Raw genomic sequence first — 230686 nt, 5'->3', positions numbered from 1 at the left:
AACTACAGCTTCAATAGGAAGGATAGCAGCTTCATCTTCGGCTACGTCGCGCAAGATGCTTTCCCGAGTGATCTTAACAACCGGCTTGATTGCATCGGAAACAAATACAACGCAACCGACATCGTTGATTTTAGATTCCCCTATAATAAAGATTACGGAGCGCTCAAAGCTCTAACATTGAGTGCAATCAACAACCGCTTCGATCATACTCCGCTAAGCGCCGAGTTCGCGCGACCTTTCGGCAACGGACTCGCCAATCTCTTATCCGTCGTCTCCCAAATGAAAGCCGAGGATCCCAAGAGGGATGAAGCGAAAGCTGCGCTCAACAGTCAGATCAAGAATCCAGTGCGCTTGGAAGACGAGAGCAAAACCATAGCACTCACAGACGCAGACGTTACGCCGGATCAATTGGTCTCACGACTGAATGACGCAGGATTTCTACGGTTCGGTTGCTTCTTTTTGAAGCCGACAGTAGGCGCTGGGGCATTTGACATGATCATGCTGGCGCTTCCGCTCAAGGCTGGCTCAGCGGATGGAGTCTACCAAATCCAAGAAATTCTGGGACTTCGTATGCTTGTCGACGCGATCGATGAAACAAAAGGCAACGGGATTCTCAAAACGATTCAAATTACGAACGACGACCTCGCCATTGCGGAGGCGGCAAGACAAAACAACAATGGAAAATGCAGGGGCGGAACACGAATAAGCCTCGAGACTAAGTAGCAAATCTGGCATTGAAACCTGAGCTGCTCTCTAATATGTGTTTCGGCGCGGGGGCCGACCATGATCGGCGTTGGGGTCCCATTATCCCATTGAGCGAAATCAATAGCTTCAAGGGATCCCGGCGGCGCCGGTGGGGTCACTATTCGACCAAGCTTGACAGCATGCATCCGCGCTGGAATCAATTATAAGTGGATTTTTGGCGGAGGCGTCCATGCCTGTAAGAACGCCGTTTTTTATTTCTTTCATGCTTTTCGTCCTGACGAGTGCAGCGGCAGCACAGGGACTTCAGGTCATCGGAAACGGGCCGCAAGGTCCAATATGCGCGGGCCCGTTGGGGCCCGGCCCGTGTGCGCAGGTCCAACAATGGATCATGACACATCCGATGCCTCCACCGGCCGTTGTGCCTCTTGGCGGGCCGGCGATAGCACCACTCCCTCCACCGCCACCGCCGGTAGCTTCCTTCCAGCCGATTCCGGGCGGCACAACCGGCCCCGGCATCACGCCGCCTCGGCCAGGCGCGTCGTCGGAAGAAATTGCCGTCGCCTGCGCCCACGCTCGAGGCAGCGATGTCGCAGGGTTCGTGGAATGCACCGGCGCTCAAGTCATCCTCCAGCAACGCGACCACTCGGTCCTCGACTGTGCGGTTTCGTCGAGGACACAGGCGGATTTCGCACGGTGTGCCGCAGCAAGGGCGGGCATCACGCTGAATAGCGACCAGCGCATCCTCGCGAACTGCGCCATGAAATCCGGCGGCGAAGAAGACGACTTCCTTTCATGCGCCAGCTCCATCGTCGGAAACCGTTTGACGCCGCAGCAGAGGCAACTTCTGGACTGCGCTTCCACCGCCAACGACGCGTCCGATTTCGCGACCTGCGCGGCCAAGAACTTCATCGGCCTCGAGATTGACGAAGGAGCAGGCCGTGGCCGTCGAATGTGCGGCGGATTCGGGGGCCGACTTCCAGCAATTCGCCACGTGCGCCGGCACCCGCTATCTGAACTTGAACCTAAATCCCGAACAACAGATAGCGGTCCAATGCGTCGTGACGACGGGCGGTCAGCCTTATGCGGCGGGCGGGTGCATGGTCAGCCGATGGACCGCAAGGGAATTGCAAAAGTGCTTTCAGCACGGCTTCGGCGGCAGCGACGGCTGCTTCGGAGACAACAACGACCTGGTCGGACGGAACGGCTGGGTCGCTCGCACGTTCGGCCAGATCGCGGGCGGTCCCAATTCCGTGGTTCACAATCCCGCCCAGATATTCGGGGGCCCGAATTCGGTCTTCAACAACCCCTCCCAACTCGCCGGCGGTCCGAACTCCATCATCAACAACCCTCGGCAGATATTCGGCGGACCGAATTCGGTCATCAACAATCCAGGCCAACTTACGGGCGGTCCGAATTCCGTGATCAACAATCCGGGCCAGCTCACGGGCGGCCCCAACTCGATCATCAACAATCCAGGTCAAATAACGGGGGGCTCCAACTCCGTGATCAACAATCCAGGTCAATTGATACCGAAGATCAAATTCTGACCAGCCGACAAGGCCCACCGAAGACGCTTTCGGCTCGATCGGCGATATCGATCCAATTAGTCGCAGCCGGCCAGGGCCGGGCTCGGTGCCGCGCCGACGCGCCTCTGTCTTGTGCCGATCGTCATGTCGATCCAACCTCGTCGCTGGTCGTAGACGGGTCCGCTGAGGAGGCTGTAGTCGAATCTCATCGACTTCCTGTCCGGCGAGATGACCGGCGTCGGAAACTGGAGGCTGGGCGGATTCAGGCTTTCGCGTCCAACTCCCTCGATTGCCTCGATGACGAAGCCATCACGCGCTGGGATGACGTCGTTGTAGGATCTCACGGTATCGGTCAGCCCGTGATCCTCTTGCGTGCGTGAGAGAGCATCCGATACGTGGATGATGTCGGAAGCCCGGGTGGGCTCCTGGGCGGCGGTCGAAGATATGTCCGGGGGAAGAATTCCGAGGATCGAGAGCACTGGCACCGCGAATTTGATGCCGTTGACCGGCTGCCCTTCACGGGTCGTAATTGCGCCGTAGACTATTCCGATCACGCATCCGCGCGCATCGACGACCGGACCACCGCTGTTGCCCTTATCGACGAGCGCGTTGGTGGTTATGGCGTCCGGCGCCACGGCCCCGACCCGTCCGTCCAGGAAATGCGTGTCAGGAAGACCTAGCGGATAACCGAGCACGAAGAGCAATTCGCCAACCTTGGCCGCGCTGCGCCTCAACGGGAGTACCGTGAGGGCCGGAGGCGGCGTAACGAACCGCAACAGGGCGACGTCGTATGATTCGCTTCGTTTGACCAGTTCGAGCCGCGAAGGCTTCGCATCCGCGGTCGCGGGTCCCAACGTCCCACCCAGGATCAAGGTCTTGTATTTCGCATCGTCCGGGATCACGTGACTCGCCGTCAGCACGTAGCCGCTGCGGCTGATGACGAAACCCGTCCCGTCCTCACCGCCCATGGACCCGTCTTCGGTCACCCCGACCGCATGAATGCGAACGACTCCCGGAGCCTCCGTCGCATAGATCACCGGACCGGTGTCGCCGTTCTGCTGTGCTGACGCCGCATGCGTCAGACAGAGGACCGCCGCGGCGGCAAGCCAGCCGAATCGATCGCTCCGACGAGCCGCACGTACCCCACTGCCTCGCTCCGACATGGGCGCCTACTTGAGCAAGCTGGCGAACGACGCGGCGTCCCCATCGAACACGTCGGCATCGACCGCTTTACCCGGAGGCAGTCCTCCCTTTTCGGCCGTCGCCGTGAAGCTGAACTGCCAAAGATGCCATTTGTCCTTATAGTTGTACGGTGCTTCGACTTTCAGCCCCTTCGAGGACAAATCGCTGATCCAAACTCGATACTGAGACAGAGACTGCTCGATTGTACCCGCCTTTCCGATGCGTTCCCTCCACCAGAGCGGGTTCGTGTAGACGATCGGCACCTTCTTCGTCTGGGTCTGGACCGCCTTGAGCCACGCGAGAACCTGGCCGAGGATCACGCTTCCGTCGGTACCTTCCCAAAAGTCCTTCGCCTTTCCATCAGGTCCGAGGATGACCTTCCCCGACGCGTCGGTGCGAACGTCCCATTCTACGTCCAGCGAAGGCGTGAGGTCGTCCTTGCCCAACTTCGAACCGACGACATCGAGGAAGTTCTTTGCCTGATCCTCGCCAGATCCGTCGGCGGAAAGAAAATGAAAAGCGCCCACATCGATCTTTTTCCCGGCCGGAAGCGCCCGAATGCCTTCGAGATTGGGCTCGAACGAGCGGTCGTAATAGCTGACGCCCTGCGTGGCCTTGAGATAGGCAAATGCGACCTTCTGATCGGCGAGCAAGGCCCAATCGACCTTGCACTTACATTTATCGGTCAGGTGATGCGAGATATCGATGCCAAAGATCTGGTTCGAGCGCGGATCCTCGTCGAGCACGGGATTGCGCCAGAGGGCGTCGTGCGCGAATCGGAAATTGGCCCGAAAGGCGAACTGGCTGAACTCTCCGGGCGGAGTTTGTCCTTCGACGATCTGTCCCATGAGTTCGAAGAGCTCGCCGCGCGACGCGTCGGTGGTCAGCGGCGTCTTCGCTTCTTGGGCCGACGCAACCGGCGCGCACACACCGAGAAGTACCGAAAATGCAACAATGAACGTATGGGTCCACCCTCGCGGACGATGAAAATCCTTAAACACGATCGCACCTCTCTGAAATGAGGTTGTATCGTAATTAAAATGCAACAAGCGGGCAACATGCCGATCAGACTTTTTCGGCGAACCGCCGAAATGCACGATCGCGCAGCGCGCACCTTCCCTATTCGCTCCTGAACGCTACGATTTTGCCGCTCTCGTCGTCCTTGCCACCCGCCAAGAACGCTTCGTCCTTGTCGAGATGGGCGCCGCTGCCGATCTCGCCCTTCGGGCCACGCTTGTAGCTGAACAACGCATCCCTTCCGTAGACCTGACGGTGACAATTGCCGATGAGCAGGCTGTTGATCCGTGCGACCGTCTCCTTGTCGGCCGGGACGACGCTCTCGTCACCTTCGAAACGACCGAGGAGCGCGAGCTTCTGCGATAGCGGAAAAATCACCTTGGTTCCCGGCACGGCGAAGCCGGGAGAGGTCTCGCCGTGATCCTGGCCATCCATCCATCTCAAGCAGACAGGATGGTCACTTGTGACGAAGCCTCCCGAGTCGTCGGCAGCGACCAGCATCTGCCACTTCCTGCCTTCGTAGAGCTTCACCAGAGGATCGTGCCACTCAAGTTCGACGAGAATGTTGAACTCCTTTGAGGGCGGAGGAGGCTTGAATAATTCCGGCTCCTTCTCGAACCACCCTTTCATTTCCTCATACGTCGGCGCAGGCAGTCCTTCCGCCTTCATCGCGGCGACGAACTCTGCGTACTTCTCCTTCGTGTCCAAACCCGCACCGCCTGCGAGTTGTCCCGCGCCGCGGTAGATCTCGCCGACCGCAGCCCGCTGCTTCGGATTGCGCAACGTGACGGAAGCGATGAGATTCATGATCGCGTTGCGATCGCTCTCGTCTCCGAGCGAACGGGTCGATATGACCTTTTCGAGAACCGGTGCGATCTTGCCTTCCATTTCGGAGAGCGCCTCCTCGACCGCGAACGGATTGACTCCACCGATCGTGACCAGATTGAAATAAAGTTCACCGGCGACCTTATTGGTGGGTACGCGGAAGAACTTGGCGCGCGGCCGATCGACGACGTAGAGTTGCTTTCTCTCGTTCACGAAGCCGCGCAGATAGTACTGCGGCACATAGTGCTGTATTTTTGTGTTCGCCTCCCTCGCCATCGTAAGCCTTCCATTCCAGGCGCTCGCGCTCATGCCAACCGCCGAAATCCTTGCGCGGTTCGCCGCAAACGGCGCGCGGCGGGTCCGGCCTGCTCCGTCTTCTCGCGGTCGTCAGAGCGGTCGTCTCTCGACGACGAAACCCGAGCGCGTTTCGTGAAGATCCGGGCGACGCCCATCAGGCAGTGCGCCCTTGCGTGATTGGGGTATGAGCAAGTATTTTGGCCAACGACGCTTCGACCAGCCGCAGTGGCGGTCTCCGGTCGATCAGCATTGAAGTCGCCCGCATAGTATTGACGTGGGCCATTCCAACCATGGCTTCGACATTCGTGGCGTCCAGGCGGAGCGCCGCTTCGAAGAACGGGCGCGCCTTGGACAGGCTTGCGGGATCCGTTCCGCGGTTCAGATATGCCATACCTTGAAAATAAAGGTCCATCGAATCGGGATGCGGCGCCCGTGCTGCCCGCCGTGCCTCCACAGTGACCAATTCGGTTCCGAGTTGGCCGGCGAGCCGAGCACCGATCTCGTCCTGGATGTCGAACAGGTCGGCGACCTGTTTGTCGAACCGTTCACCCCATAAGTGGTCGCCGGTCTCGGCATCGATCAGCTGGATGTTGATGCGCATCCGATTCCCAGCCCGCTGCACCGAGCCGTCGAGCACGTAGCGAACGCCCAGCTCGCAGCCAACCTGTTTCAGATCGACGTGCTTTCCCTTGTATGTGAAGGCGGTGTTGCGACCGATTACGAAGATGCCGGCCATCCGCGATAGATCTGTCGTCAGGCTTTCGGTAACGCCATCAACGAAATAGTCCTGCGTGGGATCGGGAGTCAGATTGACGAAGGGCAATACCACAAGAGACGGCTTGCCTGCGGCCGGGCTCGGCGAGCTGGCGACCGTTACTGCCGTCGGCGCTTCGCGAAACAGTGTCGCGACAGGTGCCACCGGACGGAACGACGTAGATCCAGACAAGCCGTGCCCTCAACCCGCCATCTCCTGGAGTGAACCAGATCTTACTTGACCTGGGCTGACGTCGCGACAGCGGTCTGCTGCTAGGAAACTAAATGGGCGGTCGCAATCCATGTACCGCTCGCTGCCTTAAACATCGACCGCACCTCGGGTGAGCAGAGCCATTTCGCCGGCTGTGCGAAAGCTGGCAGTCGCAAAGCGCTGGATTGCTGCCTTCAAAGGGGAACTGCCTCGCGAAGCGGGTCAGCGTCTCATTCTTGTCCGCGCCTCGGCTTTCTTACCGGCGTAACGTGAAAGACTTGGCCCGAAATCACCTTGCAATGCTCTCGAGCTCTAAACGCTCTCAAGTGCAGTGAGCGAGGTCAAAAACAAGCCCCGCGCCATGCGATCAGAGCGGGCGCGAGCCGGCCAAAGATGGAGAAGCCTAGCTATGTCTCATCCCACTGATCCAACCGGCAATTCGCGTACGAGGCTTCCCCCACTCGAGCCTGACTCGCAAGCGGCTCCTGATCTGGCAAGTGGCGCTCGTGAAGAAAGCGATAGTACGACCAGGCTGGTCTTGCCGGAAAGCCTAACAGTGACCCAGCGCGGTCCGATAACGCTGCTGCGCTTATCGCGTCCTGGCAAGAGAAATGCCTTGGATGATGCGACCATCGCCGGCATCGAAACCTTTTTTGCAAATCGGCCAGAGCAGACTCGCGTCATTGTCATTCATGGCGAGGGTAACCATTTCTCGGCCGGTGCCGATCTTTCTGCCTTGGTGGATCGTAGCACACTGCAAACGGTACTTTATTCCCGCGCTTGGCATCGCGCTTTCGAGCGCATCGAGTCCGCCGACGTTCCCGTGATCGCTGCCTTGCAGGGCGCCGTGATAGGAGGCGGCCTGGAACTTGCCGCGGCGGCACATATCCGGGTGGCTGAGCGAAGCACGTGGTATGCGCTGCCAGAGAGCACCCGCGGCATATTCGTTGGCGGTGGCGGCGCGTTGCGAGTTACATCACTAATCGGGACCAGCCGCATGGTGGACATGATGTTGACCGGCCGGACCTACAGCGCGGAGGAAGGCGTCGCGCTGGGATTCTCGCAGTATCTTGTCGATGACGGGCAGGGTCTTGCCAAAGCCATGGAGTTGGCCGAGCGGACGGCGACGAACACCGCCTTGAGCAACTTTGGGACCGTGCAGGTCTTGCCGCGCATGGCACGCGGTGGCCCCGATGCCCTTCTGATGGAGAGCTTGATGGCCGCAATGACCGTCGGCGACGATGAAGCCAAAGGACGGATAAAAAAGTTTCTTGAAAAGCGCAGTGCAAAGATCGCTCCTCTTGGCGAGGAGGGGGTGCAATGACCAGCCATCGGAGCCCCTGGCTGGGGAACACGCACTATTGCACTCCCCGAGCAATCGGAAAAGCGATTCTGGCAATCACGTCGTGCAGGTTTGCCGTCCAAGTGAACGCTTTGTAGCTGAGTGGATGCCAGCGGCAGGTCATGTGGTTGACCTTCGCGGTATGACGAACAAGCAGCTGCGATGAACTCGGCGTCAGCGAGAGCAGCCAAGCTGCATTGTGGACGGGCGATGCGGAGGGTGACGCTACTTCCTCCCAGAGCTGACAAACGTCGCAGGAACGCCCAAACTTCGCGTCAAGCGCTGCATGTTGAACTGCTGGGGCGATGCGCGTTACTGCCCAGTCGCCGGCGCTAACTTCGTGCTGTGATCCCTATGCCTGAGGCGGCGAAATGCATCTTGCTCATCAGCGGGCTGAAATCGTTTCAGTTTCGCGTGTCAGCGAAATTGCGCAACATGACAGAAGCCGTAAAGGAGAGGCGTCCAGCCAGCAGCACGCGGGATGAGGTTGGCTCGGCACACAGCAGCGCGAGGGTGCGACGATGGTGAAAGCTCAGATGATCAGCAAGCGCGCGGTGGTGAATGGCGTGACACTCCACTATGTGACGGTTGGGTCCGGGCCTGCGGTGCTGTGTCTCCATGGTTGGCCGCAGAATCATCGCGAGTTCGTGCCAATCTTTGAGGCATTTTCTGGCCGATACCGGTTCATTGCACCTGACCTGCGTGGTTACGCCGACAGCGACAAGCCCCATGCCGATTATATGCCGGCGACCATCGCCAAGGACCTGCTGGAACTCGCCGACGTCGAGAAGGTCGACCAATTCCATATTCTTAGTCACGATCTTGGGGGGCCGCCCTCCGTTGCCCTTGCTTACATGGCAGGCAGGCGCGCACTGTCGCTCGCGACAATCGAGACCCCATTCTTTGGACTTGACTATGAGGCCTACGTGGATCCGCGCGTGCCATATTGGCACCTGTCCATGCACGCGAACATGGATATCTCGTTGTTCCTGATCGAAGGCAGGGAAGAGCAGTATCTCCGTCACTTTTTCCGGGACTTTGCCTACAATCCAAATGCGATCAGCGAAGAGGAGCTGCAGCGCTACGTCATGCAGATGAAGCAGCCTGGAAATCTGCGGGCCAGTCTCAACCATTACGCCTTTATTGACGAGAAGGCGGCGCAGCTGGCCGAATTTGCAAAAACGAAGCTTCCGATCCCCACTATGGGCTGGGGGGGACGCCGCTCCTTCGGCACGCACTGCTTCGACAGCGCTAGGGCGCTTTCGGAGCGCGCCGAGGGGGGCGTCATCGAGGAATGCGGACACTGGGTTTTTGAGGAAAAGGCCGACTTCATTTGTGACCAACTGGGCCAATTCTGGGACAAGAGCGCTAGGATGTGACCGCCGTGACAGACGCAGCAGCTCCATTTCGCATCGAGGGCACCGATCATACCGGCATCACAGTATCCTCGCTTGACGAGGCGCTGTCGTTCTGGAGTGGAGTGATGGGCTTCGAGCACCTGTACACCTGGGACTTCGAGCAGAGCTCGTTCCTGGAGGAACTGGTGGGCGTGCAGAGGGCAGCGGCGCGGATCGCAATGGTGCGTGCCCCCGGGCATATGGTCGAGCTTCTGGAATACCGCTCTCCCGGCGATCGAAAAATTATGAAACCGCGGTCTTGTGACGTTGGCTCGGTGCACTTGGCTTTCCGGGTTGAAAACATCGACGCACTGCTGGTGCGGATCGCCGAGGCGGGATGGAAAGCTCTAAGCAGGGTCCAACGGGTAGAGGCGGGCGAGCGCACCGGACTTCGCCTGGTCTATGTTCGGGCACCGGATGGGATGACGCTGGAGCTTCTCGAGCAGCCCAAAGCTCCGCGGTGATGATCTAACCGCAATTGTCAGGTTCTGAAAACGGAAGGTGAAGCAATGTCCCGAAATCAGATCATCTTCATGCTCGCCACTGTCATGCTCCTCGGCCCTGCGGCTGCGCAGTCGCCGGCGCCACTGCTTCCGAACTACGCGAAGACACCTACCGAATTGGAGGCTATTGCACCGACCGGCGGCGCCGGTGGATCCGGGAACACCAAGGTCCAGGTCGTTACAATTCTGGGCGATCCGTCCAAGCCGGGGCCGTATAGCCAGCTCTTGAAGGTCGCGCCCCATGCTAAAATTGCGGCCCATCATCACGCAGGCGATCGGGTCGGCACTGTGCTCCAGGGTACCTGGATGTTCGGCTACGGCTCAAGTTTCGCCGAAAAAGCGCTTCGAACGCTCCCGGTTGGGTCGGTTTACACGGAGCCCTCGGGCGCCGCGCATTTCGCGATGACAGCCGACGAAGCGGTGACCGTACTTATCACCGGCGCGGGGCCGACGGATACAGTCTACGAGAACCCCGCCGACGATCCTACCAAGAAGCCTTGATATGCCGAGGTGGATTCGAGGGTCTCTATCACCTCTCCACGGGGGCGTCAGGCGAGCATCTCGATAGACCGCAGAAGAACGCGCCATCATCAGCCTGATCCCAGCCGCCGCAATCCTGCATGGAGGTCCAGTGCAATGCCCCTTGCTCTCTATGCTCTTGCAGTTGCAACGTTCGCAATCGGCACGACCGAATTCGTTATTGTGGGCCTCATTCCTGAGATCGCAACGGATCTCGGCGTCTCGATTCCGACGGCCGGCCTCCTTGTCAGCCTCTACGCACTGTCGATCACCCTTGGCACTCCAATCTTTTCGGCCCTGACCAGCGCTCTTCCGCGGAGAGAATTGGCCATCGGCCTCATGGCGCTGTTCACGATCTGCAACTTGTGTGCCGCCATCTCCCCGAACTACGCGACGCTGCTGCTATCACGCATTGTCATGGCGGTCGCCCATGGGGTGTTTTTCGGTGTTGGCGCAGCGTGTGCCAGTTCCCTGGTTCTCAAATCGAAAGCCGGAAGTGCGATTGCTGTGATGATGGGAGGGCTCACGGTCGCGATGGTGGCGGGTGTACCCTTCGGTTCGTGGATCGGCCAATTGTTTGGCTGGCGCACTCCCTTTCTTGTTGTTACGGGCATGGGCACGGTCGCGGTGCTTGGCCTGACTTGGCTCTTGCCCTTTGAAATCCCGAATGAGCCGCCGGGCTCGTTTGCCTCCCAACTGACCCTTCTCGGGAATCGACATCTCGCGACCATGTACCTGCTGACAGTAGTCGGGTTCGGTGGCACGTTTGTGGTTTTCACCTTCCTGTCCCCCCTGCTGACCGACATCACTGGCGTGCCGAAGGAGGCGGTCAATATCGCACTCCTGATATTTGGCGCGACCACTGTCGTTGGAAATCTAGCGGGTGGAAAATTGAGTGATCTCCTAGGAACGCGCAGGGCGATGATAATCCTCTTATGTGGACTGGTCGTCTCGTTCATCGCGATTCGATTGGCCATCCACAACGAGGGAGCGACTTTCGCGGTTATAGCTGTCTGGGGAGCATTTGCCTTCGCCATCCCGCCAGTCATGCAGGCCGGAGTTGTTGCCACGGCCAAGCTGGTGGCGCCTGATGCGCTTGGAACCGCATCGGCCTTCAATATTGCCGCCTTCAATCTCGGAATTTCGAGCGGGTCGTTTATCGGTGGCCAGCTCTTTAAAGGGCCTGGGCTGCTGGCAACTCCGTACGCGTCGATCGGAATGGCGACCCTTGCTTTGCTGATCGCGGTGGTCGCGCTCCGGCCCCGTTCCGCGATCCTTGATGCGAATGGCGCGTGAGACTTGACGCGACCCACCGCACCGGCGTGCTCAAGAGAGCGTTCCCGCTCCCGCGACGGTCTGAAGCGTAGCTCAGCCTTAGGCCAACGAAAGAAGGTGCGCGCAATCAGTCAAAGCTGATTGCTCATCGCGCCGCCCCTCTGCTCGTCGCCATTCCTAAAGGGTCAACACACAAGACGCGGGCCGCAACAGCGCGTCACGCCAGCAGGCAATGGCCCCGCTTCCTACTTCCGCGCACGCGAAAGCGTCAGCCTTCGAGCGCCCTTTCCTCGTTGCGCGTCGAAGGCCCGTCGGGCTCCTTCAACCTGGTCTTGGTATGCGACAGCCCATCGATATAGAGCGGAGAACGGCCCCGCGAGCGTACGGCCCAGCGCGCTGATGGCGTACTCGACCGCCACTGGAGAGGTATCAAGCACCGTTCGAGAAACCATCCCACTTCGCTCGAGCCGACGGAGCGTCTGCGTCAATGACTTCTGAGTGATCGGGTCTAATGCGTGCTTGAGCTGATTGAAGCGTGTCGGGCCCCGCGAGAGCGCCGCAATAATCTGGATCGTCCATTTGTCCCCGATCTCTTCGATCAGCACTCGATTGGGACAATCCGCTGGGAACGGCCAAATTTCCAGCTCTGGCGGGTAGATGAGTTCTGGGCGAGGAGCTTCATTTTGCACGGCGCAGTATCCGATCAGAAACCTACTAGCGGGCTAGTGCCTAATTTACACGAGCGCGGTGCCGATACTATAGCCCCGTTCCGATGACGTGACGGGAAGTGGTTGAGATGAATAGACACGGCCGCGCATCGCATCAGGCGTGTGCATTACGGTTTGAAACGAAGGCGCTGGCTGCAACATGGTCACGCCCGCACGATCTCTGGTCATCATTGACAGAGAAAAGTGTCGAGGATTTCCCTTCGAGGCCGCAGGAGCGTTCGCGTCGGTTACCGCTGCGTCGGTACCGCGCGCCGAACGACAGACATGCAGGTAGTTCATCGACTAGCTGACGTCCTTTCACTTCCGCTGGCGCACAATACGTTCGATTGTGAGCTGAATTATCCGCATTCACCAAACCAGGAGACCTCGAATGCCTAAGCTTGACATGCTTACACCGCAAAACAGCGCCATCGCCCTGATCGACTACCAGCCGGCAATGTATCAAGGCGTGCAGTCGCACGACCGCCTCGTCGTTTTCAATAATATCCAGATTTTGGCCAAGGCGGCAAAGCTGTTTAAGATTCCGACTGTAATCTCGACGGTTGCAAAGGACTCATTCTCCGGTCCGTTCATGCCGGAGGTGACGGATCTGTTTCCGAAGCACGAGATCATCGACCGAACGTCGATGAATTCATGGCTCGATCCGAACTTCCGCAAAGCCGTCGCGGCTACCGGGAAAAAGAAGTTCGTCATCGCCGGCCTATGGACTGAAGCATGTGTGATGTTCCCGAGCCTGGATATGCTCAAGGAAGGATACGAAATCTACGTTCCTGCGGACGCCTGTGGTGATCTGTCGATCGAAGCGCATAACCGCTCCATGGAGCGTCTGCTACAGGCCGGCGCCATTCCGATCACCTCGTGCCAATACGTCTTCGAACTGCAGCAGGATTGGGCCCGCGCCGAGACCTACGAGGGTGTTATGGATATCCTCCGCGCTCATACGCCTTACGGCATCCAAGTGCGCTTTTCGAAATGGGCGCTCGGAGAACACGCATCCGAGGCAGGCCCGCGGTAACTCCTGAAGTCGAGAAGATGGGAGGGCTGTCATGAAGGTCTATGTGTTGTCTTTGGCTGCAGGCCTCCTCGTTGGAGTGATTTATAATCTCCTCAACGTTCGCTCGCCGGCGCCACCTCTGGTGGCGCTGGTCGGACTTCTCGGAATCCTTGTCGGCGAGCAGATCATGCCGGTGACCAAGCTCCTCATAGGAGGCTCGAGCTTTTCCGAGGCATTCCATCTTTCGAGCTGCGATTCCCACCTTTTCGGCATGCTGCCTGGCCGACGCACGGTCGGTCCAATTGATGACCTCAAGAATCAGGGGAAGCAAGCATGAGCAATCAGGGCCCCGATCTGATCCTGCACCGTGGTTTGTTCACAACACTTGATCGCTCGAATCCCGCAGCGACTGCCATTGCCATCAAAGACGGTCTGTTCACTGCTGTGGGACAAACCGGCGACGTGATGAAGCTCGCCGGTTCCTCGACAAAGATCGTCGACCTGAAAGGGCGGCGCGTTCTGCCGGGTCTGATCGACAATCATCTCCATATCATTCGCGGAGGGCTCAACTACAATATGGAGCTGCGCTGGGATGGCATCTGGTCACTCGCCGATGCCATGGCCATGTTGAAGAAGCAGGTCGCGATCACGCCGGCTCCGCAGTGGGTGCGAGTCGTCGGCGGATTCACGGAGCATCAGTTCGCTGAGAAGCGACTGCCGACAATCGACGAGCTCAACGCGGTTGCGCCCGATACGCCGGTGTTCATTCTACATCTCTATGACCGCGCCATGCTGAACGCGGCCGCGCTGCGCGTCATTGGATACACAAAGGACACGCCCGAGCCGCCCGGCGGCGAGATCGTGCGCGATCCGAACGGCAATCCGACGGGGTTGCTGCTGGCCAAGCCGAATGCCAGCATTCTCTACGCGACATTGGCAAAGGGACCAAGGCTTCCCTTCGAATATCAGGTCAACTCGACCCGCCATTTTATGCGGGAGTTGAACCGTCTCGGCGTTACTGGAGCGATCGACGCCGGTGGCGGCTTCCAGAATTATCCGGAAGATTATGCGGTCATTCAGAAGCTGTCGGACGATGGGCAGCTCACCGTCCGCTTGGCGTACAATCTGTTCACCCAGAAGCCGAAGGGGGAGAAGCAGGACTTCCTGAACTGGACCAAGACTTCGAAGTACAAGCAGGGAACCGACTACTTTCGGCACAACGGCGCGGGGGAGATGCTGGTGTTCTCGGCCGCTGATTTCGAGGATTTCCGCCAGCCTCGTCCGGATATGCCGCCGGAAATGGAAGGTGAGCTCGAAGACGTCGTGCGCATCCTGGCTCAGAACAAATGGCCATGGCGCCTGCACGCGACCTACGACGAGACGATTTCGCGCGCACTCGACGTATTCGAGAAGGTCAATCAGGACACGCCCCTTGACGGTCTACACTGGTTCTTCGACCACGCCGAGACCATCTCCGATCAGTCAATCGACCGCATCGCCGAGCTTGGCGGCGGCATCGCCGTGCAGCACCGCATGGCCTATCAGGGGGAGTATTTCGTCGAGCGCTACGGTTTTGGCGCGGCTGAAGCGACGCCGCCGGTCAGGAAGATCATGGACAAGGGCGTCAGGATCTCCGCCGGTACGGATGCAACCAGGGTTGCCTCCTACAATCCCTGGGTCTCGCTGGCCTGGCTCGTAACCGGCATGACGGTGGGCGGTCTGCGGATATATCCGCAACGCAACTGCCTCGACCGCGAAACCGCACTGCGGATGTGGACCGAAAACGTCACCTGGTTCTCCAATGAGGAGGGGAAAAAAGGACGCATCCAGGTCGGTCAGCTCGCTGACCTGATCGTGCCCGACCGAGACTTCTTCTCCTGCGCCGACAACGAGATTGCCGACATCACAAGCGATCTCACAGTGGTCGGTGGGCGCGTCGTCTACGGGGCGGGAGAGTTCAAAGCTCTCGACGATACCGCGCCACCTCCGGCGATGCCCGACTGGTCGCCGGTGCGCAGTTTCGGAGGGTACGGCAGCTGGGCGGAACAGAACGGCAAGGCACAGGCAGTTCGCGCGAACGCGATGCGGATGTGCGGCTGCGCCACTGCTTGCGCCGTGCACGGCCATGATCATGCACGCGCTTGGGCCGGAAGGCTACCGGTTTCTGATTTCAAGAGCTTCTGGGGTGCGCTCGGATGCGCCTGCTGGGCTGTGTGAGATGTTCGCCAAATCGGATACGCCAAGATGGGTGGGGAGAGTGCTGTCTTGGCCATGGCTCGCGGCGACGGCCAGGATTGCGCTCGTCTCTGCGTTCTTGATCGGCGGAATTCAGAAAGCGCTCGATTTTCCAGGCGCCGTTGCGGAGCAGGCGAATTTCGGTCTTGAGCCGGCATGGCTTTGGGCCACCGCAGCCATTGTTGTCGAACTCGGCGGGTCCTTGCTCCTCATTCTTGGACGTTGGGTGTGGCTGGGAGCCGGAGGGCTTGGTGTGCTCACTGCGGTCGCCATGCTTACTGCGAACGATTTCTGGGCCAAGGTCGGTCACGATCGCTTCATGGCCGTTAATGCCTTTTTCGAGCACCTGGGGCTGATCGCCGGCTTGGTGCTCGTGTCTATGTTGTCCTTGCGCTCGAAATGAGCGCTCAACTCCGTGCTCGAGGTGTTCCATGACCTGCAAGCGTCAGCTGATTGAAGTGCTCCTGGTTTGCTCGCTGCTATTCCCATTGGCGGCAATCGCACGGGCTCAAGGAGCGCATCCAACGCCGGAGGTCGGCGTCGGCGCGCAATACGACACCACACACGTCTATGTGGCTCCCGAAGACGTAAACAAGTTCGTGGCGAGCTTTCTCGCAACTTTCGGCGGGCAGAGCACGAAGCAGGTTGTTGCCACGGTCACGCCGACGCCGAGCAGCACAACTAGCCAACTGCTGCAGACGCCCGTTGGCACGGTCTCGCTGTTCGGCTTCAAGACGCCGATTCCTTATCCTTTTGGCGCCGAGCGAACTGGCTACCTCGTTAGCGATCTCGATGAGGCAATCAATCTTGCCAGAGACTCCGGCGCGGATGTAATCGTTTCAGCCTTTCCGGATCCCATCGGACGCGATGCGGTAATTCAGTGGCCGGGGGGCCTGAATATGCAGCTTTATTGGCATACCGCGAAGCCCTCGTATGCGCCATTCGAGACCGTCCCGGAGAATCGCGTTTATCTCTCTCCGGAGCGGGCGGATGCCTTTGCCCGCAGCTTCCTACGTTTTTCACACGGGAAGGTTGTCTCCGACAATGCACATGCCGCGGGGATCGAGATCGGCCGAGCCAAGGACACATACCGGCGTGTCCACATTGAATCCGTGTTCGGAAAGATGGCTGTCTTCGTCACTGACGGTCACTTGCCATATCCGTATGGACGGGAAATGACCGGCTATGAGGTGAAGGATTTGCACGGAACTTTGGCCAAGGCCAAGGCCTCAGGCGCCGCCGTGCTAGTCGAGCCCTACACCGCTGACGGACGGGTCGAAGCCATGGTACAATTCCCCGGCGGATATATCGCGGAAATTCACGCGACCGTGCCGAAGTGAGGGGACGCGATGGCATTGCTGCTGGGACGATCGTTTCTGCGGAGGGCTTGGACGGCAGGCCTACTGTGTGCGGCGGCGCCGCAGATGGCGTCGGCGGATGAACAGTCCAAAGCATCAACGCCGCAGCGACCCGCTATCATGTTCAACCGCTGGCAGGAAGACTGGTCGGTGCTCGCCGATCCTCGCGTGCCGCGTGAGCCGCTTGATGAGCTCAAATACATTCCGCTATCCGGTTTCGACCCGCGCACCTATCTCTCGTTCGGTGCAAACACCCGTGAGCGCTTCGAGTCAAACAATGCCCCAAACTTCGGTACTGGTCCGAATCGCAGCCAGAATTACGTGATCAGCCGCAACGAATTCCATGCCGATCTGCGCGTCGCTGACCAACTACAGGCATTCGTGCAGTTTCAAGCCGACTACGCGCCATGGAAGACCATGTTGACCCCTGTCGATCGGAATCGGCTCGATCTGGAGCAGGCTTGGGTTGCTCTGACGGAGCAGGTCGGAGGCGGTACGCTGAAGTTAAGGGCCGGCCGTCAGCAATTTGGCTTCGATCTGCAGCGCTTTGTGGCTGTCCGCGACGGCCCCAATGTTCGTCAATCCTTTGACGCCGCCTGGGCGGATTATGAGAACGGACCCTGGCGGTTTATTACCTTTACAGCCTGCCGGTCCAGGTTCGCGACAACACAGTATTCGATGATTACAGTAGCGTCACCGCGCAGACCTTCGGAATGGCCCGGGCAGAGTATAAGTTTTCCGAGTCCCTGTTTATCGCCGGCTACTATGCCAATTTCACACAGGCGAATGCGCGGTTTGCAAATGCGTCCGGCGACGAGCGAAGAGACATTCTAGATGTTCATCTGAACGGGAACGCCAATCATTTCGATTTTGACCTTGAGGTGATGGGACAGACCGGATGGATTGGTAACGAGCCGATCAAGGCCTGGGCTGTCGGCTCACTCGCTGGGTACACTTTTGCCGATGTGAATTTTAGCCCCAGAGTGGGCATTCAACTCGACGCCGCATCCGGTGACGGCAATAGTAAAGGGAGCTTTGGGACATTCAATCCGCTATTTCCCAACGGTTACTATTTTACGCTTGCAAGTTACACCGGCTACACAAACCTCTTTCATGCCAAGCCGTCCCTGACGTTGAGTTTGAGTCCGTCAGTGAAGCTCATGTTCGCAGCTGCGGCGCAGTGGCGCCAGAACACCGCGGATGCGATCTACACCCAACCCGATATACCGGTCCCGAACACTGCCGGGCGGCCCGGCGCCTATACCGGAAGCTATGGCCAGGTTCGCCTCGATTGGACTATAGACCGGGCAACTTCCTTCGCGGTCGAGGCGGTGCACTTCGCGGTCGGCGACACTTTGCGCAAAGCCGGCGCCCACGACTCGAACTATGTTGGCGTCGAGATCAAACGGGGATGGTAGTGCAACCGGCGCCGAGCGGAAGTCCGATGATCGTGCCGTTTCTCTTGAGTCTAACCGCGGGCTATGTCGACACGGCAGGCTTTCTTGCATTGCAAGGCCTTTTCACAGCTCATGTGACCGGGAATTTCGTGACGTTTGGTGCCTCGCTTGTTCTTGGCACCTCCGGAGCCGTTGCGAAACTCCTCGCGCTCCCGATCTTCTGCGCCGTCGTGATGGCCGTCCGCCTGCTTAGCTCCGCGCTAACGCCGCGCTGGCGCTTCGTCTTCGAAGCCATGCTAGGCCTCAAGGTCCTCCTGTTGATCGTGGGCGCCGGGCTCGCGATCAAGTTCGGGCCTTTCCAGAATGGCGACAGCTTGCAGGCCGTGACTACCGGGATGGTGCTCGTCGCGGCCATGGCGATCCAGAACGCGGCGCACCGGGTCTATCTCGGAAGCGTACCTCCCTCGACCCTGATGACAGGCACGACGACGCAGATCATGATCGATCTCGCGGACATGATGTACGCACGGGACAAAGCGTCGAGTGACCAAATCAAGGCGCGGGTGGCAATGATGTCCAAAAATGTCATCATTTTCGCTCTCGGGTGCGCCGCTGCGGCTCTCTCGTACGCGCACTACAATGTTTGGTGCTTCCTAGTGCCACCGGTGTTAGGCGGACTTTCGCTGCTTGTTCGACTACGGGAGTCGACGAAGAAAGAAGAGAGAATCTGACTTTCAGTTCATTCCAGATTCGAGGTGGGAATTCGAAGCGAGAGCTGGAAGATGCGGGTCGACTCCATCAGAGATGTGTGTCGCTCCGAAGTTTTCGGAGCCAGAAAATTGGGCGCTAGTGCCAGCCGCGTGGCTGCGGCTTTGGCGGCAATGATGATCTCCGCGGTGCTTGCCCTTACGATACCCGCCAGCGCACAACCAGCGGAAGTCGTTGGAAGGGAAGACGCGCATGTCACTTCGCTGAAAACGACTAACCTGCGATATGACGAGGATTATTCCTATTTGCGAAATCCGGCAAAACGGACTGGAGCGTGGTGGGAACGATACAAGTACGTTCCGCTAAGTTTCAGTGACGATGCTTATCTCTCGCTCGGCCTTGAGCTCCGGTTCAGGGAGGAGGCATATCGCCAATATAATTGGGGCGAACTTTCGGTGAATGAGTATCAGTGGTACCGGACGTTACCATATGCGGATCTGCATCTCGGATCAAACCTGCGCCTGTTCGGGCAGGTGATTGGCGCCTGGGTCACCGACAAGGAGGCAGTTGGGGGTATCGACGCCACGGGCGCTGAACTGCTCCAGGGTTTTGCGGATATCAAGCTGCCATTGGTCAGTGGGACCGATCTTACCTTGCGGGGAGGGCGACAACTTCTGTCTTATGGCACGGAGCGATTGATCAGTTTGCGATACGGCCCGAATGTGCCTCGTTCGTTCGACACGGCGCTGGCTTCGATTCAATCAGCTCCATGGCGGGTCGACGCGCTCTATGCGCGACCGGTCCGAAACCTAGTCGGTAGCTTCAATGATCGTTTCGATCCAGACCGATCACTCTGGTCAATTTATGCAACTGGCCAATTCTCCGAGATCAGCTCCAAGCCAGGCTTTGATGTCTACTACATCGGCTACCAAAACGCCCTTGCGGAATTCAATCAAGGGCGCGGAGAGGAATTGCGGCACACTATCGGCAGCCGCTTTTTCGGTGCCTCTACGGGTTGGGACTGGAATTTCGAAGGTATGGCTCAGTTTGGCCATTTCGGTCGCGGGGATATCCGCGCCTGGTCGATTGCCTCCGATACGGGCTACACCTTCGCCGGCGTGACCTTCAGCCCGCGTTTTGGCGTGCGAGCCAACATCATCAGTGGCGACCGTAATCCAAATGACCCCGTTCTAGAGACCTTCAATCCACTACTCCCCAAGGGAAAGTATTTCGGCGAAATCGGCCTGATCGGGCCATACAACCTGATCAATGCTCATCCAACGCTCACGCTTCAGCTGGATACGCAATGGACACTCGATCTAGCGGCCGTCTTCTATTGGCGCGAAAGTCTTGGCGACGGAATCTACGGTCCTGGTGGTGACCTCTTGCGACGTTCGGACGACAGCCGTTCCCGCTACATCGGTACGCAGACCGATGTCATACTCGGGTGGCAGCCTGTCGCTTGGTTCAGCGCTGCACTGTCCTACTCCGTGTTCGTGCCCGGGCAGTTTATACGGGATACTGGCCCATCCAAGACCGCTCACTTCGTGGGCGTCGAGGCGATGCTGAAGTTCTAAATTGCGATAGCGCACGCAAAGTGAAGGTAATTTTGCGAAGGGAGCCAAAAAAATGCGCATGATCCTTAAGGCCGTGGTGGTAGCACAGCTGCTTGTCGTACCGATGCTCTCGCTCGCTGCTCCGGAGACGGAACATATGGGCGATAGTGAAATCCGCGTCGGCAACATCATGCCGTATAGCGGTCCCTTGACGGAGTTTTCAGCTATCGGAAAGACCGAATCTGCCTTTTTCGAAATGATCAATGACCGCGGAGGCATCAATGGCCGGAAGGTGAAGTTCATTTCGCGTGATGACGGTTCGAATCCAAGGACGGCCCTGAACGAGACCCGCCGGTTAGTCGACGTCGATAATGTGCTCCTGATTTTTGGCTCATTCGGAACACCGGGCAACTTGGCCGTGCGCTCCTACCTCAACGAGAACAAGATACCGCAGCTATTCGCCGCTTCCGGTAACGAAGAGTGGAATAAGCCGGCAGCCTTTTCCTGGACAATGGGCTGGCAGCCTTCGTTTCGGACGGAAGGGCGTATTTACGCGAATTTTGTGCAGGCATTTTATCCGGACCGCAAGCTCGCGGTGCTCTGGCAGAACGATCAGTTCGGGCGCGATCTGTTGATGGGTCTGCAGGAGGGCATGGCGGATTGGGCGCGCATGATCGTAGCCGACAGTACTTTCGACATGTTGGACCGATCTATCGATGGACAGATCGATTTTCTGAGAGCATCGGGAGCAGGAGTCCTACTCTTCGCGGGGTCGCCGAACACGGCTGAACTCGCTATAAGAAGGTTGGCGGATATTGATTGGCACCCGGTTGTCATCCTCACCAATGTGGCCGCGCCTGCTTTGCGCGCTCTGACGCAGGCTGGCGTGCAGAACACGGCGGGAATTGTCTCTACATCGTTCTTGAAAGATGCGGCCGATCCGGTCTGGAAAGACGATGAGGGAATCAAGCGGTTCTCAACGTTCATGGATACGTACTATACCGATGGCGACAAGCGAGATAGCAACGTTCTCTTTGGTTACGCTGCTTCCGAAACCCTGTCGCGAGTGCTCGAACAATGTGGCGATGACTTCTCGCGCGAGAACATCATGCGACAGGCCACGTCGTTGAAGGACTTTCAAAGCTCGGTCACGCTCCCCGGAATTAGAATAAGTACCGGACCAAACGACTTTCGGCCGATCAAGCAGGTGCGGCTTGTGCAGTTTGACGGCAGGATCTGGCAGCCAATTGGTGACGTGATCGATAGCGCATTTCTCGGTCCGACGAAGCACTAGATCGAGAGGTGAGGGCGGCGATCTATCGTCTGACACGGCCATGTCTCCGCGAAATTCGATCGGGTATCGATCTGCACGGGCAAGCGAGGGCGCTACCATCTTCATCATCTACATTAACGTAATCGGCGGCCGTGATGCAGTGCGGGTGTGCCGCCCCAGTTGACTGGCAGACTGCGGCGGCGCGGGACTGTTGCACCTGAATTTGAGTGGAGCGAACCTAGATGGCGACGGGACAGCAAGCAACGCAACCAGCGAACCCGCCGAGCACGTTGCCTTGGAACGCATTTCGCCACAGGTCGTTCACAGTGGTTTGGCTGGCCACCGTAGTCTCCAATGTCGGTACCTGGATGTACAATGCGGCATCTGGTTGGCTGATGACGAGCCTGGATACCGATCCGCTGAGTGTATCTCTTGTCCAAGTGGCAAGCAGCCTTCCCATGTTTCTCTTGGCGCTTCCCGCGGGCGCGCTGGCGGACATCGTCGACAAGCGTCGCTTTCTGATCCTTACGGAAATCGTGGTCACGTTGGTTGCAGCGGCGAGTGCCGTGCTCGTCTGGCTGGGCCTCATGAACCCGCCAGTCCTGCTCTTGTTTACTTTCCTCCTGGGCGCGGGCGCAGCTTTTACCGCACCGGCGTGGCAGTCGGTGGTGCCTAGCCTTGTGCCGAGGCAGGATTTGGCAGCGGCGGTGGCAAGCAACGGCGTTGGCGTCAACATCAGCCGGGCGATCGGACCTGCACTGGGCGGTGTGATCATCGGCGGAATGGGAATCGCCGCGCCGTTCTGGTTGAACGCGCTGAGCAATTTCGGCGTTATCGGAGCTCTGTGGTGGTGGCGACCGCCCATTTCCGGCGGTCATGCGCTTCCTGCGGAACGTCTGACAAGCGCCTTGGTCGTCGGACTTCGCCATGCCTGGTACAATCCGCATCTGCGGGCAACTCTGATAAGAGCTGCCAGCTTCTTCTTCTTTGCGAGCACCTATTGGGCGCTGCTTCCGCTTGTCGCGCGTAATCAGATTGCAGGGGGGCCCGCACTTTACGGCATACTACTGGGCGCTATCGGAGCGGGGGCAGTCGGCGGAGCATTCGGCCTGCCCTGGATGAAAGCGACCTTGGGACCCGATCGGCTCGTGGCACTCGGCACTGTTGGCACTGCCATCAGCCTCGTCCTTTTCGGCATCGCCCGCGAATCCGTGATCGCGCTGGTCGCCTGCCTCATCGCCGGTGTTTCTTGGATTTTGGTTTTGGCGACCCTCAACGTCTCGGCGCAAGTTTCGCTGCCTGACTGGGTACGCGGCCGCGGACTTGCCATGTTCGTAACTGTGTTTTTTGGTGCCATGGCGGCGGGCAGCGTGATCTGGGGACAGGTTGCCTCGGTAGCAGGCCTGCCGGCTGCTCACTTCATCGCGTCCGCCGGTGCCTTGATTGGAATTGTGTTGAGCTGGTCGTGGAAGCTGCAAGGTGGCGCAGAAATTGACCTCACGCCCTCCATGCATTGGCCAGTTCCGGTTCTCACGATTGACGCCGAGCCAGATCGCGGACCAGTACTGGTAACGGTCGAATACCACATCAATCCTGAACGGCGTCGGGCCTTTCTGACAGCCCTGCAGGCGCTTGGCCAGCAGCGGCGACGGGATGGCGCGTGCGCCTGGGACATCTTTGAAGACGCCGCCCAGAAGGGGCGTTTCCTGGAAACGTTCCTTGTAGCATCATGGCTTGAGCATTTGAGACAACACGAGCGCGTTACGAATGCGGATCGCGTGGTCCAAGACGTCGTTCGCCAATACGATGCTGAGGCCGAGCCGAAGGTGACCCATTTCGTTGCTGCAGGTCTTGGTTCTGAAGCCTCAGATGGATGATCCTGACCTGGCCAGCCACAACAAAAGCGTGCTTCGCTATTCCCGGTTGGATGGCGCCAAGATCCGTTATCCATATTGGCGCTCCCCAACAGCCGATAGCCAACTATACATAAAGTCTGGATTTGGCGCTTCTTGCTATCGCCGATCTTGGCCGGACCGTCACCGACTTGCGCATCGGTAGTCCGCCAACGGATGATCTCTTTGCGGGTCGGACGCTTCCGGACGCCGATTGAGCGATCCAGACGCAGTCGAATCCACGTCAGTCGAGGCGGCCGAACGTTTGGCCAGCATGGACTTCATCGTTCTCGACGAGCTGGGCTATCTGCCGTTCGCCGAATCCGGCAGAAGCTCATCGGTCGGCCTTGCGAGCGAACCTCAGTCATTGCCGCCAACAATCCGGAATCCGGCGAATGGCCGCGTGTGTCCGGCGATGCCAAGATGACGAGGCGCTGCCGCTGACCGTCTGAATCATCACTGCGAGGCTGTCGAGACCGGCAACCACAGCTGGCGTTCAAAACGGCCGCGATCATCCCGCCGGCACTCGTCTCGTCCGCGCAATCCCGGCGCCGACGCCGCTCAGTATATTTTGTGCGGGGACGTCACGTTTGCCAATAACGCACGGTGCGACGCTGACTCCGCGATTAACACTGTTCCCCGTTTGGAACCCATAAACTGCAGGTGCTTCCTGAAAACGGGAGTGCTAAGATCTGTCGCAGAGGCAACTCCCCTGCACTCGCAACTATTATGAAACGACGCGAATTCATCAGCCTTCTCGGCGGAGCGGCAGCAGGATGGCCGCTCGTGGGGGCGCGAGCCGCCAAGCAATACGGCCCGGGCGTGTCGGACACCGAGATTAAGCTTGGACAAACGATGCCGTACAGCGGGCCGGCCTCCGCGTTTGGTGCCGTAGGTCTGACCATGGCCGCTTATTTCAGTATGATCAACGAACATGGAGGCATACGAGGAAGACGCCTTAGCCTGCTGTCACTCGATGATGGCTATAGTCCGCCCAAAGCCGTGGAACAGATCCGCCGGCTGGTTGAGCAGGATCAAGTATTCTTCATCGCATCGCCCTTGGGAACGCCGTCTAACCTGGCTATTCGGAGATACCTAAACGTCAATAAAGTACCGACTGTATTTGCTGCCAGCGGACTAGCCACATTTGGTGATCGGGCCAACTATCCATGGACAATTGGTTGGCTACCCACGTTCGAAGCCGAAGCGCGAATTTACACGCAATATATTCTGCAACACGCGCCAAATGCGAGAATCGCGATCTTCTATCAGAATGACGACTTGGGAAGAGATTACGTTCGCGGAGTTCAGAAGGAGCTTGGCGAAAAGGCCAAGTCAATGCTCGTTGCGGTGCAAAGCTATGAGCTATCGGAACCAACTGTTGACTCCCAGATTGGAATACTAAAGGCAAGCGGCGCAGATATCCTGATCAATGCTTCGACGTCGAAATTCGCGGCGCAATCTATTCGGGTGGCCCACGATATCGGCTGGAAACCCCAGCAGTTTCTTTCGTATGCGTCGGCTTCGGTTGCTGGAGTGATGGTACCAGCGGGGCCGGAAAAAGCAGAGGGTCTTATCTCTTCGACTTACTTCAAGGATCCAAGTGATCCGCAGTGGGCGGGCGACACCGAGTATCGAGACTATGTGGCCTTTATGAGCAGATTCCGGTCGGGCGCCAGCACGTCGGATACCTTCAATCTCGCAGGATATCTCCTGGGCGCGTCGTTGGTGAAGCTGATTGAGCAGTGTGGTGACGACCTGACGCGGGAAAATGTAATGGAGCAGACGCTGAAGCTTGATGTTCATATTCCGATGCTGTTGCCCGGCGTAAAGCTCCATACGAGCGCCACCGATTTCTATCCCATTGAGTCACTTCAGTTGCAACGGTTCGACGGCAAATCGTCTTTTACGCTGTTTGGTGAGGTCATGAACGCCTCGCCCCAGAACTGACATCGCTGGCAAACCTGTAAGAGTTCGGCAAGGGTCGTCTCGAATGTTTTTGATCAGAGGCGACGAGGAATTAGGATCGCCGCCTCTGACTTAGCCTGTCCCGGTCGCACCGGGATTCCGGCCGATTTTCGCTCCTTCACCTCGATGCATGCTGCCAGCTGTCATACTCAGGGCCCATGCGGAGCGTCGTCAATCTCCGTGTCCCCCGATCACGACGGCTCAAGGCCAGAGGCCGCGAACAGGTGCCTGTCGATAAATCACCTTTTACTTCGAGAAAACCTCAACGCTTGGCCGCCGTCTCGAAGGCGCCGGAGGCACCTGCTGCTCGATTGCCTTCTGCATGTGTTTGGGGCAACGGTGACTCGAAAGTACCTTCGACGTGAGCAAGCGGAAGGCCAAATGATCTTGCTTTGCTCCCAGTCAGGAAAGAAAGGCCTGACTTCGGCGCGAATACTTCGGCAGCGGACCGAGCTGTCACTAGGTTTGTCAAACGCAATTCTGCAGGAGATACTTCATGAAGTTCTGCCCAGGGCGGTACGCTCATCGAAAGAGAAAGCAGTTCGCCGTCGCCACCCATGTCAAACGTGTATTTTGCGAGCCGGCCGATATCTCGTTCAATGATTGTGATTTCCTGAGCGCTGTAGCTTCCCGCAGCAGCGTCGTGCGCTCGATCACCTATCCATATCTGATGTAGCTTGACATGGGCGGCATCCGGCACGTAGCGCAGTTTACCGGCGAGCAGCAGGAATGCACACATGGATTCGCAATATGCCTGAGGTGCAATGTAGGCCTGACCTCCGCTCGCTTCTAGGCTGACCCCCACCGTCGTCCGGATGGCGAGGTCGCGCCAGCGTCGTCCCAGCGCAATCGTGTCGTTCACAGAACCGCCGCTGGAATTCAGTACGACGGTTGCACCGACCACATCGTGCTCACGTGCAAACGCCTCGAATTCATGGGGCGTGTCAGCGGTGACGATGCCATCGGCAGTGATCCATCCTCGGCAATCTGGCCGGCACGCGACCCAAGTAAATCGCATCGGCAACTTGCGTTGCTCGAAGACAGAAGCGGGAACGTCAGGAATGGCGGACGCGATCGACTGGCGAATCGAAGTCGATGCTTGTTCTGCGCTGGAGTAGTGTGTTGCCGCCGTAAGGCCAAGGAGTAGGCCAATCACCGTCGCCGAACGCACCAGCGGCTTACTTGCGAAAAAATCCCGGAGGATGTCCATTGGACGTTCGTCCCGAGCTGGGAAGGTGGTTAGACTTAGAAGAAGGATCTACTGTGACTCACAAGGCCACCGAGCTTTCGCCGAGAGCGACTGCTTTCGAGGTAACCAGCCGCGGGGCAGAATTTGGTGTGGACTGGAAAGCCTTCGCTCGGGCACCAGCAACACCATTGGACTGAATCGAATTGGTGCGCAGCGGCTCACTGGCTCGCTTTAGTATGTTGCGCAACCACTCTTGCGATGGCTCTTTGATAGTGCGCTCGTGCCACAACACACTGACCTCCACGGTGGGAGTTTTGTATGGCAGTTCGCGTACTGATAAGGCGTGCGTCGAAGCCAGTGACTTAGCAAGTGGTCTGGGTACAATGGCCGTCACATCCGTCTGTTCAAGTAGCTTGGGCAAGGCAAGGAAGTGCGGCAGCAAGATTGTTTTGCGCGGACCGTGCGGCACTGCTGAAAAGGCGTCTTCGAACGCGCCTCGGTCGTACATCTCGGATCGTCGTGTCAGTCCCCGCTCGCATACGAACCCATCAACAAGCCCTTCGTGTTGTCCGTGTAATGAAACAACTGCAACAGAGAGGCCGGAGAGCACATCAGGCGTCAGCTTGCCGAGCTTTCGCGAAGAATTCACCATCAGAACATCGTCGTAGTCAAAAAGCGAGCTCGATCGGAAGCGAGTAGGTGGCTCAGAAAAGGTGCCAATGGCGCAATCTATCTGACCTAGGTCGATCTGCTCGGCGAGATCTATCCTGCTATCCGATCGGATGACCAGATCGATTTGCGGCGCCTCATGCCTGATGAGGTCGAGCAAGTTCGGCACCATAACAGTGGCGACGAAGTCGCTTACGGCAATTGTGAAGCGCCTGCTTGAACTGGCTGGGTCGAATTTTGCGGGACCGATCGCCTTCTCCAGCGACTGCCATGCCTCACGAACCAGCGGCGCCATTTCGAGGGCGCGCGCAGTCGGTTGCATTCCGGTCGGTGTGCGAATGAACAACTCGTCCTCGAGCATTTGCCTTAGTCGAGCGAGAGCATGGCTAACAGCGGACTGGCTAAGGCAAACCCTCTGGCTGGCCCGCAGAACACTCCGTTCTTCCATGACTGCATCGAAGACGCGCAGCAAGTTAAGGTCGAGTTTGTTGATCGTTATAGTCATATGCATACCCCGAAGTTGAACATATTTCTACGTTTCACTTGACTCCGAAGGACGGGCCACAATGTAGCGCGCATGACAGCCTCCAGAACCCGGAGGTTTACGGCGCGCCTGGGCGGCTCCAGCCTTGTAGGAGAACAAGCTAAGCCGGAGCGACATTGTAGTCCGCGGCGCGCAGATACCTTCCGTGCACAAGAGGCAGACACTGGCGTGTGCGGCCGGACGCTTCTTGGCTGGCCACGAACCTTCATTTGTTCTAGATCGCTTTTCGCTTAAACTGTCGTGTGCGTGCAGACTGCTCGAGGTGGCCGTCTTTCCGCAAAGGTGCAAAAATGGAGAAGCGAGATCCCCGCGAGGGGTTCGACGCGAACTCTATTCGGTGCCCGAGTACAGCGAGGGCGTGCCGTACGATAAAGAGCCCAATGCCAAGCCCATCAATTCCTGGCGTGTCAAGGCGAGTGAATGCATCGAAAATTTTCGGCATTTGATCCCTGCGAATGCCGACTCCTGTGTCATAGATATCGATCCGGAGATCGGAACCGGAGCGCCTGCAGCCGACGAGTATGCGCCCCCCGGGTCGGGTATACTTGACTGCGTTGCTCACCAGGTTGCCTAGGGCAGCCCCTAGCAGCAGTCCGTCGCTCATGATGCTCTGGTCGCTTGGAACCATGCGAAGGCAAATGCCTTTACGAATGGCCGCCTCCTCGTTGTCGCGGCAAGCTTGCTTCAAAATTGGGTTGAGGCAGAGAAGGCTTAAGTCTACCCCTTTTGTGTGCTCTCGGATCCGCAAGGCTGTCTGCAGCTGCGCCAATTGTCCTTTCAGACGGTCAATTGCATCTTGGCCCGTTCGAAGGTGCCTTAGTTCCGAACTCGTTCGAATTCCCATCCCGAGAAGCTCGTGAGCGCTTTGAACAACTTGCAACGGCTGGCGCAGATCGTGCCCAGCAATGGCAAGCAGGACTGATTCAAAGTTTGAGCAACGGTGTGGCTGCGGCTGGACCGTCCAAATTTCCTGTTGCGGAGTGGCATCAGGGACTTTCAAGCCGGAGGTTCGTTCCTCTCGTACGATCACGTTTGTCACATCGCGCATGGCTGTTCCCTCTGCTGATAGGAATGGAAAACCTTTGTGCTTTGGACATAATCGCGCCAGTCGACTGCGATGGCGAGTTAAGCGTTCTAAGACGCTGTAAATTTTCGTCCCTCGGTAAGCCCAGCAAGCAAAGGGGCAGCAGGCTGCCGACGCGTCAGATGTCACCTAGCTTGCGCAGTATAATCAATTGAACGATGAGATCATTGCAGGTGGAGAAGTAGAAGCTAACCACCAAAGGATCGGGCAAGCCGCGCTTGTCAAAATTTCCATCGACGTTCGCGGTAACGGACAGGTTGCAATGTCGCTCTACGACATTAGTGACCGCCATGGTGAGTCGCTCGCCTATGACGTCTCTTACAGCCCACTGCCGTATAGCTGTCGCTCCCGAGTATTCGCGTAACTGATCGTTTACGAGGGCGTCGTCTGCAAATGTCGCCAACAGCCATTCGAGGTCAAAGGTGTTTACTGCCTCAACGAAGGTTGCAACTGGCGGATGCAATGCAACGGTTCCGCTTCTGTAAGACTGAGGGCTCATAATTTTAAGGTTCGTTGCTCTTCGACGCACTGCAAAATCATGCCCGATTCAGTCGGATAGGGCCCGTTGTATGGTGTAAAAAAGTGAAAATTGGCAATGATTAGCTCTGTGGGCGCAGGCAAGGAGGGGCGAGGTACCAGTCTTCGATTTTTACTCCAAGCCTTTCAAAACCACATTCGCGGACACAAGATCGGGCGTGTCGAACCCCTCCGTAAAGCGGCCATAAATGGGAGAAAGCACCTGTTTGGCTCGGAGGCGCTGCCCTTCCTTCGAGAGTAGACGCGCAAGGGTCGTCGCCGAGCGCAACTCGTACGCCAGCGCGCTCTGTTCACGAGCGACGCGGAGCGATTGATCGAGTATGTCTAGGGCAGCAGCCCTGTTTGCTGGGGTGCCGGTGGCCAAAACATTAGCCTTTAGTCGAAGTAGCTCGGCTAGTTCTAGTGCCGCTCCGGACGTGATCGCCTCATCGATCGCTGTATTGGCAACGATTAGCGCCTCGTCATATTCCCCTATGTTTTGTAGACCCTCGGAAAGAGCACCGCAAAATATTGTATAGAGAACATTGTGCTGTTCTGATTGGAGGAGTCGAATTGCTTCTCGAAGCCTTCCAACTCCGGCATGTACATCCCCGCTCGCGATCTCGAACTCCGCCTTTAGACCGATGCCAACCGCGCGAAACGGGTCAAGTGCAAATTGTGCGGCGTATTCGATCAGTCTCTCGGCCAACTCGCGTGCGCGCTCCAATGCCCCGGCTCTGAAGAAAGCCTGGGCGGTGTAGAGAGACATGCAGACGGACACAGGTCGATTTCGGACAGCTGCTTCGTCGATGGCTTCCTGTGCCGTCCTGAGGGCTCTTCTCGGATATCCCCGCAGCCACAATGCGCCTGCCAATCCGACGAGGGCCCGAATGCGATGGTCGTACCGGAAAAATCTCGGATTGAAAACGGAGAGTTCGACGGCCCTGATCATGCCAGCCTGACAATGTCGTTCTGCCTCCGCCTGGTCCCCGACGCAATGGTGAGCGATGCCCAGCATCCACTCTGCCGTGACCATCCCGGCGCTCTCGTTAGCAAGTTCTGCGACGGCCTTTGCGCGCCCTGCCACCGCTAAGGCACTGCGAAAATCGCCGGTTCTGTAGAGAAATGCGTTCAATCCGGACAAGAAGTGAAGTTGACGGTTGGCATCCTTGAATTTCTCGGCGAGCGCGAGCCCACGATCGAGAGCGGCGCGAACCCTCGTCGCTGTTGCCCTTCGTGAACATCGAAGAGTACGACAGCGCCTCTTGGAGGACCATCTCCGCCCTGCTGCCTCGATCCTCTTCGGGTAGGAGGGCGAGGGCCCTCGCACAACACTCGCCGCATTCGCTGAGCAAGGATAAGCCGATCAGCAAAGGTACTGCGGAGACCGCCAGTTTCACTCCGATAGCGGGCTCTCCTCGGTCTGACAGAGCCCAGCCAAGGGCCGCTCGAATGTTGCCGACGAGCGGCTTATAGGCAGAAAGATCATGCTCTCCTTCCGACTGTAATGTTGCGTCATGCTCGAGAAGTCGGCAGAAGCTCATGGCGTGCTTCCTGCAAACATTCTCTGTCTCGCCGCGCTCCTCAAGCTTTGTTGAAGCGTAAGAGCGTGTAATATCCAGCAATCGGTAGTATGTCGCGCCCCCAGTGGACGTCGCGGACAGCAAGGACTTCGCGAGTAGTCCCGCGAGGTCATTGACTATGCTTTCATCTTTCGTGTCGCCGTCAGCAGCCACTTCACAGGCCGCGTCGGCAGTAAATGCCCCAACAAAAACGGACAGCCTGCAGAGGATCAGCTTCTCGCGTGCCGAAAGCAATCTGTAGCTCCAATCGAGCATTGACGTAAGAGTTTGGTGCCTCGGCAGAGCGGTGCGACGCCCTTTCCAAGCTAGTCCAAAACGGTTGTCCAGAAGTCCTTCTGTTCCCCGAATTCCATGTGTTCCGACGCGACTGGCGGCGAGCTCGATCGCAAGCGCGATGCCATCCAGCCTGCGACATATCCTCGCCACGACTGCCGCGTCGGCGTCGGCCAGTTTCGCTCTATGCCCGGCTGCTGCCGCTCGGTCGATAAACAGCTGCGTGGCCGGATAACGAAGCGCTTCTTCCGCCGTTAAATCGGGCTTCTCCGGCGGACAGTCGAGCGAGCTCAAAATGTGCACATGCTCCCCTTCGGCTCGCAAAGCCTCACGGCTGGTTACAAGGATATGGACTTGTGGTGCCGCGCCTATGACTCGCTGGGCCAGTTCTGCTGCGGCCCTTACTACCGACTCGCAATTGTCGAGGACGAGAAGAGCCCGCTTGTCTTTCAGCCAACCCAGGAGCGAAGGAAATGGGTCGTGAGAATGCAACGTACAGCCGAGCGAAGATGCGACCGCCCCCGGGACGAACCTCGGATCTGTAACTGAACTGAAATCGACGAAGAAGACCGCCCCACTAAACCCTTGCATCGACGCTTGCGCGACAGTAAGTGCGACTGTCGTTTTGCCCACGCCGCCGGGCCCCACGATGCTTATGAAGCGCCACATTGTCAGTTGCGCCAGCAAAGTGCGAACCGTTTCATCACGCCCCACAGGCTGCACAACGCGTGCTGGCAGCGTATTGCTGTGCACTAAGGCGGGGGCCACGTCGGCCTGAGAAGGCGCCGTCTCCGTGTAGATGCGCTCGACCGGTGCGACAAAGGTATATCCCCTGCCGGTCACGTTCGAGATGTAGCGGCTGTTGGTGCCAGTGTCTCCGAGCGCTCTGCGAAGCGCGGCAATATGTACGCGCAGATTGGCCTCTTCCACAGTGACGCCAGGCCAAACCTGCGCCATCAAATCTCGATGGCTGACGACCTGACCAGCCCTCGCAACCAATGCGATTAGGAGATCAATCGCTCGGCTGCCGATAGCGATTGGCACGTCGCCGTGCTTCAGCTCTCTTTTGGCCATAAACAATTTGAAGGGGCCAAAGACGAGGATATCATCGTCAGATCGGTTACCCACATGGGGCATCGGCAGGTATCCTGGCCGGTCAAAAAATCTGGTGGCGGATTATATCGGCCGGTGAATGTTCCCTGCTGCAGTGCGGCCAAATGTCCGTGCAGGCGTGCCTTCAAGCGGTGGCGGGGAGGCTCGCCAGCCGGACAGTTTACGTCGTACCTCTCCAAGCATCAGCAGGGATTACGCGCTTGTGCATGATTGACAAGGTGCGAGTGCAGAACCGTCACTCGCATCGTGAGCTGGCCCAGTATAGCAATGCCGCCTCTAAAGTCATTTTTGGAGGCCGCGGTGACGAAGTATAGACTTTAATCTTCCCCAGCACCATCGGCTAGGCGTGCCGACTGATGACGGTCAGATCGCCTAGCCAACGCAGTGCAAGTCGGTATTCTGGAAATCAGCAGATGACCCGGCGTGGTTGAGTAAGGTCCAGATCAGCGGCCCGATTACAAGCAAATGGCCGGGGAGTTGCTCTACTCGGATCCAAGGTCTGCGCATCGAGAAACAGAGTAGTGACGCCCAGTTCAAGCCTTTTAGTCTCTGCAATCATCCAGGCGCATCATGCTGCGATAATTTGCAGTCTTTTACGCCAGCTGACAGGCGAAGCCGGATCCGATGGAGGTATGCTTAGCATCACTGCGTCTGAGCCCGTGTCATTTGATATGTTCGCGGGCTGGCTCGTCGGGGGCTAACGGGAAATCGAGCATACTCGACCGGCGAACTTGCATAATGGAGACGCACCATAGGCCAAGAGGAGAGGGTGAATGTCGTGTGCAGATCAACGGGCCGCCATCGTTACCGGTGCCGGCCGCGGCATCGGCGCCGCGATCGCTGAAAGGCTTGCTAGTGATGGTTTCGGTGTTGTGATCAACTATTTGGGCAGCGCCAACGAGGCCGACGCGCTTGCTGAAAAAATCGAGAGCGCCGGAGGTCGTGCAATCACGGCTAAGGCCGACGTAACTCAGCCGGGCGCAGTAGAAAGAATGTTCGAGATGGCCGATGTTGCCTTCGGCGGAGTCGACGTACTGGTGAACAATGCTGGCATCATGCGTCTGTCGACACTAGCAGAGACGGACGATACTATCTTTGAAAGTCTTGTCGCAGCGAATTTCAAGGGAACCTTCAATACTCTTCGTGAGGCGGCCCGGAGGGTGAGGAATGGCGGCCGGATCATCAGCGTTTCCTCCAGCCAAGTTGGTCTTTATCATCCAACTTATGCCGTGTACGCCGCTACCAAAGCTGCCGTGGAGACGATGACGCGCGTGCTTGCCAAAGAGCTTCGCGGCCGTGACATCAGAGTCAATGCCGTTGCTCCGGGGCCTACCGCGACCAAGCTATTTCTCAATGGAAAACCTCCGGGCCTAATCGATCAATTGGCCAAACTCGCGCCCTTGGAGCGACTCGGGCAACCGGCAGAGATAGCAGCCGTCGTCGCCTTTCTCGTCGGGCCTGATGGAAGTTGGATCAACGGGCAGGTCATACGTGCGAACGGCGGCATCGTTTGAGTGAAACCCGCGGGAAACGCCACCGGCGATGACGTCGCCCGATTGCGTTCGCTAAAGCGTTTGCCGAGCCGTCAATGCCAGGCGCGGCTCGTCCTTCACCTTTCGATTGATCTGCAATGAACAGCCGGTGGAAAAAGAAAAGCTCCCACAACAACATCGTTGAAGGTCAAATATTACCGTCTATTGGCTTCTGCTAAAGTCGGGCTACGCCAAGCCAACAGATTGGTTAGGGTGCTGGTATTCATCAGGCGGGGACCGTTCAACCCGAGCGGATGCGATCAGGACGCCCGGCCGGCTATACTCGATCATCACACGTGGGCGCAGTGATGAGCCGTGAGATCGTTGCCTCTCTAGAACTGGCGGACGAATGTGAAGCATTCCGCTTCGGACCGTATCGTCTGATTCCCTCAAAGCGGATTCTCCTTGCGGGACCAGCGCCCGTTGAGCTTGGAAGTCGTGCTTTCGACATTCTTACTTTGCTGTTGCGCCACCGAGGTGAGGTGGTCAGCCGGCGGCAGATACTTGAGCACGTGTGGCCTGGCCTTATGATCGATGAGGCGAATCTTCGTGTCCAAATGAGCGATCTTCGTCGCGCATTAGGTTCGGGAGAAGGCGCGCCCTACATAATGAATGTGCAAGGGCGAGGATATGTGTTCGTCGCGCCCGTGGAATTCGTAAGTCAATCGGAGGCGTCAGCAGCAACTAAGATCGCGCCACCGAAGGGGAGTCTGCCGAGCCGGCCCCATCACGTTGTAGGTCGCAATGACGCGCTCGTCGCTCTCTTTTCCCAGACGTTGGCCTGCCGGTTTGTAACCATTGTCGGGCCGGGCGGCATTGGGAAAACAACTCTGGCGGTTGAGCTAGGCTATCTGCTGGCAAACGAGTTCAAGAACGAGATCTGCTATGTAGATCTAGGTTCTCTAACGGCAGCCGACCTCGTGTTGCCAACTATTGCTGTTTCCTTGGGCTACACAGTGCATTCCGGTGACCTACTATCTGGGCTCGCCGCCTTTTTGGCAGAGCGGCGCATGCTGGTCATCATTGATTGCTGCGAACACGTCATTGACGTTGTGGCTGACGTTGCCGCGACGCTCTTTCAACATGTGAGGCAGCTGCATCTGATTGCGACAAGTCGGGAATCTTTGCGTGCAGACGGAGAAACGGTCTACTTCATCGAGCCGCTCAGCCTCCCCACCGAAAGCGAGCACCTGACCGCTGTCGAGGCGCTCTCTGCTGGCGCCGTCGAGCTCTTTATGAAGCGAGCGGCGACCAGCGGCTACGTGGGCGAATTGGACGATCATCACGCCAGCGCCGTGGCCGAAATCTGTCGGCGTCTCGACGGCAATCCTCTTGCACTTGAACTGGCAGGGAGCCGACTAGTCACGTATGGCTTTAAGGGCCTCTTGGAAGGACTTCGTGGACGGGGTGTTTTGAGCTGGCCCGGCCGCCGGCATGAAACCAGGCACCGCACTCTCGAAGCAACCCTTGACTGGAGCTTTCGACTGCTCTCGGACGTGGAACGCCGCGTTTTGACCCGACTATCCGTCCTGATCGGACCGTTTACGATTCAAGCCGCACAAGCACTGGCAAGCGACAGCGTGGACGACCATTGGGTGGTCGCACGCGCAGTTGAGGAACTCACGGACAAGTCTTTGATCAGGGTGCTGCAGTTAGACGATACAAACATGTATCGCATCCCGGATGTCACGCGATTCTATGCCGAAATGAAGCTGGCACAAAGTGGTGAACGTCAGGAAGTGATCAGGCGGCACGCTCGTTTCTGCGTCGATTGCCTGGCCGGACCGAATGCCGGAACGCGCCACGCCGGAGGGAAGAAAGGCCTGAAGTTCGGGCTGCATGTCGGCAACGTCCGGTCTGCGCTAGAATGGTGTTTCTCCAATATCGGGAATATTGAACTTGGCATCGATCTGGCCGCCTACGCTTCTCGCATGCTGTTGGACCTATCGATGTTAAAGGAGTGTCTCAGATGGTGCGAAATAGCGGTAGGGCATCTCAGTGACAACGAGGGAGCCTCGAAGAGAGCATTGAGGCTGCAGGAATCCCTGGCGCTCTGCTGTATGTATTCTATGGCAAACGACGAGCGCGTAGGTGACGCGATCAGTCGGGCATTGAAAATGGCCGTGGAGCTGCGTGATCGGGAATCCGAGCTACACTTGCTCGCTGGCTACAATCTTTTTCTGACCCGGCGCACGGACTACCGCGGGGCGCTACGGGCGGCGGAGCGATTTGCCCAGTTAGCCGACACATCCCAAGATCCTGTCGAGCTTTCCGCGTCGGACTGGATGCTAGGTTCGACTTATAACCTCATAGGTCATCAGCAGCTCGGAAAACAGCTACTTGAGCGAGGACTTGCTCGGGCAGAGCAACTTGAGATCGGCAAGGTCTACTATTTCGGTTTTGATAATAAAGCGAGGGGTGCGATCGGGCGCGTCTGGACGTCCTGGCTCTGTGGTATGCCAGATAAGGCGCGCGAGTTTGCGAAGCAAACGCTCGATGCGTCCGTCGCACAAGGCCATCCTGTTTCGCTCTGCATCACTTATCTCTACACGACCGTCGCTGTGCTGTGGTTGCGGGAGTTGGAATGGGCCGAGGGGCTGATCGAAACGGTGATCGAAGTCGCAAACAAACATCAGTTGAAGCCTTATAGAACGGGCGGCGTGGCGCTTAAAGGCGAGCTTTTGTTGGCGAGAGGCCGGACCGAAGCGGGCGTTTCCGTGATCAGGTCTGTGCTCGAGTCGCTTCGAGCCGAGCAACTGAACATTGTGCTTGTACCGACGCTACGAGCGTATGCCGAAGGTCTTGCTCGCATGGGTCACCAAGATGAGGCGGAGAAGGCCATTTGCGATCTTGTCCATAGTGCGGAAGCTGTCTCTCCCACGTACTTGCTGCCTGAACTACTGCGTACACAAGGCGACATCTTGGCCAACCGACCCGGCGCCAACGACGACGTTGAGGCGGTTTATCGAAAGGCGATCGCTCAAGCCCAAACGGACGGCGCGCTTGGCTGGCAATTGCGCGCCGCAAATTCACTTGCGCGCCACTGGCGGAAAACCGATCGCCTGGAGGAGGCGACCGAACTGCTAGTGCACACGTTATCCTTGTTCACGGAAGGCTTCAAAACGAGGGATCTCGTGGAGGCAAGGGAACTAATTCAATCATTCAACACGATTCGGAGTGGGATGCGTTCACTCTAGCTCCACATCATCGGCGATAGGATCGCAGCGGGTAAGTGTCCCCGCATCGAACATTGCTACATGACAGACTTGGCTTGGCGCCTTGATGCTGCCCTGGCTGCTGAAGTTGCGAGGCGGGCTTCTAATGAGTGCTCGACATGTCGTAGCCTAAGCAGAAGCGGATGATAGCAGCCGCATGCTTTGCCGGCGAGCTCCATTCTATCGAAGTGATTGCCGTTGCCTCTCTCTTGTCTTAGCACCAGCCGGGTGGTGCAGAGCGAGGACGAGTCGCCCTGCGGCAAGCTCCCGCAAGATTGGCCAGCACCTAACTGCAAGGTGGATTGTGCCTCGAGAGTCGGTGCGAGCCCGGAGAGTAGCTATTCGGCAATTGTCTCGAGCCATACTTGACGAACGCCGACACAAAGCCTGTTTGCCGGAGTCCTCAAGCAATCGAAGTCAACCCAGCAGCAGACTCCAACGGGGTATGTGACATACACCTGAAGCACATTCACCTGTAAGCTGACGTCGTTTCACTTCCGGAGGGCGCCAAATTGCACTATCCGCCGCAAACCGACGGTGACGCCGCAATGGGAAAGTGTTCGGGCCTCCCTTGGTAGTCAGACAAAGCGTCTTCAAGTGAGGTGATGTACCATGATTGGCTACCGCCCTGGCTCACGGCCGCACAACAGTTGCATTTGGCGTCGCTTTCAAAGGACTTGTGCACGATGCGAATTCGCCGCGATTTACAGCGCTGGCTTTTTGATGTTGGTCGCTTCGATCGTGATCGCATTGCCGTCTGCAATTGAGCTTGCCAGGTCCATTGGTCGGACTTTCGGGGAATGAAGCTGTGGACGTGCTCTGGGTCGAAATCGTCCCTGCGGAACTCTACTTAAAGAGTCTTGTTCAGCAACCGCGCTCGATTTGATCCGCGAAGCTGATGCAGATTGGTCAGAGATGCGCAGCCCCTATTTGCGAGGTCCAGAGAGAGCATGATGTCACTGCTCGCGCACAAAGACCATTCTCTAAAACGTCGGGCCGGACTGCATCGCGCCTAGAGTTGGACGTAACACGCCGCATGCCGCGAGATGCGCGTCTTCGTCGCTGGCTACGTCCATGAATATCGCTCATGTGCGACTGCTGACGATTTCACTTCCGCACGCGATTTGGTTGTGAGCTAATCGCGAACCGATGGAGACTGAACCCTGCAGAACTGAGGTATCTGAGATCTGAACGTGCGCATCGGCGCGCAAAGTTAAGTTCGTTCCCTATGAAGCGGGGAGCATGATCGTTCGCCGACCACTCCCATCGTGCGCCTGCTCTGCGAGCATCAAACGGATAAGGCCTACCTTACTCGTGAAGGAGGGTTCGTCGCGGCCGAGCGGGAATTGGAAGCAAATGTGCAGGCATGCCAACAGCAGATCAGGAGCGACAATGGCCACATTCACCACTAGAGATGGGACGCAGATCTACTACAATGATTGGGGCGCCGGCCAATCCATTGTGTTCAGCCATGGTTGGCCGCTGAGCGCCGATGCCTTCGAAGATCAGATGTTCTTCCTCGCGTCGCGCGGCTATCGCTGTATCGCCCATGACCGCCGCGGACACGGGAGGTCCAGCCAGCCCTGGCAGGGCAATGATCTCGATACCTATGCCGACGATCTTGCCGAGCTTGTTAGGCATTTGAAGCTCACCAGTGTGGTGCACGTCGGTCATTCGACAGGTGGCGGCGAAGTTGCGCGCTATATTGGTCGGCATGGCAATGAGCGCGTCGCTAAGGCGGTGCTGATAAGCGCCGTTCCGCCAGTTATGGTGAAAAGTGAGAAGAATCCGGGAGGAACACCGATTGATGTGTTCAATAAGCTGCGCATCGGGGTGCTGGCAGATCGATCGCAGCTCTGGAGAGATCTCAGCCTCCCGTTCTATGGCTACAACAACCCAGGCACCAAGGTCTCGGAGGGTGTGAGAGAGTCGTTCTGGTTACAGGGAATGATGGCTAGTCTGCCGGCTTCATATTTTTGCATAAAAGCGTTCTCCGAGACCGACCTCACCGAGGATTTGAAGAAGATCGAGGTCCCAACACTCCTACTGCACGGAGACGCCGATCAGATCGTGCCGATTGCGGATTCGGCTCGTCTTTCAGCGAAGATCGTCAAGAATGTTAGCTTGAAAGTCCACGAAGGCGCGCCACACGGCATGTGCACTACTCACAAGGAACAGGTCAACGCCGACTTGCTGGCATTTATCGAATCGTAAGCCCAGCGGTGAAGTTGGCGCCGTCGGTATTTCTCAGGAGATATTGTAATGCGGACCCTGCATCAACATGCCATGTCGCGACGTAGCTTCTGTCTCTGCTGCATGAGCGCGGCCACGTTTGCGGCCACAGGCGGATGGTTGACTCCCTCGCAAGCCTTTGCTGAAGCACGTAACATTGTGGATATGATCCGTGACGACGCAGCCAAATCATCGATCAAGGTACACAGGCTGCGCCACAATGTCAGCATCTTGGAAGGGTCGGGCGGCAACATCGCTGTCTTCACGGGGCCAGATGGAAAGGTTTTCGTCGATGGCGGCATCACTGCATCACGCCTGGGTATCCTGGCGGCGGCGAACGGCCTCAGCAGCGATCCAATTAGGTATCTGATCAATACTCACTGGCATTTCGACCACTCGGACGGCAATGCTTGGCTGAACGCGGAAGGAGCAGCCATTATTGCTCATGAGAACACTCAAAAGCATCTCTTGGTCGCGGAGCGGGTCGCCGATTGGAATTTCAACTTTACTCCGTCCCCGCTCGCTGCCATCCCAACAGAAGTATTTACGTCTGAAAAGTCTCTGACCCTGAACGGCTCCATACTTAAGCTGAAACATTATAGTCCCGCGCACACGGACAGCGACATATCCGTAACGATCACCGAAGCCGACATTCTCCATTGTGGAGATACGTACTGGAACGGTATCTATCCCTTCATCGACTACTCGACCGGCGGGAATATTGATGGGCTGATCAAGGCTGCCGAGGAAAACCTCGCAGCGGCAAGCGGCAAAACCATTGTAATTCCCGGCCATGGTCAGCCGGTCAGCAACAGAACTGAGCTACAGGCGTTTCGCGATATGCTCATCGCTATCCGCGAGAACGTTGCAAAGCTCAAGCAGCAGGGACGCTCCCTCGAGGAGACCACGGCAGCCAGGCCAACTGCTGCATTCGATGCCGATTGGGGTCGGTTCGTCATTACCCCCGCCTTCTTCACCCGACTGGTTTACGAGGGCGTCTGACGCTCCGCTTAACATGACGCGATGTGAGACATAGCTTCGAAAGGAACTGAAATGTCGACTTCGGGCAAATCACTGCATATCGATATCCCCGTGAAGCTGGCGCAGGTGAAAGCGGTGTTCAGTATTGGGGCGCTGGTGTTCGAAGGAGACCTGCCGGCTTCGATTTTCCACATGCAACTAATCGAAAACGACGCGTCAGATTGGAAGGCGAAAGCAGACATCGTCGCGATCTTTCACACCAACGCCGGCCATGCGACATTGCACGATGCCGCTTACAACGCTGACAGGAACATAGCGACTGGAAATCCATACAAGCAGCTCATCGCTGATTTGCAGAAACGCGGCGTGGGCATAGAACTGTGCGGCGCGACCGCGAAGGTCCACCACTGGGGAAATGCTGATCTTCTTGCTGGTATCCGAGTTAATACGGATGCAATGGCGAGGACAATCCAGCTCGTCCAAGAGGGCTTTGTCAAGATCAGCGAGTGAGGAGGCGGTGCGCTCGCAACGTCGACGGGCGGGATGGATTGACCAAGCGGCCGACACCTATGTGACACAAGGTGTCGGACCTATCGGTGGCACTTCATTTGAAGGAGGTGTGGATCCCGTGCAACAGCCGTCGGGCTTGCCTGGTCGTCGTTGCCGGCTGGCAACGAACGACCCGCCGCCCGCTCAGTATCTCCTTGCGTTTCGGCTGATCAGCACGCAAAGCCGCCGCGAGCCTCGAACACCATCAATGCCCTAATCCCCAAGATGACTCGAGCCAGCTCAGAAAGGCGATGGTTGTTCTAAAGTTGTGCGCTTGGCTCGGCGAAGGCTGTAGTGGCGGACTCCTGAACAAAGCCTAAGAGTATCGCAGCAGAGCCAAATGCAATGGTGGTTAGCACCAGGCATGCAATGACAAACGTTCGCATTTCAGCGGCTCCTGGGTTCCTTGGTACAACCTGCTACAATGGAGACGTCTCGCTATTCTCTTCTATCGGACGAAAGCCTCTGTTTCGATCTCGATGAAGGTTCGGCCAAGCGTGCCGACGGATTTATAGAAGGGCGCGGATGTTACATTCTCAAGGTCAACAAAGAAGCGGTTCAGCCATGAGCCAAGATGCTTGTTGAAAAACGTTCGATCTGCGCCAGCAGGCGCGGAAATGTCACCATCTATCAAAGCCGCCATGATCTCGCAAAGAATGCCGACATGATCCTCAGGTTCGATCCGCTCCGGTCCCTTCTCGATGCCGAGAATCCCAAGCGTTTCGCGAAGCCGTGCCAACGGGCGCCCATACAATGTGTTCGCTAAGTAATGCGATGCATAAGGCAGCAGCGCGCCATCGCTAACTCCAGCAAATAAAGAGGAATATTCGTCGGCAGTGCTTATCTCGCTTGCTCGCACAGCGGATTCCGCCAAAGCCGTATGTGCTTGACCAAGCGGACCGGTACCGCCGGGTAGACAAACAAGATCAGCTAAAAGCTGCGCGCACGGACTTTGGGTCAGCAAAGTTGCCAACAAGGCATACTCTCGGGCGCGAGCTATGTCGACGTCATCGACAGTGCGCTTCGGCGAGACGTCATGTACCATGCTCTTCAACTCCCCGACAGTGTGCGCCGCTTGGCCCAAACAATGTGTCTCAGGTAGGCAGCGCGCCGCCATGACGTGGCCGCTTCGCGGCACTATCCCCTGTCTGTCCCTGAGGTGTTTCTTTGGCGCCGACGAACGATGAGGTATCTGGGGTGCTCTCCAGAGAGAGTCTTAGAGCGTTTGTGCTTGCGCAGGAAGGATCGTCAACAGCTCCCGAGCCCTCAGAGGGAGCTTGCGACGGAGCTCCCCCAGACGCTATGTATGCAAGGACATCAACGCTGCTCTCCAGCGGCGCCATGGCTCCAAAGCCGGGAATTCCGTTCGGCTTGTTAAAATCCCATTGATTTTCGGCGATCCCGATGAAATCCCGAATTGCGGGATCGCTCGTCCAGGCCCGGCGCAGAGCTACTTGCGTCAGTTCCGGCGGTACTCCCGCTCGCAAAAATGCGGTGATGTCGCTGTCCGCAACTATCGAGTCAAGGGGCGGTAGGCTCGTCGTGTCGAAAGGCATTTCCGCGCGGTTCGGCACAACAGCCCGATCCGCTTCAGGCAACTCATCAGCGCCGTCTTCTGAAGATCTGGCAGTCTGTTTCAACCGTGCCCAGCGCAGCAACGAACTTTCCCGCTCACTCACCGGCATCTCCGTGGGTCCAATTGCGACTGATTGTGCTCTGTTGACTGCGCGCCCGTTTGACGAAAGGACGCTCGACATAATGCTCAGCGACGAACCGGCGGAGAATCTCAGCGACTTCCGATGGCATCGAAACGGCCTCGACAAGATTGCTGCCAGCATCCGTAAACGCCTCGCCTTCAGCCGGATCGACTGTAGCTGCCCGTAGTTCGTACGGCGGTTCGGAGGCGGTCGGGTGCATATTCACCCACACGCTCGGCCTGCCTGAAAGTAGATTGTCGCGATAATTGTTCGCTTCGGTGCGGTGCAATTCGATGATCGCCTCGCCTGCATAGAACAACGACTGGTCCTCGCCACCGCTGAGCCGGGTCCAGGCACTAGCCGCGGGCCTTCCTCCGAACACTAACACGGGGCGCCATAAGGTATCGGCCCAAGCGCTCCTTGCTTTGCGTCGCTCGACCACAACGCCAATCGGGATGTGTGCCAACGCGGTTGATATCATTTCTCACCCCCGCTCCGGTCCTCATCAATCAGGGACTGCTGAGTTGGATGGCGGAAGTAATCATCCGTCGTACGAACGGTAGGCGGGCCCGCACTGAACGGCTCGATCATCTCTTCAGCCAGGAATGCTACACGACAATCTCCGCACATTCTGATCGCGTCAAGCCTACGGGACGAGCCTGCGTACATCCAATGCTTGCCATCCAGCTTGGCGATTATACCGTCGATACTGCTTTTGACTCCGAACGCTTTGCTGCAGCGAATGCAGCAATACGGCTCTTCTTCTTTAAGGATCTGGGAAGGCGTCCTGGCGGTCTCGAAATTGATGCGCGGTACCAGTGTGATGACGTGCTCCGGGCAAGTGGCTTGGCACAAACCGCATTGTACGCAGGCATCCTCGACAAACCGCAATACAGGCCTTTCAGGATCGTCGCGCAAAGCACTCGTGGGGCAGGCGGAGACACAGGAGAGGCAGAGGGTGCAGCCTGTAGTATCGATTTCGACAGCGCCAACCGGGGACCCGGGAGGGAGCGGGATGATCCCGACCGGAGTGGGAGCCGAACGGTGCAACTCGCCAAGCGAAAAGCGGAGCACGTCCCGCTTCTTCCCGACTGCCCGAAAGCTCGCCGGCTGCGCTGACGGCGCGAGAGGCGGAATTGCGCGAAGAGTGTGTAGCAGGAGATCGGGATCATCCGTTTCAATGGTCGCGATCCGTTCCGGGCCGAAGCCAAGTCCAGCGAGGATTGAATCTGCAAGTATCATTGTTTGCGCCAATCCGGAGACGTCATGACGCGGTTTTGCCCGGAGCAGAAGCCGCAACGTCGATGCACCGTAGGCAAAGGCCGCCGCGATCGTCTCGAGACCAATTTGCGTTGTCTCGTTCACTGCGAACGGCAGCACGTTGGCCGGCAACCCATCACCGTAGCGCGATAGTGCCTCGACGAGCGGTGCTCCATGGGCCGCATCGTGCACGAGCAAGATGGCGCGCTCACCACCGGCTGCTCGGTAGGCCATCATCATCGCGCGCATTCGAGACACTAGCGCTTCCTCTGACGGAAGCGCGTAGGATACCGCGCCGGTGGGACAGGCAGCGGCGCATTGGCCACAGCCAGCACAAATGTTTGCGTCGATCTCTACGTGATCTCCGGAAGGCGTGATTGCCCCCGCCGGACATAGGTCGAGACATCGGGTGCAGCCAGTGCGCTGCGAACGGGAATGAGCGCATAGCTTGGGTTCGAAATTGACGTAGCGAGGCTTCTGGAAGGTTCCGGTAAGGTCGCGCGCCTTCATCACGGCTTGCAGAATCGATGCTGGGCTATCGGGATCATGGTGCAAGTAGCCATCGCGGAGACCGGACTCCCCAAACAACGGTCGCCCGCCTGTCAGATCAAGAATAATGTCGCAGGCTGAACGGGCGCTATTCCGAGATGGTCCGAATGTCAGAGTCCCGCGCGACCAGGGCGCGGCCTCCGCGAAATCGTCGACCGTTAGTTCGAACGCGCCGAAATGTCCGGTAGCACTCGTCACCTGGCCCTTTGCTATCGGAAAGACCGCACTGTACGGCGTAGTGATGGCGGCTGGTGACGAGATCAGTACCGTGACATCTAGGTGAGTTTTCAGCAGATTGCCGGCCTCGATCGCCTTCTCGTCGCAACCATAGATGAGAATGACGCCGCGACTTTCCAGTTCAACCCAAGTCGCCGCCGGCGCTGGCTCTGCCGCCGCAGCCAGCAATGCGGCCATCTTCGGGCCGGCCCGATGGGCTTCGCTGGACCACCCGGCAGTTTCCCGGATGTCCGCGAATTGTATGGGAGTCTTCCGGTCGACGTCCGCAGCGACGTCGGAGAATAGCGCTGCTTTCAGTGTGCAGCCGACCGTCAGCGGGCCGTCTTCGGAAGCGATTTGTCTGAAACGATCGATATCGGCGCCGCACAGCTGATTGGCCGCTGTCATGGGCTGAGGGCAGCCGCGGCGGATAACATCAACATCAAGCGGCATCGTGTGTTCACACGAACAAATCAGAACTTGCCTGGTGGGATCAAGTCGATTGCCTCCAGCGAGAGCAGCATCGCGAGTCGGTAATGGTGGTTTGAGCGTGTGATCCATCGCATCACTCGGCTGGTGTCGCGGCAGAATGCTGCTCTTCCTTGAGGCGTTCGGTTAACCAGCGATCATGATGCTCGCGCGCCCAATTGAGATCGACCTTCCCGGTACCCATGGCTTCAAATGCGCCCTCCATCCCTACCGTGCCGATATAGATGTGGGCCAGAATGAGAGCCACAAACAACATTGCGATGGCTGCGTGGACCACGTGGGCGATTTGCATATCGGCAATAGTGGTGCCGTAAAAGGGAAACAAGAGTACAACTCCGGACGCCGAAATAAGGAGGCCAGCGGCAACCGACAACCAGTAGACCATCTTTTCACCGGGATTGAATCGTCCGGCCGGTGCATGCTTGGACCTAATGAATCCACCACCCTGCCTGATCCATTCGACGTCGACCCGCTGCGGCAGATTGTGCCGAAAAAAGATCACCGCGATTAGGACCACGCCCGTCATGAAAGCGAAACTGACAAAGTTATGGAGGTATTTCGCAATTTGGGAGATCTCGGAAAACGTCTCAGGACCGACTATTGGCAGCAGTAGGGTCTTGCCGAAGGTGATGTTCAAGCCGGTCAAAGCAAGGACCACGAAGGAGGCCGCCGTCAACCAGTGCGAGAAACGCTCGAATGCGATGAAACGTATGATTTTCTGGCCTGAGCGCCCTGCTGAAATCCGAAGTGGTCCGATTACCAGGTAAGCTACGATCAACAGTGCCAGCGTTCCGAGGAGCATGATGGCGCCGCCCCAATGCAAAAGGACTTCATGGAAATAGTCCCAGGTTCGTCCTGCTGGCTGAATGAGGACGCTCGCCTTGACGTCCGGAATGTCGATGCGGCCCTCGACACGGGGCGCCTGCTCGAGCAGCGTGCGCTGGTTCACGACGCTGGCGTCGGGGTTTGGAGCACCGTCTGGACCGAACTTTTGTGCGAAGCTGGGCGCTCCACCGACGCCAAGCACCAATAGCGCCAAGATCAATAAGCTATTGCGGACGTGAACAAACATGATGCAAACCTGTGCCGATCGTCCTATTGAGACTTACGTAACGGCAGCCAATTTCGCTGCCTGCTCAGGGTTTGGCGTCCTCGTGATAGGCGGTCTCCCAGCCCCATGCTCCTGACCCGTATCCGCGGGTGCGGACCCGTTCTCCATATAGTTGTGCGATAATGTCTCCATCTCCAGCCAGTAGAGATTTTGTCGAGCACATCTCGGCGCACAGTGGCAATTTGCCTTCGGCAAAACGGTTCGACCCGTACTTTGCGTATTCCGCGGCGCTGCCGGGCTCCTCCAGCTCCCCCGCCACCGGCACAATAAGTGCATTTGTCCATCTTTCCGCGCGTTCCGAAATTTCCGACTTGCGGGTACTGCGGCGCGCCAAACGGACAGGCATAAAAGCAATAGCCACAGCCGATGCACAGATCCTTGTTGTGGAGAACGATGCCATCTTCAGTCGGGTAGATGCATTGGACTGGGCACACCGCCGCGCAGGGCGGGTCGGTGCAATGCATGCACGCCATCGAGACGGACCGCTCGCCGGGCTTACCATCATTGATGGTGACAACGCGGCGACGATTGATTCCCCAGGGCACTTCATTCTCGTTCTTGCAAGCTGTAACGCAGGCATTGCAGTCGATGCATCGTTCCGCGTCACACAGGAATTTCATTCGTGACATCGCGCGTTCCTTTCAAGCAGCCTTGATCTGACAGAGCGTAGCCTTCGGCTCCTGCATACCGGTAGCGGGGTCATAGCCATAGGTCGTCAGCGTGTTCACGCTCTCGCCCAGCACGATTGGGTCGCTACCGCTCGGATACTTTGCTCTTAGATCGGCGCCTTCCAACCAGCCTGCGAAATGATACGGCATCCAAGCAACGCCCTTGCCGACCCGTTCGGTCACGAGCGCTTTCATTTTGGCCCGCGAGCCGCTTTCCGGGCCGGTTACCCACACCCAGCCGCCGTCTTTGATGCCGCGTTCGGCCGCATCTGCGGTGTTTATTTCAACGAACATGTGCTGCTTCAATTCGGCAAGCCATTTGTTGGAGCGGGTTTCCTCGCCGCCTCCTTCGTATTCGACCAGCCGGCCCGAACTAAGAATTAGCGGAAACTGCATCGAGATGCCGCCATCGACGGCCGCTCTCTGTACGGAGAAGCCAATATTTGGCACGCGAAACTGCTTGGCGTCGGGCAATGTCGGATAGTCGGCGACGAGGTCCGGCCGAGGAGTGTAGATCGGTTCGCGGTGCACAGGAATTGGATCGGGAAGGTTCCAGGCAATCATGCGAGCCTTGGCGTTGCCGTAGGGCGAGCACCCGTGTTCAATAGCCACCCGCTGAATGCCACCAGAGAGGTCCGTCGACCATGACACCGCATCCGGTCTGGTGGCATTGACGCGCAGTATCGCTTGCAGTTCTTGCGGCTTGAGATCCTTGTCCCAGCCAAGCTTCTTCAACACGCCCAGCGTGAACTCCGGATAGCCATCCTTGATCTCCGAACCAGCGGAGTAGGAGCCCTCGGCAAGAAGGTTGTCGTGGTCCTCGCGCTCGACCTCTTGCCCATTCTCCAGCACCTTGCGCTTGACGATTCGCTCCACCCCGAATCTGGCTCGGAAGGTGCCACCACCCTCTTTGACGGGAAGATTGGTGTTGTAGAGGATGGGCGTTCCCGGATGCTTGAATTCCGGCGTCCCCCAACACGGCCACGGGAGACCGTAATAATCGCCTCCGACCTCAGGATCATCCTTCGGTGCTCGCATCGTGACCAAATCGAACTTGGCCTGATTCTTCATATGAGCTTTGAGCCGCTCCGGAGATTGGCCGCAATAGCCGGTCGACCAGCCGCCCCGGTTGATCTCGCGAAGGATATCCTCGGCCGACACAGATCCCTTGTCGACTTTGATGTTCTTGAACATCCGGTCAGCAAAGCCAAACTTGACGGCTAACATATACATGATGTCGTAATCGTTCTTTGACTCAAAAACCGGATCGACGATCTTCTCACCCCACTGCAATGAGCGATTCGACGCCGTCCGTGAGCCCTCCATCTCGAAGCTGGTGCACGTCGGCAGGAGATAGATGCCGTTCTTGCGCTTGGATAGCACTGACCAGGCGGTCGGATACGGATCGCATACCACCAAAAGGTCCAGCTTCTCGATCCCGCGTATCGCCTCCGGCATCCGGGTGATCGTGTTGACGCCATGGCCCATGATGAACATGGCTTGGACCGGGTTCGGTTGATCGACCTGATCTTTGGGCAACAAGGTGGCGTCGAACCAGCGCGTGCTTGGAATTCCAGGCGTTTCCATCAACGTCTTGCTTGGAAAACGAGATGACATCCATTCATAGTCGACATCCCACACCCGGCACCAATGCTGCCAAGCCTCATCAGAGAGCCCGTAGTAGAGCGGGAGCGATGTGACATCGAGGCCGAGATCCGTCGCGCCCTGCACGTTGGTATGACCGCGGAAGATGTTCGCACCGGCGCCCGGCTGACCGACATTCCCGGTGGCGAGCAGCAGAAGACAGCTTGCGCGCACGTTGGCGGTGCCGGTCGTGAACTGTGTCTGCCCCATCGCCCAGATCAAGGTTGCAGGCTTCTGCTTGGCAAACAGCTCGGCGATATGCTTGACTTGCCCCTCGGGAAGGCCGGTGACACGTTCAACCTCTTTCGGCGGCCACTTCTTCGCTTCCTGACGGATTTCGTCGACGCCGTGTACACGCTGGGCAAGAAATTCCGAGTCCTCCCAACCGTTCTGGAAGATGTGCCACAGCATGCCGTAGATTGTGGGGATGTGGGTGCCGGGCCGGACCCTTACATATTCAGTCGCATGAGCGGCTGTCCGCGTCATGCGGGGGTCTATTACGATCATGTTGGCGCGGTTGAGCTCCTTCCCCTCCAATATATGCTGCAGAGAGACGGGATGAGCCTCGGCGGGATTGCCGCCCATGACCAAAATAGTCTTTGAGTTGCGGATGTCGTTGTAACTGTTTGTCATCGCGCCATAGCCCCAGGTATTGGCTACGCCCGTGACGGTGGTAGAGTGACAGATGCGCGCCTGATGGTCCGAATTGTTCGTTCCCCAGAACGCCGCCAGCTTGCGGTTGAGATAAGCGGCTTCGTTGGTGAATTTGGCCGACCCAAGCCAGTAGACCGAATCGGGTCCCGACCGCTTTCGGATGTCGAGTAACTTGTCCCCAATTTCGCTGATTGCCGTTTGCCAGGAGATGCGGGTCCACTGACCATCCACGAGCTTGACAGGATAGCGCAAGCGGCGCTGGCTCAAGACATCATCGCGGACTGCGGCTCCCTTGCAGCAATGAGAGCCGCGGTTGATCGGGCTATCGTAATCAGGCTCTTGTCCGATCCAGACCCCGTTCGAGACCTTTGCGATCACCGAGCATCCAACGGAGCAGTGCGTGCAGATATTCTTGCGGGTCGTAGCAGGCGCGCCCGGTGCCGGAGGCGTGCCTGCCTGTGCCTTGCGGATATTCGTTAGCGGTAGCGTGCCAAGCGTGGCCAATGCTCCGACGGCTACACCTGCGCCTCTTAGAAAAGCTCGACGCTCCAACTCTGAGCGGGACAGTGACGTCTCACCGTGTTCAAGCTGTTTGCCAGAACGTCCTTCTGCTGCTTTCATCAACACAAGAGCGGCCCCTCATCGAGCAGGATAGCTGTTAACACGATAGAAGTTGCGAACCTCTGGGGAATTCGCTCGATAGCGAGCCCTGCGTTTGTCTTTGAGATTCAGGGACCTTGCTGATGCGGGTGCCGGCACCTGCGATCCGATCATTACTGAGCTAACTCCGACGATGCCGAAGCGAAGCAGATCGCGTCTGAGTAAGGTCTTCCCAGTTTTCTCATTCATTACTGTCGCTCCGTGCTCGCTGGGAGATGATAGCTGACGTGCCAGTCGACCTCACCCGGGATAAGCTGCTTTCGGCGGTGTTCTTTCGTAAATGCACGGAAACCTCGACTCTAACGGTTTGCTAGAAGCCATTGTGCTCGTCGCAACCCGGCACTCTGCTCGAGCGACAGCGCAGTGATCGACCTTAAACCGGCGACATGCGATCCGGGGTACGTCCAGAAGACACTATTCAGGTACTACTAGAGCCTTCGTCTTCCGCAGCCCATCCATCACCTCTTTCGGCAGGTTAAGATGCGCATCAACGAGCTCTGGAGGGGTCGATGCCATCCAAGTGTCCAAAGAAACATCAACGAAGTAGCGGCTCTTGAATGTTTCAAGAAAGCGAAATGGACCGGATCCTGTATTCTCGAGATAGTGACCCATTGCGGCCGGAACGTAACCGACGTCGCCCGCCGTAAGATCGAAGGTGCGGGCCTGCCCCTGGCCGGCGAATACGCCCATGCGCGCCTGACCTTCGATGACGTAGAGCCATTCGTCGCCATTAGGATGCCAGTGGAGCTCCCGCATTGCACCTGGATTCACTTCTATGAGTGCCGCGGCGGTCGTAGTGTTGATCGGAAAAAGGCGAGAATCGTTGACGCGTACCGTGCCACCCTTCGTTCGGGTGGGCTCCTGCGCCATCAGTCGCCATGTATAGCTTTTCTCTACCGGGCTTGCGCCGCGGATGCTCTCGGAGCTTAGTGGGCCCGGCAAAGGTGCCGGAAAAATATAGCGGTCACTTTCCTCAGGGGTGTGACCGAACACCGAAGCTGACACTCCGAAATTCTTACCAAGTACTTCGTTCGGTATATGCTTGAACCAGTCATTGATCATGAACGTGTTGTCTTCATCGAAATCGCCGTCATCGAATACCAAAAGAAACTCGCAGCCGTCCGGTCCGAGTCCTTGGATCGAGTGCGGCGTCCCGGAAGGAAAAACCAAAGATCACCAACACCGACGTCATCGACAAAATAGCGGCCGTCGGGATCGACTGCGGTGATCCGGGCAGTTCCATTGAGCATGTAGGCCCACTCGGAAGCTTTATGCCAATGCAGCTCGCGCACCCCGCCGGCATTCAAGCGCATGTTAACACCTGCAAGTGCGGTTGCGATGCCCAGCTCACGCCGCGTCACTTGGCGTGTCCAGCCACCGGTCTCCAGGCGCATATGAGCATCGGAGAATGAGAAGCGCAGGTTGGGCAGGGAGCCGTGATCCGTCGAAGGTGGCACAAGGATGTCAGGGTTCTGCTGATCCCGCGCCAGATTGCGCGGCCCAGGATCCGATCCGCCTCGACCCGGTCGTTGTGGCTGTGGGATCGCCCCGCCAGACTGCGCCTGTGCGAGCGCAGTTGTTGTTAGCAGGCTGCCGGCAGCGGTCGCGGCAAGCATTTGACGACGCGAGAGTGGGTCCATGAGCGGTGTTTCCAGTGGTGCGACATGAGCAACATCATCGTCGTGGACTTGGGTCCGGCATCGATGATCACGCTATCCGTGCAACCGTTCGCAAAGCGCGGAAATAGCGACCGTCAAGATGGTGTGTGGTTTCGAACTCGAGCGGAAGTGAAACCATTTCAGTCGCGAGATGCGCTTGCTGCATCCGCGCGCAGCCTCATACCAAAGGGTAATCGGCGGCCGATACGTCACACAGTGGAGTAGGCCCAACGGTACCCTAGCCCGCGGCCCGCGCGGTCACGAACTGCTCGAACCGCGCGGGCCAACGATCATGCATCCCGCGCTGCTTGCAATAAGGTCGGCAGCGGCGATTGCTGCTGCGCCAAAATCGCTGCCGCGTCTGGTCCGTCAGCCACTTCCTTGGAAAACCGGCTGATATCGCGTACGATCTCGTCTGGGGCGTTGGTCATGCGGAACTCTTCAGACATCAGCAAGGCGCCTCGGCGATACCTATCGGTATCGAGAACAGCGCGCACGGCTGCGCGCAGGGCCTCAGGTGCCGGCGTGTTTGTCTTGAGATCAATCCCGACCTCGGACCACCCCACGCGCATATTCACATCGGCCTTGTCTTCAGTCAGCCCGGCGCACACCAATGGAATGCCAAAGCTCATGGCCTGGTTGACGCTGCCATAGCCGCCGTTCGTGACGAAAACGTCCGTCCTGGGCAGGATCCACTCGAATGGTAGATAGCTGGCCAGGCGCGCATTGGCTGGGATCGGACCGGGGATAGCCTCCACTGGCCGTCCACCAGCCGTGACAACAACGAGGAGGTCTGGCTCGTCGGCCAGCGCAGCTAGGGTCGGCACGATCAGGAGGTTGAAATCGTGATTCGCGACCGTTCCTTGAGTGACGAGCACCACCTTGCGCTTACCGTCCAAGTCTGCCGCCCATGGCGGAAGCGGTGCCTGGTTTGGTATGATGGGCAGAGTGCCAATGAACTTGACGGAACTCGGTAGCGTCCGAGGTAATTCAAAACTTGGCACCGTTAGCTGCCAGTAGACGTCGGCGAGCCTCACCATCGCTTCAAATGGCGGACTTGCAAGCGAACCCAGGCCCAGACGTTCCAGACATCCATTCAAGCGGTGCGCAAGCGGTTGATGGACGATCCTGTCGTGTTCCTGAATGATTGCGGCATGTTGGGTCGGGCTGGCTGCGGGTGGCAAGCCGAGAAAGTCGGGCGCTCCGTCCTCGCGCGGCCAATGCAGTATGGAGGTGCCAAAGCACAGGACGGGCGGTCGAGTTGATCGAGGCTTAAGGAGCGTCGGCAACAGCCCGAGGAAGCAGTCGTCCCCAACGACAACGTCGGCCGGGACATCCCTTAGCACCTGCTCTAATGCTCGGTGCTGCGCAGGAATGTGGTCGACGAACAATCGTTCGAGAATGACGCGAAGCAGCTCCAACCCAGGAGGCAGCGTCTTGAATTCAGGATATTTCGAAAACGGATCGACAACGTCTTGATCTGCGCTGGCAGGAATCGGGCGGAACGTCGCTCCGATCGCCTCGACACGCTCTTGAAACGCGCGTCCAGTGAATGCAAGCACTTCGTGGCCCTCGGCCAAGAGAATTCGCGCGAGCCCAAGCATCGGATTGACATGCCCCGGCGCTGGCGTTGTGGCGATGACGATTTTCATTGATCCTGCTTCTCCCGCCGCCCAAGAGGAGCGGCTACTCGGGTATGACTGCAGCCGACCGACTGCAATGAGAGATTTCATCCGCCCCATTGCAGTACGGTGTCGGATCGCGGCGATCGCGCTACGTTCGTCATCATCATGCATGTTCACGTAGCGATCCGGAAATTTGTCCTACACACGATGGAGCATCGTTACAGGCTGTGCTCGTCATGCCTGGATCGTTGCAGGACTGCGCGAGCCGCGACTGATGGCCATGCTGCCCGCGAGCATTCGCCTTGGATCTAAAATGCACAAGCTCCCGATATTCGTGATCTGGAGACCCAACTGAACTGCAGTTCTTGAATAAGGAAGCTGCAGGAAGGTCACTCGGTCTCAAAAGGAGGTGGATCTACATTGAGAGCAATTATTTCGATCGGTCTGCGAGAAGCAGAGTTCTGGAGCATGGGAAACAGAAATGGCGCGTTTGATAGAATTTAGAAGTGTGGCACGTCTTGCAAACGGCAATGCGGATGTAATCGTTCGTGCAGGACTCGACATCTCACCGGCGGAGGTCGAAAGCGCTTTGCTCACGCATCCAATGGTGAAGGATGCGGCCGCGTTTGGTGCGCCGGATCCGGTGTTAGGGCAGCGTGTGGCAGCGGTTGTCGAGCTCGAACACGAAGGTGACGATGCCATAATCGATGAGATACTGGCGGCGGCCAGGGGGCGTCTGCCTGAACACAAACTTCCCGACTTACTGACCGCCGTTGACGCTGTGCCCCGCGACCCTTTCGGGAACATCGATCGTAAAGCCCTGGCAAGGGCTATTCTCGGAATACCGAGTCAGAGGAAGTGCGATTGACGAACGGGGCTGGAGCGGCACAAGACAATGTTCAAGTGACCGGGGCTCCATCATGTCCGAGTATCGATTTCTGCTGCACACAGATCAACACGAACTTTTGGCAAGTGCCTCCGTTGTGGTTCGAGAGTTGGAATACCGGCGAAGACTGTGGTGCCAGCCCCACCCTGCTCGGAGCGAATGATCGGCTTCTTCACTCGAGTAGGAAGGGCTCTAACGCTGTTATCCAGCACAGCGGGTGCAAGGATCGATGCGATCGATCGTCGATACTTATCGATGGTGCATCCGAAGCCGTCGGGTTGAATTCCATCGCCTCGTTCAAGCGCCCTGCCGATTCCGAAGATCGCGAGTGCAAAGGGCGCCGAACTCCCTAAATACCGCTAGTGACTCCCATCTTCGCTTCGTAGCAGCTCGGTTCCAAATTGGGCGGCTTTCCACGGTAGAATGCATGAACGTTGTCAGACTGACCGGAGCTGCCATAGTTCGGTGCTTGGTACCTTCTGACAAATGCGATGCTGGCGTCAGGATGCTACTCGTTGTCTCTGAGAGATTTGACGCACGATCAGCACTGTCAAGAGGGCGGCCGCACCGAAGAGCGCTGCGAGCCGGCCGAGGTACACAACGGCTCCGTCAGCGACAACCATCGCCCCAACTGCTGCTCCTGTAGCGCTGCCCAAATAGATCGCCGATGAGTTTAGTGACAGACTGACGGATGCCAACGTCGGCGCGAGAGCCACTAGCCTAGCTTGTTGTGCGGTCATCGTCGCCCAGCTGGTCGCCCCCCAAACAAGCACGGCGGGCAGAAGTACGAAGATGGCTTTACTCGACGGGAGCCCAGGAGCGAGCGAGAGTACGGCGTAGGCGAACAGTGTCAGGCTGCATCCAATCAAAACTGTAAAGCCTGCCCCCCACCTGTCAGTGCTGGCGCCGCCAAGCCATGCCCCAATCGCACTGGCAACTCCGAATGCCAAGAATACCGTGATAAGGCCGGCAGCGCCAATACCCGCGACCGCTACCAGAAAGACGCTAAGATAGGTGTACATCGTAAAGGTGCTCGCCACCGTCAAGACGCTCGTCACTAACACCGCCAGCATATCGGGACGCTTGGCGAGCGCGAAGCGTTCAGCGAGCGTCGAGATGATGCCCGGCTGCTGGCGCGGCATTCGGGTTAAGATCCCGACCAGGGAAACGACTGCCAGCCCGGCAACGCTTGCGAAGGTGGCGCGCCACCCAAACCTTGCTCCGATCAGCACGCCCAGCGGGACGCCAGCGATGATTGCCAGGGTGAGTCCATTTGTGACGACAGAGAGCGCGCGTCCCCGTCGCTCGCTGCCTCCAACGGCAGCGGCATATCCGCTGGCGGCAGGCATGAAGCCAGCTGCTGAGAATGCCAGTAGTAGGCGAGCCAACAGTAGTCCGGTGTAGTTCGGTGTCACTGCGGCGAACACATTGGCCAGGCCAAAACATAGCATCGCAGCGACGAGAAGGCTTCGTCGCTCGATCGAGGCGGTCAGCACTGCAATGACCGGAGCGCCCAGTGCGTAAGCGCACGAGAACACCGTGACGAGATGTCCTGCAGCCGGGAGACCGACGTTCAAGTCCCGTGCGAGATCGGGCAGCAAGCCCGCGATCATGAAGCCCTCAGTGCCGATGGAAAAGGCGCCGAGCGTTAGCCAAAGAAGTTTACTGTGAGACACTTAGATGTCCCTTGAAGGGATTTTGTTGAGAGGCTGCCGAAAGCCGAAGAGATTGAGATGAAGCGTCCTGGAGCCGCAGGTCGTGGCCAAACATATTGTTCGCGGGCAGCGGCTCCGCAATCTTTTCACTCATTCTTTTGAGGCGAAGCGGCCCGCCCCCGCCCAGTACGAACCTGAAGCGCCTAGCTCGGCCAAGGCGCACCATGAATCCGCGTACACGCGTTTGGCTTGCGAAATGAAGGCTCGTGATACTCGATGTAATCGAAATTTACCGTTCCAAACGTCGTCTGAGGCTTCTTCAGTGCCGAGCACGTCTGAACCTTCACAAACTCGTTCTTGAAATCGCCGCGCGGCAAAGCGGTTATGACTTTTTCGCGTTGCTCTGGGGTGTACTCGTCGTATCCAATCCCGACGACGTCCACCAAGACCCCGGCATTGGTGAGAGCGATTTCTGGTCGCATGAATTGCGGGATACCTGGAGTGGTGTGCAAAGCGATAGCTTCCCAGACCAGATTTACTTGTGGGTCAGGTATGCCATGGCTCCTAAGGAAATCACGAGCCGCGTCTGCACCATCGACTTCAAATCGATTCGTCTGAGTATGATACGGGTCGACTAGTCCAAGGTCGTGAAAGAGGGCCGCAACGTAGAGCAGTTCGGCGTCAAACTTCACTTTCTGGCGCACTCCTTTCATTGCCCCAAACACAAACACTCGCACCGAGTGATTGAACAACATTTCACCCTCGTGCTGCTTCACCAGTTCGGCGGCCTCGCGTGCGATCTTGCTATCGGGGATCTTGATCCCGGAAATCTCGTCGGCCATGCCGCACACCTCTTAGCTTTTCGTTGGTACATGGATCACTTGCCCGGAAGCCGTCCGTCTGATCAGGCCGGAGCTCTCCCGTCGATGTAGATAGACTGTCTCCGACTGCTTTGAAGGTCCGACTCGTGTGAAGATCTTGCAAGTGGATATTCGATTTGATGCATTTGGAATGAGGTGGCTGAAGCTAACGTGCTTGCTATCCGCCGCCGGTTGCCTGAAAGGCAGTCTAGACGCGCCGCCATTTGCGGCGGTCCTTATCCCGTACGAATCTTTTACGATGTGCTATCCAGCATCACAAACGCGCTCCGTTGATCGCTGAAGAATTTCGTGTAACCATTGATGGGAAGGGTCTTCCTCAAGACGTTCATGCCAGAGCAGCCGAACTTCGAGCGAATTTGTCGCGTAGGGTAACTCGTGGATTGCAACTGCATACGTCCGCTCGAAGACGGTCGCCAGCGGACGGGGCACGATCGCTGCGAGATCGCTGCCTTCGATCAGGGCCGGCAACGCGAGAAAATGTGGCAGAGTAATCGCCATTCGCGGCAGCTGGTCGCTCCCGCCGAACATCTTCTCAAGCGCTGCACGATCGTACATTTCGGATCGCCGAGCCAAGCCGCGCTCGGAAATAAATCCTTCAACTGCGCCGTCTTGCTCTCCGCCAAACGAGACCACAACGAGTGACAGCTGTTCGAGTGTGGTTTTATCGATGTGTCCGAGCTTGTTGCTTCCGCCAATAATCAGAACGTCGTCGTATTTGAACAGCGGCGCGGTCCGAAAACGGCTCGGGGGAGAAGAGAACACGCCTATTGCGACATCTATGCGACCGAGATCGAGTTGCTCGGCGAGGTCAATTCGCGTCACCGGCTTGATCACAAGATCAATCGAGGGCGCCTCACGATGAAGCAGCTTCACGAGAGGAGGGCCCAGCACGTGAGTGGTGAAGTCGTTGGCGGCGAGAGTGAACAGCTTAGTTGATACGGCTGGATTGAACGTGGGTAACTCGATAGCCGCCTCAAGGGTGCGTAGTGCCTCGCGCACCTGAGATGCCATAGCCAGTGCGCGGGAAGTTGGCTGCATTCCGGTAGCCGTTCTCACAAATAGGTCATCGTCCAGCATTTCTCGCAGTCTTGCCAATGAATGGCTTACGGCGGATTGGCTCAGCGCGAGCTTCTGACTTGCACGCAGAACGCTTCGTTCCTGCATGACAGCATCGAATACCTTCAAAAGGTTCAGGTCCAAAGTATTAAACGATAGCGCCACGGCTGCATTTCCTGGCATGGGCGAGGCATCCGCGTTGCCCTGAGCGGATTTAGTTAATCCCAACTGCACCCAAACACAATCGAACCCATAGTCGGCGCTCACCTCCGTGAGCTAGGTTCAGCTTAGAATAGGACGCGGCCGTCGTGCACGAGTCTCGTGAGCTGCGAGACCACGGGCCCAGACCACGCTTTTCAAACCTTTTTGGCATCGGCGAGCCCAATCATAAAATCAGGAAGTAGGATGACCCCTCGGAGCTGTGGCCGACGCTTTGAGTCTCGATTTCGCCCGGCCCCGGCCAAAGCGTACTTATGGTACTGCTTCCTCGCACTCCAGCTCCGTTGCGTTGTTGCGTGGCCGCGAAGGGAGCTGCTCTATTCGCGCGAATCCACCCGAAGCACAATTTTACCTCTTGGGTGCGAAATGTGGCCATCGAGCATCATGTGCGCCTTCCACGCATCTGAGAGCGGAAGCACCGTGCCCACTTCCGGCTTTAAGTCACCGCGGTCGATGAACTCGGCAATTCGGTTCAACCTCTCAGTCGTTACGCCCACGAGAAAGAATTCCGCGGCCACATTACGATCCGCAGCCAATCGTTGGTTTGGCTGAGATACTGTGGAGATCAGTTTTCCGCCTTCGCGGATGACCTCGAAGGAACGTACTTGCGTTTCCCCGCCGACGAGGTCAACGACTGCATCGATTTCCCGGACTTCGTCTTCGAAGCGCTGCCTTCGATAGTCAATGACCTGAGCCGCACCAAGACCGCGGAGGTATTCGGTATCGCCGCTTGCCGCTGTTGCGATGACACGGATTTCCGCTCGGTGAGCCAACTGCACCGCGTAGCTGCCGACGCTTCCCGCGGCTCCATGAATAAGCACCGTCTGGCCAGATTCCAATCGCGCATAATCGAAAAGAGCCTGCCAAGCAGTCACCGCAACGACGGGGACCGATGCTGCTTGAATCGGCGAAAGCGACGTCGGCCGTTTAGCTAACATCGAAGCGGATGCGACCGCGTACTCAGCATAAGCACCTAGAAACTGCGTGTTGGTTACGCCGAACACCTCGTCACCGACGGCCAGGTTGACGGGCCCTGAGCCCAGCTCAAGCACTTCTCCAGCTAGGTCAGACCCCAACGTCAGCGGGAGAGGTTGGGGCAAAGCACTGCGACCGGATCGTATCCATGAGTCCCAAGGCCCTACACCTGCTGCATGCACCTTCAAGAGTACATCACCGGAGCCAGGATTCGGTCGGGGAACGGTTTCGAAAGTCATATTTTCCGGCGAGCCGAAGGCGTGCACGCGCCACGCTTTCATCTCCATCGGCGGCGTACGACGCGTGGCGCTGTTATCTACCATTTGTAACTCCAATTCTTGTAAGTCGGTCATCTTCCAATCGGATGCGGCGCGCCGGCTGAAGGCACTAATGGGGGCATCTAGTAGGACGTTATCCACCAGGCGGCCAGTCGGTAAGAGGAAAGCATGTCCTACCAGTCGGCAGAAAGCGCATGAAGTGAAACGGCTGCAACTGCAAAGTTCATTTCGTTCACGCCGGCTTGCAACCTCGAGCCGTATCCTGGGTATAGCAATCCCCAAGACCTTGCTTGATACCGTTCGTGCAAGGCCGGTCAGGCCAAGCGCTGCCGCCCGTCTATGCCGAGTCCGCCTCGTGAGCTGAAATGAGGGGCCGGATCACAGTCGCGCTCAGATGATGGATCCAGAAGGTCCGTCGCAGCAATACGATTGAGATCGTTCAGTTGGTCCTCTGCAGGCGCGGCGAAGTTGAGGCTGGCCACAAGTCGCAACAAATTGTCATAGGCGCGATCGGCAATCGATATTGGAACCGGTTCTTCATCGAAGGCCTCGATGTAGCGTGCTGTCGGCAGGCTTAGCAGCGTATACAAGGCTTTGTGGTTCGGCTCATCAACAGCGAGTGTTGTCAGCTTCTGGCGGAAGAGCTGAAATGTTTGCAATCCGTGGTGCTGTCCCGAAAGCCAATGATATAGGTCATTCATCCGACGCTTCTCCGGCTTATGTGGAAGAAGCCGCCAGTGTCTAAAGCACGCATGCGTGAAAGTTAAATGGCAATTGCGCAGCCACGCCATGAACAGAGATCAGGTCACGAAGTCGGAAGATCCGGTCTGATGGGCGAGCGCGACGCAGTACGGGTCTCAGCAGCTATCTAACCTGCGTCTGGCTCATTCTACTGCTGAGAGACTTTCACTTCCATAGACGCACATACCGGCTAATGAAGAACCTGAAGTCTTCTTTTGGTCGGGTTCGGGGAACGCAAGCCCAGAACTACAATGATGTGACTGTAGCCCCAAACGGGTGAGCCTTCGTTCGTATTGCGCCATGCTGAAAGCCGAGACAATCGATAGATGGCGCATTCATCACAGGAGTACGGAATGCTATCATCTCGATCGATTGCAGTGCGCTTTGCCAAAGCCGCCGCCATCACCGTATGTGTCTCGGCTCCCGCAAAGGCGTCTACGAAAGATCAGGCAGATAATGCGGTACCCGTTACATGTTGCCTGCCCCAGAGGGCGGCCGAAGTGACCGGCTCGATCGTCAAGATCGCAACCTTGCAGTCATCCAAAATGCCACTTTCGGGACCGGCGGTCAACGCAACGGTCAGAGCTGCGATGTCCGATAGCCCGTCTGAGAGCGTAAAGCCGATCTTCCGTCGCCAGATCCCTAACTTGCCTGACAGAGAATTGATCGCAGTGCTCGTGAATTACCCGCCTGCTGCAAGGTCTCGGTCTCATCACCATGCAAGCTCCGCCTTCATCTATGCTTACGTACTCTCCGGTGAGATCCGAAGCGCTGTCGGTGGCGAGCCCGCTCGAATTTACCGGGCTGGCGAGAGTTTCTATGAAGAGCCGGGAGCGCACCATTTGGTGAGCGAAAACGCAAGCGATTCCGAGCCCGCCAGCCTTTTGGCCGTGTTTGTCGTCAGGGCCGGCGACCAACCTCTCACCGCGCCTGACGCTGAGAGTGGCAAGTAGGGACACTCGAGCAGCGGGCGTATCAGTCATCCGCATCATCGGCGCACGGGGCAGCTCTTCGTGGCAAAAATGCGGAATGAGGTTTCAATTGAAATCAGAATCTGGAGCAGAGTAGCGAGCTCGTAGCGATACAGGTTTATCATCAATCCTAGGTACGGCGCGGACCGTCCGCGTAGACAAGTAGGATTCGGTGCTATGACAATGCACGCCAAGATGGCGCGGGACAATGTAGGGGATGACGTCGGGTGCTCCAACGGTACATTGCCGTCGAACTTGATAACGGAACTGAGAGCGTACTGGACAAGCGAAGTCGTAGTAAGAAATGCGACGCGATCGTTGGCTCGCCTGGATGACTGCACACTACGCAATCTCGGGGTTCAGCATCGTGAGATGATCGAATTCACTGTGCGATACTGCCTCCAATGCTAGTAGATGTGTCCTCTGTCAAATGCCTGGGCGGCCCGACCATCCTCCGCTGCAAGACAGGGAAAAGCGGGCCGCTCTATTTCCGAGGCAGGCGCCGCGTCGCACAAAAATCGTTGATGGTTAGCTCACCCAACGTCTGTTTATCCACTCATACCTAAGGCCGAAAGATATGATTCCCGATATCTTAAGGAGAATAGAGGCGTACAAGCGCGAAGAGATTGAGCAAGCCAAGCGCGCGCATCCATTGGCAGAGATGCTGGCGCGTGCAACATCTGCATTACCCGTCAGAGGCTTTGTCTCGGCCATTCGTATAAAGCATGCGGCGCGGGAACATGCGTTGATTGCGGAGATCAAGAAGGCGTCTCCGTCCAAAGGTCTCATCCGAGAGGAGTTTGATCCGTTCGCTTTAGCTCAAGCCTACGAAGCAGGTGGTGCCGCTTGCGTCTCCGTCTTGACCGACAGGCCGTCCTTTGAGGGCGAGCTGGAATTCATGGCCTTGGCTCGCGCGGCGACCCCTCTGCCGGTACTTCGCAAGGACTTCATGTTTGATGTCTATCAAGTGGTGGAGGCGCGCGCCCATGGTGCGGACTGCGTTTTGCTGATAATGGCCGCCCTTGACGATGGCGCCGCAAGCGAGCTCGAAGCGGCGGCCTTCCAGCTGGGCATGGATGTGCTAATCGAAATACACGAACGCGCCGAGCTCGACAGGGCCTTGCGCCTAAAATCACCGATGATCGGGATTAATCACCGAAACCTTCGCACGTTCGAAACGTCGCTCGCGATCAGCGAGGAGTTGGCCCCGCACGTCCCTAAGGATCGGCTGATCGTCGGCGAAAGCGGGATTTCCACCGCAGATGATATCGCCCGTCTTGCGCGGATAGGCATATCAACCTTCCTGGTCGGAGAAAGTCTGATGCGCCAAACCAATGTAGCCGAAGCAACGCGAGCTTTGCTGAGCCCGTCGGGCGATTGATCTGCCACTGGAAGGGGGTGTTCGGCTGGCGAGATCGTTGCAGGCGACCTGAGCGGGCGGGGCCTTTCAGCCGCTCTCATCGTAGGCAGATATCCAGACGGGCCGGACGGTAGGAGCAACGATCGGTCCGACCAAGGTGCGACCGACTGACAGGGACGAGCTCTTCGTGAAATCCATTGCAACAACATGACGCTCGCAGGCAGACGCTGACATGCATGGTCGTCGAAGACGACGTGACGATGCGGCAACTGGTCACGAACTATCTGGAAGAGAATGGCATCCGCACAACCTCGGCGTCGCAACGAGAGGAAGTGCTCGGAAGCCTTGCGCGGCACGGGCCGGACATCGTCGTTCTCGATCTTCGCCTTGGATACGAGGATGGTCTAGACCTGTTGCGCGAGATCCGAGCGCAATCCGATGTGCCAGTCATCATTGTGACTGGTCATCGGCGGGACGAGATCGACCGAGTGGTGGGGCTGGAACTGGGAGCCGACGACTATCTAACAAAGCCGTTTGGCTTGCGAGAACTCCTCGCGCGAATCAGAGCAGTTCTCAGGCGCCGAGACGCAGTCCCGGCTAAACGGGATGAGAAGGGCCTTTGGCGCTTTGGCACCTGGCAGCTTGATAGGCGAACTCGACGTCTGGCCAGCTCTTGCGGCGAACACACTCCACTCTCGAAGAGCGAGTACGCGCTGCTAACAGCGTTCCTTGATGCGCCGCAGAGGCCGCTCTCTCGCGAATATCTTCTGCAGGCAACCCGCGTCCACGAGGATATTTACGACCGGAGTATCGATGTGCAGGTGCTTCGACTGCGCCGCAAGCTTGAAGCCGACCCTAGCGCGCCCGCCATAATCCGTACCGAGCGGGGTGTTGGGTATGTCTTTGCTTTGGCTGTGGAGCGGCTCTAGCTGGAGTGGAAGTGAATAGGCCGCGAAAGACTGAGTTCTGCGACGGGACCTGTTGCCGATGTAGCCGTCTTTTGACGCGCGGTAATCCTTGGAAAACACAGGGCTCGCAGAGACTGTATATCCGGATACTAGGAGAGAGATATGCGGGCAGATTTTAGGTTTGTTGGTCGCTCGGCAGTAGAGGGCTTGCGGAAACTGACGAAGGCCAATTCGACCATGTCAATGCTGCCACATCGTCGATCACGATTAAAAGTATTGTCAAGCTGGAGTATGGAGGCGGGTCGAGCCCAGTTATCGGTACAATTTTTATATTTTGCTTGTCGGTGTGGGTGCTTCGCTGCGGGGCCTCGTCCCTACCTGTTACTCGCAATCTGCTTGTCCGCCGTGGCCAATATCGTTTTTGCTTCCGCCGAGCACATCTATGCGAGACTCGTCTCGAGGAAATGGGTGCCTCGAGAAGGCAGAGCGGTCCCCCACCCAAAGCGTTGGGGCACGTGAAAATGATGATTTGGCGCAATCCGCAGATGCTCTTGATCCCCGTGATTGCGGTCGCGGCGCTATCAGCTTTGCTGGTCCACCTTGAGATCGCTCAGACACCGCGAAGCGGGGCTTCGTTTTCTCCGGAGATATGGCGGGACACTGGTCCAATCACGCCCATTCCACTGCCTCCCCAAGTTGACGCGCGCAAATTGGCCTTGGGCGAGAGACTGTTTGGCGATGCCCGACTGTCCGCCGACGAACGGCTTTCCTGCGCCAGCTGCCATGATCTTACGAAGAATGGAGCTTACCCCGATCAGAGGCAGTTGGAAGGATCCAAGCATCTCGACACACCGACTGTGTTCAACGCCGCATTGAGCTATCGCCTTACATGGGAGGGAAATACACGCACTCTTTCCGAGCAGGCCGCGGCGTCGATAGCTGACGCCTCGGGCATGCACAGCACTATCGAAGAAGCCGTTTCGAAACTGAGAGCAGATAGGGCCCTGAGCGAAGCATTCCGCGCGGCATATGGAGGCTCCATCAATAGCGAGAGTGTTCTTGATGCGCTTGCGACGTTTGAGGGGTCGCTGCTTACGCCTGGCAGCCGCTTCGACCGATGGCTTCAGGGCGACGCATCAGCTCTCACCCCAGACGAAATCCAGGGCTATAGTACGTTCAACGAGCTTGGCTGCAGTTCGTGCCATCAAGGGGTCAACGTCGGAGCCAATTTAGTTACGCGCCAGGGGATCTTCGTACCCCTCGTGTTATCTGGGCCCAGGCAGGTTCGTGTCCCTAGTCTGCGCAATGTGGAAGTAACCGCTCCGTATTTTCATGATGGCAGCGCACCGACCCTCGAGGATGCCGTCCAACGAATGGCCGCCGCCCAACTCGACCGCATATTGACCGACGATCAGGTTGGCTCAGTCGTAGCGTTCCTGAAGACCTTGACAGGGAACTTCAGGGGCAGGCCAGTCGCGAGCAGCGCGCCATGAGCGTCGCTCGCTCGGTAACTATCGTTGTCGGCCTTCTACTGCTGCTCACCTGGCTATCGTGGCGTGCAATCAACCCTCACGCGGAGCAATTCGATCGGGCGCTGGACGAACTCGATCACCTCGGACTCGTTCAGGATACCCTATACCGGGATCTTCTTGCGACGCGCATCGGTCTATTGCGAAACTACGACCCGCTTGTGAACGAGATGAATGCATTACGTCATTCAGTCGCTCACCTGCAGGAAATCGGGTCATTCGATGGGCAGATCGGGACCGCGATAAGTCATTTAAGCACGTCGATTGATCGGGAGGAGCAACTCGTGGAATCGTTCAAGCGCGAGAACGCGGTCCTTCGTAACTCGCTGTCATTCTTTGCCCGGTTTGCGAACCGTTCAGAGTCGCGCGAGCTGGATGTTGCGGTCGGCGCTGCTGCGACAGCAATTCTTCACCTCTCTCTGGACACATCGTCTGACGCAATTGCCCAAGCGGCGATGCGGCTCGAGGATCTCAAGCGCCAAGCGGAACGAACCGGGCAATCTGTTGCAGTTCAGCCGCTACTGGCGCATGGAAGTCTACTGCACAGGCTCCTACCCTCGGTGGACACCTCGTTGAAGGAGGCGATGGTATTGGCCCAAAAGGCTGACCTGAACACTCTTCGCCGGCTCATCCAGCTGCGCCAACTCTCTTCCAGGAATAGGGCGCGATCTTACAGAGCCCTGCTATATATCACGTCATTGGTGTTGCTGGGCTTCCTTGTTCAGCTCGGAGTGCGTTTGAAAACCCTTGTGGACGACCTCCATAGGCGAGTCACCTTGAGCACCTCCTCGCCGACGTTTCGATGCAGTTTGTAAACGCGGAGCCAGACGGCATCGACACACAGATCCAACACGCCATAGCGGAATTCGCACGTCATGTCGGCTGTCATCGGGCTTACCTCGTGGTGCCGGGAACTAGGGCGAATCCATACCTCTGGCAACGGACGGAAGCGCCTTTTCCACCTGGCTGGCCGGAAGCGGCTCCGGAAATCGCAATGCAAATGCGAGACGGTGAAGACTGTGCGATCAGCGTCCGGCAAGTGAGCCGTCTGCCTGCAGGGCGCAGCAAGTCTCTTCTGGAGGCACTCGGCATCAGTGGATGGACGTGCACGACCGGCATTGATCGCGACGGGAGACTGATCGCGTTAGGCCTTGAGGTACTTTCTCAAGAAGGCTCGCTTCCCAAATCCGGAGAACTCGTCTTACTGCGGATGTTGCTGGACATATTTATCCATGCGATCGACCGCAGGTCTGTTGAGGAGGAGCGTGTCCGTCTTCACAGGCGCGTGCAGCATGCGAGTCGAATGGAAAAGATCGGAACCTTTACGAGCGGTATCGCCCATAACTTCAACAATATTCTTGGAGGCATTTTGGGACATGCCGAGATGATGGAAGAGCTAGTTGGGGGCCAGGCGGATAAGGCGCGTCATCTCAGTGGCATGCGGAAAAGCGCGGAACGCGGGCGCGATCTGATCAGCCAAATTTTGGTGTTCGGTCGATGCCGCGAGATCCGCCGGGTGCCTGTCAGCATTGTTGATCTGATCGAGGAGACGATCTCGCTTTTACAACTGTCGTTAGCCACAGGAGTGGAATTGAAGATGACGTCGAGTGCTGGCGATGCGATTGTCGATGGAGAGGCTGCTCAGTTGCAGCAGGTCCTCATGAACCTCTGCCGGAACGCTGCGAGCGCAATGGCAGGCACGGGCCCTATTCAAGTCGATGTCGAACTTCGCCAAATTGCGAGCGCGAGTTCCCTCAGCCACGATGAGATCGAGCCCGGCGATTATGTCAGGATTTCCGTGGTTGACGCGGGAGTTGGGATGGATGGGACCGTACTCGATCGCCTATTTGAACCTTTCTTCACCACGAAGCTAGATGGCAATGGGCTCGGGCTTGCCACAGTACGCGAGATCGTCCGCGAACACGGTGGTGGGATCAATGTTGAGAGCCTCCCGGGTGAGGGAAGCAGGTTTGAGGTTTGGTTGCCTGCCAGCGTCTCCACTGCGCCGGCCGGTCCGTCAGCTAAAGAGCGGGTGAAGGCTCACATCCCCGGCCAAGGGGAGGTCGTCATGGTCATAGGGCCTGACAAGGATCGGTTGCTTGGAGAAGAGGAGAAGCTTGCCGCATTGGGCTACGAAGCGGTAGGGTTTTTGACGGCAGAGGCGGCAATACAGGCATGCCAGGCATGCCCGGATCGCTTCGACTTCGTGGTGGTGGGGCAACTTGGCTCTTTGGATTACTCCCTTGAAGTCGCCAACGACCTCCACGAGGCGCTCCCTGCCACACCGATTATTGTTGCAGCGAGGTCTTCATCCGACATAGACGCCGACAAATTGTTGGCTGCCGGTATCTCAGACGTGGTGCGCTGGCCGATGCTTACAGAAGAGATCGCGGCCGCCCTGTCTCAGTTCTCAAATGCCGGCGGACCAGCAGACTCAGTTGGGCGGGCGATTACCCCGAGATCCGCTATCCGTCCCAGCTTGAATGCCGAATGACGCTGCAGAAATTGATGGGCGTAGAATTGGGATCCCTTGTTCGCGAGAACGTCGGCTTTGACACTATTGGATGTCGTATTGGGCTTGTGCTTTATTCCGCTATAGAGCGTATCGATAATATCGTTTCGAAACGCGGCGTGCGCGGGTGTTCGGAAGCAATTTCGAGGCGCTGTGCATCGGAGAATTCATCGTACCCAATCCCAGCACATCCATTTCGACCCCAGTCTTAACGAGGGCTGCCACCGGATGCATGTGCAGTCGGATAGCAGGTCGCGTGCAGCGCAATGGCGGCCCAGACGATATCGATTTCGGTTTGCGACGACCTTGTGAGTCCGTAGGAATCGCGAGTCTCACGTAAGAGCGCGGAAGCGGCAGCCCGTTCGGTGGCCTATCACCAAGCCGTATCGATGCTGGTAGACAGTGCGATCACGTCCATGCGCCACTGATCTCGACCTAGTCATTCGCGTCCTGAATACAGTGCACTTGCATCGAGGTGGTCGACCTGCGTTGCTGGTAACTCCTCCCTGACTCTTGCCCGTCGCGCCTTGGACGCGACGGGCGGCTTTTTGCGCGAGAGCTCCAGAAAAATATGGCGCTGCAGTTGACTGCAATCACGTCATCTCGCCAGTGAAGGAGTTTCACTTCTGACTATGCCGATGAAGGCGCATACCACGGTGGCGAGGTGAACAACGAAAGAGGAATTGAGATGGGCACCACACTAGGATCCAGAAGTGCTTCTGCTGTCATTGGTGTCGAGCAAAGCCTTCCTTCGGACGTTGTTGTTGATATCAGCGGTGCGCTGACAAACATACTTGCAGACATTTTCGCGTTGTATGTGAAAACTAAGAACTTTCATTGGCACATGTCGGGGCCCCACTTTCGGGACTATCACCTGCTACTGGACGAGCAAGCCGACCAGGTGTTCGCGATGGTCGATGCGGTGGCTGAACGATGCCGCAAAATCGGCGGTCAGACGATTCGGTCGGTGGGCGAAGTCGCCCGCCGGCAGCGGCTTAAGGACTCTGATGTCCAGGAGCTCTCCCCAGGTGCGATGCTGAGCGAGCTGCGGGCTGACAACCTCCGGCTCCGGGAATTTATGCTGCATGCTCATACTCTCTGCGAGCGAAACGAAGATGTTGCGTCCGCAAGCGCGCTAGAGAATTGGATCGACGAGGCCGAAAAGCGAATTTGGTTCCTGTTTGAATGTTCGCGCAAGTGAGCGGCACAAAAGGGGCGATACATGACAGACGTTCGTCGCAGGGATCTTCTTGCGGGGGCAGCCACTCTGCTGTTCACCGTAACCGGTGTCAGAGCTGCGACAATAGCTGGTCGACTGCCCTGGGCCCCAAATGCTGGCGCTCCACCGCGGCCTTTCAAATTGGGGCCCTGGGAATTCTTTACCGGCGACGAGGGCCGCGCAATGGAGGCACTTGCCGACACCATCATTCCGTCAGACTTACAGACGCCGGGTGGAAAGGATGCGGGCTGCGCTGTCTTCATCGACCGCCAGTTGGCAGGACCCTACGGCAGGCAGGAGGGGCTTTATCAGCGGCCGCCGTTTCTGTCTGGCGCCAAAAATCAGGGCCATCAGTCGGACATGGGACCAGCAGAAACTTACAGGGCCGGGTTGGCTGCGATTGATAGCGTCTGCAAGGAACGTTACGGCGGAAGAGCGTTCGCCGATCTTCCTGCTGACGAACGGATCGTGTTCCTGGAAGTTATAGAAGCCGGCGAACTGAAGCTTCAAGGCGTCGATGGAAAGTCGTTCTTCGAACAGACAGTCAAGGACGTACAGATGGGGTTCTTTGCAGACCCAATCTATGGCGGAAACCGAGACATGGCTGGATGGAAAATGATTGGGTACCCTGGCGCCCGCTACAATTACCTCGACTGGGTCAATCGCCACAACGAGCGCTTTCCTCTCCCGCCAGTGGGGATTACCGGCAACGCCGAGTGGACGAGGTCGTAGCATGGTCAAAAGGCTTCCCAGAAAAGACGTCGTCGTTGTCGGTTTCGGTTGGACCGGGGCGATAATGGCGAACGAGCTCACTGACGAGGGGTTGGATGTCATTGCCATCGAGCGCGGTCCTTGGCGTGACGCCCCGACAGACTTTCCGCCAACCTACATGCAGGACGAGCTTCGCTATCGCATTCGCCACGAGCTGTTCCTGCGCCCAGATCAGCTAACATTCACATTTCGTAACAGGATGAGCCAGACTGCTCTTCCAATCCGGAGCTGGGGCGCTTTTATGCCGCCGAACGGTGTCGGCGGCGGCGGCGTCCATTGGAATGGCGAGATGTGGCGCTTTTTGCCGAGCGACTTCGTGCTGAAGACACACCTCACTGACCGCTATGGTAAGTCGTTTCTGCCGTCTGATATGACTATTCAGGATTGGGGCGTGACTTACGACGATCTTGAGCCGCATTACGACCGCTTCGAGTATCTTTGCGGCACGTCGGGCACCGCAGGAAATCTGGGGGGCGAAATTCAGGACGCCGGCAATCCGTTCGAGGGGCCGCGGTCACGTCCCTATCCGACTCCGGCGCAGCAACAGCCCTTCAGCCATACGTTATTCGGCAAAGCCGCCCGCGAGCTGGGCTATAAGCCATTTCCGCAGCCTTCCGGCAATCTTTCCCGGGCGTACACAAATCCATTGGGTATGCGGCTTGGACCATGCACTTATTGCGGGTTTTGCGAGTGGTTTGGCTGCAGCAACTACTCGAAAGCAAGTCCACAAACCACCATACTGCCATATCTCATTCGGAAGTCGAACTTCAGCCTGCGAGACAATTCGGAGGTCATTCGAATCAATCTCGACCGTGCAGGCAAGCATGCGACCGGCGTGACATTCGTGGACTCTAGCGGAGATGAGTGGGAGCAACCGGCGGATCTGGTGATCCTATCTGCCTATGCTTTGTTCAACGTCCAGCTTCTTCTGCATTCCAAGATCGGCCAACCCTACGACCCCGTCACGAACACGGGGGTCGTGGGGCGTAATTACACACACCAGACGGTGTCAACCGTGAATGGGTTTTTCGATAACAAAAAGTTCAATTTCAATCCTTTCATCGGGTCGGGATCGATCGGCATGTGCATCGACGAATTCAACGGCGATAACTTCGATCATGGACCGCTTGGCTTTGTCGGAGGTGGTTATGTTGGGCAGGTGCAGACAGGTGCCCGTCCGATCGAGAGTACATTGGTGCCGCCAGGGACGCCCAAATGGGGAGTCGATTGGAAGAAGGCAGTCAAGGATAACTATCTCAGCACCGTGAAGCCTGGCGCCGGCGTGCACGGAAGCTTCTACGCCTACCGCGACATCTACCTCGATCTTGATCCGACCTATAAAGACCGCTTCGGACGTCCACTGATGCGGATTACGATGGATCTCAAGGAAAATGAGATCAAGCAAAATAAATTTCTGACCGACAAGTTCGCGGAAATCATCAAAACTATGGGAGCAGAGAAGCTGGCGGTCCAGTATCGCACAGCCCCCTATGATATCACGGCCTATCAGACGACGCACCTCAACGGCGGCGCAGTGATGGGCACCGACCCCAAGACCAGCGTTCTGAATCGCTATTTGCAGAGCTGGGACGTGCCAAACCTGTTTGTCATGGGCGCAAGCGCGTTTCCGCAGAACGCCGGCTACAATCCCACGCTCACGGTGGGAGCGCTTGCTTACTGGTCGGCCGCTGCGATCCGGAGTCAGTACCTTAAGAGCCCTGGAAGGCTCCTCGATGTATAGAGATCATCGCGCTCCAGCTTTCGGACTGGCAATCCTTCTTTCAGCCATCCTGGTCTGCGACGCATATGCCGGCTCGGCCGACCAGCAAGAATTCACTGTGATCGAACGGGGACGTTACCTCTCGATCCTATCGGACTGCGGCGGTTGTCATACGGTTCGCGGTGGCAAGCCATTCGCTGGTGGTCGCCCGATCGAAACGCCATTTGGAAAAATTGTATCGCCCAATATTACACCGGACCTCGAGACTGGCATCGGGGCGTGGAGCGACAAGCAATTTGATGACGCGCTCAGACGAGGCATCGGATGGACGGGAATGCATCTTTATCCGGCCATGCCTTACAATGCGTATAGTCGGATGTCGAGCGACGACGTTCTGGCCATTCGAGCCTATCTCGGCTCGCTCGAACCAGTTCGTCAATCGCGCAATCCGAATACGCTCCCGTTTCCGTTTAATGTCCGCTCTCTGATGGCAGTGTGGAACAAGCTCTACTTCACGGCCGCCGAATATGACGCTGACCCAGCGAAATCGGAAGAATGGAATCGCGGCAAGTTCATTGTTGACGGGCCCGCGCATTGCGGCGCCTGTCATACGCCCAAGACCATACTGGGAGGCGACCAGAAGGATAAGTACCTGCAGGGCGCGAATCTCCAGGGCTGGTCGGCACCAGATATTACCAACGACCCTCGTACAGGATTGGGCAGCTGGACAGCCGAGGATGTCGTGCTCTACTTAAAGACAGGACACAATCGCTTTTCCGCTGCGACCGGGCCGATGGCAGAAGCCGTCGAGCTCTCCACATCCAAGATGACGGATGCGGACACGATCGCGATAGCCAAATACTTGAAATCGCTGCCAGGCAAAGGTTCGGAGGGAAGGGCGCCCTCGTCAGCCGATGGCGACATGATGACCGCGGGCAAAGCTATCTATCGTGACCAGTGCTCCGCCTGTCACGGCATTGAAGGCAAAGGCGTCGCCTATCTCTTTCCTTCGCTTGGCGCGTCCGCGATAGCTCGCTCAGATGACCCCACCACAGTGATCCGGATATTGCTTCGGGGTGCGCGTAGCGTAAGCACCAAAGCCGAGCCGACCGCTCCAGGTATGCCATCGTACGGTGGACAGCTCGACGATCACCAGATCGCAGCGGTTCTCAATTACGTGAGAAATAGCTGGGGATCTGCTTCTCCTGCCATTGAAGCTAGGGATGTCACTCGAGTGCGGTCGCAGGTGACGTCGCGCGCCGACTAACCGAGGTTCAACGGCATCTCTCAGCGATGTCGATCGCAGCAAACGCGCAGGCGCTTCAAGTTAGACGAGTTCGCAACCCAATTCAGCTGGGTGGAACGCGCTGATACTGACTTGGTACAATTTCTCTCCAGCACCTTGGACGAACGCCTCTCGGCCGGCGCCGACCCGTTGCACGATCCAGTGACCTGGAAGTGGATTGATGGCCATTAAAGCGTCCCGACGATAAGTAACCGCATGTTTTCCCGGTCTGAACAGACGAGCTTGGGAACAGAGCTGAGGCTGAAGCTCTAGCGTCTAGGTTTGACCGGCTCGGAGGAGGGTAGGCCGAGCGTGATGTGTAGCGAAGCAGACGCGGTATCTGTTTTATTCGACATTGCAGAGAAAGCTCGTGAGGGCATTGACGCCGCGGTCAATAGCGCGGGCAATTATGGAATCGCGATCAGCGGGCAAGGACGCTCAATGGCCGTCGGATGAATAGTGGGATCCTGCGCGTCGAATTTTTGCGTTCTTTAGAAGTGGGCTTCACAATCGCGACCACGCTCTTGTTTTAGTTTAGAGATTCGACCCATGGGCTATGTGCGGCCAAGCGCGGCGTTCTCCTTGGCTGCACCACGAGTATAGCTGCACAAGTCACGCGTTCTCATCGTCATCAGCGCGCCGCTTTCGCGATGAACTAGGCGAACTGACGGCTTTTAACCATCCCGGTCAGCCGTCTGGCTTCGCATCGGTATGGAGGCTGTATCGCGGAGGTGCAGCATACTCATGCATCGATTGCACTTCTTTCACTTCCTTCTGGCTGCGGATAGCTCAGACTGTTTGCAGCTTGTTTCATTATCTGCCCCTTGCTTGGTTAGCTGTCGCAAGCACTGGAAGAGAGAAAGCCGTGAGACTCGAAAGTAGTTACCCATTTGCTGTTACGCTCGCTCGCTTGCGATCAACCCTTGAAGCCAGGGGCTTCAGGATCTTCGCCACTATCGATCACCGCGGCGCAGCTCAGTCTGTCGAAATGGTTATGCCGCCGACAACCGTGCTCATCTACGGTGATCCGCGCAGCGGCACTCCTCTGATGCTGAGCGCTCCGGACTTCGCGCTAGAGCTTCCGCTGCGGCTACTTGTCCGAGAGGGGGAGCATGGGAAAACCTATGTCACCTACAATCCCGCCGCCAGCTTGGAAGGAAAGCACGGACTCGTAGCAGGAATGGGGCAAAAGCTCGCTCCCGTGGAGCGCACAATCGCTAATGCCTTGATAGCAAGCTCTGCGAACGGCTGAGGGACACAGTCCTAGTCCAAACGTAGATGCCTCATTCGACTGCAGATGGAGCACGTCATGAAGCTTAGTACCACTCTCACCTGCGCCGCCTTTGCGATCATGGTCGGAATCGCATCGGTGCCGAGGAGCCAAGCCGAAACCGCAATGCCCGCGGCAGCGGGGGAACCTCCGAAGATTATTGACGTTTCGGGGATTACATTGCCCGACACCAAGTTGGTTCGCGACGCAGTTCAGCTGATCCGCAGTAGTGAAGGCGAGTTACTCTTTCAGCACTCCATGCGCGTTTACTGTTGGGCTGCCTTGGCCGGAAAGCGCAAGGCCCTGATGTTTGATCCGGAGCTGCTCTTCGTAGCGGCGATGTTCCATGACTACGGACTGACTGCAGGCTACGGCCAAAGCCACTTGCGCTATGAAGTGGACGGCGCGAACGCCGCACGTGCATTTTTGCAGAGCGAAGGTATGTCGGAAGATGATCGCCAAAAGGTCTGGCTGGCAATCGCGCTGCATACCACAAATGGGATTTCCCCGCATCTGTACCCGATCGCAGCACTCCTGGCCGAAGCAGCTAACATGGACCTTGTTGGCGCCGGCTTTAACGATTTTAGTGCGGAGCAGCGAAGCGCTGTCGAATTGGCTTACCCGCGTCCGCCGGAATTCGCCGAAGGCTTCCTGCAGACCCTCTATGACAGCCTCAAGCACCGGCCCGAAACAACTCAAGGCACGGGTTTGGCTGATGTATTGGCCTACAAGGATCCTAATTTTCGGCGCAGGGACTTCAGCAGTTTAATGCGGAACGCGCCCTGGGCAACCGGACGATGACCGAGGCTGTCCCTTGAGCCGGCGGATAAGAGTAGTTGGTTTCCAGTCCTGTAGAGTTGGTGCAGGCTCGAGTCTGTCGATGCGCACCCGCTTGGCGAGTAAGGCGTGATCGCGTGAAGAATCGGTAAGAAGCCTTTTGCACCCGCATCGAGGTCGGCTTGGGCGCGGCAAGATGAGCGGGCTTCTGCGGAAGGACGAGGCGGCTCGCTTGGAAGGAAGGGCGGAAGGAAATTCCGCCGTCAGTGATCGATGTGTCCGGGCATCGCGGCCCCGACATTGCTGCTTCTTGAATAGTTTCTGTTCCAGGATGAAGCGAGCGCCTGCGCGGCAGTACGTGCGGACGTTCGCGGCAGGTGAACTCGTCACCACAACGGCGATTGCGTTCTTTCCGCAAACACTCTCGTTCAACGTGCCTCACCTTGTTTTGTCAGATTGCTTGAGTGTGCATCGCTTGCTGTTGTTCGCTCGACCCGTGGGTTTTTCGTCAAAGAGCCTTAGGAGCGATGCTTGGCGTGGCAGTGCGACGACGCAAATGAGATCATTTCGGCGGCAATGAGCGGCCTTGATCGTCGTTCTCTTAACTCGTCTTGCAGCGGTCTGTTGGCGTGATCGACATCTGCGAACCGTGCATTTGGGAGCTGAGATCAATTCACTTACAGTTGCTCTCTATTCTGCGTACATTCTCAGTGCAGTTTGCGGGCTATGCATTGGTTCAACCGGAATCCAAATGCCAATTGCCCTTCGTTCTGGGCCAGGGACTGAGAAATGATCGACGGGCCGCCTCGTTTGTGCCGGTGACACGCCAGAACCACTGAACAACGGAGTTACCAATGACTGCAATCGACGGAATCACTGTTCCCGACAGCAAGCTTTGTCGCGAGATCACCGAACTCGTTCGCGACACCGAATCGACCTTGCTCTTCAATCATTCCAATCGCGTCTATTACTTTGGTGCGCTGACCGGCCGGCGCCGCGGTCTCAACTTCGACCGCGAATTGCTCTATGCGGGCGCCATGTTCCACGACATGGGCCTGACTTCCAAGCACTCCAGCCAAATGGAGCGCTTCGAGGTGGATAGCGCAAATGCTGCACGCGACTTTCTCAGAGGTCGTGGCGTCGCGCCAAGCGACATCGAGCTTGTGTGGACTGCGATAGCCCTGCATACGACGCCGGGTATTCCGGTCCACATGCATCCAGTCGTCGCGCTCGTCACCGCCGGCGTGGAGATGGACGTGCTGGGAATCGCCTACGAGGAATTCCAGCACGTGTACCGAGACGAAGTTGTTACGCTCTTTCCCCGACCGCCGCAATTCAAGGAGGAGATCATCCAGGCCTTCTACGATGGTAACAAGCATAAGGCGGAGACCACCTTTGGCAACGTCAATGCCGATGTCATCGCCGACAAGGACCCGCATTTTCATCGCGGCAATTTCTGCGACGTCATTCGATCCTCGCGCTGGCCCGGTTGACAGGCAAAGCTATCAGCAACACCGGATTGACACCTCTTCCCCGGCGCTGTCTTGGCCCGACCACCGGCCGATCGTTGGAGGCGCGCACTGAACTAATCGGGCCGACCGTGCCGCTCTGGGGGGATGTCACCCAAATCCAAGTGCTCCTGATCCCTCACATGCTTGTACCGGTCGCGAATAGTCCTTTGTGCATGTCCTACTTTACAAAGCGCACCGCGACCGCGGATGAGATGCCGTCGAAAGAGCCAAGTCCAGCTTTGCGATCGTGGCGAGCGACTTGAACGCGCTTCAGGATTATTATGCAATCGTTTCACTTCCGCAGGGGAAGGATAGCGTTACTATTCTATCCTCTCTTGGAGAGGTGAATTGATGGAGTCCAAGGCGATCGAGCTCAATTTGAAGGTAGTCCTCGCCTCTCGGCTCCGGCAGTAACAGCGAGGTCTGTGCGCAAGGACGGGCAGGCCGATCTGGCGTCGCTGAGTGATATGTCCTCGCTCTATGAGGACAAAGGGGACGGCGCTCAATGATCGCGGCGCAGGTGCTCATGGACGATTTGCAAGCAGAAGATTTTGGCACGCTCAGTCGACTCGTCCCCGGGTGAACACCAATGCAGGCACGACGTCGGACTGTAAAGATCGAGAACGAAGGTTCGAGGGAATCCGCGCGTGAAAGGGCCGCCGATTTTGCGATCACGCGCGAGCGGAAGCAAGCCGGTGTTTGTCGTCTTCGTCCGCGACGTTCCATCGAGTACGCCGGTACGCTGGATGGACCCGCCGCCTCAACAAATCGGGTGAAACGCCCTGAACAACTTCATGACCAATGGCCATGCCCGCTGTGATGTAGAGTTTCCGTGAGATGTATCTGTTCCAAGTCAGCCGCCCAAGGAAACAGCAACAAAGCTTTTGTGCGTGTTCCCGTCGCCTTGAAACTATGGAGGTTGGATGTCCGCGCTCGATGCTGCCGTGATTGGCGCACAGGAGGAGTGCTCGGCTGCGCGGCACCCCACGGACGAACTCCTGGCTGGGCGGTTTGCGTGCCGCGAGTTCTCCGATGCCCCCGTCCGGCGGTCGATCATCGAGGAGATCCTTCGTGTGGCGCGGTTCGCACCAAGTGGTGCGAACATCCAGCCTTGGCACGTCTATGTGCTGACAGGCGCCGCAAAAGACAGCGTATCGGCAGCTTTGGTGGAAGCGCACGAAATGTCGCCGGAAGAGCACGTGTCCGAATACAAGTATTACGCCAGCGACTTGCCCGAGCCGTATCTTAAGCGACGGCACGAATTCGGACGGCTCTTTTACGATTCGCTCGGAATTGCGAGAGCCGATTCCGAAGCTCGAAGCAGACAAACTGGAAAAAACTACACGTTTTTCGGCGCGCCGGTCGGATTCATCGTGACCATCGACCGCCGGCTGGAAGTTGGAAGCTGGCTCGATCTCGGAATGTTCGTACAGAACGTGATGCTCGCCGCGGCAGGACGTGGGCTTCAATCCTGTCCTCAGGAGACGTTTTCGAAGTATCACCGGATTTTGCGCAACATGCTCGCCATTCCAGCGGAGCAGATCGTCGTGTGCGGCATCTCGATCGGGAAAGCCAATGTTGAGAGTCAGGAAAGACTGATGCCCAGGGCGGATATTGACGAGTTCGCAACGTTCCTGGGTTTCGAATCGTAAAAATATTGGAAGAGGAGATCACCATGGGAAATCGAGAAGAATTGGTTCAGCGCAGTATTCCGTTTCTCCGCGAAGTCAAGGACATGACGCCGGGAGCCAAGATGGAGCGTTGGCTCAACGAGACGTACGGCGAGACTAGTGCGCTCTATCAGGATCTCGCTCGGTTGATCAAAATCGGGATCGAGGAGGGCTGGGCGGCCAACCAGGAGGTGGATGGCCCGAACTACCGGCGCAGCCGCATCCTGGAGCCGACGCCGGAAACGTTCCAGTTCAGCATCACGGCCGTTTACATGAACAGCACCGACCCGCAACGGTTTAAGGATGAGGATGACCGCGAGGTCTTGCGCGGACAGTATCACGGGCACCCGTATGGTGAGCTCAATCTTGTGGTGCCATTGACCAAGGGCGCGGAGTTGAAGGGTTTGCAGGGCTGGCAAGGCCCTGGCTGGACGGCGCCCGATCCAGGAAGTCGGCACTATCCCGAGGTCAGAGGAGGCGCGGTGATCGCGTTATTCTATCTGCCGGCCGGACGCATCTCGTACGATTTCAGGGCTCCGGACTGATAACGCCGCAGGTTGGCGGGTGAGGCATTCGTCACCGTCTAGCCGTGCTTACTCCTAGGGCAATCACCACAACGCCTGTCGGCCAGCCTATATGCAAGCCAGCGTATATGCTCGGCGTGGCCATTCGTTCGGTGTCCGCTTACGCTCTCCTTTTGTGTTTCGGCATGGAATAAGGACCCCGTTTTCGGGGTGATCGGCATCCAATCGGGACCCCGGGATAAGGGTCCACAGTGGCTTCCATCGAGTCATGGAAGCCGAGGTTGGGATGCTGGTGGTGGAGATGATTGGTAAGATCGTCGCGCCTACTTTGGCGGCGGCTGACCTGCGGCTTCGAAGGCGGGTCGCGCCCGTCTGGTGCGTCATCCACTCCCCTGGTCGATCTAGATCTCGGTCTTGGGAGAGGGCACAACGTCATCGAAGGCCTAGCCGGTCTCCTCCGGTTTTTCGATCGGGAGAAGCATTTGCTGGAGCAACTCAATTTCGGCCGGGAGAACCATTACGAAACCTACGCGACTTTCGAAATCGAGTAACCCGATCACTTCGTCCCGCTGACGCTGGGAGTACGAAATCTATCGTCGCAGACCTGGACTTACGGACGACGGAAACACGCCCCCGTCGAGCAGATTCGCAGATGCCGAGAGGACGCGTTGCGGGAAATAGCGAAAAGCCTCCGTTCCAGCGGAGCGTGACTACGATACGAAATCGCCGAAGAAGGTCACGTTCTGCGAAACGGAGACTCGGCCGTCTTAAAGAGCGTTATGATAGGACGGTGAACCCTTCGAGGTGCTCAAAAATCGCCACGCCCCTAGAGCAGGAATTCGATTGGCCGCGTGCCGTCGAGAGCGATATTTCCGCGCGCCGCAGTGCTGCGCGGCCGTCGAAAATGGGATCTGTTCGAGATAATAGTCGGTGAACTTGGCTTTGGCCCGGGACTTGCGGACGTCTTTGCGCCCAGCCGCCTGTGCACCGGTGAAGAGGACATCTTTGGGAAGACACGCGACGAACCCTGCATAGTCGATTTCACCGATCCCCCGGGCATGACCGACCATCATCAGATCCGACGTCGCCTGCTCGATATCTTCGATCTCGGGGTAGTCGAACAGGGACCGATTGAATATCGCACCACGCCGGTTGATCATGGGGATCAACAGGCATCGGGCATCTCTCGAAAAGCCCTCGAAGCGCGCGATGAAAGCGTGATGATCCGGGCCAAGAACGGGTTCGTACGTTCGCTGCACGAACCCGAGCATTTCGGCGAAATGGTCGAGATAATAATAGACGGGCAGTTGCGGCAGTTTGGCCAAGCGGACCGTCGCGGCAGGAATCGTTTGTTCTATTTTTTTCGAATGCTGTGAGTGAAGTCAAGTGCCTCGGGCTCCAGCTGCCTACTCGCCGATCGCTCGGTGTCCGGGAAGTCAGGAAGGCTAAGCCGGGGTATCTTCCTTGACGCCCCGGGCGACGATCTGGAGCGCTCCGTCCGGAAGCGGCCGCTGCAGTTTCAGGGCTTCCTCCGCAGGCGCGGTCATCCAGGTTTCAACTTCCTCGGGCGTCGTCAGGATCACGGGCATCGCCTTGGGGTGGATTGCGCCGACTTCTGCGTTAGGCTCCGTCGTCAGGAAAGCGTAGAGATCGTTGGTGGTCTCGCCCTCCTTGACCTTCCGAACGGACGTCCAGTTGGTCCAGATGCCGGCGAAGCAGAGGAGCGGGCGGGTCTCGTCGATCGCGAACCAGATGTCGCCGCCTTCCGCCTTATTGAACTCGCTGAAACTGTTGAACGGCACCACGCAGCGGTTCTCCGGACCAAGCCATCGCGTCCAGTGCTTGGACTTCACGTTGCGGATGTTGGTAGTTCCAGAATCCGGCTCCATCCGGAGCAATTCCTTGAAATCGACGGTCTTGCTCTTCGCTTGTAGCTTCTCGGCGCGCTTCTTAGTGGCGTCCATTAGCGCTTTCGACGACGACGGCATGCCCCAGCGCGCGGTCGAGATCTCGCGGCCCTCGGCGCCGGTCCGGACGATCGGCGCCTTGTAGTCCGGAAAGACGCCTGGCATCGGCGCGAGGTTACCGACGTACCGATTCACGACGCGGAACAGCGCGCTGAGGGCGGCCTGATTGGTGGTGATCGAGTACAGATTGCACAAGGTCAGGTCTCCGGATCAGGATGCCGGGCCCGCTGCGACAGCTGCAGCAGGGTGGCAGCCGGTCGCTTCCCCGGCTTTGGCGCACTCCCGGCAACGCAAGCGGCTCGCCAGGTCGTGCACGAATGTCGTCGATGCATGGGTAAGCGTCGCCAGATCGACGTTGCGGGCGGCCTTGCAGCGTGAGCATTCGATCTGGCGCCATCTATAGCTACCGTTGATCGCCTGGTCGATCGTCGGGGACGGGTCGATCGGCTCGCCGTCCGAGCACATGCGCTCGTTCCAGCTTTCCGCAAGCAGCTTGTCCGCCGTCCGGATCAGAGCCTCGCCCTTGGCCCTGGCCTCGGCGGACTGCGCGGCCAGAATCGTCGTCATCGCTCGGGCCGTGCCGAGCTCCTTGGCGAGGGCCTTGCGGTCACCTCCGGAGAGGGGCGTCGGATGGTGCTTGTGGGCCACGGCGTCCGGACTGCCTAGGGGACGTCGTAGGCCGGCCAGCAGCCGTCTTCCTCATGGCGGCCGGTCCGCTGCGTGCAGGTGTTGTCCAGGAGACGCTGGCCGACGTCCTTCCAGATCGCGTCCGGACCGTACAGGCGGGCCGCGTCAGCTTTTTGGATTTCGACGGTTCTGCCGCAGCGCCGACAACCTACCCTCAGTAAATGCTGGGGAATTTGGGTCAGCCGCGTCCGGACTCCGCGTCGCCATCGTTCAACGAACCGCCGTGGGCACGGGCGTCTTCCAATAGAGCTCGCCAGTATTCGGGCGGGAGATCCTCGTTCAGAGCCAGTACGGGTCCCGGAGGGCCCTTTCTGGCGACGGCAGCGGCCATCTTCTCCATTTGCTTCCGGGTCGGCATGCGCCAGCTGGCAGGTCGGTCAGTCATGCCGCATTAGAACATAACAAGAACGTTGGAGTCGAGTCCGTCGAAGCCCGGAGGTAAGTGTTGGACGCGAGGGACACATCCGCGCGTTCTGCAGCGGCTATCATCGAAGTGGTCCGCGATGCCGTCGATGCTGTTGGCCACAACCCGCCGGCTCCCATTTTTCAGGAAATCGGCAGAACGGCATAAAACGTCCCAAAATTCCGTCTCTTTTCCGCCATGTCAAACGCCGTTGAAAGGTGTACCCCGCAAATTGAATTGGCTTGTCCCGAGTGAAGCGCGATCTAACACCGGACTTGCGACCAGCTGCCAAGCTTCTTCACAATGTGTGCGTCAGAGACCCGCGCGAGGATCTTGCGGATGACGGCCAAAATCGATCTGCTGACGCTGCAGTTGTTCGTGGCGATCGTCGAGGAGCAGAGTATCGCGAAGGCGGCGGAGAAGAAGAGCATCGCTGCGTCCGCGGTCAGCCGCCGCATCTCTGATATCGAGGACCGCTTCCAGGTCGAACTGCTGCACCGCCATTCCAAAGGGATCGAGCCGACACCGGCCGGTTTCGCGCTGCTCGAGCACGCCCGCATCATCCTTGGAAATCTGAGCAAGCTCGAGACCGAGCTGACGGGATACCGGCAGGGCAAGCGCGGTCTCATCCGGGTCTGTGCCAACAAGTCCGCGATTCTCGAAGCCTTGGCGGACGAGCTGAGCGTGTTCCTGGAGCGGCATCCGCTGGTCCACATCGAGATCGAGGAGGATCTCAGCCCGGCGATCGTGCGCGCGGTGATGGAGAACCGGGCCGACATTGGCATCTTCGGCGGCAACATCGACGGACAGGATCTGGAGTTGCTGTCCTACCGCAGCGACAGCCTGGTCGCCCTGGTCACGCGCGACCACCCGCTGGCGGGCCGCAGCAACATTCGCTTCCGCGAGCTGGTCGATTTCGACTTCGTCAGCTTGGAGAAGGGGAGCTCGATCGAGACGCTGTGTGTCAGGGCCGCCGCGGCGCTCGGGCAGCACATGAAGGTGCGCATCCGGGTCAGCAGTTTCGATGCGCTGTTTCGCGTGATCGATGCCAGGATGGGGGTCGGCGTGGTGCCGCTCGAAATCGTTCGCGACCGGTACGGCATCGACAGCCTCGTCACCGTCCCGCTCGACGAGCCCTGGGCCCGGCGCGAGCTCGTCATGGGAGTGCGCGATTACAAGTCGCTGCCCCCAGTCACGAAGCTGCTGGTGGACCATTTGCGGACCCAGGATGAGGCGCGCCTCGCCACGGGCGGCGTCTCCGACCGGCTGACGGTCGTGCGCGGCCGAAGCTGACATCTCTCTTGTCAACGCCTGCCATCGCCGGCCGCGATGGCACCGTGCCAAACCGTCACTGCACATTTGCGGGTCGCTCTCCTATCCTCCTTCCCAAGAACGCTGTCGGTCGGCATGATCGGCAGCACATACGGCACATCAGATGCCGAACACGGGAGGACGGATCGTGGACACGCACGGTCGCACGCTGCTGGCCAAAATCTGGGACCAGCATGTCATCGCGAAGCTCAGCGATGATACCGATCTGCTTCACGTGGATCGCCATCTGCTGCATGACCTCGGCGGCTCCCGCGGCCTGATCGACCTCAAAAGCCGAGACCTTCCGGTCCACAATCCCGAACTGACCTTTGCCACGCCGGACCATGCGATTTCGACGGCGGCGGGGCGTGCCGGCACCATCAAGACCGGGTGGGATCTGCTGGCGGCGTTACGGACCGAGACCTTCGCCAGCAACATCCGGCTGTTCGACCTCGACCAGCCCGGGCAGGGCATCGTCCATGTCATCGGTCCCGAGCTCGGTCTCAGCTTGCCCGGCTGCCTGATCGTCTGCGGCGACAGCCATACCTGCACCCATGGCGGGCTCGCCGCGCTCGCCTTCGGCATTGGGTCCAGCGAGCTCACACATGTGCTGGCGACCCAGACCATCATCCAGCGCCGGCCCAAAACCATGCGCGTGACATTCGACGGGCGGCTGCCGTTCGGCGTCACCGCCAAGGATCTCATCCTCGCCTTGATCGGCCGTGTCGGCGCCGCCGGGGGCACCGGCTATGCCGTCGAATATGCCGGCAGTGCGATCCGGGACCTGCCGGTCGAAGGGCGGCTCACCATCTGCAATCTGTCGGTCGAGCTCGGTGCCAAGATGGGGCTAATCGCACCGGACGAGACGACGTTCGCCTATATCCGCGGCCGTCCCTACGCGCCGCAAGGCGAGATGTGGGACCGCGCCGTCGCAGCGTGGCGGACGCTCCGGAGCGACAGTGACGCGGTGTTCGATCGAGAAGTCTCGATCGACGTCGGGACCATCATCCCGCAGATCACCTGGGGCATCAGTCCCGAGCATGTGCTCGGCGTCGATGGCCGCATCCCGGATCCCGCCGATATCGCCGATCCGGCGCGCCGCGGCGCGATCGAGATCGCGCTCGAATATATGGGCCTGAAGCCCGGCGCGCCGATCGCCGGCACGCCGGTCGATTGGGTCTTTATCGGCTCCTGCACCAACAGCCGCCTCAGCGATCTGCGCGCCGCGGCGGAAGTCGCGCGCGGTCGCAAGGTTGCCCCTGGAGTGCGCGCCTGGGTCGTGCCGGGGTCTGAAACCGTCAAGCGCGATGCGGTGGCCGAAGGGCTCGACAAGATCTTCATCGACGCGGGCTTTGAATGGCGCGAACCCGGCTGCTCGATGTGTCTTGCCGCGAACGGTGAAACCGTGCCGCCGGGCCAGCGCTCGGTGTCGACGTCGAACCGCAATTTCATCGGCCGGCAGGGGCCTCGGGCTCGCACCCATCTGGCAAGCCCGGCCATGGCCGTGGCGGCGGCGATTTCCGGCACAATCGCCGATGTTCGAACGATGGAGCGCTAGATGGCGCAAGCCTTCACAAAACTGACCGCGACGGCGGCGCCGATCATGCGCACCAATGTCGATACCGATGTCATCATCAGCATCAACCGCATGATCGGAAATTCCGTCCGCGGCAGTCTCGGCAAATGGGCGTTCGGTTCGCTCCGCTATTTGCCTGATGGCTCGGACAATCCGGAGTTCATCCTCAATCGCGAGCCTTATCGCGGTGCGGAAATCCTGGTCGCCGGTCCGAATTTCGGCTGCGGCTCGTCGCGCGAGGCGGCGGTGTGGGCGCTGCAGGAAATGGGGATCCGCGCCATAATCGGATCCGGCTTCGGCGACATCTTCTTCGCCAACTGCTTCCAGAACGGCATCCTGCCGGTGGTGCTGGACAAGGCCGTCATCGACGGCCTCGCCGCGGAAATCGAAGCGAGCCAGGGCGCGGGACGTCTCGGTATCGACCTGGAGGAGCAGACGGTCACCTCACCGTCGGGCGTCCGGCACACCTTCGAGATCGACCCGCGCCGGCGTGCGGGGCTGCTCGAAGGCCTCGACGAGATTTCGCTGACGTTGCGGCGAGACCAGGAGATTCGCGCCTTCCAGGCATCCGACCGCGACGCGCGGCCGTGGATTCACTTTGCAGGATAATCGGCAAGATAATCGTCAGGACACATCAGGCATGAATACGCTTTCGAACATGATCAAGGTCGCGGTGGTCGGCGGTGAAGGCATCGGTCCGGAGGTGACCGACCAATCGCATCGCATTCTCAAATGGTTCTCGGCCCGGCGCGGTATCCCGGTCGCTCTGCGCGAAGCGCAATACGGTCTCATCCCTTACCTTTCGACCGGGAAGGTGCTGCCCGATGACACCGTCGCGGCGATGGAGGAGGCCGACGCCATTCTCTGGGGCGCGACCGGCGGCCCGGAAACCACGGAAGTGCCTCCGGCCGCGCGCAAGGCGGGAAGCCTGCTGTCGCTGCGCAGCAAATACGATCTCTATGCCAATCTCCGGCCGATCGTCGCCAATCCGGCGCTGGCGGATTCCGCGCCCCTCAAGGCCGCGGTGCTGAAGGATGTCAACTTCATCATCATCCGTGAGCTCACCAGCGGCATCTATTTCGGCGAGCCGCGCGGCATCGAAACCCTTCCCGACGGCCAGCGCCGCGGCTTCAACACCCAGCAATACACCACCAGCCAGGTCCGCCGGGTGGCGCGTACCGCGTTCGAGTTGGCGCGGACGCGCAAGCGCCGGGTCTGCTCCGTCGACAAGGCCAATGTGCTGGAAACCAGCGTGCTGTGGCGCGAGGAGGTCACCGCGCTGCATGAAGCGGAATTCTCGGATGTCGAGCTGACGCATCTGTATGTCGACAACGCCGCCATGCAGATCGTGCGGGCGCCATCGCAGTTCGACGTGATGGTGACCTGCAACATCTTCGGCGACATTCTCTCCGATTGCGCCGCGATGGCGTCGGGCTCGCTCGGCATGCTGCCGTCGGTCTCGCTCGGGCCGCCGGACCGGCTGGGACGCCGCAAGGCGCTCTATGAACCGGTCCACGGCAGTGCGCCTGACATTGCGGGCAAGGGCATCGCCAATCCGCTCGGCTCGATCCTCAGCGTCGCGATGATGTTGCGCATCACCCTCAATCGGCCCGATGATGCCACGCTGCTGGAGCAGGCCGTGGACACGGCGCTGGCTGCCGGCGCACGAACGGCCGATATCGCCGAACCCGGCGCAAAAAGACTTTCGACCCAGGAGATGGGCGATGCGGTGCTGAACGCGCTCGACAAGGTGGTCGGCAGAGAGAGGGAGCACGCGTCATGAGAATTCGGGTCACCAGACGGGCCGCGTTGACGATCGTCGCCGGCGCCGGTGCCTCAATGGCGGCAGGGCGAGCGTGGGCGGACACCCCATCGGGCCGCGTGATCTATCCGGTGGCCATTCCGATCTATCAGTCTCAATTCGTCGCGGATCGGGCCGGATTCTTCAAGGAGGCCGGCCTCGACTGCAAGCTGATCCAGGGCGGCAGCGGCGTGAAGACGCGCGAGATCGTCGCCTCGTCCCAGGGCGATATCGGCATCGGCGATATCACCCACCCGATGCAGCTGAGCAATCACGGTCGCAACGCGCGGGTCCTCATGCCGGTCGATACCCGCAGCAACGCCGCGATCTTCATCATCCGCAGGGATCTGTTCGATCAGGGCATCACCACGCTGGAGGCACTGGCGAAGTGGAAGCGGCCTGACGGACGCAAGCCGATCGTTTCGGTATCATCGTTGGGCGGCACAAATCACGTCTGGGCTTCCTATTACATGGAAACCATGGGCTTGGACGACAAGGTGACCTGGATCGGCACCGGCAATGTCGACACCATGATGGGCACGTTGAAAACCAAGCAGGTCGATGTTCTCATCAACTCGCCGTCGATCCTGAAGGATTCGATTGAGCAGGGCTGGGGCGCGCTGTTGTTCGATGGAACCGACGAGACGGTCTGGGCCAAGTACATCGGCGGCAAGGTCCCCGTGACGTCTCACTTCACTCTGCAGTCGACGATCGACAAGGACCCGCAGAAGATGCAGGCGTTCGTCACGGCGCTGTGGCGCGCAACCCAGTGGATCAAGGGGCACAGTCCCGAAGAGATATTCGACATGATCGAGCCCTATGTCGGGAGCACGTCGCGCGATGCTAATATTTTCGACGCGGGCGTCATGAAGAAGCTCACCGATTACGAGGGCATCATCGATGCGGCGAGCTTCGAACGCGGCCAGAAGGTCTGGTTTCGGGAGATGACCGGCATCAAGCCGCTGGCGATGGCCGACGTCGTCAACACCAGCTTCATCGAAGCCGCGCGCAAGGCCTATCCGGCTTGAGGTGCGCAGGCCCTACACGCACCCCAGGTGGATACGCCGCCCGAGATGCGGCGCATCGACGTGCGCGGATTGTCCAAGACCTTCCAGTTGGCGGGCGCGGCCATCGAGGCGGTGCGCGACGTCTCCTTCAATGTCCGGCGCGGCGAATTCGTTGCTCTTCTGGGACCATCCGGCTCGGGCAAGAGCACCGTCCTCAACATGATCGCGACACTGGTCAAGCCGACCAGCGGCCAGATTCTGATCGACGGTGTGCCCGTCATTCCCGGACGGGCGACGCCTGACGTCGGCTATGTGTTCCAGCGCGATACCCTGTTTCCCTGGCGCACCGTCGCCGACAACATCGGCTATGGGCTGGAGCTCGCGGGCGTCCCGGTTGCCGAGCGCAAGGAGCGCGTCAACGCCTGTCTGATGCAGGCGGGGTTGGAGGGTTTCGGTGATGCCTACCCTTCCGCATTGTCGGGCGGCATGCGCCAGCGCGCGGCATTGATGCGAACGCTGGTCGTCGAACCCCAGGTCCTGCTGATGGACGAGCCTTTCGGCGCGCTCGACACGCACACCAAGATCGACATGCACGACGTACTGCTGCGCATCTGGGAGCGGGAAAAGCAGACGGTGCTGTTCGTGACCCATGATCTCGGCGAAGCCCTGACGCTGGCGGACCGCATCATCCTGTTCTCCGCCCGACCCGGGCGGATCAAGGAGAGCTTCGAGGTGGATTTCGCCCGCCCACGTAACGCCGTGAAGATCCGGGAGACGCCGCGTTATGCCGAGCTGTTCCAACTGATCTGGCACTCGCTTGGTGAGGAATTCATCAAGGGCCGCAAGCCATGAGACGAGGTCGCCACTCCGGCAGAACCCTGGCCTGGCAGATGTTGATCTGCGCCGGCTTGCTGTCGATCTGGCAGTGGGGATACGAACTGCACAGCCGCCTTCCCTGGTTGGTGCCGGATCTGCTCGACCCCTATTTCGTGTCCAAGCCGTCCCAGATCTTCGAGCATTTCCTGATCCTGAGCTGCCTCAAATCCAAGCTCGGAATGTTCAACGGCTGGTTCAATGGCGAATTCGCCCGCTGCATGGCGCGCTCCGAGAACAATCTCTGGATCGCCACCGCGGTCACCCTGAAGAACACCTTCTTCGGCTTCGTGACCGGCGTCAGCAGCGGCTTTGCCGCGGGACTCGTGCTGGGCCGTTCCGATCGGCTGAGCGCCATTTTCCAGCCGTTCATCACGGCGGTGAATTCAATCCCCCGCATCGCGCTGGCGCCGATCATCGTGCTCGCCTTCGGCATCGGCGATACCTCGAAGATCGTGACGTCGTGGATCGTGGTCGTCTTCCTCGTGTTCTTCAATACGTTCGAGGGCGCCCGCTCGATCGACGAGGGCTTTGTCAACGCATCCCGGCTGCTCGGCGCCAGCGAGTGGCAGATCACCCGCACGGTGGTGATCCCCTCGACCATGGCTTGGGTCTTCGCCTCGCTGACACCAGCGATTTCTTTCGCCTTGATCGGGGTGATTGTCGGCGAGTTCATCGGAGCGGAACGGGGCATCGGGCGCCTGATCATCGAGTCCGAGGCGCGCGCGGAGGCCTCGGGAATGATGGTCGCGGTCATCGTGTTGATGCTGGTCGGCGTTGCGCTATCCGCGTTGATCTGGCGACTGCAGGCCTACCTGCTGCGCTGGCAGCAGCACAATCTGGCAGAATAAACCGACAGTGACAGACCCTGCTGGCGACCCGGCATCGTGTCGACTAGCAAGGCGCATCCCAGTCTGCGGCAGGAACTCGCCGGCCCGGGCATCTCGGATGTCGAGGCGGAGACCTCAGTTTTGCGCATCCAGAAGGCGGCGTTGAGCTGGCAATTTGCGCTCTGAACTCGGAGGATTGGGGCGCGGGTTTGTCAAGACGGGAGGTGAGCGCCTCGATGCGGATTGCAACGGGCAGCTCGCGCGACTACGTCGGGCTTCCATGTTAACTGCAGACATCGCGCTGGCTGCGGTGGACGAGCCGTCATGACTCAGAGTGAAAATCCGGCCGTGGGCCGCCTGACCATTACGCGAGTATCTGCTTAGTGATGTCGAGCGTGGCGCCGGCTTGCCCGTCAATGGTCAGTCAGACCTCACGGAATAGCGCTCGTAAGCAGTCAGGAGCCGTGAGCCGATCGGCGGCGCCGGCCTGAGATAGATCTCGGTGCAAAGAAATTCGCATTCGGCTTCGAAACGTTGCTCGTCGACTTCCGTGCACCAAGCGCCCTGCGCAACGCCTTTGCCCGGCCGCCACCGGTAGCCCCGAAGCTTCAGGCGTTCCCGGGCGGCAAAGGCAGTGCGCTCCGCGCGAAGCCGCCACCTGGGGCGGCGGGCGGACTCCAAAAGGACGCTCAAGGCGGTCCGTCCTGTGCGCGGCAGCCGGCGCGAAAGCACGTCGAGCGCAGCCTCGCAATCGTGCAGGCCGCGATACCCATCGAAAAAGCGACCGTGGCCGGCCGCGAGGAACGAAAGGCGCGCGCTCTCGAAGCCCTCGGAGGCCCAATCCACTTCGCGGAGCGAACAGGCCCACGGCTTGGCCGCGAACGACGGAATGAGCCGTTCGCAGAATCTGCGATCGAAGTCGGCATTGTGCGCGATCACTGGATTCGCATCCGCAATGAATGCTTCCACGGCAGATGGGTCGATACTCTGGCCGGAGACCATCTCGTCCGTTATGCCTGTTAACCTGGTCACGGTAGGCGGAATCGATCGACCGGGGTCGCGCACGCGCAAATGTAACGAATGAGCCATCCATCGAGTAGTCGAAGGCGAGCATCGCCAATTCGACGATCTCGTCGGACGCCGAGTCCAGACCTGTCGTTTCGACATCCACGAGCACGCCACGCCGCATCGTCGCTCCAACCGGAGGCGGCGCGGCGCCCGCCAGGCGCAATCGCCTGAGGATCCGGTACTCGCCACTGCTTTCGAGCCTGGCCGCGAGCTTCTCCAGCTCGTTTGAGTTTGTCACCTCCGGTATCACGTGTGGGAGCTCCCGGTGTCCCCCGTGTCGGAAACGTATCCATCCCCGAGGCCGGCGCCAGCGAGAATTCTCTCGATCTCGTCGCCCGACAGAAAGCTCCTCTCGATGAGCGCATCGGCGACGGCTACGATCTGATCGCGACGCACTTCGACGATCTCGCAGGCCTTGGCTTGCAGCCGGTGCAGCCTCTCGTCGACGCGATGCCGGATGGTCCGATCGAGCCGCAGCTCCTCGAGGGCCGCGTCGGCGTCGCCGACATAGGCCAAGCCGTTCTCCCCTAATCCGAGAGAGAGCTCCATGCTTGCCACGAGGCGCGTCGCGAGCGCCAAGTCGGACCGCTCGCTTCCGCCGGCTCCTGCCGAAGGAGCACCGAGCAGCACGATTTCCGCGGCACGCCCCGCGAGGATGCCCACAACCTGCCTTTCGATCGACCGACGCGTGGGGAGATCGCTCGAAATGGGGTCGATGCTGGTCAGACCGCCGCTGCCTTGACGACCGCCGATCCTGACCGATCTGACGGTGCCCACGCCGGTGGCAATTGCGACGACCACGTGTCCGGCCTCGTGGAATGCGATCCGCCTCAGCGACGCGGGCGGGATGGTCGTCGCCGGCAGGACGGCACGCTTGAGATCGTCGGGAGAAAGATCGCGTCCGGAAGTTCGTGCCATGCGGCGCGCGCTTCTCACCGTCTCCATGATTTCCGCCGGCGTGAAACCGTCCAACATCTCCGCCATGGAGCGCAAATCCTTCTCCGGCAGACTGTCACGCACGTGAAAGCGAAGGATATTGAGGATCCCCTCCGGACCGGGGGCCGTTATCTCGATGGCGCGCTCGAGCCTCCCGGGCCGCAGAATCGCCGGATCCACCGCCGTGATCCGGTTCGTGGCGCCGATCACGACGACGCCTTCGCGCCGCGCGCTCGTGGCGTCATCCAGCAGCAACAAAAAGTCCTCGATGATCGGCATCCACCATTCGCGCGCTCGGGAGCTCAACAGAATCTCTGGACGGCAGGCCGTCGATCTCGTCGAGGAACAGGATCGACGGCGCGGCGGCTACGGCCTTGGCAAAAAGCTCTCGCTGAGCCTTGATCACACCGTCGAGATATCCTGAACTGGTGGCGAAGAGCTCGCCGACGCTGCCGACGATCAGGGTCGACTCGCACGCGCGGGCGATGCTTCTTGCGAGAACGCTCTTGCCCATCCCGGGCGCCGAATGGAAGACCGCGCCTCTGTCGACCGCGCTCCATGGAAGATTTCCGGCACGATAGTCACGCAGGTCGCGCGCCAGAGCCAAAGCCCAATCCCTGGCGGCGCCGTATTCGACGGCCGTCTCGAGGAGCGGCACGTCGTCGGCGCTGGTTTGTCCGAGGCGCGTCTTCGCTGCGGCAGACAAACGGGTCTTGACCTCTTGCTCGGTGCTGCCACGTCGCATGGCCGCGACCACGTCCTCGAGATCGAGACCGACGAGATCTCGTTCCTGGACCTGCGTGGCGCTTCCGAAGATCTTCCTGATCGCTTCCTCGACGACCTTCGAGTCGAACTTGAGCGGCAGCCGGAAATCGGCAGCTCCGATCAGCGTAGACGGAAGAGTCTGTTCGGGAGCGACGGCGATGCCGACCACCGAGGCTCCCGCCGCGAGAGCGGTGGCGGCTTCCGTGTTACCGGAGGACGGCTGGTGCCCTCGGCGGTCGGATCCGTCGCGAGCAATGCACGTCCACTTTCGTCCGAAGGGGCGCCGCGCGAAAAGATCTCTTACGGGCGAAATCCAAGCCACCGACGGAACCGAGATCACGAGCGCCCGGGAGGAAGGAGATTTCAGGCCTTCTTTAATGGCGGGCGTAAGACAGGCAGCGAGCGCGGCGGATACCAGGGTCTCGCGTGGTGTGAAGGAATCGGGAATGATGTCTTCCGTCGAATCCGCGGCGGAGTCGTCGCACGGATCGTCGTCGAGATCCTCCAGAGTTTCCAGATGTTCACGTCGAGTCGCGCCGGCGGCCAAACGGGAGAAGCCCCCGACCTTGCTCGCCTCATTCTGTTCGTCATCATTGCTCATGGCTGCGCCTCCGATGAGCCGACGGCATGGGCAAGCTCGTCGGGCGGAACGAACGCACTCTCAACGGCCTCTCGACGGCACCGACGACGAGCAACGCCGATGCCGGCAATTCACACGCCTGTCCGCCCAAGGCGGAAAGTTGGTGCATGATCTCGAAACTCGAGAAGGTGGTCATCGACTTCTTTGCTTTCGGTTGGCTTGTAGCGACGCGTACGGGCCGACTAAGAATCAGGCAGTTCAACGACGCAGGCCGGATTGAAGGACCGGTTCTCCCCGGGATAGCCGCCAGGGTTGCTGAGAAGGCGCGTGCGGCCGCGGGTAATGTCCATCGGGTAGTGCGTGTGGCCTGACACGATCAAGTCGGGCTGGAAGCGATCGATGAGGGACGACATTTCGGAAGCGTATGCGGCCGTGACGATGCTGTCCCGGAAGGCGGGCGCGACCGCCTCCGGCAACATGGCGTGGTGCGAGATGCAGACCGTCGGCCCGTCATGTGGTTTCGCGAGCTCCGTCTCGAGAAACGACCGCGACCGATGGTGGAGAAGGCGAGCCTCGGCGGGACGAAACCGCCGCCAAGGCTGGCGCGTCCACTTTATTCTGCGATGGTCGAGCATGGTCTGGGCTGCGGTGTTCATGGCCAACTCGCGCATGTGCGCTCCGAACAGCCCGTAGTCGGTCCAGAGGGTGCAGCCCAGCAGACGAACGCCCCGCACGGTTCGGACGGAGTTCTCCAGAAGGTGGACGCCCTCGCTTTCGGCCGCCGTGAGGCCCTCCTCCCAATGTTCTTCGAAATCCCTGCTCTTCGACCAGAGCTCGTGATTGCCCGCGACCATGACGACCTCGGTCGGCGCCGGGTAGGCGCGACGGAGTTGACCGACGGCATCGACCAGTCCTTGGCAGGTGTCGCCGGCGACCAGGATCATGCGGACGCCGTCGGCCAGCGGCGGCGCCCCGCCGCTGCCGGTCTGGTCGAGGTGCAGGTCGCTCATGATCTGCAGCCGCATCTCCAGGTATCCCGTCCGGCGCGCGCGAGGAGCGGACGCATCGCCCGGACGGTCCAGGAGGTGGCGATGCGCTTCTCACGGGTCTTCGCCTTGGGGAGCCGCCTGAGCACCCAGGCGACGACGAGGCAAGATGCGGCGTCGCCTTCGCACGCGCAGATGACGAGAGCGGTCATGCAAATGTCGAACTTCAGCGCGTGGGAGTTCTCCGGGCCCATCGCGAGCACGAGAGCGATGGCCGCGGCGGCGTCGCCGGAAGCCGCGTCGCGCCAGCGGGGCTCGGCGAGCATCGCGATGTCGGCGACTGCAGCCTTCATCTCTTTCAGGGCCGGTGTGTGGAAGTTGTCCGCACGCGTGTTCCGCCACCAGCCGAGCGGCCTGCAGGAGCGCTCCTCGATCGCGCGGAAGTCAGGGCCGGTGTTGCGGTAGGAGGTCTTACGCTGGGTGCTCACTCTACTCTCCTGCTGCGGCTGTCGATCCGAAGCCGCTCATGTGATAAATCATATAACAGATATCCAGAGAGGTTGGTAGCTTAAAGTAACCGAACTTGCCGATATGCCTAACGGTTGGTTAGGGGGAGCAGCCGAACCCCGGCTCGGGACCCGAGTGGCTCAGTGCCGGCTGCAGTTCGCATGGCCGATCCGAAGCGCCACCACGCGTGGACTAGTCGGGAGCAGGTCTGCCCGCCAACACCGCGGAGGCGCGAAGCGCCCAGGAATCGGCCAGGTCTTCTTTCCCGCGGAGGCGCGGGAGACGGCTGAGGACGCTTGCGACCACGACGCACGCGGCGGGGCTGCCTTCATACGCGCAGATGACCAGAGCGGTCATAGCGAGGTCGAGCCTCGAATGGCACGGACCTGCGGGATCCATCGACAGCGCGATTTCGAAGGCGCTGGTGGCGTCACCGGCGACGGCATCGCGCCAGCGCCGCTCGTGGAGCATTGCGATTTTGGCGATCGTGCCTCGCATGGCATCGATAGCCGCAGGGCCGAAGTCGGGCGCCGCCATGGAGCGCCACCAAGCCAGGGAGGACTTCGCGCGGCCGACGCTCGATTTGCGGTGCGCCCTGCGGCGGCGCGTGATGCCCTCATTCATGTTTTTTTCGCCTCCGGAATTCCGATCGAGCGGCATCGCGCCACCGCACCTAGACTTGGGGGTGGAGAGCTCCGAAGAGCTCTCCACCCGTCGGGAGAGCGCCTATGCCCTCCGCCTCGCCACACCACGCCGGGACCTGCCACTAGCTCGCCGGGCCACGCCCCACCCGTGGGTGTCCACTACTCGATGATCTCCACCGAGAAGTTGCCGTTGATCGGGCGCCAGTCGCCCAAGCCCTTCATGAATCCCGCGACGACGAAGAGTTCGTGGATCGTCTCGCGGTCGAAGATGCTGGGGAAGTACAGCGCCGTGAACTCGGTGCTCCAGTCGTTGAAGCAAGGGCGCGTTCGCATGGTCCGTGCGCCCTTGACCCTCACGCCCACGCGAAGTCTGAACTTCTTGTCCTTCCACAACTCGTCGAGATCGGCGGGGCCGTCGTAGACCAGGGGAGCGTGATGCTCGACGATCATGCCGACCTTCGCTTCGTCGCCGCGGCGTCGCGTCTTGGCCGCGGACACGAAGCAGGCCATCAACGCCTTCGCAGGGATGCAGGGGGAGCCGTCGGCCAGCCACAATCCGCCGAACCATTCGACGCGACCGATCTGCTCGTGATCGGCTTCGGTCTTGGAGCGCTTCTTCGTGAGCCGCATCAGGTTCTTGGTGATGGGATCGAGCGGATCGGCCAGACGGCCGCAATGCATGACGAGTCTTTTGGTGCCGGTGATGCGAAGCCGGATGCTTTCGGCGTGCATGATTTCGATTCTCCTACTTCGAGGTGGGGTCGACGAGGGAATTGCGCGGGTCGCGCAGAGAGGGCACGTCGGCGCGACGCGCGCGCTTCCGCTGGTAGCCGCGTCGGCGAAGGAATGTGGTGACCTCCTCGTGACAATCGCGGCAGACCGCCAACAATTCGCCCCGCTGTTCGCGGCCGAGGTGCATGTACGTGGCGTGATGGGCCTCGATGGGCGACGCTTTCGTGCCGGGACGGAAGCAGATCCGGCAGCGGTTGCCGGCTTCCTTCAGCTCGGCCAGCCGGACCGGCGAATTCCGCCACCTCTCGCTCGCGATATGACGCCAGTAGTTCATTCGTCGCCATTTCTCTCGTTATGCGATATATCACATAGCACGGAGGATATGGCTTTGGTAGCGTTTTGTTACCGAAATCACCGGGATGGTTAAGAGCGACGCGAGGGACAGGTTGAGCGACGAACTTCTCACGCCGACTCTCATCAAAGCGGCGCGTGCGCTGCTAGGTTACGACCAAGAAGCCCTCGCCGGACGGCTTGGCATCTCCCGCAAGACCATCGCGCTCATCGAAACCACGCAGCCGGGCCCTGTCGATCCGAGGCGGCGCCGGGTGCTCGAACAGATGAAGACGAAGATGGAGAATGAGATGCTTGTCGAGTTCATCTTCGCGAGCAAATCGACAGGTGAGGGAGTCAGGCTCCGGCGCCAATAGGTCGGAAATCGGCATGGTGCATCCGGAAGCCATTGTCCTGGCTCTACGCGACGGGAAAGTTGAGGGAAGATGCGAGCTAAACCGGCCCGGGCTGAGCCCTTGCGTTTCTGACCACCGTGTAGCGAGCCGATCGCAATCCCCACCTGAAGTTTCGGAAAGCCTGAGGTCGAGATACAAGGGCGCATCTGGAGGTCACGGGCAGGCGGCGCCGTATTCTCTCACAATCATCGGTCGTGTCTGGGAATTGGAATTCCCATCGGATCAGAATGCCAATTTCGCCATCGTAGCCAACGTGAAACTAGCGCACTTGCGATCTTCGAATCCGGGGCTGCCTGCGTGTGACACCCTTGGGATCTTGCCCTCACAATGGAATTCTTTGTTGTTCGATAGATCTCAAGGGGACGGAGCCGATGGGCCTTTGTCGGATGCACGCGTGTTGGCCATCGAAGACATCATGAGTCCCTCGACCATCAGAAAAATCCTCACCTTCGCCTCCACGAGATCGTTGGCGAGGGTGACGTATTCGGGCGATTCGGCCCGCGCCCCCATTCTCGCGACAAAGCCGTCATGACGGTCCGCCAGGACCAAGAACTTATCCAGCGCCGCTGCCAAGCGCTGCTCCTGCCCTGGCGGCAATCTCAGTGGCGACACGCGTTGTTCGGCCGGTTTGGCATCTTCCAGATCGGAAATCCTGGCTCTCTTTTTGGCGGGCCAGGGCGGCGGCCCCGACGGTGCAGGCTCGGGATGTCCGACTGGCGCGAAGAATACTCCGCTTTCATCGCCTGGTTGCGGTGTGATGTCCACGAGCGCGCCTTCGGGACTCTGCCATATGGCATGATATTCGGCTTCGTAGAACAACATCGGCACGGCGCGCACGATCCATCCGTGGACCACGCAGCCGCCGCGGCGCACCATGTGCTCGCGTACGTTGTCGTACGACCTGCCGGGCCGAGCTGCCGGAGTAGGCTTCACATCGAGATATTCCAGACGATCGAAGCCCGCAGATCGGCAAAACAGGAGGGTGGTCTCGTCGGGCGGCGGGGTCGTCTGGCGCAACCGCAACTCGGGAGGAAGCTGCACCCCGAGTCTTTCGGAAAGCATTTTCCGCGCTTCGAACAGTTCGGTTTCGAAATCGTTGATCTCTGTCATGGCCCTTGAACTCGTTTCCGTTCCAGTGGTTGGCAAGAAGTAGTTACGATTGTCCTTCAGCTCGGCGGGAAACGCCTCACAGTAGGCTGCGCTGATTTGGCGCCGAACGCGTGCCTGACCCGGATGTGTGCCACGGCGACGTTGTTTTCGCCGGCTTCCGTCTTCCGATAGAGCGTATAGGTCATGTCGCAGTCCTTCCGGTTCGTTGATGCGTGAAGCCGTCGATCAAAGCGAGTGTCCCGCTTCGCTGTCTCGGCCTGCGGACCCGCCGGTGCGGTGCCCGCTGGTCCGCTCCGTTGCCGTAGGCGTGCAGTCCGCCTGGGGAGCCAAATCCGACAGGGCCAGTTCGTCGGCTTCGGTCAAAGTGGTGTCGATGAAACGCTTTGAACGGGCCAGAATGTCGCGTGCGTCCCGCACCTCGCGGAAGAACTCGTTGACGACGGCCGGGGCTCGGCAGTCGACGAGTTGCTGCAGCAACTCGAGGTGCGAAGGTCCGGCGTACCCGCGGTCGGCCGGTTTGGGAGCCGCGAGGGCCGGGATGTTCTGACCGAGCGCGAGACCCCAGTATCCGTCCTTCCGCGCGGCGGCCCTTAGGAATTCGGCCAGCGCCTCGGCACACAACATCGTCGCCGTTTCCGGGCGATGGCGGACTTGGACGGTCTCGATCTCCGTCCTGACAACGACGCCGTCTCCGCGGTCGTTCAGGATTCTCGTTGCCTCCTCGATGTCGTCGATCCCGAACGTCAGCCCGCGCCGGGCGCACTCGAGGCGCTTGTCGCGGTCGGGCCCCGGCACGCCGCACCAGTTCACCGTCTGCCGCTCCAGATCGGAGAATGAGGCGACGATCTCGACGCCGCCCGCGGAACGGGACTGCACCGCGCAGTAGATCGGCTCGCCGGCCTTCACCAGCACCTGGTCCCCGCAGAAGACCATCCGCAGCGCGTTGGCGTGCGCGTGGCCGAGGCGAAAACCCATCTCAGACAGTCCGACCTTCCGGACGGAGGATGGGTCGAACCCGCCCGAGGGCCATTTCTCGGCAGATGCAGGATTCGATGGATCGAGCGCGAGCATCGCCTTCGGGTCGCCGGCGGCGGCCCATTCGATCAGGCGAGCGGGCGTGAGCCAGCCCCGGTCGTGCATCATCGGCCACCACAGCGAGCCGCCGTACTCCCTAACGGCGTAGTGCCGCGGCGAGTCGTCCGGAAAGAGCTGGTGCGGCCGGGCGCTTACCATGTAGGCCACGGTTGCGGCCGCAGGATCGATCTCCTCGACGCGCAGATATCCGTCCTCCAGGAACCAGGCGCTCGTCGTGCTGCGGCAGCCCTTCTTCACGAATTCCTGCAGGTAGGGCACGCGCGCCTTGAAGATATGTTCGCTCATCGGAGCACCTCCCGCCTCAACCCGGGACCGGGGAGTTCGGCCTTCGCGCGCCGGGCCGCCCGATCCGCGGCGATCTGCTCCGGACTGCGGCGGACGCGTCGGTGCGGCGCCGGCGATCGGTCCAACGCGGCGATCTCGTAGCGCGGGTACATCTCGATGGTCTTCCTGAGCGTCTTCACCCAGGGGTCGCCGTAGCTGAGGCTCACCTTCTGGATTCTCTCGGGATCGTCGGATCCGCCGTGGCCTGTGATGAAGGCCTCGACCTCGGGGTGCATGCCGACTTCGCGCGACACCGACTTGAAGCGATGGCGCCAGGCGTGATTCGGTTTGACGCCGGTGATCTTGAGGCTCTTGACGATCCACTCGCCGAGCCGTTCGGCGACCTTCTGCCATTGCGGATTCGCGTTCTCCCCGCCCTCCGCACGCCTGGGATCGTAGAACAGCGGCAGACCCGCCTTCCGGCGCTTCTCGACGAAGGCGAGGAATCCCTGCTCATCGAGATGCGAGTGCACGGGGATCACGCGCTCGTAGGCGCCTTTCGTCATTTCGGGCCGCAGATAGAAGCAGACGATGCCGGTCTCTTCGTCGACCCGGATGTCGGAGGGGAGGAGCGAGGTGATCTCGTTCACGCGGGCGCCGGTGTAGGCGCAGATCCAGGGGATCCAGCGCCGAGCGGCGCGGGTCTCGACCGTGGTCAGGTGAGAGAAGGTGGCCAGCGTCGCCGTGAGGATCTTCTCCGCCTGCGAGTCCGAGAAGCCTTTCTTGTTCGAATCCCTGGTCGATTTGACGCCCCGCACGCGGATGCGCGAGAACGGGTTTTCGGTCGTCAGTCTGCCGCGCTCGATCTGGAAGCCGGCTACCGCCCGCAAGGAGGCGAGCCAGACCTCGCGGATCGATTTTTTCGCGACGTCTTCCTTGGTCAGGTGATCGACCCATCTGTAGGCGTCGTCGCGGGTCATCCGGCAGAGGTCCGAGTGGCCGGCGAACTCGCAGAACGCCTTGATCTTGGGGCGCCAACGCTTCGCGGTCGGACCCGTCGCGCCGCCCTTGATGCCGGCCTTGTCGCAATAGAATTCGAATGCCTGGAGGAGGTCGATCCGCTTGGAGAGCGAGGGCGCGTTCTTGGCGAAGGCCTCCGATTCCGAGTAGTCATGCTTCCTTGCGGCCCGGGTGAGGTCGATGGAGACCTGCCGCTGCGCCTCCACGAACATGGGTAGGAAGCGGGTCCGGTCGGCCTCGGTCAGGAAGTACCCCGTCCGGCTCAGGAACCGATCCAGCGCCTGCTCGTCGAATTCGCGTTCCTGGTCGTTCTGCTCCTTGTCGCGCAGTTGGGTGCCCTGGGCCCATTTGGCCCCGGCCGGGGGATTGCGGATCTGGGCTCCGCGGTCCAGTTCGTGGACGACACGCTGGAGGCCGCTCAGGTCCCAGTCGGACATGGTCCGGGCCGCTGGGACGGCCCCCTCAGTCCTGCCGACGGCTTTGGCGGCGCGGAGCCGGTCCTCCCACTCTTTGTCCAGCTCCAGGCTGAGCTTGTTGCACGCGACCACCGCCGTCTTGAAGTCGGTGGTTTCGAGCGAGCGCCAGACCTCGCGCCGGCCCACGACGGCGCGGAACCGCTCCGAGACCTTCTTGCGGAGCCACCAGACGTCGCTCTTCGTCTCTTTATTGTTCTTTTTCTTGCGGACCGGCTTTGGCATGCGATTGCTTCCCACGGTGTAGCCCCTTGGTGTAGCCCCAGGACATGCAGGAAGCCCTTATTCCGCCGATAAAATTCGAAATATCAGCGGGTTGGCTCAACGGGGGTGGTGGGAATCCCTCCCTCTCCGCCATAATAAATCCTCCCGCCATAATAAAACGGCTTCGAGAAAGCCCCGTAAAATCAGGTCTTACTGCACGCCAGAGATCTCTGGTGTAGCCCCAGGGTGTAGCCTAGGCAGGCTGCAACCTGCATGGCAGGCGGAAACTATCAATACGAATCGCAAGACCGACGCGCGTCTCAGTGCCGTCGCGCCATCTGCGCCAAGGCCAATCGCCGGCCGACGGCCACGCTGCTACAGCTGGCGCAGCGGGCCCGCCATCCGGATCTGGCGAGCTGACCACCTTGTGCAATCTGTATTCGATCACCACGAACCAGGCCGCCATCGTCCGTCGAAGCGCTTGACTCTCAGGGCGGCGCTCGAACAAAAATAGAACGATCGATTCTGCCGTGAAGGTCCGCTTGGCCAAACTGCCTCAACTGCCCGTCTATTATTATCTCGACCACTTCGCCGAAATGCTCGGGTTCGTGCAGCGGACGTACGCCCCCGTGCTTGGTCCGGAGCATCACGCCTTCATAGCGCGGTTCGAGGGCCTACCGAGAGATGCGCGATGCCTGCTGGTCCGGATGATCAACAGGCGCGGTGCCATATTCAACCGATCCCTGTTCAGCTACCCCGAGATCGATGACGTCGAGCGGGCGGCATCCGATCTGACCGCGGCCGGTCACGCACGTGAGCTCGGCGAGGCGGACTATGCGGCCTTCGTCTCCTGCCTGCCAAAGGACGTCCTCGTCACCGGAGCACAGGCGGCCGGGCGAGGAGACGTCCGCAAATCCTGGTCGAAGCCGAAGTTCATCGACTATTATCTGCAAAGCATCCCTTTTTCGGTGGCCGCGCAGCATTGTGGCGCCCGCAACTTCATCGCGCTGGACGGGATGCGTCCGATCGAGTTCCTGCTCTACCTGTATTTCGGCAAGACCGAGGTGAGCCTGAAGAACTTCGCGCTGCGCGACTTGGGAATTCTCCGCACCAACCGCGAGACCTCGTTCAGCGCGCGATTCACCGATGCCGAGGAGGCGCTTGCCTCGTTCCACTACAGCCAGGTACTGGACAGCCTGGAAGACGGATCAGAAACTGCCCACAGACGGGCCGCCATTGACGTACTGGCCGGGCCTGCCTGCACGACGCAGTTCGCCGCCGATCTCCGCAGCCGAGCCGCGCATCAGACCGGGCTTTTCTTCGAGAAGACGGGCGAGAACGATCTTGCCCTGCAGCTCTACCGTGCCGGGCCTTCTCCCGACTGCAACGAGCGCTTGGTTCGCCTGCTCTACAACACGGGTGAAAAGGCCGAGGCCGAAACGCTGCTGCAGCGGATGATCGATGATCCCGCCAGCGATGGCGAGCACCTCTTCGCCACCGACTTCTATGCCCGTAAGTTCGGCGGCAGGCGTACAGGTCTCTACACCGAACTTTTGCGGTCCGGCCGCACGATCACCGTTGACGATACCCATCGCAGCAATCCCGAAGCGGGCGTCGCCGGCGTGCTGCGGCGCGAGGGCACGAAGGTTTTCTTCACCGAGAACGTGTTGTGGCACACCCTGTTCGGCCTGCTCTTCTGGGACGAGCTGTTCGAGAGCACCCGCATGCCCAGCGGGTTCGATTGGCTACCTCACTGCCTGAAGGACCGCAGCTTGCGTCGGCTTTTCGCGGAGACCATCAACGAGAAGCTGACGGCTATCGAATCCGGAGCTTCCCTTCCGTTGGTACTCCGCACCATCGCAGCAAAATGGGGCCGCCCGAACGGGATTTTCAGCTGGGATCATGTGCAAGTGGAGGCGCTGCGCGCGCTGCTCGAGGGATCCAACCCCGTCGGCGTCGCCAGTATCGTCCGCAGCATGTGCGATGACTTCCGCGGGATGCGAGACGGCTTTCCCGACCTGATGCTGGTGTGGGACGGCAAAGCGTCCTTCATAGAGGTCAAGGCGGAAGGGGATGTGATCCGCCGCAACCAACTGACCCGCCTCCACCAACTCGGCGCCGCCGGCATCACAGCCGAGATCGGCAGGGTCGACTACCGCTTCGACCCTGAGCAGGATTACGTGGTGGTCGACATCGAGACCACCGGCTCATGGTCGAACGGCGACCGCATCACCGAGATCGGCGCGGTGAAGGTGCGCAACCACCGCGTCGTGGACGAGTGGCACAGTCTTCTCAACCCGCAGCGTTCCATTCCGGCCAAGATTGTCCAGCTGACAGGTATCACCAACGCAATGGTTCGGGACGCGCCTTTGTTCGCCGAGGTGGCGGATCGCTTCATGGAGTTCATGGGCGACGGCATCTTCGTCGCCCACAACGTCAGCTTCGACTACGGTTTCATCGCCTACGAATTCGAACGGCTCGGGCGGCGCTTCAAATTTCCAAAGCTCTGCACGTGTGCCGGAATGCGGCGGCGTTATCCGGGGCACAAGTCCTACGGACTCGGGAAGCTTTGCGAAGAATACGGCATATCGCTCGACAATCACCACCGCGCCCTATGCGACGCGCGGGCCTCGGCGCAGTTGTTGAATCTCATCAATCAGAAGCGGAGCGAAGAGAGACAGAGCTCCGAAGCGGCGTAGCGCTTCAGCAATATCTGTCCGGAGTGCCCCCCGGCTGTTCCCAATCGTCATCGTGGCGGAGCCGGATCGTGCTAAGCGGAGATGGAAGCAGCCTCATCGATGGCGGCCATCAATTCTGAGGTTTCGGTCTGCTGGATCATATTGGAAAGCCCGCGAACTTTGCCGGGACCGTCGCCGTCGGCGAACGCCTGCAGGGCCGCTTCGATCGATGCCGTCATCTCGGTCGCTCCGCTCGGTGGAGCCGACGTGTGCTCGCGTTGGGTCGTGTGCGGATTGTCAGGCTCAGAGCGCCGCTCGAGCACTCTGCCGATCTTGACTTCACCATTATTGCCAACTGGCCGGAGCCCATGGCGGGGCGCCTCATAGTCTTTCCACGCTGTAGCTGGGACAATTGGTGTCGAGACCGATCGGCGCGTCGGACAGCAAAGGACCAGCTGCGTCGTATCGGGGTCTTGGGGAGCGCTCCAGAGGGCGCGAGGCGTTGGCGCAAGCCTTCACGGTGACCGGTCGATTGGTGTCGATCGGCAGCACCGTCTTGTGCGAAATGCGCTTGAGGGCCAGATTTGATCGAATGCTGCTGACGCCGGGGATACGGGATAGTTTGTTGACGATGAGGTCTTCGAGATCTTCGATGTCGGCCGCCATGACGCGGAGCATGTAGTCGCTCTCACCGGTCATCAGATAGCATTCCATCACCTGGGCCAGCCGGTCGATGGATCGGGTGAAACTCTCGAGTGACGTCTGGACCTGCTTTTCCAGCTTGATCTGGATGAAAGCCGTTACACCAATGCCGAGCACGGCGGGATCGAGAAGGGCGATCCGTCGATCGATCACGCCGAGTTTTTCGAGTGTTCTGACGCGAGCCAGACACGGCGACGGCGAGAGATTGACGCGTGATGCGAGCTCGACATTGGTCAAGCTCGCATTCTGCTGGAGCTCGTTGAGGATCTTGATATCTATTCTGTCGAGAGAGGTTGTCGACATCGCGTGTCTCCCAAATCTGGCAGTCTTCTTGCGGCGCTTATCACCATCGTTTGCGGGGCGATGACAATCGCGTGGTAAACGCTAACCGCAATTGCGCCTGTGGGATTTCGACAAATCGCCGACTTGTATCGAAAAACCGTCAATCTTCGGATTGTGCATTGCGATCAGAGGGTTAGTTGCCTAATTGCGATACATTTTTTGCACATGCGATATGCAGGCCGATGTTGATCCAACGGATCGATCACGATGTAACGGCCGGCGCTTCATCGAGTGGCCCCCCCGGCACTTGACGGGATGTGCAGCAGAGCTTCGGTGTCGAGCGTCGCAACTCTGCAGCCCTGTTTCGTACGACCACCCTTAGCCGCGAGTGGCCGTGGTCCCACGTCGCTGACCACACCGCCGGCGTTGCGCGTGACAAGTGGTTCGGCAGGAACGACAGCCCACCCTCGACGACCAGAAAATGGCAAGGATCGGCCGGACGCAGAGCTGGATCAAGCGACCCGACAAGTCGCTGCAGCATAAAATGCTGATGAAGCTTCTGCGACACGCGTTGTTCAAGCAGTAATGCTGAGAGGCTCGAGCGACTATTGATCCACGATCGCACTAGGGCGGCGGAACGTTGGATTGTCGAGCGTGAAACTGAAGCAAGTCTATCTGACAGCGAACGATCCTGGACGCCTGGCCGAGTTCTACGAAGGCTTGGGTCTGAAGGTGCGCTTCGCTGATCCCGGCAAGTGGATCCAGTTCGTGAGCGATGCGGCTGCGTTCTGCGTCGCCGCACCGATGGAGTCCGCGTCGGAACAACTCAAGGATGCCGTTATCGTCTTCGATGTCGACAACCTCGAGGCCGCCATGGAGCGTGCCGCAGCCATGGGTGCGCAAGTCGGCGCGGTTCGGGACATGGCCAGTCACGGCCGTGCGGTGAAGGTGCGGGATCCGGGCGGCAACGTCATCCAGTTCTATCAAGCAGCCGGATAGCTCAGACGTTCACCGGGGCAGCGCTGCATGCCCGGACTCACAACCAGACAAATAGGGCGCATCCATCCCATGAATCCAAGAGTCGTAGCCATGTCGTCCGCAACACCGCCGCTGTCCGAACCGGGCCCCCTCGATGCCGCAGCATTCCGCGCTGCGATGCGCAACGTGCCGGGCACCGTGTCGATCGTCACGACAGGCCGGGCTCCGAACCGCCATGGTCTCACATTGACGGCGGGCTGCTCGCTGTCGGCGGCTCCGCCCACCGTGCTGGTTTGCGTCAATCGATCTGCCGGTGCGCACGACACCATTCTCAGCAGTGGGTCGTTTTGCTGGAATATTCTGGGGGTCGAGCATCGCGATCTGGCGCTCAAGTTTTCCGGGCAGGACGGCAGCAAGGGCGATATCCGCTTCGGCGAGGGTTTGTGGTGCGATCTCAAAACCGGAGCACCAAGTCTGGCCGGCGCGGTCTGCAGCTTCGATTGCCGCGTGGTGAATGCTTACAGCGACGCTAGTCACACCATCTTCACCGGAGAGGTGGTGGCTCAGACGATGAGAGCCGGATGTGAGTCGCTCGTCTATATCGACGGAAGTTTCGCCGCGCCAAAGGCGGTCTGAAACACAGGACGACGTCCGACGCCGCTACGTTTCCGCTACAGCCAAGATGGAACCGATCAGCATGCAAGGAAGACGAAGACTTTCCATCGCGCATCCATCAGCGGTAGGTCGCTGATGCTGTCGCTCTGGCTCAATGTAATCGCCGGCGGGGTGCTCATCGGGCTGGTTTACGGGCTCGTCGCGCTCGGTCTCACGATCATCTTCGGCGTCATGCGCGTGGTCAATTTCGCTCATGGCGAGATGGTCGTGTTCGGGATCTACATCGGATACTGGACCGTTCGAATCTGGGACGTCCCGATCGCTCTAGCCGCCGCGATCGCCGCGGTCGTCATGTTCGTGTTCGGCTATCTGCTGGAGACGCTCGTCGTGAAGCGGTTCGTCAATCGGCCGCATCACTATCAGTTCATCGTCTTCATCGGCCTCTCACTGCTTTTCAGCGGCGTATTGCTGATGTCGTTCGGTCCGGATCCGCGGCCGACGGCGTCTCAGCTGTCCTTCCAGACCGTGAGCGTGGGACCGCTCACCTTGGATTGGGCCCGCATCCAGGCGGCCGCGACGGCCGGACTGCTGATCGCCGCACTGGGAGCCTATCTGAAGTACTCCGCATTCGGCCGATCGCTGCGGGGCGCCGCCAATAATCGACTGGGCGGACTGGTTGTCGGGCTGAATATCCCTCGGGTCTATGCGGTGACCTTCGGCATCGGAACGGCCTGCGCTGGCGTCGCCGGCGCATTGATCTCGCCGCTGTTCGATGCGCAGCCCTATCTCGCCGTCGACTTCACGCTGCTGGCCTTCGTGACGGTGATCGTCGGCGGTCTCGGCAGCTTCGGCGGCGCTCTTCTGGGTGGCCTGACGATCGGGGTCGCCGAAGCGATCGCGGCCTTGATGTTCACGCCGTCGATGAAAACAGCACTCCCTTACGCGCTCCTGATCATCATCCTGATTTTCCGTCCGAGGGGGTTTTTCGGTGCAAAGGACATCTGATCAAGCCAGCGACACCAAGCGTTGGGGCGCCGGCGCTCTGGTCTTCGCCGCCCTGGCCGTGGTGGGTGGCATGTCCAACGCCTACGTCATCTCGCTTCTGACGATCGTCCTGTTGTTCACCTTCATGGGACAATCGTGGAACCTGATGCTCGGGATCGGCGGGCAGCTCTCCATCGGTCACGCGCTGTTCGTTGGAATCGGTGCGTATGCGGTGGCGATCCTGAACATCAAATACGGCATCACCCCGTGGATCGGTCTGCTGCTGGGCGCGGTGATTGCGGGATTCGTCGGCGCGGTGCTGGCGTGGCTGAGCTTCCGCTTCGAGGTTCGTGGCATCTATTTCGCGCTGCTCACGATCGCAGCCGCCGAATTCGCCCGGATCATGTTCGGGGGGTGGGACTATGCCGGCGGTATGCAGGGCCTGTTCTATCAGGCGCCGAGCGGCGCGATGGACCTCGGGATGCTGCGCGGTGACGCGCGGTTCTACTACTTCGTCGCGCTCGCGCTTGCGGCCATCGGCGTCGCGGGAACGGAGCTGATCTCGCGGTCCTATTGGGGCTATGTCTGGCGGGCGATGCGGGATGACGACGAGGCCGCCCGCGCGCTGGGGGTGCGGACGTTTCGCCACAAGGTGCTGGTGGTCTCGATATCGGCCGCGACGGCCGCGATCGGCGGCGGGGTGCTGGGCCTGGTGCAGGGCGCGATCTTTCCGGATTCGATCATGGGCATGGCGATCTCGGTCGACGTGCTTATCGGCCCCGTGGTCGGCGGATTGGGCACTGCGTTCGGCCCGCTGATCGGCTCGATGGCCGCAATCCCGCTGCATCACGCCATGGGAGCTCTCGGCGACGCCCTGGGGCTTCCCGGACTGAACAGCGTCGCCTACGGGGCGGTGCTGATCCTGGTCGTGTGGTTTCTGCCCGACGGCATCTGGCCGGCGATGGTCCGGCTCTACGGGGCGATCCAGCTGCCGGCGCGCGGCCAGATCCCACAACTGCGGAAGGTCGAGGAATGACCGCGCTGCTCGAAGTGAAGAACCTGACCAGAACGTTCGTTGGATTGGTCGCGGTCAATGACGTCAGCTTCTCACTGCAGGCGGGCCGCATCACCGCCCTGATCGGACCGAACGGCGCCGGCAAGACCACCTGCTTCAATCTCGTCGCCGGGGCGCTGAGACCGACCGCCGGGCAGGTACTGTTCGAGGGGCGTTCGCTCGATCGCGAGCCGCCCGAAGCGGTGTGCCGCATGGGCATTGCCCGCACCTTCCAGATCGTCCGACCGATGAAAGATATGTCGGTGCTCGAGAATGCCATGGTGGGCGCCTTCAGCTGGACGACGAACGTCAAGGAGGCGCGGGACAAGGCGTATGAGTCGCTCGAAAATGTCGGGCTCGCCGGCAAGGCGAATGCCCGGACGGATCAGTTGACGTTGCCCGATCGCAAGATGCTGGAGACGGCGAAGGCGCTCTCGACCCGCCCCAAGCTGCTGCTGCTCGACGAAGTGATGGCGGGGCTGCGTCCGACCGAAGCGGCCCGCGTTGTCGGCGTGCTGCACAGGCTCGTCGAGGGCGGACTGACGATCCTGCTGGTCGAGCACGTGATGCGGATCGTGATGGAGGTGGCGTCGACCGTGGTGGTGCTTCACCACGGCGCCAAGATCGCCGAGGGCAAGCCGTCAGAGGTGGTGGCGGATCCCGCGGTGCTGGAAAGTTATCTGGGAGCCGGCTTCCATGCCTGACGACGCGCTTCTCGCCATCGACGACCTGTGCGTGGCCTATGACGGCTCCAATGCGCTGAACGGCGTGTCGCTCCGCATCGGCAAGGGTGAACTGATCTGCGTGGTCGGCGCCAACGGCGCCGGCAAGACCTCTCTGATCCGATCAATCGCGGGGATCGTGCCGTCGTCGGGCGGTTCCGTCAGGTTCAACGGAGTCGATATCTCGCGGCGACCGCCGTGGGACATCTGCGAAATGGGCATCGCTCAGGTCGCCGAGGGCCGCCAGATCTTCGGTGCGCTCTCTGTCGAGGACAATCTGCTGATCGGAGGCTCGCTGAAGCGGGCCAGGCACGACCGGGCCAACACGCTTGATTCCGTCTATCAGCTGTTCGGGCGACTTCGCGAGCGCCGCGACCAGCTCGCCGGCACGCTCTCCGGCGGCGAGCAACAGATGCTGGCGATCGGTCGGGCGATCATGTCGAGGCCAGAAATCGTGATGTTCGACGAGCCGTCGATCGGGCTTTCGCCGGCGCTGACCGACGTAATGTTCGGCGTCGTCAAATCCCTCAACGAGCAGGGCATCACGGTCCTTCTCGTCGAGCAGAATGTCGCCAAGTCGCTCGCGCTGAGCAGCCGCGGCTATGTGCTCGAGAACGGCTCCGTGGTGTTGCACGGATCGAGCCGCGATCTGCTCGAGAACCCCGATGTCCAGCGCGCCTATCTGGGATTGTGAGGTGCGCCGTCGCGGCGAGGCGTCGGGCGTTGCCGCTCCCGTCGCGCCGCCGTTTGGTCCACCGCTCCCCGGCTGTTGCAGCCGCTCTCGCTTGGGTCTCACTTATGAACACTGCCACTTCTCTCCTGATCGAGCGTGATCAAGACCTGGTCACGATCACGATGAACCGGCCGCCGGCCAATGCGCTGAATGCGCAACTCATCGTCGAGTTGCTGGAGGCGATCCGGCGCTTTGCCGACGACGAGAATCCGCCCGGCATCGTGCTCACCGGAAGCGGCGACCGCTTCTTCAGCGCAGGCGGCGACATCAAGGAAGTCGTCGGGATCGATGTCGCGAGGCCGCGCATCCGGTTCTTCCACGAACTCCTCGTGGCGATGGAGAACTATCCGGCCCCGATCGTCTGCGCCGTCCGCGGCTATGCGGTCGGAGGCGCCCTGGAGTTTCTGCTGCACGCGGACTACGTCGTGGCCGATGCGGCGTGCAAGATCGGGTTCCCGGAAATCAACCACGGCCTGCTGCCGGTGACCAAGGGCATGCGCCGGGCCGTCGAGAAGCTCGGCGTGCGGGCGGCACAAGAGCTGCTGTATTGGGGCGAGCTCGTCGGCGCGGAGCGCGCCATGGCGATCGGCGCCGTGAACGAGATCGTCGCGACCGAGGAGGTCGCGTCCCGTGCGCGAGACGTGTGCGGCGCGCTGCGGCAGAAAGACCGCAAGCTGTTCCACGCCATCAAACGATCGCTCAATCTCACCGCGCAAATGAGCGATCAGGCGCTCGAAGAAATGACCGTGGCCGACCTCGACGCCTATGTCACAGCCGAGAGTTCAATTAACGTGCGTGCGAGGTTTCTGTCAAAGAGCAGCAAGGGTTGAATCAATGGCGCGCGGATATCCCGATCAGATCTATCTGGAGCAGATGAGCCACGAGGAAGTCGCCGCGGCGCTGGCCGATGGATGCACGACGGTGGTGATCCCGCTGGGGGCCGTCGAGCAGCATGGACCGCATTTGTCTTTGGGCATGGATGCGGATCATGCCGATGCTCTGGCCGAGCGGATCGCGCGCAGCCGCGGCAACACGCTGGTGGCGCCGACCATCAGGGTCGGCTGCTCGTCTCATCATCTGCCATTCCCGGGTACGATCTCGCTACGGCCGGAGACGCTGGAAGCGATCTGTGTCGATTATTGCACAAGCCTGGCGCGGCACGGCTTCAAGCGCATCCTGATTCACTCGGGCCATATCGGCAATTTTCCGGTCCTGAAGGACATGCTCGGTCGCTTGCGCGAGGCCGTCCCCTCGGATGTTGCGATCCAGGCGTTCGTCGACTCGACGAAATGGATCGACACGTGGCGCGATGCGGTGCGCGAAGCCGGAGGAGACGTGTCGGCCGTCGGCGGCCACGCCGATATCGCCGAGACGTCGCTGATGATGGTCATTCGGCCCGACAGCGTCAGACCGGACCGCTTCGAGGTGGGCCATCTTGGCGGCTTGTCGGAGGCTGATCTCGAGCTGATGTGGAAGAACGGCATCCGATCGGTTTCGCATAACGGCGTGATCGGCAGTCCGTTCGGCTCAAGCCACAACATCGGCGAAGCGTGCCTCGCGGCGGTCGCCGAGTTGCTGATCGAGACCTTCGATAGCGAGGCCGGAGTCGCCCGCCGTTGACGGTCAGTCCGTCCGCTGCGCGGGCGACGCTTCCCGCGGCGTCTGCCATGTTGCGAATACTGACAGCATAAAATTCGGAAAGCTTGACTGCGCAAGGCGGCTTTCGGGCGAAAATATCGCCCCGCCTATGAAACCCTGTGCCATCTCGAAAGCTAGAGGATTGAGACATGGCACTTACGTTCGGGTTCTGGTCTGAACAGGAAACCCAGGTCGGCCACAGTTACTCGCGCAGGCTTCACGAACTGGTCGACGAAGTCCGTCTGGCCGAGAAGGTCGGCTTCGACTGCGTCGCGCTCTCCGAGCAGCACGTGGCGCTGGGCGGGATCTCGAGCTCGGCGCCCGAAGTGGTGTTCGGCTATCTGGCCGCGGTGACGTCGCGGGTCAAGCTGCGCGCGGCGGTGACGCTGATGCCGCAGCGCATCAACCACGCCTTGCGTTCGGCCGAGCGGCTTGCGGTGACCGACATCCTGTCCAACGGCCGCATGGAATTCTACGGCGGCCGCGCCAACACCACCATCGCGATGCGGGCGTTCAACGTCGATCCGAACGAAACGCTGGCGCAGATGGAAGAAGGACTGGCGCTGCTGAAAACGGCGATGCGCCAGGACATCTTCACGTTTGACGGCAAGTACTACCAGATCCCTCCGCGCCAGCTGGTTCCGAAGCCGCTGCAGAAGCCGCATCCGGTGATCGGGATCGCGGCGACCAGCGAGCGCAGTCACGTCTGGGCCGCCTCGCAGGGCTTCGCCGTGATGAGCAGCAACATCTATCAGGGCTGGGAAGCTCAGCAGAAGCTGATCGGCGCCTATCAAAAAAACTGGAAGCGCGACGAGGAGGGGGCCGCTGCAGCGTCCGCGTATCGGCATTCCGCTGTTCATCGGCATCGGGAAAACGGACGAGCAGGCCAAGGCGGATTATGCCGGCCCGCTGATGCACTATGCCAAGATCTCGACCGATGCCTATCCGCGTCTCGCGGCGATTGCCGACGACTACAAATACATGGGAGATAGCGTGCCGTCGATGCAGCGTGCCGCCAACGACTGGGACTATCTAGTCAACGAGTCGGCCACGACGGTGTGCGGCAGCCCCGATACGGTCATTCGTCAGATCGAGAAGTTCGAGGCCATGGGGATCGACGAGGTGCTGCTGCACATGGACTCAGTCCCGCACGAAAAGATCATGGAGGCGATCGACATGGTCGGTCGCTACGTCATCCCGCATTTCAACGACAGAAACAACGTCGTGCGGCCGACCGAGGAGATCCTCGGGCAGATCCGGCTGATGCGGACCCAGAACAAGTAATGCAGCGGTGAAGTCAATGTCGCAATACGGCTACAAGTACCTGATCGTCGAACAACGCGCCACCGGCGTCGCGATCGTCACGATGAACCGCCCGGAGATCCTCAACGCGATCAACTGGGAGATGCACGAGGAGCTCGAAGACGTCTTTCTCAAGCTGGATCACGACAGTTCTGTCAACGCGATCGTTCTCACCGGTGCGGGCCGCGGATTTTGCTCCGGTGGCGATCAGAAGTCGCTGGATAAGGGAACGCTCCCGTCCCCGACGCGCAGCGGTCGCCACCTCATCCGCAACATGCTGGAAGTCGAAGTGCCGATCGTCGCGGCCGTCAACGGTGTCGCGGTCGGCCTGGGTGCCACGCTCGCGCTATTCTGCGACGTGATCTATGCGAGCTCGACAGCTCGTTTCGCCGACACGCACGTCAATGCCGGCGTCGTCGCGGGCGATGGCGGCGCGGTGATCTGGCCGCTGCTGATGGGGCCGGTGCGCGCGAAGCACTATCTGATGACCGGCGAATTCATCTCCGCCGAGAAAGCGGCTGCTATCGGCATGATCAACGAGGTGGTCGCGGACGGCAACGTTCTCGATGCCGCGATCGAATACGCCGAACTGCTGGCAAGCGGGCCGAAGGAATCGATCGTGTGGACGAAGTACAGCGTCAACAAGATCGTCAAGCAGTACGCCCATTTGCTGCTCGACACTTCTGCGGCGCTGGAGATGTTGACCTTCAAGTCGCCCGAGCGGGCCGAGGCGGTTGCCGCATTCGCGGCCAAGCGCAAGCGTTTCGCGGAGCGCTGAGATGAACGTCGCTGCGATTACATCCGGCGCCCAGTTGGCCGATACGACCGTCCCGCAGCTCTTGGCTGCGCGGCTCGCGGAGCGGCCCGACAAGATCGCCTTGCAACAAAAGCGTCACGGCGCCTGGACCGCCATGACGTGGGGCGCCTATGCGCAGCGTGTCGTGAACCTGGCCAGCGCGCTGCGGCGTGCCGGTCTCGAGCGCGGCGATCGGGTCGCGATCATGGGCGATTCGTCCGAGGAATGGCTGATCGCCGACATGGCCACGATGTGCGCCGGTGGCGTCATGGTGGGCGTGTACTTCACCTCGTCACCCGAAGAAGTGGCCTACTGCTTCACGGATTCAGGCGCGAAGTTCGCGTTCGTCGGCGGGGAGCAGCAGCTTCGCATCGTGATCGCCTCCGGTCGGGCCGAGCAGCTCCGCGGCATCATCGTGCTCGACCCGGATTGGACCGGCGAGGCCACGGCGTCGATCAAGTCGCTGGCCGACTTTGTCGGAGCTCACGATGTCGGTGCGCATGATTTTCTGCAGAAGGAGAGCGCGACAGCAAAGGCGTCCGATGTCGTCAGCATCGGCTATACGTCCGGGACGACCGGAAACCCCAAGGGCGCCATGCTGACGCACCTTTCCATTCTCGCCGGCGCTCATTGCATCACCCTGTTCGGCCCCAGCATGCGCGAAGAGGAACACCGGGTGGTCGTGCATTTGCCGATGTCGCACACCGTCGCGCGCGGGCAGGCGACGACGTTGCCGCTGATCGCCGACGCAGTTCCTTATTTCGGCGAGACGACCGCGGACTTCGCCCAGACGATCAAAGAGGTGAAGCCGACCTACTACATGGCGCCGCCGCGGTTCTATCAGCGTTTTGCCACGCAAATTCTCAGCAAGGTGCATCCCGCCGGCGCTGCGGGAGATCAGAACTACGCGCTCGCCATGACGATCGCGCGCAGGGCGCTCGAAGACCGTCAGGGCGGCCACGAAGATGCCTTCGTCTCGAAACTGTTCGCGGCCTGCCGCGAGCAAGTGTTCCTGCCGCTGCTCGCGGAGATCGGTTTCGACGAGCTGAAGGTCGCGTTCACCTCGTCGGCGGCGATGCCGTCCGAGCTGATGTCGCTGTGGCAGCTGTGGGGCTTGCAGCTCAAGGAGTGCTACGGCCAGACCGAGTTGGTCGGTGCCAATCTGGTGCAGATGGCGGAGTGGCCGAAGGCCGGCAACGTCGGGGTCCCGTTGCCGGATCCGGCTTGGGAAACCGCCGTGCTCCAGGACGGCGAGATGATCGTCCGTGGACCGGGATTGTTCGCGGGCTATTGGAACAAGCCGGACGAGACGAAAGCGGCGCTTCGCGACGGCTGGCTCTACACCGGCGACATCGTCGAAGTGTCGCCGGAAGGAATCTTCAAGCTGGTCGACCGGAAGAAGGAGATCATCAACACGTCGAACGGCAAATCGATCAGCCCAACTCAGATCGAAAACGAGCTGAGGCACAGCCCCTTCATCTCCGAGGCGGCGGTCATCGGCGAGGGGCGAAAATATCTCACCGCCCTGATCGAAGTGGATGCCACCGCCACAATGGACTGGGCGAAGTCGCGCGACGACAAGATCGCGAGTTACGCCGACCTGGCAGCCTCCGAGATCGTCAACCGGCTGGTCGAGGCGGAGATCGGCAAGGCCAACGGAAGGCTGGCGCGAGCCGAGCAGATCAAGGCGTTCCGCATTCTGCCGGAGGAGCTGTCGCTCGAGAACGGCGTGATGACGCCGACGCGGAAGAAGCGTCGCAAGCAGATCAACGAGCGCTATCAATCGCTGATCGCGTCGCTCTACGACGAAACCGAGGAAAAGCTGATCAAGGCCGAGATGGGCCTTTGACGTCGGCGGCCGCTCCCCAAACGTACGAAGCTACTAGTCGAGCTAGAGTTCACTCCTTCAGCAACAGGACATCGAGATGACCAAGCGAAGCGGAATCACGCGGCGGACGATTGTCGGAAGCGGGTTGGGAATTGCGGCAGGCCTGGTATCAAGGCCATCGTTTGCGGCAACCACGAAGGTGAAGGTCGGAGCGATCATGCCCAGCAGCGGCGTGCTGGCGTTTCCCGGTCAAGCCTGCGTGCGCGGCATCGATCTCGGCGCCAAATTCGCGCGTGAGAAGTTCGGCCTCGACATCGAGATTGTTCACGCCGATACGCAAAGCCGTCCGGAGAACGGCCGGATTGCCGCAGAGAGCCTGATCCGGCAGGGCTGCACCGTGCTGATCGGCGCGTGGGATTCCGGCGCCACCATTTCGGCACTGCAGGCCTGCGAGGCCGCCAAGGTGCCGATGGTGGTCCACATCGCGAGCGCGACCCAGGTGACTTCGCAGGGCTTCACCCAAGTGTTCCGCTATTACCCCACGTCGCTAACCATCGTGCGGCAATCGCTGACCGAGCTGAAGTCCGTGCTCGGCACGCTGAAGGATCCGCCGAGCAGCGCCGTCGTTCTCCATCTCAACAACACGATGGGGCAGTCGACGGCGGCCAGCATCGATCAGGCGTGGAAGGAAGTGGCTGTTCCGCTCAAGATCGCGCAGTACGTTGCCTATGACGAGAAGGCCAAGGATCTGTCGGTAGAGGTCGCCAAGGCGAAAGCGTCGGGTGCCGATGCTTTGATCTCGGTCACGCGCGTCAACGACGCGATCATGATCGCGCGCGAATGCATCAAGCAGGGCTGGGATCCCAAGATGGTGTTTTCACCCAACTCCAACGGCGTGTCGGACAAGGCGTATCACGACGCGCTCGGAAAGTACGGTGACGGTCCGATTCTGTCGGCGTTGTGGCTCAATCCCAAGGGCGCCGAGACCGACAAGATCATGAAGATGTTCGCGGCCGACTACCCGAACGACTGGTTCGATGCCAATGCGGGCTGCGCGTTCGAGGCTGTGCAGATCGTCGCAGACGCCGTGACGCGGGCGGCGTCGCCGGAATCGCCCGCGATTCACGGCGCGCTCAAGACGACCGACATGAAGCCTTTCCTGATGTACGGCGACAACACCAAGTTCGACGAGACCGGCCAGAACATCCACTGTTCGATGGTGATGCTGCAGGGTTTGAAAGGCAGGCCGCGGGTGGTGGCTCCAAAGGCCATCGCGGAAGCGTCGCTCGAGTATCCGCTTGCGCCTTACAGCAAACGCTGACGTCGCTACGTGCGGCCCCGCGAAAGCGTCGTAGGGTCGCGGTCGTCAAATGCGGAGGCAGCGACGTGCGAGCTAGGACAAGCTGTCCGAATTGATCAGGCGCGACCGCTCGGCAAGGAAGCGGCGGGGACTCTGTCCCATCGTCTTCTTGAACATCGTGATGAACGCGCTGGGCGTTTCGTAGCCCAGTTCCAGCGACACGGCCTGGACCGAACTGCCCGCCGTGAGGCGTTGCATGGCGATCAGAATGTGGAGACGCTGGCGCCAGCGCCCGAAGGTCATCCCTGTTTCCTTGGCGATGAAGCGTGCGAACGTACTCTCGCTCATCGCGTAGCGCGAGGCGACTTCGTCCATCGTGCTGCGGTCGCCCGGATTATTCAACAAGGAGGTCGCGAGGTGTTGAAGACGGGCGTCGGGGGAGATCGGCAGATACATTTCATCCGTCGTCGGCATCTGCACGAGTTCGTCGAGCAAAACCCGGCCGAGACGGCTGGTCGGTCCTTCCAGCGGATAGAGCGGTGGGAACACCGAGAGGCGGTGGATCAATTCGCGCACCAGCGACGTGATCATCAGCGTGCAGCAGGTCCGCGGCAGCATGCTGACCTGCGGATCGATGAACACGGTGTAGAGCTTGCCGAAATCGGCCACGCAATTGCTGTGCTGCACGCCGGCCGGGATCCATACCGCGCCTTGCGGAGGCACGATCCACAAGCCGCCAGGCGCCCGGCACATCACAGAGCCATGAGATGCGACGACCAGTTGGCCCTTGCGGTGTGAGTGCAGCGGCAGGTCGTCGTTGTCTTTGCTGGTTTCGAGACAGAATGAAGTGACGGGACGATCGAACTGATCCGGATCGACCGGATCATAATTGATCCGAAGATCGGGCAGATCCATTCGCGCAAAATCGCGATCGAACTCGGTCTCGGGCGGCATTTCAATCCTGCCAATTCGTCAAGTCAGTCAAGCCTTGATGCAGATCCTGCTGCTAACCGAGGTTAGCTGTTTTGAAAGGTCAGGTCACTAGTCGCGGCGAGCCGTCGAGTTCGCTGATCTGCGACAAGATGCCCGCTACTGCGGCGTGAGCGCCAAGCACCTGTCAGGCGGCCCACGGCTCGATCACTTGCCTGATTAAACCAACAGCAGAGAATGCTGCGATGCGAACCTCGGCGTCCCTCCGGAGCCGGGCAATCCGTCGGAACGCGGCCGTATTCAGCAGCACGTGCCACAGCACCCGATGCTACCAAGCGCGGGCTTTCTGGGAGCCCGACGCATGACCGCACACATCGATCCGCCACGCAAGGCCGTCAACGCCGATCAGGACGCGGTCGAAACCGCCGATTGGCTCGCATCGCTTGATCGCTCCACCACAGCGCCGGTGCCGCGCGCGTGCGATACATCCTGGCTGCGCTCGATCGGCGTGCGAAGGAGCTCGGCGTTCTGCCGGACTCTCCGCCGTTTTCGCCCTATCGCAATTCGATTCCGCTCGAGCAGCAGAAGCCCTACCCCGGCGACATCGCGATCGAGACCCGCCTGACGGCGATCATTCGCTGGAACGCGCTCGCGATGGTGGTCCGTGCCAACAAGGCCTATGGCGAACTCGGCGGGCACGTCGCCAGCTACGCCTCGGCCGCAGAGATTTTCGAAGTCGGTTTCAATCATTTTTTTCGCGCGTCAAGCTCCGAGTCGGAGGGGGACTTGGTGTATTTCCAGCCGCATTCGTCCCCGGAGTCTATGCACGAGCGTATCTCGAAGGCCGACTGTCGGACGAAAATCTGAAGCTGTATCGCCAGGAACTGAGCGGCCCCGGTCTGTCGTCCTATCCGCATCCCTGGCTGATGCCGGAGTTCTGGCAGGTGCCGTCGGCGTCGATGGGCCTCGGCCCGATCAGCGCGATCTACCAGGCGCGGTTCATGAAGTATCTGCAGCATCGCGGCCTGGTGCAGACGGCTGGTCGCCACGTCTGGGGTGTGTTCGGCGACGGCGAGATGGACGAGCCGGAATCGATCGCCGGGCTCGCCCTGGCGGCGCGGGAAAATCTCGACAACCTCACCTTCGTCGTCAATTGCAACCTGCAGCGCCTGGACGGGCCGGTCCGCGGCAACGGGCAGGTGATTCAGGAACTCGAATCTCTCTTCCAGGGCGCCGGCTGGAATGTCATCAAGGTGCTGTGGGGATCGGACTGGGACGATATCTTCGCGCGCGACAGCAAGCATGCGCTGCTGCGCAAATTCGCCGACACCGTCGATGGCAAATATCAGACGCTCGGCGCCAAGGATGGGGCCTACAACCTCGCCAACTTCTTCAGCGAGGACCCCGAGGTCCGGGCGCTGGTTGCGCACATGTCGGACGCGGATATCGACGGCCTGAAGCGCGGCGGCCACGACTTCAAGAAGCTGTTCGCGGCCTTTGCTGCCGCTAAGGACATGAAGGGTCGGCCGACCGTCATTCTGGCGAAGACCAAGAAGGGCTACGGCATGGGCGGTGCCGGCGAGTCGCGCATGACGTCGCACCAGGCCAAGAAGCTCGACGTCGACGCGCTGTATGCGTTCCGCGACCGGTTCGCTCTGCCGCTCAGCAACGAGCAAGTCGAGAATCTGGAATTCTTCAGGCCAGCGGAAGACAGCGCGGAAATTCAGTATCTGCGCGCCCGTCGCGCGGCACTCGGCGGCTACATGCCGGCGCGGCGACGCGCTTCGGCGGCGTTGCCGGTGCCGCCGCTGCAATCCTACGCGAAGTTCGCGCTGCGCGGCGACGGCAAGGAGGCGTCGACCACGATGGCGATCGTGCGGCTTTTCACCAATTTGCTCAGGGACAAGACGCTCGGCCCGCGCATCGTTCCGATCGTCGCCGACGAAGCCCGCACCTTCGGAATGGCGAACCTGTTCAGGCAGGTCGGCATCTACTCGCCGGCGGGGCAGCTCTACGAGCCGGAAGATGCCGGCTCGATGCTGTACTACAAGGAAGCGATCGACGGTCAATTGCTGGAGGAAGGGATCACCGAGGCGGGGGCGATTTCGTCCTGGACCGCGGCGGCGACCTCCTACAGCATCCATAACTTCCCGTTGCTGCCGTTCTATATATACTATTCGATGTTCGGCTTTCAGCGGGTCGGCGATCTGATCTGGGCGGCGGCGGACCAGCGCGCGCGTGGTTTTCTGATCGGAGCGACGGCCGGCCGGACGACGCTCGGCGGCGAAGGCTTGCAGCATCAGGACGGGTCCAGCCATCTGATGGCGGCGACCGTTCCGAACTGTCGGGCCTACGATCCGGCATTCTCCTACGAGGTGGCCGTCATCGTCGATCACGGCATGCGGTCGATGCTCGAGCAGGGCAACGACGAGTTCTATTACCTCACGGCGATGAACGAGAACTATGCGCAGCCCTCGATGCCCGACGATGCGCGCGACGGCATCATCAAGGGTCTCTATCGGGTGCTGCCGAGCGCTGACGGGCCGGCGAAGATCAGGCTGGTCGGCTCGGGCGCCATTCTTCCGGAGGCGCTCGCCGCCGCGGCGATGCTGCAAAGCGAATGGAAAGTGCCCAGTGAAGTCTGGTCGGCAACGAGCTTTTCCGAGCTGGCGCGGGAGGCGCGTGAGGTGGAGCGAACCAATCGGCTCTCGCCGCTGTCGACCCCGGTCGAGAGCCACGTCGCACGATGCCTCGGCGGCAAGGTGCCGATCGTCGCGGCATCGGATTATGTCCGGGCGTATCCGCAACTGATCGGTTCTTACATCGAGGCGCCCTATACGGTGCTGGGCACCGATGGCTTCGGGCGCAGCGATACACGCGCCGCGCTGAGATCTTTCTTCGAGGTCGATCGCAAGCAGATCGTCGTTGCGGCGCTGTCGGCGCTGGCAAAATTGGGTGAAGTGGCGCGTGAGCAGGTCGCCGAGGCCATCGCCAGCTACGAATTGCCGACCGGCGTTGCATCGCCTTGGTCTCGCTGACAGAGGGCGGAGCGCGCATGTCTCATTCAATTGAAGTCGTTCTGCCGGATATTGGGGACTACAGGGATGTTCCGGTCGTCGAAATCAATGTGTCGGTCGGCGACAAGGTCACGATCGACATGCCGTTGCTGTCGATCGAGTCCGACAAGGCGACGATGGAGGTGCCATCCCCGGCCGCAGGCACGGTGGCCAAACTGATGATCGACGTCGGGGCGCGGGTTTCTCAAGGTTCGGTCCTGATGATCCTCGAAGGTCGCGGTGAATCCACCGCGCCTCCGCCGGCGGCTGCGTCGGCGCCACAGGTGGAGCGACGGTTCTCGCAGCAGGAGGCGCTGTCCCAGCCGGCGCCCGCCGCTCGAGTCGATGGCTCGCCAGCACGTGCACAGCAGCCGCAGCCCAGCGGGGCCGCGCATGCGTCGCCGTCGGTTCGCGCTTTGGCGCGTGAGCTCGGCGTGGCGCTGGACTCTGTCGTGCCCACCGGCCCCAAGGGCCGGATTCTGCGCGAGGATGTGGCGGCCTTCGTCAACGGACTGGTGCGATCGGGACCGGCGATGGCGCCTGCGTCCGACGCGCCGGTCGATTGGCCCAAGGTGGATTTCGAGGAGGTACGGCGCGGTCGAGCGCCTGCCGCTGACGCGGATCCAGAAGCTGACCGGCGCGAACCTCTCGCGCAACTGGAACGTCATTCCCCATGTGACGAATTTCGACAAAGCGGATGTGACCGACGCCGAAGCCTTTCGTCAGCTCGCCAATGCCGAGGCCGCGAAGGACACGGCGAAGCTCACCATGGTGTCGCTGCTGATCAAGGCCGCGGCCTTGGCGCTGCAGAAATACCCGCGCTTCAATTCGTCGCTCGATGGCGATGAGCTGATCCTCAAGCACTACGTCCACATCGGCTTCGCCGTCGACACGCCGAAAGGTCTGGTCGTGCCGGTGATCCGGGACTGCGATAAGAAGGGCCTTCGGCAGATCGCCGCGGAGATGCGCTCGCTCGCCGACAAGGCGCTCGCGGGGCAGCTCGCGTCGGGCGAGATGCAGGGTGGCTGTTTCTCGGTGTCGTCTCTGGGAGGCGTCGGCGGTCAGGGATTTACGCCCATCATCAACGCGCCCGAGGTGGCAATCCTCGGAGCCGGTCGTGCCGCCACCGAGGCAGTCTGGAATGGACGGGAATTCGAACCGCGGCTCGTCCTTCTCCTGAGTCTGTCGTGGGATCACCGGGTCGTCGACGGCGTGGCCGGGGCCCGGTTCCTGGGCTTCGTCGCGTCGGTGCTCTCCGATCTGCGGCGCTTCGCATTGTGAGGACGCAGATGCGGACAGAGGAGATCCGGGTCCCCGACATCGGGGATTTCCGAGACGTCGAAGTCGTCGAGGTCCACGTCGGGGCGGGCGACGTCGTCGCGCGAGAGCAGGCTTTGATCACCGTGGAATCCGATAAGGCGACGCTGGAGATTCCGTCGCCGATTGCAGGGGTGATCACGAGCATTTCGCTGCGCGTTGGAGACAAGGTGTCTCAAGGCTCCATGATTGGCACGGCGTCGGCGTCGGACGAAGCGGGCGCGCAAGGCGAGACGGTCTCGGCGGATCAGGCCGATGCTGGCCAGCGCGCAACAGATCATACGCGCTACGATCTCGTCGTGATCGGAGGCGGGCCGGGCGGCTATTCAGCAGCGTTTCGGGCCGCAGATCTTGGACTGAGGACCGCGATCGTCGAACGCTACGGCACCTTGGGCGGAGTTTGTCTGAATGTCGGATGTATCCCGTCGAAGGCGCTGCTTCATGTTGCGGCCGTCAGAGAGGAAGCCGAGCGGATCGCCGACATGGGCATTCGCTTCGGCGCGCCGCAGATTGATCTGCAGGCGCTGCGTGCCTTCAAGGACGGCACCGTCACGAAGCTGACGCATGGGCTGAACCAGATGGCGGCGGCGCGCCGCGTCACGGTGATCCGCGGCACCGCGAAATTCGTCTCCGCCACGCGGCTCGAGATTGCCGGCGAGGGGGCAACCTCGCAGCAGATCGATTTCGGACAATGTATCATCGCGACGGGCTCGCGCGCGGTGAAGTTGGCGGTGCTTCCCAAGGACGAGCGGGTCGTGACCTCGACCGGCGCGCTCGCGCCGCGAAGCATTCCGGGCCGCATGCTCGTGATCGGAGCCGGGATCATCGGGCTGGAGATGGCGACCGTCTACAGCGCGCTCGGCGCCAAGATCGATCTTGTCGAAAGGCTTCCCGATATCCTGGCGGGCGTGGATGCCGATGCGGTGAAGATCTGGCGTTCGCGCAACGCGCATCGCTTCGAGCATATCGACCTTGACAGCAGCGTATCGACTGCCGCGGTGACGCCTGACGGCGTAACGGTTGCTATCACGGGCGCGTCAGTTGAGACACGATCCTACGATCTCGTGCTGCAATCTGCAGGCCGCGTTCCCAACAGCGGCGAACTCGGTCTCGAACGGATCGGCGTTGCAATCGATCCGAACGGCTTCATTCAGGTCGACGAGCAGATGAGAACGACGGCGCGCAACGTCTTCGCCATCGGCGACGTCGTCGGCGGTTCGATGTTGGCGCACAAGGCCGTTCACGAGGGGCACGTCGCCGCGGAAGTAGCTGCCGGGAAGCCGGCGGCCTTTGCGGCGAAGATCGTCCCCAATGTCGCCTACACCGATCCTGGAGATCGCCTGGGTCGGCAAGACCGAGCGTGATGTCGCCGAATCCGGAGGGAAGATCCGTTCGGCAAAATTCCCATGGGTCGCGTCCGGCCGGGCCATTGCGTCGGGCGCGTCCTATGGCATGACGAAGCTGGTGTTCGACGTCGAAACCGGTCGCATCGTCGGGGGCGTGATCGTCGGACCGCATGCCGGCGATATGATCGGGGAAATCTGCCTCGCGATCGAAATGGGGGCTGACGCGATCGATATCGGCAAGACCATTCACCCGCACCCGACCCTCGGCGAGACGATCGGCATGGCTGCCGAGGTCTATGAGGGCATTTGCACCGACGTGCCTCCAATCGCCAGAAACCGGTAGATCAGTTGACCCAATCGATGTCCGTTATCGAAGCCCTTGAACAACGTCGCGCCGGTGCCAAACTCGGCGGCGGCGAGAAGCGCATCGACGCGCAGCATGCGCGCGGCCGCCTCACCGCGCGCGAGCGGATCGACCTGCTGCTCGACAAGCATTCGTTCGAGGAGATGGACATGTTCGTCCAGCACCGCTCGACCGAATTCGGGATGGAGAACACCAAAATTCCGGGAGACGGCGTGGTCACCGGCTGGGGCACCGTCAACGGCCGCAAGGTGTTCGTGTTCGCCAAGGATTTCACCGTGTTCGGCGGCTCGCTGTCCGAGACCCACGCGGCCAAGATCACCAAGCTGCAGGACATGGCGCTGAAGGCGCGGGCGCCGATCATCGGCCTGTACGACGCCGGCGGCGCGCGCATCCAGGAGGGCGTCGCGGCGCTCGCCGGCTACTCCTACGTGTTCCGCCGCGTGGTGCAGGCCTCCGGCGTGATCCCGCAGATCAGCGTCATCATGGGCCCCTGCGCCGGCGGCGACGTCTACGCCCCGGCGATGACCGACTTCATCTTCATGGTGAAGAACACCAGCTACATGTTCGTCACCGGACCCGATGTGGTGAAGACGGTGACCAACGAGGTGGTGACGCCGGAAGAACTCGGCGGTGCTTCGGTGCACGCCGCCAAATCGTCGATCGCCGACGGCGCGTTCGAGAACGACGTCGAGACGCTGCTGCAGATGCGCCGGCTGCTTGACTTCCTGCCGGCCAACAGCAGCGAAGGCGTGCCGGAATGGCCGAGCTTCGACGACATCGAGCGCGAGGATTTTTCGCTCGACACGCTGATCCCCGACAATCCGAACAAGCCCTACGACATGAAGGAGCTGATCCTGAAGGTCGTGGACGAGGGCGACTTCTTCGAGATCGCGGAAGCCTTTGCCAAGAACATCGTCACCGGCTTCGGCCGCATCGCTGGCCGCACCGTCGGCTTCGTCGCCAACCAGCCGATGGTGCTGGCCGGCGTGCTTGACTCCGACGCATCACGCAAGGCCGCGCGCTTCGTCCGCTTTTGCGACGCCTTCAACATCCCGATCGTCACCTTCGTCGACGTGCCGGGCTTCCTGCCGGGCACGAGCCAAGAATATGGCGGGCTGATCAAGCACGGCGCCAAGCTGCTGTTCGCCTATTCGCAATGCACGGTGCCGCTGGTCACCGTCATCACCCGCAAGGCCTATGGCGGCGCCTTCGACGTCATGGCCTCCAAGGAGATCGGCGCCGACATGAACTACGCCTGGCCGACCGCCCAGATCGCGGTGATGGGCGCCAAGGGTGCGGTCGAGATCATCTTCCGCAGCGACATCGGCGAGCCCGACAACATCGCCGCCCGCACCAAGGAATACGAGGACCGCTTCCTGTCGCCGTTCGTCGCCGCCGAGCGCGGCTACATCGACGACGTCATCATGCCGCATGCAACGAGGCGCCGCATCGCGCGGGCGCTGGTCATGCTGGGTGACAAGAAGACGGAAATTCCGGCCAAGAAGCACGACAACATGCCGTTGTAGGAAGAGCTGTGTTCAAGAAGATCTGATCGCCAACCGTGGCGAGATCGCCTGCCGGGTCATCAAGACCGCGCGCCTGATGGGTATCGAGACCGTGGCCGTTTATTCCGAGGCCGACCGCGAAGCCCTCCATGTCGAGATGGCCGACGAGGCCGTGCTGATCGGCCCGCCGGCGGCTGCCGAGAGCTATCTGGTGATCGAGAAGATCGTGGAAGCCTGCCGCAAGACGGGCGCGCAAGCCGTGCACCCCGGCTACGGCTTCCTGTCCGAGCGCGAGGCGTTTCCGCGCGCGCTGGAGGCGGCCGGGATCGTCTTCATCGGTCCCAACCCCGGCGCGATCGCGGCGATGGGCGACAAGATCGAATCGAAGAAGGCGGCTGCCAAGGCCAAGGTCTCGACCGTGCCCGGCTATCTCGGCGTGATCGAGGACGGCAACCACGCGGTCAAGATCGCCGACGAAATCGGCTATCCCGTCATGATCAAGGCCTCGGCCGGCGGCGGCGGCAAGGGCATGCGCATCGCGAATTCGAAGGCCGAGGTCGCCGAAGGCTTCAATCTCGCCAAGGCCGAGGCGAAGGCCTCGTTCGGCGACGACCGCGTCTTCGTCGAAAAGTTCATCGTCGATCCCCGCCACATCGAGATCCAGGTGCTGGGCGACAAGCACGGCAACGTGATCTATCTTGGCGAGCGCGAATGCTCGATCCAGCGCCGCAACCAGAAGGTCATCGAGGAGGCGCCGTCGCCGCTGCTCGACGAGGCCACCCGCCGCAAGATGGGCGAGCAGGCGGTCGCGCTGGCCAAGGCGGTGAACTACGACTCGGCCGGCACGGTCGAGTTCGTCGCCGGCCAGGACAGGAGCTTCTACTTCCTCGAGATGAACACCCGCCTTCAGGTCGAGCATCCGGTCACCGAAATGGTCACCGGCATCGACCTCGTCGAGCAGATGATCCGCGTCGCTGCCGGCGAGAAGCTGCAGATCGCGCAGAAGGACGTCACGCTGAAGGGCTGGGCGGTGGAAAGCCGCGTCTACGCCGAAGATCCGTTCCGCAACTTCCTGCCGTCGATCGGCCGCCTGGTGAAGTATTGTCCGCCGGCCGAGAGCAACGCCAATGGCATCACCATCCGCAACGACACCGGCGTGCAGGAGGGCGGCGAGATCTCGATGTTCTACGACCCGATGATCGCCAAGCTGGTGACTCACGGGCCGTCGCGTGCCGCGGCGATCCAGGCGCAGGCGCACGCGCTCGACGCGTTCTATGTCGACGGCATCCGCCACAACATTCCGTTCCTGTCGGCGCTGATGACGCATCCGCGCTGGCGCGAGGGGCGGCTGTCGACCGGCTTCATCGCCGAGGAATTCCCGCAAGGTTTTTGCGCACGCGCGCCGGAGGGCGAGGTCGCCCGCTGCATCGCCGCGGTCGGCGCCGCGATCGACCACGTCATCGGCGAGCGCAAGCGCAAGATCAGCGGCCAGATGATCGGCCGGGCGGTGATCCGCGAGCGCCGCCGCTGCGTCTGGCTCGACCGCACTGAAATTCCGCTCGAGATCATCCGCGAGAGCGAAAGCTTCGTGGTCCGCTTCGTCGAGGCCGATGGCTCGCTCGGCGCGCCGCATCAGCTGCTGTCGTCGTGGATCCCGGGTGAACCGGTGTGGGAAGGCACGCTCGACGGCCATCCGGTGGCGATGCAGGTCCGCGCCATCCCGAACGGCTTCCGGCTGGCGCATCAGGGCTACGAGGTCGCGGTCAACGTCTTCACCGAGCGCGAGGCCACCGCGGCGCGCTGGATGAAGGAAGGCGACAAGGCCGACACCGGCAAGAAGGTGCTGTGCCCGATGCCGGGCCTGGTGGTGTCGATCGCCGTGACCGACGGCCAGGAGGTCAAGGCCGGCGAGACGCTCGCCGTGGTCGAGGCGATGAAGATGCAGAACGTGCTGCGCGCCGAGCGCGATGGCCAGATCAAGAAGATCCACGCCGCCGCCGGCGCCACGCTGGCGGTCGACGCGGTGATCATGGAGTTTTCCTGATCCATGCAAGTAATCAATTAAGCAGGAGATTCTAAATGACCCGGCGAGCGTTGGTCCCCCCGATGTCTGCGAGCAGAATGGCGGTTGTCGAAGAAGTGGCCGTCATGACGAGCGCCTCGCCTTGATGAGTTCGGCGTACCAGCCGAATGAAGCCTTCGGTATCCGCCGCAGCGAGACATAGTCCACATAGGCGAGGCCGAACCTGTTGCTGTACCCAGAATCCCATTCGAAATTGTCGAGCAGCGACCAGATGAAATAGCCGCGCACATCGGCTCCGCTGGAGGCGGCGCCATTCATCGCCTCGATATAGGCCTTCAGGTATTCAATTCGGTCGCCATCGTTCACCGAACCCGTCTGGTCGGGCTCGTCGAAGCTGCCGTATCCGTTTTCGAGGACGTAGATCGGCAGCCCATAACGCGCGTGAACGGATTGGATGGTCTGCCGGAAAGCCTCGGGATCGATCGGCCAGCCGATCGGCGTCAAGGCGGTGCCGGCAGGCTTGTCGCCGAAGTCGTAACCCAGCATCGAATCCGCGTTCTCCTTCACATAGACCGGACTGTAGTGGTTCAGCCCAAACCAATCGACCGGGCGGCAAATGCGCGCCATATCGCCGGGTTGCATATGCGGCTCGATCGCTGTCCGCATCGACGCAGGATAAGCGCCAACGCATTGCGGATCGGGAAAAACATCGTTCCAATAAATGCTCAGGCGCGCCGCCGCAGCCGCATCGGCTTCGCTTGCGGTGGAGGGCCGACAGGGCTGCCGATTGTGAATGCATCCGATCGAGGCGCCAGCGACACTCGCGCGCAGCACGTCCACAGCAGCCCCGTGCGCGAGATTGACGTGGTGGATCATGCGGTGGAGCTCATCTTCGCTTCCGCGGTCCCGCTTGCCGAGCGAGCGGCCGAAGAGAGTGAACATGGACGGCTCGTTGAATGTCGCAAACCGCTTGACCCGGTCGCCAAAGCGCCTGGCGGCCAGAGCCGCGTAGTCGGCGAACCATGTCGTGGACTCCCGGTTCAGCCAGCCGCCCCGCTCCTCCAGGGCCTGGGGCAGGTCCCAATGATAGAGGCACAGCCATGGCTCGATTCCGGCGGTCAAGAGCGCGTCGATCAAGCGGTCGTAGAATGCAAGGCCAGCCTCGTTGGCGGAGCCGCTCCCTTGCGGCAGCACGCGCGGCCAGGCCACGGAGAACCGGTAAGCCTGCACGCCGAGGGCCTTCATCAGGCCGACATCCTCGCGATAGCGATGATAATGGTCACACGCGACATCGCCGGTATCGTGATTCTTGATGGCACCGCTCTGACAGTAGATATCCCAGACGCTGAGCCCGCGGCCGTCCTCCCGCGTCGCGCCCTCGATCTGGAAGCTCGAGGTGGAAACGCCCCAGATGAAATCCGGGCGCAGGCTCGTGGTGTTCGCCAGTTGCGTTGTCGCCATGAACGACCTGCTTGCTCCAGCCCGCCGTGAATGTCGTGACATTGGTAATCATGCTGGTTCTGGACGGTCTTGAGATAGCTCAACAGGTTCCGCCGCGGCCGTGCAAAGGATCGACATTCCAAGACCGTTGCCGGGGGGCCGCAATTGCAGAGAACCAGATGGGGCGGGGCCGTTGACGGCGACCTCAGCGGGAGCGGCTACTTTCGCGTCGCCGAGCGCAATGGCGTATTCTGGCTCGTCGATCCGGACGGAGGCCGTTTCCTCTCGAAGGGGGTCAACACGATCCGCTTCGATCAGGAACGCATTGGGGGGAGCGAGCGCGTGCCCTATGCCGAGGCCTGCCGGGCCAAATATGGCAGCCTGCAGATCTGGCGCACCGCCGTGTCTGACCGGCTGGCAAGCTGGGCCTTCAACACGGTCGGCTGCTGGTCGGACGAGTTCGTCGCCAGTTCCGGATCGCACTTGCTGGCAACCACGCCGATCGCGGAGCTCGGCGCGTCCTTCCGCCTGCACCGGCGCGATCAAGTCTTCCCTGATGTCTTCGATCCCGAATTCTGGGCGCATATCCGCGCGAGCGCCGATCAGCGTTGCCGGCATCGCCGCAATGATCCCGGCTTGCTCGGGACCTTCATCGATAACGAGCTCTACTGGTCACCCGACTGGCGTAATACCGACGAGCTTCTGACGCTATTCCTGAACCTGCCGTCTCGTCGACCTGGCAGGGACGCCGCTATCGCGGGACTGCAGGCGCGCTACCGGGATTTTGATCAGTTCAATGCGGTCTGGCGCACTCAGGCGCGATCCTGGCAGGAGCTCGGCAGAATCGAACATGTCGCGGCACCGTTCGTCAGGCTTCGTCCTGGCGTCTTGAACGACGCTCTCGAGACCAAGGCCAATCTGGCAGATCCCTGCCGCGAGGCCTTCTCGGCAGATTGCGATGCCTTCGTGGCCGTCGTGGCTGACAAATATTTCGAACTGTGCGTCTCGGCCATCAAGACGGCCGATCCCAATCATCTCGTGCTCGGATCCCGGTTCGGCTATCAGCCGCCGGCAGGCGTCATCGCCGCTGCCGGCCGCCATCTCGATGTCATTTCCTTCAATTGCTACGAGTTCGACCCCGGTCCGGTCATTGACGCTTACGCTGTCGCCGGGAAGCCATGCCTCATTACTGAATTCTCATTTCGAGGCGACGACGCAGGCTTGCCGAATACGAAGGGAGGGGGACCCCGGGTGGCGACCCAGACGGAGCGCGCCCGAGCTTTCGAGGGCTATGTTGCGGCGGCCCTCAGCAAGCCGAATGTGGTCGGCTATCACTGGTTCGAGCACGCCGATGAGCCGGCGCAGGGACGATTTGACGGCGAAGATTCGAATTTCGGCATAGTCACCATCGAGGACCAGGTCTACGACGAGCTGACGAAGACCATGACCAGGGTGAACGCGGCGGCAGAGCGCATTCACGCTGCTTCTGTCCCGGCCCTGATCTGCCCGCTATAGCGATGAGGCGCCGCGCGCCGGGCTTTGGGGTATTGGTCTTGGCCTCGGCCACGATGGCCATGTCCGAAACACGCTCGCAGCCCTGTTGCAGCTTACATGATGCGTCAGCTCGGTTGAGGCAAATCAACGTGCCGGTGCGAAAGCCAGCCAAGCTCAGCCGTGATGACCGCGAAACGAGGTGAGACAAGTGAGTCCCGTCAACGATGGTGCGCGGGTTGCGACGGTCGCCTGTGCCGGCAAACTCGTCGCATTAAGCCTGTGCGCCGCGATGTTGGGGGCGACGCTTGCTTTGGTTGGAACGGGGCATGCGGTCGCCGCCGAGGTTGACGCCGCTGGCGTCACCGCTCCGGTGGGATTTGCAGAGGTCATTGAACGGGTCAGACCGGCGGTTGTAGGCATCCGGGTGAAGACCGAGCAGGGAAGTGCCGATGGCGAGCGAGCGCAGCTACCGCCGCCCGGATCGCTGTTGGATCGGCTCTTTCGGCAGTTCGGCGTACAGATTCCCTCCGATCCGGCTCCAGGGTCCGACGTCACGGTTGGCGCGGGATTCCTGATTTCCGGTGACGGCTACATCGTCACGAACGAGCACGTCGTAGCCAAGAGCGTCGACATCGAGGCAACGATGGACGACGGAAAGGTCTACTCGGCCAAGCTCATCGGCAGTGATCCGCAGACCGATCTCGCGCTGATCAAGATCTCCCCCTCAGGTGAACTGCCCTACGTGCGTTTTGCTGCGGTGGGGCCCCGGATAGGCGACTGGGTGCTTGCTATCGGCGACCCGTTCGGGCTCGGCGGCACGGTCACCGCCGGGATCGTTTCGGCGCTTGGGCGCGACATCGGCGGAGAATCCTACAACGATTTCATCCAGATCGATGCTCCGGTCAATAAGGGCAATTCCGGCGGGCCATCGTTCAACGTGAGAGGGGAGGTCATTGGGGTCAACACCGTGATCTACTCGCCCTCGGGCGGATCGGTGGGGGTCGCGTTTGATGTTCCGGCGGAGACGGTGAGATCGGTCGTCCGCCAGCTGCGGGAGAAAGGTTACGTCTCTCGAGGTTGGGTTGGAGTCTACCTTCAAGAGGTCTCGACCGGCATTGCCGACGCGCTGAACCTGAAGAGCACCCGGGGTGCTCTCGTTGCGCAACTCGATGAAGGGCCCGCAGCCAAGCAAGGTGTAGAGCCTGGCGACGTGATTACCTTCGTGAATGATCTTGAGGTGAAAAATCCTCGCGACTTCGCTAGGAGGGTAGCTGAGATCACCCCAGGCACCGTCATCCATCTCCGCATCCTCAGGAACGCGCGGGAGATGTCGATCGAACTGACCGTGGGCGAACTTCCCCGCGCGAGAGAATTGCCTAAAGACAAGCAGGCGGAGCTGAGGGAACGGGCGGAGCTTGGCCTCACAATCGCGCCGGCGCGTCTTGTCCCAGGTGCCGGTGACACCGGTATAGTGGTGCTCGAAATCAGGCCGGGCAGCGGGGCGGCCAATGGCGCCCTTCAGGTCGGCGACATCATCATAGGCATCGGAGGACAGCCCATTGTCGCCGGCGCCGACCTCGATAGGATCGTCAACGAGGCCCGTGCACAATCCAGGCGAACCATTTTGGTCCGGATCAAACGTGCCGGCGCCATGAACTTCGTCGCCGTTCCCATCACCTGAACAAAGCTCGGAGAGGAAGCTTGGAGGGAAAACAAGGCGATATCCTCCTTGACCAACATCAAGGCGCCGCCGTCCGCTTCGGCGGTCATCTAGCTATGGAAGCCAGAACGAAGAGCAGTGCCATCAGCAAGCCGGGTGATCATCGCGCACCGGATTCGTTGGCGGCAGAGCGTCAAGTGCCGCTAGCGAACAAGGCTTCCCGAGGATGGGTTCGCATCAGCCCCAAGGTCTCGTGGTACGGAAAGATACTGATCGTGGGAGCCCTGCTGGTCGCCTTCGGATGGGAGCTGTTTCACCTCATTATCACCCTGGTGACCCTGGATTGACGTCAGCCAGGAGGCAAGGCCATGCGCCGCAATTGGCCATGGCAAGCCTTCCACGGCGATCAATAGACAAAGACCGGGGTTTCGAGCAGGTGATCGTTGACGGTTTGCACGCCAGGGATGGCTTCCGCGACCACGCGGATAGCCTTGCGCTCAGCGAGTGACGGCGCGAAGCCCCAGAGCTCCATCACACCGTTCTGGACCGTGGCATTCACATTGAGCGTATGAGCCCAGGGCTGCTTCATGAGCTCGTCCAAGAACCGTTTCCTGATGGCGGCATCCGGAAGAGATATTTCGAGCTTCGGCTTGGCGCTCGCGATAGCCTGAAGCAGATTGGAGCGGCTGACGATCCCGACGGGCTGACCTTCTCTGTTGACGATCGGGACGCGTTTGATCTGCTGCTTCTCAAGCAGCATCGCAATATCGTTCAAGGGCGTCTCGGGCGACGCGGTCACGACGTCCTTGACCATGACGTCTTGTATCTTGGCCGAGTGCGATCTGACGTAATCAGCGGCCTGTTCGGCGTCACCGGTCAATAGGCGCAGCCACCAGGAATAGGAGCGCTCGGTACCGCTCTCGGCGCGGTGAATGAGATCGCCTTCACTCACAATTCCAAGCAGCTTGTTGTCGGGATCCACCACCGGTACCGCACTGATCCGGCGTTCCAGCAGGATCTTCGCGACCTGCTGAACGGACGCGTGCGGGCCAACTGTCACGACCGGGGACATCATGATGTCGCGTGCTTGCATAACATGCTCCTTGTCGGTTCCGTGTCTTTTGCAATGTGCCAGCCTGTGAATCCTCTGGCTTGATTCTGATCAAAAGGTCCGCTTCGATGAAGCGATAGCAATTTGCAGTATTCACCATGGAGGCCGAGATGGTCAGGATACCGCATCGGGCAATCGTATTCGTGGGCGATGGACGGAAGGCGTTATTCCTGCGCAACGAAGGGGACGAGAAGTTTCCGCACCTGAAAACACAAGCGGTGTTGGAGCACGAGAACCCGCCGGCGCATTCGCAAGGAACAGACCGGCCGGGTCGGGTCAGTAAAGCTTCCCATTCCTCGCACCGGAGTGCCGTGGAGAGCACCGATTGGCACGAGCTCGAGGAAAGCCGCTTCGCGAGGCAGGTCGCGGCGGCCGCCGAGCAGCTGATTCGGAGCGAGCAGTCGACGCCCCTTATTGTCGTCGCGCCGCCCCGGACCTTGGCAGAGCTTCGCTCCGCCTTCCATGACGATGTCAAACGGCGGATTATCGGCGAACTCGACAAGGATCTCACCAAGCACCCGGTCGGCGAAATCGAGAAGCATCTTCAGGGATAGGGGCGGTAGCCGCGTTGATGCGGCCGGCTGCCCCGGGTCCGAGGTTTGATCTTGCTCGACGGGCCAGTTATCCGCCGAGCGGATAAAGAAGACGGCGCACATTTCCGGAGGAGTCTCATGTCAATCGCCAGCGTCATGGTCTACGTCGACACCGAGCAGCAAGAAGCGGGACAAGTCGCCGTCGCGGATGGTGTCGCCTCAAGGTTCGAGGCCTCGATTCTGGGTGTGTCCGCTATAGCCGTGCAGCCGCCGTTCGTGGCGGAAGGCGTCATCATTGAGCAGACCACCGAGGACGACGTCAGGCGCATGCGAAATGTTCTTGCGGAAAAGGAGAGCTGGTTCAGGAGAGTTGTGCGTTCGACGAGCGAAAAGATTGAATGGCGCTGGGCGATCGAGGATCCGACCGACTTCGTGATTGAGCAGGCGAGGGCGGCAGATCTCGTCGTCGTCAAGCGCAGACCGCCCAAAGCCAGTCCGTCTCACTTCTTCGATCCGGCAGAAGCCATGCTGCGGATGGGGCGCCCGACGCTATCGGTACCCGACGGCGTGACGGAATTGTCCGGAGACCAGATCGTGGTTGGTTGGAAGGATACTCGCGAGGCGCGCCGCGCCGTTCGCGACGCAATGCCGTTCCTGACCCGCGCTTCAAAGGTCATCATCACCGAAATTTGCACCCCGGACGAGCAGGACGCGGCACGCCGTCGTGTGCGGGATGTCGCGGACTATCTCAAGAAACATGGAGCCAATTGCGAGTCCGATATCCGGGTGCATACGGCAGAGGCTGATGCCGGGTATCTCATCCGCCTTGCCGAGGACGTTCGTGCCGATCTCATTGTTGCAGGAGGCTACGGCCATAGCAGATTGGGTGAATGGATATTCGGAGGTATGACGCTCGGTCTCCTGCGCGACGCCAGGATCTGCGTCCTCATGTCTCACTAGGCGGCAAAATGCGGCTCGACGAAGCGGTGCAATAAAGGCGGCAGCTTTCATGCGAACCTGGTTCGCAACGAGAGGATCAGGCCTGCCGATGCTCGACTCCTCGGAAGGCTGATGACGCGGTCAGACGGCAGCATAGGCGCGAGACGGCGGCCAGGGCCGCCCCGCGCCAGCGAGGCCGTCAGGCGGCTTTCACGTTGATCGTCTTGGCCGGCTTTTGCGCTTCCTCGGTCTTGGGGAGCGTAACCTTGAGCACGCCATTCTTGAAGGTCGCCTCGATCTTGTCGGCGTTGACGCCGTCCGGCAGCGCGAAGTAGCGCTCGAAGGAGCCATAGCGGCGCTCGGAAACGTAATAATCCTTCTTCTTCTCCTCGGTTTCTTCCTTCTTTTCGCCGCGGATGGTGAGACCGCCGTTGGCGAGCTTGACCTCGATGTTCTTTTCGTCGAGGCCGGGCAGCTCCGCAGTGATCTCGTAAGCCTTGTCGCTTTCGGCGACATCGACGGCCGGCGCATTGAAGTTCTTCGACAGGTCACGCTCCAGCCGGGCGAGCGACCGGAACGGCCGGTTCCAGAAGCCGTTGCCGAAATCGTCGAAGAGCTGATCGATCTCGTTTCTCAGCGCCTGAAACGGCTGCCAAGTCTCGCCGGCAACGGCGGGCGCGGTGGACGTCTTGGTGACAGGTAGTTTGGTTTCGGTTGCCATGATCGCCTACTCCATTGAAGTTTGACCATCCGGTCGCGAGAAAGAATAGGCCGAGCCATCGGGCTTTGATTGATCCTTCTCAAATGAAAAAGAGGTGCTGGCGAAATTTGATATCTACGCATCGGGCCATTTCGGCAGCCACTGATCGCCACGTTTCACATAGGAACGCTTCACGGCGGCCCATGCCGTTCGGTGCGCGATTTCCTCCTGACGAAGGTCCCCCGCGTGCGAGGCAAAGGAATGGTTGAACGCTTCCCGATAGATGTCCAGGGCATGAGGTGGCAGGTGGTGCCGCACGCCCGATGGAAGCTCGCTGTTTGATCGGTAGGGCATCCCGATGTCTCCTGTCAGACGGGAAGCGGAAAGCTGACGCGGCTACATCGCCAGATCGTGTTCCGGCAACCGCTCGCGTTTCGGCTCCGGAATTTCCGTCATCGTCGCCTCAGTCAAAAGCAGGACGCTGGCCACCGAGACGGCGTTCTCCAGTGCGATCCGCACGACCTTCACAGGATCGACAATGCCGGCTTCGACCAGATCGACATAGACCTTGCGCGCGGCATCGAAGCCGAGATCGCCTTCGCTGCTGAGCATCCGCGCGACCACGACGCCGCCGTCCGCAGCAGAATTTTCGGCGATCTGGCGCGCCGGCGCTTCGAGCGCGCGCCTCAGGATCTGTACACCGGTTCGCTCGTCACCCTCGCAGGCCGCTTCTTCCTTGGCCACGGCTGCCACCGTTCGAAGCAGCGCAAGTCCACCGCCGGGCACAATGCCTTCTGCGACGGCCGCTTTGGTCGAGCTGATGGCGTCGTCGAGGGCCTCCTTCTTCGCCTTCATCTCGGCCTCGGTCGGTGCCCCGACCCGGATCACGGCGACGCCGCCGGACAGCTTGGCGAGGCGCTCCTCGAGGCTTCTCCCGGTCGTAGTCGCTGGTGGTCTTCTCGATCTCGACCCGGATCTGCGCCAGCCGCGCGTCGATGCGCGAACGGTCGCCGCCGCTTCCGATCAAGGTGGTGTTCTCCTTGTCGGCAACCACGCGCGCGGCACGGCCTAGCTGCTGCAGAGTCGCATTCTCCAGCTTCAGGCCGATCTCTTCCGAGATCACCTGCGCGCCGGTCAGAATTGCGATGTCTTCCAGCATCGCCTTCCGCCGATCGCCGAACCCGGGCGCCTTGACCCCGCACGCCTTGAGCACGCCGCGAAGCTGGTTGACGATAAGCGTCGCCAGAGCCTCGCCTTCGATGTCTTCGGCGATGATCAGGAGCGATCGGCCGCTCTTGGCCACCTGCTCCAGCAGGGGCACGAGATCGCGCAATGCACCGATCTTGTGGTCGCAGAGCAAAACGTACGGATCCTGCAGCACCGATTCCATCCGGTCTGCATCCGTGACGAAATAGGGGGAGAGGAAACCACGATCGAACTTCATCCCTTCGACGACATCCAGGAGCGTCTCCGTCGTCTTGGACTCCTCGACCGAGATCACGCCGTCGCCGCCGACCTTCTCGATCGCGTCGGCGACCAGTTCACCGATCGACGTATCGTTATGGGCCGAGATCGTCGCGACTTGCGCCTTCTCGGCCCTGGTCTTCACCGGTTTTGCCATCGCCCGCAGCGCCGCTATTGCGGCTTGTGTCCCCCGATCGAGGCCGCGCTTCAAATCGATTGCGCTCGCGCCGGCAACGACGTTGCGAACCCCGTCCGACAGGATGGCATGCGCAAGGATGGTCGAGGTGCTGGTGCCGTCGCCGACGACGTCGCCGGTCTTCTCGGCGGCCTGGCGAAGCACCTGGGCGCCGAGATTCTCTTCGGCATCCTTGAGATCGAACTCCTTCGCGATGGTGACACCATCGTTGCACACGATCGGCGCCCCCCATCCCTTCTGAATCAGAACGGATTTCGATTTCGGGCCGAGCGTGACCCGCACCGCGTCCGCCAGGAGCGAAGCGCCGCGCAGAACTTTCTCGCGAGCCGCTGAATGGAACAGAACCTGCTTGTGTGCCATTGGAATGCCCTCGGTGTGGCGTGGTCGCCGATATTTTATCGGCTAGTGTGTACGACCGCACCTCGTTGGAAGTTGATCCTGGTCAACAGGTCGTCGATGCGATGTCGCGGTCACAAGCCGGGTCGGACGTCTGGTTGACCGTCTCCCGTTACCATCTCAGCTTCCGCGGCTGTCGATGGGAGGAGCAGGTGGTTCGTGCTCAAATGTCGCGCAAGCAGACCATTGCGATGGCCATCATGTTCGCGGGAGACATGCTGCTTGCTGTGCTGCAGTTTGTTTCCACCATATCGGCAAAGCTCACCCCGATCGCTCCGCCAGCACCGCTCGCGCCGTCGCTACGAACGCCTGCGCCGCCGGCGACAGCGTGCGGCCCTGCCGCTGCAGCACGGACACACCGGTCGAGTGAGAGCCGGGCGCACCAGCGGCTTGGCGATCAGGGTCGGAAACTGGTCAGCCGGCAGCATCGTCGCGGGCAGGATGGCGAGGCCCAGGCCTTGGGCCGTCATGGCGAGCGCGGTGTTGATCAGCGTCACTTCATAGGTTGGCGACAGACGCTTGCCCTGCGCGCCCAGCGCCTGATCGATCTGCATCCGGATCCGTGTCTCGCGCCGCATCGCGATCGTCGGCAGCTGCGCCAGCTCGTCCCATGTGAGGGAACGCCGCGCGGCGAACTCGGTGGTGCGGCGGCCGATCGCGCTCAAGCGTCCGCGCGTCAGCGTCTCGATCGTCATCTCCGCGAACTCGCCTTCCACGCTGCCGATCGCGAATTCCGCGTCGGTTGCGATCAGGCGCGGCACGAGATCGTCGGCAGCGACATCGCGCATGTCGATCTCGATGTCGGGATGGGTGGCGCGGAATGTCGCGAGCACCTGGGGCAGCAGCGCCGATGCGGCGCCGGCCGAGGCGACGAACGCGACGCGGCCGGCGCGCGCTTGCGCGAGGTCGTGCATGCGCCGCGACAGGCCCTGCGCATCGCTCAGCATCCGCTCGGCGGCGTGAAATGCCTCATGGGCGGCCAGCGTCGGTTGCACCGACCGCGTGGAGCGGTCGAACAGCCTGACGCCGAGCTGGCCCTCGAGCTGCTGGATCAACAGGCTCGCCGCCGATTGCGTGATCCCGAGCTCGCGCGCCGCCCGCGTGATGCTGCGGGTGCGGTACACGCCGGCGAAGGTCCGTAGCTGCCGCAAGGTGACATTCATATGCAAAACTCATGAGTTGATGAGTTCTTTCTGTCTTATCTCATAAACGACCCTGCAATAAAATGCATGCTGCGCGGACGACGAATCCGCAGCTGCCTAGGGGGATGAAACGAGCATGAGGACACAGGTGCTGGTCGTGGGTGCCGGGCCCGTGGGTTTGACCGCGGCCATGGACCTCGCTTCGCGCGGGATCGACGTCGTGATCGCCGAGACCCGCCATGCCGGCGATCCACCCAGCGTCAAATGCAACCACGTCTCGGCGCGCTCGATGGAGATATTCCGAAGGCTCGGTATCGCCGCCAAGCTGCGCGAGGCGGGACTTCCGGCGGACTTTCCCAATGACTGCTCCTATCGGACCACGGCGACCGGCATCGAGCTCTGCCGCATCGATATTCCCTCGCGCGCGCGTCGCTACAGCGCAACCGGCGGTCCCGATACCTGGTGGCCGACGCCCGAGCCGCCGCACCGGATCAACCAGGTCTATCTCGAGCCGATCCTGTTCGATCATGCCGCCGCGCAGCCGCGCATCACCATTCTGGCGCGCACGGAAGTCGTGTCGATCGAGCAGCATGACGATCATGTGGTCGTGCTGGCGCGCGACCTCGACAGCGGAAGCCTGCTTCGCATCGACGCCGGCTTCGTGATCGGGTGCGATGGCAGCCGCTCGCTGGTTCGCAAATCGATCGGAGCCAGCCTGTCCGGCACGCCGGTGATCCAGCGTGTGCAATCGACCTTTATCGAGGCGCCGCAGCTCAAGGAGCTGATGGGCGCGCACAAGCCGGCCTGGATGGTGCTCTCGCTCAACCCGCGGCGCTCCGGCACCACCGTTGCCATCGACGGTCACGATCGCTGGCTGATCCACAATCACCTCAAGCCCGACGAGCCCGAATTCGACTCGGTGGATCGCGACTGGTCGATTCGCGCCATTCTCGGCGTCGACGAGCGCTTTGAATATCGTGTGCTCAGCAAGGAGGACTGGGTCGGGCGGCGCCTGGTGGCCGATCGCTTCCGCGATCGCAGGGTCTTCATCTGCGGCGACGCCGCGCATCTGTGGATGCCCTATGCGGGCTATGGCATGAATGCAGGCATCGCCGACGCCGTCGACCTCTGCTGGCAATTGGCGGCGCATCTGAACGGCTGGGCGCCGGCGTCGATCCTCGATGCCTATGAAGCGGAGCGCCAGCCCATCACCGAGCAGGTGTCGCGCTTTGCGATGGACCACGCCATGAAGATGATGGCGCAGCGCGGCGGCGTCTCGGCGGAGATCGAGGACGACACGCCGCGCGGCCAGGCGGCGCGCGCGGCGCTGGCGAGGGCAGCCTACGATCTCAACGTGCAGCAATATTGCTGCGCAGGATTGAATTTCGGCTACTATTACGATGCCTCGCCGATCATCGCCTATGACGGCGAGACGCCGCCGGCCTACACGATGGGAAGCTTCACGCCTTCCACCGTGCCGGGCGCCCGCGCGCCGCATCTGTTCCTGCGCGACGGACGATCGCTCTACGACGCCTTCGGGGTTGGCTACACCTTGCTGCGGCTGGACCCTGCGATCGACGTGGCGGCGCTGAGATCCGCAGCGGAGACGCGTGGCATGCCGCTGGCCTTGGTCGATGTCGCGCCGGATGAGGCAAATGGGGCCTATGCCGAAAAGCTGGTGCTGGTGCGGCCCGACCAGCACATCGCCTGGCGCGGGCAGGCTGCACCCGAAGATGCGCCGGGCTTGCTGGCGCGGCTCACCGGCGCGGCGGCGTGAAGAAGATCAAGCTGCCGGCCTGACGACGACGCCAGGCGGCTCACACAAAACGCATCGAGGAGGAGAACGTGTTTCGCATTGCAAGGCGCCGCATTCTGGCCGTGCTGACGGCCGCGACTTTCGTCGGGCTGCCGCTGGATGCCGTGAAGGCAGCCTATCCGGAGCAATTGATCAAGATCATCGTGACCTTTCCGCCCGGCGGCAGCGCCGACACGGTCATCCGCGCGCTCGAACCCTTGGTCACTGCCGAGCTCAAACAGGGCCTGGTCATCGAGAACCGCGCCGGAGCAGGGGGCAACATCGGCATGGCCGCGGTCGCGCAGGCGAAGCCGGACGGCTACACGCTCGGCGTGGCACCGGCGGGTGCGCTGACGGTCAACCCGTATCTCAACGCGTCGATGCCGTTCGAGCTGAAGGATCTCGCGCCCATCACCCTGCTTGCGGAAATCCCCTTCGTGCTCGTCGCCGCCGCCGACATTCCCGCGCACAACATGGCCGAGACGGTCGCGCTGGCCAAGGCGAGGCCAGGCGCGCTGTCGATCGGACATGGCGGCAACTCGACTGCGATGCATTTGACAGCCGCGCTGTTCACGCACAGGACCGGGATCGCGATGGAGCTGGTGCCTTATCGCGGCACCGCACCGGCGACGGTCGACGTGCTTGCGGGCCATATTCCGTTCGCGGTGCTCGATATCCCGGCATCGCGGCAATTGATCCTGGAGCGCAAGCTCAACGCGATCGGCGTTTCCTCGGCGCGCCGCCTTGCGTCCTTGCCCGATGTGCCGACCCTCGCGGAGAGCGGCATTGCGGGCTTCGAATCCGTTGGTTGGTTCGGGCTCGTTGCTCCCGCAGGCACGCCTGCCGACGTCATCAGCAGGCTGAACGAGGCCTTCACGAAGGCGCTGAAGGACCCGTCGGTGGTCGAGAAGATCAGGACGCTCGGCGCAGAGCCTAGCCCCATGTCGCCCGAACAGTTCGCCCGCTTCATTCAGGACGAAAGCGCCAAATGGGGCAAGCTCATCCGCGATGCCGGCATCAAGGCGAACTAGTCGGCAGCCGGCCGGAACATCTCGCTGGCGAGGCAGGAAAATTCCGGCTCGCGTAAGCCATTGATCTTTCAGCCGCCGTCTACTGCGCATGGGATTGTTTTCGCGTTTATTGTTGTCCGGGGCATAAGACGTCTGGCACGGCGGCACCCGCTTGAACCCAATCCCCGCCCGCTCCGACCCAGCACTACCCCGCCCTCCGGCGGGACCGAGGTAACCACACCCGATGTTCGACAAGACTTACCGCGACCGCCTCGAAGCCGATCTGGCGCGATGGGAGGCCGAAGGCGTAATTGCGCCGGCGGCGGCCGCGTCCATCCGCAATGCGCTGCCGCCGCTGCCCGCGGGCATCAACATCGCAATGGTGGTCGGCATCGTCGGCGGGCTGCTGATCGCGGCCGCGTTCCTCGCCTTCGTCGCCGCGCACTGGACCGAGATCGCGCGGCTGGCGCGGTTCGCGATCCTGATCGCCGGCATGGTCGCGACAGGCGCGCTCGGCGCCTGGTTCGCTGGGCGGGGCCGCGACGTTCTTGCCGATCTCTGCGCCAGCATTGGCGCGATCATCTTCGGCGCGGGCATCGCGCTGGTCGGCCAGATGTATCATCTCGGCGAGGATTTTGCCGGCGGCATGCTGCTGTGGTCGATCGGCGCGTTTGCCGCCGCACTGTTGACCGGCTCGCGCGGGGCGCTCGCGGTCGGCCTCGTCGCCGCCAGCATCTGGACCTGCATGCGGATCCACGATTCGCCGGATATCCTGCATCTTCCCTACGTGGCGGTCTGGCTGATCGCAGCAGGCCTTGCCTTGGCGTGGAATTCACGTGTCGCGGCCCATCTCGTCGCGCTCGCGGTGCTGCCGTGGTGGATCGCGACCTCGCTGCGCTTCGAGCTCGACGGCGCCCAGCCGTCCTTCGTGCTCGCCAACGGCGCGGCCCTGCTGTTCGGCGCCGGGCTTGCGGTCGCCGCGATGCCAAACCCGCGGGCGGCGCGGCTCGGCAGCGTGCTGTCGATCCACGGTGCGTTCGCGCTGGCCGCTGCAGCTTTCCTGGAGGTGACGACGGCCGACGACATCATTCACTTGCGGACGACGCGCGCAGCCTCGGCTCAGCCGCTGTGGGCGATCCTGTGCGGAGCGGCGGGGGTGATCCTCGCCCTCGTCTCCGCCACGCTCACCAGGCGCAGAGGCGAGATCCTTGCCGCCGGCGCGATCGGGCTTGTGCTGCTTGCCGCGCCGTTCTGGCCGGTCGCCCCGGCCGGCGAGCCCTGGCTGGCTTATGCCGCGCTGCTTGGCGCCATGCTGTGCCTCGTCGTCTCCGGCATGCTCGATGAGGTCCGTCCGCGCATCGTCGCCGGCTGGCTCGGCATCGCCGGCGTGATCGCCGGCATCACCTGGGCGGTGAAGGGCTCGCTGCTCGCCCGCTCGGCGTTCCTGGCGGCGGCCGGTGTCGTCGCCGTTGCCTTTGCCACGGCGCTCAACCGCGCGCTGCCGAGGAGTGCACGATGAGCCAGCTGGTCACGTCCCTGTCGGCGCTCTGGCAGCGTATCCCGAAAGCCGTGCTGTTCGGCCTCGCCGTCCTGGTGCAATGCCTGCTGCTGATGCTGATGGTCGTCGACCGCGTGCAGATCCTGCGCGAAGGGGTCGAGGTGACCTTGCAGACGCAGCCGGTCGATCCGCGCGATCTCCTGCGCGGCGACTATGTCGTGCTCCGCTACCTCATCTCGGAAGTGCCGGCAGGCAGCCTCGCCGGCAAGCCGGCTGAGGCGCGCAATCCGACCGTGTTCGTCAAGCTCGCGCCCAATGCCGAGGGCCTTTACACGGCCGTTTCAGTGCATGCCGAGCCGGTGCCGGTCGCGGCGCCCGAGGTGCTGATCCGCGGCCGCGTCAGCTATTCCTGCGGATCGAACGGCCGCACCTTCTGCGACAAGCTGACCATCAAATACGGTCTCGAAAGCTATTTCGTGCCGCAAGGCGAGGGCGGCAAGCTCGAGCAGGCCCGCAACCAGCAGAAGCTGCGGATCGTCGCCGCCGTGCTGCCCTCGGGCCGCGCCGCCATCAAGCGGCTGCTGCTTGAGGGGGAGCGGGTGTATGAGGAGCCGCTGTATTAGGGGGTAGGGGCTGGATAGATCGATTGCCGCGGCGCCGGGTTTGGGCTTTCTCCTCTTGGAGACTGTCCCACGCGAAAACACCCTCTCCTCTCCCGGGCATGTGTGATTCGGTCGCGTCCAAGCCCTCGGTCGCCCGGGGGCATGCCGCTGCGATGGTCGGCCATGTGCCCAATTCTTTCAAACCGCCGCTGAAAAGCTGCGGCGACCGGCATCTTCGCCGTGACATGGCGTTGCCAGCTCCTAGATCCAGTCTGACTTTTGCCCCGGCCGCCTTGTCCAGCCCGCCATCCTCGCCTATCAACGCCCCGACTACGGGGGCCGCTACTCCTATATGGCGCCTTCAGAAGAGGTGGCAGAGTGGTTGGATGCACCGCACTCGAAATCTGGCATAGGTGCAAGCCCAGCGCGGATTCGAATCCCTCCCTCTCTGCCACTGCGTCGTCGGAGGACGCTTTTCCACCAGGGCGCGATCCCCGCTCTTGCCGAATCTCAGCTAATAGAGAAACACAGCGTAGGGCAGCCGTTCTCGCTCCGAGCATTGCGCGCGAGGATGGGGAGCCTATGGCAGATCGGCCGAAGGCCCGGAACGAGAAGAGTTGAATGCCCCTCCTGAACTGGCTCACCCGAGACGTTGACATTCGAGCCGCGCGGCTTGTGCCGTACCGCTTGTTAGAGGAGGTATCCAACCTGTCAGTGGGTGATCCGGCGGGAGGAAATATGCTGATCCAGGGCGACAACCTGGACGCGCTTAAGGCGCTCTTGCCCTTCTATGCTGGGCAGGTGAAGTGCATTTACATCGACCCACCTTACAATACGCGATCGGCGTTTGAACACTACGACGATAATCTCGAACACGCCCAGTGGTTGGCGCTGATGTGGCCGAGACTCGAAATTCTGCGTGAGTTGCTGGCGGAAGACGGCAGCATTTGGGTGTCCATTGACGATAACGAGGGTCACTATCTCAAAGTCATCATGGACGAGGTGCTCGGGCGCAGCAACTTCATCGCGAACGTCCTTTGGCAGAAGGTATTCTCGCCGAAAAACACCGCAAAACATTTTTCCGAAGATCACGATCACATTCTTGTCTACGCAAAGAATGCTGAGCCCTGGCGGCCAAACCATATGCCCCGATCGGATCGCATGAATGCGAGTTATCGCAACCCAGACAACGATCCACGAGGCGCATGGACATCAGGGGACCTTTCAGCGCGAAACTTCTATGGTGCAGGCACCTATTCCATTACCTGCCCAAGTGGCCGTGTCATCACGGGGCCGCCGAATGGGATGTATTGGAGGGTCTCTAAGGATAGATTCCTCGAAATGGACAGAGATGGTCGCATTTGGTGGGGTGCTGATGGAAACAACACGCCGCGCATAAAGCGATTTCTCACGGAAGTTAAACAAGGCGTCGTACCGCAAACGATGTGGATGAATACTGATGTAGGGAATACGCAAGAGGCTAAGAAAGAAGTAGTTGCTTTATTTGGTGCTGAGAACTTCATGACACCAAAGCCCGAGCGCTTACTGGAGCGCATCTTGCACATCGCAACCAGTCCTGGCGACCTCGTTCTCGATTCCTTCCTTGGCTCTGGCACGACTGCTGCCGTAGCGCACAAGATGAGTCGCCGCTATATCGGTATCGAGATGGGCGAACACGCCGTCACGCACTGCGCCCCGCGCCTGACGAAAGTTATTGAGGGCGAACAGGGCGGCATCTCGGAAAGCGTTGGCTGGAAAGGTGGCGGCGGCTTTCGCTTTTATCGTCTCGGCCCGCCGGTATTCGACCAGGAGGGCCGTATCCGCGGTGACATCGCGTTCCCGGTTCTCGCCGCGCACATTTGGTTCAGTGAAACTGCGACACCCTGGACTGCGAGGCGACGCACGCCCTTCCTTGGGATTCACGACGGACGCGCGTTTGCGCTGCTCTACAACGGCGTCCTCGGCGACAAGCGCCCCGAGGGCGGCAATGTTCTGACTCGCGCGACGCTGGCACTGATCCGCGGGGCCATCGCCAAGGTTGATTGCACGTTTGCAGGACCAATCACTGTCTATGGCGAGCAATCCCGCATCACCGCGTCTACGCTGGACCGCGAGGCGGTGACATTCAAGCAGACCCCCTATGACGTAAAAGCACGGCGTTGAGGATCGGGCATGAAGCTCAAACGATATCAGACCGAAACGCTCGATATCCTTCGCGTCTTTCTGGAAGATGCACGGATTGCCGGCCCGAAGAACGCCTATGACGCTATCACCAAGACACCGGATCTAGCCAAGCGGCTTGGGCGCTACCGGACCGACTACAAAACGCTCGAAGGGCTACCGGGCACGCCATATGTCTGCCTGCGTTTACCGACTGGTGGCGGCAAGACCATTCTCGCCGCACACGCTGTCGGCGCGGCACGCGACGCCTGGGTAGAAAAGGATTATCCGCTCGTGCTCTGGCTGGTGCCCTCGAACACCATCCGGCAGCAAACCGTCGAAGCCCTGCGTCACACGCGACATCCGTATCGCCAGGCGCTCGACGACCAATTCGAGGGACGAGTACGGGTTTTCGACATCGCCGACTTCACGACGATTCGGCCGCACGATATTAGCGACAACGCCTGCATCGTTGTCAGCACCATCCAGACGCTGCGTGTGAACAATACCGAAGGCCGCAAAGTCTACGCGCATAACGAAAACATGGAGCCGCATTTTAGCGCGGTTCCAAAGACAATGACGGGACTCGAGCAGATCGGCGGCTCCACGGACGCGGCCGGCAATCCTCGCTTCTCCTTCGCTAATTTGCTTCATGTTCATCGGCCTCTAATGATCGTGGACGAAGCCCATAATGCTGTCACCGGGCTGTCGCGCGACATGCAGGAGCGCGTAAATCCTTGCGCCATCATAGAATTCACGGCAACTCCGCGCTTCGATTCGAACATTCTGTACAGCGTCACGGCGCAGGAACTGAAAGCGGCAGAGATGATCAAGCTACCGATCATCTTGGCTGAACACGACAGTTGGCAAACTGCAGTGAACGGTGCGATCGCGAGTCGTGCGGCCCTTGCGGAGGCGGCTAAAGGAGAGCCGGACTACATTCGTCCCATCGTTCTTTTCCAGGCGCAACCCCGCAATCAAGAGGTGACGATCGAGGTGCTGAAAAAGCATCTCATCGAAGTAGAGCAGATCACCGAGGATAGAATCGCCATTGCCACCGGCGATCAACGTGAGCTCGATGGGATTGATCTGTTCGATCCGAAATGCCGCATTGAATTCATCATCACGATCGAGGCTCTGAAAGAGGGCTGGGACTGCTCCTTTGCCTATGTCTTCTGCTCAGTTTCGCGGATCCAAAGCGCGACTGATGTGGAGCAACTGCTAGGCAGAGTGCTGCGGATGCCCTACGCGCAACGCCGCAAGGACGACGCTCTGAACCGGGCATTTGCGCACGTTTCGGAACCATCATTCGGCGTCGCCGCTTCGGCGCTGGCCGATAAACTTGTGGCGATGGGTTTCGATGAGCAAGAAGCCCAAGAGATCATTGAACCAGCGCAGGGTCATTTCGATGATACCGGCTTGTTCGCGCCGCGGGAGCGGCCCCGCCCAATATTTCGCCACCGTGTGGTCGCGACGCCTGATGTCATCGACGCTCTTGCCGCGGTTGGCACCAGCGATGGGGTGACGGTTGCCGCTCAGGAGGATGGCGTCGTCGAAATCGCCGTGGAAGGTGACGTTGGGCCGGAGCTTGAAGCGGCGATTGCGGCCGTTATTCCACCTCAAGCTCGACAGGGTTTCGAGGAAGCTGTTCAGAAATATCGCGCCGATACTCGGGGCCAACTCACGCCTGCCGAGCAAGGTGAAGTTTTCCGCGTGCCTCGGCTGATTTCCGAGATCCAGGGTAGCTTCGAATTTGCCGATCCAGATGTTTTCATGGAGTTCCACGACTGGTCGCTTACCTCCCATCCGGCGCGGCTGGATGAAGCGGCGTTCGCTATTCGCGAGACGGCACGTAGTTTTGAAATCGACGTGGACGGCAATCGTGTTGCCTACCAGTTCGCTAGCGAGGATGAACAACTTGCGCTCGACGTCGAGGTGGACGGGTGGTCGCCGCAAAATCTGGTGCTGTGGCTTGACCGCCAGTTGCGTCAGCCGGACATCAACCAGTCGGACCTGCTGCGATGGCTTACCGATGCCATCGGCCATTTGACTGGGCCTCGTAAGATTCATATTGCCGCGTTGATGCGGACGAAATTCATTCTTGCCCGCAAGCTACGCGAACGCCTCGCTGCGGCACGATTAGCGGAGCAACAAGCGGTCTACGATCGTTACCTGTTCGCTCCGGATGCCCGTGTTCAGGTGTCATTCGAGAATGGATTCCAATTTCGCGACGGCATGTACCTCGATGTTAAGAAACATCGCGGCGGTCGATGGCGGCCACGCAAACACTTCTTAGGGGCGGATGGCTTACCCGCGTTCGATGGGGCTGAAGAAGGCGAGGAATTCCAATGTGCGCAGGTGATCGATAGCCTGTCTGAAGTGAAATTCTGGCTGCGGAATGTTGCCCGGAGCGCCGAGTCATTCTGGTTGCCAACTGCCACGGGGAGGTTCTATCCAGATTTCGTGGCTCAGCTCAACGACGACCGCTTGATGGTGATCGAATACAAGGGCGCCCTTCTAGCGGGTAGCGGTGTGGACGATACAAATGAAAAGCGCACGATCGGCCGTTTGTGGGAGCAGAGTAGCGGCGGCAACGGTTTGTTCATCATGGTCGAGAAGCAACTTGGCGATCGTGATATGCGTGGCCAGCTACAGGACAAGATCCGCGGATGAGGATTGTGATGTCAGCCTTGAGATGAGCGAACACGCTGCGCTCAATCTCGGCATACAATGGCCCTCATCGGGCCGCCAATCAGGCGAGTGTTAATGCTGCCATAGTGCGCCTGTTTTGCCCGACGAGTCAAACCAGCCGTTACGGTGACAGTGCACGTAACTCCGACTATCCAATGCCAACGTCGGAGAAAACAAGTCCTATAGCTTCGGCGGGCACCTCGCTCGCCTCCGTGAGGCCCAGCCAGAACTCTGCCTGTCAGCCCTCTTGCGACAATGCCACTATGCTCCTTGTTTTGCCCGACGAAGCAAATCACGGGAGGACGTCATTCGGAATGGGCCGCAACGACCGCCGCCAATTCCCGGCGGCCCGCTTCAGTGTGCCGGACAGGCGAGTCAAACCACGTTCTCCCGACCTTTCGCATCCCGAACTCCTGCCCGATCCGCCCCTCTTCCCACCCCCCACCTAACCCATTGATCTTGCAACCCCCGTCTACTGTGCATGGGGTTGTTTTCGCACTTTTGATGGTCCATGGCAGAAGGCGAGGCGTTCGAGCGCCGCGGCACGCGATCCGCCGCCCACCCAAGCGAGACCAACATGCACTCTTCCGCCAGCGGCTGGGGCAACGGACTTCTCGGCGTCATCATCTTCAGCGGCTCCTTGCCGGCGACGCGCGTCGCGGTCGGCGGCTTCTCCGCGCTGTTCCTGACCTCGATGCGCGCGGTGATCGCCGCGCTGATCGCTTTCGCCGTGCTCGGCCTGCTGCGTCAGGTCCGGCCGCAGCGGAGCGATCTCGCGTCCCTCGCCATCGTCGCCGTCGGCGTCGTGGTCGGCTTTCCCCTGCTGACCGCGCTGGCGCTCCAGCACATCACGTCCGCGCATTCGATCGTCTTCATCGGCCTGCTGCCATTGTCGACGGCGATCTTCGCCGTGCTGCGCGGCGGCGAGCGGCCGCAGCCGCTGTTCTGGCTGTTCGCCGGCCTCGGCAGCGCGACCGTGGTGGGCTTCGCCCTGTCCGGCGATGGATCGGCTTCGCTGATCGGCGATCTCCTGATGGTCGCCGCGATCGTGCTGTGCGGGCTCGGCTATGCCGAAGGCGCGGCGCTGTCGCGCCGGCTCGGCGGCTGGCAGGTGATCTCCTGGGCGCTGCTGCTGGCGCTGCCGCTGATGGTGCCGGTCGCGATCCTGAGCTGGCCGCCATCCTGGAGCGGCGTCAGCGTGCCGGCCTGGATCGGGCTTGCTTACGTCTCGATCTTCAGCATGTTCGTCGGTTTCATCTTCTGGTATCGCGGCCTCGCGCTCGGCGGCATCGCACGCGTCGGCCAGCTGCAGCAGCTCCAGCCGTTCTTCGGCCTCGCGCTCGCTGGGCTTCTGCTGCACGAGCCCGTCGCCTGGAGCATGATCGCCGCGACCATGCTCGTGGTCGCCTGCGTCTTCTTCGCGCGGCGGTTTGCGTGAGGGTTGTGCCTTACGGCTACTCCATCACCGTTTTCGTCAGCGCCGAGCGGGCGAACTTCTTCAGCGGCATCGGCTTGCCGAACAGGAAGCCCTGCACGAGGTCGAAGCCGAGCTCGTTGGCGACGACGAGGTCGGCGCGGCTCTCGACACCTTGCGCCACCGCCCGCGCGCCATAACCCTTCGCGAGCTCGACGATGTGACGGCACACCGTGCGCTTGAGCCGGTCGTTGCCGCTGCCGGTGACGAACTGACGGTCGGCCTTCAGTTTGACGAAGGGAATCCGGTCCAGCTCCATCAGCGCCGGCCAGTTGGCGCCGAGATTGTCGATCGACAGGCCGATATTGTGCAGGCCGACCTCGCGCGCGACCTCGGTGAGAAGATCGAGGTCGCGGATCGCCTCCTCGCTGTCGATCTCGACGGTCAGGCCGCCGAAGGCCGGATGCGTCGGCACGCGGCGGCAGAGATCGCGCACCGCCTGCGGCTCCCTGAGATAGGAGGCGGGAAGATTGATCGACAGATCGACCGGGCTCTGTTGTTCCAGCAGATAGTGCCAGTCCTGCATGGCGCGGTCGATCACGAACTCCGACAGGTCGCGCAGATGCGGATCATGCGGCTCCGGAATGAAATAGGCCGGCGGCACGACGCCCCAGGTCGGATGCCGCATCCGCACCAGCGCCTCGGCGCCGCTGCGGACCAGCGTGCGCGCGTCGATCTTGGACTGGTACCACAGCTCCAGCCAGCCGGCATGCAGCGCTTCGCCGACATGGACGGCCGGGCTCGGCGCCGGCTCTTCCGGCAGCAGCATCGCCACGCGCTCGCGCAGCGTCTCCGCGGCGAAGGGCGTGGTCAGCGGCGGCAGCATGGCGAGGCCATATTCCTCGCCGACCTGCCGCACGGCCCTGACGATGATCGATTCGCGCGCGCCGACCGCCAGAACTTTCCCGGTGAAGGCCTCACGCACCAATATCTCCAGAAACCGTCCCGGCTCGATGCCGTCGGTGGCGACGCCGAGCAGGATCAGATCCGGCAATTCGCTGGCGAGCACCGTCTGCAATTCGTCCGCACTGGCGCATTCGCTGGTAACGAAGCCGAGATCCTCGAGCACTTCGCTGAGGAAGGCGCGCAAGTGACGCTTGCTGTCGGCCACGCAGGCCCGCGGCGTCACCTTTCTTCGCCCGAAGGTCACAGGCCTTCGTCCGAGGAGTTCAATCATCCCATCGTTCATCTACACCACTCCCGTTCCGTGACGGTTTCTTAAACGGCGAGCGTGGGTTCAAATAAGGAGAGCTTCACATCGTTGTTGAATTATCTGAGTAACGTTAAGCCCTGCAATTCGAGCTAATTTTTCGACAGTCTGTTCGAAAAGAATTCGCACACCCCAGCACCGCACGCGCAACGACTGCAACGCTTGCAGAATCTCTCGCACACGATATCGGGAGCGTCTGTTCCTCGGCCGATGCAGGCGGCGTCGAGGTGGTGTGCCCTTTCGAGGCACCAGCGACGCATCGGAAGATTAATCGCAGGCACTCGTTCTGAATGCGGGCTGGCGGCGCTCGACAAGGATGGGTGAACAGGACCGCGTCGTCCGCGGCGGGTTGGGGCGAGCGACAGCGGCGCCGAACCGCCCGCATGCGCGCAAGGCGGGCATGTCTCGCTGACGCTCGCGATGGTCCTGCGACATCGCAGCCGCGCCCGCGGCCGCGAATGTGAAGCGCATTACACGCGGATTGCCGCACTTGCGCTATTGCTCCGCGCAGCCGGTGGTGGGCTGTCGAGGATTGCGACCATGACGACACGGCGAATGGCTTATTGGTGGTTCCGGGTCGTGATGTCGGGGCGATTCCTCGACCGCTTCCTGTGCCTGCCGCGCGCGCAATAGGCGCAGAGATCAGCTCTGCCCGATCAATTTGCGAAACGCCGCGGCGCCGTCGTGCACCACGTCGCGTCCCTTCCAGGCGAGGTAAGTCAGCTTGCCCGAGAGCGTGTCGTGGCTCCGCAATCGCCGCGATCCGAGGATATGGCCGACGTTGGACGGGAAGCGGCTCACCTCGGCCGACACCAGGGTTGCGATCGCGTCCATCAATTGCTGAAGGCGGACGCCCCATTCGCAATTCTCGATGCCGTCGATGCGCACCTTGAGCGCATATTCGGTGTCGTAGATATCGGTGAGCAGGTCGCGGGCGATCAGCACCCGGTTGTGCCGGAGCGCGACGCGAAGCGCGAGGCGCTTGTCGTCGAGCCGGTCGAGCACCATGTGAACGACGCAGGCATAGGGCGTGGCGGCGACATCACTGGCGCTCTTGCTTGCGGCAGCCTTGGTGGCGAGCCGCACCAATTGCCAGGACGTCGTCAGGCGCCTCGCCACCAGCGCCAGCGCGAAGGGCAGTGCTTCGGGGTGCGCCTTCTTGAAGGCGTCGAGCTGTGCGGTGATCTGAACCACCTGGCCGTCGTCGAACTTCGCGATCCTTTCGGGCAGCTTCTCGTTGAACTTGGGCAGCGCATCGCCGGCGCGCAGCACATACAGCATCTTCCTGACGTCGTCGAAGGCGCTGCGCGAGGCCGTGTATTGCGCGAGCTTGGCGCGCGCGAACTCGGTGCTGTCCACTGAGGCGAAGGTGCTCCTCGAGAACCTTGACGACCTTGGTCTGGAAGGTCGAGGCGACCTTCAGGACCTCCTTCTGGTTGTTCACGGCGATCTGGTCGTTGATCGCCTTGATGTAGTCGCGCGCCATGGTCGGCAGCAGGTCGCGGCAGATCCACTCCCAGATCGGAGTGAGGGTATTGCGCGAGATCCGTCCCATGTTGCCGTGCTCGGGCGCGCCGTCGATCAGCAGCAGCTCGAGCGGCGCGAAGAAATAGCGCGAAGGACTGGTGGCGCGCGCCTGGGTCGATCCGTCCTTGCGAAATTCGGCGCGCAAGCGGGACTGGATTTCGCTGGAACCCGGCATGTCGATACCGCACAGCTCGAGCCGCTCGAGCTCGCTGAGCAGACAGCTGCGCGACAGCGGCGTCAGCCTCTGCAAGAATTCCGACAGCCGATCGATCTCGTTCATGGCACGCAATCTTTCGCAGCGTTTCCCGCGGGCGTGCAGGCCCAATGCGTGGAGGCATTTGCGCGCTCTCAACCTCGCCAAGAGAAGCAAGTCGCCGTTAATTATTCCGTAAAATCAGGGGGGCCGCGGCCGGGCCGGGCGATTATGGCCCGCCTCTTGGTCCAATTCCGGCTGAATTCAACCTTCGCGGGGCGGCCGCGACCTCGCGCAGGCACAAATTGTGCCGATGCCGTCATTTCAGCGCAAATCCGCCGAAATCACCGTAGTCTTACGGAGCAAAAAGTTAACCACAGGCCGGCCCCGGTTCCGCTAAATGAGTGACATGGGGTCACAGAATGATACGGCCACCGATTCGCCGCCCTCGGAATGGTACGACAGCAGCGCTGCTGCAACCGAAGAGCTCGATCTGGTCCGCTTGAGTGCCGCCCGGGCCAAGGCGGCCGACGAGATGGCAGCTGCCATCGCCCGCGAGCTCAACGGCCCCCTGACTGCGCTGCTGCTCTATATGGGCGAGATCAAGCATCACAGCGATCAGCTGGCGCCGGCGAGCGCCGACCGTGCCTATTTGCAGCGGGTGGTCGAGAATGCGCTGGCGCAGACCGAGCGCGTTTGCGCCCTGGTCAAGCAGCTTGCCGGCCCCGACAAGGGCAGCCTGTCGGTCCCGTCCAGCGTCGCGGACAATAGGGCTCCGCGGGCACAGCAGGCTCCGCGCGTGCCGAGCGCCGAACTGCTCGGCCTGACGGGCCAGAAGCGCCTCACCAAGCGCGAGCGCGAGGTGCTGAGGCTGATCAGCGAAGGATACTCGAACAAGCAGGGTGCGCTTCGGATGCAGATCAGCCCGCGCACCTTCGAGAGCCATCGTGCCGAGGCGATGCGCAAGCTCGGTGCGCGCAACACCGCGGACCTGGTCCGCGCGGCACTGCTGCATTCCATCGACTGAGGGGGCCGGTGGCGGCCCGGGCTCGGCGAAACCCGGTCGCGCTCAGAAATAGTCTTCGGCGAAGGGACGCGCGCGCGAGGCGGGGCGCAGCGGCTTGATCATTTCCTTCGGCTCGTTCGGGATGATCGTGATGGTCCAGCGGGGCGGCATGCTCGATTCCTGCTCCAGTACCGAACGCACGAAGCCCGTCACCGTCGAGTCGCCAGCCTTCACCGTTGCCATCCGGCCGTTGAACTGTGCGATGCGGAAGCGGCGAACCTCTTTCTGGTCCGCAGTCTCAAAGGTGAACATGGACAACCCTCCTGGTTTGCCGCGACTATCGCCACCTATGATTAGCCATCTCTAAATATCCCAAGCCGTAGAAGTACGGCGGGAATGCACGCGCGGGTGGTCAGCGCGGCTCCTGGGCGCGGGCGGCGGCGTAAGCCGCATCCATCAGGTCCAGGAGATCGCCGAATTCGACATCGCCGAGTCTCTCCGCGGTCTTCTCCAGCGTCAGCGCCAGCGCCGCCAGCCTGACATAGCCGAACGTTCCGGCGGCGCTCTTCAGCGAATGCGCTTCGCGCGCGATCCTGCCGTGGTGCTGCGCGAGCGCGAGCGTCCGGAATTGCCGCAGGCGTGCCGCGGTCTCGCTCCAGAACACCTCGCGCACTTCACGGGCCCCGTCCTCGCAGATCTCGCGCACCAGCGCTTCGTATGCGCGCGGCTCGCGCGCGGGCTCGGCATCAAGCGCCTTCTGCGCGGGTGCGACGGTGACGTCAAACATGGCCTTGCTGCCTTGATCACGGGTCATTTGTCGCGCGGCACGTGCCGGCGCGAGGGTCTCCCGTGTCTACCGCACGCCAATTTCAGTTCCGATAGCGGGACATGAGGTGTTTGCAGGCCGGCATTAGCTGGCGGTTCACCATGCGGGCCGCTATCAGCGCGCGCCGAGCAGCCGGTCGTACTGCGCCTTCACGGTGGCGTAGCATTCGCAGGCCGTCTGGCGCAGGCCGTCGAGGTTGAGGATCTGGATGTGTCCGCGGCTGTAATGGATGAAATCGGCCTGCTGCAACGTATTGGCCACCAGCGACACGCTGTTGCGACGCGCCCCGATCATCTGTGCCATGGCCTCCTGGGTCAGCAGCAGCCTGTAATCGCCGGACAGATCATGCGTGTGCAACAGGCAGCGCGCCAGCCGCGACTCCACCGGATGGGCGGCGTTGCAGCCCGCGGTCTGCTGGACCTGGGCATAAACCGCCAGCCCGTGGCGCGTCAGCGCGGTGCGCAGGGTGCTGCTCTGGTCGGCGGCGATCCGCAGCCGGTCGAGATCCATCACCGACGCAAGGCCCGGAATCAGCACGAGGGCAGTGTTCAACGCGCACGCATCGCCCATGGTCGAGAGCGTGCCGAGCAAGCTGTCGCGGCCGATCATGGCGACCTGGACGTGTTCGCCCCTGGCGAGTTTCACCACCAGCGAGATAACGCCGCGGTGGGGAAAATAGGCGCGCTTCAGCGTCTCGCCGGCCTCGACCAGCACGGCATCATGGGGCAGATCGACTGTTCGTAGGTGCGGGCGGATCAATTCATAATCGTCTGCCGGAAGTGCGGACAGGAAACCGTTGGACGAGCGCACCATCGTTTCCAAAGCTGCCTCCCGTGTGCTGCCGATCGAATCGCGCGATGCCCAAGGTCTCGTGCGGCGCAGCAGCTTCCATCATGTTCCCCTCGGGATATGTTGGCAATTGGGACAAGATGTCCGCTCCGACGTTCGTTCCCGGAGGTGGCGTTCCTGCCGGCACACGATCGACGGCGCCAGCCGTCGTCACGGCTCCTCTCCCAGGAGGCGGAGGTGGCAAACCTTCACCGTCGCATAGCACTCGCAGGACGTCGCCTGCAGCGCCCGCAGATCGCGGATCTCGATGTGGCCCCGGCTGTAGTGGATGATGCCGGCGCGCTGGAGGTCATGCGCGACCAACGAGATGGCATTTCGCCGGACGCCGATCATCTGCGCCAGCGCCTCCTGGGTCAGCGGCAGGATTTCACCGGGGGAGAGGTCGCGGGCGCGCAGGAGCCAACGCGCGAGCCGCGCCTCGACCGGGTGCAGCGTATTGCAGAGCAGCGATTGTTGCGCATGCGCGAGCAAGAACTGCTCGTGGCGGATGATCAGCTCGCGAAACGAGGTGCTCGCGGCCGCGACGGAGCGGAAGGCCGCGATTTCCAGCATGGACGCGGTACCGGAAAACAGCACGGCCGCGTCCGACAGCGCGATGCCGTCGGCCAGCGCGGCGCCGCCGCCCACGACGCTGTCGCGGCCGAGCATCGCGATCTCGATCGTCTGGCCGTCGGCCAGGCCGACCGTGATCGAGACCGAGCCGCCATGCGGGAAGTGGACGTATCTCAGCGCCGCACCCGCTTCACCCAAGACAGACTTCCTGACCATTTCGACCGTCGCGAGATGCGGACGCAGCAGCTCGAAAGCCGGCGGTTCGAGCGATTGCAGCAGCTGATTGGGCGGGGGGCCGCTCGCGGTCATGAGGTCAATCCGGCGGGTCGTTGGAACTATTCTGCGGACGTTCGTTGTCCAATTGCGCGGTGAACACAAATTATTGTAAAGGTTGTATCGGCGTCCATATACCCGTTAGAGGGCAGACAAGCCGTCTGATTTGCGGCCGAAATGAGAGGGATATCGATTCGCTCGTGAGCGGGCGCGTCGCCTGCAAGGGCGTGCAGGAAAAGCGGTAAGGGGGCCGCATGAGCCGGAAGCATGGCATCCGTGCCGCGATTGGGCGCCTGGTGACCCGTGACGTCCGTCGAACCAGTGATGATCATCCCACAGGGCTCTGAACCCCGGCGCGCCGCGCATCTCATCTCGGTCGTCTCCGTCCTCGGTCCCTAATGACGTTGGCGGCCATCTCTCTCTTGATCAAAAGCGAAGGAGGAAGGCGTGTCTCACGGTCCAATGATTGAATCGCCGGAGCCGGAAGCTCAGGAGAGGACCGGGTGTCGACACCATATTCTCGTCGTCGACGACGACCCGATGGTGTGCATGGCCATCGAGGTCTATCTTCAGCGCAACAATTTTCGAGTGACGATTGCCGATGGAGGCGAAGCCGGACTGCGCGCCCTCGAACATGGACAGGTCGACCTGATGATCGTCGATATCTTCATGCCGCACATGCGCGGGTTCGAATCGATCCGGATCTTCCACGAGCGCGCGCCGGTCGTTCCGCTGATCGCGATGTCCGGCTACGCCTTCGCCGATCTGAATTCGCCTGCACCCGACTTTCTCCGGATGGCGCTGGAGCTCGGTGCCGCGCGTTGTCTGCGCAAGCCGTTCACGCCGCACGCGCTGCTCGCCGCCATCAATGATTGCCTGGCGGAGCGTCGTCCCGACGACGGCATGGCCGCGCGATTGGGTTAGCGCGACGCCGGCCGTCATGACGACGAGGTAACCGTTCGTTTACCTCAAACGCCGGTCCTGCAGCGCGCGGCGACAACGCGAAACCGGGAGTGCGAGCGCATTCCCGCCTGCGGTCGGCCCGGTGCAACGTTCCGCACGCTCGCCCTATGGTCCTTCACGAGCAGGACTTTCCCGCGCGCTTCGCCCCGCTGCCGTCGGCGCGTCACCGCATGCTTCCCGCCGCTGCGGCGCGCCGCCGGATTTGCCGAAAAGCGCTGCTGCCTTCCGCCGAACCCCAAACTTCTCTTCAATATCCGTATTAGCACGGAGGATGAAATTAACGGGACTGTGAAAGGGGTTGTCTAACGATCCAGAGGAGGACTTCCGTCCGTGCCGAGGATGGCTCAGGCGTCGAAGTCCGGATCGAGTCAATGTTCAGGTCAGTAAGGCGTAGCTCATGGATGATCTGTTGCGGGAGTTTCTGACGGAGACCAGCGAGAGCCTGGACACCGTGGACAATCAATTGGTGAAGTTCGAGCAGGAGCCGAACAACGCCAAGATCCTGGATAACATCTTCCGCCTGGTCCACACCATCAAGGGCACCTGCGGCTTCCTCGGCTTGCCCCGGCTCGAAGCGCTGGCCCATGCCGGCGAGACCCTGATGGGCAAATTCCGCGACGGCATGCCGGTGACGGCCGAAGCCGTGACGGTGATCCTGTCCTCGATCGACCGCATCAAGGAGATCCTCGCAGGGCTCGAAGCCACCGAGGCCGAGCCCGAGGGCAACGACCGCGACCTCATCGACCAGCTGGAAGCGATGGTAGAGCAGGGCATGGCCGCGATGTCAGCATCAATTGCGGCGGCTCCCGTCGCCGACGCCCCGCCGCTGGTGCCGGAAGCCCCGGCTGCCGCACCCGCCAAGGAGATGGCGACGGGCACGCTGATCGACCAGACCCTGGAGCGTCCGCTCCGTCCCGGCGAGGTCTCGCTCGACGAGCTCGAGCGCGCCTTCCGCGAGACCGCGATCGAAGCGCCGGTGCCTGCGCCGGTTGCCAAGGCCGAAGTGAAGCCTGAAGTGAAGCCCGAGGTGAAGGCCGAGCCCGCTGCCGAAGCGCCGGCCGCCAAGGACGCAAAACCCGCCAAGGAGAAGGCCGCGCCGAAGAAGTCGATGGCCGACGAGGGCGCCGGCGAGGGCGCCTCCATCGCCAACCAGTCGATCCGCGTCAACGTGGATACGCTGGAGCATCTGATGACCATGGTCTCCGAGCTGGTCCTGACCCGCAACCAGCTGCTGGAGATCTCCCGCCGCAACGAGGACACCGAGTTCAAGGTGCCGTTGCAGCGCCTGTCCAACGTCACCGCCGAGCTGCAGGAAGGCGTCATGAAGACGCGCATGCAGCCGATCGGCAATGCCTGGCAGAAGCTGCCCCGCATCGTCCGCGACCTCTCATCCGAACTCGGCAAGCAGATCGAACTGGAGATGCACGGCGCCGACACCGAGCTCGACCGCCAGGTGCTCGATTTGATCAAGGATCCGCTCACCCACATGGTGCGCAACTCCGCCGATCATGGCCTGGAGACCCCCGCCGAGCGCCTCGCCGCCGGCAAGGGCGAGCAGGGCACCATTCGCCTCTCCGCCTATCACGAGGGCGGCCACATCATCATCTGCATCGCCGACAACGGCCGCGGCCTCAACACCGAGAAGATCAAGGCCAAGGCGATCTCCTCGGGTCTCGTCACCGAGGCCGAGCTCGAGAAGATGAGCGAGGCCCAGATCCACAAGTTCATCTTCGCGCCCGGCTTCTCCACCGCGGCCGCCGTCACCTCGGTCTCGGGCCGCGGCGTCGGCATGGACGTGGTGCGCACCAATATCGACCAGATCGGCGGCACCATCGACATCAAGTCGGTGGCTGGCGAAGGAAGCTCGGTCACCATCAAGATCCCGCTGACGCTCGCCATCGTCTCCGCTTTGATCGTGGAAGCCGCCGGCGACCGCTTTGCGATCCCGCAGCTCTCGGTGGTCGAGCTGGTGCGGGCCCGCGCCAACTCCGAGCACCGCATCGAGCGCATCAAGGACACCGCGGTGCTGCGCCTGCGCAACAAGCTGCTGCCGCTGATCCACCTGAAGAAGCTCTTGAAGATCGACGACGGCGCGGCCTCCGATCCCGAGAACGGCTTCATCGTGGTCACTCAGGTCGGCAGCCAGACCTTCGGCATCGTGGTCGACGGCGTGTTCCACACCGAAGAGATCGTGGTCAAGCCGATGTCGACCAAGCTGCGTCACATCGACATGTTCTCCGGCAACACCATCCTGGGCGATGGCGCCGTCATCATGATCATCGACCCCAACGGCATTGCCAAGGCGCTCGGCGCCGCCGGCTCCTCGGCCCATGACATGGGCGACGAGAACGGCGCCCATCACATCGGCTCGGGCGAGCAGACCACTTCGCTGCTGGTGTTCCGCGCCGGCTCCTCGCAGCCCAAGGCGGTCCCGCTCGGCCTCGTCACCCGCCTGGAAGAGCTGCCCGCCGACAAGATCGAGTTCTCCAACGGCCGCTACATGGTGCAGTACCGCGAGCAGCTGATGCCGCTGGTGGCCATGGAAGGCGTCACCATCGCCAGCCAAGGCGCCCAGCCGATCCTGGTGTTCGCCGACGACGGCCGCTCCATGGGTCTCGTCGTCGACGAGATCATCGACATCGTCGAGGAACGCCTCAACATCGAGGTCGGCGGCTCCTCCTCCGGCATTCTCGGCTCGGCCGTGATCAAGGGCCAGGCCACCGAGGTGATCGACGTCGGCCACTTCCTGCCGATGGCGTTCTCCGACTGGTTCACCCGCAAGGAGATGAAGCCGTCGCTGCACTCGCAGTCGGTGCTGCTGGTCGACGACAGCGCGTTCTTCCGCAACATGCTGGCCCCGGTGCTGAAGGCGGCCGGCTACCGCGTCCGCACCGCGCCGACCGCGCAGGAGGGCCTGGCTGCCCTGCGCGCGCAGAGCTTCGACGTGGTGCTGACCGACATCGAGATGCCCGACATGAACGGGTTCGAGTTCGCCGAGACCATCCGCGCCGACAACAATCTCGGTTCGATGCCGATCATCGGCCTGTCGGCGCTGGTGTCGCCGGCGGCGATCGAGCGCGGCCGGCAGGCCGGCTTCCACGATTATGTCGCCAAGTTCGACCGTCCCGGCCTGATCGCGGCGCTGAAGGAGCAGACCGCGAGCGCCGCCGGCGCCTCCGAGCTGAGCCGGGCCGCAGCGTAACCCAGGGGATCAGGAGACAGGCTTATGGCCAACAACAAGATGCAGTCCAGCGAAGGTGCCATGGTCGAATACGTCACCGCGATGATCGGCGGCCAGCTGTTCGGCCTGCCGATCTCCCGCGTCCAGGACGTGTTCATGCCCGAGCGCGTCACCCGCGTGCCGCTGTCCTCGCGCGAGATCGCCGGCGTGCTCAATCTGCGCGGCCGCATCGTCACCGTGGTCGACATGCGCGCCCGTCTCGGCCTGCCGCAGCCCGAGGACGGCAAGGTGCCGATGGCGGTCGGCGTCGATCTGCGCGGCGAATCCTACGGCCTTCTGATCGACCAGATCGGCGAGGTGCTGCGCCTGCCCGAAGCCGGCATGGAGGAAAACCCCGTCAACCTCGATCCCCGCATGGCCAAGCTCGCCGGCGGCGTCCACCGCCTCGACGGACAGCTCATGGTCGTCCTCGACGTCGATCGCGTCCTCGAGCTCGAAACCAAAGTGCAGATGGCCGCGTGAGCCAACGAAACATCGGAGCCGGAGAACCGAAATGAAGACCTGCTTGGTGGTCGATGATTCCAGCGTGGTGCGGAAGATCGCGCGCCGGATCCTGGAGGGCCTGGAATTCGAAGTGACAGAGGCCGAGGACGGCTCGAAGGCGCTCGAGATCTGCCAGCGGCAGCTGCCCGACGCGGTGCTGCTCGACTGGAACATGCCCGTGATGGACGGTTTCGAATTCATGGGCCACATGCGCCGCCTGCCCGGCGGCGACCAGCCCAAGGTGGTGTTCTGCACCACCGAGAACAATGTGGCTCATATCGCCCAGGCGCTCAGCGGCGGCGCCAACGAGTACATCATGAAGCCCTTCGACAAAGACATCATCGCCGACAAGTTTGCTGAAGTCGGCTTGCTCCCGGTCGGACAAGCCATGGCCTGAGCGACTCTGGCCCCGCGCATTTGGCCAGAATGTTCCAGTACTGCTTCGAAGAGGCTACCAGTGACCCCGACCGAGTATGAGTACCTGCGCAAGTTCCTGAAGGACAATTCCGGTCTCGACCTGTCCGCAGACAAGCAATATCTGATCGAAAGCCGCCTGCTGCCGCTGGCCCGCAAGGCCGGGCTCTCCGGCATCGCCGAGCTGGTGCAGAAGCTGCAAGGCGGCTCGCGTCAGCTGATCACCGACGTGGTCGAAGCCATGACCACCAACGAGACCTTCTTCTTCCGCGACAAGGTCCCGTTCGATCATTTTCGCGACACCATCATGCCCGAGATCATCAAGGCGCGTGCCGGCAAGCGCAGCGTGAGGATCTGGTGCGCCGCCGGCTCGACCGGGCAGGAGCCCTATTCGCTGGCGATGTGCCTGAAGGAGATGGGCGCGGCCCTCACCGGCTGGCGCATCGAGATCATCGCGACCGATCTGTCGCAGGAGGTGCTGGAGAAGGCCAAGGCCGGCGTCTACAGCCAGTTCGAGGTGCAGCGCGGCCTGCCGATCCAGATGCTGGTCAAATACTTCAAGCAGACCGGCGAGACCTGGCAGGTCAATCCCGAATTGCGGGCGATGATTCAGCATCGCCAGCTCAACCTGCTGCACGACTTCTCCCAGCTCGGCACTTTCGACGTCATCTTCTGTCGCAACGTGCTGATCTATTTCGACCAGGACACCAAGATCAACATCTTCAACCGGCTGGCGCGCCAGATCGAGCCCGATGGCTTCCTGGTGCTGGGCGCGGCCGAAACCGTCGTCGGTCTGACCGATACGTTCCGCCCGATTGCGGACCGGCGCGGTCTCTACAAGCCGAACGATCCGCGTGCCGCAGCCGCCAAGCCGGTTCTCGCCGGCGCGGCGCCGCGCCTCGCGGTGATGGCAGGACGATAGACATGGCCGAGGATGGCAAGGGTACCGAACGCGTGACGTTCAGTCGCGGCTATGATGTCTGCATCATGGCGATCGACGGCACCTGGCGCCGCGACTGCAAGCTCAACGCGATCTCCGACACCGACGCCATTCTCACGGTGGAGGGCTCGATCCAGGGATTGAACCTGAAGGAGTTCTTCCTGCTGCTGTCGTCCACCGGCCTTGCCTATCGCCGCTGCGAGCTGGTCCGCGTCAACGGCGCCGAAATGGACATCCAGTTCCTGCGCGGCAAGAACAGGAAGAAGCGCGGCGCGGCCGGCGGCCATGACGCCGCGGCGTGATCCGCCCGCGTCCGTTGCCGTCCTTTCCGATCTCTTGCTTCACACTTTCTGAAGATTTCGAAGCGAATTCGCGCCGGCAGCTTTACGTGGCCTCAGCGCGAACATTGTATCCGTTGACCGTCTCAATCTCAGGATACGGAAATGCCCAGAAGTCCTCTTTCGCCCATGACGTCAAACCTGCCCGACGGCGCCGAACGGCGTGCGCTTCAGCTTCTGGTGGTCGATGACGACGCCACGCAGCGCAGCCTGATCACCGTCGCCGCCAACCAGGCCGGCCACGAAGTCACCGTGGCGCCGTCCGTGGCGAATGCGATCGAGAAGCTGCGCACCGCCCGTTTCGATTGCGTGACGCTGGATCTCGTGTTGGAGGATGGCGACGGCATCGACGTGCTGCGCGAGATGGCAGCGGCGAAGTTCGGCGGCGCCGTGATCGTCATCAGCGGCATGGACGGCAAGCGCCGCAGCGCCGCTCGCAGCTTTGCTCGGTCCGTCGGGATCGAGCTCCAGAGCCTGCCGAAACCGCTCGACCTCGCGGCCCTGCGCATCAGCCTCGCCAATCTGGGCAAGATCGCGATGGGCCTTCCCGCGATCCACACCTGGGGCGGTGTCGCCACCGACGCGATCGTGGAACGGCACCGCGCTTAGGCCTCGCGGAGCTGCCATGCGATGCGGTCGGCGTTCAGCGCCGATCGCGCTCTATGTCGGGTTGCTGAATTCCGATAGCTGTCGCAGGGCTTGGCCGAGTTCAGCCCGGCAGGCGTTGAGGGCGGCGCTGGCCGTGGCAAAACGGGGCGTAACGTCGTCGAGCACCACAATCTCGCTGGAACCCGAAACACAGCCGGCGTCTTCTTCCTCCATGGCCGCGTCGATCAGACGCATACTGAGTTCGATGCGCGCGATCAGAGAGCGAAGTTCGGCTGCAATCAACTGACGGCTGTCGGTGTCAGCCATCGCGGCGAGCGGGGTGTGCCAGCGTAATTTAGCATGGATATTCTCCGTCCCCCGCAATAAGGCACCTTGCCGCTACTTGTGCGTTAAGTCCATGTCCCGTACAAATACGGGTGGGCCGAATCCGCGCCGAACGCCATAACGGTTGGCGCGGACGCGAGTCCTTCATGCCAACCGGATGTGGCACATGGCCGAACAAAGCTCTCGCGGTGAAATCTTCGTGGTCGACGACGACCCTGCCGTTCGCGACACCCTGTCGATGGTGTTGAAGGCGGCGGGCTATGAGGTGATCTGTTTCGCGGACGGCGCAGCGCTGCTCTCCGTCGCACGAAACCGCACGCCGGCTGCAATCCTGCTCGACGTGCACATTCCCGGAAAGTCGGGGCTCGACATCCTGAAGGAGCTGCACGGCGAGGATTATCCGGCGCCGATCTTCATGATCTCCGGACAGGGCGACATCACGATGGCGGTGGGCGCGATCAAGAGCGGCGCGCTCGACTTCATCGAGAAGCCGTTCCGCGGCAGCGAGATCGTCGGCCGGCTCGACGAGGCGATCGGCGCCTATGCACGCAGGCAGGCGGAGAACGCCTCGCCGAAATTCGGCTCGCTGCATTTCCCCGGACGCGAGCCGCTGACGCGCAGGGAGCGCGAGGTGCTCGAGCAGTTTGCTTCCGGCGCGTCCAACAAGGAAGCCGGTCGCACGCTCGGCATCAGCCCGCGCACGATCGAGGATCACCGCGCCAACATCATGAAGAAGCTCGGCGCGCGCAACGCCGCCGATCTGATCCGCATCGTGATGACCGCGGCCCAGCGCGCGTCGTAAAGGCTGGCTGTATTGCGGATATTTTTTCGTCATTCCGGGGCGATGCGGAGCATCGAACCCGGAATCTCGAGATTCCGGATCGCGCTGCGCGCGTCCGGAATGACTCCCAAACATCACCCGCTCAGCGCCTTGCGGATGATCCGCGCCAGATCCGTTTTGCGATAGGGCTTGGCCAGCAGCATCACGCCGGAATCGAGCCGGCCGTGATGGATGATCGCGTTCTCGGTATAGCCCGACGTGTAGACCACCTTGAGATCGGGCCGCGTCTTCATCAGCTCGTCGGCAAGCTGCCGTCCGTTCATCTTGCCGGGCATGATGACGTCGGTGAACAGAAGGTCGAACGGCTTTCCGGCGGCGACGATCGCGAGCGCCTCCGCGGCGTTCGCGGCCTGCAGGGTGACGTAGCCCAGCGAATGCAGCTGCGCCAGCACGTAATCGCGCACCAGCCTGTCGTCCTCGACCACCAGGATCGTCTCGTGCCCGCCCTCGATGGCCGCCGGCGTCACGCCCTCGCCGGCCGCCGTCGGCGTCTTGCCGGGCGGCAGGTACATCTTAATCGTGGTGCCGTGGCTTTCCTCGCTGTAGATCTTGATGTGGCCCGCGGACTGCTTGATGAAGCCGTAGACCATCGACAGGCCGAGCCCGGTGCCCTTGCCCGGCCCCTTCGAGGTGAAGAAGGGATCGAACACCCTGGTCAGCAGGTTCGCGGGAATTCCGGTGCCGGTATCGCTCACGGCAATCAACACGTAGTGCCCCGGCGGCACGTCGTTCGCGTTGGCGTAGGCCTCGTCGAGATAGGCGGCGCCGGTCTCCAGGATCAGCTTGCCGCCGCCGGGCATGGCGTCGCGGGCATTGAGCGCGAGGTTGAGGATCGCGGTGGTGAGCTGGTTGGGATCGACGATCGCGACGCAATTCTCGTCCTCGAACACGGATTCGATCTGGATCTGCTCGCCCAGCGTCGGCCGCAACAGCTTCGCGGTGTCGACCACCAGCGAGTTGATGTCGATCTCGCGCGGCTGGAGCGGCTGCTTGCGCGCGAAGGCGAGCAGGTGCTGGGTCAGGTCGGCGCCGCGCGCGGCCGCCTCGTCGATCATCTTCGTGATGGCCGCAAGCTGCGGCTCCTTCTCGACGGCCTCCGCGAGGATCTCGATCGTCCCGGTGATGACGGTGAGGATGTTGTTGAAATCGTGCGCCACGCCGCCGGTGAGCTGGCCGATCGCCTCCATCTTCTCGGCGTGACGGATGCGCTCCTCGGCGGCGATCTTGTCGGTGAGGTCGCGGTAGAAGACGTTGAACAGCAGGCCCTCGCGGCGCTTCAGTGCGGTGACGCTCAGCTCGGCCTTGAATTCCTTGCCGTCGCGGCGGCAGCACATCAGCTCGCGGCGGCGGTTCAGCGTCCTGCCGCTCTCGTTCGCCAGGAACTGGGTCAGACCCGCCCTGACCCGCTCGCGTTCGCTCGCGGCGACGATCAGGTCGATCGTGCTCTTGCCGAGCACTTCCTCGCGGGGCCAGCCGAACAGCTGCTCGGCCTGCGAGTTCCAGTTCAGGATGCTGCCGGTCTCGTCGGTCTGGACGAAGGCGTCGAGCGAGGTCTCGATGATGTTGCGGGCGAGCCGCTCGCTCTCGCGCAGCGATTCCTGCGCGAGCCGCGCCTCCGTCATGTCGCGCCCGACGAAGAAGTAGCGCTGCGCCTGCTCGGACCAGCTGCCGAGCCAGGATAGCCAGACCTCGTGTCCGTTGCGGTGGAGGCACCGGGTGTCGGCAATCTTGATGCGCTCGCCGCGGCGCAGCGCGCGCATCTCGGCGCGGGAGCCCTCCAGATGACCGGGATGAATGAAGTCGGCTCCGCTGCGGCCAATCATCTCGTCCGGCCTGTAGCCGAGAATGGTCTCGCTGCTCGGGCTGATCTGCGCGATGTGGCCGTGCGAGTCCATGACCATGATCAGGTCTTGCGAGGTGTCGAAGATCTGCCGGCGCTCCTCGAGCTGCTGCTGGAGCTGCCGCTCGGCCCGCCGCGCCTCGGTAAGGCTGTGTGCGGTCCCGGACACGCCGATGATCTCGCCCGACGGACCTTTGATCGGCGACAGGCTGAGCGAGATTTCGACCGGCGTGCCGTCCTTGCGCACGCGCACCGTCTCGAAGCGTTCGATCGGCTCGCCGCGCGCGATCCGCGCCAGATAGTCCTTGCCCTGCTCGCGGCGGTCCGCCGGCACGATGATCGATGTCGGCTTGCCGATCGCCTCGTCCGCCGAATAGCCGTACAGACGCTCGGCGGCCGGATTCCAACCCGTGATGACGGCATCGAGCGTCTGCATCACGATCGCATCGTCGGAGGATTCGATCGCGGCGCTGAACAGGCGCTCGCGCGCCGCGTGATGGCTGCGCGCGGCCTCGGTGCGGCGATGCTCCTCGATCTCGCGTTCGAGCGCAGCCGTCTTCACCCGGGTTTCCTCGACCATCTGCGCGAAGGCGCGGGCCAACACGCCCGTCTCACCGCCGGCATCGACGGGGATGTCCGCCGGACGTCCGCTGCCGATGGCCTGGACCGCCGCGGTCAAGCGGCCGATCGGACGCGTGAGCGAGCGCGCCAGCAGCACCGCCAGCACAGCTGCGGCGACAACGGCCAATATGCCAACCAGCAGGGACGTCTTCTGGATCGCTGCCGGCACGAGGCCGAACACGGGCGCGGGAATGGTCTCGATGACGGCGACCCATTCCTTGCCGGCAAGCAGCGCAGGGGCAATGGCCGCGCCGCTCGGCCGGCCCGACCCATCGGTCATGAGCCGCGTGGATACGTCCTGCGTGCCCGTCAGAGCCGCGAAATAGGGGAAGTCGTTGCGCCAGTCGCCGGGACGGTCGCGCAATGTGCCCAATTCGCGCGCGCGATCGGGATGAACGAGATAGTCGCCGCGCGAATTCACGACGTAGATCTCTCCTCCCGAGGCCGCCGTCGCGCGGACCTGGTCGAGGGCCGGCCGCATGTCGATATTGGCGACGATGATGCCGAACGGCTTGCCGTCCGGTGCGAATAGCGGTGTCCCCACCCGGAGAGTCGGGATGTGAGGAGTCGTGGTGCCCCCTTGGCGGGTGGCGAGATCGACGGGTGACACATAGATCTCGCCAGGCGGCAACCGGATCGTTTGCTGAAAGTACGGTCGGTCGCTCTTGCTCTCCAGCTCGTCGTCCGGGACGATCCGGGCTGTTCGGTCCGGTCCGGAGCGATCGACACGGACCAGCTCGCGCTGGTCGTTATCGATGCCGATGATCCGAAACTGCCCGTAGATGGGTTTGGCCTCGATCTCGGCCGCGAGCCGCGTGGCGATACGCTCGCGCCAGGTTTGTTCCGAGACGCCGTCGGCAGGATCGGTACCGCCGCCGGTGTGAGCGCGGATGAGGCCCTGAATGGCCGCGGCAGCGCGATAGCCGATCAGGTCGCCGCGCGTTCCGGAGACGTAGGATTCCAGATTGGCCGCCAGCAGGCGCGACTGGGCCTCGACCCGTTCCAGCACCCGCGGAATGACCGCCTGCGTGGTGTTGCGATAGCCCAGCCAGCCGACCGCGGCCACGGTGACCGCCACCAGCAGGATCATGGCGACGGCCAGCCGCGTGGCGAGTGTCATGGGAATGCTCACAGGACTTCCCGGGTGATCGCGGCCGGTCTGGCCTGAAGCAGAGGAGCCCTCGTTATCGGCGGCCGGAGCTGACATCGGACCCCTCCGGCTCGCCCGCCTTCAGGCAGCCATCGACTGCGGCGAGCAGTGCGCCAGGCCGGAATGGCTTCTGCAGGCTTGCCACCGCGCCGAGCTTGGTCGCCATATTGAGGAAATCGGGTTCCGCATAGGCATCCGGCGCGGCCGAGCGGCCGGAAATGACGATGATGGGAATGGCCGGGGCCAACGCCCGGATGTGACGCATCGTCTCCAGCCCATCCATGCCAGGCATGAAGATGTCGAGGAACAGCAGATCGAACCGCCCGGCCTCGAACAGCGCAAGCGCCTTGCGGCCATCGCCGGCGAGGGTGACGTGATGCCCGGCCCTCTCCAGGAGCAGCCGGATCGTGATCTGAACGGCCCGGTCGTCATCCACGATCAGGATGTTGGCCACGTCTGAATTCCTCCGCGCCGGACGGGACTTTCCCATCGGCGCAAATCAAACCATCAAAGATGAAATTGTTGCGCGGATTCCGCCCGGCCTCAAGCACTTCGCGAAGGGCCGGTGAACGCTCGCCTAAGCCAAGCCGAAGCACGGCATGCTTATGCACGGTTGCGTGCATAAAGGGCGGGGCGCCGTCTAATCGGTCAGATATTCCGGATAATGGCTTCGAATCTTGTCGAGCTCGCTCAGTGTGCCCGACAGGTGCTTGCGCAGATGCTGTTGCGCGGCCTCGGGGTCGCCGGCCTCTATCGCGCGGGTGATCAATCGGTGGTGACGGAGGATGTTCTGGGCCTTGCCGGGGAGGGCAGGTGCAGCCGGCGCAGCCGGTCGATATGTCCGCTGCGGCTGCGCACCAGCGTCCACAGCTCCTGCTTGCCGGCCGCGGCATACAGCTGCGCGTGAAAATCATTGTCAGCGGCGATGAAGCTCTCGAAATCGCCGGCCTTGGCGAATTGCTGCTGAAGCGCGATGGCGTGGTCGAGGCGGAGAACCAGGGCCTGGTCGGGTCGCTCCGCGAGCAGCCGGACGATTTCGAGCTCGAGCGCCTGGCGCAGGAAATGCGCCTGCTCGGCGCGGCCGACATCGACCCGGCTGACCACGGTGGCGTGCTGCGGAAACACTTCGACCAGCCCTTCTTCCTCGAGGCGCATCAAGGCGTCGCGAATCGGCGTCGAGCTGACGCCGAATTGCGCGGCGAGATCGGTGCGCGACAGCGGCGCGCCCGGGGGCAGCTCGAGCGCGAGAATGGCGTTGCGAAGCCGCTCGAACACCTGCGGCGCGGCTTGCCGGGCCCGGTCCAGCCGTGGCCCGCGGCGGACGGACGCGCGGGGCGGGGGATGGGCGGTTTCCATGCGAACAGCTCCGGCGGGCTTGCGCTTGATGCACTAATGCATTAGTGCATCAGCTACGTCACTCGTCAATGGCGGCCGGAGGAAACCAACAATTATGATCAAGCCATTTCAGCGCGGCGCCGCCGCCATCGCCCTGATCGCCGCAACCGTGCTGGCGGCCCTGCCGGCGGGCGCGCAGCAGAAATCCGAGATCGCGCTGTCGCGCCAGCCCGGCATCTTCTACATGCCGAGCCACATCATGGAGAAGCTGAAGCTGATCGAGAAGCACGCGGCTTCGCTCGGCGTCTCCGGCGTCACCACCAAATGGATCACCTTCTCCGGCGGCGGCGCGCAGACCGATGCGCTGCTGGCGGGTGGTGTCGACATCCTCAACACCGGCACCGGCAACCTCCTGCTGCTATGGGACCGCACCCGCGGCGGCGTGAAGGGCATCGTCGCCACTTCGGCGCAGCCGATGACGCTGATCAGCCGCGATGCCAACATCAAGTCGATCAAGGACTTCGGTCCGGCGGACAAGATCGCGGTGCCGACCGTCAAGGTTTCGACCCAGGCGATCGTGCTGCAGATCGCGGCCGCCGAGGCCTTCGGCGCCGATCAATGGTCGAAGCTCGACGCCAACACCGTGCAGCTCGGCCATCCCGACGCCTATGCGGCGCTGTCCAATCCCAAGCACGAGGTGCACAACCATTTCTCGATCCCGCCCTTTACGTTCCTGGAGCTGAAGAACGTGCCGGGCGCGCATGTCGTGCTGTCGTCGCCGGACGTGATGGGCGGGCCGCTCAGCCAGGCGCAATTCTTCACCACCACGAAATTCGCCGACGCCAATCCGATGATCGTCCAGGCCGTGCGCGACGCCACCAAGGAAGCGCAGGATCTGATCCGCCGCGATACCAGGCAGGCGGTCGAGATCTACAAGGAGATCACCGGCGACAAGACTTCGGTGGAAGAGCTGCTCGATCTCCTGAAGGAGCCCGGCATGATGGAGTGGAATCTCGAGCCGCAGGGCACGATGAAATTCGCCGCCCATCTGTTCAAGACCGGCACGCTGAAGACCCAGCCCAAGGCATGGACGGACTATTATCTGCCCGTCGCGCACGATCTGAAGGGCAATTGATGGCGCTGCTCGACGTCAGCGGGGTGACGCTGCGCTACAAGACCTCCAGCGCCGTCGTCACCGCCACCGAAAGGGTCTCGTTCACCGTCGACAAGTCCGACCGCTTCGTGCTGCTCGGTCCCTCCGGCTGCGGCAAGTCGACCCTGCTAAAGGCCGTCGGCGGCTATATGAGCCCGAGCGAAGGCCGCATGACCATCAACGATCGCGAGATCCACGGTCCCGGCGCCGATCGCATGATGATCTTCCAGGAGTTCGACCAGCTGCTGCCCTGGAAGAGCGTGCTCGCCAACGTAATGTTTCCGCTGCTGACCGCGCGCAAGCTGTCGCGCAAGGACGCCGAGGCGCGCGCGCGGGCCTATATCGACAAGGTCGGCCTGACCCGCGTCGTCGACGCCTATCCGCACACGCTGTCGGGCGGCATGAAGCAGCGCGTCGCGATCGCACGCGGCATGGCGATGGAGCCGGACATCCTCTTGATGGATGAGCCGTTCGCCGCGCTCGACGCGCTGACGCGCCGCACCTGCCAGGACGAGCTGCTCCAGCTCTGGAGCGAGACCAGGTTCACCGTGCTGTTCGTGACCCATTCGATCGCCGAGGCGATCCGCATCGGCAACCGCATCCTGCTGCTGTCGCCGCATCCCGGCCGGGTCAAGGCCGAGGTGGTCGATGTCGACAAGGTCTCCGGCGGGGATGGCAGCGCCGGCCGGCTGGAGAAGGAGATCCACGATCTCCTGTTCGCCGGCGAAGCCGCCGCGCATTGAAGGAGCCTGTCATGGGTGAAGCCAGGATATTGCTGCGGGCCGAGCCGGCCGCTGTCTCGGGCGCAGGCGAGGTCGAGCGCAAGCTGAGCGTGCTTGAGCTGCTCTGGAACGACGGCTTCGTCCGCAAGGCGGTGATCATCCTGTTCCTGGCGGCGGTCTGGGAGGCCTACGGCGTCGCGCTCGACAATCCGCTGTTGTTCCCGACCCTGCACGACACCGCGATCACGCTGTTCGAGCGGGTCAAGGACGGCACCATTCCGATGCGGGCCTGGGCGTCGCTGAAAGTGCTGTTCATGGGCTATTCGGCCGGCATCGTGCTGGCCGCGCTCTTCACGGTGCTCGCCATCTCCACCCGTATCGGAACCGATTTCCTCGAGACTGTGACGGCGATGTTCAATCCGCTGCCGGCGATCGCGCTGCTGCCGCTGGCGCTGATCTGGTTCGGGCTCGGCAATGGCAGCCTCGTCTTCGTGCTGATCCATTCCGTGCTGTGGCCGGTCGCGCTCAATACCCATTCCGGCTTCAAGAGCGTCTCCAGCACGCTGCGCATGGTCGGGCGCAATTACGGCCTCCGCGGGCTGCCATACGTGGCCAAGATCCTGATTCCGGCGGCGTTCGGCTCGATTCTCACCGGCCTGAAGATCGGCTGGGCCTTTGCCTGGCGCACGCTGATCGCGGCCGAGCTGGTGTTCGGCGTCTCCTCCGGCCAGGGCGGGCTGGGTTGGTTCATCTTCGAGAACCGCAACCTGCTCGACATACCCGCCGTGTTCGCGGGCCTCTTGACCGTGATCATCATCGGGCTCTTTGTCGAGAACCTGATCTTCCGCGCCATCGAGCGGAACACGGTTCAGAAATGGGGCACCCAATCATGAGCAAGAAGAAAACACCCGATCAGCTCCGTAGCGCGCGCTGGTTCGCGCCCGACGATCTGCGCTCGTTCGGCCACCGCTCCCGCGCCATGCAGATGGGCTACGCGCCGGAGGAGTGGAAGGACCGGCCAATTATCGCGATCCTCAACACCTGGTCGGACGCGCAGCCCTGCCACATGCACTTCAAGTCGCGCGTCGACGACGTCAAGCGCGGTATCCTGATGGCCGGCGGCCTGCCGCTGGAGCTGCCGGCGCTGTCGCTGTCGGAATCGCTGCTCAAGCCGACCACCATGCTCTACCGCAACCTGCTGGCGATGGACGCCGAGGAGCTGCTGCGCAGCCATCCCGTCGACGGCGTGGTGCTGATGGGCGGCTGCGACAAGACCACGCCGGCGCTGCTGCTGGGGGCCACCTCGATGAACATTCCGGCGATCTATCTGCCGGCAGGTCCCATGCTGCGCGGCAACTGGAAGGGCAAGACGCTCGGCTCCGGCTCGGACGGCTGGAAATATTGGGACGAGCGCCGCGCTGGAAAGATCTCCGACAAGGACTGGCTCGACATCGAGGCCGGCATCGCCCGCAGCTACGGCACCTGCATGACCATGGGCACGGCCTCGACCATGACCGCGATCGCGGAGGCGATCGGCATGACGCTGCCGGGCGCCTCCTCGATTCCGGCCGCCGACGCCAACCACATCCGCATGGCCTCCGAATGCGGCCGCCGCATCGTCGAGATGGTGTGGGAAGACCTGACGCCGAAGACGATCCAGACCCGCAAGGCGTTCGAGAACGCGATCGCGGTGGCGATGGCGATGGGCTGCTCGACCAATGCCATCATCCACCTGATCGCGCAGGCCCGCCGTGCCGGCCAGGACATCGGGCTCGACGATTTCGAGATCGCCAGCCGCAAGGTGCCCGTCATCGCCAACGTCCGGCCGAGCGGCGACACCTACCTGATGGAGGACTTTTTCTACGCCGGCGGCCTGCCGGCGCTGATGGGTCAGATCAAGCCGCATCTCCATCTCGACTGCATCACTGTAACGGGCAAGACGCTGGGTGAGAACATCGAGGGCGCGGAGGTGCACAATGCCGACGTGATCCGCGGCGTCGACAATCCCATCTACAAGGAGGGCGCGCTCGCCGTGCTCAAGGGCAATCTCGCGCCCGACGGCTGCGTCATCAAGCCCTCCGCTTGTGCGCCGCGTTTCCTCAAGCACACCGGGCCGGCCTTGGTGTTCGACGATTATCCCTCGATGAAGCAGGCGGTCGATGATCCCGATTTGGACGTCACCGAGGACCACATCCTGATCTTGCGCAACGCGGGGCCGCAAGGAGGGCCGGGCATGCCGGAATGGGGCATGCTGCCGATTCCGACCAGGCTCGTGAAGCAGGGCGTGCGCGACATGGTGCGCATCTCGGATGCGCGCATGAGCGGCACCAGTTACGGCGCCTGCATCCTGCACGTTTCGCCGGAATCCTACATCGGCGGCCCGCTTGCCCTGGTGCAGAACGGCGACCGCATCACGCTGGACGTCGCCGCCCGCACCATCAATCTCGACGTCCCCGAAGCCGAGCTCGCAAAGCGCCGCGCCGCCTGGAAGCAGCCCGAGCGCCGCTTCGAGCGCGGCTATGGCTGGATGTTCACCAGGCACATCAAGCAGGCCAATGACGGCTGCGACTTCGACTTCCTCGAGACCGATTTCGGCGCGCCGATCGGCGAGCCGTCGATTTACTAACACCGTCGTTCCGGGGCGCGAAGCGAACCCGGAACCTCGCGATTCCGGGTTCGATGCTGACGCATCGCCCCGGAATGACGAACGAGAGAGAGCCCCATGACCAAACTTTCCGAAGCCACCCGCAACAAGCTCAAATCCGTCTCCACCGCCACGGTCGCCACCGCCTTGTTCAAGCGCGGCCTGCGCATCCAGATGATCCAGGACGTCCATCCCGTCGGCCCCAACCAGCCGACCATGGTCGGCGAGGCCTTCACGCTGCGCTACATGCCGGCGCGCGAGGACCTCAACACCATCGACGTCTTCAAGGATCGCTCGCACCCGCAGCGCAAGGCGGTCGAGGATTGCCCGCCCGGTGCCGTGCTGGTGATGGACAGCCGCAAGGACGCGCGGGCGGCGTCGGCCGGTGCCATCCTGGTGACGCGGCTGATGAAGCGCGGCGTTGCCGGCGTCGTCACCGATGGCGGCTTCCGCGATTCCGCCGAGATCGCCAGGCTCGGCATTCCCGCCTATCACCACCGCCCCAGTGCGCCGACGAACTTGACGCTGCACCAGGCGATCGAGATCAACGTCCCCATCGGCTGCGGCGATGCGCCGGTGTTTCCCGGTGACGTCATCCTCGGCGATGCCGACGGCGTCATCGTGATCCCCGCGCATCTCGCGGACGAGATCGCGAACGAGACCTTCGAGATGACCGCATTCGAGGATTTCGTCACCGAGGAGGTCGGCAAGGGCCGCGGCATCTTCGGCCTCTATCCCGCCACAGACCCGCAGACGCTCACCGACTTTGCGGAGTGGCGAAAGAAGAACGGGCGGTAGCGCTCTCGTAGCCCGGATGCAGCGGAGCGTAATCCGGGAACAGTCTTGATGTCTGCGCGAATCCCGGATTGCGCTCCGCTGCATCCGGGCTACGACGTCACGCCTCCGCCATCCCTGCCGCCCACAGCGCGAACGCATAGACGATCGCTACCTCGTCGAGCCGGTCGAACCGGCCCGAGGCGCCGCCGTGGCCGGCGCCCATGTTGGTGCGCAGCAGGACAGGGCCGCCCCCACGCATGGTGGCGCGCAGGCGTGCGACCCATTTGGCGGGCTCCCAATAGGTGACGCGCGGATCGGTCAGGCCGCCCATCGCCAGGATCGCCGGATAGTCCTTTGCTGCGACATTGTCGTAGGGCGAGTAGGACAGGATGGTGCGGAAATCCTCCTCGCTTTCGATCGGGTTGCCCCATTCCGGCCATTCCGGCGGCGTCAGCGGCAGCGTGTCGTCGAGCATGGTGTTGAGCACGTCCACGAACGGCACCTCGGCGACGATGCCGGCGAACAATTCGCCGGCGCGGTTGGCGACCGCGCCCATCAGCATGCCGCCGGCCGAGCCGCCATGGCCGACGATGCGCTTGGCGCTGGTGTATTTGGCATCGATCAGCGCACGGGCGCTGGCCGCGAAATCGTCAAAGCTGTTGGTCTTCTTCTCGCGCTTGCCGTCGAGATACCAGCCCCAGCCCTTGTCGGCGCCGCCGCGAATATGCGCGATGGCGTAGACGAAGCCGCGGTCGACCAGCGACAGGCGGTTGGCGTTGAACGAGGCCGGCATCGCCATGCCGTAGGAGCCGTAGCCGTAGAGCAGCAGCGGCGCCGAACCGTCGAGCTTCAGCCCGCGGCGATGCAGGATCGAGACCGGCACCTCGGCGCCGTCATGTGCCTTCGCCATGATGCGCGTGGTGACGTAATCGGCCACGTTGTGGCCGGACGGGATCTCCTGGCGCTTGCGCAAGGTGCGCGTGCGCTTGACCATGTCGTAGTCGTAGACCTCCGACGGCGTCGTCATCGACGAATAGGCAAAGCGCAGATTGGTCGTCTCGAATTCGTAGGAGCCCATCGTATCCAGCGAATAGGCGGCCTCGTCGAAGGCGATGGCATGCTCCTCGTTCGAGGCGAGATCGCGGATCACGATCGACGGCAGCGCATTGGCGCGCTCCAGCCGCACCAGATGGCCGGCATAAAGGTCGAGGTCGATGATGTAGATCCCGGGCCTATACGGGATCAAGTCGCGCCAGTTCTTGCGCTCGGGCGCAGAGAGCGGCGCGGTGACGATCTTGAAGTCGATGGCGTCGTCGGCGTTGGTGAGAATGAAGAGCTCGTCGCCGCGATCAGCCAGCGAATATTGCACGCCCTCCTCGCGCGCGGCGACCAGGCGCGGCGGCGCCTCGGGATTGGCGAGATCGATCAGCCGTTGCTCGCTCGTCTCGTGGTCGCCGCCCGCGATCACGCAGAAACGGCCGCTGGTGCTCTCGTGCAGATGGGTGAACCAGCCGGCATCCTGCTCCTCATAGACCAGAATGTCCTCGGCCTGCCCAGTGCCGAGCCTGTGGCGCCACACCTGCATCGGCCGGTGATTGTCGTCCAGCTTCACATAAAAGAAGCTCTTGCAGTCCTTGGCCCAGACCACGCCGCCGTCGGTCTCCTCGACGAGGTCGTCGAAATCCTTGCCCGTGCTCCAGTCGCGAACCCGGATCGAGAAATATTCCGAGCCCTTGGTGTCGGCGCTCCAGGCCTGCAGCTTGTGATCGTAGGAGTGGCGGCTGCCGCCGAACTTGAAATATGCGTGGTCCTTGGCGAGCGCGTCGCCGTCGAGCACGATCTCGCCGTCGCCGCCCTCGCGCGGCATGCGGCCGAACAGCTCGTGCTGCCCGCCCTCGCGAAACCTGCGGAAATAGGCGAACGGACCATCCGGCGACGGCACGCTGGAATCGTCCTCCTTGATGCGGCCGCGCATCTCGCGCACCAGCGTCTTCTGCAGCGGCGCGGTATGGCCGAGCAGGCTCTCGGTGTAGCTGTTCTCTTCAACCAGATAGTTGCGGATGTCGGGATCGAGCACCGCGGGATCGCGCAGCACTTCCTGCCATTTCGCGTCCTTCAACCAGGCATAGTCGTCGCTCACGGTGATCCCGTGCCGCGTGAAGGAATGCGGCCGGCGCGGGGCGACGGGGGGCTGAGAAGGCATCTTGGCTTGGGTCACTCGGTCCTCGTTCGTGTCACCGAAATTCATCTCGCCATGCGCGGGCTTGACCCGCGCATCCATCAAGGACGAAATCTTTGGCGATGGATTGCCGGGTCAAGCCTAGCAATGACGGTAAAAGGCGGCTGGTCGCCCATCATATGGCGACGGGCACCCGAATTGCCAGCACGCCGGCTAGCGATCGCCGGGTTGTTGATCGGCCCCCTGCATGCTTTACGGACCATATCCCCGCCGCCGGTCCAGCCTGATGCTGTTCAATTCCTACCCGTTCATCCTGCTGTTCCTGCCCCTCGTGCTGGCGGGCTATTTCTGGCTCGGGCGGCGCAGCAATCTCATGCCGGTGATCTGGCTGGCACTGGCCTCGCTCGCCTTCTACGCCATCGGCAACTGGCAGTTCGTGGCCCTGTTGCTGCTGTCGATCGCCTTCAACTACGGCGTCGGCCATCTGCTGATCGTATCGGAGCTCGTCCCGTCGCGACGAAGGGCGGTGCTCGCGCTTGGCGTCGCCGGCGATCTCATCGTGCTCGGCATCTTCAAATATGCCGGTTTCGTCACCGAGAACGTCAACGCGCTGCTCGGCACGCATGTCGCGGTCCACATCCTGCTGCCGGTCGGCATTTCCTTCTACACGTTCACGCAGATCGCGTTCCTGATCGACGCCTATCGCGGCCGGGTCGCGGCCTACGCGCTGCCGCATTACACGCTGTTCGTGACTTACTTCCCACATCTGATCGCCGGGCCCATCCTCCACCACAAGGACATGATCCCGCAGTTCGAACGGGAGGAGACCAAGCGCCCGGACGGGCACCTCATGTTATGCGGCGCCATCATCTTCGCGATCGGCCTGTTCAAGAAGACCTGTCTTGCCGACGGCATCCAGCCGCTGGTCGCGCTCGCCTTCGAGGCGCGCTCGCCCAGCTTCGACCAGGCCTGGCTGGGTGCGCTCGCCTACACGTTCCAGCTCTATTTCGACTTCTCCGGCTATTCCGACATGGCGATCGGGATCTCGCTGATGTTCGGCATCTTCCTGCCCGTGAACTTCAACTCGCCTTACAAGGCAACCAGCATCGTCGAGTTCTGGCGCCGCTGGCACATGACGCTGTCGCAATTTTTGCGCGACTATCTCTACATCCCGCTCGGCGGCAATCGCAGGGGGCGCGTGCTGCGCTACGTCAACCTGATGATCACGATGCTGCTCGGCGGGCTCTGGCACGGCGCGGCCTGGACGTTTGTCATTTGGGGCGCATTGCACGGCGCGTATCTCTGCGTCAATCATGCCTTCAATGCCTTGGTGCCGAACGTTCCGCCGCTGCTTGCACGCCCAGCTCGCATCGCAGGCGCTGCGCTGACGTTCCTCGCTGTCGTGGTCGCCTGGGTCTTCTTCCGTGCCGCGAGTGTGGAATGGGCGCTGCGCGTGCTCCAGGCCATGGCCGATCCCTCGAATATCGTCTTCGGCCGCGAGGAGATCGCGGCGCTGGTGATGGTCGCCGTCTACGCCGCGCTGGTATGGCTGGCGCCGAATACGCAAACGCTGATGGGATACGATCACGCAGGCCGCAGGGTCGGCGAAGCCTTGCGGGCAGGGCGGATGCGGCCGCTGGTCGTCTATGCGGCGTCGCTGGTGCTCGCGTTCGGAATCCTGGGCATCCAGAGCCACAGCGAATTCATCTATTTCCGGTTCTGATGCGCGGGGCTTTCACACATCTGGTGCGTCTTCTGCTCGCGAGCATCGTGTGCGTGCTGGGCGCCGCGCTGCTCACCTATGCCGTCGATCCCCTGCAGCTGTTCCGCCCTTCGCGTCTCGCCTTCTATTCCGACGACACCCGCGTGCAGAATGCCGGGCTGATCCGCAGCCAGTCGTTCGACACGGCGTTCATGGGCACTTCGCTTGCGATCCATTTCCGCCAGAGCGACATCGACCGCGCGCTCGGCGGGCATTCGCTCAAGCTGGCGATGACCGGCTCAAACTCGCGCCAGCAGGGTTTCGTGCTGGAGCAGGCGATCGGGCGCGGCGCCAAGCGCGTGATCTGGGCGATGGACGATTTCATCTTCATCGATGCCGCCGATATCGAATCCGACCCTTATCTCTCCGTCGATCTCTATCGCGGGACGGCGAAGGGGATTGCGTCCTATCTGTTCAGCGCCGCGATGGCGAAGGAATCCCTGTTCGCGCTGCTGCGCTCGGTTCCGCCATTGCGGCCGCCGCTGACCCGGGCGGCGCCGTTCCTGCCCGTGAAATTCGCGCTCGCCGATGTCGACGACATCTACGCGCTGCCGCGGGATGTCGACGTCGCGCGCGACTACAATGCGAAGAAGACGCTCGCGGCCTTCACCTACATCACCAATCCCACGCGCAGCCGTTTCCTCGGCGAGGGCTATAATTATGAGGCCATGGTCCGGCATTTCGAGCAGGATGCCGTCGGCCTGATCGCGCGTCACCCCGACGTCACCTTCGACATCTACTTCCCGCCCTATTCGATCCTGCAATTCGTTGCGATGCGCGAGGCCTCGCCGGAGACGCTGAAGATCGTCACCGATCTCACGGCCGCCATCGCGCGGCGCCTGACGCAGCTCCCAAATGTGCGCCTGCACGATTTCCGCGCGATCAAGGAGGTAACGCACGACCTCGATAATTACGGCGACGTCATCCACCATTCGCCGGTGGTGGACGCCATGGTGCTGAGATGGTTGGCGAACGGGGCCTATCGCGTCGATGCGAAGGTGCCCCTTTCCTCGTTGAATGATCTGAAGGCGCAGGTCGAGGCGTATCGTGTGCCACAGTAGTCGCCAAGCACTCCGCTGTCGTCCCGGACAAGCGAAGCGCAGATCCGGGACCCATAACCCCAGGGAGAAGTTATCGCGCGCGCCGGCAACTCCGAGTCTTCGCCAAACCACTTCCTGTGGCTATGGGTCCCGCATCTGCGCTCCACGCTGACAACGCTGCGCGTTGCCAGCGCTCCGCTTGTCCGGGACGACAGCCGTGATTGTGGCTCCGCCTTACGCCGCCACCTCGTCGCCGAGATACGACACCGCAGCCTCCATCCCGCCCTTGCCGTGCGGGATCTTCAGCGCGTTGAGGCCGACCTCGATCACGCCGAGCGTGCCGAGCAGCATCGGCGCATTGACGTGGCCCATATGGGCGATGCGGAACGCCTGGCCGGAGAGGTCGCCGATGCCGGTGCCGAGCACCACGCCGCACTTGTCCTTGCAATAGCGTTGCAGCACCGCGGGATCGTAGCCGTTGCTCATGGTCACCGTGGTCACGGTGTTGGAGCGCTCGCTCGCCTCGGCGACGTTGAAGCCGAGCACCTGGCCTTCCGCCCAGACGGCAACGGCGCGGCGCGCGGCTTCGCCGAGCAGGCTGTGGCGGCGGAAGGCGTTCTCGAGCCCTTCCTCGTGCAGCAGGTCGATCGCACGGCGCAAGGCGAACAACAGATGCACCGGCGCGGTGCCGGCATATTTGCGATAATTCTCGGTGCCCTCGCGCTCGCTCCAGCTCCAATAGGGCGTCGACATGTTGGCCTTCTTGTGCACCTCGAGCGCACGCGCATTGGCGGCGACGAAGCCGAGGCCGGGCGGCGTCATCAGGCCCTTCTGCGAGCCGGACATCGCAACGTCGATGCCCCATTTGTCCATCTCGAACGGCATGCAGCCGAGCGAGGCCACGGTGTCGACCATGTACAGCGCGGGATGACCGCTCGCCTTGATCGCCTTGCCGATCGCCTCGATGTCGTTCTGGACGCCCGAGGCGGTGTCGACCTGGACCACGACGACGGCCTTGATGGTGTGCTCCTTGTCGCGGCGCAGGCGCTCCTCGACCTCGTGCGGCCGCACCGCACGGCGCCAGTCGCCCTTGAGCACCTCGACCTCGGCGCCCATCAGCGCCGCCGCATTGCCCCAGCCAATCGCGAAACGGCCGCTCTCCAGCACCAGCACCTTGTCGCCGCGCGACAGCACGTTGCTGAGCGCCGCCTCCCAGGCGCCGTGACCATTGGCGATGTAGATGTAGGACTTGCCCTTGGTCGCAAACAGCTTGGAGATGTCGCCGAGCAGGCTCTCGGTCAGGTCGAGCATCTCCTTGGAGTAGATGTCGATCGCCGGACGGTGCATCGCCCGCAGCACTTCGTCGGGCATCGTGGTGGGCCCGGGGATGGCCAGAAACTCCCGGCCCGCGCGAACGGTCATTGCTGTCGGTCCTTGTTGCCAGAGAACAGGATGGTGGGTTGCTGAATCACGTTCTACGCGCGGCCTGGGTTTGAGAAAAGCACGTAAAACGCAGGTCTGGTTATCGCTTCGTCTCGCGGCAGCCGGCGGCTTCGGCCTCCTCGACCGAGCAGAACCAGCGGGTGCCCTTGCTGATCTTCATCTTGATCTGGGTGTACCAGCGGCTGGTCGGCTGATGGAAGATGCACTCGCCGGCGCTGTTGACGTTGCCTTTGATGGTGCAATCCGGGGACGGTGCGACCGGGCCCGAGGCCGAGGCGAGCAGCACCGCATGCGCCCCGTCGGGGGGCTTGGTGGCGCCGAGGATGACGGTCTTCTTGTTGCGCACGCGCCAGTCCCAGGGCGCGATGAAGGCGCCCTGCCACATCCCGGCCTTGGCCTCACGCGCGGCCTTTTCGTCCGCTTCGTAATCATGGGACATGCGGGTGTAGGCCAGCGCCCAGCCGCTGTGCACCAGCCATTTCTGGATGTCCTCGCCGCCGACCTCGCAGCGCGCCACGGTGCGGCCGCGCCGGTCGATCGACCTCGTGTGGCAGACCCAGGTCTTGCCGTCGGCATGCTTGGCGAGCTCGTCGCGCGCCGCGATCCCGCAGGTCCAGCGCTCGGTCTTGGTGTTGAGGCAGAGCTGATCGATCGCGGGCGCGTCGATGCCGCCGAGCCGGATCCGCGTGTTGCCGATCACCACGGCATCGCCGGCGCGAACCTTCGCCGTGCCGGTGATGTCGGCGGCGTGCGCGAGCGATGGGGCGAGGAAAGCAAGCGCAATCAGGAATTTTCCCAACATGCCGGTCCGCGTGTGATGAACTCTCGATAGAACGCGCAATTGTGGTCGGCTTTTGGCCTGCCGGCCAGCTTATGCCTGACGATGAGCTTTCAACTTCCCGTCATTGCCCGATGGCTTGCTTACCCTCCAGGGGAGGGTAAGAGAAACCACCTCATCCCCGCGCCATGGCCCGCTTCGCGAGCGCCAGCCCCATCAGCACGAAGGCCGACGTCACCTCCGGCCCGCCGACCAGGATCCGCGTCGGCGTCTTCATCTTGTTCCACTCATAGGCGCGGAACGGGCCGCGGCGTCCGCCCTCGCCGACGGCGCCGACGATCACGTTCAGCGCCGGCGCGAAGTCGTGCGGGGCGGCGCCGAGATGGCCGAGCGCGATCAGCGCCAGCGCGGCGTCGAACACGTTCATCTCCGCGGCCATCAGCTCGCTCTTGACGTAGGACAGCACGCGATGGCGGATGAAGTCGAAATCGCCGCCGGGATCGATCGCGGCGCGCGCCGCCGGCGGCAGCGCCAGGAAGGCCGCATAGCAGCGACCGAAATAGGCGCTGTAGAGTTCCGGCAGGTAATAGATGTGGGAACGCGGATTGGCGAAGGCGCCGCTCGCCGCCAGCCGCTTCTGGAAGCCGATGATGCGATGCACCGTGGCGAGCCGCGACGGCGTCTCCAGGACTTTCCAGCGCCCAAGGTTGCGAAAGCTCACCTCGAGAATGTCGAGATTGAGCGTCGGATCGAGATCGTTGCCGTAGGGCCGCTCGCCCTCGAGGTTGTCGATCCAGGTCGCAACCCCGCCCTCGTAATCGATATTGTCGTTGAGCGGCACGGTCACGCGCGGTGCGTTGATGCCGGCACGCACCTGGTAGCCGGAATAGAAGTCGAGCAGCGGCTGGTCGATGATCGGATCAAGGCAGCCGGCCTGCGTCGCCGCCGAGATCGAGCACGCCGTGGTGTCGCAATCCGGCACGTAGATGCCGAAGCCGAGATCCTGCTTGATCTGCGCGAAGTAGCGCGAGAAGCGCGGATGCGGCGCGGGCGCCAGCGCGGTGACGACGTTGAAGCGCGCGCCGTCGATGCCCTCGACCTCCTCGCGGCTGATGTTGATGCAGAAATTCACCATGTCGGCGATGGCGCGCTGTGCCGCCACCTTGTCGGCCGGTGAGGCGAGGCCGCTCTCGCCATAGCTCAGCAGCGCCTCGATGAAGAACGCATCGTAATAAGCCGAGCGGTGCCGGATCTGCACCGGCTCCCACATCGGCTCGGCGATCCCGCGCCAGGGCGGGTTGACGACGGCCCGGGCCTGCGAGCGCGCGATGAAGACGCGGGCGAGGTTGAACAGCAGCGAGGAATTCTTGTAGCCGCGGGCATTGAGGCCGGTGAGCGCCATGATCAGCTCGCGTCCGCGGAAATCGGGATCGCCTATCAGATTGAAGGCGGCATAGGTCGGCAGGAAGCCGTTCTTGCGGTAGGAGCCGAGCAGATGCTGCGCGCAGTCGCGGATCACGGCGTCGATCCGCGCCTCGGGCGGCGCCGCGCCGGGGGCCATTGCCGGCGGCGGCTTGGGGTGGTCGAGCGCGATGCTGTCGACGAGACCGGCGACCGGCTGGCCGACCGCCGCCCAGTCGGGCTCGGTCTCGTCGCGGGCGCGCACCAGCGCCGCGCGCAGCGCCGTCAGTTTGGCTTCGCTGCGCAGCTCGGGCAGCCCGGCCCGCCGCAGCAGCACCCGCAGTGCGGGATTGCCGAGCGCGGTCTTGTAGAACTTGGCCAGATGCGGATCGCCGCCGGCCGGGCCCGAGAGGACGGGATCGCAGACGTCGTAAAGCGAGGGGCCGTCCTTCGGCGCCAGCAGCGCCCGGCAGGCGGCGCCGGCAAAATAATGAAAGCTCATGAAGTACCTGGTCGCGGGGACTTTGGCGGGTTTCGGCCAGGGGCCGGCCAGCGCGCTCCCAGCCGCGCGCCACCCCCTGCAAGTCGTTGAAAAGGCTACCCGGATTCGCAGGAAATACAAATGTGATGAAGGTCACGGAAGGGGCCGGCACGAAGGCTGCATGATCAGACCCGGAAGGGTACGGGGAGAGCAGAAAATGCAGATATCGAGGCGACGGAATTATCAAGTATCTTCAGCGTCTTAGCTGAAATTTTGAGCAATCTGTTGCCGGGCCCCCTATATCCGGTTAAAGGTTTGTTTGGTGCGGCGCCGCAAATTGCGCGCAATTCGGGGGCACATCCCCGGCCAATCCCTCAAACCTAAAGACGCTATCGCGCTACTCAAACAGTGTGCGCGCGCTTGGCTGGTCTTTGGCACAGGAAACGAACCGAGATGAATGTAAAGCAGCTCGACCTTTCCCGACGCACCATCGCGGTGGCCGCGGCCCTGATCGGCACGGTCTCGCTGGTGATCGGCGCCCATGCTGCTCTCAACATGCGTGCGATCGATGCCGCCAAGGCCGTCTCGACCGACCAGATCACCGGCCCGATCGGCCAGTCCTCGCGCCTCGCGCTGGTCATCGGCAATGGACATTATCCCGACGCCAGCGCGCCGCTGACGCAGTCGATCAACGACGCCCGCGCGCTGTCCTCGTCCCTGCGCAAGGACGGCTTTGACGTCGACATGGTGGAAGACGCGACCCGGGACGACATGGTCCGCGCCGTGAACCGCCTGAAGTCCCGGATCAAGCGCGACAGCGTCGTCATGCTGTTCTTCGGCGGCTACGGCGTGCAGGCCGGCCGCGAGAGCTACATGCTGCCGGTCGACGCCGCGATCTGGAAGGAAAGCGACGTCCGCCGCCAGGGCGTCTCGATCGACGGCGTGCTCGAGATGATGAAGGAGCAGGGCGCCAAGGCCAAGCTCGTCGTCGTCGACGCCTCCCGCCGTAACCCCTACGAGCGCCGCTTCCGCTCCTACAGCCACGGTCTCGCGCCGATCAGCGCGTCCGACAATGCGCTGATCCTCTCCTCGGCCTCGCCCGGCAAGGTCGTCGACGACGGCAAGGGCGAGCACAGCGTGCTGGTCAGCGAGTTCCTCAGCAACCTCAATGCCAAGGGCAGCGCGGAAAGCGTCTTCAACAAGACCCGCCTCGCCATCTCCCGCGCCAGCGAAGGCGACCAGGTCCCGACCGTCTCCTCCTCGCTGCTCGAAGACGTCCGTTTCGGCGAAGCCGGCGGCTAGCTTCTTGCAGCAATCGCAGCTGCGGTAGGGTGGGCAAAGGCGCAAAGCGCCGTGCCCACCATCCTTGCAAGCTTTCGATAAAAGACGTGGGCACGCTGCGCTTTGCCCACCCTAAGGCTGGGTCTTCCGAAGAATGTCGGGTGGATCAGCCGAAGGCGTAATCCACCGCTTTTCTGTCGTCCGCGCTGAAAGCAAAGAGGCGGGTTACGCCATCGGCTAACCCGCCCTACGATTGTGCGCTCTGACCGCTAGGATTACTTCGCAGCTTCCGCGCTCGCCATCACCGGGCGGACCGGATCGCCTTCGCGCAGCAGCGCGCCGGCGCGGGCGACGACGACATCGCCTTCGTTGAGGCCGTCGCGGATCTCGATGTTGCCGCCCGACATCAAGCCGACCTCGACACGCTTGGTCTCGACGCGGTTGCGGCGGATCACCTGCACCACGGTGCCGGCGGAGGAATATTGCACGGCGGTCAGCGGCACCGCGACGTTGCAGCTCTGCCCGGTCTTGATCAGCGCGCGCCCGCTCGCCTTCAGCAGCAGCCGCTTCTGCGACGAGATGCCGATATAGACCATGCCCTGCTGGATGTTGGGCTCGATGGTCGCGCCGATACGGCGCACCTTGCCGTCGATGTCGCCGCTGCCTGAGATCCGCACCGTCGCCGGCTGATTGACGGCGAGCTTGCGCACGTCGGAGGTCGCGACGAGGCCGACGAGATCGTATTCGCTGCGCGCCACGATCGTGAACAGTGCCTCGCCCTTGGCCGAGGCGAAATTGCCGATCTGGGCGGTCGATGTCGCGATCACGCCCGCCACGGGTGCGGTGACCTGCAGCGTGCCGCCCTCGGGCAACGCCAGCCGCGCCAGCACCTGGCCGGCGGTGGTGGTGTCGCCGGCTTCCGCCAGCACCTCCGTGACCTTCAGGCCCGGACGCTCGGGCCGCACCGAGGTTTCCTCCCGCGCGATGATCGTGCCGGTGGCCTCGACAATGTCGGAGAAGCAGGATTTTGCAACTTTGAGCACCGTGACCGCCGGCCCCTTGGGCGCCTCGTCATCGGCGGCTCCTGCCGGACATGAACCGAGGGCAAGCACGCCGGCGACGGCTGCGGGACACAGGCTTCGAACAACGGCACGGGGCAAATGACGCATCGGAAATTCCACGGGTTCTATGCTTCCAATCGATAGCAGATGGCAGGGTCGCGGACTACGGCAGCCATGACCCCCACAAAGGCCGGTCATGCCGCCCCGGGTTGTCGCAGCAAGTCCTTGATTAGTCGCGGGATTGGAGAACAGGTTCGCCTTTTTGCCGGGCGGGCGCCGCGATCGGCCCTACTTCCAAAGTGCGACCATCACGGTCTTCTCACATGCGAGAGTCGCCTGTATGGGAGTAGGATCAGAATGACGCGGTATCGCCGCGCACAGCTCATGGTTGAGGTGGGATGCAACGGTTCGTTTGCGAGCAGAATATCGCTCATTTCGAGCGGCTGCTCCATGAAGCGACCGATCCGACGGTCCAGAATACGGTGCGGGGGCTGCTGGCATCGGCCAAGCGCCAATTGGCCTTGCTGAGCTCGGCGGAATCAGGCGCCGATACGACGCCGTTTGAACAGCGGCGGCGGCTGCACGGTGACGCCGATACGATCCGGCGGCAATTCCAGCCCGAATTCGATGCCTCGCCGCATCCTTACATGCTGCTGGACCCGGGGCCGGGCCTGTTGATCGTCGACATCAACGATGCCTATGCCGCGGCGACCTTGACCGACCGGGCCGAAATCGCCGGCCGGTCGCTGTTCGAGATATTTCCTGACAATCCCGACGATCCGCTCGCCGATGGCGTCAGCAATCTCTACAGCAGCTTGAGGATCGTGGCCGAGACGGGGCAGGCGCACGCCATGGCAATCCAGCGCTACGACATCCGGGATCCCGGCGGCGTCTTCGTCGAGCGCCATTGGCAGCCGATCAACTCGCCGATCCACGACCCGGCGGGCCGTCTGCTCTACCTGCTGCACCACGTCGAGGACGTCACGGCGCAGGTCGCGGCCAAGTCGTAAGCGGCCGTCAGCCGCGGCGCTCGCCCAGCGGCTTGCCGCTGGCCCGGTCGATCAAATGCAGCCGCGTGCAGGCTGGACAGGACACCGACTCGTGCGTGCGGTCGGTCGGCTCGTTGCTGAGCCGATGCTGCACATTCATACCCGTCTGCGGGCATCTGAAGACGATCTGGCGGTCCATACCGATGGATATGACGACAAGGCGCGCCTTCCGAAATTACGGATGTTTACGTAGGTCGTTGGACGCCCCCTTCACGGCAGGGCCACGAACTCCACCCAGTTCGGCTTCTTGCCGGTCGGATAGGATTTCAGCTTGGCCAGCGCGCCGCTGCTCTGCTCGATCGCATAGACCGTCATGCTGTCGGAGAGCTCGCCGACCGCGGCGAGATAGCGGCCGGAGGGATCGATCTGGAAGCCGCGCGGCTGCTTCTCGGTCGGCACGCTGCCGATCGTCGTCAGCCTGCCGCTGCTCGCGTCGACCTTGTAGGCGATGAGCGTGCTGGTGGTGCGCTCGGAGGCGTAGAGGAAGCGGCCGTCCGGCGTGATGTGGATGTCGGCGGCCCAGGGTTTCTTGTCAGGCTCCTTGCCGGAAAAACCCTCCGGCAGCGCGGTGGTGCGCTGGATCTCGTTCCAGGCGCCGCTCCTCGCCTCATAGGCGAACGCGGCGACGTCGCCGTTGAGCTCGTGGACGAGATAGACGAACTTGCCGTTGGGGTGGAATACGAAGTGCCGCGGCCCCGATTTGTCCGGCATCTTGCGGGCCGGCGGATCGCTCGGCGTCAGCGAGCCGGTCGTGGCATCGAACGCGAAGGCCAGTACCTGGTCGGAGCCGAGATTGGTCGTGAACACGAAGCGGTTGTCAGGCGAAGGCAGGAAGGCGTGTGCGTTCAGCCCCGTCTGGATCACCTGTCTCGGCTCGCCGGCGACGCCGCTTGCGTTCAATGGATTCAACGCGACCTTGTTGCCGCCATAGGAGGCGCTGAACAGGAACTTGCCGCTGCGGTCGACGGCGATATTGGCCATGCTGTCGGCGAGCGGCCCGCTGCCGACAGGGTTGAGCTCGCCCGTTTCGGGATCGATCGCGAAGCTCACGGCGACGTATGGCTCCGAGCGGACGCCGGCGATCAGCACGCGGCGATCGGGCGTGATCGCAAGCGGCGTCGAGGAGCCGGGCTTGTCGACGCCCTTGAAGGCGGCCGTCTGCACCGCAACCATCTCGCCGCTCTCCGCCATCCTGAACACGCTGATGTCGTTGCTGTCGGCGTTGCCGACATAAATGAAGGTTTCGGCCATGCCGGCGCGGACTCCAGAAATGAGGGTGGGGGACGCGAACAGGGTGACGGCAATCGCGGCGCGGAACGCCCTGGCTGCGCTGCCTCGGAGCGGTCTCGACATGGGCTCCCTCCTGTGGCTGCGTCGCGGCCTTGTGCTTTTGCCCATGAGGATAGCGAGCAGCGTGCCGCCGCACCAAATTCGAATGGGAATTGATCGATGCCGAAATCGTATCGGTGGCTGCATCGACGTCCCGGGCATTCCGTCGTGCACTGCAAAGCGCGGCCATCCCACGAGATCGTTCACAGTCAAATTGGCCGGCACCATGCGAACCAAAGCCGCGCCAGCGCATTGAACCCGCATGCCCCGCGAAAACGATCTTGAAGGTAAGCCCGACATGGGCGGCAAGCATGGCGGCCAGGCCGGCCTCCCCAAGTCGCCGCCGCGCCCGAACCTGGGCGAGCGCGATGAGGACGTCGTGGCAAAGCGCCACACCGGCCAAACCGATCATGCCCCACCGCCGACCAAGTCAAAATAAACCAAATAGCGCCTAGGATAGCGCCGACGGCCGTGTCGCGATCCTGATGCCGCGGACGGCGGTCGAAATGGAGGCTGGCTCGTGTTTTGGATCTATTGGAACACTGCCTGGTCGCTGATCATCAGCGGCATCTGGGTCGCCACCATCGTCAGCCATCCCGACGCCGAGTTCGTCGAAATCACCGCGGCAAAACAGAAGCTCTGAGCCCGCGGGCTGTCATCAAGCAAGATCGCCGATCTCAGAGGGCAATCACCGCATCTACGGTGGTTTGCCCCCATTTTTCGGACGGCGGCTCCGGTCGAGCACTGCCGGCTGAAGGCAATTGAAGGGTCCGGAGAACGACTCTCTTAATCTTCGTCCGATAAAGCTGGCCCATCTGGCGGGGCCGCATTTTTGTACCTCATCCCGCCGGTCGTTCCCGTTGCCGCCCCGGACGATCGCCGCCCATGAGCCACCCCATCGCCCCTGATCAGTCGAAGCACGCCGATCGGATCGCCTGGCTTGCGATCGGGTTCACGGCCGCTGTCGTGCTGATCGCGGCGATGCTGGGGCCGTTCCGGATCGAATGGATCTCGTTCTGGAAACCTGGCCTCGTCGGCGGCCTGCTCCTATCCCTGAGCTGGTTCTACACGACCGTCCGCAAGGACGCGGCTCTCGCCGGCGCGTTGATCGCGGCGGCCCAGCTCATTGCATTTGCGGCTGTGGCGGCTCCGCTGTCCTACGTCGCGGCGAGCGCGGCATTGCCGCTGTGGGACAGCGAGTTCGCCGCGCTGGACCGGCGCCTCGGCTTCGACTGGATGGCGTGGCTCGATGCCATGAACGCCGCGCCGCTTCTGCATCGAACGCTGGCGCTTGCCTATGCGAGCTTTGCCGTGCAAGCGACCGCGATCGTTCTCGTCCTGGCCGCCGCGGGGCATGCCCTGCGGTTGCGCGTCTTCATGCTGAGCTTCGTGCTGACGACGCTTCTGACCATCGGCGTGTCGACCCTGATGCCGGCGCAGGGCGTCTGGGGTTATCTGGATCTGTCGCCGGTCAACTCGCCGGCGATCGTGCCTGTTACGCGGGATCTGCCGCTTCCCGTGTTCTTTGGCTTGCGCGACGGAACCATCCGTCAGCTGGTCGCGGAGGGCGCCGACGGCATCATCAGCTTCCCGAGCCTGCATGCCGCGCTCGGATTGCTGTTCCTGCTGGCGCTGTGGCCGGTGAGATATGTCGGCGGAATCGCCGCCCTGCTCAACGTTGCGATGATCGCGGCGACGCCGGTGGATGGAAGCCATTATTTCTGCGACGTCATCGCCGGCCTGGCGATCGCGCTGTTGAGCTGGCTCGCCGTGCAACGCGCGCTCGCCCGCCTGGCGGGTGAACGAATGCAGCTTGCCGGGCCTGTCGAAGCCGACGCCGTCTTCGCCCGCGTTCCGAAATGATCGCGTCCGCCAAAGCCTGATCCGGAAACGTGCGCAGCGGTTTTCCGATGGCGCTTCATCCTGATCGCATCGCGCTTCAGGCCGCTGCAGCCTGCGCCGCCAGCAATTGCTTCAGCTTCGCCGCCGGGACCGCCGGGCTGAACAGCCAGCCCTGCATCTGGCTGCAGCCGAGCTGGCGCAGCACCTCGGCTTGCGCTTCGGTCTCGACGCCCTCCGCGGTCGTCGCCATGCGGCGGGCGGCGGCCATGTGCACCACGGCCTGCACGATCGGCGAGGAATCCTCGGGTTCGCCGATGTCGCTGATGAAGCTGCGGTCGATCTTGATCTTGTCGAACGGGAAGCGGTGCAGATAGCTCAGCGACGAATAGCCCGTGCCGAAGTCGTCGAGCGCGATGCGCACGCCGAGTTCGCGCAGCTGCTGCAGGATCGTCAGCGCCTCCTCGTCGTCGCGGATCAGGACCGTCTCGGTGATCTCAAGCTCGAGCCGCCCGGGTGCAAGGCCGGACTCGGCGAGGGCGGCGGCGACCTTGAGCGCCAGCGTCCTCGAGCGGAACTGCACCGGCGAGACGTTGACGGCGATGTGGATCTGGCCGGGCCAGGAGGCGGCCTCGAGGCAGGCCTGCCGCAAGACCCACTCGCCGATCTCGCCGATCAGCCCGGTGTCCTCCGCCACGGGAATGAAGTCCGCCGGCGAGATCATGCCGCGCTGTGGATGGCGCCAGCGCAGCAGCGCCTCACAGCCGGTCACGACGTTGGCCGCGAGGTCGACCAGCGGCTGGTAGTGCACCTCGAACTCGCCGCGGAGCAGCGCCTGACGCAGATCGAGCTCGAGCTGTCGGCGCTGCCTCGCCTTGGCGTCGTATTCGGGCGCGAAGATGCGGCAGGTGCGGCGTCCCTCCGATTTCGCTGCGTACATCGCAAGATCGGCGCGCTTGAGCAGGTCGTCGGGATTGTCGCCGTGGTCGGGCGCGATCGCGATGCCGATGCTGGCGTCGATCGGAATGTCCTGGCCCTTGCAATCCACCGGGGCGCGCAACGCCGCAAGGATGTTCTCCGCCAGCGCCGTCAGCTCGGCCCGGTCGCGCGTGCCGGCCTTGACGATGGCGAACTCGTCGCCGCCGAGCCGCGCGACCAGGTCGTTGCCGCTGACGCAGGCGCGCAGGCGGTTGGCGACCTGGCGCAGCAGCTCGTCGCCGACCTCGTGTCCGAGCGAATCGTTGACGCCCTTGAACTCGTCGACGTCGATATAGAGGATGGCGAACGGCTTGCCCTCGCCGAGCTCGGCGACGCGCCGCTCCAGATGCCCGCGCATCAGCACGCGGTTGGGCAGGTCGGTCAGCGCGTCGTAATGCGCCATATGGGCGATGCGCTCGTCGGCGCGGATGCGGTCGGTGACGTCCTGGTGGGTCGCGAGCCAGCCGCCGGCGGCGGCAGGCTGGTTCTTGATCTCGATCAGGCGGCCGTCGGCGGTTTCCACGATGGAGCTCTGGGTACTGCCGACACTGCTGAGCACGTCGTCGCAATAGGATGCGACGTCGCCGTGGAACGAGCCGGTGTCATGGCGATGCTGGATGACGTCGCGGAACGCGGCGCCGGGCTTCACCACGGCGGTCGACAGGCCGTACATCTCGATGTAGCGCCGGTTGCAGACGATCAGCCGCTCGTGCCGGTCGAACATCAGCAGCCCTTGCGTCATCGTGTTCATCGCGGTGTCGAGCCGCTGCTTCTCCAGCGAAAGCCGGTGCGTCACCTGGCGGAAGATCAGGAACAGCGTGAGCACCAGCAGGCTGATCGACAGCACGGCGATGGTGACGAAGAATTTCGTCTGCGTGCGCCAGGTCGCCAGCGCCGCGTCCAGCGACTTGGTCGCGACCACGACCAGCGGCACGCCGGCGAGCAGGCGCGAGGCGACGATGCGGTCCTTGCCGTCGATCGGGCTTGCCAGCTGCGTCGAGACGAAGGTGCGCTGGAACACCTCCATCTGCGCCGGCGTGCCCTTGCGGAAATTCTGCCCGATCATCGCATCGACGCGCGGGATGCGCGCCAGCAATTGGCCGTTCTGGTGATGCATGGCGATCGAGGATTCCTCGCCGAGCCCGGCCGAGGCGAAGAAGGATTCGAGCTGCTCGGGCGCGATCGCACGCGAGACGACGCCGAGGAATTCGCCGTGCGGCCCGGACACGCGCCGCGCCAGCACGATGGCCGGTCCGCCGCCGAGCCGGCCCTGGACGACTTCGATCTCCTCCTGCGCGGCCGGATCGGTCTTGAGGCGCTGGAAATAGCTGCGGTCGGCGACCGAGATGTCGGCGACCGGCCATTGCCGCGACGAGTTGATCAGCATGCCCCCGGAATCGAACAGATTGGCGCCGGCGACGTCCGTCCACCCGCTGGCTTTCGCGCGCAGCACCTCGTGCTCGGCCAGCGTGCCCATCTCGCTGCGGAACTTTTCGGCGGATTCGATGGCGCGGCTCTCGAGCTCGGCGACGATGCTCTTCTGCAGCACCGCAAAATTCTCGAACTCGCGGTCGAAATGCCGGGCCAGCAGGCGCACGGAGCTTTCCAGCTGGTCGCGGCCGCTTTCGATCGCGTTCTGCCGGAAGCGGTCGACGGTGAGCGCGGTGCCGATCGCAGTGGCGGCCATCAGCACGAAGCCGCCAGCGATCAGCCAGGTCAGCGGGGCTCCCTGCCAACGGCGAAGCAACACGCGCAGCCGCGCGGTCCATCGGATCGATGCGCCCATCCAGCCCTCCCGTGGGATGCAAGATGCGGCAAAAACGACAAGACCCCGTTACCATCGAGGGTTAGGGAAATATGAATGGGAGCGGAGTCGAGGCCCATCGCGCGGAGTCACGCAGCCGCGCCGCACCCAGGCGCGGCCTCGCTGTCTTGACGCCAAGCGGACGGCGCTGGTTCATCCGTGCCGCACGGGAACGAGCCGGCGATCATCCCTTCGACCGGCTTGCTGCCGCGGCCAAATCGGCGCACCTTGCCGGCCTCGGTTGATTTGCCATCCAAGGTTTTTCCGATGATCACCGCATCCAAGGCCTTCATTGCTTTCTGCCTGCTCGCGCTGGTCGGCACGGCGCTGGTGATCGGCCCGACCGAGCTGCGCCGCATGCTGCCGGACGGGGCCAAGACCGCAATCGCCGCCAAGCCGGAAGTTAAGCCGGAAGCCAGGCCGGAGACCAAGGTCGAACCCAAAGTCGAGGCCAAGGCCGACCTCAAGCCCGACCTCAAGGCCGACCTCACGCCCGAGCCGAAACCGGAACAGCCGAAACTGGATCAGCCCAAGCTGGCTGCTGTCGCGCCGCCCGCAGCTGAGCCCGCGCCGGCGGTCCCTGCGCCGGCCCCCGAGCCGAAGCCGAGCACGCTGGCCGAAATCCAGAAGCAGGCCGCGGCGCTGCCCGATCTCGCGCCGGTCAAGCCGCCGGCGCCGGCCGCCGACACCGGGCCCCGCTTCGACGTCGCCCGCGTCGACGATCACGGCGAGGCGGCGGTGATCGCGGGCCGGGCCGCGCCGGGAGCCAAGGTCGAGCTGCTGCGCGACGGCAAGCCGCTCGATACGGTGATCGCCGACGCCTCGGGCCAGTTCGTGATGACCCCGCCGCAGCTTCCCGCCGGCTCCTATGAATTGACGCTGCGGGCCAAGGCGCCGGATGGCACGGTCACGCAATCTGGCAAGACCATGCCGGTGACCATCGCCGAGGCGGCGCCGCCCGCGCGCCCGGCACAGGTCGCGCGGCAAGAGACCAGACAGGAGACCAAGCCGGAGCCGAAGCAGGCCGAGAAGGCCGATGACAAGTCGGACGTCGTGGCCGCGCTGCCGTCGGCCTCGCCGCGTCTGGCGTCGGTGCCCGACCGGCAAGCGCCCCGACCGAAGCCCAGGGCGATGGCGCGGGTGCCCGCCGCCACCACGACGGTGGCATCGGCCTCGCCGGCCGAGTTGCTTCACACGGCACCGGCGGAGGCCGGCGCCAGCCGCGTGATCTCCCGCGGCGACAGCCTGTGGGCGCTCAGCCGGCTCGCCTACGGGGACGGCGCCCGCTACGCCGTCATCTTCAACGCCAACCGCGACAAGATCAGCAACCCCAATCTGATCTATCCGGGCCAGACTTTCGTGGTGCCGCAAAAGCCGGAGTGAGCGGGAGCTTCGCCTGCGGTCATCCTTGGAGACGCCCGCCTTTGGCGGGCCCTCAGGATGAGGACTGAGCGTGGGGTGGCAAATTCGACGGTGCTTAGCCTCATCCTGAGGAGCTTGCGCAGCAAGCGTCTCGAAGGACGAGGCGCGCGCGCAGGCCGCTGCCAAAGCGTCATTGTGCAGGCCCGGCGATAGGTCGCCCGCGACGCTTTGCCCTGTGCCTCCTGGGAACAATTGGTTCCCTGGCGCGTCATGTCCCGTGCGACGCAGTGCGCGCTGGGGCAGCTGGGAGGGAGGCCCAATTGGTCATGTCGGCGGTCATGTCGGGACGCATGGGGCTGGCGCTGACGGGCGCGACCCTCCTGATTGCGGCCGTGCTGCTGCCCGAGAGAGCCGAGGCGCAATTCGGAATCCGCGGCGGTCCGATCGGCGTGGCGCGTTTCGCCGTCGGCCACATGATGGGCCTATCGCGGCTGCGCCATTCCCGCATGGCGGTGCGCGGCAGCCGCTATCGCTCCGCGGCCTTGCGGTCGCAGGATCCTCGTCAGGACCTGCGCGGCGCCGAGCGTGGCCGGCTCGCCAACCCTTATGTGCTGCGCGCGGCGCTCACCGCGCAGGCCGCGCTTGCGGGCTGGCAGGGCGGCCGCCGCCCGCAAGGCTGGTGGCGTCATCCCGACGGCAGCTATGGCTGGGTCGGTCCGGTGTTCTGGCCGTTCGCGCACGACGACCTCACCAACGCCATCATCCTCGGCGATGCGACCAGCCTCTCGCTCTACGGCTATGGCGACATCTATGCCGCGATCTTCGCGCCCTATGCGGCGACCGAGCTCGCGGCCTACACCACGCCGCAGGGCCGGCGCGGCCGGCGCGTCCCCACCGCCGAGACTCTGTGCGAGGCCAGCGACAGCGGCGGCCTGCCGGTCGACCGCATCGCTGCGGCCGTGGCACCCAACGAACTGCAGCGCACCGCGCTCGACGAGCTCGCCTCCGCCTGGACCCATGCGCGCGACATCATTCGCGCCGCCTGTCCGGCGCAGGCGCCGGCCGCGGCCGCCGAGCGCCTCGGCCTGATGCGCGAGCGCCTGGACGCCATGATCAAGGCCATCGACGCCGTCGCGCCGCCGCTTGCGAAGTTCACGGACCTGCTCGACGACGAACAGAAGGCCCGGCTCAATGCGCTCGGGAGCGAGCGCCGCGCCGCGCTGGCATCGATGCAGCGCAAGGATCTGAACAAGGATTCGAGCAAGGAAGCGAACAAGGATCCGAGCAAGGATGCGCAGGCGGCCGCCGCCTGCAGTGCCGACAGCGATCCCCGCTACGACGAGAAGCTGCAGCGTCAATACGAGCAGCTGGTGCAGCAGCAATGGCCTGCGAACGACATCGCCGCCACGCTGCGCCTCGACGAGACCGCCCGCGCCCGCCTCGAAGTGCTCCAGGACACCGCCCTGCGCACCCTGCAGACGCTCAGCGCCTGCCCGTCGGAGCCCGCCGCCACGCCCCAAGCCCGCCTCACCGCCGCAAAGGCGCGGCTGCAGACGATGCTGCAAGCCGTCAACGGCGTCACCGACGCGCTCGATGATTTCGAGGCGGATCTGAGCGACGAGCAGAAGGCGGGTTTCGAGGCGATCGGGCCGAAGCGGGGGGCGTGAGGGCAGGCGCGCGACCACTCAAGCTCCAGCGTGTGTAATCGTCACGCCGCCGGCGTCAGCGGTCGCGCCCGTTCGATTCGCTTGCGGTCGCGGGCCGAATGCATCGCTTCCCATAGATCGGTACGCCGCTGCACGTTCAGCCAGAAGTCCGGGCTGCTGCCGAACACACGGGCGAGAATCAGCGCGGTGGCCGCGGTGACGTTGCGGCGGTCGTTGCAGAGTTCGTTGACGTGCTTGCGCTGCACGCCCATGGCCTCGGCCAGCGCGCCCTGGGTCAGCCCCATCGGCTTCATGAATTCCTCGGTGAGGATTTCGCCGACCGTGGCCGGCTTGCGCTTCGTCATCAACATGAGTCAGCTGTAGCTGTGATCGTCGAGATAGAGGTCGGTCGCCTCGCCGCGCGCCCATTCCAGCGGAACACCAGCCGCCACTGGTCATTGACGCGGATCGAATGAAAACCGTCGAGATGGCCGCGCAGCTTCTCGAAATGATTGCTGGGCGGCGATCTCAGATCGCGGTCGCTCGTCGGGTGCAATGTCACGTGACAACGCGCCGAGCCGGCGCCACGTCGCGGCCTGATGTCGAGGGCGCCGCCTGCATGTCCAATTTCACCTTCCTAGCCCCGGAACTTGCCCAGCGTCAACGACGCCAAGCGGCATGCCGAGGTGTCGCTGACGGCCGCGGCATTACGCTCTCCAAATCGGAAGATCTTGAGCGCGCGATGCCTTTTCATCAAGCGCGGTTACGAGAATTCATAGCAGCGGCGTCGCTCTCTTACTCCATGTGATGATGCCATTCCTCCGGCCTGTTGTCCGACGTGTTAAACGGCTTTGTTACCTTGCGCTTCGTCCCCCCTGTAACCCATTGATCCCGCTAGCCCCGTCTACTGTGCATGGGGTTGTTTTCGACATTTTAAGAAACAGTCAGTCCTTGTTCTTCGAATAAGCAAAAATTCTCTTTACCCGAACCGCGACACACCCTATGATCCGCTCCAACTCATCCCATGGTAAGGGACGGATCGCGATCGTCAGGGTTCGTGGGGTGAGGGGCGGTGGACGCGGGCAGCGTCGGCGCCAGATGCTGTCGCAGGGCGGGGTGTCCCCGTGAGCGATCAGCGGGCGCGTGTACGACGGCGTGGCTTGCGTACGGCAAAATCGTGTGGTCGTGACGCCCGAATTTCTGGCGTCAAGTCTTGCAGCGGTGCGCGTGTCCGACCGGACATCGCATCCCATGAAAGCCGCAAGGCGACGGTGGCAACAGAGAATCGTCTCACCGGCGAGAGCGCGACATAAGCCGTTTCAGCCATCGCGCAGGGAAGGCCGGGCATTTGGCCGCACCTGTTTCTCCCCTGTGAGCGACTATCACGCACTCACGCACAGGGGTTTTGCGGGTGCCAGCCGGTGCCCGGCCTTCCCTGCGCCCTTCCACTTTCGAAGGGTGCCGAGATGAAGCAAAGCCCGGGCGCAATCCGCCGCGGGATCGCGACAGGCTGTGGATATAAGAGCCCGTAGCCCGGATGGAGCGAAGCGCAATCCGGGTCGTTCGGCAAGCGACGGCGGCCCCGGATTTCGCTGCGCTCCATCCGGGCTACGGCACCGTCCAGGAGGCTAGCCCCTTCGCCGCACCGCCGCCGCATCCACCACGTTCTCCGGCTCCTCGTTCCAGCTCAAAATCTCCATCGCCAGCACCGGGTGATTGAACCCCTTGAGCTGGAGATCGTCGAGGGCGCGGGCTTCGACGAAAGGCTCGACCATGCCGTAGACGCGGCGGCTGACCACGATCTGGTTGGGCTTGGCTTCGCCGCACAGGCGCGAGGCGAGGTTGGTGACGCTGCCGATCGCGGCATATTCCAGCCGCTGCTCGAAGCCGACCTGGCCCAGCGTGGCATAGCCGAGCGCGATGCCGATGCCGAACCCCAGGCTGTGGCCGCGGTTGCGCCAGCGCTCGGTGAGGGGGCCGATGGTGTCGCGCATCTCCACCGCCATCTTCACGGCGCGCTTGGTGTGGTCCTCGAACTGGATCGGCGCGTTGAACAGGATCATCACGCCGTCGCCGGCATATTTGTCGAGCGTGCCCTCGTATTTGAAGATCAGCCCGCCGAGCGCGGCGTGATACTCGCGCAGCACGTTCATCGCCTCTTCCGGCTCGGTCGCTTCCGTGAACGCGGTGAAGCCGCGCAAGTCGCAGAACACCACGGTGACCTCGCGGCGCTGGCTGGTGAGCAAGCCTTCCGGGCTGTCGGAGGAGGCGATCAGCTGCGCCACCTGCGGTGCCAGGAAGCGCTCGAGCTTGCGGATGCGCTCGATCTCGCCGAGCTGGGTCCTGACCCGCTCCTCCAGCGACTTGTTCCAGTCCTTGAGCTGCTCGGTCTGCAGCTTGAGCTTGTCGGCCTGGGCGCGCACGGTTGCGTTGGCGGCCTCGAGCTCGCGGCCCTTGTGGTCGACCTCGGTGAACAGGCGCGCATTGCGCATCGCCAGCACCGCCTGGCTTGCGAAGGTGCGCATCAGGCCGATCAGGCTGGGCGCGAACTCGCCGCCGGCGCGGCGCAGCACCACCAGCGAGCCGAGCGTGCCCTGCTGGTCGACCAGCGGCACCACCAGCACCGAGCGGAAGCCGGCCGCGAGCGCGGCCTCGCGCAGCGGCTGCTCGGCCGCCTGATCGAGGTCGGCGAGCGCGATCGGCTCGCCGCTTCTGGCGGCATCGCTCAGGATGTTGTCGCCTTCGTTGATGGTGACATGCGCGCCGTCGGCGGATCTGTCGATGCCGCCGGCCTCGACCAGGGTGAAGCGGCGCCGCTCGGCGTCGAAGCCGTAGATCAGCACGGCATCGGCATGGGTGATCTCGATCGCGCGCGCGGCGATCGTCGGCAGCACGGCGTCGAGATCGAGCGAGGCGGCGAGCGCGCGGCCGACCTCCTCCAGCACCTTCAGCTCGTTGATCGACTGCGCGAGATCGCGCGTGCGCTCCTCGACCTTGGTCTCTAGGTTCGAATAGGTCTCCTGGATCTGGTCGGCCATGCGGTTGAACTGGCTGGCGAGGTCCTCCAGCTCGTCCGAGGTGTGCACGTCGATGCGGTGGCTGAAATCGCCTTCGCCGAGCAGTTGCGCGCCGTCGCGCAGCGCCGTGATCGGGATGATCATGCGGCGGGCGAGCAGCGTGCCGGCGAGAATCGCGACCATCAGGCCCATCCCGATCAAGAGCGCGATGCGCACCAGCTGGTCGCGGATCGGCATCAGGGCCTGCGTGGTCGGCTGCTCGAACAGCACGCTCCAGCCCAGCTTCGGCACGATGCTCGCGGCGCTCATCACCGCATGGCCGTTGAAGTCGGTGCCGGACGTGTCGGCGGCGTGGTCGGGCGCGATCGCGGTCGCGACCTGCGGCAGCTTCGACAGGTCCTTGCCGATCTCGGGCCCCTTCGACGACGTCGCCAGCACGCGGCCGCGCGGATCGACCACATAGGCAAAGGCGGCCTTGCCGACCTGCGCGTCGGACAGGAGGTCGGAGAGAAAGCCGAGGTCGATCTCGGCCACGGTGACGCCGGCATTGAAGCCGGAATGCGCCACCGAGATCGACATCATGGGCGTGCCGTCGGCGAACCAGGCCGGCGCGTAGCTGACGCCGCGGGCGACCGTCTCGGTGAAGCGGATGTCGCGGGAGAGGTCCGCGTTGCTGCCGGTCGTGGTCGACTGGCGCGAGACGCGCAGCACCTCGCGGCCCTCGCCGTTGAGCTGGAACAGCTGGTTGACGACCGAAACCTGGTGCAGCAGCGAGGCGTAGTCGGCGCGGCGCTTCTCGAGGCGTATCCTGGCTCGCCCGCGTCACCCAGCTGATCTGGCGGTCGAGCTCCGAGATCGACTGCTCGATCCTCCGGGCGGCGCTTTGCGCCTTGTCCTCCAGACCGTCGGTGAGCTGGGTCCTGGTGGCGCGGTAGGAGATCCAGGTCTCCATCGCGCCGTTGACCGCGAGGACGAACACGACGAGGCCGACGAGGGAGACGACGTATTTGGCGAACAGGCCCCCGCGCAGAGATCGTGTCTTGTCGTTCGCTCCCGCCATCCCGATCCTCTCGCGCCGCCATCGACGCCGACGCTACGGGCCGCAGGGCCCGTGCGGGGTCGTTCTATCACAATTTGGGCCAAAGGACCGCCGCGCGGCCCGGGGACGAGCCGGCGTGGTTACCCGCTGCGGACGCCGGGGCGGGTGGAAGGATGGATCGTTGCAGCCCCATCAGCGGTTGAAGAGTTGCCGCAGCACGTCGTTCATTGGCTGACTGTCCTGCTGCGCGACCGGCGGGTCGTCCAGGGTCGGGGCCGCGGGCGAAGCCTGCGGCGCCGGCGTGGAGGGCGTGACCGGCACGCTGCGGCTGCGGCCACTGCCTGGCGCGGCGCCGGTGCTGCTTCCCGCGCCACCGGACAATCCCTGCTGGATCAAATTGCCGAGCGCCTCGCCCAGCGAGCCGCCGAGCAGATTGTTCTGCCCGGGCTGCTGCGCCTGCGGATTGGCATTGCCGGCCGCATTGCCGCTGCCCGGCGCAGTGGCGCCGCCAAGACCAAGATTGCCGCCGAGGCTGCCCAGAATGTTGCCGAGCCCGGCGCCGTCAGGGCCGAACAGGCCCTTGCCCATCTCGCGCAGCTTGGCATAGGCGGCGTCCGGATTGTCCAGTATGCCGGCCATGTCGGGGTAGATCCGCGGCTGCGACCAGGAGCCCTGGATCATCACGGGAATGCCGAAGCCGACCGGCTCATTGGCACGGCCCTGGCCTTCGGTGGTCATCACCAGCTTCGGCTCGACCCGAAAACCCATCATCTTGGTGTCGAGCGCGATGGTGCCGGCGCCGGTGACGCGCACCAGCGGCCCGATCAGATTGAGATCGGTCGTCACCGCCTGCCCCTTGTCGATGCGGAACGAGGCGGAGAGCTGCGACAGATCCGTGCTTTGCTCCTGACTGGGGCTCTGGCTGTCCTGCCAGCCCGACAGCGTGCCCGACGTCAGCGAGCGGATCATCTGCGCGACGTTGATGCCGCGGATGGCGCCGTCCTGGAAATTGACGAAGGCGGTGCCCTGCATGTTCGCCATCAGGGCGCGCTGGCTGGTGCCGGCGCTGCGCAGCGCGAGCTTGGCCTGCAGCTTGCCGTCGATGCGGTCGAACTCGGCAAGGCCCTGAAGCAGCGGCAGCGCGCGCACGCCGACGAGATCGGAATGCATGGCAAAGCTCGGCGCGCCCGTGGTCGCATCCAGGATCACCTCGCCCGAGACCTGGCCGCCATAGGCGCCGAGATTGGCGGTGCCGGCCTTCAGCACGCCGCCGGCGAGCTTGCCATCGAGTGCCAGCGGCGCGATGCGCGCATCGCCGATCACGGCCTCGTTCGCGGAAATCCTCACCTGCGCATCGACATAATTGAGCCCGGAGACGTCGATCGGCGCATTGCTCCAGGGTTGCCCGGACGCACCCTGCGGCGACTTCGCCAGCGGAATCGCCAGCCGCTGGAAGTCGAGATCGACCTTCACCAGCGGCTTGCTCGCGATGTCGACCGACGCCCAGCCGTTGAACGCGCCGTCGCCGAGCCGGCCGTTGACGCCGTTGATCATCACGACGTCGCCGCTCATCCGCATCTCGGCGTGACCGGTGAGTTGCGACTTCAGCACGCTCGGCATGTCGATGGCGAAATCCACCGGGATGGTCGGGCGGTCGGTGGACGATGCCGGCGCGGTCGCCTTGATGTCGAACTTGGTCGGGTGGTCGCCGACGCGCGCGGTGCCGGTGACGTCGACCTTGCGGTCGCGGCCGACGATCGCCTCGGCGCTGATGGCGCTGATGCGGCCCTCGACGCGATCGCGCAGGCGGGAGAAGGCGACTTCGCCGTCGGTGACCTTGACGCGGTCGATCGACGCGCCGTCGACCTTGAGCGCGGGCGGCTTGGCGGAAGATCCGGCATTGGGCAGGCGCTCACGCAGCAGCGGCTGGTAGAGCACGGGACGGGTGACGATGAGCTCGCTGATCTCGGGACGGCCCGACCACAGGCTGGAGAACGACATCTCGGCCTGCACGCTGTCGACCGTCAGGCGCGTGATGCCGCTGCGATCCCTGGGGTCGGCAAGCGTGAGGTCGTTCAGGGTGACGTTCAGCGTCGGCCACAGGCTGATCTTCGTGGTGCCGTCGATCGACAGCCGATAGCCGGTCGCACTCTCGACCCGCGAGGCGATCGTCGAGGTCAGGAAGCCCGATGGGATCCCGATCACCAGCAGGGTCGCGATCACGATGATGATTGCGGCCAAAGCCGCGCCGGCGAATTTCACTGCTCTCATGTCGACTTTCCAACGACGGACAGTCGGCGTCGAATCCCGCCGGCCACCCATCCTTCGCGCCTTGAGTTTATCCCCGGACGGGAAGCGGCTCCAAGCGCGTAAAAATAGTCAGGGGGTGCTGCAAAGTTATGTGACTTATGACACACTTCTCCGGCGCGGTTTTACGCGATCCTGATGGTGATGGTTTCAAGCGATTTGCCGAGACAACGCACCGGAACGTTCACAAGGACATTGAAATGAGCAAGCAGGCCGAATTTGCGGTCATTCTGAAGATGAACGCGATGTTCGCGGATCTCGGTACAGACGAGCTCCAGCGGCTGTCCAACCTCTGCCACACCCAGCATCTGGGCAATGGCGAGGTGCTGTTCCAGAAAGGGGACCCCGGGGACGCGCTGTTCGGCGTGCGCCGTGGCCAGGTCCGGATCGAGACCGGCGCCGCCGACGGCAGCCGGCTGACGCTGAATTTCATGGGACCGGGCGACCTGTTCGGCGAGGTCGCGGTGCTGGACGGCCAGAATCGCACCGCGGATGCGACCGCGGGCGAGGCCAGCGAATTGTTCGTGCTGCGGCGCGAAGATTTTCTCAGCTTCCTCGAACGCGAGCCGAAGGTCGCGATCAAGATCATCGCGCTGCTGTGCCAGCGCATCCGCTGGCAGAGCGAGCGCATGGAGGAATCCATGCTGCAGCCGCTGCCGGTGCGCCTGGCGCGACGGCTCTGCGCGCTCGCCGCCGATTTCGGCTCCGAGGTGCACATCTCGCAGGAGCAGCTCGGCGTCTTCGTCGGCGCCGCCCGCGAAAGCGTCAACCGTCAGTTGCAGGCCTGGCGCAAGGAGGCGATCCTCGACCTGCAGCGCGGCCGGATATTGCTGCGGAACATGACCAAGCTGACGGCGATTGCGCGCAACGAGTAGGGCTTATCCGTTCGCCTTTCGCCAGTGCACCACCGCGGCCTTTCGAACCCTACTCCGCCGCGGGATGCACCATAGTCCTCGGTGCTGGCCCCGCTTCCGTCGCCGCCCCGTGCTGGCCGTCCGTCTCGGCGTCCTCGCTATGCACGATCAGCCGTTTGGCGAAGCGCCAGATCAGGGCGCCGAAATCGTCCATCACCATGAACATCGCGGGCACGAACACCAGCGATAGGATGGTCGAGAAGATCAGGCCGCCGATCACCGCGAGCGCCATCGGCGAGCGGAACTCGCCGCCGGCACCGACCGCGAGCGCGCTCGGCATCATGCCTGCGGCCATCGCGATCGTGGTCATCACGATCGGCCGGGCGCGCTTCATGCCGGCGTCGATCATGGCCTCCTCGCGCGGCTTGCCGGCGTGAATGGCCTCGATCGCGAACTCCACCAGCATGATCGCGTTCTTGGTGACGATGCCCATCAGCATCAGGATGCCGATCCACACCGGTGTGGTGAGCTGCTTGCCGGTGAGGAGCAGGGCCGCGATGGCGCCGCCGATCGAGAGCGGCAGCGAGAACAGGATGGTGATCGGCTGCAGGAAGGTTCCGAACAGCAGCACCAGCACGGCATAGACCATCATCAGGCCGGCCGTGATCGCGGTGGCAAAGCCCTCGGACAATTCGTTCAAGCTCTCGGCGTCGCCGGAGGGCGAGACCTTTACGCCCTTCGGCAGGGTTTTCATGACCGGCAGGTCGTAGATCTTCTTGGTGGCATCGCCGAGCGCGGCGGAGCCGACGAGGTCAGCGGCGACGGTGGCCTGCCGCTCGCGGTCGTAGCGGTTGATGCTGGTCGGACCCTGGTCGAGCTTGACGTCGGCGATGACCGCGAGCGGCACGCCGCCCTTCTCGCCGCGCTCGCCGAGCGGCACGCGCAACTGTTCGAGCGTCTTCAGATTGCTGCGCGCGGTATCCTCGAGCTGCACCCGGATCGGTACCAGGCGATCGCCGACGTCGAACTTGGCGAGCGCAGGGCCGACGTCGCCGATGGTGGCCACACGGATGGTCTGCGACAGGCTTTCGGTGGACACGCCGAGCCGTGCTGCGAGATCGGCGCGCGGCTCGATGCGCAACTCGGGACGCTCCAGCGAGGTCTCCGAGATCACATTGGCGATGGTGGGAATGCGCTTCATCTGCGTCGCGAGCTCGCTCGCGACGTTGTTGACGATGTTGGGGTCGACACCGGTCACCACCAGCGAGATCGCGCGCAGGCCGTTCTCGTCCAGGAACCAGAAACGGATGTCGGGAACGTTCTCCAGCTCCTGGCTGATCGAGAATTCGAGCTCGCGCTGGGTGATGTCGCGGCTGCCCTTGGGCGTGTAGTTGATGATCAGGGCGGCGCGCCGCACTTCCTGGGTCCCCGGCGGGACGCGTCCGCCGTCGACGAAGATGCTCTTGACCTCGGGCCGCTTGCGCAGGCGCGCGACGATGTCCTCGGTGACCTTCTCGGTGTAGGCGAGCTGGGTGCCCGGCGGCAGCTCGAGGGCCAGCAGCGAGCGGGCGCTGTCCTGTGCGGGCAGGAAGCCCTGCGGCAGCAGCGTGATGCTCCAGATCGAGGCGGCGAAGACGCCGAAGCCGATCAGCACCGTGATGAAATAGTGCTTCACCGACCAGGCCACGATCCGATGATAGGACCGCAAGATGCGCCCCGGCGGCGGCTCCTCGTGATGGCCATGCTTGAGGAAGTAGGCGGCCAGCACCGGCGTGACGAAGCGCGCGGCGAGCAGCGAGAAGAACACCTGCACCGAGACGGTGATGCCGAACTGCTTGAAGAACTGTCCGGCGATGCCCGACATGAAGCTTGCGGGTGCGAAGATCGCGATGATGGTCAGCGAGATCGCGATCACCGCGAGGCCGATCTCGTCGGCGGCCTCGAGCGCGGCGCGATAGGGCGATTTGCCCATGTTCATGTGCCGAACGATGTTCTCGATCTCGACGATGGCGTCGTCGACCAGGATACCCGTCGACAGCGTGATGGCGAGGAAGCTGACGAGGTTGAGCGAGAAGCCGAGCAGGTCCATCGCCCAGAACGCCGGGAAGATCGACAGCGGCAACGAGATCGCGGCAATGATGGTGGCGCGCAGGTCGCGCAGGAACAGCAGCACGATGATGACGGCGAGGATGGCGCCCTCGAACAGGGTCGAGATCGCCGCGTGGTAATTGCCGTTGGTGTATTCGACCGAGGTGTCGATCACCTTCAGGTCGACGTCGGGGTAGGCGGCCTTGAGCGCGTCGATGCGCTTCTGAACGGCCTCGGCCACCTTCACGTCGCTGGCGCCCTTGGAACGCTTGATGCCGAGCGCGACGATCGGTTCGCCGTTGAAGCGGGCGAAGGTGCGGCGGTCGGCGATAGTGTCGGTGACGGTGCCGAGATCGTCGAGCCGGACCTCGCCGCCGCCGAACAGCGGAATCATGGTGCCGGCAAGGTCACCCAGCGTCTTGGCGCCGGCGAGCGTGCGGATCGCCTGGTCGTTCTTGCCGATCTCGGCGCGGCCGCCGGCGACGTCGACATTGGTGCCGCGCAGGCTCTGGCTGACATTGACGGCGGTCAGGCCCATGGCCTGCAGGCGGTCCGGGTCGAGCGAGACCAGGATCTCGCGCTCGACACCGCCGATGCGTTCGACCTGGGCGACGCCGCGGACGCCCTGCAGCGCGCGCTTGACCACGTCGTCGACGAAATAGGAGAGCTGCTCCGGCGTCTTGCCGGGCGAGATCGCGGCATAGGTGACGATCGGCAGGCCGATAACGTCGACGCGCTGGATCAGCGGCTCGGTGACGTTCTGCGGCAGGTTGGAGCGCACGCGCGTCACCGCGTCCTTGACGTCGTTGAGCGCGCGGTCGGTGTTGGTCTCCAGCGCGAACTGGATCGTGGTGACCGACACGCCGTCGGTGATCGAGGAGGTGATGTGCCGCACGCCCTCGACGCCGGAGACGGCGTCTTCGACCGTCTTGGTGACCTGGGATTCGAGCTCAGCGGGTGCCGCGCCGAATTGCGAGACCACGACCGAGATCACGGGGATGTCGGCCGACGGCAGCCGCGTCACTGCGAGCTTGGTGAAGGAGACCCAGCCGAGGATCAGCAGGATGATCGAGAAGACGACCGACGGCAGCGGATTGCGGATCGACCATGCCGAGATATTGAGAGCCATCAGCGTACCCGCGTGCGATCGAGTTCATCGGCGAACATGGTCTTGATCTGGTCGCCGTCATGGAGCGAAGAGCCGGCATCGGCGACGACGATCTCGCCGACCTGAAGCCCTTCCAGGATTTCCGTGGCACTGTCGGACGACAGCCCGACCCGTACCTTGCGCGTCTCGATGGTGTTGCCCTTGACGACCTGAATGGTGAGATGGTCGATCGCGGTCTTGGGAATCGAGACGCCGCAGCTTCGCTTGGCGTCGATCGAGGCGCGCGCGAACACGCCGACCTTCAGCGAGGGATTGTTGGTGACGCTGATGCGGACGCGGCCGAGTTGCGTGGCGCGGTCGATCTCGGGCGCGACCAGCCGGACCCGGCCGATCAGATCGGGCGCGTCGTCGCGGCTGATGCGCACGGTGGCGCCGGCGTTGAGCTTGGGCATGTGCACCGCCGGGACCTGAGCATCGAGCTCGATCTCGTTGTTGACGGCGATGCGGAACATCGGACCGGCCTGCGGCGAGGCCGGCGCGCCGACGATGGTGCGGACCTCGGTGACCAGGCCCGGCGCTGGCGCCTTCAGCGAGATCGGTCCTTGCGGGCCCGGTCGCTGCGGCTGGCCCGGGATCTGCGGCGGCGCAGTCAGGCGCGCCAGCTCCTGGTTGTCGGCGACGATTGCGCCCTCGGTGACCAGGAGGTCGGTGACCCTGGAGCCTTCCTGGTCGGCGATCACAACGGCTTCGCGGCGCGGCACGAAGAAGCCCGTCACCCGCACCAGGTCGGAGAAGCAGGCATTGGTCGACTTCGTCACGATGACGAGCGCGTCGCTTTGCGTCTCCTTCGGCTCGGGGCGCTTGCGATGCTCGAACAGATAATAGCCGATGCCGAGTGCCGCGACGAACACCACGGTTCCGGCAGGCTTGAGGTATTCGGAGAGCTTCATCGCCGGATCATCCTGGCCTGGCACACGGCCGTCCGCGCGAGGCCCATCGAGAACGTTTCCCTGAAACGAAGCGGCGTCCCGCAAGGCTGCGGGACGCGCTCTGGAAGCGAGACTTTACACCACATCACGACCGATCACTTCAAAGGATTGCGTCGTGCTTACTTCGATGCGGTGGTCTTGTTTTCCATATTGACGACCTGCACGCGGCGGTTGACCTCCGCCATCGGCTGGCTCGGATCCTTCAGCTTGCTCTTGCCGTAGCCGACGGTGACGAGATCGGTCGCCGAGATGCTGTACTTGTCGACGAGGTAGCGCTTGATCGCGTCCGCGCGACGCTCCGACAGGTCCTGATTGTAGGCTTCGCCACCGGCGGCGTCGGTATGACCGGCAACCACGAAGGTGGAGCCTTTCAGATCGGGACTGGTCAGCGCGCGACCGAGCGCCTGCACGGAAGGCATCGACTTGGCGCTGATATTGGCGGAGTTGTAGTCGAACGTGATTTCGAGATCGATGTTCGGCTTGTCCTTGGCGACCGACGCGATCTCCTCGCGCTCGGTCGACGACAACGAGCGCGTCGAGCGGCCGCGCACCGACTGGATCAGCTTGGTCTCCGCCGCGTTCGGCGCGGGATTGGCCGGCGGGGCGATCGAGAGGCCGCGGGTCAGGGGCTTCTTCGGCGCCGGTGCCAGCGCGCGGACGATGTCGTCCTCGGTGACGTTCTTGCTGTTGCCGTCATCGCCGGCGAATGCGGGCGGGGCCGGCAGCGACAGGGCGGCGCCAAGCGCGATGATGGACAGGATCGCGGTAAGTCCTTTTGCAGCCGATTTCATAGCCAGTCCCTCCTGTGCAGCCAGCTCGCGCTGTTCGAAATTCCTGCAATGAGCCCCCGGGGGCGCCTGCGGCATCCGTTCGTTAGTCTTGCCTGGGCCCCCCAGGGTTCGAGGCGCCGCCGGCCTCAGCTCAAGAAAATACTAGCGCACTCCGTAGCTTGCAAATTCCTGAACGATGTTCGGATCCATTGCTTTGGCATTGGCGATATCGAGCGCCCCTTCCTGGGCGGAGCCGTTGCGCTGCTTGGCGAGGCCGCGTCCGTAGAGCGAGGAGGTCAGGCGCGGGTTGATCTTCAGGGCCGCGTCGAAATCGGCGATGGCGTTCTTGACCGCGCCCGATTTGAGATTGACGAGCCCCCGGCTGTCCAGCGCATCGACGAAATTCGGCCGCAGCCGCAGCGCCTCGTTGCAATCCTTCAAGGCGCCCTGGAGGTCGCCGACCACGGTGCGGGTCCAGCAACGATTGTTCAGCGCCTCGACGTCCTTCGAATTGATCCGAAGCGTATCGTCAAAATCCTTGATGGCGAGGTTGTAGGCGCCCTTGCTGGCGTAGACCTGGCCGCGCCGGTACAGCGCGTTCACGTCGTCCGGATTGGCGGCGATCTTGGAGGTCAGGCTCTTGATCGTGGGATCGTCGGCCAGGACCGCGGCACTCGGCCCGCTGCTCGCGCTCGGCGCCGGCGCGGGATCGATCGGCGTCACCGGCGGTGGCGGTGGCGGTGGCGGCAGGGCCGCCTCGACCTGCGGCTTCGGCGTGGGAGCCGGCGCGGGTGCGGGCGCAGGCGGAGACGCAGGCGCGGGTGCTGCGGCAATGTCGGCCGGCCTCGGCGGCGGAGGCGATGTCGGCGGCGCGGGCGGCGTCGGCGGCGGGTTGTTGACGGCGACCGGCGGCGGCGCGGGCGGCGCAGGCGACGCGCCAGGTGCCGGACGCGATCCGCCGGCTCCCGGGCTGAACGAGAAATCTTCGGCCAATGAAGAGGATATCCACGGCACCTGCTCGCCGCGCGAAGCCCTTGTGACGCCCATCTTGGTGCGGTTCAGCGTCTCTTCGGCCATCAGGTCGGGGACGCGGATCTCCTTCAGGAGCTCCTGGACAAACAGGCTGTGATCGCCGCCGGCGTCTGAGACCACCGAGGCCAGCGCCGCCGAATACATCACCAGCGTGCCGTTCGGCGCGATGACCGGGGTCAGGCCGGCCGAGAAGCTGCGGAACCGGCGTTCGAACGGATTGCGCCTGGAGGCGTCGATCAGTGCGATCTTGACGCCTGCGCCGCGGGTGTTGAGCTCGCCGAGGACGGTCTCGAGGCTGAAACCGTCGCGGCGCACGTCGGATTCCGTCCAGATCTGCGCATCGACCGGCAGCATGTAGCTCTGGCGCGCCGACTGGATGCCGAAGCCGCTGAAGAACACCAGCGCCACCGATCCCGGCTTGATCTTGCTGTAGAGCTTGTCGAAGGCGCGGCGCATGCCGTCGCCGGTCAGATTCTCGCCGATATCGACCGCAAAGCCGTCGCGCTTGAGCTCGTCGGCGACGTTGCGCGCGTCATTGATAGGTTCCCTCAGCGGAGCATCCGCGTCCGGATATTTGGCATTGCCGATGACCAGCGCAAAACGATCACCGGCCGCGAGCGAGGGCGCAGTCGGGACGAGCGAGATGAGCAAGGGCAGAAGAAAAAAGAAGCGAATTTTCATAATCAGCGCGGTCCAGCCAAAAAGGCGCCGTTCCCAGCTTGCGCCGCGGCGACCTTAACTTACGCTTCATTCATTATCAAACCGGGGGCGGGGGGCGTCAACCGCTTGAGATTCGGTGTTATCGCGACGATTGACCGCAACGCCTGGGTGCGCCGCAAGGGGAATAAATCGGGTGTCATGGCTGTCCTCGTCGTGATCCGGCTCGATCCTGTCGGCAGCATGGTAGGGCAAGCCCGCCGCCGGAAACGTGATGGGTCTCACATTGAAGGCCCGCCTCGGTCGCACCGCGCGCGGTTTGACCTTTGCTGCGGACAATGGCTTGCTGCGCTGGATCGTCCCCTAAAGACCCACTGAGAAAAGCAAGAACCATGGGAAACGCCTACGAGATCTACGCCCTGCGCTATGCGACGATGTCGCCGCGCACCCCCAGCATGAACTTCCTGGTGCCCGATCCGCATGACAGCGCGGCGCAGGATCTCGACTATTTCGTCTGGCTGATCCGCGGCGGCGGCCGCGACATCCTGGTCGACACCGGCTTCAATGCCGAGGAGGCGAGCGCGCGGGCGCGCAAGCTGACGCTCAACCCGGTCGATGCGCTGGAGCGCTTCGGCGTTGCGGCATCAAGCATTGGCGACGTCATCGTGACGCATCTGCATTACGACCATGCCGGCAATCTCGACTGTTTTCCGGAGGCACGCTTCCATTTGCAGGAGCGCGAGATGGCCTACGCGACCGGCCGCTGCATGTGCAACGGCCTGCTGCGTCATCCGTTCTCGGTGGAGCACGTCACGCAGATGGTGCGCCACGTCTATGGCGAGCGCGTCACCTTCTATTCCGGCGACGGCGAGGTCGCGCCCGGTGTCACCGTGCACCGTGTCGGCGGCCATTCCGACGGCTTGCAGGTGATCAGGGTCGAAACCGCGCGCGGCCCGGTGGTGCTCGCGTCCGATGCCGCGCATTACTACGCCAATCTGCAACGCAGAAGCCCGTTCCCGATCGTCTATAATGTCGGCGACATGGCGCAAGGCTGGGAGACCATCGAGCGACTCGCCGGCCATCCTGATCGATTCATTCCTGGTCACGATCCGATCGTGACGGAAATCTATCCGCGTGCCAGCGACAAGGTCGACGCCTTCGCGCTGCACCTGCCGCCGTCACGGTCGTTTGCGAAATGACGGCGAAGCCGTCATTCCGGGGCGCGCATAGCGCGAACCCGGAATCTCGAGATTCCTGGGTTCGCCGCTGCCGCGGCGCCCCGGAATGACAGCGAGGGCTAGTATGCCTGCTTCGCATCCGCCTCTTCGCTGGTCTGGATCAGATCGAGGCTCTGCTCGATCTTGCCGAGCAGCACGGACAGCTGCTTGCGCTCCTGCGCGGAGAGGCAGGCGAGGATCTCGTCTTCACGCCGCAGCAATTGCGGGAACAGCTGCTCGTAGAGGGAGCGGCCCTTCGCCGTCAGTCGCAGGCGGAATTCGCGGCGGTCGGCTTGGTTCTCGACCCGCTCGATCAGATCCTGGTGGAGCAGCGTGGTCACCGCGCGGCTGATGGTGGATTTGTGCGTGCGGGTGCATTGCGCGATGAACTGCGCGCTGCAGGCATCAACGCGGAACCCGAGCGTGGCGATCACGCGCCAGGCCGGGATATCGAGACCGTGGCGTTCCTGATACTCGACCGAGAGCGCGGCACTGACTTCGGCCGCGAGCCGGTTGAGCCGGAACGGCACGAACTTGAACAGGTCGAGCCGCGCCTCTCGCTGCACTGAGGCCTGATCGGCCTCGCGCGCCTTCAGTGCGGTGTCGCTGGATGTCCTCGCCAAGACAGTGCTCCGAATTCCAGTTGACGGCCGGCCGGCTCCGGTCCAAAATAGTTGCACGTGAGACTATCTAGCAGATTGGTCCCCTTCTGACCAGAGCCGAGGTTCGTGTATGGCGCAGGCCAGGACACTTGAGGTCAAGGCGCATCAGGCAAAAGCCCAGTTCGGCTATCGCCGCCATCCCGATCAGGACCGCGCCAGCCAAAGCCCGGCCGAGCATCCGGTCGTGGTTGTCGGCGCCGGCCCGGTCGGGCTGTCGCTTGCGATCGATCTGGCCCAGCGCGGCCAGCGCGTCGTCCTGCTGGATGACGCCGACCGCATCGGCGAAGGCTCGCGCGCGATCTGCTTCTCGAAGCGGTCGCTGGAATATTGGGACCGGCTCGGCGTCGGCGACCGCATGGTTGCCAAGGGCGTGGTGTGGAGCGTCGGCCGGATCTTTCACGGGGAGTCCCAGCTCTACCAGTTCAACCTCCTGCCTGAAGACGGCCACAAGCGGCCGGCCTTCATCAACCTGCAGCAATATTACGCCGAGGCCTATCTGGTCGATCGCGTCAGCGAGCTTCCCGAGATCGACCTGCGCTGGCGCAACAAGGTGACGGCGCTGGAGCAGCGCAATGATGGCGTGGCGCTGACGATCGAGACGCCGGAGGGCGCCTATCGCCTGCATGCGCTGTATGTGATCGCCTGCGACGGCGCGCGGTCCTCGCTGCGGCAGATGGTCGGCGCCGAGTTCGCGGGGCAGGTGTTCGAGGACCAGTTCCTGATCGCCGACGTCAAGATGACGGCGGAATTCCCGACCGAGCGCTGGTTCTGGTTCGATCCGCCGTTCCATGCCGGCCGCTCCGCGCTGCTGCACAAGCAGCCCGACGACGTCTGGCGCATCGATCTTCAGCTCAATCGCTATGCCGACCCCGTGGTCGAGAAGAAGCCCGAGAACGTGCGGCCGCGGATCGCGCGCATGCTGGGCCACGACAAGTTCGAGTTCGAATGGATCTCGCTCTACAAGTTCCAGTGCCGGCGGATGGATCGATTCATCCACGGCCGGGTGATCTTCGCCGGCGATTCCGCGCACCAGGTCTCGCCGTTCGGTGCGCGTGGCGCCAATTCCGGGCTCGAGGACGCGGAAAATCTCTCGTGGAAGCTCGACCGTGTGCTGCGCGGCACGTCGCCGGCGAGCCTGCTCGAAAGCTATCATGCCGAGCGCAGCATGGCGGCCGACGAGAACATCCGCCAATCCACCCGCTCCACCGATTTCATGGCGCCGAACTCGCATCAGGAAGCGCGGCTGCGCAAAGCGGTGCTGTCGCTCGCCAAGGAGACCGAGTTCGGCAAGCGCATGGTCAATGGCGGCCGGCTGTCGGTGCCGTGCAGCTACGATTCTCCGTTGTCGTCGCCGGATGCCGATGCCTGGCACGGCGGGCCGCCTCCCGGCTGCTCCATGCTCGATGCGCCGATCGCCGAGCAGGCCTACCTGACGGATGCATTTCGCAAAGGCGGAACGGATTTCACCCTGCTGTCGTTCAGCAATGGCGCCGCGATCGATCCGCCCGCCGGCGTCAAGGCGATCCGGATCGGCGGCGAGAGTGGGCTTGCCGATCCCGCCGGCCTCGTCGCCAAGCGCTATGATGCCCGGCCCGGCACGACCTATCTGCTCAGGCCCGACGGCTACGTCACGGCGCGCTTCCGTCATCCGACACGCGAAGCCGTGGCTGCGGCGCTGTCGCGCGCCCAAGGTTTGAATTGACGGCTTGAATCGAGGTTTGCATGCCGCTCTCCACCGACTCCAATTTCGCGCGGCCTGACGATGCCTTTCGCGCCGTCGTCGAAGCGCATCGCGGGCTCACCGAGGAGCAGAGCGCCGATCTCGACGCGGCGCTGGTGCTGATCCTCGCCAATCACATCGGCGACATCGACGTGCTGCGCGAGGCGATCGGGCTCGCCAAGCGCCGCATGATCGACGGCCAGCAGCAGCAACAACAGCAGCAATAACCTCAGGACTCAAAGGACGAATTGATGGCGAAGAACTTCGCATCCACCGGCGATCTCGCCGAGAAGAAGATCACCTTCTCCGAGATCGGCACCGATCTCTATGCCTTCACCGCCGAGGGCGACCCGAACACCGCCGTCATCGTCGGCGACGACGGCTGCCTGGTGTTCGACGCGCAGGCGACGCCGGCGATGGCCAACAAGGTGATCGAGCGCGTCCGAACCGTGACCGACAAGCCGATCAAATATGTCGTGTTGTCGCATTATCACGCCGTGCGGGTGCTGGGGGCCTCCGCCTACAAGGCGCAGGGCATCGTTGCATCGCAGGAGACGCATCGGCTGATCGCCGAGCGCGGCAAGCAGGATTGGGACTCGGAATATGGTCGCTTCCCGCGGCTGTTTCAGGATGCGCAGAGCATTCCCGGCCTGACCTGGCCGACGCTGACCTTCGAAGGCGAGATGACAATCTACCTCGGCAAGCGCGAGGTGCGGCTGATGCAACTCGGGGCCGGCCACACCTCCGGCGACATCGTCGCCTGGGTGCCGGACGCCGAAGTCATGTTCTCCGGCGACCTGATCGAATATCACTCGGCCTGCTATTGCGGCGATGCTCACTTGCGCGAATGGCCGATGACACTGAACGAGATCCGCAACTTCAATCCCAAGGCCATCGCGCCGGGCCGGGGCGACGCGCTGAAGGGCGCGGCCACTGTGCGCGAGGCCATCGCGATGACGCGCGATTTCGTCACCTCGCTCTATGGCGCCGCCGAGATCTCCGTCGCCAGGGGCCGCAGCTTAAAGGAATCGATGGCAGCGACCCGCGAGGTGATGGATCCGAAGTTCTCCAGCTTCGCCATCTACGAGCACTGCCTGCCATTCAACGTCTCGCGCGCCTATGACGAGGCGTCGGGGATCGACGATCCCGTGATCTGGACCGACAAGCGCGACCAGGAGATGTGGGCCGCCCTGCAAGGAGGAGGATAGTCATGAACATCAACACCTCGCCCGATCAGATCATACGCAGCTCGGCCCAGGTGACGCCGGGCTACATGTCCGGCTTCGGCAACAGTTTTGAGACAGAGGCGCTGCCCGGCGCTCTGCCGATCGGGCGCAACTCGCCGCAGCGTTGCGCCTACGGGCTCTATGCCGAGCAATTGTCCGGCTCGCCCTTCACGGCGCCGCGCGGCAGCAACGAGCGCTCCTGGCTCTATCGCATTCGCCCTTCCGTGAAGCATTCCGGTCGTTTCGAGAAGGTCGATGCCGGGCTGTGGCGCTCGGCGCCGTGCCATGAATACGATCTGCCGATCGCGCAGCTGCGCTGGGACCCGACGCCGCTGCCGAAGGAGGAGGTCACCTTCGTGCACGGCGTGCAGACCATGACGACGGCCGGCGACGTCAACACGCAGGCCGGCATGGCCGCACATGTCTACCTCATCACCAAGTCGATGGTGGACCAGCATTTCTACAATGCCGACGGCGAGCTGATGTTCGTGCTGCAGCAGGGCAATCTTCGCCTCGTCACCGAGTTCGGCCGCATCGATGCCGAGCCCGGCGAGATCGTGGTGATCCCGCGCGGCGTCAAGTTCCGGGTCGAGATTCCGAACGGTCCGGCGCGCGGCTATCTCTGCGAGAACTACGGCGGTGCGTTCACGCTGCCGGAGCGTGGGCCGATCGGCGCCAATTGCCTGGCCAACGCCCGCGACTTCCTGACGCCGGTGGCGCATTACGAGGACAAGGACACGCCGACCGAACTCTATGTGAAATGGGGCGGCGCACTGTTCAGGACGCAGCTCGCGCACTCGCCGATCGACGTCGTCGCCTGGCACGGCAATTATGCGCCTTACAAGTACGATCTGCGCACCTTCTCGCCGGTCGGCGCGATCGGGTTCGACCATCCCGATCCCTCGATCTTCACGGTGCTGACCTCGCCGTCGGAGACCGCGGGTACCGCGAATATCGACTTCGTCATCTTCCCGGAGCGCTGGATGGTTGCCGACAACACCTTCCGTCCGCCCTGGTATCACATGAACATCATGAGCGAGTTCATGGGCCTGATCTACGGCGTCTACGACGCCAAGCCGCAAGGCTTCGTCCCCGGCGGCATGAGCCTGCACAATTGCATGCTGCCGCACGGCCCCGACCGCGACGCCTTCGAGCACGCCAGCAACGGCGAATTGAAGCCGGTGAAGCTGACCGGCACCATGGCCTTCATGTTCGAGACCCGCTACCCGCAGCGCGTCACCGCACATGCGGCCAATGCCTCCACGCTACAGGACGATTACGCCGATTGCTGGAAGGGCCTGGAGAAGAAGTTCGATCCGGGCAAGCCGTGATGTCTCTTACCCTCCCCTGCAGGGGGAGGGTCGCTACGCATGCAGCGAAGCGGAATGCGTAGCGGGGTGGGGTGACGGTCTCTCCGCAAGGAGCGCTGCCTGTGTTGAGAGATCACCCCACCCTGTCTCATAGTTCGCTGCGCTCAATATGAGCCGACCCTCCCCCTGCAGGGGAGGGTGACATCGCCACCGCTGCGCACGGGAAACCAATGCCCCACCCCAACGATCCCAGCCTTCGCTCCTTCATCGACGTCGATCCTTCTTCCGACTTCCCGATCCAGAACCTGCCCTACGGCGTGTTCTCGACAAACGACGAGCGCGCACCGCGTCTCGGAGTAGCGATTGGCGACTACGTGCTCGATCTCTGGGAGCTTGAGCAAGATGGCCTGATCAGTGCGGGCGATCCCGGCACATTTGCTGCAGGACTAAACGCCCTGATGCATCTGGGTCCAAAGGTTTGGTCTAAAACCCGCGCGCGCATCAGCGAGCTCTTGCGGCACGACAATCCGGAGCTTCGCGATAACGAGCAGTTGCGCTCGCGCGCTTTCGTTCCCATGCGCGATGCCAGGCTGCATCTGCCCTTCACCGTCTCCGGCTACACCGACTTCTATTCCTCGAAGGAACACGCCACCAATGTCGGCGTGATGTTCCGCGGCAAGGACAATGCGCTGCAGCCGAACTGGCTGCATATGCCGATTGCCTATAACGGCCGCGCCTCCACCGTCGTGGTCTCCGGCACCAAGGTGAAGCGGCCGCGCGGGCAGCTGAAGCCGCCGAATGTGGATGTGCCGAGCTTTGCGCCCTGCAAGCGGCTCGACTTCGAGCTGGAGATGGGCGTCGTGATCGGCCAGCCCTCGCCGATGGGCGGCATGCTAAACGAGCAGCAGGCCGAGGAGATGATCTTCGGCTTCGTGCTGCTCAACGACTGGAGCGCGCGCGATATCCAGCAATGGGAATATGTGCCGCTTGGGCCCTTTCTCGCCAAGGCGTTCGCGACCTCGATCAGCCCCTGGGTGGTGACGCGCGAGGCGCTGGAGCCGTTCCGGCTGAAGGGGCCGGAGCAGGAGCCGGTGCCGCTCGATTATCTCAAGCAGAGCAAGCCGCAGAACTACGATGTCGAGCTCGACGTGTCCTTGCGCGCCGCCGGCGCCAATGCGCCCGCCAGCATCAGCCGCACCAATTTCAAGTACATGTACTGGTCCTCGGTGCAGCAGCTGATGCACCACGCCTCCTCAGGCTGCGCCATGAATGTCGGCGACCTTCTCGGCAGCGGCACCATCTCCGGCCCGGAGAAGAACCAGCGCGGCAGCCTGCTCGAGATCAGCTGGAACGGCACCGAGCCGGTCGAGCTGCCCGGCGGCGCCAGGCGCTCGTTCCTGGAAGACGGCGACAGCCTCGTGATGCGCGGCTGGTGCCAGGGCAACGGCTACCGCGTCGGCTTCGGCGAGGTCGAGGGGACGATTCTGCCGGCGGAGTAGGCCGCGGTCTCGGTCTCGTAGGGTGGGCAAAGGCGCGATAGCGCCGTGCCCACGCGATGGATGATGGGCACGCTTCCGCTTTGCCCACCTACGAGACCTAGCGTTTGTCTGGCGGCACGTCCTTGATGCGTGCGCAATGCGCGGCGACGTCCTCGATGCTGTATTTCAGGTGCACCCGCTTGTCGGATGGCGCCTGCTTGGCGATGCAGACCCCCGGCCGCCATTCCTGCGCCGGCCGGATCGGGCGCGGCGCAAAGCCGCCGCCGCAGTTTGGGCAGACGTTGGACAGCCTGGTCTCGACGCAGTCCGCGCAGAACGTGCATTCGTAGGAGCAGATCCGCGCGTCCGTTGCGTTTGGCGGCAGGTCGCGGTCGCAATATTCGCAGTTCGGCCGAAGCTGGAGGGCCATGGCAAATCTCCGGGATCGACCACGATCATCGCAGATCGCGCGCCGGCCGCGAATGACGTAGTTCCCTCGATTTCCGCCGGGCGTCGTCCCGGACAAGCGCGCCTTAAGCGCGTAGATCCGGGACGACAGCGAAGGTTTGGGCGGAGCAGCGGTTAATTCCGCGTCTTCCAGGCCGTCGTCACCGCGGCGATCTCCGCCGGCTCCGGCTCGCGCACCGCCGATGGCGTGCGCGAGAAGCGCGGCGCGGGACCGGGCTGCTTCACGCCGTGGCGCTCGATGAACACGTTGCGGGCGACCATGTGCGGATGCCTTGTCGCCTCCGACATGGTCAGCACCGGCGCGAAGCAGATGTCGGTGCCTTCCATGATCTTGCACCAATCCTCGCGCGTCTTGCTCTTGAACACCGCCTTGAGCTTCTCCTTCAGCGCCGGCCAGGCCTTGGGGTTCATCTGCGCGTCGAAATCGGCGTCGGTCAGGCCGGCGTGCTGGCGCAGCAGCGCGTAGAATTGCGGCTCGATCGAGCCGATCGAGATGAAATGACCGCAGGCGCATTCATAGACGCCGTAGAAGTGAGCGCCGCCGTCGAGGAAGTTCTGGTCGCGCCCCTCGGTCCAGCGCCCCATATTGGTCATGTCGAAGAAGAACGACATCAGCGAGGCCGCGCCGTCGCACATCGCGGCGTCGACGACCTGGCCCTTGCCGGATCTCTGCGCTTCCAGCAGCGCGGCGAGCACGCCGACGACGAGATAGAGCGCGCCGCCGCCGAAATCGCCGACCAGGTTGAGCGGCGGCACCGGCGCTTCCTTGGTGCCGATGGCGGCGAGCGCGCCGGTGATCGAGATGTAATTGATGTCGTGGCCGGCGGCGTTGGCGAGCGGGCCGTCCTGGCCCCAGCCGGTCATGCGGCCATAGACCAGCTTGGGGTTGCGCGCGAGCACGACATCCGGGCCGAGGCCGAGCCGCTCCATCACGCCGGGCCGGAAACCCTCGACCAGCGCATCGGCGCTCGCCAGCAGATCCAGCACCTGCGCGATCGCCGCCTTGTCCTTGAGGTCGAGCTCGATCACCTTGCGGCCGCGACCCGCCACCGACTTCATGTTCTTCTTCGCACCGACGCGGTCGAGCGTGACGACGTCGGCGCCCATGTCCGCCAGCATCATGCAGGCGAACGGGCCGGGCCCGATGCCGGCGAATTCGACGATGCGAAAGCCCGAGAGCGGGCCGGAGATGCGGACGGACGAGGCTTCCGATTTTTGTTGGGCTGGTTGATCGAGCACGTTGTTGTTTCCTCGGGTCGCGGGCGGATGCCGGTGATCCGGCAATCGTCGCTGACATTTCTCTTGTGGGTCTCTTGTCGGGCAAGTTAATCGGCCGATTAACTTTTCTCGCCTTCGCGCCAGCGAGGCAAGCGGTTTTCATGCCGCATGGCCAAAATAAAACGGCGCGCACCGAAGTGCGCGCCGCGGAAAATTTGTGTCGAGACGCTATCAGCGCGCAGCGGCGACCGCGCGCTGGGCCATCACCTTGACGAGATTGGCGCGGTACTCCGCCGTGCCGTGGATATCGGCCAGCAGTCCGCTCGCCGAAATCGTCACGTTGTCGATCGCCGATGGTGACCAGTTCGCCTTCAGCGCGGCTTCGATGGCGGGCACCCGCATCACGCCGCTCTGCGAGGCACCGGTCGCTGCGACGCGAACCTCGCCTGCCTTGGTCTGGGCCACGAACACCCCGGTCAGTGCGAAGCGCGAGGCCGGATGGCGCATCTTCTCGTAACCTGCCTTCGCCGGCACCGGGAACGACACGGCGGTGATGATCTCGCCGTCCTCCAGGGCCGTGGTGAACAGACCCTTGAAGAAGTCGTCCGCCGCAATCGACCGCTTGTTGGTCTTGACGGTGGCGCCGAGCGCGAGCAGCGCGGCCGGGAAGTCCGCGGCGGGATCGTTGTTGGCAATCGAGCCGCCGATCGTGCCGCGATAGCGCACGGCAGGGTCGCCCAGCACCGAGGTGAGATGAGCGATCGCGGGAATCGCCTTCTTCACGTCGGCGTTCGTCATGATGTCGTAATAGGTCGTGGCGGCCTTGATGGTCAGCGTGTCGCCCGACAATTCGACGCCCTGCAGCTCCTTGATCTTGCCGAGGTCGATGACGTCGGAGGGGCTTGCGAGGCGCTGCTTCATCACAGGCAGCAGCGTTTGGCCGCCGGCAAGGAACTTCGCTTCGCTGCTCTTGCCGAACAGGCTGACGGCCTCGTCGACCGAAGAAGCGCGATGATAGGTGGTCTGGTACATCTTGGTTGCTCCTGAAATCTCTTCTCTGTCATTCCGCGATGCGCCGCAGGCGCAGACCCGGATCTCGAGGTTGAATTCGTGGCTCCAGATTCCGGGTTCGACGCTGCGCGTCGCCCCGGAATGACGATGATGAACGGCTAAGCCGCGTGGATGGTGCGCCAGACCCGGTCAGGGGTCGCGGGCATTTCCAGATTGTTCTTGCCGATCGCATCCGTGATCGCGTTGATCACGGCCGCTGACGCCCCGATCGCGCCGGCCTCACCGCACCCCTTGATGCCGAGCGGATTGCCCGGGCACAGCGTCGTGGTGTGGGAGAGGTTGAAGGAGGGCACGTCGTCGGCGCGCGGCATGGCGTAGTCCATGAACGAGGCCGTGACCGGCTGGCCGTTGGCATCGTAGATCGCATGCTCGAGCAGGGCCTGCCCGATGCCTTGAACAAGGCCGCCATGGACCTGGCCCTCGACGATCATCGGGTTGATCAGCCGGCCGAAATCGTCGGCCGCGACGAAGTTGACGAAGGACGTCTTGCCGGTGCCGGGATCGACCTCGAGCTCGCAGATATAGGTGCCGGCCGGGAAGGTGAAGTTGGTCGGATCGTAGAAGGCGCTCTCCTTCAGGCCCGGCTCCATCCCGTCGGGCAGATTGTGCGCGGTGTAGGCCGCGAGCGCGACCATCGGCAGTGCGATCGCCTTGTCGGTGCCGGTCACCTTGAACTCGCCGTTCTCGATGACGATGTCGGCCTCGGAAGCTTCCAGCGCATGGGCCGCAATCTTCTTGGCCTTCGATTCCATCTTCTCCATAGCCTTCAGGATCGCGGTAAGGCCGACGGCCGCCGATCGCGAGCCATAGGTGCCCATGCCGAACTGCACCTTGTCGGTGTCGCCGTGGACGATCGAGACCTGGCTGATGGGTACGCCGAGCCGCTCCGCGACAAGCTGGCAGAACGTGGTCTCATGACCCTGGCCGTGACTGTGCGACCCCGTCAGGATCTCGATGGTGCCGACCGGATTGACGCGCACCTCGGCCGATTCCCACAGACCGACGCCGGCACCCAGGCTGCCGACCGCCTTCGACGGCGCGATGCCGCAGGCCTCGATGTAGCAGGACACGCCGATGCCGCGCAGCTTGCCGTCGGCTTTCGCCTTGGCCTTGCGGGCGGGGAAGCCGGCATAGTCGATCGCCTTCATCGCGGCATCGAGCGACGCGTTGAAGTCGCCGGTGTCGTAGGCCATGATCACGGGCGTCTGGTGCGGGAACTGGGTGATGAAGTTCGTCCGCCGCAGCTCGGTCGGATCGACCTTGAGCTGGCGCGCCGCCGTTTCCATCAGACGTTCGATCAGATAGCTCGCCTCGGGACGGCCTGCGCCGCGATAGGCGTCGACCGGCGTGGTATTGGTGTAGACCCCGATCACCTCGGCATGGATCGCCGGAATGTTGTACTGGCCCGACAGCAGCGTCGCGTAGAGATAGGTCGGCACCGAGGACGAGAACAGCGACATGTAGGCGCCGAAATTGGCGTAGGTCTTCACCTTGAAGCCGGTAATCTTGTTGTTGGCGTCGAACGCCATCTCGGCATGGGTCACATGGTCGCGGCCATGCGCGTCGGTGAGGAAGGCCTCGGTGCGGTCGCCGGTCCATTTCACGGGACGGCCGACCTTCTTGAGGCCCACAGCGCCACCATCTCCTCGGGATAGATGAAGATCTTGGAGCCGAAGCCGCCGCCGACGTCGGGGGCGATCACGCGCAGCTTGTGCTCGGGCGCGATGTTGTAGAACGCCGACAGCACGAGGCGGGCGACGTGCGGGTTCTGCGAGGTCGTGTAGAGCGTGAAGTGCTCTTCGGCGGCATCGTAATCGGCGATCGCCGCCCGCGGCTCCATGGCATTGGGGGCGAGGCGGTTGTTGGTGACGTCGAGCTTCACCACATTGGCGGCCTTGGCGAAGGCGGCATTCACGGCGCCCTCGTCGCCGATCACCCAGTCATAGACCTGGTTGCCGGGCGCTTCGGGATGAAGCTGCGGCGCGCCCGATTTGATCGCGGCCTGGACGTCGGCGACCGCGGGGAGCTCTTCATAATCGACGACGACCGCTTCCGCGGCATCGCGCGCCAGATTCTTGCTTTCGGCGATCACGACCGCGACGGCCTGTCCGACGAAGCGCACCGTCTCCGGCGCCATCGCCGGCCATGCGCCCATCTTCATCGGGCTGCCGTCCTTGGAGGTGATGGCCCAGCCGCAGATCAAATTGCCGACCTTGTCGTCGACGATCTCTCGGCCCGTGAGCACCGCGACCACGCCCGGCATCTTCAGCGCGGCCGACGAATCGATCTTCTTGACCTTGGCGTGGGCGTGCGGGCTGCGGATGAAATGGGCATGGGTCATGCCCGTCAGCTTGATGTCGTCGACGTAGCGGCCCTTGCCGGTGATGAAACGCTTGTCTTCCTTGCGCACGACGCGCGCGCCGATACCTTCAACACCCATGTCTGGTCCTCCCGACCGGAAATTTTATGGCTGCGCTTTCCTTCGAAAGCAGCAGGCGGTGATTCTTCTTTCGAGGCGCGCCGCTTTACTCGGCCGCCTGCGAGACCTTCATGCGCCGGGCTGCATCCAGCACGGCCTTGACGATGTTGTGGTAGCCGGTACAGCGGCAGATATTGCCTTCCAGCTCGCTGCGGACGGTCGCCTCGTCGAGCTGACCACCATGGCGATGCACGATGTCGATCGCCGACATGATCATGCCCGGCGTGCAATAGCCGCATTGCAGGCCATGATTGTCGCGGAAGGCGGCCTGCATCGGGTGCAGCTCGTCGCCCTTGGCGATGCCCTCGATGGTGGTGATGGTGGCGCCGTCGGCCTGACCCGCCAGCATGGTGCAGGATTTCACCGCCCTGCCATCCATGTGGACCACGCAGGCCCCGCACTGGCTGGTGTCGCAGCCGACATGGGTCCCGGTGAGGTTGAGGTGATCGCGAAGGAGCTGGACCAGCAGCGTGCGGTCCTCGACATCGACGGCAACGGCCTTGCCGTTCACCGTCAGTTTGACTGTAGACACTTGAAGTCCTCCCAAAGTGATTTTGATTGGTTCTAATTAGAGACAGCGCAACGGAACTTTGCAACTGGCATTTTGATGATCGCGCGTCATGGAAAGGTCATCGTCGCGGCGCGCGATTCGGTCATGGCGCTCCAAGCCGCCGCCACCACGTGGCGCAGCGCAAGGCAGGTCTGGAAATTCGGCATCGCCTCCGTGGCAATGTCGCAGCGTCGAGGCCGCGTATCGCCGCCGCTCGCGCGCGAGTTCAGCCCTGTCGCACGTCGTTCTCCCCTCGATGTCTTGTTCCTTGCCGTCAATAGGAGCACGTGGCCGCGGTTTTGTAATCGCGATCTTGGTAGTATGCGGCTGAATTATAACTAATTGATTTTGCTATTGATATTCTGAGGCGATGGGAGTTGCACCCCGCCGCCTCGCGCCGCGTGCGCTCGCCTCCTACTTCCTGGCGATTGTTCGACGGCTTGTGCCGCACTATCCGCGCTGACCGAGCACAATGGAGGGCGGAACGATGCAGATGAACGACAGCCAGCGCATCCCGGCGCCGAAAGCGAAGGTCTGGGCCGCGCTCAACGACCCCGAGATTCTGAGACGCTGCATTCCCGGCTGCCAATCGCTGGAGATGACGTCGCCCACGGAGATGACGGCCATCGTGGTGCTGAAGGTCGGCCCGGTGAAGGCGACGTTCAGCGGCAAGGTCACGCTGACCGATATCGATGCGCCCAACGGCTACCGCATCGTCGGCGAGGGCGCCGGCGGCGTCGCCGGCTTCGCCAAGGGCGGCGCAAAGGTCAGGCTCGCCGACGAGTCGCCGGACGTCACCATCCTGCATTACGAAGCCGACGCGCAGATCGGCGGCAAGCTCGCGCAGCTCGGCGCGCGGTTGATCGAGTCGACATCGCGAAAACTTGCCGCGAGCTTCTTCGACAACTTCGCCGCATTGGTAGCGCCGTCATCGTGACCGATGCGCGATCGCGGCGCGATGCCGCCTGAATTCGATTGCGCGTTTCGAGCTGCAAAACAAGGGCAAGACGCGAGGCGGGACAACGAGATGAGCGGCCAAAGCCGCCAATGATTTGCACTACTACCTTCCGCCTATACTAAGCGCGAGAAGCCGATGCTGTAATTTCCAACGATGGTTCGCAGACGAACTGCGCATCGCGAGCGCAACGCGCTCAGGCGTCCAACGTGGCGTGCACAACAACATCGTGGAGGGAATACATGACCTTTGGAACGAAGGGATTCTTGGCTGGCATCTCGATGATTGCGGTGCTGGCCGCCGTGAACTCGGGCGTTCGCGCCAACGACTCGGTGATCAAGGCGCAATCCGAGTCAAACCAGTGGGCCGTTGCCGGCCACGACTACGCCAATACGCGCTACAGCCCGCTCAAGCAGATCAACACCGAGAACGCCGGCAAGCTGACGCTTGCTTATTCGTTCTCGCTGGCGTCGCTGCGCTCGAACGAATCCTCGCCGATCGTCATCGGCAACACGCTGTACGTGTCGAGCTCCTGGGGCCCGAAATACGTCTATGCGCTCGATGCCGCGACGGGGCAGCGCAAGTGGACCTGGGAGCCCGAGATTCCCGAGGACGTGCTGCAATATGCCTGCTGCGACGTGAACAATCGCGGCGTCTCCTATGCGGACGGAAAGATCTTCGTCGGCCGTCTCGACGGCAAGCTGACGGCGCTCGATGCCGCCACGGGCAAGTCGCTGTGGACCACCAAGGTCGTCGATTACAAGCAGGGCTCGGTCATCACCTCGCCTCCGCTGGTCGTGCGCGACAAGGTCATCACCGGGTTCGGCGGCGGCGAATACGGCGTGCGCGGCTCGCTCCAGGCCTTCGACATCAACACCGGCAAGCAATTGTGGCAGACCTTCACGGTCCCGAGTCCGGACGAGCCCGGTGGCGACACCTGGAAGGGCGATTCCGCCCAGCATGGCGGCGGTGCGGCCTGGCTGGTCGGCTCCTACGATCCCAAGACCGACACCGTCTATTGGGGCACCAGCAATCCCGGTCCGTGGAACACCGGTGTCCGTTCGACCGGCGACGGCAATTTCGGCAAGCTGACCAACCTCTACACCGCTTCGACGCTCGCGCTCGATCCCAACACCGGCAAGATCAAGTGGCACATCCAGACCACGCCGGCCGACGCCTGGGACTATGACGGCGTCAACGAGGCCGTGCTCGCGGACCTGAAGATCGGCGGCAACACCGTTCCGGCGCTGATGAAGGCGGATCGCAACGGCTACTTCTTCGTCGCCAACCGCGAGACCGGCAAGGTGCTCTCGGCGGAGAAATACGTCTTCTCCAACTGGGCGACGAAGTGGGACGTCAACACCATGCGCGCGGTGGAAGACCCGGATAAGCGTCCGGGGCCGGGCCATCCCGCCAAGGACATCTGCCCGAACCTGATCGGCGGCAAGAACTGGCAGCCGATGTCCTTCAATCCGCAGACTGGCCTCGTCTACATTCCCTCCAACAACGTTTGCATGGACTGGTCGGTCTCCGACGTCTCCTACAAGCGCGGCGTGTTCTATCTCGGCGCCGAATTCCCGACCAAGGAAGGTCCCGGCGGCTTCCTCGGCGAGCTCGTGGCCTGGGATCCGGTGGCGCAGAAGAAGGTCTGGTCGATCAAGGAAGACCTGCCGTTCAACGGCGGCACGCTGACCACGGGCGGCGGCCTCGTGTTCGCCGGCAACCTTCACGGCGACTTCCGCGCCATCGATGCGAAGAGCGGCAAGGTGCTCTGGAGCAGAAATCTCGGCTCCGGCATTGGCGCGGGGCCGGTGACCTATGAGGTCGGCGGCAAGCAATATGTCGCCATCGTCGTCGGTCGCACGGCCTCGATACCTGCGTTCCTGGGCGATATTGGAAAGAAGATGACGGCCGCAGCTCCCGAGGGCGGTTCGCTCTTCGTGTTCTCCGTCCAGTGACGACTCGCGCGCGTATCCCAAAGGTGACGGGATACGCGCGCGCTTTCCGACATCGCGCGGCGACGGCACAGGCCTGTCCTCGGCTCAGACCCCATGCCGCAACGCCTGATCCACCCATTCCCAACTGCCGGAGACGAGGATGCGTCCGATCAATCCAGGAAACGGCAAGCGCCGACATCACAGCATTGCGGGACGGCTCGCATGGGTCGCAATCTCCGCGACGATTGCATCGGCCCCGGCCGTTCATGCCGACGAGACGAAGCCATTCCGCCTGTGCGCCGATCCGACCAATCTGCCGTTCTCGAGCGATAATCCATCGCAGCCGGGCTTCTATGTCGAAATCGGCCAGGCGCTGGCGCAGGCGCTCGGTCAACCGATCACGTACGATTGGTACAAATCCTATTTCGGCAAGCGGACCGTGCGGGTCACGCTGCTGGGCAGGCAATGCGACGCCATGATCGGCCTGCCGCGCTCCGAGGATTTCATGGGGTCGGCCGTGATCTTCTCAGGCACCATCGCCAAGGAAGGCTATGCGCTGGTCGCCGCGAAAGGTCAGGCGATCGGCGGCGTGGACGACCTCAGAGGCAAACGGGTCGCCGTCCAGTACGCCAGCACGCCGCAAAATCTGCTCGCGACGCGTGACGACATCCGGAAGGTGACCGTGCTGTCACCCGAGGAAGCCATGCAGGCGCTCGATCAGGGCAGGGCGGACGTCGCCTTCATCTGGGGGCCCGTCGCCGGCTGGTTGAACATGACCGCCTACAACGATCGCTATCAGATCCGGCTCACCGAAGGCGAAGGCCTGTCATGGGATGCCGCCATCGGCTTCGCGAAGGGATCGACCGAGCTCCGCGATCGCGTCGACGCGATCCTGCCGACACTTCGGACGACGATCGCCGCTCTCGCGGTGAAATACGGTCTGCCGGCCGGACAGCCCGTCATCCGCTTCGGTACGGCCGAGGCCGCGCCGGCGGGAACCACGACCGGAGCGGGGCCCGGCGCGGCCGTAGGGCAGGTCGCAAATGTGGTGGCGACCGAGACCAAGGGCGATGCAGCGGCGCCGAATGCGGAGACCGCGCGTGCAGGCAAGGAGATCTTCAACGGAACCTGCGCGCATTGCCACGGCCCCGACGCCATCCAGAGCGAGCGGAAGATCGACCTGCGGCTGTTGCGTCACCGTTACGGCGACGACATGCGCGACACCTTCCTGAAGACCGTGCATGACGGGCGACCGGCCAAGGGCATGCCGGCGTGGAAGGAGGTCTTCACCGACAACCAGTTCGACAGCATCTATTCCTTCCTGCTGACGGTCCAGGTCGAATCGAACGACTGAACGGACGGGGCCGGCAAGATGTGGTAGCGTCCATGCTGCATCTTTCCGGCGCCGGACCGGCACGGGTGGGTGCGCTGCTGCCGCCGGGTGCGGCGGATCCTTTGGAAGGCGCCATGGCCAGCTTCCTGATCATCGACGATCATCCGCTGTTTCGCGAAGCTCTGGGCAACGCCGTGCGGCTGGCCTTGCCGGAGGCCCGCATCCTGGAGGCGATGTCGATCGGGGATGCGCTGGACATCCTGTCGGCCGAGCAGGGGATCGACCTTGCGCTGCTCGATCTGTCGCTGCCGGATGCGACCGGCTTCTCCGGTTTCCTCCGCTTGCGCGAGACCTATCCGCGCCTGCCGGTCGCCATCGTATCGAGCGAGGAGGACCAGCACGTGGTCCGCGAGGCGCTGGCGCTCGGCGCGGCCGGCTACCTGCCGAAGTCGACGTCGAAGCGCGAGCTGGCCCAGTCGATCGAGGGCGTGCTCTCGGGGTCGGTGTCGGTGCCGCGAGATTTCGTGGCGACGCCGCAGCGGCGCAAGGCCGAGACCAGCAAGGCCCTCGAGGTCAAGCTCCGCGAGCTCACGCCGCAGCAGATCCGGGTTCTGGACCTGCTGCGCCGCGGCTACCCGAACCGGCAGATCGCGCAGGAGCTGCAGCTCGCCGAATCCACGGTGAAGGCGCACATCACCGAGATCCTGCGCAAACTGGGCCTGTTCAGCCGCAACAAGGCGATCATCGAGATCGGCAAGATGGACCTGCCCGACCCCAGGAACCGGCCCTATGTGCGGGCCGACCGCGGCAGGCCGCAATGATCGGCCTTGTTGACCTCGATCAAGCCGGCTCGCGCCGGCCGGGACATCCTCGGGCCAAGCTCGACATCCGGCAACGATTTGGGGATGGCTGACGCGTGACCCGGTTTCTGATTGTCGAAGACCATCCGTTGTTTCGCGAGGCGCTCGAAGGCGCGCTGCAAATGGTGGCGCCCGGGGCCGAGATCCTGCAGGCGATGTCGGTCGACGGTGCGCTCGAGCAGCTGGCCGCGGGCGCCGAGCTCGATCTCCTGCTGCTCGATCTGTCGATGCCGGGCACGACCGGCCTCTCGGGCATCGTTCGCATCCGCAAGGCCTTCCCGAAGGTCCCCGTCGTCATCGTGTCGGGACATCAGGATCCCCGAATCATCTCCGGCGCGCTGTCGCTGGGCGTCGCCGGTTACATCTTCAAATCCTGCTCCAAGCAGGAACTGGCCCAGTCGATCGGCGAGGCGCTGCAGGGTCTCGTCTGCCTGCCCGATGCCTATCGCGCGCTGCGGCCGCAGCGGGCCCCAAGTCCCGCCCATGATCTGCTGAAGCGGCTGCACGATCTGACGCCGCAGCAATTGCGGGTGCTCGAAATGCTCAAGCGCGGCCTTCAGAACAAGCAGATCGCCTATGAGCTGAAGATTTCCGAGACCACCGTGAAGGTCCATGTCTCCGACATCCTGCGCAAGCTGAACGTCGTGAGCCGCACCAAGGCGATCGTCGAGATGTCGCGAATCGATTTCGCGACCCTCGCGAGCGACGGGGCCCGGGCCAAGCACGATCGCGCACAGACGGATCAGCAGTGAGGCGGATTGCACCGGTCCCATGTCGCAGGTCGGTGCCGCGACCTCGGTGAATCGACAAACAAGTCATGCCATTGGCGGAATGTAATTTGTTACCGCTACTGTGCATGGGGTTGTTTTGCGATATTTGGGTTTCCGCGTCCGCCGTGCGCAGCTAGCTCAGCAGGAACGAGAGCAGCGCGCGCATCTCGGCGGGCTTGACCGGCTTCTTCAAGATCTCGAGGCCGGAGAGGCTCGCTTGCTTGGCGGCCTTCTCGGAATAATCGGCGGTGATGATCATCGCGGGCACGTCGAGCTTGAGGTGTTCCCGGATGTCGGCGATCGCCGACAATCCGCTCTCGCCGTGATCGAGATGAAGATCGGCGATGACCGCGTCGGGCGCTCCGCCCAGCTCGCTGAGCCGCAGCAGCGCGTCCGCAGCCGACGGCGTGGTCGCGACGTCGCAGCCCCACCCTTCCAGCAGGGCGGCCATGGCCTCGGAGCCGGATGGATCGTTCTCGACCAGCAGGATCTTGGCGCCTTCGAGGCCGCCATATTGACGTTCGCTGAGCTTGGGCTCGTGCACCTCGTCGCTGACTTCGGCGAGATCGGCCGGCTCGAGCTCGAGGACGAACGTCGATCCCTTGCCGAGCTGCGACGACAGCCGCACCTCGTGTCCGAGCACGGTTGCGAAGCGGCGAACGATGGAGAGACCGAGCCCGAACCCGGCCTGGTCGGTTGCGCTGGCTTCGCCGCGCTGGAATTCGCGAAAGATGGCCTCCTGTTGCGTCTGCGCAATTCCCGGCCCGGTGTCGGAGACCTGGACGCAGATGCGGTCGCCTCGGCGCCTGCACCCCATCACGACGCCGCCGCTGCGGGTGTAGCGGATGGCATTGGCGAGCAGATTTTGCAGGACGCGCCGCAGCATCATCGCGTCCGACGACACCGCGACCGGCGAGCTGCGGATGCGCAGGGACAGGCCCTGCCGCGCAGCGAGCGGCGCGAATTCGTTGCGAAGCTGCTCGAACAGCGGCGCCAGCGCCAGCGGACGCACGTCGGGTCTGAGCGCGCCGGCGTCGAGCTTGGCGATCTCCAGCAACGAGCGCAACAGATCCTCCAGCGTCACCAGCGAACGGTCGACCTGGTCGATCAGCAGGCCCGCCTCCTGCGCCTCCATCATCTCGGCCAGCGCCGACAGCGTCAGGCGCGCGGCGTTCAGCGGCTGCAGCAGATCGTGGGTGACAGAGATCAGGACGGACGATTTGAGTGAGCTCGCGGCCTCGGCCTGCTGCTTGGCGCGATACAGACCCTCATTGGCGCGTTCGATCGAATGCAGCGCCTCGCGCAATTGGTAGGTCCGGTCCCGCACCTGGCGGTCGAGCGCGATGGCGGTCTCGAACAGCGAGAAGGCGTTGAGCTGCTGGTCCATCGAGCGCTCGACGCGGGACATCAGCGCGGCATTGATCTTCTTCAGCTTCGCGGCTTCGCGCTGCAGCTGCTCGACCGTATCGGGGTCCTGCCACAGCCCGGTCACGCGGGACGCCTGCCGATGGCGACGCCGGTGAAGGTCTGGTTCACGTGCATCGAGCCGAACTGCTCGCCGTAGGTATGAAAGCCGACGACGCGATTCTGGCGGTAGAGCTCGGACATGTCGCGGGCGAGCTGGTGCTGCTCGGCGTCGAGCCGGCGCAGCAGGCATTCGAAACCGATATAGAGCGAGACCTCGCCGATCTGGTCGCGCGTCTCCGCGAAGGCCTCGCGCGTCGTGCCGACCAGACTGCGCGATGTCGCGGCCGTCAGCACCATGCCTTCGTCGATGGCGCAGAAGAAGTGCAGCGAGCCGTCCGGTTCGACGCGCTGGATCGAGCGGGCGTAGTAGGAGCCGCCGACCCGGACCAGAACGGGATGCGAGGCGAACGAGAACGGGTCGAGCTTTTCGTCCATGATCCCGACGACGCGGGAATATTCCTCGGCCGCGGGCTCGGCGTTCAGCTCCCTGACGGTTCGATTCTCGGTGTCGGCCTCGGTGACCACCATCTTCTGGGGCCGCGGTTCGAAATTGTCACATTTGAAGACCCGGAACGGCAGCGACGTGCTCAACAGGATCAGCAGGGCGGCATTGGTGTAGGCCTTGCCGTCGAAGAACACCCAGGTGCGTTCGAAGCGCATGCCGTCGCCCGCAGATCCCCCGACGATGGGAATGTCGTCGAGCGAGGCATAGATCGCGGACATCACGGCTTCTTCGCGGCGGCACAGGCCGTCGATCAGAACCAGGCCGAACGGATTTCCGCGTTCGCCCTGGGACGATTCCCGCAGCAATTCCTGCCGGAGCTCGGTGCCGATCCTGCGGCCGTCCTCGACGCGGAAACCGTCGAGATTGAGAATCGGCCGCACCACGGCGGAGAAGTCGGCGCGGCTGAAGGCGAGAGCAACGACGCTGTTCTCGTCCCAGCCGTCAGGCGCCAGCTCGCCGGCCGTGGTGCAACCGCAGACCTGGGTCCCGTCGAATTGCCGGCTGATCTCCGCGATGAACTGCTGCGGATCGTAGCATGGGGAGACGAAGAGCAGGACGAGCGCCAGCTCGTCGGATGGGAGCTGAGCGGCGAGGTCGGCAACGGCTTGCGCGACGCCCGCGGCCTTCGACTTCGCGACGGCAACGCCTGACGCACCGCCAAACCGAAAGTCGGTTTGCCCCACTCCGTTTCTCCCTCAAGGACCTGCCCGGTCTGATGCCGAGTGCCTGACAAGTGCCCAAAGAGTATGGCCTTTTTCGTCTGGTCGCAACATTGCGGCCGAATCCGCGGAACGTGTGTTGCGCGACCTGTGGCGTTCGGGCGGGAATTTACCGCCCCTTGACGATTCTGCCCTAATTTTCATCGCGGGTCGGGCGGGGCTGCTCCCGGCCGTGCTGCATTTTGCAAGAGCCGATCTGGGGGTGGGAATGTCCGGGCGTATCAATTCGCCGTCAAAGCGCGCGCTATTTCCCACGCTCAGGTTCCGCGCCAAGATCATCCTGGGCTTTGCGGTCGTGCTCGCCATCTCCGCGGTGAGCCTCGGCTTCGCCTATTTCGGCTTCGAGCGCGTTTCTGAAGGCGTAGGATCCTACCGCAGCAGCGTCTCGGAGGCCGATCTCGCCCGCAATATCGATCGCGAGCTGCTCGGCTATCGTTCGGCGGCCCGTTATTTCGTGGTGACCGGCAAGGAGGACGACGCCAA

188 protein-coding genes and 15 pseudogenes (2 of these 203 only partly in view) are annotated in these 230686 nt (G+C 62.2%); 117 read left to right on the top strand and 86 right to left on the bottom strand.

The window, feature by feature from the left end; all coding sequences use genetic code 11:
• A protein-coding gene (locus tag ACETMP_RS22175; protein ID WP_375157867.1) for a hypothetical protein crosses the window boundary here: on the top strand, positions 1 to 723 show its final stretch. The gene continues 918 nt to the left of window position 1, outside the view; 723 of the gene's 1641 nt are visible here — the last part of the coding sequence; its start codon lies off the left edge, out of view; its stop codon occupies positions 721 to 723.
• Positions 724 to 1320: 597 nt separating this feature from the next.
• Here ACETMP_RS22175 and ACETMP_RS22170 read toward each other — a convergent pair.
• Positions 1321 to 1614, bottom strand: a complete 294-nt coding sequence (locus ACETMP_RS22170; RefSeq protein WP_375157866.1) for a hypothetical protein — start codon at positions 1612 to 1614, stop codon at positions 1321 to 1323.
• A gap of 11 nt (positions 1615 to 1625) precedes the next feature.
• Here ACETMP_RS22170 and ACETMP_RS22165 point away from each other — a divergent pair, with 11 nt between their 5' ends.
• On the top strand, positions 1626 to 2252 hold the full coding sequence (locus ACETMP_RS22165) for a hypothetical protein (RefSeq protein ID WP_375157865.1): 627 nt from the start codon (positions 1626 to 1628) through the stop codon (positions 2250 to 2252).
• 56 nt (positions 2253 to 2308) lie between these two features.
• On the opposite strand, the gene ACETMP_RS22160 is transcribed toward ACETMP_RS22165, so the two are convergent.
• From ACETMP_RS22160 to ACETMP_RS22145, 4 genes are all read right to left on the bottom strand, one after another.
• Positions 2309 to 3394, bottom strand: coding sequence for a serine protease (locus ACETMP_RS22160; protein WP_375157864.1), 1086 nt, complete (start codon positions 3392 to 3394; stop codon positions 2309 to 2311).
• 6 nt (positions 3395 to 3400) lie between these two features.
• Positions 3401 to 4414 carry a GH25 family lysozyme gene (locus tag ACETMP_RS22155; RefSeq protein WP_375157863.1) on the bottom strand — a complete coding sequence of 338 codons (1014 nt, stop codon included), beginning with the start codon at positions 4412 to 4414 and terminating at the stop codon, positions 3401 to 3403.
• 118 nt (positions 4415 to 4532) lie between these two features.
• On the bottom strand, positions 4533 to 5564 hold the full coding sequence (locus ACETMP_RS22150) for a DUF4238 domain-containing protein (protein ID WP_375157862.1): 1032 nt from the start codon (positions 5562 to 5564) through the stop codon (positions 4533 to 4535).
• 142 nt (positions 5565 to 5706) lie between these two features.
• A complete protein-coding gene (locus ACETMP_RS22145; protein ID WP_375157861.1) occupies positions 5707 to 6471 on the bottom strand; it encodes a hypothetical protein in 765 nt (254 codons plus the stop codon).
• Positions 6472 to 7048: 577 nt separating this feature from the next.
• Between ACETMP_RS22145 and ACETMP_RS22140 the strand changes: the two genes are divergently transcribed.
• From ACETMP_RS22140 to ACETMP_RS22120, 5 genes are all read left to right on the top strand, one after another.
• Positions 7049 to 7840 carry a crotonase/enoyl-CoA hydratase family protein gene (locus tag ACETMP_RS22140; protein WP_375161962.1) on the top strand — a complete coding sequence of 264 codons (792 nt, stop codon included), beginning with the start codon at positions 7049 to 7051 and terminating at the stop codon, positions 7838 to 7840.
• A 539-nt stretch (positions 7841 to 8379) separates the two neighbouring features.
• Positions 8380 to 9237 carry an alpha/beta fold hydrolase gene (locus ACETMP_RS22135; protein ID WP_375157860.1) on the top strand — a complete coding sequence of 286 codons (858 nt, stop codon included), beginning with the start codon at positions 8380 to 8382 and terminating at the stop codon, positions 9235 to 9237.
• 5 nt (positions 9238 to 9242) lie between these two features.
• A complete protein-coding gene (locus ACETMP_RS22130) occupies positions 9243 to 9719 on the top strand; it encodes a VOC family protein (RefSeq protein ID WP_375157859.1) in 477 nt (158 codons plus the stop codon).
• 45 nt (positions 9720 to 9764) lie between these two features.
• Complete coding sequence (locus ACETMP_RS22125) at positions 9765 to 10259, top strand: cupin domain-containing protein (RefSeq protein ID WP_375157858.1); 495 nt, start codon at positions 9765 to 9767, stop codon at positions 10257 to 10259.
• A gap of 135 nt (positions 10260 to 10394) precedes the next feature.
• Entirely contained in the window at positions 10395 to 11573 is a 1179-nt protein-coding gene (locus ACETMP_RS22120; protein ID WP_375157857.1) for an MFS transporter, read from the top strand.
• A gap of 224 nt (positions 11574 to 11797) precedes the next feature.
• Here the strand turns inward: ACETMP_RS22120 and ACETMP_RS22115 are convergent, their stop codons facing one another.
• Positions 11798 to 12157 carry a winged helix-turn-helix transcriptional regulator gene (locus tag ACETMP_RS22115; protein WP_375157856.1) on the bottom strand — a complete coding sequence of 120 codons (360 nt, stop codon included), beginning with the start codon at positions 12155 to 12157 and terminating at the stop codon, positions 11798 to 11800.
• Between the two features lie 493 nt (positions 12158 to 12650).
• Between ACETMP_RS22115 and ACETMP_RS22110 the strand changes: the two genes are divergently transcribed.
• The 13 genes and pseudogenes from ACETMP_RS22110 to ACETMP_RS22050 all read left to right on the top strand — a co-directional run bounded on the left by ACETMP_RS22110 (position 12651) and on the right by ACETMP_RS22050 (position 25643).
• On the top strand, positions 12651 to 13295 hold the full coding sequence (locus tag ACETMP_RS22110) for a hydrolase (protein WP_247300465.1): 645 nt from the start codon (positions 12651 to 12653) through the stop codon (positions 13293 to 13295).
• Positions 13296 to 13326: 31 nt separating this feature from the next.
• The gene (locus ACETMP_RS22105; RefSeq protein WP_375157855.1) at positions 13327 to 13611 is read left to right on the top strand and encodes a XapX domain-containing protein; all 285 of its coding nucleotides are present in this window, start codon (positions 13327 to 13329) and stop codon (positions 13609 to 13611) included.
• Complete coding sequence (locus tag ACETMP_RS22100) at positions 13608 to 15491, top strand: amidohydrolase (RefSeq protein WP_375157854.1); 1884 nt, start codon at positions 13608 to 13610, stop codon at positions 15489 to 15491. Before ACETMP_RS22105 ends, ACETMP_RS22100 begins: the two co-directional genes overlap by 4 nt.
• 1 nt (position 15492) lies before the next feature.
• Positions 15493 to 15912 carry a DoxX family protein gene (locus ACETMP_RS22095; RefSeq protein WP_375157853.1) on the top strand — a complete coding sequence of 140 codons (420 nt, stop codon included), beginning with the start codon at positions 15493 to 15495 and terminating at the stop codon, positions 15910 to 15912.
• A 28-nt stretch (positions 15913 to 15940) separates the two neighbouring features.
• The gene (locus ACETMP_RS22090) at positions 15941 to 16849 is read left to right on the top strand and encodes a glyoxalase (protein WP_375157852.1); all 909 of its coding nucleotides are present in this window, start codon (positions 15941 to 15943) and stop codon (positions 16847 to 16849) included.
• Between the two features lie 9 nt (positions 16850 to 16858).
• Positions 16859 to 17449: pseudogene (locus ACETMP_RS22085) on the top strand (alginate export family protein); the annotation flags it as partial.
• 38 nt (positions 17450 to 17487) lie between these two features.
• Entirely contained in the window at positions 17488 to 18285 is a 798-nt protein-coding gene (locus ACETMP_RS22080; protein ID WP_375161961.1) for an alginate export family protein, read from the top strand.
• A 26-nt stretch (positions 18286 to 18311) separates the two neighbouring features.
• Positions 18312 to 18995, top strand: a complete 684-nt coding sequence (locus ACETMP_RS22075; RefSeq protein WP_375157851.1) for a YoaK family protein — start codon at positions 18312 to 18314, stop codon at positions 18993 to 18995.
• Between the two features lie 51 nt (positions 18996 to 19046).
• The gene (locus ACETMP_RS22070) at positions 19047 to 20549 is read left to right on the top strand and encodes an alginate export family protein (RefSeq protein ID WP_375157850.1); all 1503 of its coding nucleotides are present in this window, start codon (positions 19047 to 19049) and stop codon (positions 20547 to 20549) included.
• Positions 20550 to 20601: 52 nt separating this feature from the next.
• The gene (locus ACETMP_RS22065; RefSeq protein WP_375157849.1) at positions 20602 to 21822 is read left to right on the top strand and encodes an ABC transporter substrate-binding protein; all 1221 of its coding nucleotides are present in this window, start codon (positions 20602 to 20604) and stop codon (positions 21820 to 21822) included.
• Positions 21823 to 22043: 221 nt separating this feature from the next.
• On the top strand, positions 22044 to 23678 hold the full coding sequence (locus ACETMP_RS22060; RefSeq protein ID WP_375157848.1) for an MFS transporter: 1635 nt from the start codon (positions 22044 to 22046) through the stop codon (positions 23676 to 23678).
• 271 nt (positions 23679 to 23949) lie between these two features.
• A pseudogene (locus ACETMP_RS22055) lies at positions 23950 to 24204 on the top strand (ATP-binding protein); the annotation flags it as partial.
• A gap of 218 nt (positions 24205 to 24422) precedes the next feature.
• Positions 24423 to 25643, top strand: a complete 1221-nt coding sequence (locus ACETMP_RS22050) for an ABC transporter substrate-binding protein (RefSeq protein WP_247564181.1) — start codon at positions 24423 to 24425, stop codon at positions 25641 to 25643.
• Between the two features lie 280 nt (positions 25644 to 25923).
• Here the strand turns inward: ACETMP_RS22050 and ACETMP_RS22045 are convergent, their stop codons facing one another.
• The 6 genes from ACETMP_RS22045 to ACETMP_RS22020 all read right to left on the bottom strand — a co-directional run bounded on the left by ACETMP_RS22045 (position 25924) and on the right by ACETMP_RS22020 (position 32656).
• The gene (locus ACETMP_RS22045; protein WP_375157847.1) at positions 25924 to 26871 is read right to left on the bottom strand and encodes a hypothetical protein; all 948 of its coding nucleotides are present in this window, start codon (positions 26869 to 26871) and stop codon (positions 25924 to 25926) included.
• A 58-nt stretch (positions 26872 to 26929) separates the two neighbouring features.
• A complete protein-coding gene (locus ACETMP_RS22040) occupies positions 26930 to 28024 on the bottom strand; it encodes a LysR family transcriptional regulator (RefSeq protein WP_375157846.1) in 1095 nt (364 codons plus the stop codon).
• 253 nt (positions 28025 to 28277) lie between these two features.
• A complete protein-coding gene (locus ACETMP_RS22035; protein ID WP_375157845.1) occupies positions 28278 to 29111 on the bottom strand; it encodes a sensor histidine kinase in 834 nt (277 codons plus the stop codon).
• Between the two features lie 154 nt (positions 29112 to 29265).
• A complete protein-coding gene (locus ACETMP_RS22030; RefSeq protein ID WP_375157844.1) occupies positions 29266 to 29646 on the bottom strand; it encodes a nuclear transport factor 2 family protein in 381 nt (126 codons plus the stop codon).
• A gap of 150 nt (positions 29647 to 29796) precedes the next feature.
• Positions 29797 to 30699, bottom strand: a complete 903-nt coding sequence (locus ACETMP_RS22025) for a hypothetical protein (protein ID WP_375157843.1) — start codon at positions 30697 to 30699, stop codon at positions 29797 to 29799.
• Between the two features lie 13 nt (positions 30700 to 30712).
• Positions 30713 to 32656, bottom strand: a complete 1944-nt coding sequence (locus tag ACETMP_RS22020) for a winged helix-turn-helix domain-containing protein (protein WP_375157842.1) — start codon at positions 32654 to 32656, stop codon at positions 30713 to 30715.
• A 749-nt stretch (positions 32657 to 33405) separates the two neighbouring features.
• On the opposite strand from ACETMP_RS22020, the gene ACETMP_RS22015 reads away from it, so the two are divergent.
• The 5 genes from ACETMP_RS22015 to ACETMP_RS21995 all read left to right on the top strand — a co-directional run bounded on the left by ACETMP_RS22015 (position 33406) and on the right by ACETMP_RS21995 (position 41102).
• The gene (locus tag ACETMP_RS22015) at positions 33406 to 34146 is read left to right on the top strand and encodes an SDR family oxidoreductase (protein WP_375157841.1); all 741 of its coding nucleotides are present in this window, start codon (positions 33406 to 33408) and stop codon (positions 34144 to 34146) included.
• Positions 34147 to 34472: 326 nt separating this feature from the next.
• Complete coding sequence (locus tag ACETMP_RS22010; RefSeq protein WP_375157840.1) at positions 34473 to 37361, top strand: winged helix-turn-helix domain-containing protein; 2889 nt, start codon at positions 34473 to 34475, stop codon at positions 37359 to 37361.
• A 1410-nt stretch (positions 37362 to 38771) separates the two neighbouring features.
• Positions 38772 to 39593 carry an alpha/beta fold hydrolase gene (locus tag ACETMP_RS22005; protein WP_375157839.1) on the top strand — a complete coding sequence of 274 codons (822 nt, stop codon included), beginning with the start codon at positions 38772 to 38774 and terminating at the stop codon, positions 39591 to 39593.
• Between the two features lie 48 nt (positions 39594 to 39641).
• A complete protein-coding gene (locus ACETMP_RS22000; RefSeq protein ID WP_375157838.1) occupies positions 39642 to 40613 on the top strand; it encodes an MBL fold metallo-hydrolase in 972 nt (323 codons plus the stop codon).
• Positions 40614 to 40664: 51 nt separating this feature from the next.
• Entirely contained in the window at positions 40665 to 41102 is a 438-nt protein-coding gene (locus ACETMP_RS21995; RefSeq protein ID WP_375157837.1) for a DsrE family protein, read from the top strand.
• Positions 41103 to 41589: 487 nt separating this feature from the next.
• On the opposite strand, the gene ACETMP_RS21990 is transcribed toward ACETMP_RS21995, so the two are convergent.
• From ACETMP_RS21990 to ACETMP_RS21950, 9 genes and pseudogenes are all read right to left on the bottom strand, one after another.
• Positions 41590 to 42186 (bottom strand): molecular chaperone, encoded by a 597-nt coding sequence (locus ACETMP_RS21990; protein ID WP_375157836.1) that lies wholly within the window; start codon positions 42184 to 42186, stop codon positions 41590 to 41592.
• A 49-nt stretch (positions 42187 to 42235) separates the two neighbouring features.
• Complete coding sequence (locus ACETMP_RS21985) at positions 42236 to 42820, bottom strand: DUF3306 domain-containing protein (protein ID WP_375157835.1); 585 nt, start codon at positions 42818 to 42820, stop codon at positions 42236 to 42238.
• Positions 42813 to 43319, bottom strand: coding sequence for a DUF3305 domain-containing protein (locus ACETMP_RS21980; protein ID WP_375157834.1), 507 nt, complete (start codon positions 43317 to 43319; stop codon positions 42813 to 42815). The genes ACETMP_RS21985 and ACETMP_RS21980 overlap by 8 nt, the downstream gene beginning before the upstream one ends.
• Positions 43316 to 45316, bottom strand: coding sequence for a 4Fe-4S binding protein (locus tag ACETMP_RS21975; protein WP_375157833.1), 2001 nt, complete (start codon positions 45314 to 45316; stop codon positions 43316 to 43318). The genes ACETMP_RS21980 and ACETMP_RS21975 overlap by 4 nt, the downstream gene beginning before the upstream one ends.
• 112 nt (positions 45317 to 45428) lie before the next feature.
• Positions 45429 to 46424: a formate dehydrogenase subunit gamma gene (locus tag ACETMP_RS21970; RefSeq protein ID WP_375157832.1), complete on the bottom strand. Its 996-nt coding sequence runs from the start codon at positions 46422 to 46424 to the stop codon at positions 45429 to 45431.
• A gap of 64 nt (positions 46425 to 46488) precedes the next feature.
• Positions 46489 to 47092: pseudogene (gene fdh3B / locus ACETMP_RS21965) on the bottom strand (formate dehydrogenase FDH3 subunit beta).
• A gap of 12 nt (positions 47093 to 47104) precedes the next feature.
• Positions 47105 to 50056: a formate dehydrogenase subunit alpha gene (locus ACETMP_RS21960; protein WP_375157831.1), complete on the bottom strand. Its 2952-nt coding sequence runs from the start codon at positions 50054 to 50056 to the stop codon at positions 47105 to 47107.
• A gap of 447 nt (positions 50057 to 50503) precedes the next feature.
• Positions 50504 to 51729 (bottom strand): annotated as a pseudogene (locus ACETMP_RS21955) (cupin domain-containing protein).
• Between the two features lie 308 nt (positions 51730 to 52037).
• Entirely contained in the window at positions 52038 to 53399 is a 1362-nt protein-coding gene (locus tag ACETMP_RS21950) for a glycosyltransferase (RefSeq protein ID WP_375157830.1), read from the bottom strand.
• A 454-nt stretch (positions 53400 to 53853) separates the two neighbouring features.
• On the opposite strand from ACETMP_RS21950, the gene ACETMP_RS21945 reads away from it, so the two are divergent.
• Positions 53854 to 54240, top strand: a complete 387-nt coding sequence (locus ACETMP_RS21945; RefSeq protein ID WP_375157829.1) for a hypothetical protein — start codon at positions 53854 to 53856, stop codon at positions 54238 to 54240.
• Between the two features lie 518 nt (positions 54241 to 54758).
• Here ACETMP_RS21945 and ACETMP_RS21940 read toward each other — a convergent pair.
• The 5 genes from ACETMP_RS21940 to ACETMP_RS21920 form a co-directional block, all read right to left on the bottom strand.
• Positions 54759 to 55934, bottom strand: coding sequence for an MFS transporter (locus ACETMP_RS21940; protein WP_375157828.1), 1176 nt, complete (start codon positions 55932 to 55934; stop codon positions 54759 to 54761).
• 182 nt (positions 55935 to 56116) lie between these two features.
• Positions 56117 to 56755 (bottom strand): HD domain-containing protein, encoded by a 639-nt coding sequence (locus ACETMP_RS21935; protein WP_375157827.1) that lies wholly within the window; start codon positions 56753 to 56755, stop codon positions 56117 to 56119.
• A 282-nt stretch (positions 56756 to 57037) separates the two neighbouring features.
• The gene (locus ACETMP_RS21930) at positions 57038 to 58117 is read right to left on the bottom strand and encodes a LysR family transcriptional regulator (RefSeq protein WP_375157826.1); all 1080 of its coding nucleotides are present in this window, start codon (positions 58115 to 58117) and stop codon (positions 57038 to 57040) included.
• A gap of 269 nt (positions 58118 to 58386) precedes the next feature.
• A complete protein-coding gene (locus ACETMP_RS21925; RefSeq protein WP_375161960.1) occupies positions 58387 to 59325 on the bottom strand; it encodes an NADP-dependent oxidoreductase in 939 nt (312 codons plus the stop codon).
• Positions 59326 to 59636: 311 nt separating this feature from the next.
• Entirely contained in the window at positions 59637 to 60023 is a 387-nt protein-coding gene (locus ACETMP_RS21920; RefSeq protein WP_375157825.1) for a hypothetical protein, read from the bottom strand.
• 540 nt (positions 60024 to 60563) lie between these two features.
• Here ACETMP_RS21920 and ACETMP_RS21915 point away from each other — a divergent pair.
• From ACETMP_RS21915 to ACETMP_RS21845, 15 genes are all read left to right on the top strand, one after another.
• Entirely contained in the window at positions 60564 to 61016 is a 453-nt protein-coding gene (locus ACETMP_RS21915; RefSeq protein ID WP_375157824.1) for a cupin domain-containing protein, read from the top strand.
• 598 nt (positions 61017 to 61614) lie between these two features.
• The gene (gene trpC / locus ACETMP_RS21910) at positions 61615 to 62415 is read left to right on the top strand and encodes an indole-3-glycerol phosphate synthase TrpC (RefSeq protein ID WP_375161959.1); all 801 of its coding nucleotides are present in this window, start codon (positions 61615 to 61617) and stop codon (positions 62413 to 62415) included.
• 215 nt (positions 62416 to 62630) lie between these two features.
• Positions 62631 to 63323 carry a response regulator gene (locus ACETMP_RS21905; protein WP_375157823.1) on the top strand — a complete coding sequence of 231 codons (693 nt, stop codon included), beginning with the start codon at positions 62631 to 62633 and terminating at the stop codon, positions 63321 to 63323.
• A gap of 500 nt (positions 63324 to 63823) precedes the next feature.
• A complete protein-coding gene (locus tag ACETMP_RS21900; protein WP_375161958.1) occupies positions 63824 to 64795 on the top strand; it encodes a cytochrome-c peroxidase in 972 nt (323 codons plus the stop codon).
• Positions 64792 to 65646: a DAHL domain-containing protein gene (locus ACETMP_RS21895; RefSeq protein WP_375157822.1), complete on the top strand. Its 855-nt coding sequence runs from the start codon at positions 64792 to 64794 to the stop codon at positions 65644 to 65646. The genes ACETMP_RS21900 and ACETMP_RS21895 overlap by 4 nt, the downstream gene beginning before the upstream one ends.
• A 179-nt stretch (positions 65647 to 65825) precedes the next feature.
• Positions 65826 to 67325: an ATP-binding protein gene (locus ACETMP_RS21890; protein ID WP_375157821.1), complete on the top strand. Its 1500-nt coding sequence runs from the start codon at positions 65826 to 65828 to the stop codon at positions 67323 to 67325.
• 706 nt (positions 67326 to 68031) lie between these two features.
• On the top strand, positions 68032 to 68544 hold the full coding sequence (locus ACETMP_RS21885; RefSeq protein WP_375157820.1) for a Dps family protein: 513 nt from the start codon (positions 68032 to 68034) through the stop codon (positions 68542 to 68544).
• 21 nt (positions 68545 to 68565) lie between these two features.
• Complete coding sequence (locus ACETMP_RS21880) at positions 68566 to 69294, top strand: gluconate 2-dehydrogenase subunit 3 family protein (protein ID WP_375157819.1); 729 nt, start codon at positions 68566 to 68568, stop codon at positions 69292 to 69294.
• A 1-nt stretch (position 69295) separates the two neighbouring features.
• Positions 69296 to 71074: a GMC family oxidoreductase gene (locus tag ACETMP_RS21875; RefSeq protein ID WP_085352492.1), complete on the top strand. Its 1779-nt coding sequence runs from the start codon at positions 69296 to 69298 to the stop codon at positions 71072 to 71074.
• The gene (locus tag ACETMP_RS21870) at positions 71067 to 72320 is read left to right on the top strand and encodes a c-type cytochrome (protein ID WP_375157818.1); all 1254 of its coding nucleotides are present in this window, start codon (positions 71067 to 71069) and stop codon (positions 72318 to 72320) included. The genes ACETMP_RS21875 and ACETMP_RS21870 overlap by 8 nt, the downstream gene beginning before the upstream one ends.
• Before the next feature lie 883 nt (positions 72321 to 73203).
• The gene (locus ACETMP_RS21865) at positions 73204 to 73590 is read left to right on the top strand and encodes a DUF302 domain-containing protein (protein ID WP_375157817.1); all 387 of its coding nucleotides are present in this window, start codon (positions 73204 to 73206) and stop codon (positions 73588 to 73590) included.
• Between the two features lie 57 nt (positions 73591 to 73647).
• Positions 73648 to 74409 carry an HD domain-containing protein gene (locus tag ACETMP_RS21860; RefSeq protein ID WP_375157816.1) on the top strand — a complete coding sequence of 254 codons (762 nt, stop codon included), beginning with the start codon at positions 73648 to 73650 and terminating at the stop codon, positions 74407 to 74409.
• Positions 74410 to 75239: 830 nt separating this feature from the next.
• Positions 75240 to 75878, top strand: coding sequence for an HD domain-containing protein (locus ACETMP_RS21855; RefSeq protein WP_375157815.1), 639 nt, complete (start codon positions 75240 to 75242; stop codon positions 75876 to 75878).
• Positions 75879 to 76819: 941 nt separating this feature from the next.
• Entirely contained in the window at positions 76820 to 77548 is a 729-nt protein-coding gene (locus ACETMP_RS21850) for a nitroreductase (RefSeq protein ID WP_375157814.1), read from the top strand.
• A gap of 23 nt (positions 77549 to 77571) precedes the next feature.
• Entirely contained in the window at positions 77572 to 78111 is a 540-nt protein-coding gene (locus tag ACETMP_RS21845) for a DUF4863 family protein (RefSeq protein WP_375157813.1), read from the top strand.
• Positions 78112 to 78857: 746 nt separating this feature from the next.
• On the opposite strand, the gene ACETMP_RS21840 is transcribed toward ACETMP_RS21845, so the two are convergent.
• The 4 genes and pseudogenes from ACETMP_RS21840 to ACETMP_RS21825 form a co-directional block, all read right to left on the bottom strand.
• Positions 78858 to 79415 (bottom strand): hypothetical protein, encoded by a 558-nt coding sequence (locus ACETMP_RS21840; protein ID WP_375157812.1) that lies wholly within the window; start codon positions 79413 to 79415, stop codon positions 78858 to 78860.
• A 120-nt stretch (positions 79416 to 79535) separates the two neighbouring features.
• A complete protein-coding gene (locus ACETMP_RS21835; protein WP_375157811.1) occupies positions 79536 to 80252 on the bottom strand; it encodes an SOS response-associated peptidase in 717 nt (238 codons plus the stop codon).
• A gap of 2 nt (positions 80253 to 80254) precedes the next feature.
• Positions 80255 to 80705, bottom strand: a pseudogene (locus tag ACETMP_RS21830) (hypothetical protein).
• A 14-nt stretch (positions 80706 to 80719) separates the two neighbouring features.
• Positions 80720 to 81129: pseudogene (locus ACETMP_RS21825) on the bottom strand (hypothetical protein).
• 357 nt (positions 81130 to 81486) lie between these two features.
• Between ACETMP_RS21825 and ACETMP_RS21820 the strand changes: the two are divergent.
• From ACETMP_RS21820 to ACETMP_RS21790, 7 genes are all read left to right on the top strand, one after another.
• A complete protein-coding gene (locus tag ACETMP_RS21820; protein WP_375157810.1) occupies positions 81487 to 82440 on the top strand; it encodes a LysR family transcriptional regulator in 954 nt (317 codons plus the stop codon).
• Between the two features lie 166 nt (positions 82441 to 82606).
• On the top strand, positions 82607 to 84016 hold the full coding sequence (gene leuC, locus ACETMP_RS21815; RefSeq protein WP_375157809.1) for a 3-isopropylmalate dehydratase large subunit: 1410 nt from the start codon (positions 82607 to 82609) through the stop codon (positions 84014 to 84016).
• A complete protein-coding gene (gene leuD, locus ACETMP_RS21810) occupies positions 84017 to 84643 on the top strand; it encodes a 3-isopropylmalate dehydratase small subunit (RefSeq protein ID WP_375157808.1) in 627 nt (208 codons plus the stop codon).
• A 31-nt stretch (positions 84644 to 84674) separates the two neighbouring features.
• The gene (leuB, locus tag ACETMP_RS21805) at positions 84675 to 85817 is read left to right on the top strand and encodes a 3-isopropylmalate dehydrogenase (RefSeq protein ID WP_375157807.1); all 1143 of its coding nucleotides are present in this window, start codon (positions 84675 to 84677) and stop codon (positions 85815 to 85817) included.
• Positions 85814 to 86863, top strand: coding sequence for an ABC transporter substrate-binding protein (locus ACETMP_RS21800; RefSeq protein WP_375157806.1), 1050 nt, complete (start codon positions 85814 to 85816; stop codon positions 86861 to 86863). The genes leuB and ACETMP_RS21800 overlap by 4 nt, the downstream gene beginning before the upstream one ends.
• A gap of 45 nt (positions 86864 to 86908) precedes the next feature.
• On the top strand, positions 86909 to 87694 hold the full coding sequence (locus ACETMP_RS21795) for an ABC transporter ATP-binding protein (RefSeq protein WP_375157805.1): 786 nt from the start codon (positions 86909 to 86911) through the stop codon (positions 87692 to 87694).
• Positions 87691 to 88566 carry an ABC transporter permease gene (locus tag ACETMP_RS21790; RefSeq protein ID WP_375157804.1) on the top strand — a complete coding sequence of 292 codons (876 nt, stop codon included), beginning with the start codon at positions 87691 to 87693 and terminating at the stop codon, positions 88564 to 88566. The genes ACETMP_RS21795 and ACETMP_RS21790 overlap by 4 nt, the downstream gene beginning before the upstream one ends.
• Positions 88567 to 88965: 399 nt before the next feature.
• Here the strand turns inward: ACETMP_RS21790 and ACETMP_RS21785 are convergent, their stop codons facing one another.
• From ACETMP_RS21785 to ACETMP_RS21750, 8 genes are all read right to left on the bottom strand, one after another.
• On the bottom strand, positions 88966 to 89634 hold the full coding sequence (locus ACETMP_RS21785; RefSeq protein ID WP_375157803.1) for a 3'-5' exonuclease: 669 nt from the start codon (positions 89632 to 89634) through the stop codon (positions 88966 to 88968).
• A gap of 225 nt (positions 89635 to 89859) precedes the next feature.
• Positions 89860 to 90828 carry an AAA family ATPase gene (locus ACETMP_RS21780; protein ID WP_375157802.1) on the bottom strand — a complete coding sequence of 323 codons (969 nt, stop codon included), beginning with the start codon at positions 90826 to 90828 and terminating at the stop codon, positions 89860 to 89862.
• The gene (locus ACETMP_RS21775; protein WP_375157801.1) at positions 90791 to 91915 is read right to left on the bottom strand and encodes an AAA family ATPase; all 1125 of its coding nucleotides are present in this window, start codon (positions 91913 to 91915) and stop codon (positions 90791 to 90793) included. Before ACETMP_RS21775 ends, ACETMP_RS21780 begins: the two co-directional genes overlap by 38 nt.
• Positions 91916 to 92136: 221 nt before the next feature.
• A complete protein-coding gene (locus ACETMP_RS21770) occupies positions 92137 to 92919 on the bottom strand; it encodes a metallophosphoesterase (RefSeq protein ID WP_375157800.1) in 783 nt (260 codons plus the stop codon).
• A complete protein-coding gene (locus tag ACETMP_RS21765) occupies positions 92901 to 93368 on the bottom strand; it encodes a hypothetical protein (protein ID WP_375157799.1) in 468 nt (155 codons plus the stop codon). Before ACETMP_RS21765 ends, ACETMP_RS21770 begins: the two co-directional genes overlap by 19 nt.
• 211 nt (positions 93369 to 93579) lie before the next feature.
• On the bottom strand, positions 93580 to 94011 hold the full coding sequence (locus ACETMP_RS21760; RefSeq protein ID WP_375157798.1) for a hypothetical protein: 432 nt from the start codon (positions 94009 to 94011) through the stop codon (positions 93580 to 93582).
• A 179-nt stretch (positions 94012 to 94190) separates the two neighbouring features.
• Positions 94191 to 94763: a hypothetical protein gene (locus tag ACETMP_RS21755; RefSeq protein ID WP_375157797.1), complete on the bottom strand. Its 573-nt coding sequence runs from the start codon at positions 94761 to 94763 to the stop codon at positions 94191 to 94193.
• A 13-nt stretch (positions 94764 to 94776) separates the two neighbouring features.
• Complete coding sequence (locus tag ACETMP_RS21750; protein WP_375157796.1) at positions 94777 to 95097, bottom strand: hypothetical protein; 321 nt, start codon at positions 95095 to 95097, stop codon at positions 94777 to 94779.
• Positions 95098 to 95209: 112 nt separating this feature from the next.
• On the opposite strand from ACETMP_RS21750, the gene ACETMP_RS21745 reads away from it, so the two are divergent.
• A complete protein-coding gene (locus tag ACETMP_RS21745) occupies positions 95210 to 95470 on the top strand; it encodes a helix-turn-helix domain-containing protein (RefSeq protein ID WP_375157795.1) in 261 nt (86 codons plus the stop codon).
• 393 nt (positions 95471 to 95863) lie between these two features.
• Here ACETMP_RS21745 and ACETMP_RS21740 read toward each other — a convergent pair whose 3' ends face one another.
• Genes ACETMP_RS21740 through ACETMP_RS21725 form a run of 4 tightly spaced genes read right to left on the bottom strand, consistent with a single transcriptional unit; the run spans position 95864 to position 99696 of the window.
• Entirely contained in the window at positions 95864 to 96619 is a 756-nt protein-coding gene (locus ACETMP_RS21740) for a hypothetical protein (protein WP_375157794.1), read from the bottom strand.
• Positions 96620 to 96675: 56 nt separating this feature from the next.
• Positions 96676 to 96804, bottom strand: a complete 129-nt coding sequence (locus ACETMP_RS21735; protein ID WP_375157793.1) for a hypothetical protein — start codon at positions 96802 to 96804, stop codon at positions 96676 to 96678.
• A gap of 40 nt (positions 96805 to 96844) precedes the next feature.
• Entirely contained in the window at positions 96845 to 97999 is a 1155-nt protein-coding gene (locus tag ACETMP_RS21730; protein WP_375157792.1) for a hypothetical protein, read from the bottom strand.
• Positions 97996 to 99696: a DUF6538 domain-containing protein gene (locus ACETMP_RS21725; protein ID WP_375157791.1), complete on the bottom strand. Its 1701-nt coding sequence runs from the start codon at positions 99694 to 99696 to the stop codon at positions 97996 to 97998. Before ACETMP_RS21725 ends, ACETMP_RS21730 begins: the two co-directional genes overlap by 4 nt.
• A 521-nt stretch (positions 99697 to 100217) precedes the next feature.
• Between ACETMP_RS21725 and ACETMP_RS21720 the strand changes: the two genes are divergently transcribed.
• Positions 100218 to 102374, top strand: a complete 2157-nt coding sequence (locus ACETMP_RS21720) for an exonuclease domain-containing protein (RefSeq protein ID WP_375157790.1) — start codon at positions 100218 to 100220, stop codon at positions 102372 to 102374.
• A 71-nt stretch (positions 102375 to 102445) separates the two neighbouring features.
• Here the strand turns inward: ACETMP_RS21720 and ACETMP_RS21715 are convergent, their stop codons facing one another.
• A complete protein-coding gene (locus ACETMP_RS21715) occupies positions 102446 to 102592 on the bottom strand; it encodes a hypothetical protein (RefSeq protein WP_375157789.1) in 147 nt (48 codons plus the stop codon).
• A 142-nt stretch (positions 102593 to 102734) separates the two neighbouring features.
• On the bottom strand, positions 102735 to 103292 hold the full coding sequence (locus tag ACETMP_RS21710) for an Lrp/AsnC family transcriptional regulator (protein ID WP_375157788.1): 558 nt from the start codon (positions 103290 to 103292) through the stop codon (positions 102735 to 102737).
• 699 nt (positions 103293 to 103991) lie between these two features.
• Between ACETMP_RS21710 and ACETMP_RS21705 the strand changes: the two genes are divergently transcribed.
• The 13 genes from ACETMP_RS21705 to ACETMP_RS21645 all read left to right on the top strand — a co-directional run bounded on the left by ACETMP_RS21705 (position 103992) and on the right by ACETMP_RS21645 (position 115308).
• Positions 103992 to 104336: a VOC family protein gene (locus ACETMP_RS21705; protein WP_375157787.1), complete on the top strand. Its 345-nt coding sequence runs from the start codon at positions 103992 to 103994 to the stop codon at positions 104334 to 104336.
• Positions 104337 to 104426: 90 nt separating this feature from the next.
• Positions 104427 to 104951 carry a flavin reductase family protein gene (locus tag ACETMP_RS21700; RefSeq protein WP_375157786.1) on the top strand — a complete coding sequence of 175 codons (525 nt, stop codon included), beginning with the start codon at positions 104427 to 104429 and terminating at the stop codon, positions 104949 to 104951.
• A gap of 114 nt (positions 104952 to 105065) precedes the next feature.
• On the top strand, positions 105066 to 105935 hold the full coding sequence (locus ACETMP_RS21695; RefSeq protein WP_036008576.1) for a branched-chain amino acid ABC transporter permease: 870 nt from the start codon (positions 105066 to 105068) through the stop codon (positions 105933 to 105935).
• Positions 105919 to 106950: a branched-chain amino acid ABC transporter permease gene (locus tag ACETMP_RS21690; RefSeq protein ID WP_375157785.1), complete on the top strand. Its 1032-nt coding sequence runs from the start codon at positions 105919 to 105921 to the stop codon at positions 106948 to 106950. Before ACETMP_RS21695 ends, ACETMP_RS21690 begins: the two co-directional genes overlap by 17 nt.
• Entirely contained in the window at positions 106947 to 107672 is a 726-nt protein-coding gene (locus ACETMP_RS21685) for an ABC transporter ATP-binding protein (RefSeq protein ID WP_375157784.1), read from the top strand. The genes ACETMP_RS21690 and ACETMP_RS21685 overlap by 4 nt, the downstream gene beginning before the upstream one ends.
• Positions 107665 to 108384 carry an ABC transporter ATP-binding protein gene (locus ACETMP_RS21680; RefSeq protein ID WP_375157783.1) on the top strand — a complete coding sequence of 240 codons (720 nt, stop codon included), beginning with the start codon at positions 107665 to 107667 and terminating at the stop codon, positions 108382 to 108384. The genes ACETMP_RS21685 and ACETMP_RS21680 overlap by 8 nt, the downstream gene beginning before the upstream one ends.
• Before the next feature lie 104 nt (positions 108385 to 108488).
• On the top strand, positions 108489 to 109253 hold the full coding sequence (locus ACETMP_RS21675; protein ID WP_375161957.1) for an enoyl-CoA hydratase/isomerase family protein: 765 nt from the start codon (positions 108489 to 108491) through the stop codon (positions 109251 to 109253).
• Positions 109254 to 109257: 4 nt separating this feature from the next.
• Positions 109258 to 110043 (top strand): creatininase family protein, encoded by a 786-nt coding sequence (locus ACETMP_RS21670; RefSeq protein ID WP_375157782.1) that lies wholly within the window; start codon positions 109258 to 109260, stop codon positions 110041 to 110043.
• 167 nt (positions 110044 to 110210) lie between these two features.
• Positions 110211 to 111053: an LLM class flavin-dependent oxidoreductase gene (locus tag ACETMP_RS21665; protein ID WP_375157781.1), complete on the top strand. Its 843-nt coding sequence runs from the start codon at positions 110211 to 110213 to the stop codon at positions 111051 to 111053.
• A complete protein-coding gene (locus ACETMP_RS21660; protein WP_375157780.1) occupies positions 110974 to 111345 on the top strand; it encodes a hypothetical protein in 372 nt (123 codons plus the stop codon). Before ACETMP_RS21665 ends, ACETMP_RS21660 begins: the two co-directional genes overlap by 80 nt.
• A gap of 16 nt (positions 111346 to 111361) precedes the next feature.
• Positions 111362 to 112141: an enoyl-CoA hydratase/isomerase family protein gene (locus tag ACETMP_RS21655; protein WP_375157779.1), complete on the top strand. Its 780-nt coding sequence runs from the start codon at positions 111362 to 111364 to the stop codon at positions 112139 to 112141.
• A gap of 1 nt (position 112142) precedes the next feature.
• Positions 112143 to 114008, top strand: a complete 1866-nt coding sequence (locus ACETMP_RS21650) for an AMP-dependent synthetase/ligase (RefSeq protein WP_375157778.1) — start codon at positions 112143 to 112145, stop codon at positions 114006 to 114008.
• Between the two features lie 76 nt (positions 114009 to 114084).
• Positions 114085 to 115308 carry an ABC transporter substrate-binding protein gene (locus ACETMP_RS21645; protein ID WP_375157777.1) on the top strand — a complete coding sequence of 408 codons (1224 nt, stop codon included), beginning with the start codon at positions 114085 to 114087 and terminating at the stop codon, positions 115306 to 115308.
• A gap of 72 nt (positions 115309 to 115380) precedes the next feature.
• Here ACETMP_RS21645 and ACETMP_RS21640 read toward each other — a convergent pair whose 3' ends face one another.
• Positions 115381 to 116241: a helix-turn-helix domain-containing protein gene (locus tag ACETMP_RS21640; protein WP_375157776.1), complete on the bottom strand. Its 861-nt coding sequence runs from the start codon at positions 116239 to 116241 to the stop codon at positions 115381 to 115383.
• A gap of 419 nt (positions 116242 to 116660) precedes the next feature.
• Here ACETMP_RS21640 and aceE point away from each other — a divergent pair, with 419 nt between their 5' ends.
• The 5 genes and pseudogenes from aceE (at position 116661) to ACETMP_RS21615 (ending at position 125849) form a co-directional block, all read left to right on the top strand.
• The gene (gene aceE, locus ACETMP_RS21635; protein WP_375157775.1) at positions 116661 to 119255 is read left to right on the top strand and encodes a pyruvate dehydrogenase (acetyl-transferring), homodimeric type; all 2595 of its coding nucleotides are present in this window, start codon (positions 116661 to 116663) and stop codon (positions 119253 to 119255) included.
• Positions 119256 to 119272: 17 nt separating this feature from the next.
• Positions 119273 to 120554 (top strand): annotated as a pseudogene (locus tag ACETMP_RS21630) (2-oxo acid dehydrogenase subunit E2).
• Between the two features lie 8 nt (positions 120555 to 120562).
• Positions 120563 to 122279: pseudogene (gene lpdA, locus ACETMP_RS21625) on the top strand (dihydrolipoyl dehydrogenase).
• A 17-nt stretch (positions 122280 to 122296) separates the two neighbouring features.
• Positions 122297 to 123826, top strand: a complete 1530-nt coding sequence (locus ACETMP_RS21620) for an acyl-CoA carboxylase subunit beta (RefSeq protein WP_375157774.1) — start codon at positions 122297 to 122299, stop codon at positions 123824 to 123826.
• Positions 123732 to 125849: an acetyl-CoA carboxylase biotin carboxylase subunit gene (locus ACETMP_RS21615; RefSeq protein WP_375157773.1), complete on the top strand. Its 2118-nt coding sequence runs from the start codon at positions 123732 to 123734 to the stop codon at positions 125847 to 125849. Before ACETMP_RS21620 ends, ACETMP_RS21615 begins: the two co-directional genes overlap by 95 nt.
• Positions 125850 to 125951: 102 nt before the next feature.
• Here the strand turns inward: ACETMP_RS21615 and ACETMP_RS21610 are convergent, their stop codons facing one another.
• Complete coding sequence (locus tag ACETMP_RS21610; protein WP_375157772.1) at positions 125952 to 127289, bottom strand: GH1 family beta-glucosidase; 1338 nt, start codon at positions 127287 to 127289, stop codon at positions 125952 to 125954.
• A gap of 321 nt (positions 127290 to 127610) precedes the next feature.
• On the opposite strand from ACETMP_RS21610, the gene ACETMP_RS21605 reads away from it, so the two are divergent.
• The 3 genes from ACETMP_RS21605 (at position 127611) to ACETMP_RS21595 (ending at position 130769) form a co-directional block, all read left to right on the top strand.
• Positions 127611 to 128783 carry an agarase gene (locus tag ACETMP_RS21605; RefSeq protein WP_375157771.1) on the top strand — a complete coding sequence of 391 codons (1173 nt, stop codon included), beginning with the start codon at positions 127611 to 127613 and terminating at the stop codon, positions 128781 to 128783.
• Between the two features lie 187 nt (positions 128784 to 128970).
• The gene (locus tag ACETMP_RS21600) at positions 128971 to 130443 is read left to right on the top strand and encodes a trypsin-like peptidase domain-containing protein (RefSeq protein WP_375157770.1); all 1473 of its coding nucleotides are present in this window, start codon (positions 128971 to 128973) and stop codon (positions 130441 to 130443) included.
• Between the two features lie 20 nt (positions 130444 to 130463).
• Positions 130464 to 130769, top strand: a complete 306-nt coding sequence (locus ACETMP_RS21595) for a hypothetical protein (RefSeq protein WP_375157769.1) — start codon at positions 130464 to 130466, stop codon at positions 130767 to 130769.
• 59 nt (positions 130770 to 130828) lie between these two features.
• Here the strand turns inward: ACETMP_RS21595 and ACETMP_RS21590 are convergent, their stop codons facing one another.
• Positions 130829 to 131515 carry a CBS domain-containing protein gene (locus ACETMP_RS21590; RefSeq protein WP_375157768.1) on the bottom strand — a complete coding sequence of 229 codons (687 nt, stop codon included), beginning with the start codon at positions 131513 to 131515 and terminating at the stop codon, positions 130829 to 130831.
• A gap of 128 nt (positions 131516 to 131643) precedes the next feature.
• Between ACETMP_RS21590 and ACETMP_RS21585 the strand changes: the two genes are divergently transcribed.
• Both ACETMP_RS21585 and ACETMP_RS21580 read left to right on the top strand, forming a co-directional pair.
• A complete protein-coding gene (locus ACETMP_RS21585) occupies positions 131644 to 132087 on the top strand; it encodes a host attachment protein (protein ID WP_375161956.1) in 444 nt (147 codons plus the stop codon).
• A gap of 117 nt (positions 132088 to 132204) precedes the next feature.
• Positions 132205 to 133026: a universal stress protein gene (locus ACETMP_RS21580; protein ID WP_375157767.1), complete on the top strand. Its 822-nt coding sequence runs from the start codon at positions 132205 to 132207 to the stop codon at positions 133024 to 133026.
• A 178-nt stretch (positions 133027 to 133204) separates the two neighbouring features.
• On the opposite strand, the gene ACETMP_RS21575 is transcribed toward ACETMP_RS21580, so the two are convergent.
• The 4 genes and pseudogenes from ACETMP_RS21575 to ACETMP_RS21560 all read right to left on the bottom strand — a co-directional run bounded on the left by ACETMP_RS21575 (position 133205) and on the right by ACETMP_RS21560 (position 136924).
• Complete coding sequence (locus ACETMP_RS21575) at positions 133205 to 133726, bottom strand: Hsp20/alpha crystallin family protein (RefSeq protein WP_375157766.1); 522 nt, start codon at positions 133724 to 133726, stop codon at positions 133205 to 133207.
• A gap of 114 nt (positions 133727 to 133840) precedes the next feature.
• The gene (locus ACETMP_RS21570; RefSeq protein WP_375157765.1) at positions 133841 to 134059 is read right to left on the bottom strand and encodes a ChaB family protein; all 219 of its coding nucleotides are present in this window, start codon (positions 134057 to 134059) and stop codon (positions 133841 to 133843) included.
• 42 nt (positions 134060 to 134101) lie between these two features.
• Positions 134102 to 135725: pseudogene (gene groL / locus ACETMP_RS21565) on the bottom strand (chaperonin GroEL).
• 297 nt (positions 135726 to 136022) lie between these two features.
• A pseudogene (locus tag ACETMP_RS21560) lies at positions 136023 to 136924 on the bottom strand (LysR family transcriptional regulator).
• Between the two features lie 115 nt (positions 136925 to 137039).
• Here ACETMP_RS21560 and ACETMP_RS21555 point away from each other — a divergent pair.
• From ACETMP_RS21555 to ACETMP_RS21525, 7 genes are all read left to right on the top strand, one after another.
• Positions 137040 to 138680: an FAD-dependent oxidoreductase gene (locus tag ACETMP_RS21555; RefSeq protein WP_375157764.1), complete on the top strand. Its 1641-nt coding sequence runs from the start codon at positions 137040 to 137042 to the stop codon at positions 138678 to 138680.
• A gap of 68 nt (positions 138681 to 138748) precedes the next feature.
• Positions 138749 to 139729: a Bug family tripartite tricarboxylate transporter substrate binding protein gene (locus ACETMP_RS21550; protein WP_375157763.1), complete on the top strand. Its 981-nt coding sequence runs from the start codon at positions 138749 to 138751 to the stop codon at positions 139727 to 139729.
• 223 nt (positions 139730 to 139952) lie between these two features.
• Positions 139953 to 141227, top strand: coding sequence for a DUF2157 domain-containing protein (locus ACETMP_RS21545; RefSeq protein WP_375157762.1), 1275 nt, complete (start codon positions 139953 to 139955; stop codon positions 141225 to 141227).
• Positions 141224 to 141829 carry a GDYXXLXY domain-containing protein gene (locus ACETMP_RS21540; RefSeq protein ID WP_375157761.1) on the top strand — a complete coding sequence of 202 codons (606 nt, stop codon included), beginning with the start codon at positions 141224 to 141226 and terminating at the stop codon, positions 141827 to 141829. The genes ACETMP_RS21545 and ACETMP_RS21540 overlap by 4 nt, the downstream gene beginning before the upstream one ends.
• Before the next feature lie 717 nt (positions 141830 to 142546).
• A complete protein-coding gene (locus ACETMP_RS21535) occupies positions 142547 to 143971 on the top strand; it encodes a site-specific DNA-methyltransferase (RefSeq protein ID WP_375157760.1) in 1425 nt (474 codons plus the stop codon).
• A 9-nt stretch (positions 143972 to 143980) separates the two neighbouring features.
• Positions 143981 to 146641, top strand: coding sequence for a DEAD/DEAH box helicase (locus ACETMP_RS21530; RefSeq protein WP_375157759.1), 2661 nt, complete (start codon positions 143981 to 143983; stop codon positions 146639 to 146641).
• Between the two features lie 595 nt (positions 146642 to 147236).
• A complete protein-coding gene (locus ACETMP_RS21525; protein ID WP_375157758.1) occupies positions 147237 to 148097 on the top strand; it encodes a DMT family transporter in 861 nt (286 codons plus the stop codon).
• Between the two features lie 16 nt (positions 148098 to 148113).
• On the opposite strand, the gene ACETMP_RS21520 is transcribed toward ACETMP_RS21525, so the two are convergent.
• Positions 148114 to 149322 (bottom strand): EAL domain-containing protein, encoded by a 1209-nt coding sequence (locus tag ACETMP_RS21520; RefSeq protein ID WP_375157757.1) that lies wholly within the window; start codon positions 149320 to 149322, stop codon positions 148114 to 148116.
• Positions 149323 to 149985: 663 nt separating this feature from the next.
• Positions 149986 to 151150 (bottom strand): annotated as a pseudogene (locus ACETMP_RS21515) (hypothetical protein).
• A 322-nt stretch (positions 151151 to 151472) separates the two neighbouring features.
• Here ACETMP_RS21515 and ACETMP_RS21510 point away from each other — a divergent pair.
• A complete protein-coding gene (locus ACETMP_RS21510; protein WP_375157756.1) occupies positions 151473 to 152090 on the top strand; it encodes a LuxR C-terminal-related transcriptional regulator in 618 nt (205 codons plus the stop codon).
• A gap of 42 nt (positions 152091 to 152132) precedes the next feature.
• Here the strand turns inward: ACETMP_RS21510 and ACETMP_RS21505 are convergent, their stop codons facing one another.
• The 4 genes from ACETMP_RS21505 to ACETMP_RS21490 all read right to left on the bottom strand — a co-directional run bounded on the left by ACETMP_RS21505 (position 152133) and on the right by ACETMP_RS21490 (position 154605).
• Positions 152133 to 152381 carry a hypothetical protein gene (locus tag ACETMP_RS21505; RefSeq protein WP_375157755.1) on the bottom strand — a complete coding sequence of 83 codons (249 nt, stop codon included), beginning with the start codon at positions 152379 to 152381 and terminating at the stop codon, positions 152133 to 152135.
• Between the two features lie 100 nt (positions 152382 to 152481).
• Positions 152482 to 152856, bottom strand: coding sequence for an Hpt domain-containing protein (locus ACETMP_RS21500; RefSeq protein ID WP_375161955.1), 375 nt, complete (start codon positions 152854 to 152856; stop codon positions 152482 to 152484).
• Between the two features lie 153 nt (positions 152857 to 153009).
• Complete coding sequence (locus tag ACETMP_RS21495; RefSeq protein ID WP_375161954.1) at positions 153010 to 153708, bottom strand: Crp/Fnr family transcriptional regulator; 699 nt, start codon at positions 153706 to 153708, stop codon at positions 153010 to 153012.
• A 186-nt stretch (positions 153709 to 153894) separates the two neighbouring features.
• A complete protein-coding gene (locus ACETMP_RS21490) occupies positions 153895 to 154605 on the bottom strand; it encodes a Crp/Fnr family transcriptional regulator (protein ID WP_375157754.1) in 711 nt (236 codons plus the stop codon).
• A 426-nt stretch (positions 154606 to 155031) separates the two neighbouring features.
• Here ACETMP_RS21490 and ACETMP_RS21485 point away from each other — a divergent pair, with 426 nt between their 5' ends.
• The 7 genes from ACETMP_RS21485 to ACETMP_RS21455 all read left to right on the top strand — a co-directional run bounded on the left by ACETMP_RS21485 (position 155032) and on the right by ACETMP_RS21455 (position 161557).
• Positions 155032 to 155493, top strand: coding sequence for a response regulator (locus ACETMP_RS21485; RefSeq protein ID WP_375161953.1), 462 nt, complete (start codon positions 155032 to 155034; stop codon positions 155491 to 155493).
• Between the two features lie 436 nt (positions 155494 to 155929).
• A complete protein-coding gene (locus ACETMP_RS21480) occupies positions 155930 to 158734 on the top strand; it encodes a chemotaxis protein CheW (RefSeq protein ID WP_375157753.1) in 2805 nt (934 codons plus the stop codon).
• Between the two features lie 24 nt (positions 158735 to 158758).
• Complete coding sequence (locus ACETMP_RS21475; RefSeq protein WP_375157752.1) at positions 158759 to 159235, top strand: chemotaxis protein CheW; 477 nt, start codon at positions 158759 to 158761, stop codon at positions 159233 to 159235.
• 31 nt (positions 159236 to 159266) lie between these two features.
• Positions 159267 to 159653, top strand: coding sequence for a PleD family two-component system response regulator (locus ACETMP_RS21470; RefSeq protein ID WP_028133211.1), 387 nt, complete (start codon positions 159267 to 159269; stop codon positions 159651 to 159653).
• A 60-nt stretch (positions 159654 to 159713) separates the two neighbouring features.
• Complete coding sequence (locus ACETMP_RS21465; RefSeq protein WP_375157751.1) at positions 159714 to 160592, top strand: CheR family methyltransferase; 879 nt, start codon at positions 159714 to 159716, stop codon at positions 160590 to 160592.
• Positions 160593 to 160594: 2 nt separating this feature from the next.
• A complete protein-coding gene (locus tag ACETMP_RS21460) occupies positions 160595 to 160912 on the top strand; it encodes a hypothetical protein (RefSeq protein WP_027563592.1) in 318 nt (105 codons plus the stop codon).
• A gap of 141 nt (positions 160913 to 161053) precedes the next feature.
• Positions 161054 to 161557, top strand: coding sequence for a response regulator (locus tag ACETMP_RS21455; protein ID WP_375157750.1), 504 nt, complete (start codon positions 161054 to 161056; stop codon positions 161555 to 161557).
• Between the two features lie 51 nt (positions 161558 to 161608).
• Here the strand turns inward: ACETMP_RS21455 and ACETMP_RS21450 are convergent, their stop codons facing one another.
• Entirely contained in the window at positions 161609 to 161863 is a 255-nt protein-coding gene (locus ACETMP_RS21450) for a hypothetical protein (protein ID WP_375157749.1), read from the bottom strand.
• 184 nt (positions 161864 to 162047) lie between these two features.
• On the opposite strand from ACETMP_RS21450, the gene ACETMP_RS21445 reads away from it, so the two are divergent.
• A complete protein-coding gene (locus tag ACETMP_RS21445; protein ID WP_027563589.1) occupies positions 162048 to 162683 on the top strand; it encodes a response regulator transcription factor in 636 nt (211 codons plus the stop codon).
• Positions 162684 to 162796: 113 nt separating this feature from the next.
• On the opposite strand, the gene ACETMP_RS21440 is transcribed toward ACETMP_RS21445, so the two are convergent.
• The 3 genes and pseudogenes from ACETMP_RS21440 to ACETMP_RS21430 all read right to left on the bottom strand — a co-directional run bounded on the left by ACETMP_RS21440 (position 162797) and on the right by ACETMP_RS21430 (position 167689).
• On the bottom strand, positions 162797 to 166390 hold the full coding sequence (locus ACETMP_RS21440) for a PAS domain S-box protein (protein ID WP_375157748.1): 3594 nt from the start codon (positions 166388 to 166390) through the stop codon (positions 162797 to 162799).
• The gene (locus ACETMP_RS21435; protein ID WP_375157747.1) at positions 166368 to 166787 is read right to left on the bottom strand and encodes a response regulator; all 420 of its coding nucleotides are present in this window, start codon (positions 166785 to 166787) and stop codon (positions 166368 to 166370) included. The genes ACETMP_RS21440 and ACETMP_RS21435 overlap by 23 nt, the downstream gene beginning before the upstream one ends.
• Before the next feature lie 186 nt (positions 166788 to 166973).
• Positions 166974 to 167689, bottom strand: a pseudogene (locus tag ACETMP_RS21430) (GntR family transcriptional regulator).
• A gap of 94 nt (positions 167690 to 167783) precedes the next feature.
• Between ACETMP_RS21430 and ACETMP_RS21425 the strand changes: the two are divergent.
• The 5 genes from ACETMP_RS21425 to ACETMP_RS21405 all read left to right on the top strand — a co-directional run bounded on the left by ACETMP_RS21425 (position 167784) and on the right by ACETMP_RS21405 (position 172985).
• Positions 167784 to 168803, top strand: a complete 1020-nt coding sequence (locus ACETMP_RS21425) for an ABC transporter substrate-binding protein (RefSeq protein WP_375157746.1) — start codon at positions 167784 to 167786, stop codon at positions 168801 to 168803.
• Positions 168803 to 169564, top strand: coding sequence for an ABC transporter ATP-binding protein (locus ACETMP_RS21420; RefSeq protein ID WP_375157745.1), 762 nt, complete (start codon positions 168803 to 168805; stop codon positions 169562 to 169564). Before ACETMP_RS21425 ends, ACETMP_RS21420 begins: the two co-directional genes overlap by 1 nt.
• Positions 169565 to 169575: 11 nt before the next feature.
• Positions 169576 to 170436 (top strand): ABC transporter permease, encoded by an 861-nt coding sequence (locus tag ACETMP_RS21415; RefSeq protein ID WP_375157744.1) that lies wholly within the window; start codon positions 169576 to 169578, stop codon positions 170434 to 170436.
• Positions 170433 to 172169 (top strand): L-arabinonate dehydratase, encoded by a 1737-nt coding sequence (gene araD, locus ACETMP_RS21410; protein WP_375157743.1) that lies wholly within the window; start codon positions 170433 to 170435, stop codon positions 172167 to 172169. The genes ACETMP_RS21415 and araD overlap by 4 nt, the downstream gene beginning before the upstream one ends.
• A gap of 96 nt (positions 172170 to 172265) precedes the next feature.
• A complete protein-coding gene (locus ACETMP_RS21405; protein ID WP_375157742.1) occupies positions 172266 to 172985 on the top strand; it encodes a ribonuclease activity regulator RraA in 720 nt (239 codons plus the stop codon).
• A gap of 97 nt (positions 172986 to 173082) precedes the next feature.
• Here ACETMP_RS21405 and ACETMP_RS21400 read toward each other — a convergent pair whose 3' ends face one another.
• Positions 173083 to 175182 carry a S9 family peptidase gene (locus ACETMP_RS21400; protein WP_375157741.1) on the bottom strand — a complete coding sequence of 700 codons (2100 nt, stop codon included), beginning with the start codon at positions 175180 to 175182 and terminating at the stop codon, positions 173083 to 173085.
• A gap of 247 nt (positions 175183 to 175429) precedes the next feature.
• Here ACETMP_RS21400 and ACETMP_RS21395 point away from each other — a divergent pair, with 247 nt between their 5' ends.
• Together ACETMP_RS21395 and ACETMP_RS21390 are read left to right on the top strand one after the other, a co-directional pair.
• Positions 175430 to 176866 carry an MBOAT family O-acyltransferase gene (locus tag ACETMP_RS21395; protein WP_375161952.1) on the top strand — a complete coding sequence of 479 codons (1437 nt, stop codon included), beginning with the start codon at positions 175430 to 175432 and terminating at the stop codon, positions 176864 to 176866.
• Entirely contained in the window at positions 176866 to 177966 is a 1101-nt protein-coding gene (locus ACETMP_RS21390; RefSeq protein WP_375157740.1) for a hypothetical protein, read from the top strand. Before ACETMP_RS21395 ends, ACETMP_RS21390 begins: the two co-directional genes overlap by 1 nt.
• Positions 177967 to 178179: 213 nt before the next feature.
• On the opposite strand, the gene ACETMP_RS21385 is transcribed toward ACETMP_RS21390, so the two are convergent.
• From ACETMP_RS21385 to ACETMP_RS21375, 3 genes are all read right to left on the bottom strand, one after another.
• Positions 178180 to 179367, bottom strand: a complete 1188-nt coding sequence (locus tag ACETMP_RS21385; RefSeq protein ID WP_375157739.1) for a pyridoxal-phosphate-dependent aminotransferase family protein — start codon at positions 179365 to 179367, stop codon at positions 178180 to 178182.
• A 100-nt stretch (positions 179368 to 179467) separates the two neighbouring features.
• Complete coding sequence (locus ACETMP_RS21380; protein ID WP_375157738.1) at positions 179468 to 180190, bottom strand: thermonuclease family protein; 723 nt, start codon at positions 180188 to 180190, stop codon at positions 179468 to 179470.
• A gap of 151 nt (positions 180191 to 180341) precedes the next feature.
• Positions 180342 to 182069: a hypothetical protein gene (locus ACETMP_RS21375; protein ID WP_375157737.1), complete on the bottom strand. Its 1728-nt coding sequence runs from the start codon at positions 182067 to 182069 to the stop codon at positions 180342 to 180344.
• Positions 182070 to 182501: 432 nt separating this feature from the next.
• On the opposite strand from ACETMP_RS21375, the gene ACETMP_RS21370 reads away from it, so the two are divergent.
• Positions 182502 to 183350 carry a caspase domain-containing protein gene (locus ACETMP_RS21370; protein ID WP_375157736.1) on the top strand — a complete coding sequence of 283 codons (849 nt, stop codon included), beginning with the start codon at positions 182502 to 182504 and terminating at the stop codon, positions 183348 to 183350.
• Between the two features lie 254 nt (positions 183351 to 183604).
• On the opposite strand, the gene ACETMP_RS21365 is transcribed toward ACETMP_RS21370, so the two are convergent.
• Positions 183605 to 184498 carry an efflux RND transporter periplasmic adaptor subunit gene (locus ACETMP_RS21365; RefSeq protein ID WP_375157735.1) on the bottom strand — a complete coding sequence of 298 codons (894 nt, stop codon included), beginning with the start codon at positions 184496 to 184498 and terminating at the stop codon, positions 183605 to 183607.
• Positions 184499 to 184788: 290 nt separating this feature from the next.
• On the opposite strand from ACETMP_RS21365, the gene ACETMP_RS21360 reads away from it, so the two are divergent.
• Positions 184789 to 185400: a PAS domain-containing protein gene (locus ACETMP_RS21360; RefSeq protein ID WP_375157734.1), complete on the top strand. Its 612-nt coding sequence runs from the start codon at positions 184789 to 184791 to the stop codon at positions 185398 to 185400.
• Positions 185401 to 185407: 7 nt separating this feature from the next.
• Here ACETMP_RS21360 and ACETMP_RS21355 read toward each other — a convergent pair whose 3' ends face one another.
• Together ACETMP_RS21355 and ACETMP_RS21350 are read right to left on the bottom strand one after the other, a co-directional pair.
• Positions 185408 to 185539, bottom strand: a complete 132-nt coding sequence (locus ACETMP_RS21355; protein WP_257180939.1) for a hypothetical protein — start codon at positions 185537 to 185539, stop codon at positions 185408 to 185410.
• A 110-nt stretch (positions 185540 to 185649) separates the two neighbouring features.
• The gene (locus tag ACETMP_RS21350) at positions 185650 to 186792 is read right to left on the bottom strand and encodes a lactonase family protein (RefSeq protein ID WP_375157733.1); all 1143 of its coding nucleotides are present in this window, start codon (positions 186790 to 186792) and stop codon (positions 185650 to 185652) included.
• A 238-nt stretch (positions 186793 to 187030) separates the two neighbouring features.
• Here ACETMP_RS21350 and ACETMP_RS21345 point away from each other — a divergent pair, with 238 nt between their 5' ends.
• The 3 genes from ACETMP_RS21345 to ACETMP_RS21335 all read left to right on the top strand — a co-directional run bounded on the left by ACETMP_RS21345 (position 187031) and on the right by ACETMP_RS21335 (position 188631).
• The gene (locus tag ACETMP_RS21345) at positions 187031 to 187207 is read left to right on the top strand and encodes a hypothetical protein (RefSeq protein ID WP_375157732.1); all 177 of its coding nucleotides are present in this window, start codon (positions 187031 to 187033) and stop codon (positions 187205 to 187207) included.
• An 81-nt stretch (positions 187208 to 187288) separates the two neighbouring features.
• Positions 187289 to 187411, top strand: coding sequence for a hypothetical protein (locus ACETMP_RS21340; RefSeq protein WP_257178809.1), 123 nt, complete (start codon positions 187289 to 187291; stop codon positions 187409 to 187411).
• Positions 187412 to 187653: 242 nt separating this feature from the next.
• A complete protein-coding gene (locus ACETMP_RS21335) occupies positions 187654 to 188631 on the top strand; it encodes a phosphatase PAP2 family protein (protein WP_375157731.1) in 978 nt (325 codons plus the stop codon).
• 76 nt (positions 188632 to 188707) lie between these two features.
• On the opposite strand, the gene ACETMP_RS21330 is transcribed toward ACETMP_RS21335, so the two are convergent.
• Positions 188708 to 191371, bottom strand: a complete 2664-nt coding sequence (locus ACETMP_RS21330) for an EAL domain-containing protein (RefSeq protein ID WP_375157730.1) — start codon at positions 191369 to 191371, stop codon at positions 188708 to 188710.
• A gap of 107 nt (positions 191372 to 191478) precedes the next feature.
• Positions 191479 to 191682: a hypothetical protein gene (locus tag ACETMP_RS21325; RefSeq protein ID WP_375157729.1), complete on the bottom strand. Its 204-nt coding sequence runs from the start codon at positions 191680 to 191682 to the stop codon at positions 191479 to 191481.
• Here ACETMP_RS21325 and ACETMP_RS21320 point away from each other — a divergent pair.
• Positions 191657 to 192772 carry a LysM peptidoglycan-binding domain-containing protein gene (locus ACETMP_RS21320; protein WP_375157728.1) on the top strand — a complete coding sequence of 372 codons (1116 nt, stop codon included), beginning with the start codon at positions 191657 to 191659 and terminating at the stop codon, positions 192770 to 192772. The genes ACETMP_RS21325 and ACETMP_RS21320 overlap by 26 nt on opposite strands.
• A gap of 305 nt (positions 192773 to 193077) precedes the next feature.
• Positions 193078 to 194418, top strand: a complete 1341-nt coding sequence (locus tag ACETMP_RS21315; protein ID WP_375157727.1) for a Spy/CpxP family protein refolding chaperone — start codon at positions 193078 to 193080, stop codon at positions 194416 to 194418.
• 41 nt (positions 194419 to 194459) lie between these two features.
• Here the strand turns inward: ACETMP_RS21315 and ACETMP_RS21310 are convergent, their stop codons facing one another.
• Positions 194460 to 194768, bottom strand: coding sequence for a HigA family addiction module antitoxin (locus tag ACETMP_RS21310; protein WP_375157726.1), 309 nt, complete (start codon positions 194766 to 194768; stop codon positions 194460 to 194462).
• A 3-nt stretch (positions 194769 to 194771) separates the two neighbouring features.
• Positions 194772 to 194941, bottom strand: a pseudogene (locus ACETMP_RS21305) (type II toxin-antitoxin system RelE/ParE family toxin); the annotation flags it as partial.
• On the opposite strand from ACETMP_RS21305, the gene ACETMP_RS21300 reads away from it, so the two are divergent.
• Positions 194870 to 195205 carry a hypothetical protein gene (locus tag ACETMP_RS21300; RefSeq protein WP_375162059.1) on the top strand — a complete coding sequence of 112 codons (336 nt, stop codon included), beginning with the start codon at positions 194870 to 194872 and terminating at the stop codon, positions 195203 to 195205. The pseudogene ACETMP_RS21305 and the gene ACETMP_RS21300 sit on opposite strands and share 72 nt — an antisense overlap.
• Before the next feature lie 820 nt (positions 195206 to 196025).
• Here the strand turns inward: ACETMP_RS21300 and ACETMP_RS21295 are convergent.
• Positions 196026 to 198474 (bottom strand): annotated as a pseudogene (locus ACETMP_RS21295) (adenylate/guanylate cyclase domain-containing protein).
• A gap of 171 nt (positions 198475 to 198645) precedes the next feature.
• On the bottom strand, positions 198646 to 200724 hold the full coding sequence (locus ACETMP_RS21290; protein ID WP_375157725.1) for an AsmA family protein: 2079 nt from the start codon (positions 200722 to 200724) through the stop codon (positions 198646 to 198648).
• Positions 200725 to 200960: 236 nt separating this feature from the next.
• On the opposite strand from ACETMP_RS21290, the gene ACETMP_RS21285 reads away from it, so the two are divergent.
• Entirely contained in the window at positions 200961 to 201635 is a 675-nt protein-coding gene (locus tag ACETMP_RS21285) for a Crp/Fnr family transcriptional regulator (protein ID WP_126260607.1), read from the top strand.
• A gap of 49 nt (positions 201636 to 201684) precedes the next feature.
• Here the strand turns inward: ACETMP_RS21285 and ACETMP_RS21280 are convergent, their stop codons facing one another.
• The 4 genes from ACETMP_RS21280 to ACETMP_RS21265 all read right to left on the bottom strand — a co-directional run bounded on the left by ACETMP_RS21280 (position 201685) and on the right by ACETMP_RS21265 (position 208282).
• A complete protein-coding gene (locus ACETMP_RS21280) occupies positions 201685 to 204831 on the bottom strand; it encodes an efflux RND transporter permease subunit (RefSeq protein WP_375157724.1) in 3147 nt (1048 codons plus the stop codon).
• Complete coding sequence (locus tag ACETMP_RS21275) at positions 204831 to 205760, bottom strand: efflux RND transporter periplasmic adaptor subunit (RefSeq protein WP_375157723.1); 930 nt, start codon at positions 205758 to 205760, stop codon at positions 204831 to 204833. The genes ACETMP_RS21280 and ACETMP_RS21275 overlap by 1 nt, the downstream gene beginning before the upstream one ends.
• Positions 205761 to 205918: 158 nt before the next feature.
• Positions 205919 to 206590 carry an OmpA family protein gene (locus ACETMP_RS21270; RefSeq protein ID WP_375157722.1) on the bottom strand — a complete coding sequence of 224 codons (672 nt, stop codon included), beginning with the start codon at positions 206588 to 206590 and terminating at the stop codon, positions 205919 to 205921.
• 141 nt (positions 206591 to 206731) lie between these two features.
• Positions 206732 to 208282, bottom strand: coding sequence for a caspase family protein (locus ACETMP_RS21265; RefSeq protein ID WP_375157721.1), 1551 nt, complete (start codon positions 208280 to 208282; stop codon positions 206732 to 206734).
• A 368-nt stretch (positions 208283 to 208650) separates the two neighbouring features.
• Between ACETMP_RS21265 and ACETMP_RS21260 the strand changes: the two genes are divergently transcribed.
• Positions 208651 to 209457 (top strand): N-acyl homoserine lactonase family protein, encoded by an 807-nt coding sequence (locus tag ACETMP_RS21260; protein ID WP_375157720.1) that lies wholly within the window; start codon positions 208651 to 208653, stop codon positions 209455 to 209457.
• A 98-nt stretch (positions 209458 to 209555) separates the two neighbouring features.
• On the opposite strand, the gene ACETMP_RS21255 is transcribed toward ACETMP_RS21260, so the two are convergent.
• Positions 209556 to 210098 carry a MarR family winged helix-turn-helix transcriptional regulator gene (locus tag ACETMP_RS21255; protein ID WP_375157719.1) on the bottom strand — a complete coding sequence of 181 codons (543 nt, stop codon included), beginning with the start codon at positions 210096 to 210098 and terminating at the stop codon, positions 209556 to 209558.
• Between the two features lie 109 nt (positions 210099 to 210207).
• Between ACETMP_RS21255 and ACETMP_RS21250 the strand changes: the two genes are divergently transcribed.
• From ACETMP_RS21250 to fahA, 5 genes are all read left to right on the top strand, one after another.
• On the top strand, positions 210208 to 211839 hold the full coding sequence (locus ACETMP_RS21250) for an FAD-dependent oxidoreductase (RefSeq protein ID WP_375157718.1): 1632 nt from the start codon (positions 210208 to 210210) through the stop codon (positions 211837 to 211839).
• Positions 211840 to 211859: 20 nt separating this feature from the next.
• A complete protein-coding gene (locus tag ACETMP_RS21245) occupies positions 211860 to 212084 on the top strand; it encodes a DUF2783 domain-containing protein (RefSeq protein WP_028133172.1) in 225 nt (74 codons plus the stop codon).
• A gap of 24 nt (positions 212085 to 212108) precedes the next feature.
• The gene (locus tag ACETMP_RS21240) at positions 212109 to 213065 is read left to right on the top strand and encodes an MBL fold metallo-hydrolase (RefSeq protein ID WP_375157717.1); all 957 of its coding nucleotides are present in this window, start codon (positions 212109 to 212111) and stop codon (positions 213063 to 213065) included.
• Positions 213066 to 213067: 2 nt separating this feature from the next.
• On the top strand, positions 213068 to 214414 hold the full coding sequence (hmgA, locus tag ACETMP_RS21235; protein ID WP_375157716.1) for a homogentisate 1,2-dioxygenase: 1347 nt from the start codon (positions 213068 to 213070) through the stop codon (positions 214412 to 214414).
• Between the two features lie 209 nt (positions 214415 to 214623).
• A complete protein-coding gene (fahA, locus tag ACETMP_RS21230; protein WP_375157715.1) occupies positions 214624 to 215892 on the top strand; it encodes a fumarylacetoacetase in 1269 nt (422 codons plus the stop codon).
• A gap of 97 nt (positions 215893 to 215989) precedes the next feature.
• Here fahA and ACETMP_RS21225 read toward each other — a convergent pair whose 3' ends face one another.
• From ACETMP_RS21225 to ACETMP_RS21205, 5 genes and pseudogenes are all read right to left on the bottom strand, one after another.
• Positions 215990 to 216301, bottom strand: coding sequence for a DUF1272 domain-containing protein (locus ACETMP_RS21225; protein ID WP_375157714.1), 312 nt, complete (start codon positions 216299 to 216301; stop codon positions 215990 to 215992).
• 152 nt (positions 216302 to 216453) lie between these two features.
• Entirely contained in the window at positions 216454 to 217578 is a 1125-nt protein-coding gene (locus tag ACETMP_RS21220) for a CaiB/BaiF CoA transferase family protein (RefSeq protein WP_375157713.1), read from the bottom strand.
• A gap of 210 nt (positions 217579 to 217788) precedes the next feature.
• Positions 217789 to 218589 (bottom strand): FAD binding domain-containing protein, encoded by an 801-nt coding sequence (locus ACETMP_RS21215; protein ID WP_375157712.1) that lies wholly within the window; start codon positions 218587 to 218589, stop codon positions 217789 to 217791.
• Positions 218590 to 218726: 137 nt separating this feature from the next.
• Positions 218727 to 221068, bottom strand: a pseudogene (locus ACETMP_RS21210) (xanthine dehydrogenase family protein molybdopterin-binding subunit).
• Between the two features lie 85 nt (positions 221069 to 221153).
• Positions 221154 to 221639: a (2Fe-2S)-binding protein gene (locus ACETMP_RS21205; RefSeq protein ID WP_375157711.1), complete on the bottom strand. Its 486-nt coding sequence runs from the start codon at positions 221637 to 221639 to the stop codon at positions 221154 to 221156.
• Between the two features lie 505 nt (positions 221640 to 222144).
• Here ACETMP_RS21205 and ACETMP_RS21200 point away from each other — a divergent pair.
• From ACETMP_RS21200 to ACETMP_RS21180, 5 genes are all read left to right on the top strand, one after another.
• Positions 222145 to 222594: a carbon monoxide dehydrogenase subunit G gene (locus ACETMP_RS21200; RefSeq protein ID WP_375157710.1), complete on the top strand. Its 450-nt coding sequence runs from the start codon at positions 222145 to 222147 to the stop codon at positions 222592 to 222594.
• Positions 222595 to 222854: 260 nt separating this feature from the next.
• Complete coding sequence (locus ACETMP_RS21195; protein ID WP_375157709.1) at positions 222855 to 224570, top strand: PQQ-dependent methanol/ethanol family dehydrogenase; 1716 nt, start codon at positions 222855 to 222857, stop codon at positions 224568 to 224570.
• 139 nt (positions 224571 to 224709) lie between these two features.
• Positions 224710 to 225903, top strand: coding sequence for a c-type cytochrome (locus ACETMP_RS21190; RefSeq protein WP_375157708.1), 1194 nt, complete (start codon positions 224710 to 224712; stop codon positions 225901 to 225903).
• A 113-nt stretch (positions 225904 to 226016) separates the two neighbouring features.
• Complete coding sequence (locus tag ACETMP_RS21185; protein ID WP_375161951.1) at positions 226017 to 226703, top strand: response regulator; 687 nt, start codon at positions 226017 to 226019, stop codon at positions 226701 to 226703.
• A gap of 95 nt (positions 226704 to 226798) precedes the next feature.
• Positions 226799 to 227494, top strand: a complete 696-nt coding sequence (locus ACETMP_RS21180) for a response regulator (protein WP_375157707.1) — start codon at positions 226799 to 226801, stop codon at positions 227492 to 227494.
• A 151-nt stretch (positions 227495 to 227645) separates the two neighbouring features.
• Here the strand turns inward: ACETMP_RS21180 and ACETMP_RS21175 are convergent, their stop codons facing one another.
• Positions 227646 to 229004, bottom strand: coding sequence for an ATP-binding protein (locus ACETMP_RS21175; protein ID WP_375157706.1), 1359 nt, complete (start codon positions 229002 to 229004; stop codon positions 227646 to 227648).
• Positions 229001 to 230167: an FIST N-terminal domain-containing protein gene (locus tag ACETMP_RS21170; protein ID WP_375157705.1), complete on the bottom strand. Its 1167-nt coding sequence runs from the start codon at positions 230165 to 230167 to the stop codon at positions 229001 to 229003. The genes ACETMP_RS21175 and ACETMP_RS21170 overlap by 4 nt, the downstream gene beginning before the upstream one ends.
• Positions 230168 to 230411: 244 nt before the next feature.
• Between ACETMP_RS21170 and ACETMP_RS21165 the strand changes: the two genes are divergently transcribed.
• On the top strand, positions 230412 to 230686 hold the beginning of the coding sequence (locus tag ACETMP_RS21165; RefSeq protein ID WP_375157704.1) for a methyl-accepting chemotaxis protein. The gene runs 1765 nt beyond the window's last position; the window shows 275 of its 2040 coding nt (coding positions 1–275); the start codon lies at positions 230412 to 230414; its stop codon lies off the right edge, out of view.

This window comes from Bradyrhizobium dasycarpum, assembly GCF_042019905.1.
In the GTDB taxonomy this organism is placed as follows: Bacteria; Pseudomonadota; Alphaproteobacteria; order Rhizobiales; family Xanthobacteraceae; genus Bradyrhizobium; species Bradyrhizobium japonicum_B.
The sequence above is the reverse complement of the archived record's forward strand: the minus strand, read 5'-3'. Positions and strand labels throughout refer to the sequence as shown.

Excerpts from the sequence above, each read along its gene's own strand:
- ACETMP_RS21505 (WP_375157755.1), bottom strand. The coding sequence starts at position 152,381 with ATGTTCACCTTTGAGACTGCGGACCAGAAAGAGGTTCGCCGCTTCCGC.
- ACETMP_RS21665 (WP_375157781.1), top strand. The coding sequence starts at position 110,211 with ATGGCACTTACGTTCGGGTTCTGGTCTGAACAGGAAACCCAGGTCGGC.
- ACETMP_RS21315 (WP_375157727.1), top strand. The coding sequence starts at position 193,078 with ATGTCGGCGGTCATGTCGGGACGCATGGGGCTGGCGCTGACGGGCGCG.
- ACETMP_RS21620 (WP_375157774.1), top strand. The coding sequence starts at position 122,297 with ATGTCCGTTATCGAAGCCCTTGAACAACGTCGCGCCGGTGCCAAACTC.
- ACETMP_RS21610 (WP_375157772.1), bottom strand. The coding sequence starts at position 127,289 with ATGGCGACAACGCAACTGGCGAACACCACGAGCCTGCGCCCGGATTTC.
- ACETMP_RS21500 (WP_375161955.1), bottom strand. The coding sequence starts at position 152,856 with ATGTTTGACGTCACCGTCGCACCCGCGCAGAAGGCGCTTGATGCCGAG.
- ACETMP_RS21440 (WP_375157748.1), bottom strand. The coding sequence starts at position 166,390 with ATGTCAGCTCCGGCCGCCGATAACGAGGGCTCCTCTGCTTCAGGCCAG.
- ACETMP_RS21875 (WP_085352492.1), top strand. The coding sequence starts at position 69,296 with ATGGTCAAAAGGCTTCCCAGAAAAGACGTCGTCGTTGTCGGTTTCGGT.
- ACETMP_RS21800 (WP_375157806.1), top strand. The coding sequence starts at position 85,814 with ATGAGAATTCGGGTCACCAGACGGGCCGCGTTGACGATCGTCGCCGGC.
- ACETMP_RS22125 (WP_375157858.1), top strand. The coding sequence starts at position 9,765 with ATGTCCCGAAATCAGATCATCTTCATGCTCGCCACTGTCATGCTCCTC.
- ACETMP_RS22050 (WP_247564181.1), top strand. The coding sequence starts at position 24,423 with ATGAAACGACGCGAATTCATCAGCCTTCTCGGCGGAGCGGCAGCAGGA.
- ACETMP_RS21945 (WP_375157829.1), top strand. The coding sequence starts at position 53,854 with ATGGCGCGTTTGATAGAATTTAGAAGTGTGGCACGTCTTGCAAACGGC.
- ACETMP_RS21370 (WP_375157736.1), top strand. The coding sequence starts at position 182,502 with ATGAATGTAAAGCAGCTCGACCTTTCCCGACGCACCATCGCGGTGGCC.
- ACETMP_RS21650 (WP_375157778.1), top strand. The coding sequence starts at position 112,143 with ATGAACGTCGCTGCGATTACATCCGGCGCCCAGTTGGCCGATACGACC.
- araD (WP_375157743.1), top strand. The coding sequence starts at position 170,433 with ATGAGCAAGAAGAAAACACCCGATCAGCTCCGTAGCGCGCGCTGGTTC.
- ACETMP_RS21760 (WP_375157798.1), bottom strand. The coding sequence starts at position 94,011 with ATGAATGAGGGCATCACGCGCCGCCGCAGGGCGCACCGCAAATCGAGC.
- ACETMP_RS21195 (WP_375157709.1), top strand. The coding sequence starts at position 222,855 with ATGACCTTTGGAACGAAGGGATTCTTGGCTGGCATCTCGATGATTGCG.
- ACETMP_RS21695 (WP_036008576.1), top strand. The coding sequence starts at position 105,066 with ATGCTGTCGCTCTGGCTCAATGTAATCGCCGGCGGGGTGCTCATCGGG.
- ACETMP_RS21335 (WP_375157731.1), top strand. The coding sequence starts at position 187,654 with ATGAGCCACCCCATCGCCCCTGATCAGTCGAAGCACGCCGATCGGATC.
- ACETMP_RS21495 (WP_375161954.1), bottom strand. The coding sequence starts at position 153,708 with ATGGTGCGCTCGTCCAACGGTTTCCTGTCCGCACTTCCGGCAGACGAT.
- ACETMP_RS22135 (WP_375157860.1), top strand. The coding sequence starts at position 8,380 with ATGGTGAAAGCTCAGATGATCAGCAAGCGCGCGGTGGTGAATGGCGTG.
- ACETMP_RS21700 (WP_375157786.1), top strand. The coding sequence starts at position 104,427 with ATGTCGTCCGCAACACCGCCGCTGTCCGAACCGGGCCCCCTCGATGCC.
- ACETMP_RS21485 (WP_375161953.1), top strand. The coding sequence starts at position 155,032 with ATGATTGAATCGCCGGAGCCGGAAGCTCAGGAGAGGACCGGGTGTCGA.
- ACETMP_RS21590 (WP_375157768.1), bottom strand. The coding sequence starts at position 131,515 with ATGCAAGCACGCGACATCATGATGTCCCCGGTCGTGACAGTTGGCCCG.
- ACETMP_RS21525 (WP_375157758.1), top strand. The coding sequence starts at position 147,237 with ATGCACTCTTCCGCCAGCGGCTGGGGCAACGGACTTCTCGGCGTCATC.
- ACETMP_RS21535 (WP_375157760.1), top strand. The coding sequence starts at position 142,547 with ATGCTGATCCAGGGCGACAACCTGGACGCGCTTAAGGCGCTCTTGCCC.
- ACETMP_RS21455 (WP_375157750.1), top strand. The coding sequence starts at position 161,054 with ATGCCCAGAAGTCCTCTTTCGCCCATGACGTCAAACCTGCCCGACGGC.
- ACETMP_RS21415 (WP_375157744.1), top strand. The coding sequence starts at position 169,576 with ATGGGTGAAGCCAGGATATTGCTGCGGGCCGAGCCGGCCGCTGTCTCG.
- ACETMP_RS21225 (WP_375157714.1), bottom strand. The coding sequence starts at position 216,301 with ATGGCCCTCCAGCTTCGGCCGAACTGCGAATATTGCGACCGCGACCTG.
- ACETMP_RS21675 (WP_375161957.1), top strand. The coding sequence starts at position 108,489 with ATGAACACTGCCACTTCTCTCCTGATCGAGCGTGATCAAGACCTGGTC.
- ACETMP_RS22015 (WP_375157841.1), top strand. The coding sequence starts at position 33,406 with ATGTCGTGTGCAGATCAACGGGCCGCCATCGTTACCGGTGCCGGCCGC.
- ACETMP_RS21895 (WP_375157822.1), top strand. The coding sequence starts at position 64,792 with ATGAGCGTCGCTCGCTCGGTAACTATCGTTGTCGGCCTTCTACTGCTG.
- ACETMP_RS21975 (WP_375157833.1), bottom strand. The coding sequence starts at position 45,316 with ATGCCGCTTGATGTTGATGTTATCCGCCGCGGCTGCCCTCAGCCCATG.
- ACETMP_RS21285 (WP_126260607.1), top strand. The coding sequence starts at position 200,961 with ATGAGCAAGCAGGCCGAATTTGCGGTCATTCTGAAGATGAACGCGATG.
- ACETMP_RS21310 (WP_375157726.1), bottom strand. The coding sequence starts at position 194,768 with ATGTTGATGACGAAGCGCAAGCCGGCCACGGTCGGCGAAATCCTCACC.
- ACETMP_RS22000 (WP_375157838.1), top strand. The coding sequence starts at position 39,642 with ATGCGGACCCTGCATCAACATGCCATGTCGCGACGTAGCTTCTGTCTC.
- ACETMP_RS21885 (WP_375157820.1), top strand. The coding sequence starts at position 68,032 with ATGGGCACCACACTAGGATCCAGAAGTGCTTCTGCTGTCATTGGTGTC.
- ACETMP_RS22090 (WP_375157852.1), top strand. The coding sequence starts at position 15,941 with ATGACCTGCAAGCGTCAGCTGATTGAAGTGCTCCTGGTTTGCTCGCTG.
- ACETMP_RS21730 (WP_375157792.1), bottom strand. The coding sequence starts at position 97,999 with ATGAGCGAACATATCTTCAAGGCGCGCGTGCCCTACCTGCAGGAATTC.
- ACETMP_RS21755 (WP_375157797.1), bottom strand. The coding sequence starts at position 94,763 with ATGCACGCCGAAAGCATCCGGCTTCGCATCACCGGCACCAAAAGACTC.
- ACETMP_RS21510 (WP_375157756.1), top strand. The coding sequence starts at position 151,473 with ATGGGGTCACAGAATGATACGGCCACCGATTCGCCGCCCTCGGAATGG.
- ACETMP_RS21480 (WP_375157753.1), top strand. The coding sequence starts at position 155,930 with ATGGATGATCTGTTGCGGGAGTTTCTGACGGAGACCAGCGAGAGCCTG.
- ACETMP_RS22100 (WP_375157854.1), top strand. The coding sequence starts at position 13,608 with ATGAGCAATCAGGGCCCCGATCTGATCCTGCACCGTGGTTTGTTCACA.
- ACETMP_RS21685 (WP_375157784.1), top strand. The coding sequence starts at position 106,947 with ATGACCGCGCTGCTCGAAGTGAAGAACCTGACCAGAACGTTCGTTGGA.
- ACETMP_RS22095 (WP_375157853.1), top strand. The coding sequence starts at position 15,493 with ATGTTCGCCAAATCGGATACGCCAAGATGGGTGGGGAGAGTGCTGTCT.
- ACETMP_RS21385 (WP_375157739.1), bottom strand. The coding sequence starts at position 179,367 with ATGACCGTTCGCGCGGGCCGGGAGTTTCTGGCCATCCCCGGGCCCACC.
- ACETMP_RS21290 (WP_375157725.1), bottom strand. The coding sequence starts at position 200,724 with ATGAGAGCAGTGAAATTCGCCGGCGCGGCTTTGGCCGCAATCATCATC.
- leuB (WP_375157807.1), top strand. The coding sequence starts at position 84,675 with ATGAATACGCTTTCGAACATGATCAAGGTCGCGGTGGTCGGCGGTGAA.
- ACETMP_RS22005 (WP_375157839.1), top strand. The coding sequence starts at position 38,772 with ATGGCCACATTCACCACTAGAGATGGGACGCAGATCTACTACAATGAT.
- ACETMP_RS21380 (WP_375157738.1), bottom strand. The coding sequence starts at position 180,190 with ATGTTGGGAAAATTCCTGATTGCGCTTGCTTTCCTCGCCCCATCGCTC.
- ACETMP_RS21880 (WP_375157819.1), top strand. The coding sequence starts at position 68,566 with ATGACAGACGTTCGTCGCAGGGATCTTCTTGCGGGGGCAGCCACTCTG.
- ACETMP_RS21320 (WP_375157728.1), top strand. The coding sequence starts at position 191,657 with ATGATCACCGCATCCAAGGCCTTCATTGCTTTCTGCCTGCTCGCGCTG.
- ACETMP_RS21615 (WP_375157773.1), top strand. The coding sequence starts at position 123,732 with ATGCAACGAGGCGCCGCATCGCGCGGGCGCTGGTCATGCTGGGTGACA.
- ACETMP_RS21300 (WP_375162059.1), top strand. The coding sequence starts at position 194,870 with ATGAAAACCGTCGAGATGGCCGCGCAGCTTCTCGAAATGATTGCTGGG.
- ACETMP_RS21350 (WP_375157733.1), bottom strand. The coding sequence starts at position 186,792 with ATGTCGAGACCGCTCCGAGGCAGCGCAGCCAGGGCGTTCCGCGCCGCG.
- ACETMP_RS21870 (WP_375157818.1), top strand. The coding sequence starts at position 71,067 with ATGTATAGAGATCATCGCGCTCCAGCTTTCGGACTGGCAATCCTTCTT.
- ACETMP_RS21490 (WP_375157754.1), bottom strand. The coding sequence starts at position 154,605 with ATGACCGCGAGCGGCCCCCCGCCCAATCAGCTGCTGCAATCGCTCGAA.
- ACETMP_RS21570 (WP_375157765.1), bottom strand. The coding sequence starts at position 134,059 with ATGCCCTACCGATCAAACAGCGAGCTTCCATCGGGCGTGCGGCACCAC.
- ACETMP_RS21850 (WP_375157814.1), top strand. The coding sequence starts at position 76,820 with ATGTCCGCGCTCGATGCTGCCGTGATTGGCGCACAGGAGGAGTGCTCG.
- ACETMP_RS21545 (WP_375157762.1), top strand. The coding sequence starts at position 139,953 with ATGTTCGACAAGACTTACCGCGACCGCCTCGAAGCCGATCTGGCGCGA.
- ACETMP_RS21365 (WP_375157735.1), bottom strand. The coding sequence starts at position 184,498 with ATGCGTCATTTGCCCCGTGCCGTTGTTCGAAGCCTGTGTCCCGCAGCC.
- ACETMP_RS21670 (WP_375157782.1), top strand. The coding sequence starts at position 109,258 with ATGGCGCGCGGATATCCCGATCAGATCTATCTGGAGCAGATGAGCCAC.
- ACETMP_RS22060 (WP_375157848.1), top strand. The coding sequence starts at position 22,044 with ATGGCGACGGGACAGCAAGCAACGCAACCAGCGAACCCGCCGAGCACG.
- ACETMP_RS21770 (WP_375157800.1), bottom strand. The coding sequence starts at position 92,919 with ATGCGGCTGCAGATCATGAGCGACCTGCACCTCGACCAGACCGGCAGC.
- ACETMP_RS21425 (WP_375157746.1), top strand. The coding sequence starts at position 167,784 with ATGATCAAGCCATTTCAGCGCGGCGCCGCCGCCATCGCCCTGATCGCC.
- ACETMP_RS21345 (WP_375157732.1), top strand. The coding sequence starts at position 187,031 with ATGCCCCGCGAAAACGATCTTGAAGGTAAGCCCGACATGGGCGGCAAG.
- ACETMP_RS21420 (WP_375157745.1), top strand. The coding sequence starts at position 168,803 with ATGGCGCTGCTCGACGTCAGCGGGGTGACGCTGCGCTACAAGACCTCC.
- ACETMP_RS21780 (WP_375157802.1), bottom strand. The coding sequence starts at position 90,828 with ATGCCGATCATCGAGGACTTTTTGTTGCTGCTGGATGACGCCACGAGC.
- ACETMP_RS22045 (WP_375157847.1), bottom strand. The coding sequence starts at position 26,871 with ATGGACATCCTCCGGGATTTTTTCGCAAGTAAGCCGCTGGTGCGTTCG.
- ACETMP_RS21775 (WP_375157801.1), bottom strand. The coding sequence starts at position 91,915 with ATGAGCAATGATGACGAACAGAATGAGGCGAGCAAGGTCGGGGGCTTC.
- ACETMP_RS21785 (WP_375157803.1), bottom strand. The coding sequence starts at position 89,634 with ATGGCTCATTCGTTACATTTGCGCGTGCGCGACCCCGGTCGATCGATT.
- ACETMP_RS21725 (WP_375157791.1), bottom strand. The coding sequence starts at position 99,696 with ATGCCAAAGCCGGTCCGCAAGAAAAAGAACAATAAAGAGACGAAGAGC.
- ACETMP_RS21445 (WP_027563589.1), top strand. The coding sequence starts at position 162,048 with ATGGCCGAACAAAGCTCTCGCGGTGAAATCTTCGTGGTCGACGACGAC.
- ACETMP_RS21735 (WP_375157793.1), bottom strand. The coding sequence starts at position 96,804 with ATGACCTATACGCTCTATCGGAAGACGGAAGCCGGCGAAAACAACGTC.
- ACETMP_RS22170 (WP_375157866.1), bottom strand. The coding sequence starts at position 1,614 with ATGAAGTTCTTGGCCGCGCAGGTCGCGAAATCGGACGCGTCGTTGGCG.
- ACETMP_RS21860 (WP_375157816.1), top strand. The coding sequence starts at position 73,648 with ATGAAGCTTAGTACCACTCTCACCTGCGCCGCCTTTGCGATCATGGTC.
- ACETMP_RS21240 (WP_375157717.1), top strand. The coding sequence starts at position 212,109 with ATGGCGAAGAACTTCGCATCCACCGGCGATCTCGCCGAGAAGAAGATC.
- fahA (WP_375157715.1), top strand. The coding sequence starts at position 214,624 with ATGCCCCACCCCAACGATCCCAGCCTTCGCTCCTTCATCGACGTCGAT.
- ACETMP_RS21715 (WP_375157789.1), bottom strand. The coding sequence starts at position 102,592 with ATGACGGCATCGATCGAAGCGGCCCTGCAGGCGTTCGCCGACGGCGAC.
- ACETMP_RS21970 (WP_375157832.1), bottom strand. The coding sequence starts at position 46,424 with ATGTTTGTTCACGTCCGCAATAGCTTATTGATCTTGGCGCTATTGGTG.
- ACETMP_RS21920 (WP_375157825.1), bottom strand. The coding sequence starts at position 60,023 with ATGAATGACCTATATCATTGGCTTTCGGGACAGCACCACGGATTGCAA.
- ACETMP_RS21580 (WP_375157767.1), top strand. The coding sequence starts at position 132,205 with ATGTCAATCGCCAGCGTCATGGTCTACGTCGACACCGAGCAGCAAGAA.
- ACETMP_RS21820 (WP_375157810.1), top strand. The coding sequence starts at position 81,487 with ATGACGGCCAAAATCGATCTGCTGACGCTGCAGTTGTTCGTGGCGATC.
- ACETMP_RS21575 (WP_375157766.1), bottom strand. The coding sequence starts at position 133,726 with ATGGCAACCGAAACCAAACTACCTGTCACCAAGACGTCCACCGCGCCC.
- ACETMP_RS21185 (WP_375161951.1), top strand. The coding sequence starts at position 226,017 with ATGGCCAGCTTCCTGATCATCGACGATCATCCGCTGTTTCGCGAAGCT.
- ACETMP_RS21470 (WP_028133211.1), top strand. The coding sequence starts at position 159,267 with ATGAAGACCTGCTTGGTGGTCGATGATTCCAGCGTGGTGCGGAAGATC.
- ACETMP_RS21905 (WP_375157823.1), top strand. The coding sequence starts at position 62,631 with ATGGTCGTCGAAGACGACGTGACGATGCGGCAACTGGTCACGAACTAT.
- ACETMP_RS21250 (WP_375157718.1), top strand. The coding sequence starts at position 210,208 with ATGGCGCAGGCCAGGACACTTGAGGTCAAGGCGCATCAGGCAAAAGCC.
- ACETMP_RS21450 (WP_375157749.1), bottom strand. The coding sequence starts at position 161,863 with ATGGCTGACACCGACAGCCGTCAGTTGATTGCAGCCGAACTTCGCTCT.
- ACETMP_RS22075 (WP_375157851.1), top strand. The coding sequence starts at position 18,312 with ATGATCGTGCCGTTTCTCTTGAGTCTAACCGCGGGCTATGTCGACACG.
- ACETMP_RS21900 (WP_375161958.1), top strand. The coding sequence starts at position 63,824 with ATGATGATTTGGCGCAATCCGCAGATGCTCTTGATCCCCGTGATTGCG.
- leuD (WP_375157808.1), top strand. The coding sequence starts at position 84,017 with ATGGCGCAAGCCTTCACAAAACTGACCGCGACGGCGGCGCCGATCATG.
- ACETMP_RS22120 (WP_375157857.1), top strand. The coding sequence starts at position 10,395 with ATGCCCCTTGCTCTCTATGCTCTTGCAGTTGCAACGTTCGCAATCGGC.
- ACETMP_RS21890 (WP_375157821.1), top strand. The coding sequence starts at position 65,826 with ATGCAAATGCGAGACGGTGAAGACTGTGCGATCAGCGTCCGGCAAGTG.
- ACETMP_RS21325 (WP_375157729.1), bottom strand. The coding sequence starts at position 191,682 with ATGAAGGCCTTGGATGCGGTGATCATCGGAAAAACCTTGGATGGCAAA.
- ACETMP_RS21405 (WP_375157742.1), top strand. The coding sequence starts at position 172,266 with ATGACCAAACTTTCCGAAGCCACCCGCAACAAGCTCAAATCCGTCTCC.
- ACETMP_RS21950 (WP_375157830.1), bottom strand. The coding sequence starts at position 53,399 with ATGAAAATCGTCATCGCCACAACGCCAGCGCCGGGGCATGTCAATCCG.
- ACETMP_RS21330 (WP_375157730.1), bottom strand. The coding sequence starts at position 191,371 with ATGGGCGCATCGATCCGATGGACCGCGCGGCTGCGCGTGTTGCTTCGC.
- ACETMP_RS21280 (WP_375157724.1), bottom strand. The coding sequence starts at position 204,831 with ATGGCTCTCAATATCTCGGCATGGTCGATCCGCAATCCGCTGCCGTCG.
- ACETMP_RS21980 (WP_375157834.1), bottom strand. The coding sequence starts at position 43,319 with ATGATATCAACCGCGTTGGCACACATCCCGATTGGCGTTGTGGTCGAG.
- ACETMP_RS21530 (WP_375157759.1), top strand. The coding sequence starts at position 143,981 with ATGAAGCTCAAACGATATCAGACCGAAACGCTCGATATCCTTCGCGTC.
- ACETMP_RS21795 (WP_375157805.1), top strand. The coding sequence starts at position 86,909 with ATGCGGCGCATCGACGTGCGCGGATTGTCCAAGACCTTCCAGTTGGCG.
- ACETMP_RS22020 (WP_375157842.1), bottom strand. The coding sequence starts at position 32,656 with ATGCCCCATGTGGGTAACCGATCTGACGATGATATCCTCGTCTTTGGC.
- ACETMP_RS21520 (WP_375157757.1), bottom strand. The coding sequence starts at position 149,322 with ATGAACGATGGGATGATTGAACTCCTCGGACGAAGGCCTGTGACCTTC.
- ACETMP_RS21655 (WP_375157779.1), top strand. The coding sequence starts at position 111,362 with ATGTCGCAATACGGCTACAAGTACCTGATCGTCGAACAACGCGCCACC.
- hmgA (WP_375157716.1), top strand. The coding sequence starts at position 213,068 with ATGAACATCAACACCTCGCCCGATCAGATCATACGCAGCTCGGCCCAG.
- ACETMP_RS22035 (WP_375157845.1), bottom strand. The coding sequence starts at position 29,111 with ATGCGCGATGTGACAAACGTGATCGTACGAGAGGAACGAACCTCCGGC.
- ACETMP_RS21640 (WP_375157776.1), bottom strand. The coding sequence starts at position 116,241 with ATGCCGCCCGAGACCGAGTTCGATCGCGATTTTGCGCGAATGGATCTG.
- ACETMP_RS22065 (WP_375157849.1), top strand. The coding sequence starts at position 20,602 with ATGCGCATGATCCTTAAGGCCGTGGTGGTAGCACAGCTGCTTGTCGTA.
- ACETMP_RS21215 (WP_375157712.1), bottom strand. The coding sequence starts at position 218,589 with ATGTACCAGACCACCTATCATCGCGCTTCTTCGGTCGACGAGGCCGTC.
- ACETMP_RS21390 (WP_375157740.1), top strand. The coding sequence starts at position 176,866 with ATGCGCGGGGCTTTCACACATCTGGTGCGTCTTCTGCTCGCGAGCATC.
- ACETMP_RS21190 (WP_375157708.1), top strand. The coding sequence starts at position 224,710 with ATGCGTCCGATCAATCCAGGAAACGGCAAGCGCCGACATCACAGCATT.
- ACETMP_RS21395 (WP_375161952.1), top strand. The coding sequence starts at position 175,430 with ATGCTGTTCAATTCCTACCCGTTCATCCTGCTGTTCCTGCCCCTCGTG.
- ACETMP_RS21245 (WP_028133172.1), top strand. The coding sequence starts at position 211,860 with ATGCCGCTCTCCACCGACTCCAATTTCGCGCGGCCTGACGATGCCTTT.
- ACETMP_RS22025 (WP_375157843.1), bottom strand. The coding sequence starts at position 30,699 with ATGGTCACGGCAGAGTGGATGCTGGGCATCGCTCACCATTGCGTCGGG.
- ACETMP_RS21995 (WP_375157837.1), top strand. The coding sequence starts at position 40,665 with ATGTCGACTTCGGGCAAATCACTGCATATCGATATCCCCGTGAAGCTG.
- ACETMP_RS21540 (WP_375157761.1), top strand. The coding sequence starts at position 141,224 with ATGAGCCAGCTGGTCACGTCCCTGTCGGCGCTCTGGCAGCGTATCCCG.
- ACETMP_RS21200 (WP_375157710.1), top strand. The coding sequence starts at position 222,145 with ATGCAGATGAACGACAGCCAGCGCATCCCGGCGCCGAAAGCGAAGGTC.
- ACETMP_RS21275 (WP_375157723.1), bottom strand. The coding sequence starts at position 205,760 with ATGAAGCTCTCCGAATACCTCAAGCCTGCCGGAACCGTGGTGTTCGTC.
- ACETMP_RS21260 (WP_375157720.1), top strand. The coding sequence starts at position 208,651 with ATGGGAAACGCCTACGAGATCTACGCCCTGCGCTATGCGACGATGTCG.
- ACETMP_RS21375 (WP_375157737.1), bottom strand. The coding sequence starts at position 182,069 with ATGAGCTTTCATTATTTTGCCGGCGCCGCCTGCCGGGCGCTGCTGGCG.
- ACETMP_RS22010 (WP_375157840.1), top strand. The coding sequence starts at position 34,473 with ATGAGCCGTGAGATCGTTGCCTCTCTAGAACTGGCGGACGAATGTGAA.
- ACETMP_RS22070 (WP_375157850.1), top strand. The coding sequence starts at position 19,047 with ATGCGGGTCGACTCCATCAGAGATGTGTGTCGCTCCGAAGTTTTCGGA.
- ACETMP_RS21460 (WP_027563592.1), top strand. The coding sequence starts at position 160,595 with ATGGCCGAGGATGGCAAGGGTACCGAACGCGTGACGTTCAGTCGCGGC.
- ACETMP_RS21935 (WP_375157827.1), bottom strand. The coding sequence starts at position 56,755 with ATGGCCGACGAGATTTCCGGGATCAAGATCCCCGATAGCAAGATCGCA.
- ACETMP_RS22040 (WP_375157846.1), bottom strand. The coding sequence starts at position 28,024 with ATGACTATAACGATCAACAAACTCGACCTTAACTTGCTGCGCGTCTTC.
- ACETMP_RS21845 (WP_375157813.1), top strand. The coding sequence starts at position 77,572 with ATGGGAAATCGAGAAGAATTGGTTCAGCGCAGTATTCCGTTTCTCCGC.
- ACETMP_RS21265 (WP_375157721.1), bottom strand. The coding sequence starts at position 208,282 with ATGAAAATTCGCTTCTTTTTTCTTCTGCCCTTGCTCATCTCGCTCGTC.
- ACETMP_RS22030 (WP_375157844.1), bottom strand. The coding sequence starts at position 29,646 with ATGAGCCCTCAGTCTTACAGAAGCGGAACCGTTGCATTGCATCCGCCA.
- ACETMP_RS21855 (WP_375157815.1), top strand. The coding sequence starts at position 75,240 with ATGACTGCAATCGACGGAATCACTGTTCCCGACAGCAAGCTTTGTCGC.
- ACETMP_RS21555 (WP_375157764.1), top strand. The coding sequence starts at position 137,040 with ATGAGGACACAGGTGCTGGTCGTGGGTGCCGGGCCCGTGGGTTTGACC.
- ACETMP_RS21925 (WP_375161960.1), bottom strand. The coding sequence starts at position 59,325 with ATGAAAGCGTGGCGCGTGCACGCCTTCGGCTCGCCGGAAAATATGACT.
- ACETMP_RS21270 (WP_375157722.1), bottom strand. The coding sequence starts at position 206,590 with ATGAAATCGGCTGCAAAAGGACTTACCGCGATCCTGTCCATCATCGCG.
- ACETMP_RS21355 (WP_257180939.1), bottom strand. The coding sequence starts at position 185,539 with ATGAATGTGCAGCATCGGCTCAGCAACGAGCCGACCGACCGCACGCAC.
- ACETMP_RS21475 (WP_375157752.1), top strand. The coding sequence starts at position 158,759 with ATGGCCAACAACAAGATGCAGTCCAGCGAAGGTGCCATGGTCGAATAC.
- ACETMP_RS21660 (WP_375157780.1), top strand. The coding sequence starts at position 110,974 with ATGCACTATGCCAAGATCTCGACCGATGCCTATCCGCGTCTCGCGGCG.
- ACETMP_RS22160 (WP_375157864.1), bottom strand. The coding sequence starts at position 3,394 with ATGTCGGAGCGAGGCAGTGGGGTACGTGCGGCTCGTCGGAGCGATCGA.
- ACETMP_RS22105 (WP_375157855.1), top strand. The coding sequence starts at position 13,327 with ATGAAGGTCTATGTGTTGTCTTTGGCTGCAGGCCTCCTCGTTGGAGTG.
- ACETMP_RS21645 (WP_375157777.1), top strand. The coding sequence starts at position 114,085 with ATGACCAAGCGAAGCGGAATCACGCGGCGGACGATTGTCGGAAGCGGG.
- ACETMP_RS21790 (WP_375157804.1), top strand. The coding sequence starts at position 87,691 with ATGAGACGAGGTCGCCACTCCGGCAGAACCCTGGCCTGGCAGATGTTG.
- ACETMP_RS21990 (WP_375157836.1), bottom strand. The coding sequence starts at position 42,186 with ATGGTACATGACGTCTCGCCGAAGCGCACTGTCGATGACGTCGACATA.
- ACETMP_RS22110 (WP_247300465.1), top strand. The coding sequence starts at position 12,651 with ATGCCTAAGCTTGACATGCTTACACCGCAAAACAGCGCCATCGCCCTG.
- ACETMP_RS21750 (WP_375157796.1), bottom strand. The coding sequence starts at position 95,097 with ATGAACTACTGGCGTCATATCGCGAGCGAGAGGTGGCGGAATTCGCCG.
- ACETMP_RS21680 (WP_375157783.1), top strand. The coding sequence starts at position 107,665 with ATGCCTGACGACGCGCTTCTCGCCATCGACGACCTGTGCGTGGCCTAT.
- ACETMP_RS21360 (WP_375157734.1), top strand. The coding sequence starts at position 184,789 with ATGCAACGGTTCGTTTGCGAGCAGAATATCGCTCATTTCGAGCGGCTG.
- ACETMP_RS21740 (WP_375157794.1), bottom strand. The coding sequence starts at position 96,619 with ATGACAGAGATCAACGATTTCGAAACCGAACTGTTCGAAGCGCGGAAA.
- ACETMP_RS22150 (WP_375157862.1), bottom strand. The coding sequence starts at position 5,564 with ATGAGCGCGAGCGCCTGGAATGGAAGGCTTACGATGGCGAGGGAGGCG.
- ACETMP_RS21585 (WP_375161956.1), top strand. The coding sequence starts at position 131,644 with ATGGTCAGGATACCGCATCGGGCAATCGTATTCGTGGGCGATGGACGG.